Origin of the sequence: Pseudomonas sp. WAC2, from assembly GCF_030403525.1 — a bacterium.
Taxonomy (GTDB): domain Bacteria; phylum Pseudomonadota; class Gammaproteobacteria; order Pseudomonadales; family Pseudomonadaceae; genus Chryseomonas; species Chryseomonas luteola.
Genome location: NZ_JAUEPD010000001.1, coordinates 571,607 through 802,292, shown reverse-complemented (window position 1 = coordinate 802,292; position 230,686 = coordinate 571,607). Strand labels below are relative to the sequence as shown.

201 protein-coding genes, 1 tRNA gene, 1 pseudogene and 1 riboswitch (2 of these 204 cut by a window edge) are annotated in these 230,686 nt (G+C 56.6%); of the genes and pseudogenes, 126 read left to right on the top strand and 77 right to left on the bottom strand.

Annotated features, from left to right (window positions below; genetic code table 11):
* The 4 genes from QWJ10_RS03650 to QWJ10_RS03635 form a co-directional block, all read right to left on the bottom strand.
* Positions 1 to 1,395, bottom strand: the 5' portion of a protein-coding gene (locus tag QWJ10_RS03650; RefSeq protein ID WP_289924389.1) for a molecular chaperone. 402 nt of this gene lie to the left of the window's left edge; the window shows 1,395 of its 1,797 coding nt (coding positions 1–1,395); it begins with the start codon at positions 1,393 to 1,395; its stop codon lies off the left edge, out of view.
* A 103-nt stretch (positions 1,396 to 1,498) separates the two neighbouring features.
* Positions 1,499 to 2,392, bottom strand: coding sequence for an archaetidylserine decarboxylase (gene asd, locus QWJ10_RS03645; protein ID WP_122044863.1), 894 nt, complete (start codon positions 2,390 to 2,392; stop codon positions 1,499 to 1,501).
* Positions 2,393 to 2,542: 150 nt separating this feature from the next.
* Positions 2,543 to 3,355 (bottom strand): rhodanese-like domain-containing protein, encoded by an 813-nt coding sequence (locus QWJ10_RS03640; RefSeq protein WP_289924387.1) that lies wholly within the window; start codon positions 3,353 to 3,355, stop codon positions 2,543 to 2,545.
* A 42-nt stretch (positions 3,356 to 3,397) separates the two neighbouring features.
* On the bottom strand, positions 3,398 to 4,948 hold the full coding sequence (locus tag QWJ10_RS03635; protein ID WP_289924386.1) for an HDOD domain-containing protein: 1,551 nt from the start codon (positions 4,946 to 4,948) through the stop codon (positions 3,398 to 3,400).
* Between the two features lie 114 nt (positions 4,949 to 5,062).
* On the opposite strand from QWJ10_RS03635, the gene motA reads away from it, so the two are divergent.
* Both motA and motB read left to right on the top strand, forming a co-directional pair.
* Positions 5,063 to 5,914 (top strand): flagellar motor stator protein MotA, encoded by an 852-nt coding sequence (gene motA / locus QWJ10_RS03630; protein ID WP_125887327.1) that lies wholly within the window; start codon positions 5,063 to 5,065, stop codon positions 5,912 to 5,914.
* A 12-nt stretch (positions 5,915 to 5,926) separates the two neighbouring features.
* Positions 5,927 to 7,036, top strand: a complete 1,110-nt coding sequence (motB, locus tag QWJ10_RS03625) for a flagellar motor protein MotB (RefSeq protein WP_289924384.1) — start codon at positions 5,927 to 5,929, stop codon at positions 7,034 to 7,036.
* A 23-nt stretch (positions 7,037 to 7,059) separates the two neighbouring features.
* Here the strand turns inward: motB and rsgA are convergent, their stop codons facing one another.
* Positions 7,060 to 8,079: a small ribosomal subunit biogenesis GTPase RsgA gene (gene rsgA, locus QWJ10_RS03620; RefSeq protein WP_289924381.1), complete on the bottom strand. Its 1,020-nt coding sequence runs from the start codon at positions 8,077 to 8,079 to the stop codon at positions 7,060 to 7,062.
* Between the two features lie 128 nt (positions 8,080 to 8,207).
* Here rsgA and QWJ10_RS03615 point away from each other — a divergent pair, with 128 nt between their 5' ends.
* Both QWJ10_RS03615 and orn read left to right on the top strand, forming a co-directional pair.
* A complete protein-coding gene (locus tag QWJ10_RS03615; RefSeq protein ID WP_289924380.1) occupies positions 8,208 to 8,978 on the top strand; it encodes a class I SAM-dependent methyltransferase in 771 nt (256 codons plus the stop codon).
* Between the two features lie 71 nt (positions 8,979 to 9,049).
* Entirely contained in the window at positions 9,050 to 9,592 is a 543-nt protein-coding gene (gene orn / locus QWJ10_RS03610) for an oligoribonuclease (protein WP_010796914.1), read from the top strand.
* Here orn and queG read toward each other — a convergent pair.
* On the bottom strand, positions 9,589 to 10,653 hold the full coding sequence (gene queG / locus QWJ10_RS03605; protein WP_122043577.1) for a tRNA epoxyqueuosine(34) reductase QueG: 1,065 nt from the start codon (positions 10,651 to 10,653) through the stop codon (positions 9,589 to 9,591). The two genes, orn and queG, sit on opposite strands and share 4 nt — an antisense overlap.
* Before the next feature lie 58 nt (positions 10,654 to 10,711).
* Here queG and QWJ10_RS03600 point away from each other — a divergent pair, with 58 nt between their 5' ends.
* The 11 genes from QWJ10_RS03600 (at position 10,712) to QWJ10_RS03550 (ending at position 23,643) form a co-directional block, all read left to right on the top strand.
* On the top strand, positions 10,712 to 12,199 hold the full coding sequence (locus QWJ10_RS03600; protein ID WP_289924374.1) for an NAD(P)H-hydrate dehydratase: 1,488 nt from the start codon (positions 10,712 to 10,714) through the stop codon (positions 12,197 to 12,199).
* On the top strand, positions 12,187 to 12,675 hold the full coding sequence (gene tsaE / locus QWJ10_RS03595) for a tRNA (adenosine(37)-N6)-threonylcarbamoyltransferase complex ATPase subunit type 1 TsaE (protein ID WP_125887321.1): 489 nt from the start codon (positions 12,187 to 12,189) through the stop codon (positions 12,673 to 12,675). Before QWJ10_RS03600 ends, tsaE begins: the two co-directional genes overlap by 13 nt.
* A gap of 5 nt (positions 12,676 to 12,680) precedes the next feature.
* Positions 12,681 to 13,958: an N-acetylmuramoyl-L-alanine amidase gene (locus tag QWJ10_RS03590; RefSeq protein ID WP_289924372.1), complete on the top strand. Its 1,278-nt coding sequence runs from the start codon at positions 12,681 to 12,683 to the stop codon at positions 13,956 to 13,958.
* A gap of 122 nt (positions 13,959 to 14,080) precedes the next feature.
* Complete coding sequence (gene mutL / locus QWJ10_RS03585; protein WP_289924370.1) at positions 14,081 to 16,045, top strand: DNA mismatch repair endonuclease MutL; 1,965 nt, start codon at positions 14,081 to 14,083, stop codon at positions 16,043 to 16,045.
* A 42-nt stretch (positions 16,046 to 16,087) separates the two neighbouring features.
* Positions 16,088 to 17,056, top strand: a complete 969-nt coding sequence (miaA, locus tag QWJ10_RS03580) for a tRNA (adenosine(37)-N6)-dimethylallyltransferase MiaA (RefSeq protein WP_074823329.1) — start codon at positions 16,088 to 16,090, stop codon at positions 17,054 to 17,056.
* Positions 17,057 to 17,139: 83 nt separating this feature from the next.
* On the top strand, positions 17,140 to 17,388 hold the full coding sequence (gene hfq / locus QWJ10_RS03575) for an RNA chaperone Hfq (RefSeq protein WP_026003896.1): 249 nt from the start codon (positions 17,140 to 17,142) through the stop codon (positions 17,386 to 17,388).
* Between the two features lie 13 nt (positions 17,389 to 17,401).
* Complete coding sequence (gene hflX, locus QWJ10_RS03570; RefSeq protein WP_289924365.1) at positions 17,402 to 18,706, top strand: ribosome rescue GTPase HflX; 1,305 nt, start codon at positions 17,402 to 17,404, stop codon at positions 18,704 to 18,706.
* 99 nt (positions 18,707 to 18,805) lie between these two features.
* Complete coding sequence (hflK, locus tag QWJ10_RS03565; RefSeq protein ID WP_125887318.1) at positions 18,806 to 19,984, top strand: FtsH protease activity modulator HflK; 1,179 nt, start codon at positions 18,806 to 18,808, stop codon at positions 19,982 to 19,984.
* Entirely contained in the window at positions 19,984 to 20,853 is an 870-nt protein-coding gene (gene hflC, locus QWJ10_RS03560) for a protease modulator HflC (RefSeq protein ID WP_125887317.1), read from the top strand. Before hflK ends, hflC begins: the two co-directional genes overlap by 1 nt.
* A 261-nt stretch (positions 20,854 to 21,114) precedes the next feature.
* Positions 21,115 to 22,302 (top strand): ATP phosphoribosyltransferase regulatory subunit, encoded by a 1,188-nt coding sequence (locus QWJ10_RS03555; protein ID WP_125887316.1) that lies wholly within the window; start codon positions 21,115 to 21,117, stop codon positions 22,300 to 22,302.
* Between the two features lie 48 nt (positions 22,303 to 22,350).
* On the top strand, positions 22,351 to 23,643 hold the full coding sequence (locus QWJ10_RS03550) for an adenylosuccinate synthase (RefSeq protein ID WP_010796926.1): 1,293 nt from the start codon (positions 22,351 to 22,353) through the stop codon (positions 23,641 to 23,643).
* 144 nt (positions 23,644 to 23,787) lie between these two features.
* Here QWJ10_RS03550 and QWJ10_RS03545 read toward each other — a convergent pair.
* Positions 23,788 to 23,874, bottom strand: a tRNA-Leu gene (locus tag QWJ10_RS03545).
* Positions 23,875 to 24,079: 205 nt separating this feature from the next.
* Between QWJ10_RS03545 and rnr the strand changes: the two genes are divergently transcribed.
* The 9 genes from rnr to QWJ10_RS03500 all read left to right on the top strand — a co-directional run bounded on the left by rnr (position 24,080) and on the right by QWJ10_RS03500 (position 36,304).
* Positions 24,080 to 26,746, top strand: a complete 2,667-nt coding sequence (rnr, locus tag QWJ10_RS03540) for a ribonuclease R (protein WP_289924358.1) — start codon at positions 24,080 to 24,082, stop codon at positions 26,744 to 26,746.
* Positions 26,743 to 27,486, top strand: coding sequence for a 23S rRNA (guanosine(2251)-2'-O)-methyltransferase RlmB (gene rlmB / locus QWJ10_RS03535; RefSeq protein WP_010796928.1), 744 nt, complete (start codon positions 26,743 to 26,745; stop codon positions 27,484 to 27,486). The genes rnr and rlmB overlap by 4 nt, the downstream gene beginning before the upstream one ends.
* Before the next feature lie 35 nt (positions 27,487 to 27,521).
* A complete protein-coding gene (locus QWJ10_RS03530; RefSeq protein WP_289924356.1) occupies positions 27,522 to 30,038 on the top strand; it encodes a response regulator in 2,517 nt (838 codons plus the stop codon).
* A 171-nt stretch (positions 30,039 to 30,209) separates the two neighbouring features.
* The gene (rpsF, locus tag QWJ10_RS03525; RefSeq protein WP_010796930.1) at positions 30,210 to 30,632 is read left to right on the top strand and encodes a 30S ribosomal protein S6; all 423 of its coding nucleotides are present in this window, start codon (positions 30,210 to 30,212) and stop codon (positions 30,630 to 30,632) included.
* Positions 30,633 to 30,658: 26 nt separating this feature from the next.
* Entirely contained in the window at positions 30,659 to 30,889 is a 231-nt protein-coding gene (rpsR, locus tag QWJ10_RS03520; RefSeq protein WP_007161145.1) for a 30S ribosomal protein S18, read from the top strand.
* Between the two features lie 35 nt (positions 30,890 to 30,924).
* A complete protein-coding gene (locus QWJ10_RS03515; protein ID WP_289924348.1) occupies positions 30,925 to 31,815 on the top strand; it encodes a hypothetical protein in 891 nt (296 codons plus the stop codon).
* A gap of 21 nt (positions 31,816 to 31,836) precedes the next feature.
* Positions 31,837 to 32,283, top strand: coding sequence for a 50S ribosomal protein L9 (rplI, locus tag QWJ10_RS03510; protein WP_010796932.1), 447 nt, complete (start codon positions 31,837 to 31,839; stop codon positions 32,281 to 32,283).
* Positions 32,284 to 32,432: 149 nt separating this feature from the next.
* Positions 32,433 to 33,827, top strand: coding sequence for a replicative DNA helicase (gene dnaB / locus QWJ10_RS03505; protein ID WP_010796933.1), 1,395 nt, complete (start codon positions 32,433 to 32,435; stop codon positions 33,825 to 33,827).
* 224 nt (positions 33,828 to 34,051) lie between these two features.
* Entirely contained in the window at positions 34,052 to 36,304 is a 2,253-nt protein-coding gene (locus tag QWJ10_RS03500; RefSeq protein ID WP_010796934.1) for a YgiQ family radical SAM protein, read from the top strand.
* 34 nt (positions 36,305 to 36,338) lie between these two features.
* On the opposite strand, the gene QWJ10_RS03495 is transcribed toward QWJ10_RS03500, so the two are convergent.
* The 6 genes from QWJ10_RS03495 to QWJ10_RS03470 form a co-directional block, all read right to left on the bottom strand.
* Positions 36,339 to 37,982, bottom strand: a complete 1,644-nt coding sequence (locus tag QWJ10_RS03495) for an acid phosphatase (RefSeq protein ID WP_289924345.1) — start codon at positions 37,980 to 37,982, stop codon at positions 36,339 to 36,341.
* 238 nt (positions 37,983 to 38,220) lie between these two features.
* A complete protein-coding gene (locus QWJ10_RS03490) occupies positions 38,221 to 39,909 on the bottom strand; it encodes a bifunctional metallophosphatase/5'-nucleotidase (protein WP_289924343.1) in 1,689 nt (562 codons plus the stop codon).
* 175 nt (positions 39,910 to 40,084) lie between these two features.
* Positions 40,085 to 40,942, bottom strand: coding sequence for an SDR family oxidoreductase (locus QWJ10_RS03485; protein WP_289924341.1), 858 nt, complete (start codon positions 40,940 to 40,942; stop codon positions 40,085 to 40,087).
* A gap of 33 nt (positions 40,943 to 40,975) precedes the next feature.
* The gene (locus QWJ10_RS03480) at positions 40,976 to 42,043 is read right to left on the bottom strand and encodes a mannose-6-phosphate isomerase (RefSeq protein WP_289924339.1); all 1,068 of its coding nucleotides are present in this window, start codon (positions 42,041 to 42,043) and stop codon (positions 40,976 to 40,978) included.
* Positions 42,044 to 42,184: 141 nt separating this feature from the next.
* A complete protein-coding gene (locus QWJ10_RS03475) occupies positions 42,185 to 43,045 on the bottom strand; it encodes an SDR family oxidoreductase (protein WP_139208720.1) in 861 nt (286 codons plus the stop codon).
* 132 nt (positions 43,046 to 43,177) lie between these two features.
* Positions 43,178 to 43,765 carry a TIGR00730 family Rossman fold protein gene (locus QWJ10_RS03470; protein WP_074823298.1) on the bottom strand — a complete coding sequence of 196 codons (588 nt, stop codon included), beginning with the start codon at positions 43,763 to 43,765 and terminating at the stop codon, positions 43,178 to 43,180.
* A gap of 437 nt (positions 43,766 to 44,202) precedes the next feature.
* On the opposite strand from QWJ10_RS03470, the gene azu reads away from it, so the two are divergent.
* A complete protein-coding gene (gene azu / locus QWJ10_RS03465; protein ID WP_289924334.1) occupies positions 44,203 to 44,655 on the top strand; it encodes an azurin in 453 nt (150 codons plus the stop codon).
* A gap of 53 nt (positions 44,656 to 44,708) precedes the next feature.
* Here the strand turns inward: azu and rutR are convergent, their stop codons facing one another.
* Positions 44,709 to 45,383 (bottom strand): HTH-type transcriptional regulator RutR, encoded by a 675-nt coding sequence (gene rutR, locus QWJ10_RS03460; protein WP_289924332.1) that lies wholly within the window; start codon positions 45,381 to 45,383, stop codon positions 44,709 to 44,711.
* 312 nt (positions 45,384 to 45,695) lie between these two features.
* Between rutR and rutA the strand changes: the two genes are divergently transcribed.
* The 6 genes from rutA (at position 45,696) to QWJ10_RS03430 (ending at position 50,683) form a co-directional block, all read left to right on the top strand.
* Positions 45,696 to 46,790 carry a pyrimidine utilization protein A gene (rutA, locus tag QWJ10_RS03455; protein WP_122043548.1) on the top strand — a complete coding sequence of 365 codons (1,095 nt, stop codon included), beginning with the start codon at positions 45,696 to 45,698 and terminating at the stop codon, positions 46,788 to 46,790.
* Entirely contained in the window at positions 46,790 to 47,518 is a 729-nt protein-coding gene (rutB, locus tag QWJ10_RS03450; RefSeq protein WP_289924329.1) for a pyrimidine utilization protein B, read from the top strand. Before rutA ends, rutB begins: the two co-directional genes overlap by 1 nt.
* Before the next feature lie 2 nt (positions 47,519 to 47,520).
* Entirely contained in the window at positions 47,521 to 47,907 is a 387-nt protein-coding gene (rutC, locus tag QWJ10_RS03445) for a pyrimidine utilization protein C (protein WP_010796946.1), read from the top strand.
* A gap of 161 nt (positions 47,908 to 48,068) precedes the next feature.
* Positions 48,069 to 48,839, top strand: a complete 771-nt coding sequence (rutD, locus tag QWJ10_RS03440; protein WP_010796947.1) for a pyrimidine utilization protein D — start codon at positions 48,069 to 48,071, stop codon at positions 48,837 to 48,839.
* Positions 48,840 to 48,880: 41 nt separating this feature from the next.
* Positions 48,881 to 49,420 carry an NADH-dependent FMN reductase RutF gene (gene rutF / locus QWJ10_RS03435; RefSeq protein ID WP_289924325.1) on the top strand — a complete coding sequence of 180 codons (540 nt, stop codon included), beginning with the start codon at positions 48,881 to 48,883 and terminating at the stop codon, positions 49,418 to 49,420.
* A gap of 108 nt (positions 49,421 to 49,528) precedes the next feature.
* A complete protein-coding gene (locus tag QWJ10_RS03430) occupies positions 49,529 to 50,683 on the top strand; it encodes a hypothetical protein (protein WP_289924322.1) in 1,155 nt (384 codons plus the stop codon).
* 45 nt (positions 50,684 to 50,728) lie between these two features.
* On the opposite strand, the gene QWJ10_RS03425 is transcribed toward QWJ10_RS03430, so the two are convergent.
* The 3 genes from QWJ10_RS03425 to QWJ10_RS03415 form a co-directional block, all read right to left on the bottom strand.
* The gene (locus tag QWJ10_RS03425; RefSeq protein ID WP_289924321.1) at positions 50,729 to 52,066 is read right to left on the bottom strand and encodes an MFS transporter; all 1,338 of its coding nucleotides are present in this window, start codon (positions 52,064 to 52,066) and stop codon (positions 50,729 to 50,731) included.
* A 263-nt stretch (positions 52,067 to 52,329) separates the two neighbouring features.
* Entirely contained in the window at positions 52,330 to 53,280 is a 951-nt protein-coding gene (locus tag QWJ10_RS03420) for a PDR/VanB family oxidoreductase (protein WP_289924542.1), read from the bottom strand.
* A gap of 81 nt (positions 53,281 to 53,361) precedes the next feature.
* Complete coding sequence (locus QWJ10_RS03415; RefSeq protein WP_010796952.1) at positions 53,362 to 54,423, bottom strand: aromatic ring-hydroxylating dioxygenase subunit alpha; 1,062 nt, start codon at positions 54,421 to 54,423, stop codon at positions 53,362 to 53,364.
* Positions 54,424 to 54,650: 227 nt separating this feature from the next.
* Between QWJ10_RS03415 and QWJ10_RS03410 the strand changes: the two genes are divergently transcribed.
* From QWJ10_RS03410 to QWJ10_RS03385, 6 genes are all read left to right on the top strand, one after another.
* The gene (locus QWJ10_RS03410; protein ID WP_074823272.1) at positions 54,651 to 55,364 is read left to right on the top strand and encodes a GntR family transcriptional regulator; all 714 of its coding nucleotides are present in this window, start codon (positions 54,651 to 54,653) and stop codon (positions 55,362 to 55,364) included.
* 86 nt (positions 55,365 to 55,450) lie between these two features.
* On the top strand, positions 55,451 to 56,197 hold the full coding sequence (locus tag QWJ10_RS03405) for an SDR family oxidoreductase (RefSeq protein ID WP_150348079.1): 747 nt from the start codon (positions 55,451 to 55,453) through the stop codon (positions 56,195 to 56,197).
* Between the two features lie 94 nt (positions 56,198 to 56,291).
* On the top strand, positions 56,292 to 58,352 hold the full coding sequence (locus QWJ10_RS03400; RefSeq protein ID WP_289924315.1) for an AsmA family protein: 2,061 nt from the start codon (positions 56,292 to 56,294) through the stop codon (positions 58,350 to 58,352).
* A 119-nt stretch (positions 58,353 to 58,471) separates the two neighbouring features.
* A complete protein-coding gene (locus QWJ10_RS03395; RefSeq protein ID WP_010796957.1) occupies positions 58,472 to 58,708 on the top strand; it encodes a hypothetical protein in 237 nt (78 codons plus the stop codon).
* Positions 58,705 to 58,950 (top strand): YgdI/YgdR family lipoprotein, encoded by a 246-nt coding sequence (locus QWJ10_RS03390; protein ID WP_239382023.1) that lies wholly within the window; start codon positions 58,705 to 58,707, stop codon positions 58,948 to 58,950. Before QWJ10_RS03395 ends, QWJ10_RS03390 begins: the two co-directional genes overlap by 4 nt.
* A 22-nt stretch (positions 58,951 to 58,972) precedes the next feature.
* Positions 58,973 to 59,386 (top strand): Rho termination factor N-terminal domain-containing protein, encoded by a 414-nt coding sequence (locus QWJ10_RS03385; RefSeq protein ID WP_125887299.1) that lies wholly within the window; start codon positions 58,973 to 58,975, stop codon positions 59,384 to 59,386.
* A 158-nt stretch (positions 59,387 to 59,544) separates the two neighbouring features.
* On the opposite strand, the gene QWJ10_RS03380 is transcribed toward QWJ10_RS03385, so the two are convergent.
* The 5 genes from QWJ10_RS03380 to QWJ10_RS03360 form a co-directional block, all read right to left on the bottom strand.
* Complete coding sequence (locus tag QWJ10_RS03380) at positions 59,545 to 61,083, bottom strand: acetyl-CoA hydrolase/transferase family protein (RefSeq protein WP_232235520.1); 1,539 nt, start codon at positions 61,081 to 61,083, stop codon at positions 59,545 to 59,547.
* A 166-nt stretch (positions 61,084 to 61,249) separates the two neighbouring features.
* A complete protein-coding gene (locus tag QWJ10_RS03375) occupies positions 61,250 to 62,494 on the bottom strand; it encodes an NADH-ubiquinone oxidoreductase-F iron-sulfur binding region domain-containing protein (RefSeq protein ID WP_197872116.1) in 1,245 nt (414 codons plus the stop codon).
* An 11-nt stretch (positions 62,495 to 62,505) separates the two neighbouring features.
* The gene (locus QWJ10_RS03370; RefSeq protein ID WP_289924304.1) at positions 62,506 to 64,161 is read right to left on the bottom strand and encodes an FAD-binding protein; all 1,656 of its coding nucleotides are present in this window, start codon (positions 64,159 to 64,161) and stop codon (positions 62,506 to 62,508) included.
* Positions 64,162 to 64,171: 10 nt separating this feature from the next.
* Positions 64,172 to 64,807: a 4Fe-4S dicluster domain-containing protein gene (locus QWJ10_RS03365; protein ID WP_289924300.1), complete on the bottom strand. Its 636-nt coding sequence runs from the start codon at positions 64,805 to 64,807 to the stop codon at positions 64,172 to 64,174.
* A gap of 175 nt (positions 64,808 to 64,982) precedes the next feature.
* Positions 64,983 to 66,245: a sodium:proton antiporter gene (locus QWJ10_RS03360; RefSeq protein ID WP_289924299.1), complete on the bottom strand. Its 1,263-nt coding sequence runs from the start codon at positions 66,243 to 66,245 to the stop codon at positions 64,983 to 64,985.
* Positions 66,246 to 66,525: 280 nt separating this feature from the next.
* Here QWJ10_RS03360 and QWJ10_RS03355 point away from each other — a divergent pair, with 280 nt between their 5' ends.
* On the top strand, positions 66,526 to 66,912 hold the full coding sequence (locus QWJ10_RS03355; protein ID WP_289924296.1) for an MAPEG family protein: 387 nt from the start codon (positions 66,526 to 66,528) through the stop codon (positions 66,910 to 66,912).
* Between the two features lie 62 nt (positions 66,913 to 66,974).
* Here the strand turns inward: QWJ10_RS03355 and QWJ10_RS03350 are convergent, their stop codons facing one another.
* The 5 genes from QWJ10_RS03350 to QWJ10_RS03330 form a co-directional block, all read right to left on the bottom strand.
* Positions 66,975 to 68,504: a DHA2 family efflux MFS transporter permease subunit gene (locus QWJ10_RS03350; RefSeq protein WP_010796966.1), complete on the bottom strand. Its 1,530-nt coding sequence runs from the start codon at positions 68,502 to 68,504 to the stop codon at positions 66,975 to 66,977.
* Positions 68,505 to 68,515: 11 nt separating this feature from the next.
* A complete protein-coding gene (locus QWJ10_RS03345) occupies positions 68,516 to 69,715 on the bottom strand; it encodes an efflux RND transporter periplasmic adaptor subunit (RefSeq protein WP_122043528.1) in 1,200 nt (399 codons plus the stop codon).
* A gap of 10 nt (positions 69,716 to 69,725) precedes the next feature.
* A complete protein-coding gene (locus tag QWJ10_RS03340) occupies positions 69,726 to 71,192 on the bottom strand; it encodes an efflux transporter outer membrane subunit (protein ID WP_289924293.1) in 1,467 nt (488 codons plus the stop codon).
* Positions 71,193 to 71,196: 4 nt separating this feature from the next.
* On the bottom strand, positions 71,197 to 71,667 hold the full coding sequence (locus QWJ10_RS03335) for a MarR family transcriptional regulator (protein WP_074823248.1): 471 nt from the start codon (positions 71,665 to 71,667) through the stop codon (positions 71,197 to 71,199).
* A 192-nt stretch (positions 71,668 to 71,859) separates the two neighbouring features.
* On the bottom strand, positions 71,860 to 72,429 hold the full coding sequence (locus QWJ10_RS03330) for a DUF6436 domain-containing protein (protein WP_010796970.1): 570 nt from the start codon (positions 72,427 to 72,429) through the stop codon (positions 71,860 to 71,862).
* 114 nt (positions 72,430 to 72,543) lie between these two features.
* On the opposite strand from QWJ10_RS03330, the gene QWJ10_RS03325 reads away from it, so the two are divergent.
* Complete coding sequence (locus QWJ10_RS03325) at positions 72,544 to 73,488, top strand: alpha/beta hydrolase (RefSeq protein WP_074823245.1); 945 nt, start codon at positions 72,544 to 72,546, stop codon at positions 73,486 to 73,488.
* Positions 73,489 to 73,497: 9 nt separating this feature from the next.
* Here QWJ10_RS03325 and QWJ10_RS03320 read toward each other — a convergent pair whose 3' ends face one another.
* The gene (locus QWJ10_RS03320; RefSeq protein WP_125887292.1) at positions 73,498 to 74,229 is read right to left on the bottom strand and encodes a DUF2059 domain-containing protein; all 732 of its coding nucleotides are present in this window, start codon (positions 74,227 to 74,229) and stop codon (positions 73,498 to 73,500) included.
* 215 nt (positions 74,230 to 74,444) lie between these two features.
* Between QWJ10_RS03320 and QWJ10_RS03315 the strand changes: the two genes are divergently transcribed.
* Positions 74,445 to 75,083: a 2OG-Fe(II) oxygenase gene (locus QWJ10_RS03315; protein ID WP_010796973.1), complete on the top strand. Its 639-nt coding sequence runs from the start codon at positions 74,445 to 74,447 to the stop codon at positions 75,081 to 75,083.
* Positions 75,084 to 75,575, top strand: a complete 492-nt coding sequence (locus QWJ10_RS03310; protein ID WP_289924288.1) for a DUF523 domain-containing protein — start codon at positions 75,084 to 75,086, stop codon at positions 75,573 to 75,575.
* A 57-nt stretch (positions 75,576 to 75,632) separates the two neighbouring features.
* On the opposite strand, the gene serA is transcribed toward QWJ10_RS03310, so the two are convergent.
* Positions 75,633 to 76,862 (bottom strand): phosphoglycerate dehydrogenase, encoded by a 1,230-nt coding sequence (gene serA / locus QWJ10_RS03305; RefSeq protein WP_037030737.1) that lies wholly within the window; start codon positions 76,860 to 76,862, stop codon positions 75,633 to 75,635.
* Positions 76,863 to 77,015: 153 nt separating this feature from the next.
* Between serA and QWJ10_RS03300 the strand changes: the two genes are divergently transcribed.
* From QWJ10_RS03300 to QWJ10_RS03285, 4 genes are all read left to right on the top strand, one after another.
* Positions 77,016 to 78,407: an FAD-binding oxidoreductase gene (locus tag QWJ10_RS03300; protein WP_289924285.1), complete on the top strand. Its 1,392-nt coding sequence runs from the start codon at positions 77,016 to 77,018 to the stop codon at positions 78,405 to 78,407.
* Between the two features lie 148 nt (positions 78,408 to 78,555).
* Positions 78,556 to 79,221, top strand: coding sequence for a fumarylacetoacetate hydrolase family protein (locus QWJ10_RS03295; protein WP_289924282.1), 666 nt, complete (start codon positions 78,556 to 78,558; stop codon positions 79,219 to 79,221).
* A 70-nt stretch (positions 79,222 to 79,291) separates the two neighbouring features.
* Positions 79,292 to 80,191: an SdiA-regulated domain-containing protein gene (locus QWJ10_RS03290; RefSeq protein WP_289924279.1), complete on the top strand. Its 900-nt coding sequence runs from the start codon at positions 79,292 to 79,294 to the stop codon at positions 80,189 to 80,191.
* Positions 80,192 to 80,275: 84 nt separating this feature from the next.
* Complete coding sequence (locus tag QWJ10_RS03285) at positions 80,276 to 81,193, top strand: SdiA-regulated domain-containing protein (protein ID WP_289924541.1); 918 nt, start codon at positions 80,276 to 80,278, stop codon at positions 81,191 to 81,193.
* A gap of 15 nt (positions 81,194 to 81,208) precedes the next feature.
* On the opposite strand, the gene QWJ10_RS03280 is transcribed toward QWJ10_RS03285, so the two are convergent.
* Together QWJ10_RS03280 and rpiA are read right to left on the bottom strand one after the other, a co-directional pair.
* A complete protein-coding gene (locus QWJ10_RS03280) occupies positions 81,209 to 83,101 on the bottom strand; it encodes an autotransporter domain-containing protein (RefSeq protein WP_289924540.1) in 1,893 nt (630 codons plus the stop codon).
* A 272-nt stretch (positions 83,102 to 83,373) separates the two neighbouring features.
* On the bottom strand, positions 83,374 to 84,045 hold the full coding sequence (gene rpiA / locus QWJ10_RS03275) for a ribose-5-phosphate isomerase RpiA (RefSeq protein WP_010796981.1): 672 nt from the start codon (positions 84,043 to 84,045) through the stop codon (positions 83,374 to 83,376).
* Between the two features lie 145 nt (positions 84,046 to 84,190).
* Between rpiA and ilvA the strand changes: the two are divergent.
* The 4 genes and pseudogenes from ilvA to ptsP form a co-directional block, all read left to right on the top strand.
* Positions 84,191 to 85,714: pseudogene (ilvA, locus tag QWJ10_RS03270) on the top strand (threonine ammonia-lyase, biosynthetic); the annotation flags it as partial.
* A gap of 112 nt (positions 85,715 to 85,826) precedes the next feature.
* Complete coding sequence (locus tag QWJ10_RS03265) at positions 85,827 to 87,341, top strand: MFS transporter (protein ID WP_289924277.1); 1,515 nt, start codon at positions 85,827 to 85,829, stop codon at positions 87,339 to 87,341.
* Positions 87,342 to 87,617: 276 nt separating this feature from the next.
* The gene (locus QWJ10_RS03260) at positions 87,618 to 88,091 is read left to right on the top strand and encodes an RNA pyrophosphohydrolase (protein WP_010796984.1); all 474 of its coding nucleotides are present in this window, start codon (positions 87,618 to 87,620) and stop codon (positions 88,089 to 88,091) included.
* Positions 88,092 to 88,385: 294 nt separating this feature from the next.
* Positions 88,386 to 90,665 (top strand): phosphoenolpyruvate--protein phosphotransferase, encoded by a 2,280-nt coding sequence (ptsP, locus tag QWJ10_RS03255; RefSeq protein ID WP_219650820.1) that lies wholly within the window; start codon positions 88,386 to 88,388, stop codon positions 90,663 to 90,665.
* A gap of 12 nt (positions 90,666 to 90,677) precedes the next feature.
* Here the strand turns inward: ptsP and QWJ10_RS03250 are convergent, their stop codons facing one another.
* Complete coding sequence (locus QWJ10_RS03250; protein ID WP_289924270.1) at positions 90,678 to 91,424, bottom strand: NRDE family protein; 747 nt, start codon at positions 91,422 to 91,424, stop codon at positions 90,678 to 90,680.
* 94 nt (positions 91,425 to 91,518) lie between these two features.
* On the opposite strand from QWJ10_RS03250, the gene QWJ10_RS03245 reads away from it, so the two are divergent.
* The 3 genes from QWJ10_RS03245 (at position 91,519) to QWJ10_RS03235 (ending at position 93,589) form a co-directional block, all read left to right on the top strand.
* On the top strand, positions 91,519 to 92,301 hold the full coding sequence (locus QWJ10_RS03245) for a sulfite exporter TauE/SafE family protein (RefSeq protein WP_289924268.1): 783 nt from the start codon (positions 91,519 to 91,521) through the stop codon (positions 92,299 to 92,301).
* 24 nt (positions 92,302 to 92,325) lie between these two features.
* Positions 92,326 to 93,138, top strand: coding sequence for a prolipoprotein diacylglyceryl transferase (gene lgt / locus QWJ10_RS03240; protein WP_010796988.1), 813 nt, complete (start codon positions 92,326 to 92,328; stop codon positions 93,136 to 93,138).
* Positions 93,139 to 93,226: 88 nt separating this feature from the next.
* Positions 93,227 to 93,589: a multidrug transporter gene (locus QWJ10_RS03235; RefSeq protein WP_122043504.1), complete on the top strand. Its 363-nt coding sequence runs from the start codon at positions 93,227 to 93,229 to the stop codon at positions 93,587 to 93,589.
* 84 nt (positions 93,590 to 93,673) lie between these two features.
* Here the strand turns inward: QWJ10_RS03235 and QWJ10_RS03230 are convergent, their stop codons facing one another.
* The 6 genes from QWJ10_RS03230 to QWJ10_RS03205 form a co-directional block, all read right to left on the bottom strand.
* Entirely contained in the window at positions 93,674 to 93,925 is a 252-nt protein-coding gene (locus tag QWJ10_RS03230; protein WP_010796990.1) for a YfhL family 4Fe-4S dicluster ferredoxin, read from the bottom strand.
* Between the two features lie 116 nt (positions 93,926 to 94,041).
* Positions 94,042 to 94,527 (bottom strand): pantetheine-phosphate adenylyltransferase, encoded by a 486-nt coding sequence (gene coaD / locus QWJ10_RS03225; protein WP_010796991.1) that lies wholly within the window; start codon positions 94,525 to 94,527, stop codon positions 94,042 to 94,044.
* 212 nt (positions 94,528 to 94,739) lie between these two features.
* A complete protein-coding gene (locus QWJ10_RS03220; protein WP_289924259.1) occupies positions 94,740 to 95,765 on the bottom strand; it encodes a hydrolase in 1,026 nt (341 codons plus the stop codon).
* Between the two features lie 10 nt (positions 95,766 to 95,775).
* Positions 95,776 to 96,348: a 16S rRNA (guanine(966)-N(2))-methyltransferase RsmD gene (gene rsmD / locus QWJ10_RS03215; protein WP_289924257.1), complete on the bottom strand. Its 573-nt coding sequence runs from the start codon at positions 96,346 to 96,348 to the stop codon at positions 95,776 to 95,778.
* Between the two features lie 2 nt (positions 96,349 to 96,350).
* A complete protein-coding gene (locus QWJ10_RS03210; protein WP_289924255.1) occupies positions 96,351 to 97,808 on the bottom strand; it encodes a pitrilysin family protein in 1,458 nt (485 codons plus the stop codon).
* On the bottom strand, positions 97,805 to 99,172 hold the full coding sequence (locus tag QWJ10_RS03205; RefSeq protein ID WP_197872133.1) for a pitrilysin family protein: 1,368 nt from the start codon (positions 99,170 to 99,172) through the stop codon (positions 97,805 to 97,807). Before QWJ10_RS03205 ends, QWJ10_RS03210 begins: the two co-directional genes overlap by 4 nt.
* A 152-nt stretch (positions 99,173 to 99,324) precedes the next feature.
* On the opposite strand from QWJ10_RS03205, the gene ftsY reads away from it, so the two are divergent.
* The 8 genes from ftsY to QWJ10_RS03165 all read left to right on the top strand — a co-directional run bounded on the left by ftsY (position 99,325) and on the right by QWJ10_RS03165 (position 105,309).
* Positions 99,325 to 100,809: a signal recognition particle-docking protein FtsY gene (ftsY, locus tag QWJ10_RS03200; RefSeq protein ID WP_289924250.1), complete on the top strand. Its 1,485-nt coding sequence runs from the start codon at positions 99,325 to 99,327 to the stop codon at positions 100,807 to 100,809.
* Entirely contained in the window at positions 100,806 to 101,477 is a 672-nt protein-coding gene (gene ftsE / locus QWJ10_RS03195) for a cell division ATP-binding protein FtsE (protein ID WP_010796997.1), read from the top strand. Before ftsY ends, ftsE begins: the two co-directional genes overlap by 4 nt.
* The gene (gene ftsX, locus QWJ10_RS03190) at positions 101,474 to 102,484 is read left to right on the top strand and encodes a permease-like cell division protein FtsX (protein ID WP_289924245.1); all 1,011 of its coding nucleotides are present in this window, start codon (positions 101,474 to 101,476) and stop codon (positions 102,482 to 102,484) included. The genes ftsE and ftsX overlap by 4 nt, the downstream gene beginning before the upstream one ends.
* A 189-nt stretch (positions 102,485 to 102,673) precedes the next feature.
* Complete coding sequence (rpoH, locus tag QWJ10_RS03185; protein WP_010796999.1) at positions 102,674 to 103,528, top strand: RNA polymerase sigma factor RpoH; 855 nt, start codon at positions 102,674 to 102,676, stop codon at positions 103,526 to 103,528.
* 113 nt (positions 103,529 to 103,641) lie between these two features.
* Positions 103,642 to 103,938, top strand: a complete 297-nt coding sequence (locus QWJ10_RS03180) for a hypothetical protein (RefSeq protein WP_289924241.1) — start codon at positions 103,642 to 103,644, stop codon at positions 103,936 to 103,938.
* A gap of 38 nt (positions 103,939 to 103,976) precedes the next feature.
* Complete coding sequence (locus QWJ10_RS03175; RefSeq protein WP_019363965.1) at positions 103,977 to 104,234, top strand: hypothetical protein; 258 nt, start codon at positions 103,977 to 103,979, stop codon at positions 104,232 to 104,234.
* Positions 104,231 to 104,788 (top strand): lipocalin family protein, encoded by a 558-nt coding sequence (locus QWJ10_RS03170; RefSeq protein WP_010797002.1) that lies wholly within the window; start codon positions 104,231 to 104,233, stop codon positions 104,786 to 104,788. Before QWJ10_RS03175 ends, QWJ10_RS03170 begins: the two co-directional genes overlap by 4 nt.
* An 11-nt stretch (positions 104,789 to 104,799) precedes the next feature.
* The gene (locus QWJ10_RS03165; protein WP_289924237.1) at positions 104,800 to 105,309 is read left to right on the top strand and encodes a YbhB/YbcL family Raf kinase inhibitor-like protein; all 510 of its coding nucleotides are present in this window, start codon (positions 104,800 to 104,802) and stop codon (positions 105,307 to 105,309) included.
* A gap of 47 nt (positions 105,310 to 105,356) precedes the next feature.
* Here QWJ10_RS03165 and QWJ10_RS03160 read toward each other — a convergent pair whose 3' ends face one another.
* Both QWJ10_RS03160 and QWJ10_RS03155 read right to left on the bottom strand, forming a co-directional pair.
* Positions 105,357 to 106,181, bottom strand: coding sequence for an isochorismatase family protein (locus tag QWJ10_RS03160; RefSeq protein WP_289924235.1), 825 nt, complete (start codon positions 106,179 to 106,181; stop codon positions 105,357 to 105,359).
* Between the two features lie 67 nt (positions 106,182 to 106,248).
* A complete protein-coding gene (locus QWJ10_RS03155; RefSeq protein ID WP_122043490.1) occupies positions 106,249 to 106,674 on the bottom strand; it encodes a hypothetical protein in 426 nt (141 codons plus the stop codon).
* A gap of 102 nt (positions 106,675 to 106,776) precedes the next feature.
* Here QWJ10_RS03155 and pip point away from each other — a divergent pair, with 102 nt between their 5' ends.
* The 4 genes from pip to mdoH all read left to right on the top strand — a co-directional run bounded on the left by pip (position 106,777) and on the right by mdoH (position 112,500).
* On the top strand, positions 106,777 to 107,742 hold the full coding sequence (gene pip, locus QWJ10_RS03150; RefSeq protein ID WP_289924233.1) for a prolyl aminopeptidase: 966 nt from the start codon (positions 106,777 to 106,779) through the stop codon (positions 107,740 to 107,742).
* Entirely contained in the window at positions 107,739 to 108,176 is a 438-nt protein-coding gene (gene dtd / locus QWJ10_RS03145) for a D-aminoacyl-tRNA deacylase (protein ID WP_289924232.1), read from the top strand. The genes pip and dtd overlap by 4 nt, the downstream gene beginning before the upstream one ends.
* Positions 108,177 to 108,407: 231 nt before the next feature.
* Entirely contained in the window at positions 108,408 to 109,907 is a 1,500-nt protein-coding gene (locus QWJ10_RS03140) for a glucan biosynthesis protein G (protein ID WP_100217696.1), read from the top strand.
* Positions 109,900 to 112,500 carry a glucans biosynthesis glucosyltransferase MdoH gene (mdoH, locus tag QWJ10_RS03135; RefSeq protein ID WP_289924231.1) on the top strand — a complete coding sequence of 867 codons (2,601 nt, stop codon included), beginning with the start codon at positions 109,900 to 109,902 and terminating at the stop codon, positions 112,498 to 112,500. The genes QWJ10_RS03140 and mdoH overlap by 8 nt, the downstream gene beginning before the upstream one ends.
* A gap of 66 nt (positions 112,501 to 112,566) precedes the next feature.
* Here mdoH and QWJ10_RS03130 read toward each other — a convergent pair whose 3' ends face one another.
* The 9 genes from QWJ10_RS03130 to ubiE are packed head-to-tail and all read right to left on the bottom strand — an operon-like array spanning position 112,567 to position 118,503.
* A complete protein-coding gene (locus QWJ10_RS03130; protein WP_019363973.1) occupies positions 112,567 to 113,274 on the bottom strand; it encodes a 16S rRNA (uracil(1498)-N(3))-methyltransferase in 708 nt (235 codons plus the stop codon).
* Positions 113,271 to 114,062, bottom strand: a complete 792-nt coding sequence (gene tatC / locus QWJ10_RS03125; RefSeq protein ID WP_125887270.1) for a twin-arginine translocase subunit TatC — start codon at positions 114,060 to 114,062, stop codon at positions 113,271 to 113,273. The genes QWJ10_RS03130 and tatC overlap by 4 nt, the downstream gene beginning before the upstream one ends.
* The gene (gene tatB / locus QWJ10_RS03120; RefSeq protein ID WP_150348051.1) at positions 114,059 to 114,460 is read right to left on the bottom strand and encodes a Sec-independent protein translocase protein TatB; all 402 of its coding nucleotides are present in this window, start codon (positions 114,458 to 114,460) and stop codon (positions 114,059 to 114,061) included. The genes tatC and tatB overlap by 4 nt, the downstream gene beginning before the upstream one ends.
* A 9-nt stretch (positions 114,461 to 114,469) precedes the next feature.
* Positions 114,470 to 114,712, bottom strand: a complete 243-nt coding sequence (locus QWJ10_RS03115; protein WP_019363975.1) for a twin-arginine translocase TatA/TatE family subunit — start codon at positions 114,710 to 114,712, stop codon at positions 114,470 to 114,472.
* Between the two features lie 19 nt (positions 114,713 to 114,731).
* On the bottom strand, positions 114,732 to 115,064 hold the full coding sequence (locus QWJ10_RS03110) for a phosphoribosyl-ATP diphosphatase (protein WP_010797014.1): 333 nt from the start codon (positions 115,062 to 115,064) through the stop codon (positions 114,732 to 114,734).
* Positions 115,057 to 115,458, bottom strand: a complete 402-nt coding sequence (gene hisI, locus QWJ10_RS03105) for a phosphoribosyl-AMP cyclohydrolase (protein WP_010797015.1) — start codon at positions 115,456 to 115,458, stop codon at positions 115,057 to 115,059. Before hisI ends, QWJ10_RS03110 begins: the two co-directional genes overlap by 8 nt.
* A gap of 55 nt (positions 115,459 to 115,513) precedes the next feature.
* Complete coding sequence (ubiB, locus tag QWJ10_RS03100) at positions 115,514 to 117,112, bottom strand: ubiquinone biosynthesis regulatory protein kinase UbiB (protein WP_010797016.1); 1,599 nt, start codon at positions 117,110 to 117,112, stop codon at positions 115,514 to 115,516.
* Between the two features lie 3 nt (positions 117,113 to 117,115).
* Positions 117,116 to 117,733, bottom strand: coding sequence for an SCP2 sterol-binding domain-containing protein (locus QWJ10_RS03095; protein ID WP_197872142.1), 618 nt, complete (start codon positions 117,731 to 117,733; stop codon positions 117,116 to 117,118).
* Positions 117,733 to 118,503, bottom strand: a complete 771-nt coding sequence (ubiE, locus tag QWJ10_RS03090; protein WP_019363977.1) for a bifunctional demethylmenaquinone methyltransferase/2-methoxy-6-polyprenyl-1,4-benzoquinol methylase UbiE — start codon at positions 118,501 to 118,503, stop codon at positions 117,733 to 117,735. Before ubiE ends, QWJ10_RS03095 begins: the two co-directional genes overlap by 1 nt.
* 192 nt (positions 118,504 to 118,695) lie before the next feature.
* On the opposite strand from ubiE, the gene QWJ10_RS03085 reads away from it, so the two are divergent.
* Complete coding sequence (locus tag QWJ10_RS03085) at positions 118,696 to 118,974, top strand: polyhydroxyalkanoic acid system family protein (protein ID WP_019363978.1); 279 nt, start codon at positions 118,696 to 118,698, stop codon at positions 118,972 to 118,974.
* A gap of 3 nt (positions 118,975 to 118,977) precedes the next feature.
* On the opposite strand, the gene QWJ10_RS03080 is transcribed toward QWJ10_RS03085, so the two are convergent.
* From QWJ10_RS03080 to QWJ10_RS03055, 6 genes are all read right to left on the bottom strand, one after another.
* Positions 118,978 to 119,349 carry a DUF971 domain-containing protein gene (locus QWJ10_RS03080; protein ID WP_010797020.1) on the bottom strand — a complete coding sequence of 124 codons (372 nt, stop codon included), beginning with the start codon at positions 119,347 to 119,349 and terminating at the stop codon, positions 118,978 to 118,980.
* Between the two features lie 63 nt (positions 119,350 to 119,412).
* A complete protein-coding gene (gene hslU, locus QWJ10_RS03075; protein WP_289924228.1) occupies positions 119,413 to 120,756 on the bottom strand; it encodes an ATP-dependent protease ATPase subunit HslU in 1,344 nt (447 codons plus the stop codon).
* 19 nt (positions 120,757 to 120,775) lie between these two features.
* Positions 120,776 to 121,303 (bottom strand): ATP-dependent protease subunit HslV, encoded by a 528-nt coding sequence (gene hslV / locus QWJ10_RS03070; protein WP_010797022.1) that lies wholly within the window; start codon positions 121,301 to 121,303, stop codon positions 120,776 to 120,778.
* A gap of 86 nt (positions 121,304 to 121,389) precedes the next feature.
* On the bottom strand, positions 121,390 to 122,082 hold the full coding sequence (locus QWJ10_RS03065; protein WP_019363980.1) for an SPOR domain-containing protein: 693 nt from the start codon (positions 122,080 to 122,082) through the stop codon (positions 121,390 to 121,392).
* A gap of 10 nt (positions 122,083 to 122,092) precedes the next feature.
* Complete coding sequence (gene argS / locus QWJ10_RS03060; RefSeq protein WP_289924227.1) at positions 122,093 to 123,832, bottom strand: arginine--tRNA ligase; 1,740 nt, start codon at positions 123,830 to 123,832, stop codon at positions 122,093 to 122,095.
* Between the two features lie 129 nt (positions 123,833 to 123,961).
* Complete coding sequence (locus QWJ10_RS03055) at positions 123,962 to 126,181, bottom strand: primosomal protein N' (RefSeq protein WP_289924226.1); 2,220 nt, start codon at positions 126,179 to 126,181, stop codon at positions 123,962 to 123,964.
* Positions 126,182 to 126,342: 161 nt separating this feature from the next.
* Here QWJ10_RS03055 and rpmE point away from each other — a divergent pair, with 161 nt between their 5' ends.
* A complete protein-coding gene (rpmE, locus tag QWJ10_RS03050) occupies positions 126,343 to 126,561 on the top strand; it encodes a 50S ribosomal protein L31 (protein ID WP_010797026.1) in 219 nt (72 codons plus the stop codon).
* Positions 126,562 to 127,076: 515 nt separating this feature from the next.
* Positions 127,077 to 128,345 carry a malic enzyme-like NAD(P)-binding protein gene (locus QWJ10_RS03045; protein ID WP_074823157.1) on the top strand — a complete coding sequence of 423 codons (1,269 nt, stop codon included), beginning with the start codon at positions 127,077 to 127,079 and terminating at the stop codon, positions 128,343 to 128,345.
* Between the two features lie 45 nt (positions 128,346 to 128,390).
* On the opposite strand, the gene QWJ10_RS03040 is transcribed toward QWJ10_RS03045, so the two are convergent.
* Complete coding sequence (locus tag QWJ10_RS03040) at positions 128,391 to 130,817, bottom strand: penicillin-binding protein 1A (RefSeq protein WP_289924225.1); 2,427 nt, start codon at positions 130,815 to 130,817, stop codon at positions 128,391 to 128,393.
* Positions 130,818 to 130,998: 181 nt separating this feature from the next.
* On the opposite strand from QWJ10_RS03040, the gene QWJ10_RS03035 reads away from it, so the two are divergent.
* The 11 genes from QWJ10_RS03035 (at position 130,999) to hemE (ending at position 146,604) form a co-directional block, all read left to right on the top strand.
* A complete protein-coding gene (locus QWJ10_RS03035) occupies positions 130,999 to 132,063 on the top strand; it encodes a pilus assembly protein PilM (RefSeq protein WP_019363985.1) in 1,065 nt (354 codons plus the stop codon).
* Positions 132,063 to 132,650: a PilN domain-containing protein gene (locus QWJ10_RS03030; RefSeq protein WP_010797031.1), complete on the top strand. Its 588-nt coding sequence runs from the start codon at positions 132,063 to 132,065 to the stop codon at positions 132,648 to 132,650. The genes QWJ10_RS03035 and QWJ10_RS03030 overlap by 1 nt, the downstream gene beginning before the upstream one ends.
* Positions 132,647 to 133,270: a type 4a pilus biogenesis protein PilO gene (pilO, locus tag QWJ10_RS03025; RefSeq protein WP_019363987.1), complete on the top strand. Its 624-nt coding sequence runs from the start codon at positions 132,647 to 132,649 to the stop codon at positions 133,268 to 133,270. The genes QWJ10_RS03030 and pilO overlap by 4 nt, the downstream gene beginning before the upstream one ends.
* Positions 133,267 to 133,791 (top strand): type 4a pilus biogenesis lipoprotein PilP, encoded by a 525-nt coding sequence (pilP, locus tag QWJ10_RS03020; RefSeq protein ID WP_010797033.1) that lies wholly within the window; start codon positions 133,267 to 133,269, stop codon positions 133,789 to 133,791. Before pilO ends, pilP begins: the two co-directional genes overlap by 4 nt.
* A gap of 12 nt (positions 133,792 to 133,803) precedes the next feature.
* Entirely contained in the window at positions 133,804 to 135,924 is a 2,121-nt protein-coding gene (gene pilQ / locus QWJ10_RS03015) for a type IV pilus secretin PilQ (RefSeq protein ID WP_289924539.1), read from the top strand.
* A gap of 5 nt (positions 135,925 to 135,929) precedes the next feature.
* Entirely contained in the window at positions 135,930 to 136,448 is a 519-nt protein-coding gene (aroK, locus tag QWJ10_RS03010; protein WP_289924538.1) for a shikimate kinase AroK, read from the top strand.
* Between the two features lie 49 nt (positions 136,449 to 136,497).
* Positions 136,498 to 137,601: a 3-dehydroquinate synthase gene (aroB, locus tag QWJ10_RS03005; protein WP_289924224.1), complete on the top strand. Its 1,104-nt coding sequence runs from the start codon at positions 136,498 to 136,500 to the stop codon at positions 137,599 to 137,601.
* Between the two features lie 10 nt (positions 137,602 to 137,611).
* On the top strand, positions 137,612 to 139,216 hold the full coding sequence (locus QWJ10_RS03000) for an AAA family ATPase (RefSeq protein WP_289924223.1): 1,605 nt from the start codon (positions 137,612 to 137,614) through the stop codon (positions 139,214 to 139,216).
* Between the two features lie 214 nt (positions 139,217 to 139,430).
* Entirely contained in the window at positions 139,431 to 143,879 is a 4,449-nt protein-coding gene (gene gltB, locus QWJ10_RS02995; protein ID WP_289924222.1) for a glutamate synthase large subunit, read from the top strand.
* Positions 143,880 to 143,982: 103 nt separating this feature from the next.
* Positions 143,983 to 145,401 carry an FAD-dependent oxidoreductase gene (locus QWJ10_RS02990; RefSeq protein ID WP_289924221.1) on the top strand — a complete coding sequence of 473 codons (1,419 nt, stop codon included), beginning with the start codon at positions 143,983 to 143,985 and terminating at the stop codon, positions 145,399 to 145,401.
* Positions 145,402 to 145,536: 135 nt separating this feature from the next.
* Positions 145,537 to 146,604 carry a uroporphyrinogen decarboxylase gene (gene hemE, locus QWJ10_RS02985; RefSeq protein ID WP_122043465.1) on the top strand — a complete coding sequence of 356 codons (1,068 nt, stop codon included), beginning with the start codon at positions 145,537 to 145,539 and terminating at the stop codon, positions 146,602 to 146,604.
* 54 nt (positions 146,605 to 146,658) lie between these two features.
* Here the strand turns inward: hemE and QWJ10_RS02980 are convergent, their stop codons facing one another.
* Positions 146,659 to 147,975: an MFS transporter gene (locus QWJ10_RS02980; protein ID WP_289924220.1), complete on the bottom strand. Its 1,317-nt coding sequence runs from the start codon at positions 147,973 to 147,975 to the stop codon at positions 146,659 to 146,661.
* Between the two features lie 160 nt (positions 147,976 to 148,135).
* On the opposite strand from QWJ10_RS02980, the gene QWJ10_RS02975 reads away from it, so the two are divergent.
* Positions 148,136 to 149,041, top strand: coding sequence for a LysR family transcriptional regulator (locus QWJ10_RS02975; protein WP_019363997.1), 906 nt, complete (start codon positions 148,136 to 148,138; stop codon positions 149,039 to 149,041).
* On the opposite strand, the gene selO is transcribed toward QWJ10_RS02975, so the two are convergent.
* From selO to QWJ10_RS02960, 3 genes are all read right to left on the bottom strand, one after another.
* Positions 149,025 to 150,485, bottom strand: coding sequence for a protein adenylyltransferase SelO (selO, locus tag QWJ10_RS02970; protein WP_019363998.1), 1,461 nt, complete (start codon positions 150,483 to 150,485; stop codon positions 149,025 to 149,027). The two genes, QWJ10_RS02975 and selO, sit on opposite strands and share 17 nt — an antisense overlap.
* 54 nt (positions 150,486 to 150,539) lie before the next feature.
* Positions 150,540 to 153,863 carry a mechanosensitive channel MscK gene (mscK, locus tag QWJ10_RS02965; protein WP_289924219.1) on the bottom strand — a complete coding sequence of 1,108 codons (3,324 nt, stop codon included), beginning with the start codon at positions 153,861 to 153,863 and terminating at the stop codon, positions 150,540 to 150,542.
* A 93-nt stretch (positions 153,864 to 153,956) separates the two neighbouring features.
* Positions 153,957 to 155,693 carry a potassium/proton antiporter gene (locus tag QWJ10_RS02960; RefSeq protein WP_289924218.1) on the bottom strand — a complete coding sequence of 579 codons (1,737 nt, stop codon included), beginning with the start codon at positions 155,691 to 155,693 and terminating at the stop codon, positions 153,957 to 153,959.
* A 154-nt stretch (positions 155,694 to 155,847) separates the two neighbouring features.
* Here QWJ10_RS02960 and rlmJ point away from each other — a divergent pair, with 154 nt between their 5' ends.
* Complete coding sequence (gene rlmJ, locus QWJ10_RS02955) at positions 155,848 to 156,693, top strand: 23S rRNA (adenine(2030)-N(6))-methyltransferase RlmJ (RefSeq protein WP_289924217.1); 846 nt, start codon at positions 155,848 to 155,850, stop codon at positions 156,691 to 156,693.
* A gap of 56 nt (positions 156,694 to 156,749) precedes the next feature.
* Here rlmJ and QWJ10_RS02950 read toward each other — a convergent pair whose 3' ends face one another.
* The 3 genes from QWJ10_RS02950 to aceE all read right to left on the bottom strand — a co-directional run bounded on the left by QWJ10_RS02950 (position 156,750) and on the right by aceE (position 164,454).
* Positions 156,750 to 159,437: a GGDEF and EAL domain-containing protein gene (locus QWJ10_RS02950; protein WP_289924216.1), complete on the bottom strand. Its 2,688-nt coding sequence runs from the start codon at positions 159,435 to 159,437 to the stop codon at positions 156,750 to 156,752.
* Positions 159,438 to 159,786: 349 nt separating this feature from the next.
* Positions 159,787 to 161,781, bottom strand: a complete 1,995-nt coding sequence (aceF, locus tag QWJ10_RS02945) for a dihydrolipoyllysine-residue acetyltransferase (RefSeq protein WP_289924215.1) — start codon at positions 161,779 to 161,781, stop codon at positions 159,787 to 159,789.
* A 27-nt stretch (positions 161,782 to 161,808) separates the two neighbouring features.
* Positions 161,809 to 164,454, bottom strand: a complete 2,646-nt coding sequence (gene aceE / locus QWJ10_RS02940) for a pyruvate dehydrogenase (acetyl-transferring), homodimeric type (protein ID WP_074823126.1) — start codon at positions 164,452 to 164,454, stop codon at positions 161,809 to 161,811.
* Positions 164,455 to 164,686: 232 nt separating this feature from the next.
* Here aceE and glnE point away from each other — a divergent pair, with 232 nt between their 5' ends.
* From glnE to QWJ10_RS02870, 14 genes are all read left to right on the top strand, one after another.
* Complete coding sequence (gene glnE, locus QWJ10_RS02935; RefSeq protein WP_289924214.1) at positions 164,687 to 167,656, top strand: bifunctional [glutamate--ammonia ligase]-adenylyl-L-tyrosine phosphorylase/[glutamate--ammonia-ligase] adenylyltransferase; 2,970 nt, start codon at positions 164,687 to 164,689, stop codon at positions 167,654 to 167,656.
* A 13-nt stretch (positions 167,657 to 167,669) separates the two neighbouring features.
* The gene (locus QWJ10_RS02930) at positions 167,670 to 168,593 is read left to right on the top strand and encodes a branched-chain amino acid transaminase (RefSeq protein ID WP_010797051.1); all 924 of its coding nucleotides are present in this window, start codon (positions 167,670 to 167,672) and stop codon (positions 168,591 to 168,593) included.
* A 59-nt stretch (positions 168,594 to 168,652) separates the two neighbouring features.
* Positions 168,653 to 169,687 (top strand): lipopolysaccharide heptosyltransferase II, encoded by a 1,035-nt coding sequence (gene waaF / locus QWJ10_RS02925; RefSeq protein WP_125887251.1) that lies wholly within the window; start codon positions 168,653 to 168,655, stop codon positions 169,685 to 169,687.
* Positions 169,688 to 170,755, top strand: coding sequence for a lipopolysaccharide heptosyltransferase I (gene waaC, locus QWJ10_RS02920; RefSeq protein ID WP_289924213.1), 1,068 nt, complete (start codon positions 169,688 to 169,690; stop codon positions 170,753 to 170,755).
* A 73-nt stretch (positions 170,756 to 170,828) separates the two neighbouring features.
* Positions 170,829 to 171,950, top strand: a complete 1,122-nt coding sequence (locus QWJ10_RS02915; RefSeq protein WP_289924212.1) for a glycosyltransferase family 4 protein — start codon at positions 170,829 to 170,831, stop codon at positions 171,948 to 171,950.
* Positions 171,947 to 172,753 carry a lipopolysaccharide core heptose(I) kinase RfaP gene (rfaP, locus tag QWJ10_RS02910; protein ID WP_197872160.1) on the top strand — a complete coding sequence of 269 codons (807 nt, stop codon included), beginning with the start codon at positions 171,947 to 171,949 and terminating at the stop codon, positions 172,751 to 172,753. The genes QWJ10_RS02915 and rfaP overlap by 4 nt, the downstream gene beginning before the upstream one ends.
* A complete protein-coding gene (locus QWJ10_RS02905; protein WP_125887248.1) occupies positions 172,753 to 173,484 on the top strand; it encodes a lipopolysaccharide kinase InaA family protein in 732 nt (243 codons plus the stop codon). Before rfaP ends, QWJ10_RS02905 begins: the two co-directional genes overlap by 1 nt.
* A complete protein-coding gene (locus QWJ10_RS02900; protein WP_197872161.1) occupies positions 173,481 to 174,236 on the top strand; it encodes a lipopolysaccharide kinase InaA family protein in 756 nt (251 codons plus the stop codon). Before QWJ10_RS02905 ends, QWJ10_RS02900 begins: the two co-directional genes overlap by 4 nt.
* Complete coding sequence (locus QWJ10_RS02895) at positions 174,233 to 175,684, top strand: lipopolysaccharide kinase InaA family protein (RefSeq protein WP_289924211.1); 1,452 nt, start codon at positions 174,233 to 174,235, stop codon at positions 175,682 to 175,684. Before QWJ10_RS02900 ends, QWJ10_RS02895 begins: the two co-directional genes overlap by 4 nt.
* 4 nt (positions 175,685 to 175,688) lie before the next feature.
* Positions 175,689 to 177,446 (top strand): carbamoyltransferase, encoded by a 1,758-nt coding sequence (locus QWJ10_RS02890; RefSeq protein WP_026003704.1) that lies wholly within the window; start codon positions 175,689 to 175,691, stop codon positions 177,444 to 177,446.
* Positions 177,430 to 178,581 (top strand): glycosyltransferase, encoded by a 1,152-nt coding sequence (locus QWJ10_RS02885; protein WP_019364014.1) that lies wholly within the window; start codon positions 177,430 to 177,432, stop codon positions 178,579 to 178,581. The genes QWJ10_RS02890 and QWJ10_RS02885 overlap by 17 nt, the downstream gene beginning before the upstream one ends.
* Positions 178,582 to 178,626: 45 nt before the next feature.
* On the top strand, positions 178,627 to 179,583 hold the full coding sequence (locus QWJ10_RS02880) for a glycosyltransferase (RefSeq protein WP_289924210.1): 957 nt from the start codon (positions 178,627 to 178,629) through the stop codon (positions 179,581 to 179,583).
* Between the two features lie 48 nt (positions 179,584 to 179,631).
* Positions 179,632 to 180,711, top strand: coding sequence for a hypothetical protein (locus tag QWJ10_RS02875; protein ID WP_150348030.1), 1,080 nt, complete (start codon positions 179,632 to 179,634; stop codon positions 180,709 to 180,711).
* Between the two features lie 68 nt (positions 180,712 to 180,779).
* Complete coding sequence (locus QWJ10_RS02870; RefSeq protein ID WP_289924209.1) at positions 180,780 to 181,679, top strand: glycosyltransferase family A protein; 900 nt, start codon at positions 180,780 to 180,782, stop codon at positions 181,677 to 181,679.
* Here the strand turns inward: QWJ10_RS02870 and QWJ10_RS02865 are convergent.
* The gene (locus tag QWJ10_RS02865) at positions 181,676 to 182,887 is read right to left on the bottom strand and encodes an O-antigen ligase family protein (RefSeq protein ID WP_289924208.1); all 1,212 of its coding nucleotides are present in this window, start codon (positions 182,885 to 182,887) and stop codon (positions 181,676 to 181,678) included. The two genes, QWJ10_RS02870 and QWJ10_RS02865, sit on opposite strands and share 4 nt — an antisense overlap.
* The gene (locus QWJ10_RS02860) at positions 182,884 to 183,543 is read right to left on the bottom strand and encodes a lipopolysaccharide kinase InaA family protein (protein ID WP_286788324.1); all 660 of its coding nucleotides are present in this window, start codon (positions 183,541 to 183,543) and stop codon (positions 182,884 to 182,886) included. Before QWJ10_RS02860 ends, QWJ10_RS02865 begins: the two co-directional genes overlap by 4 nt.
* Positions 183,544 to 183,789: 246 nt before the next feature.
* Between QWJ10_RS02860 and msbA the strand changes: the two genes are divergently transcribed.
* The 4 genes from msbA to hldE are packed head-to-tail and all read left to right on the top strand — an operon-like array spanning position 183,790 to position 189,440.
* Positions 183,790 to 185,619 (top strand): lipid A export permease/ATP-binding protein MsbA, encoded by a 1,830-nt coding sequence (msbA, locus tag QWJ10_RS02855; protein ID WP_197872168.1) that lies wholly within the window; start codon positions 183,790 to 183,792, stop codon positions 185,617 to 185,619.
* The gene (locus tag QWJ10_RS02850) at positions 185,616 to 186,515 is read left to right on the top strand and encodes a GNAT family N-acetyltransferase (protein ID WP_289924207.1); all 900 of its coding nucleotides are present in this window, start codon (positions 185,616 to 185,618) and stop codon (positions 186,513 to 186,515) included. Before msbA ends, QWJ10_RS02850 begins: the two co-directional genes overlap by 4 nt.
* Positions 186,515 to 187,963 (top strand): PIG-L family deacetylase, encoded by a 1,449-nt coding sequence (locus QWJ10_RS02845; protein WP_197872170.1) that lies wholly within the window; start codon positions 186,515 to 186,517, stop codon positions 187,961 to 187,963. Before QWJ10_RS02850 ends, QWJ10_RS02845 begins: the two co-directional genes overlap by 1 nt.
* 49 nt (positions 187,964 to 188,012) lie before the next feature.
* Positions 188,013 to 189,440, top strand: coding sequence for a bifunctional D-glycero-beta-D-manno-heptose-7-phosphate kinase/D-glycero-beta-D-manno-heptose 1-phosphate adenylyltransferase HldE (gene hldE / locus QWJ10_RS02840; RefSeq protein WP_010797069.1), 1,428 nt, complete (start codon positions 188,013 to 188,015; stop codon positions 189,438 to 189,440).
* A 15-nt stretch (positions 189,441 to 189,455) separates the two neighbouring features.
* On the opposite strand, the gene QWJ10_RS02835 is transcribed toward hldE, so the two are convergent.
* The 4 genes from QWJ10_RS02835 to QWJ10_RS02820 all read right to left on the bottom strand — a co-directional run bounded on the left by QWJ10_RS02835 (position 189,456) and on the right by QWJ10_RS02820 (position 192,771).
* Positions 189,456 to 190,349, bottom strand: coding sequence for a metal ABC transporter ATPase (locus tag QWJ10_RS02835; RefSeq protein WP_289924206.1), 894 nt, complete (start codon positions 190,347 to 190,349; stop codon positions 189,456 to 189,458).
* 41 nt (positions 190,350 to 190,390) lie between these two features.
* Positions 190,391 to 191,200, bottom strand: coding sequence for an aldo/keto reductase (locus QWJ10_RS02830; RefSeq protein ID WP_289924205.1), 810 nt, complete (start codon positions 191,198 to 191,200; stop codon positions 190,391 to 190,393).
* Positions 191,197 to 192,372: an FAD-dependent oxidoreductase gene (locus QWJ10_RS02825; RefSeq protein WP_289924204.1), complete on the bottom strand. Its 1,176-nt coding sequence runs from the start codon at positions 192,370 to 192,372 to the stop codon at positions 191,197 to 191,199. Before QWJ10_RS02825 ends, QWJ10_RS02830 begins: the two co-directional genes overlap by 4 nt.
* A 66-nt stretch (positions 192,373 to 192,438) precedes the next feature.
* Positions 192,439 to 192,771 (bottom strand): SMR family transporter, encoded by a 333-nt coding sequence (locus QWJ10_RS02820; protein ID WP_010797073.1) that lies wholly within the window; start codon positions 192,769 to 192,771, stop codon positions 192,439 to 192,441.
* Positions 192,772 to 192,854: 83 nt separating this feature from the next.
* Between QWJ10_RS02820 and QWJ10_RS02815 the strand changes: the two genes are divergently transcribed.
* Both QWJ10_RS02815 and waaA read left to right on the top strand, forming a co-directional pair.
* Positions 192,855 to 193,739, top strand: coding sequence for a LysR family transcriptional regulator (locus QWJ10_RS02815; RefSeq protein WP_019364026.1), 885 nt, complete (start codon positions 192,855 to 192,857; stop codon positions 193,737 to 193,739).
* Between the two features lie 69 nt (positions 193,740 to 193,808).
* On the top strand, positions 193,809 to 195,086 hold the full coding sequence (gene waaA / locus QWJ10_RS02810; RefSeq protein WP_289924203.1) for a lipid IV(A) 3-deoxy-D-manno-octulosonic acid transferase: 1,278 nt from the start codon (positions 193,809 to 193,811) through the stop codon (positions 195,084 to 195,086).
* On the opposite strand, the gene QWJ10_RS02805 is transcribed toward waaA, so the two are convergent.
* Positions 195,075 to 196,535, bottom strand: coding sequence for a TolC family outer membrane protein (locus QWJ10_RS02805; protein ID WP_289924202.1), 1,461 nt, complete (start codon positions 196,533 to 196,535; stop codon positions 195,075 to 195,077). The genes waaA and QWJ10_RS02805 overlap by 12 nt on opposite strands.
* Before the next feature lie 117 nt (positions 196,536 to 196,652).
* A riboswitch (TPP riboswitch) is annotated at positions 196,653 to 196,780 on the top strand.
* Positions 196,781 to 196,862: 82 nt separating this feature from the next.
* Here QWJ10_RS02805 and thiC point away from each other — a divergent pair.
* Together thiC and cytX are read left to right on the top strand one after the other, a co-directional pair.
* Entirely contained in the window at positions 196,863 to 198,740 is a 1,878-nt protein-coding gene (gene thiC / locus QWJ10_RS02800) for a phosphomethylpyrimidine synthase ThiC (protein WP_019364029.1), read from the top strand.
* 110 nt (positions 198,741 to 198,850) lie between these two features.
* On the top strand, positions 198,851 to 200,125 hold the full coding sequence (gene cytX, locus QWJ10_RS02795; protein ID WP_289924537.1) for a putative hydroxymethylpyrimidine transporter CytX: 1,275 nt from the start codon (positions 198,851 to 198,853) through the stop codon (positions 200,123 to 200,125).
* A 41-nt stretch (positions 200,126 to 200,166) separates the two neighbouring features.
* Here the strand turns inward: cytX and QWJ10_RS02790 are convergent, their stop codons facing one another.
* A complete protein-coding gene (locus tag QWJ10_RS02790; RefSeq protein ID WP_289924201.1) occupies positions 200,167 to 200,916 on the bottom strand; it encodes an RsiV family protein in 750 nt (249 codons plus the stop codon).
* Positions 200,917 to 201,111: 195 nt separating this feature from the next.
* Between QWJ10_RS02790 and QWJ10_RS02785 the strand changes: the two genes are divergently transcribed.
* The 10 genes from QWJ10_RS02785 to QWJ10_RS02740 all read left to right on the top strand — a co-directional run bounded on the left by QWJ10_RS02785 (position 201,112) and on the right by QWJ10_RS02740 (position 211,098).
* Positions 201,112 to 201,732, top strand: a complete 621-nt coding sequence (locus QWJ10_RS02785) for an NUDIX domain-containing protein (protein WP_010797080.1) — start codon at positions 201,112 to 201,114, stop codon at positions 201,730 to 201,732.
* Complete coding sequence (locus tag QWJ10_RS02780; protein WP_289924200.1) at positions 201,723 to 202,178, top strand: DUF1249 domain-containing protein; 456 nt, start codon at positions 201,723 to 201,725, stop codon at positions 202,176 to 202,178. Before QWJ10_RS02785 ends, QWJ10_RS02780 begins: the two co-directional genes overlap by 10 nt.
* Positions 202,179 to 202,458: 280 nt before the next feature.
* On the top strand, positions 202,459 to 203,274 hold the full coding sequence (gene cpdA / locus QWJ10_RS02775; RefSeq protein WP_037029997.1) for a 3',5'-cyclic-AMP phosphodiesterase: 816 nt from the start codon (positions 202,459 to 202,461) through the stop codon (positions 203,272 to 203,274).
* Positions 203,275 to 203,342: 68 nt separating this feature from the next.
* Positions 203,343 to 203,951 (top strand): YqiA/YcfP family alpha/beta fold hydrolase, encoded by a 609-nt coding sequence (locus QWJ10_RS02770; RefSeq protein ID WP_289924199.1) that lies wholly within the window; start codon positions 203,343 to 203,345, stop codon positions 203,949 to 203,951.
* Between the two features lie 5 nt (positions 203,952 to 203,956).
* Positions 203,957 to 205,855, top strand: a complete 1,899-nt coding sequence (parE, locus tag QWJ10_RS02765) for a DNA topoisomerase IV subunit B (protein WP_289924198.1) — start codon at positions 203,957 to 203,959, stop codon at positions 205,853 to 205,855.
* On the top strand, positions 205,852 to 206,841 hold the full coding sequence (locus QWJ10_RS02760) for an esterase-like activity of phytase family protein (protein WP_289924197.1): 990 nt from the start codon (positions 205,852 to 205,854) through the stop codon (positions 206,839 to 206,841). Before parE ends, QWJ10_RS02760 begins: the two co-directional genes overlap by 4 nt.
* Complete coding sequence (locus tag QWJ10_RS02755; RefSeq protein WP_122043432.1) at positions 206,838 to 207,365, top strand: TIGR02281 family clan AA aspartic protease; 528 nt, start codon at positions 206,838 to 206,840, stop codon at positions 207,363 to 207,365. Before QWJ10_RS02760 ends, QWJ10_RS02755 begins: the two co-directional genes overlap by 4 nt.
* Positions 207,366 to 207,370: 5 nt before the next feature.
* Positions 207,371 to 209,623: a DNA topoisomerase IV subunit A gene (gene parC, locus QWJ10_RS02750; protein ID WP_010797087.1), complete on the top strand. Its 2,253-nt coding sequence runs from the start codon at positions 207,371 to 207,373 to the stop codon at positions 209,621 to 209,623.
* A 104-nt stretch (positions 209,624 to 209,727) separates the two neighbouring features.
* On the top strand, positions 209,728 to 210,435 hold the full coding sequence (locus QWJ10_RS02745; RefSeq protein WP_150348013.1) for an ABC-type transport auxiliary lipoprotein family protein: 708 nt from the start codon (positions 209,728 to 209,730) through the stop codon (positions 210,433 to 210,435).
* A gap of 84 nt (positions 210,436 to 210,519) precedes the next feature.
* Positions 210,520 to 211,098 (top strand): LON peptidase substrate-binding domain-containing protein, encoded by a 579-nt coding sequence (locus QWJ10_RS02740; protein ID WP_125887222.1) that lies wholly within the window; start codon positions 210,520 to 210,522, stop codon positions 211,096 to 211,098.
* Between the two features lie 9 nt (positions 211,099 to 211,107).
* Here QWJ10_RS02740 and QWJ10_RS02735 read toward each other — a convergent pair whose 3' ends face one another.
* Complete coding sequence (locus QWJ10_RS02735) at positions 211,108 to 212,430, bottom strand: bifunctional DedA family/phosphatase PAP2 family protein (protein ID WP_074823033.1); 1,323 nt, start codon at positions 212,428 to 212,430, stop codon at positions 211,108 to 211,110.
* A gap of 241 nt (positions 212,431 to 212,671) precedes the next feature.
* Between QWJ10_RS02735 and QWJ10_RS02730 the strand changes: the two genes are divergently transcribed.
* The 12 genes from QWJ10_RS02730 to lipA all read left to right on the top strand — a co-directional run bounded on the left by QWJ10_RS02730 (position 212,672) and on the right by lipA (position 223,724).
* On the top strand, positions 212,672 to 213,931 hold the full coding sequence (locus QWJ10_RS02730; protein ID WP_289924196.1) for a glutamate-5-semialdehyde dehydrogenase: 1,260 nt from the start codon (positions 212,672 to 212,674) through the stop codon (positions 213,929 to 213,931).
* Entirely contained in the window at positions 213,931 to 214,575 is a 645-nt protein-coding gene (gene nadD / locus QWJ10_RS02725; protein WP_010797092.1) for a nicotinate-nucleotide adenylyltransferase, read from the top strand. The genes QWJ10_RS02730 and nadD overlap by 1 nt, the downstream gene beginning before the upstream one ends.
* A gap of 21 nt (positions 214,576 to 214,596) precedes the next feature.
* On the top strand, positions 214,597 to 214,947 hold the full coding sequence (gene rsfS / locus QWJ10_RS02720; RefSeq protein WP_010797093.1) for a ribosome silencing factor: 351 nt from the start codon (positions 214,597 to 214,599) through the stop codon (positions 214,945 to 214,947).
* An 8-nt stretch (positions 214,948 to 214,955) separates the two neighbouring features.
* Positions 214,956 to 215,423 carry a 23S rRNA (pseudouridine(1915)-N(3))-methyltransferase RlmH gene (rlmH, locus tag QWJ10_RS02715; RefSeq protein ID WP_010797094.1) on the top strand — a complete coding sequence of 156 codons (468 nt, stop codon included), beginning with the start codon at positions 214,956 to 214,958 and terminating at the stop codon, positions 215,421 to 215,423.
* An 18-nt stretch (positions 215,424 to 215,441) separates the two neighbouring features.
* The gene (gene mrdA / locus QWJ10_RS02710; protein WP_239381880.1) at positions 215,442 to 217,331 is read left to right on the top strand and encodes a penicillin-binding protein 2; all 1,890 of its coding nucleotides are present in this window, start codon (positions 215,442 to 215,444) and stop codon (positions 217,329 to 217,331) included.
* Positions 217,332 to 217,369: 38 nt separating this feature from the next.
* On the top strand, positions 217,370 to 218,473 hold the full coding sequence (gene rodA / locus QWJ10_RS02705; RefSeq protein WP_019364043.1) for a rod shape-determining protein RodA: 1,104 nt from the start codon (positions 217,370 to 217,372) through the stop codon (positions 218,471 to 218,473).
* A gap of 38 nt (positions 218,474 to 218,511) precedes the next feature.
* Positions 218,512 to 219,510: a lytic murein transglycosylase B gene (gene mltB, locus QWJ10_RS02700; RefSeq protein WP_289924536.1), complete on the top strand. Its 999-nt coding sequence runs from the start codon at positions 218,512 to 218,514 to the stop codon at positions 219,508 to 219,510.
* On the top strand, positions 219,507 to 220,508 hold the full coding sequence (locus QWJ10_RS02695; protein WP_289924195.1) for a septal ring lytic transglycosylase RlpA family protein: 1,002 nt from the start codon (positions 219,507 to 219,509) through the stop codon (positions 220,506 to 220,508). Before mltB ends, QWJ10_RS02695 begins: the two co-directional genes overlap by 4 nt.
* A 70-nt stretch (positions 220,509 to 220,578) precedes the next feature.
* A complete protein-coding gene (locus QWJ10_RS02690; protein ID WP_125887217.1) occupies positions 220,579 to 221,739 on the top strand; it encodes a D-alanyl-D-alanine carboxypeptidase family protein in 1,161 nt (386 codons plus the stop codon).
* Positions 221,740 to 221,798: 59 nt separating this feature from the next.
* Positions 221,799 to 222,077, top strand: a complete 279-nt coding sequence (locus tag QWJ10_RS02685; RefSeq protein ID WP_010797100.1) for a DUF493 domain-containing protein — start codon at positions 221,799 to 221,801, stop codon at positions 222,075 to 222,077.
* On the top strand, positions 222,077 to 222,718 hold the full coding sequence (gene lipB / locus QWJ10_RS02680; protein ID WP_010797101.1) for a lipoyl(octanoyl) transferase LipB: 642 nt from the start codon (positions 222,077 to 222,079) through the stop codon (positions 222,716 to 222,718). The genes QWJ10_RS02685 and lipB overlap by 1 nt, the downstream gene beginning before the upstream one ends.
* A gap of 73 nt (positions 222,719 to 222,791) precedes the next feature.
* Entirely contained in the window at positions 222,792 to 223,724 is a 933-nt protein-coding gene (gene lipA, locus QWJ10_RS02675) for a lipoyl synthase (RefSeq protein ID WP_085985617.1), read from the top strand.
* A 47-nt stretch (positions 223,725 to 223,771) separates the two neighbouring features.
* On the opposite strand, the gene QWJ10_RS02670 is transcribed toward lipA, so the two are convergent.
* The 5 genes from QWJ10_RS02670 to leuS all read right to left on the bottom strand — a co-directional run bounded on the left by QWJ10_RS02670 (position 223,772) and on the right by leuS (position 229,722).
* On the bottom strand, positions 223,772 to 225,091 hold the full coding sequence (locus tag QWJ10_RS02670; protein ID WP_197872182.1) for a lytic murein transglycosylase: 1,320 nt from the start codon (positions 225,089 to 225,091) through the stop codon (positions 223,772 to 223,774).
* Between the two features lie 88 nt (positions 225,092 to 225,179).
* Positions 225,180 to 225,338 carry an alternative ribosome rescue factor ArfA gene (arfA, locus tag QWJ10_RS02665; RefSeq protein WP_074823016.1) on the bottom strand — a complete coding sequence of 53 codons (159 nt, stop codon included), beginning with the start codon at positions 225,336 to 225,338 and terminating at the stop codon, positions 225,180 to 225,182.
* A 50-nt stretch (positions 225,339 to 225,388) separates the two neighbouring features.
* A complete protein-coding gene (gene holA / locus QWJ10_RS02660; RefSeq protein WP_074823486.1) occupies positions 225,389 to 226,447 on the bottom strand; it encodes a DNA polymerase III subunit delta in 1,059 nt (352 codons plus the stop codon).
* Positions 226,448 to 226,483: 36 nt separating this feature from the next.
* Entirely contained in the window at positions 226,484 to 227,092 is a 609-nt protein-coding gene (gene lptE / locus QWJ10_RS02655; RefSeq protein ID WP_010797106.1) for an LPS assembly lipoprotein LptE, read from the bottom strand.
* Positions 227,093 to 227,115: 23 nt separating this feature from the next.
* Positions 227,116 to 229,722, bottom strand: coding sequence for a leucine--tRNA ligase (gene leuS / locus QWJ10_RS02650; RefSeq protein ID WP_197872184.1), 2,607 nt, complete (start codon positions 229,720 to 229,722; stop codon positions 227,116 to 227,118).
* Positions 229,723 to 229,915: 193 nt separating this feature from the next.
* On the opposite strand from leuS, the gene QWJ10_RS02645 reads away from it, so the two are divergent.
* The gene (locus QWJ10_RS02645; protein ID WP_074823013.1) at positions 229,916 to 230,281 is read left to right on the top strand and encodes a hypothetical protein; all 366 of its coding nucleotides are present in this window, start codon (positions 229,916 to 229,918) and stop codon (positions 230,279 to 230,281) included.
* Between the two features lie 106 nt (positions 230,282 to 230,387).
* Positions 230,388 to 230,686 carry the 5' end (the start) of a YdcF family protein gene (locus QWJ10_RS02640; RefSeq protein ID WP_289924191.1) on the top strand. The gene runs 463 nt beyond the window's last position, so the window shows 299 of its 762 coding nt (coding positions 1–299); it begins with the start codon at positions 230,388 to 230,390; the stop codon falls past the right edge of the window.

Below are 230,686 nucleotides of genomic sequence, written 5' to 3'. Positions count from 1 at the left end.
AATGACTGCAATACCCCAACTGTGTTCGTTCAGGCCGCGCAGCCCCAGCACTTCGCCCGCTTGCAGTTGGTCCGGCACTTCCCCAGGCCAACTGACGCAATAGCCGCCCGGGCTGTGATTGACGATGGGCAGCGAGAAGAGGGGGTAGGTTTTATCTAGCTCAATCTGTTCGCTTTTCACATCCACAGGCGTGTCGTAGTGGATTTCCTCATGCGCGTCCAGACTTGTATTGTGCTCGGCATCGAAGGCCAGTGACCATACATCCGACGTCTTTTCAGTCGGAGCAAAGTCCGGCTTGGATTTGGGCGGTTCCGGCAGGTTGAGCGTCTGGGCAAAGGCTACGCGACCCGAAAGGTGATAGTGCAGCGCACTCATGCCAATGCAGATCTCCAGGCGTCCTTGACCCGGGGTGCGCTGAAAGGCCCGGTCGGATTCCTGGCCCCATGCCGCGCGCAGGTGTTGCAGCAGGTCCGTGCTGATATCCGGCTGCACTGGCAGGCGTGCACGGCTGCGCTCCTCCGGCGGCAATGCCAGATAATCAGAAATCTGGCTGACCAATACCTGTGTTGACAGGCCTAGTAGGCCGCTCAGGCTGGCCTCCTTGAGGAGGGTTCGGTAACGTGGCGGCGCATCGATCTGAGGTGCGACTACAAACAGTACGCCTGGCTGGTCAGCGGGTTTTATCTGCACGAGATTTGCCCATTGATCGAGGTAATCGACCAGCTGGGCAATCTGACGCTGGCGCATCTGGTTACACCGCGCTGCCCCAAATAGCAGCGGGACAGCATAGGCCTCCTGCAAACTCTGGCCATCAGGGCGCGTCAGTAGGTCGTCCCGTACACGCTGGCCCTGCAGATTGAGACGCAGGGCGATCTGGAAAAGCTGATGCAGCTCCAGCCAGAGATGATCGGCTGCTGGGGTATACAATTGGGCTGCGCGAATCAGCGGGCCGTAAAGGCCTTTCATGGCGCGCTGTAGGGCCAATGGCAACAGGCTGGCCCGATCACGCGAGGGCGTATTGAGTTCGTCGACCACCACCAACTTGTAGCCTGCCGCCATATGGTTCTGTAGCGCCTGACACAGGTTGGCTACCTTGCGTGAGCGCTCGTCCAGCACAATGGGCTGGTCAAGAACATGGCGTTCGAGCATGACACACGTCCGGTTCACTTCCGGTCGCAACAACTCAAGCATGCGCAGACGTTGATCGTTCGGCTGGATCAGCTGGTTGATTTCCAGCATCCCCTGGTACAACAGACGCGCCACTTCCCCGAGCTTTGCTCGCGGCAATTGGTCCAGCCAGCGTTTCAATCCGGCGGGGCTGGCTTCGCAGAACGTAAGGCTCCGCTGCGTGGGCGTCGGTACCCGCAGCAACTGCTGAGGGCCTTTACTATCCATTGACTGTCGGTTCTCCAGACTGAGCGGCGATAACAGTCATTATCCCCAATATTCAACTACTGGACGCCAGCGGTATCGGGCTAGCGTCCCTGTGTCGCAGGTGTCAGACGTCTCCCAACAGAGGCTCGATAACCTCGGCGACCTTGGGCGAGCCAATCTGCTGTCCCATATTGACCGTGCTGAAGGCGCCTAGCTCCTGAGCCCAGTTCACTTGATCAGGGCCAAACAGGACGATAACCGTGGAGCCCAGCTTGAAACGGCCCATTTCTTCACCTTTTTCCAGATGAATGGGCGCACGTGCCGCTTCGTCGTAACGTGTTGTTTTCAACATGCGCTTGGGTGGTGTCACCATACCGGCCCAAACGGTCTCGATACTGGCCACGATCATGGCACCGACTAGAATCATGGCCATCGGACCGCGTTCGGTATCGAAGATGCACACGACACGCTCATTGCGGGCAAACAATTCCGGAACGTTCTCGGCGGTCAGGTGATTGACCGAAAAGATTCGCCCGGGTACATACACCATCTCTTTCAGCGTGCCGGCAATGGGCATGTGTACGCGGTGATAGTCCTTGGGCGATAAGTAGATCGTCGCGAACGATCCACCCATGAACGGTGCAGCCCGTTGGGCATCACCACCTACAAGCTCCAGCAGACTGTAGCTATGCCCCTTAGCCTGGAAAATACGGCCATGCTCGACCTGACCGATCTGGCTGACTTCGCCGTCGCTCGGGCTGACAATGGCTGTCGGATCTTCCGGTAGCGGACGTGCATCTGGCTTTAAGCTGCGGGTAAAGAATGCATTGAAGTTTTCGTATGCCGTCAGGTCTTCGACCTGAGCCTGGCGCATATCCACGTCGTAGCGACGGGCAAACCATGCCGTCAGGGCATTCTTGAACCAGGGCATCCGGCACTCGGCGAAGCCGCCAATCAACCGTGACAGGAAGTGATGAGGCAGTACGTGCTGGCTAAGAATGAACAGGCGGTCTTTCAAATTCATGGTGTGTCCTTGAGCGGCAATATATGAAGCGTGAACCCGCGGGCGAGGCCAGACAAGGCAAAACAGAAAAGGCCGGGTCAGATTGCCGTGACCCAGTTCTCGTTTTATTGTACAGCCATTCGGCTCGCCGCTGGAAACCCGCTATCAGCGTTCGACCGGAGTATCCGGATGATTTCCCCATTCTCCCCAGGAGCCGGCATAACCCTTGATTCGGGGGTAGCCCAGCGCCTTGGCGACCAGATAGGTAAATCCCGAGCGGTGGTGCGTCTGGCAATGGGTAATCACTTCCTTGTCGGGCGTGATCCCCAAGGCATTAAGTGTTTCGGCCATATCGCTGCGGATACGCAGGCTACGTGCCGGGTCCATGCCGGCCGTCCACTCGAAATTGATGGCGCCCGGGATATGCCCGCCCTTGGCTGCCAGGACTTTTTCGCCTCGATATTCCTGTGGCCCGCGTGCATCCCAAATGGCCAGATCTTCCGCACCCAGGCGGCTCTGCAGATACTCGCGCGTTGCAGTGGGCTCATCATGCAGTGTGAGGTTAACCGGCGTATCCACCGGCGGTGGCGCATCCTGCGTCAGTGGCAGGCCCGCTTCGACCCAGGCATGACGGCCGCCGTTAAGGTAATGGTAGCGGTGATGACCGATCACATCCAGCAACCAGATGAACCGTCCTGCCCAGCCACCGCCTTCGTCGTCATACACGACATAAACGGCCTCAGGGCTGTGGCCCAGTTCGCTGAACAACATTTCCAAGTCGGCTTTTTCAGGGAGAAGCCCTGGCGCTGGAGGTTTGCCCAGTTGTATACGCTGGGGCGCAACGAAGTAGGCGCCGGACACATGCCCCTCGGCATAATGCGCAGCGCTGGATAGATCGACCAGAATCAGCTCCGGCGTGTCGAGGCGGGCGGCAAGGTCGGCAGGCTCGATCACGAGCGGCAGGTCTGTAAAGGACATATCAGGTCATCCGGTCTGAAATCATGGGTTCGATTGTAGCGATCATGTAAGCCGTTGGACGTAATTCATCACGCCACGCTCAATGCAGGTAACGGTTTTGTTGATAGCCTGCTGGTCACGCTCGGAAAACGGCTCGCCCCCGTTGTCAATAATAGCCAGCATCGTGACACGGCCCTTGCTGCCCATCGAGCGCAGCACCATGTGTGAGTGTGGAAACAGGGCTTGCAGATTACCAGGCAGGTGAGGGCGAAACTGCGCGCTGTTCTCCGGGGTAATACGAAGTTGGGCGGGATCGCTCATCAGCTTGCGCAGCAGGGGATGATTGTTGATAGGTAGCTGAAGCCCCTTGGCTGCTTCGGGCAAGCCATGAATACCTTGAGCCATGAGCACTGTCTGGTCCGCATCGGGTGTCAGCAGGATCAAGCGTGGCAGGCTGGCTGCCGCCAAGGCATCCCTGGCGCAGGCTGTCAGTTGAATACCATTGGTAAAGGGGCTGGGCGTCTTTACCAGTTCGGCACAATATCGGCGCCACGCGTCTAGTCCATCGCCTGTCGTTTGGTTATTGGCTGCGGCTGATTGGGTGTCAGGCGCGGCCTTCCTGTTTGACTGCAGGCGTCTTGCATCCCAGGGCCAGATCAGGGCTTCGGCCGGATGCCAAAGGCCTGGAATGAACTGTTGGCGAGCATGCTGCGCGGCGGCCTGATGGGTGACCTGCTGAATATGATCCAGTGACTCATGCATATAGAGGCCGACCAGCCGTTGCCAGCGGAGGATGTGCGGGTTGCTCCAGCTCTGGTGGGCGGCCACGGCCAGGCCATTCGCCAACAGAATTGTGTTGCCGGGCTGGGTGAGCCACCGACGTAGCGGCAAGTCCTCATCCAGGCGCTGTTGCTGCTGAAGAGGATGGGCATCGTTGTGGGCAATGTGCAGCGCCTTGACCAGGCGGCGACGATCTTTCACCAGCAGACGATATCCGTCTACAACCCAGGCGGGCAGGCTCCAGCGCTCGGCTAGGGTCAGGCACAGGTCCAGAAGGGGTACGCCAAGCAGCTCCTGCTCGACCGTGATGGCCGGTTCGTTGTTGCCGAGTACCCGCTGCTCCCATTCTTCCCAGAGTTCTGGATAAGCCTGAGCCAGTGGCCACACGGGCGCCAGGAACAGAAGCGTAGAGAGACGAACCTCCTGGCGCAGGCGAGCCAGGGTATTGCCGAAGAGACCATTGGCCTGCGCCATGGCGTGTTCGCTGATCAACAGGAGCTGCGAAAGGGCCGGCGAGTATTTCTCTTTAGCTTCCGACGGAAGTGCCGATAACAGGTACTCAGCGGGACCCAGCCCGAGCCGGCTCAAGGCTACTTCCAGCGAAACCGCAGGATTTTCCCGGCCAAGCTGGCTTCGGTTGGACTCCCTTAGCAGCACTAGCGACAGGATCGGTGACTGAAGCGCCACCTCGGCAATTTCAGGAACGGTCTTGTTGCCATTGGCCAGAGCCCTGCGGACATCTTCCTTGACTTCTTGGGGTACGGATAAACGTACGCTTTCCAGCCTTTTCAGCCAGGCGTCGAGCGTATTTGGACGAGCGGTAGTAATGGACATAGAGAGCTCGCATGAATGGCTTACAGAAATACCTACAGTCTGGCGCAGATTATCCGATAACTAAATCAGCAGCCTCTTTGTGGGCCCTTGTTTAACTAGAAGTGTTTGAAAATCATGGTCAAGATCATCGGCATTATCGTTGTCATCGGTAGCATACTCGCAGGCTTTGTGCTGTCGGGCGGCAGTATCATGGCTCTCGTGCATCCTTACGAAGTGCTGACGATTGGTGGCGCTTCGTTGGGTGCCTTTTTGCAGGCCAACTCGGGCAGCACCTTCAAAACCGTGTTTAAGAAGTCTTTGTCCATGTTTGGTCATCGCTTCACTCATGCGTACTACCTGGACGTGCTCAAGTTGCTCTATGAAATCCTTAACAAGAGCCGTCGGGAGGGCATGATGTCCATCGAAGGCGATATTGAAGAGCCTAACGAAAGCCCGATCTTCAGCAAATACCCAGCCATCCTCAAAGATGCGCGGATGACAGCCTTCATCACTGATTATCTGCGTCTGATGTCGTCTGGCAATATGGCTCCGCACGAGTTGGAAGGGTTATTCGACATGGAGCTGAACAGCACCAAGGCTGACCTTGAGCACCCTTCCCATGCCGTAGCCAAGATCGCCGATGGTATGCCAGCTATGGGTATTGTGGCAGCGGTACTGGGTATCGTAATTACCATGGGCCTGTTGGCCGAAGGGGACACCATCAAGATTGGTGCGAGCGTAGGTACCGCCCTGGTAGGTACGTTCCTGGGTATTCTGGCGTCCTACGGCTTCTTTGCACCCTTGGCGGCCTCGCTCGAGCATGACGCCAAGGAAGAACTGAACGTTCTCGAGTCCATCAAGGCCACCCTGGTTGCTTCCGCATCGGGCATGCCGCCAACCGTGGCTGTCGAGTTCGGTCGTAAAGTCCTGTATCCCGCCCATCGCCCAAGCTTCATCGAGCTTGAGCAAGCAATGCGCGGCGCGTGAGGTTAAGCCGTCATGGATAACAACCAGCCCATTATCATAAAGCGCGTCAAGAAAGTTGAAGGCGGGCACCATGGCGGCGCCTGGAAGATTGCCTTCGCCGACTTCATGACAGCCCTAATGGCGTTCTTCCTGGTGATGTGGCTGTTGATTTCGACCACTCCCGAGCAGCGGATCGCCATTTCAGGCTACTTTCAGGACCCGATCGGGTTTACGGAAAGCGGAAGTCCTTATGTGATCGACCTTGGCGGTACGCCAACACCGTCTCCCAATCAGACGCTGAACCCGACGATGGAAAATGACCCCAAGACGCCGGATTCACCTGATAGCACTGATGAGGAGCAGATCGACCAGACTACCAAGCCGAGCCCAGCCGATGCGGGCGGCATTGATGCTCAGCAGGCCGAGAACATCGCGGAGAAGATCGACAAGGAGCGCTTGCAACTGCTCCTGCAGGAATTGCAGAACAAGATCAACGAGAACCCGGATCTGCAGCGTTTCAAGGACCAGATCCTGCTCGAGATCACTCAGGACGGCCTGCGTATCCAGATTGTCGATGCGGAAAATCGGCCAATGTTCGACTCGGGCAGTGCTGAGCTGAAGATGTACTTCGAGAATATCCTGCTGGCCATGGCGGATACGATCAAGGAAGTACCAAACAAGATCAGTGTGAGCGGCCATACCGATGCCAAGCCGTTCGTAGGAAAAGGTTATTACGGTAACTGGGAGTTGTCGGCTGCTCGTGCTAACGCAGCACGTCGGGCTCTGATAGCAGGTAGTTATCCTGAGGATCAGGTAGCACGTGTGGTGGGTTATGCCTCATCAGCGCTGTTCGACCGCAAGGACCCGCTCGATCCGGTCAACCGTCGTATCGACATTGTTGTTCTGACCAAGAAGGCTCAGAAAGCCATCGAGGGTGATAATGGCGGCCAAGCCGATACCCCGCCGGCCGCGACTCCGGACCAGGCTCCGGCAGGCAGCGACACGGGTGCCTCGACCGGTAGCCCCGGCAGCGTGAAGGCTACGAGTAATCTGGCCAACCCGCTCAAGGGCATCGACCTGAAGAAGGAAATCAACGCCTTCGACGACGGTGCTCTGCAAATGAGCCCGCCGCCTAAGCCCTAGCGGTAAAGAGGGTCTGCCCGGACCTAGTACTCAGGTTCGGGCAGGCTGGCGATAATGTGACGGTAACTGGCCATGCGTTGAGGGTGAATTCGACCCTCTTCCTGCGCCGCCAGAAAAGCACAGCCTGGCTCCCGGTCGTGCTTACAGTCACGGAAGCGGCAATGCCCGATAAGGTCGGCGAACTCGATAAAGCCGGCTTCCACATCCTGACGGCTTACATGACCCAGGCCGAACTCGCGGATACCGGGTGAGTCGATCAGATCGCCGCCGCCCGGGAAGTGGAACAGGCGGGCCGTGGTGGTCGTATGCGTTCCTTTGCCGGTTACCTCGGACAACGCCCCGACACGCGTGTCCACGCCCGGCAACAAGGCGTTCACCAGCGATGATTTGCCTACACCGGACTGCCCTACGAAAACACTGATGTGTCCATCGAGCGTCTCTTTCAGCTTGTCCAGGCTTAGGCCGTTCAACGCCGATACTTCGAGCAAGGGGTAGCCCAGGTTGTTGTAGATGCCCAGCAGGTTATCCATCCGCTCGGCATTACTTTCATCGATCAGATCAGCCTTGTTCAACAGTAGAATAGGCTGAATGCTGGCATGCTCGGCTGCGACCAGATAGCGGTCGATCAGGTTGCTGTGGGGCTCGGGAATCGGCGCAAATACAATGATCAATCGATCGACGTTGGCCGCAACCGGCTTCAGGACACCCCGCATGTCGGGACGGCACAGCTCCGAAATTCGAGGCAGTTGGGCGACGATAACGCCAATGCCCTGATTACCCGCCCGCCAGACTACCCGGTCTCCCGTCACCAGAGCTGGCAAGTTGGCGCGCAAGTGGCAGCGCTGGAGCTGGCCGTCTTCGCCCTCCACCTCTACCTGTACACCAAAGTGGGCAATGATCCGACCCGTCAACTCCGGGCCTAGGTCACCACCCTCAAGCTCTTCGATCAACCGGGACTCCCGGCGCTCGGCGCGAGCCGCACGTTCGGTCTGAATCTTTTCAATACGCCAGCTTTGCCGGCGAGTGAGGTGGCGTTTGGCCATTAAGTAGCTCGATAAACCTGAAGTAAAGATAAAGTCTAACAGGCGGTTCGCCTGCCGGGGCAGAGATCGTCCAGCGGTCGGATCTTAGCTAGACTGCACAGCATTATCCGCTGTTATGACTTGGCCATATGCTCGACACCTTACGCCGCCGATATCCCGCTATCCTTGCATTACTGGTGCAGGTGCTTGCACTGCTTATTACCTGGATTGTTCTACAGGTTGGTCTGGTTACGCTCCATTACCGCGCACCCTTGATCGGTGCGGCGTGCCTGCAAGGGGTCCTGGCCGCAGCGCTTGGGCAGTGGATGGGCCTGCACCGCTGGTGGCTCTTCATCAATCTGGCTTTCGTACCAGCCCTGGTTGCCTTCGCCGGTTATGCCATTCCCGGTTGGGTCTTTCTCGCAGGATTTTTCGTTATTCTGCTCTTGAACTGGAACAGCCTGACCGAACGGGTTCCGCTCTATCTGACCGGGCATGAGACACAGCGAAAGCTCAGTGAGCTGATAGCTGAACGATCAGACAAGGTATCTTTCATCGACCTGGGAAGCGGTCTGGCCGGAACGCTCGTCTATCTGTCGCGTTTACACCCTAAGAGCCATTTTACGGGTGTCGAGACCGCGCCGATGAGTTTTCTGCTCTCCTGGCTGCGCTGCCTACCGCGGCGTAACTGTCGGATTCGTTATCAGAGCCTCTGGAAAGTCGATCTGGCTGAATACGATGTCGTCTACTGTTTTCTCTCGCCCGCCCCGATGCCTAATCTATGGGAAAAAGCGCAGGCCGAAATGCGTCCGGGTGCGCTGTTTATCAGCAACACGTTCGAGATTCCGGGTGTGCCTCCCCGGCAGGTCATCGAGCTGAATGACTGGCGCCAGTCAAAAATTCTCATCTGGCAACGCTGACGGCGTGGCGCAAGGCCAGCCGAGCTGTATTTATTCCGCTAAACTGCCTGCATTGCTTAAGGAGTATTGCCATGCAGAATGACCAGAACCTGATCTGGATCGACCTCGAAATGACCGGCCTGGATCCGGATAACGATGTGATCATAGAAATGGCCACCATCGTGACGGACAGTGAGCTGAACACCTTGGCCGAAGGTCCGGTCATCGCGATTCATCAGCCGGACGAGATTCTGAACGGCATGGACGAGTGGAACACACGTCAGCACGGCCAGTCAGGCCTGACCCAGCGGGTCCGCGAAAGCACCATCAGCATGGCGGAGGCCGAGCGCCAGACCCTGGCCTTCCTCGAGCAGTGGGTGCCGGCGCGCAAGTCGCCCATTTGCGGAAACAGCATTTGCCAGGACCGCCGCTTTCTTTATCGGCACATGCCGCAGCTGGAAGCCTATTTCCACTATCGCAACCTGGATGTTTCAACCCTCAAGGAACTGGCGGCGCGATGGGCTCCTCATGTCCGTGATGGCGTAAAGAAGACCGGCAGTCATCTGGCGTTGGACGATATCCGTGACTCCATTGAGGAGCTGCGCTACTACCGCAAGCATTTCATCAAGGTCTAGGCATAGCCGTGACGACCCAGCGCCCACTCCACATGTTCACGTACAAGTGGGGATGGGTGTTGCTGGTGCACCTTCAATGCTTCGACCACCGGAATGCTGGTAGGCGCGTTGCCCAGCGCCACCGCCAGGTTGCGCAGCCAGCGCTCGTAGCCTGCCCGGCGCAAGGGCGAACCCTCCGTACGGCTTAGAAATTCGTCTTCCGTCCAACGAAATAGCGTCACCAGATCACTGTTGTCCAGGTTATGCCGTGGCTGGAAGTCCGGTTGCGCGGTGGGCTTGGCGAATCGGTTCCAGGGGCAGACAATCTGGCAGTCATCGCAGCCAAAGACCCGGTTGCCGATCAACGGGCGCAGTTCCTCGGGAATCGAGCCCTTGAACTCGATCGTCAGGTAGGAAATGCAGCGCCGCGCATCCAGTACATAGGGGGCAACAAACGCCTGTGTCGGACAGATATCCATGCAGGCGCTGCACCGGCCACAGTGATTGCTGGGATGAGGCTCATCGACAGGCAGGGGTAGGTCTGTAAAGAGTTCTCCCAGAAAGAAATAACTGCCTGCCTTGCGGTTGAGTACCAGCGTGTTCTTGCCGATCCAGCCCAGGCCGGCCTTTTCCGCCAGCGCCTTCTCAAGCACAGGGGCGCTGTCGACGAATGCACGGTAGCCGAACGGGCCAATCGTGGCTTGAATACGTTCGGCCAGCTGTTGCAGCCGTTTGCGGATCAGTTTGTGATAATCGCGGCCCAGGGCGTAGCGAGAGATATAGGCGTGTGCAGGGTCCGCCAGTCGCTTCGCCATGTCGGTATCGCCCGGCAGATAATCCATGCGAAGCGAAACGATCCGTAGCGTACCCGGCACCAGTTCGTCCGGGCGCGAACGTTTTTGCCCGTGTGCGGCCATATAGTCCATCTCGCCGTGATAGCCCGCGGCCAGCCAGCGCTCGAGGTACGCTTCGTGGTCGCCCAGCGCTACACCGGTAATGCCGGTCTGCTGAAAACCCAGCTCGCGACCCCATTCCTTGATGGAGGCTGCTAGCGTATCGAGATCGAGTGCGTAAGAAGACATGACGTGTTTAAGTTACTGACGAGAACCTATTTTGCCAGACCTTGGAGCTTGGTATCGCATGCACGACGAACTGCCGCTTTCCCTCTATAGCGCTGCGCAGGTACGAGCGCTCGACGCGCGTCTGATCGAATCGGGTACTTCCGGTTTCGAACTTATGCACCGTGCCGCGCGAGCCGCCTGGCGGTCCCTGCGTCAACGCTGGCCCGATGCGGGCGCACTGACTGTTTTTGCCGGGGGCGGTAACAATGGCGCAGACGGTTATCTAATCGCCTCGCTTGCTCAGCGGAGTGGCTGGCCGGTAAACGTGTATTACCTGAGCGACCCTGAAAAGCTCGAAGGCGATGCGGCCAAGGCATATATGGAGGCCAAGGGTACCGGTATCAACCCGGAGCCTTGGCGAGCGGGCGTAAAGCTGACAGGCGTTGTAGTGGACGCCATGCTGGGTACCGGCTTTTCCGGCGAGGTACGTGAACCGTATGCCAAGGCCATCGAGCAGATCAATAGCTGCGACCTTCCGGTCGTGGCTGTCGATATTCCCTCGGGGCTCAACGCTGATACAGGCTTTGTCAGGGATCAAGCCGTCAAAGCCAACCTTACCATTACCTTTATCGGTCTCAAGCTCGGGCTGTTGACAGGCAATGGGCCTGACTACTGCGGCAGTATCGAGTTTGCCGCCCTGGTTGAGGAACCCCAGAATCCTGCCGATGCCATGGCGCAACGCCTGGCGCCCCGTAATCTGCCCAAGCTTAAGCCGCGTAAGCGCAGCTCGCACAAGGGCAACTTCGGCCATGTGTTGGTCATCGGAGGGGACGAAGGCACTGGCGGCGCTGCGCTCATGACCTCCGAGGCAGCGCTCCGCTGCGGCGCCGGCATGATTTCCCTGGCTACGCGACCTTCGAATGTGGCGCCTGTGCTGGCACGTCGACCTGAAGTGATGGTGGCAGGTGTCGAGTCCGCGGGTAAAGTCATTGCCCTGGCAGAAAAAGCCGATGTCCTGGCCGTCGGGCCTGGTCTGGGGCAGGGCGCCTGGAGCCGCAGTGTGATCAGCGTGGCGGCGTCCCGAGAAGTACCTCAGGTATGGGATGCCGATGCGCTCAACCTGCTGGCCAGCCAGGCGGTCACCAAGCCCAGGGGCGAGTGGATCATGACCCCTCACCCAGGTGAGGCTGCGCGCTTGTTGCGCAGCGATATTGCCACGATTCAGAGTCGACGCCCGGCCGCAGCCCGAAAGCTGGCGGAGCACTATGGCGCAGTGGTGCTGCTCAAAGGGCTCGGGACCCTCATTGCTGCACCGGATGGCCGCATGGCGCTTTGTGGGCGTGGTCACCCGGCGATGTCTACCGGTGGCGCAGGTGATGTGCTCACAGGCATTATTGCTGCCTTACTGGCACAACACCTCTCGGCGTTCGATGCTGCCTGCCTGGGCGCCTGGCTACATGGCCGTGCAGGAGAGCTGCTGGGGCAGCATGGCCGAGGGCTGGCTGCCAGTGATTTACCTGATACCGTTCGTCAGCTTTTAGAGAGTTACAATCCATGTCTGCAGTAACGCCTTCGTGCGAGACGATAACCCTGTTCGCGCCTGACGAGGACGCCATGACAGCCCTGGGCAACACGATAGCCCTGGCCAGCGGCGGCCGTGGAACGCTTTATCTTCACGGAGACCTCGGAGCCGGCAAGACGACCTTGTCACGCGGCATCGTGCGGGGTCTAGGCCATACAGGTGCGGTCAAGAGCCCTACCTTTACGCTGGTCGAGCCGTACGAGATCGGTGAGATCCGGGTCTACCATTTCGATCTGTATCGTCTGGCTGATCCGGAAGAACTCGAGTTCATGGGAATCCGGGATTACTTCACCGGTGATGCCCTTTGTCTGATCGAATGGCCTGAACGGGGCATGGGGCTTTTGCCAAAGCCGGACCTGGACATTACCATTACGCCGCATGCGGGCGGCCGTAACGTGCAGTTGGTTTTTCAAGGCTCACATGGTGATGCCTGGCGTGCCGCCCTATCCACAGGAGTTTGATGCAAATGGGGTGGGGGAAGCGTGTACGCCTGGGATGGGCAACGTTGGGAGTCATTTTGTGTTGTCTGGCCAGCCAGGTGTTGGCGGCGTCAGATATCAAGGATATGCGTGTCTGGCGTGCGCCGGACAATACGCGCCTGGTATTCGATCTGTCAGGGCCGGTCAAAGCCAATGTCTTTACTCTGACGTCGCCCAACCGGATCGTCATTGATGTCAGCGGAGCCAAACTGGCGACCAAGCTCAACGAGGCTCGCCTGAAGGGTACACCGATTACCGGACTGCGCTCGGCCCAACGCTCAGTCGACGAGCTGCGCATGGTGCTCGATGTATCCCAGCAGGTTACGCCCAAGAGCTTTACGCTTGCGCCTAATCAGCAGTACGGAAATCGTCTGGTAGTCGATCTGTTCGATCAGGGCGCGGACCTGTCATCCGATATTCCCGCGACGCCTACGCCGGGTGAGCCATCTGCGCCGGTAACCCCTGCGCAGCCCAAGGTCACCGTGCCAGCTGGTCCCTCTGGCAAGCGCGACATCATTGTAGTGATCGACCCTGGTCATGGCGGTGAAGACCCTGGTGCAATTGCCAAGGGTGGCGGCCTTTATGAAAAGAACATCACGTTGGCCATCGGGCGAAAACTGCAAGCCCAGATTAACAGCATGAAGGGCTTCAAGGCCGAGCTGACCCGTACGGGTGACTATTACATCCCCTTGCGCAAGCGTACCGAGATAGCGCGTAAGAAAGGGGCTGATCTGTTTGTGTCCATTCATGCCGACGCAGCGCCCAACCGAACCGCCTCGGGTGTATCGGTATTTGCGCTTTCTCAGCGGGGCGCCACGTCTGAAACAGCGCGCTGGCTGGCAGATACTGAAAACAGCTCGGACCTTGTAGGCGGGGTGGGCAGTGCTCTGGACAACAAGGATCAGATGCTTGCCGGTGTTTTGCTGGATCTGTCCATGACCTCTACCATGTCCGCAAGTCTGGATGTCGGGCAGAAGGTTCTGGCCAACATCGGGCAACAGACCAAGCTCCTGCATAATCGCGTGGAGCAGGCTGCCTTCGTAGTGTTGAAATCGCCGGATATTCCTTCGATCCTGGTTGAAACCGGGTTCATCTCGAACCCGACCGAGTCCGTCAAGCTTGCAACGGCCTCACATCAGGAATTGCTGGCACGGCAGATCCGCAGCGGTATTTCCACGTACTTCCAGAAGAGTCCGCCGCCAGGTACATACCTGGCCTGGCTGCGTGACCAAAAAGCACAGCAAGTGGCAACCGGCTCGCGCTAAAATAGCGAGATGCCTACGCCATAGCGGTTCGAATCGGCCGGCTGCCACTGCCTCGGGCAGCGCGGCTGGTTTCGTTTTGGCACTGCTTTCCATTCGACTCTCAGACCAGCCTGGCTAATTCCATGACTGAACTTCGTCGTATTCAACTGCTCAGCCCACGTCTGGCTAACCAGATTGCCGCCGGCGAGGTGGTTGAGCGCCCGGCCTCGGTAGCCAAGGAACTGTTGGAAAACAGTCTGGATGCCGGGGCACGCCGTATCGACATTGATGTCGAGCAGGGCGGTGTCAAGCTGCTGCGAATCAGGGACGATGGTAGCGGTATTCCCTCTGACGACCTGCCTCTGGCGCTGGAGCGCCATGCGACCAGCAAGATCTATAACCTGGATGAACTTGAGCATGTCATCAGCCTGGGCTTTCGAGGAGAAGCGCTTGCCTCGATCAGCTCGGTCTCGCGCCTGACCCTTACATCACGCCACCAGGATGCCGATCAGGCGTGGCAGGTCGAGACCGAAGGGCGAGAAATGCACTCATCAGTCAAACCGGCCGCGCATCCGCAAGGCACCACGGTCGAAGTTCGCGACCTTTTCTTCAATACACCGGCGCGTCGTAAATTCCTGCGTTCGGAAAAAACTGAATTCGATCATCTGCAGGAAGTTATCAAGCGCCTGGCCCTGGCCCGCTTTGACGTGGGGTTCAATCTTCGCCACAACGGCAAGAGCATTCTAGCCCTGCGTGAGGCTACGGATGATCTTACTCAGGCCCGCCGTGTCGCGGCGGTCTGTGGACCGAATTTTCTGGAGCAGGCCCTGCCTATTCAGAATGAGCGCGGCGAGCTGCGCCTGTGGGGATGGGTTGGTATGCCGACCTTCTCTCGCAGCCAGGCGGACCTGCAGTACTTCTATGTGAACGGTCGCATGGTGCGCGACAAGCTGGTTGCGCATGCTATCCGTCAGGCCTACCGCGATGTCCTCTATAACGGGCGGCACCCTGCATTCGTGTTGTTTCTCGAACTCGACCCAGGCGTGGTGGATGTGAACGTACATCCCACCAAGCATGAAGTTCGGTTCCGGGATACGCGGATGGTGCATGATTTTCTTTACGGCACCTTGCACCGTGCGCTGGCCGATGTGCGTCCGGACGATCAGGTGACGGCACCGGCATCGGCTGTTACCGTGCCGCCTCGCGCCACAGGCTCCGCTGCAGGGGAATTTGGTCCCCAAGGTGAGATGAGCCTGGCGGCACATGCACTGGAAAGTAGCCAGCCTGCGCCTGCATCGTATCGCATCGAACCGGCCATGCCGGAAGCATCGCCACGGCCAGTTGCTGGCGGTGGTTCTGGTGGAAACTACGGCGGCTCCGGCAGCTATTCGCCCAAGCCGGCATACCCTACCCAGAGTGTGGCCGAGCTGCAGGGAGCCTACCAGACCTTTTTTGCTCCGTTGCCTTCTACAGTCAGTAGCACAGGAGCTGCGCCAGCTGCCTTGCCGGAAAGCCAGGGTGATATTCCTCCATTGGGCTATGCACTGGCTCAACTCAAGGGCATTTATATCCTGGCGGAAAATGCTCACGGTCTGGTGCTGGTCGACATGCACGCCGCCCATGAGCGTATTACCTATGAGCGTCTAAAGGTTGCCATGGCCAGCGAAGGCCTGCGTGGGCAGCCACTTCTGGTGCCTGAGTCATTGGCGGTCAGCGAGCGAGAGGCCGATTGTGCAGAAGAACATGCCCAATGGTTTTCCAGGCTGGGCTTTGAGCTGCAGCGGCTAGGACCGGAAACCCTTGCCATCCGGCAGATACCTGCGCTGCTGAAACAAGCCGAAGCAGGTGATCTGGTTCGAGATGTTCTAACAGATCTCTTAGAGTACGGTACGAGTGATCGTATCCAGGCGCATATCAACGAACTGCTGGGCACCATGGCCTGTCACGGCTCCGTCAGAGCCAACCGGCGTTTGACAGTGCCTGAAATGAACGCTTTGCTACGGGATATGGAGATCACCGAGCGAAGCGGCCAATGCAATCATGGTCGACCCACATGGACGCAGATGGGCCTTGATGATCTCGATAAATTATTCCTGCGTGGCAGGTAATCGACGTCGCATGACGCGGCGTCGACTTTCATGAGAGTTTCCATGTCTTTTCCACCTGCCATTTTTCTGATGGGACCTACAGCCTCCGGCAAGACCGATCTAGCCCTTGAGCTTGCCAAGGTTCTGCCATGCGACTTGATCAGTGTCGACTCGGCGCTGGTGTATCGCGAGATGGATATCGGTACGGCCAAGCCCTCGAAAGCACTTCTGGAGGCTTTTCCCCATCGTCTGATCGACATCCGCGAGCCCAGCGAGACCTATTCGGCAGCTGATTTCTGTGCCGATGCCCGTCAGGCAATGGCAGACATCACGGCGGCAGGGCGTATTCCTCTGCTGGTAGGCGGCACCATGCTGTATTTCAAGGCGCTCCTTGAGGGGTTAGCGGACATGCCCAGCGCCGATCCAACCATTCGTGCCGAAATCGAAGCCGTTGCGGCAGAGCAGGGGTGGGGTGAGGTTCATCGGCAACTGGCAGAGGTCGATCCTGAGTCAGCGGCGCGCATCCATCCCAATGACCCCCAGCGCCTGACCCGTGCACTGGAAGTGCATCGCGTCAGCGGAATGACGATGACCGAGCATCGGGAGCGTCAAAGACAAGGAAATGCAGATTCTGACGCGCCGTTTGTCGCACATTTCCCGTATACTGCCGTTCATCTGGCTATTGCTCCTCAAGAGCGTGCGCTATTGCATGCGCGAATAGCCCAGCGTTTCCGCCACATGCTGGAACAGGGCTTTGTCGATGAGGTCTCACGTCTACGGGCGAGAGGTGATTTGCAGCCTGAACTACCCTCCATGCGTGCCGTAGGCTACCGTCAAGTATGGGAGTATCTGGACGGCGGAATGAGTTACGACGAAATGACAGAGCGCGGCATTATCGCTACGCGTCAGCTGGCTAAACGGCAGCTTACCTGGCTACGCAGCTGGGGCCAGCTACAGTGGTTGGACAGTATGGCCCGTGACAATGTGTCGCGTGTCTTGAAAAGCCTTAAGGCGGTCTCCATATGCAGTTGAGTCTCAAGAAGAACCACGCCGGTGATGGCGAACCTTCTGACCTTGCAACAAACGAATCTTTTACCTTTGAGGAGAGCGGCACAATGTCAAAAGGGCATTCGCTACAAGACCCTTACCTGAATACTTTGCGTAAGGAACGCGTTCCAGTTTCCATTTACTTGGTCAATGGCATCAAGTTGCAAGGTCAGATCGAGTCCTTTGATCAGTTCGTCATCCTGCTGAAAAACACTGTCAGCCAGATGGTTTACAAGCACGCAATCTCAACGGTAGTTCCTAGTCGTCCTGTTCGTCTGCCTAGCAGTGATCAGCCGGCTGAACCCGGTAACATGTAAATAGGAGTCGCCTTTGTTCTTTGAACGCCCGGGTGGTGGTGAACGGGCCATTCTGGTCCATCTCGAAGGCCAAGATCCTGAATCCCGCGAGGATCCTCAGGAGTTCCAAGAACTTGCGCGCTCTGCTGGCGCTGACACGGTGGCGATGGTTACCGTGTCGCGACATCAGCCTTCTGCACGTTTTCTCATCGGTACCGGCAAGGTCGATGAACTCCATGACTTGGTGAAGGCCGATGAAGCCGAACTGGTCATCTTCAATCATACCCTTACGCCCAGTCAGGAGCGCAACCTTGAGCGTGCCCTGGAATGCCGTGTGCTTGATCGTACTGGGTTGATTCTCGATATCTTTGCCCAGCGTGCTCGAACCCATGAAGGTAAGCTTCAGGTCGAGCTGGCACAGCTTGAGCACATGAGTACTCGTCTGGTGCGTGGCTGGACCCACCTTGAGCGACAAAAAGGTGGTATCGGTCTTCGGGGGCCGGGCGAAACTCAGCTCGAGACGGACCGTCGTCTCTTGCGTGTTCGTATCCGTCAGATCAAGCAGCGCCTCGAGAAGGTGCGCAGTCAGCGTGAGCAGGCCCGAAGAGGGCGGCGGCGTGCCGAAGTTCCAGCGGTATCGCTTGTTGGCTATACCAACGCTGGCAAGTCCACATTATTCAACACCCTGACCTCTTCCGAGGTCTATGCAGCGAATCAATTGTTCGCGACGCTGGATCCTACATTGCGTCGTCTAGAGCTGGCTGACCTGGGACCGGTGGTACTGGCTGATACCGTGGGTTTCATCCGACATCTGCCACACAAGCTGGTCGAGGCGTTTCGCGCCACGCTGGAAGAATCAAGCAACGCGGATCTGCTACTGCATGTGATCGACTCTCACGAAGAGGATCGCATGCTGCAAATCGAGCAGGTGAACGTCGTGCTGGAAGAGATCGGTGCTAACGAGATTCCCATGCTGGAGGTCTATAACAAGATCGACCTGCTTGAGAATGTCGAGCCGCACATCCAGCGCGACGAGGAAACTGGTCGTCCGATCAGAGTTTGGGCTTCTGCTCGGGAAAACCGGGGCTTGGAACTGATTCGTCAAGCTGTGGCCGAATTGTTGGGCGACGACCTGTTCGTAGGTAAATTGCGGCTGACTCAGGCTATGGGACGTCTGCGTGCGCTATTGTTCAGTCAAGGGGCTGTGCAGGAAGAATCGCATGACGAAGAAGGGTATACGGTGTTGTCAGTACGTTTGCCTCGTGCAGAACTTAATCGTCTCGTCAGTCGTGAAGGTTTCAAGCCGGATGACTTCGTGGCGCAACATACTTTGCAATAAAGCCTTTATCGACGTTTTTGGTCCGGGTGCCCGGCATCCGGTAGCATTGGTCGGCGCGCCAACCGGCGCGTTTTCGCTTTAGTCAGTAGGGAGAGCGCTATGGCTTGGAACGAGCCGGGTGGCAACTCAAATAATCAAGACCCCTGGGGCGATCGCCGTGGCGGTGGTAATGGTAATGGTGGCGGCCGTCAAGGTCCACCGGACTTGGATGAAGCGCTTCGTAAGCTACAGAACAAGCTGAATCGCTTGTTTGGCGGTAAAAAGCGCCCGGATTCCAGCGGGGGTAACCGTCAGGGTGGTAGCAGTGCAGGGCTGATTCTCATCGGCTTGGCTTTGTTGCTGGGGCTGTGGATCTACAACGCTATCTATGTCGTTGATGAGCAGGAACAGGCTGTCGTGCTGCGTTTCGGGAAATATTACGAGACCGTAGGGCCGGGCCTGAACTTCTACTTCCCGCCTATGGATCGCAAGTACCAGGAGAACGTGACGCGTGAGCGTGCGTACAGCAAGCAGGGACAAATGCTGACTCAAGACGAGAACATCGTCGAAGTGCCGCTGACCGTGCAATACAAGATTACCGATCTGGAAGCCTTTGTGCTGAATGTGGACCAGCCGGAAATCAGCCTACAGCAGGCTACCGACAGTGCGCTGCGCCATGTAGCAGGCTCCACGACTATGGATCAGTTGCTGACCTCAGGGCGTGAGCAGGTGGCTGGCGAGGTGCGCGAGCGTCTTCAGCGCTTCCTGGACACCTATAAAACAGGCATCACCGTGACTCAGGTGAACATCCAGAGCGCCGCGGCACCTCGTGAGGTTCAGGAAGCCTTCGATGACGTGATCCGTGCACGTGAAGATGAGCAGCGCGAGCGCAATCAGGCTGAAGCCTATGCTAACGGTGTTATTCCTGAAGCGCGTGGTCAGGCTCAGCGGGTCATCGAAGATGCCAATGGTTATCGGGATGAAGTGATTGCACGGGCCCAGGGTGAAGCGGATCGCTTTAACAAGCTGGTGGCCGAATATGAGAAGTCGCCACAGGTAACCCGTGAGCGTTTGTACCTGGACTCCATGCAGGAAGTCCTGAGCCAGTCCAGCAAGGTATTGATAACCGCGCAGGGTGGGCAGAACAACATGCTCTATCTGCCCTTGGACAGAATGGTCCAGAATCGCCCGGCAAGTGCTAACGATTCGTCCTCTGCAGGTAATGGTTCGAACGATACTTCTCCAGCTGTAAGAAATCTGCCGCAGCTGCCTGAAGCGCGGACAAGGGAGAGCCGCTGATGAGTAACAAATCTATCGCTGCTCTAGTTGTGGTCGTTGTTCTGGGTCTGTTGGCCTGGAGCAGCCTGTTTGTGGTCCAGCAGACCGAGCGTGCTGTCATGCTGCGTTTCGGTCGCGTCGTGGATGCCGACCTTAAACCGGGCCTGCATTTCAAGATGCCCTTTATTAACAAGGTGCGTAAGTTTGATGCTCGCTTAATGACGCTGGACTCTCCAACGCAGCGCTTTCTGACGTTGGAGAAAAAGGCAGTCATGGTAGATGCCTATGCTAAATGGCGCGTCTTCAATGCTGAGCGTTTCTACACTGCTACCTCTGGCATGAAGCAGATTGCTGATGAGCGTTTGCTGCGTCGTCTGGAGGCGGGTCTTCGTGACCAGTTTGGTAAGCGCACCCTGCATGAAGTGGTTTCGGGTGAGCGTGATGCCATGGTGGCGGCGTTGACCGGCTCGCTCAACAAGATGGCTAATGCAGAGCTAGGCATTGAAGTCATCGATGTGCGTGTCAAGGCTATTGATCTGCCCAAGGAAGTCAGTCGTAGTGTTTACGAGCGTATGAGCACCGAGCGTGAGCGTGAAGCGCGTGAGCACCGTGCCAAGGGACGTGAGCTGGCTGAAGGTATTCGTGCCGATGCGGATCGTCAGCGTCGTGTCATCCTGGCGGAAGCCTATCGCGAAGCGGAGGAGACACGGGGCGATGGTGATGCCCGTGCTGCGTCCATCTATGCACAGGCGTACACGCGGAATCCGGAGTTTTACTCTTTTACGCGTAGCCTTCAGGCCTATCGCAACAGCTTCTCAAGCAAAAGCGATATTCTGGTCATGGATCCGAAGAACGAGTTCTTCAAATACTTGGGTGATCCAACCCCGTAAAAAGGTTGGCGGGCGCTCGTCGCCCGCCGCTGACCTTTCTGTATTTCGTGGTATCATGAGTCAGCCGGGAATATCCCGGCTTTTTTGCGTCTGCATGAACCATTGCATGGCGGCGAGGTTGTATCACGGGGATGGCTTAGGCGATCTACCGTCGCTGCGCGCTTTGCTCGCTACTGTACCGTGCTCTGTGCGGCAGGTTTTGCCTGCGCGTGCATAAGGTCTTCATGACAGGCTGCCGCTCGCATGATGGAGAAAGGCTAAATGGCAACGGTAGACCGCTGGCTGCTGCCTGACGGAATTGAAGAAATCCTGCCTCCCGAGGCTGCCAGCATCGAGATCGCGCGTCGACGGGTGTTGGAGTTGTTTCAACAGTGGGGATACGAATTTGTCGTAACGCCCCATGTCGAGTTTCTGGAGTCGTTGCTGACGGCGGCGGGCCAGGATCTGGAGCTGCGCACCTTCAAGGTAACCGATCCGCTGTCGGGGCGCCTGATGGGATTCCGCGCCGATATCACACCCCAGGTCGCTCGAATGGATGCCCATGCGTTGCATAGGGAAGGCCCGAGTCGCCTGTGCTATGCCGGCAGCGTCCTGCATTCCCGTCCGCGCGCGCTGTCTACGTCGCGCAGTCCGATTCAGATCGGGGCTGAGTTATATGGTGCCAAGGACACGGCCGGTGATCTTGAAATCATCAGCCTGATGCTGGGTGTGCTTGAACTGGCTCAGATCCCGGATGTGCACATGGACCTTGGACATGTCGGAATCTATCGTGGTTTGTGCGAAGCGGCGGGCCTATCCGGCGCAGCAGAAGAGGCGCTTTTCGATGCGCTGCAGCGCAAGGCGGTGGATGAAGTTATTACCCTGACCCAAGAGCTTCCTGCGCCTTATGGCGACATGTTGCGTAGCCTGGTTGAGCTGTGCGGTGGGCGTCAGGCCCTGGAGGCTGCGCGTCAGCGCCTGGCGGAAGCGCCGCCTGCCGTTATCTCTGCCCTGGAGGCGCTGTGCTCCCTGGCTGATACGTTAGCTCAACGGTTTCCAGATGTTCCGCTGTATTTTGATTTGGGCGAGCTGCGTGGATATCACTATCACACCGGCGTTGTTTTCGCGGCGTTTGTCCCAGGTAGCGGTCAGGCTATTGCTCAAGGGGGGCGCTACGACAATATTGGCGCGAATTTTGGCCGGGCACGCCCGGCAACAGGCTTTTCTACCGATCTGAAAACATTGGTTATGCTGGGTCAGGCGGAAATGACCGAGCCGCTAACAGGTATCTGGGCGCCTCATGGCGAGGATGCTCAGCTATGGAATGCGATTCGCCAGTTACGTTCAGGCGGTGAGCGCGTGGTGCAGGCGTTGCCTGGCCAGGCGGATTCGGATGCGCGCGAGTCGGGCTGTGACCGACAGCTGACGTGGCAGGATGGAAGTTGGCAGGTGGCGCCCCTGGCGTCGTGAGAGTTCGCCGGGTTAGCCGGCTCCAGAGATTCCTATAGGGGAAAGGTTATGGGTAAGAATGTCGTCGTCCTGGGCACCCAGTGGGGTGATGAGGGCAAAGGCAAAATTGTCGATCTGTTGACTGATCAGGCGGCAGCGGTTGTTCGTTACCAAGGTGGCCACAATGCTGGGCATACATTGGTTATCGATGGTGAAAAAACCATTCTGCGATTGATTCCGTCCGGTATTTTGCGTGCCGACACGCAGTGCCTGATCGGTAACGGCGTGGTGCTGGCGCCGGACGCCTTGTTCAAGGAAGTTGCCGAGCTTGAGGCGAGAGGCGTTCCGGTTCGTGAGCGACTGCGTATCAGTTCGGCCTGCCAATTGATTCTGCCTTATCACGTGGCGCTTGATCAGGCGCGCGAAAAGGCCCGAGGTGATGCCAAGATCGGAACGACCGGTCGTGGAATCGGCCCGGCTTATGAAGACAAGATTGCCCGTCGTGGCTTGCGCGTAGGTGATCTGTTCCATCCTGAGCGCTTCGCTCAAAAGCTGCGTGAAGTGCTGGAATATCATAACTTTGTGCTGCAGAACTTCTTCAACGAGCAGCCTGTTGATTTCCAGAAGACCTATGATGATGCAATGGAGCACGCCAAGGTACTCAAGCCGCTGATGCTGGATGTAGTGTCGCGTTTGCACGAGCTGCGTAGAGCCGGCGAGAACATCATGTTCGAAGGGGCTCAGGGTACGCTGCTGGATATCGATCACGGTACTTATCCATTTGTTACCAGTTCTAACACCACAGCAGGCGGTGTAGCGACGGGTTCTGGCGTAGGGCCTTTGTATCTGGATTACATCCTTGGAATCACCAAGGCCTATACCACGCGTGTAGGTTCCGGTCCGTTCCCAACGGAGCTGTTTGACGAGACGGGCGCTTATCTAGCCAAGAAAGGTCATGAGTTTGGTTCGGTAACAGGTCGTCCGCGTCGTTGTGGTTGGTTCGATGCGGTCATCCTGCGTCGCTCTATCGAGGTAAACAGCATTTCTGGTTTATGCCTGACCAAGCTGGATGTTCTCGATGGTCTGGAAACCGTGCGTATCTGTGTAGGTTATCGCAATGCCGAAGGTGAGCTGACCGAGGCGCCGACCGATGCTGACAGCTATATCGGTTTGGAGCCTATCTATGAGGAAATGCCAGGCTGGTCCGAGTCTACCGTAGGTGCTCGCAGCATGGATGAGCTGCCTGCAAATGCGCGTGCTTATATTGCGCGTATTCAAGAGCTGGTTGGCGCGCCTATCGATATTATCTCGACAGGCCCTGACCGCAACGAAACGATTACGCTTCGTCATCCGTTTGCCTGATCTGATCGGGTAGATAGAAGGGAGGGTCGCTTAGGCGGCCCTTTTTTATGGGCGCCAGTAAAAGCAACTGAGAAGGGGAGGGAATTAAAAAGCATAACCCCAGAAACGACAAAACCGAGCTATTTAGCTCGGTTGTCTGTAAAGTGGTGCCCAGGAGAAGACTCGAACTTCCACGGTGTTGCCACCGCTAGGACCTGAACCTAGTGCGTCTACCAATTCCGCCACCTGGGCACTCTGCGATATGCGATGATCTCATCGTATTTCGCGTTAGCAACGTTGTTGCCGTTGCTGTGGCGCGAACTATACGAGGCTTTTTTAAACCTGTAAACCCTTGAAGTGGAAAATTTTTATTATTTTTCGAAGACTAACCTTTAAGGCATTTTCGAGCTTCAATATATAGAGAGCTCTTAACCAGACAAAAGGTAACTCTAAACTGATGGCCGATTGGCAATCCCTCGATCCCGAGGCCGCTAGAGAAGCGGAAAAATATGAAAACCCTGTTCCAAGTCGCGAGCTTATTCTGGCGCATCTGGCGCAGCGGGGCGGCCCTGCCTCGCGCACGCAGCTGATAGAAGAGTTCGGTTTGACGGAAGAGGATCAGTTTGAAGCATTGCGCCGTCGCCTTCGTGCCATGGAGCGGGATGGGCAGCTTCTTTATACGCGTCGCGGAGCTTACGCCCCCGTTGATAAGCTCGATCTTGTCTGTGGGCGAGTCAGCGGTCACCGTGACGGCTTTGGCTTTCTTATCCCGGACGACGGCAGTGATGACCTTTTCCTGAGCCCTGCGCAAATGCGGCTCGTGTTCGATGGTGACAAGGCGCTGGCGCGTGTGTCCGGTCTGGATCGTCGAGGCCGCCGTGAAGGCGCTCTGGTCGAAGTCGTACACCGTGCCCATGAGAGCGTGGTCGGCCGGTTCTTTGAAGAGAGCGGCATCGCGTATGTAGTGGCGGACAGCCCTCGGATCCAACAGCAGGTGCTGGTCCCCGCCGGCAAGCATGGCGGAGCGCAGCATGGGCAGTTTGTTCAGGTTCATATCACCGACTGGCCTACTGTTCATCGCCAGGCCCAGGGCGAGGTAGTTGAGGTGCTGGGTGATTACCTCGCGCCAGGGATGGAAATCGAAGTGGCATTGCGCAGCTACGATATTCCCCATGAGTGGCCGGCCGATGTAGAGAAAGAGGCTGCCAAGCTCAAGCCTGAAGTCTCTGAGAAAGATAAGGAAAAGCGGGTTGATCTGCGCAACGTACCGTTCGTGACAATTGACGGTGAAGATGCGCGTGACTTTGATGACGCGGTCTATGCCGAGAAGAAGAAGTCCGGAGGCTGGCGGCTCTTCGTCGCGATTGCAGACGTGTCTCATTATGTGAAGGTTGGCTCTGCGCTAGACACCGAGGCCGCACGCCGGGGCAACTCGGTATATTTCCCAGGGCGCGTAGTGCCCATGCTGCCTGAAATCCTGTCCAATGGGCTGTGTTCCCTAAACCCCTTGGTGGATCGCCTGGCCATGGTATGCGAGATGACCATCTCTGCGACGGGCAAGCTTACGGGCTATCAGTTCTACGAGGCGGTGATCCATTCCCATGCGCGCCTGACCTATACCCGGGTCAGTCAGTTACTGGAAACGCCGGAAAGCACTGAGGCGCAGCAGTTCCGTGAGCAGCTGCCGCAGCTGGTGCCGCATATCCAAGAACTGTATGCCTTATATAAGGTGCTCGTGATTACCCGGCAGGAGCGGGGTGCTATCGATTTCGAGACACAGGAGACGCGAATCGTCTTTGGTGCCGACAAGAAGATTTCGGAAATCCGGCCTACTCAGCGTAACGACGCCCACAAGCTGATCGAAGAATGCATGCTGTGCGCGAACGTAGCGACAGCCAAGTTTCTCGAGAAGCACAGCATTCCAGCCCTGTACCGGGTTCACGATGCACCGCCGCTTGAGAAACAGACCAAGTTGCGGCAGTTCCTGGGTGAGATCGGCCTGACTTTGACGAAGGGCAAGGCTACACCGACGCCCAAGGACTACCAGGCGCTACTCAAAGCCGTTCATGACCGTCCCGATTACCGTCTGATCCAGACGGTAATGCTGCGCTCACTGAGCCAGGCGGTTTACAGTCCGGACAATGAGGGCCATTTTGGTCTCAATTACGAAGCCTATACACACTTCACATCGCCTATTCGGCGTTATCCGGACCTATTGGTTCACCGCGCAATTCGCAGCGTCATTCGTTCCAAGCTTGAAACACGGCATGTGAAGCGTGCCGGCGCCGCTGCCATGCCCAAGTCGCGTATCTATCCGTATGATGAGGCGCAGCTGGATCAGCTGGGTGAACAATGCTCCATGACCGAACGCCGTGCCGACGAAGCCACGCGAGACGTTGCGAACTGGCTCAAGTGCGAGTACATGCGTGATCGGGTCGGCGAGACGTACCCGGGTGTCATCACCGCTGTGACGGGATTTGGCCTGTTTGTCGAGCTGAGCGATATCTACGTCGAGGGGCTTGTTCACGTCACGGCGCTGCCAAGCGACTATTATCATTTCGATGCCGTACACCATCGGCTTTCAGGTGAGCGTAGCGGGCGTAGTTATCGGCTGGGTGACTTGGTCGAAATCGTGGTGGCGCGTGTGGATCTGGATGAGCGCAAGATCGACTTCGAGCTGTCCGAGACGGCACAATCGGCTCCGGCAGGTCGTCGCCAGCGAGGCGATGCCAAGTCCTCAAGAGACAAGTCTCGAAAGCGCGAGAAAACCCAGGTACCTGCCCAGAATTCAGCAGTAGGGATCGAGGTCTCGCCTGAATTGCTCAAGCAGGCAGAAGTGTTGCTGGGCAATACGGACGTCAAGCGCAGTCGTGCAGTCAAGCGCGCCCTGTTGGATGAGGCCAAGACCGGTGGAGAAAAGCCCGCAAGGGCGCAACCTGCCAGACAGGAGGCCGCCCCGGCGCGCACGCCAGCAAAGAAAGGTAAAAAGGCAGACAGCGCTAAACCCGGCAAGCCAGCTAAATCGGCCAAGGCAACGAAGCCGAGCAAACATCGCAAGGGGCCTTCCAAGGCCAAGGCACAGGCGGCTTCTGGTGAAGTCCGTAAACGTAAGGTCAAGTCATGAGTCAGTGGGAAATGGTCTATGGCATCCATGCCGTAGAAGCGTTGTTGCGTCATCATCCAAAGCGGGTGAAGCAACTATGGATAGCCGAAGGTCGTCAGGAACCGCGCATACAGGCAGTGGTCACATTGGCCGATGCTGCACGTGTGCCGGTGCAGACCCATAGCCGTCAATCGCTCGACGAGCAGGTGGACGGTGTGCATCAGGGGATCGTGGCGCATGTAAGTCCAAGCCAGATCTGGGGCGAGGCGATGCTTGAAGAACTTTTGGATAGAGCCGAAGGCCCGCCACTGCTTCTGATGCTGGATGGGGTGACGGATCCGCATAACCTGGGGGCCTGCCTGCGTACAGCCGACGCGGCAGGTGTTCAGGCGGTTATCATACCCAAGGACAAGTCAGCCAGTCTGAATGCTACGGTTCGTAAGGTAGCGTGTGGTGCCGCTGAGGTTATTCCATTGGTAGCGGTTACCAATCTGGCGCGTACGCTGGAAAAGCTCAAGAAGCGAGGGCTGTGGGTTGTGGGTACGGCAGGAGAAGCAGAGCAGGATGTCTATGATGTAGACATGACCGGGCCGACCGTTCTCGTCATGGGTGCAGAGGGCAAGGGAATGCGCCGATTGACACGTGAGCTGTGCGATTTTCTGGTGCGTTTGCCTATGTCCGGTAGTGTCAGCAGTTTGAACGTCTCCGTAGCGACAGGGGTTTGCCTGTTCGAAGCCGTTCGTCAACGTCGTTCTCGCTAGAGGGATCGGCTCGCCCGCTGAAGTAGTTAGGTTACATGCTCGATTTTGAAAGCATTTTCAGGGCTTCGCCGAATTCGTATGTTCTGCTGAACAGCGCCTTGACCGTCGTGGACGCCAACGAGGCGTACCTGAGGGCCGTGGGGCGGCAGCGTCAGGAGTTGCTTGGGGTCCATTTGTTCGAGGCCTTTCCTGTCGATCCGTTGCAGGGCAACGTGCCATCGCAGCAGGCCCTGAAAGCTTCCATCGAGCGAGCTGTTACGCTCAGGCAGGAAGATGCCCTCCCTGTCATTCGCTACGCGATACCGCGTAGCAGTGCCAGGGGGGTAGTGTTTGAAGACCATGTCTGGAGTGTTACGCATACGCCACTTTTCGATGCTGAAGGTCGATTGGAGCATATCCTCCAGCATGCTACGGATATCAGTGAACTCCAGGCCATGCGTGCCGATGTAGTTCGTTCTCCCAGCCTGACATCGACGAACATTCAACTGGGGCAGCGACTGATCAATCGAGCGAAAGCCTTACAGGATGAAGGGGCCCAGCTGAGACGGCTGTTTCAGCAGGCGCCGGGTTTCATCTGTGTCTTGAGCGGGCCTGACCATGTGTTTGAGCTGGCTAACGATGCGTTTCTGCACCTTGTAGCGCGAGGAGACGTTGTCGGTCATCCTATTCGTACTGTCTTTCCCGAATTGGTGGAGCAAGGTGCTCTCAGGTTATTTGATGAGGCTCTGGTCTCTCTCAAAACGTTTTCCGGACGCGGCGTTCGCCTGGATATTCAACGTACCGCCTTGGGGCCTTCCAACGAAATCTATGTAGATTTCATCCTGCAGCCGATTATTGATAACGGGCAGGTGGTAGGGCTTTTTATCCAGGGTAATGATGTCACCCAGCAGAAGCGGGCAGAAACCGAGCTGGCCAATTACCGGCTGCACCTTGAAGATCTGGTACAGGAGCGGACGCGCGAGCTCAAACGCAGTGAAGATGAGCGGCAAGCCGCTATGGTTCAGGCGCAAAAGCTGGAAGCCGTTGCCAAGCTGACGGGGGGCGTTGCCCATGATTTCAATAACGTCCTGCAGATCATCGGAGGCAACCTGCAGTTGCTGAAAACCCGACTGGCAGGCGATGAGGTTGGCCAGCGTCGGCTACAGGCGGCCAATACAGCCGTAGAGCGGGGTGCAAGCCTTGCTTCTCAGCTTTTGTCCTTTGCGCGGCGGCAACCCCTGCAACCAATGTCAGTCGATACGAAGAGTCTCCTGGATGGCATGAGTGATTTGCTGCATCAGGCGTTGGGCGAGTCCATCACGCTGACTGTGCTTGCTGACCCTGATGTCTGGTCGATATTTGTCGATGCAGGTCAGCTGGAAAACGTGCTAGTCAGTCTGTTACTCAATGCCCGTGAGGCAATGGCTAATGAAGGGCATGTCACTGTTGAGCTACATAACGTGTTGCTTTCCCAGGACCAGTGGCAGGCCGCTGACGAGTTGATTCCAGGCGAGTACGTGCAGCTGATCATCACGGATACCGGGCGCGGAATGTCCGAAGAGGTCAAGGCGCAAGCCTTCGAGCCCTTTTTCTCGACCAAGCGTGAAGAGCATGGCACCGGGCTTGGCCTGTCCATGGTCTATGGTTTCGTGAAGCAGAGTGGCGGACATATCTTGATCAACAGTACCTTGGGCAAGGGAACATCGATCATTCTTTATCTGCCACGCTCGCTACCGAATACCGATACAGCCGATAGTTCCATGGCCTTGCCGTCGGTTGAGGAAGGTGGAAGCGAATGTATCCTTGTAGTGGAAGACGACCCCGATGTTCGTCACATCGTGGTGGATATGCTGAGTGAGCTAGGCTATGACGTGCTGGAAGCCGGTGATGGGCAGGCTGCCCTGACGATGCTTGAGCAGGGGGCGTCTGTAGATTTATTGTTTACAGACATTGTGATGCCGGGCCCGGTACGCAGCACCGAGCTGGCACGCAGAGCAGGGGCGCTCAGGCCTTCCTTGAAGGTACTGTTTACCTCGGGCTATACACAGGACGCTGTAATACAGGGCGGACGGCTCGAGGCAGGAGGCAACCTGCTCAGTAAGCCCTATCGTCGGGATGAGTTAGCCCAAAAGGTGCGTATGATGCTCGGTATGCACAGACAGCACACCCCTACTACAGCTGTAACAGAAGAGGACATGGCGTTGGAGGAAACCGCAAGTAACAAGGTATTGAATATTCTGCTGGTCGAGGATGACCTGACGCTACGTAGCCTGACTGGCGAGGTGATGGAAGAGCTGGGCTATCAGGTTACGGCCGTGGCTTCTGCCGAAGAGGCACTGGACGCGCTGCAGAGCAGTACCTTTGATGTCCTTTTCACAGATATTGGGCTTGGAGGCATGTCAGGGCTGGACCTGAGCCGTCAGGCGCTCAAGCGTTATCCTGGATTGCATGTCGTAGTGGCTTCCGGTTATGCCTTTGACAAGGACGACGAACTCAAACACGTAAAGGCGCTGCTCAAGCCATACGATCTTTTCAAGATCCGGCAGCTGCTCGATGACCTGTCCGTCAGATAGTTGTACCGGCGAGCCGGTTGGCTCGTGATCTTTCTTGCGCCACCCGGTGCCCTTCTCTAGAATACCGCCCCTTGCCTGTAGCGGGCCTCCGCTTGCAGGCAAGTCAAAACGAAACATTCACTCCTTGTCTGACCGCATCATGTGGCAGGCTATAACCCGTAAGGAGCATTTATGCGTCATTACGAAGTTGTGTTTCTGGTTCATCCTGACCAGAGCGAACAGGTGGGCGGCATGGTTGAGCGCTACACCAAAGCGATTGAAGAAGACGGTGGCAAGGTTCATCGTCTGGAAGACTGGGGCCGTCGTCAGCTGGCTTACGCTATCGACAACGTGCACAAGGCTCACTATGTTCTGATGAACATTGAGTGCAGCGCCAAAGCACTGGCTGAACTGGAAGATAACTTCCGTTACAACGACGCCGTGATCCGTAACATGATCCTCCGTCGCGATGAAGCCGTTACCGGCCAGTCTGAAATGCTCAAGGCCGAAGAGAACCGTAGCGAGCGCCGTGAGCGTCGCGAGCGTCCTGCCGAGTCCGAGTCCGCCGATGGCAGCGACAATGCTGACGTCGATGGCGACGATAGCGCCGAGTAAGCCTGGATTATTGAGGAATCATTGTTATGGCACGTTTCTTCCGTCGTCGTAAATTCTGCCGTTTCACCGCTGAAGGCGTGAAAGAGATCGATTACAAAGATCTGAACACCCTGAAAGCCTACGTCTCCGAAACCGGCAAGATCGTTCCGAGCCGTATCACTGGCACCAAGGCCAAGTACCAGCGTCAGCTGGGTACTGCCATCAAGCGTGCTCGTTATCTGGCCCTGTTGCCTTACACCGACAGCCACGGCCGTTGAGACCGGGCATCGACACGAACTAACGGATAATTCGCATGCGAGCCCTTGCTGATTTCATCATGCGCGGTCGCATGCAAGCCACTCTTACGGTGGTGATTGCAGCGGTTGTGCCATTTCTGTACTGGCTCAGCGCTGCAGCAGGGAGTCTGGTCGTCCTGCGCCGTGGCGCAAGTGACGCTGCAGGTGTAGTGGTCTGGGCATTGCTGCCGGCCGCGTTCTGGTGGTGTCTGGGAGATCCGAGCATTGCGCTCGTATTCATCGGTACCCTGGCGCTGGCGTTGGTTTTACGCAGCAGTGTTTCCTGGCCGCGTGTCCTGCTCGCCAGCATCCTGGTCGGTCTGGCGTTTGCTGTGACCATTGGTCATGTCTACGCAGAACCCATCAACCTCTTGGCAGAGGAAATTCAAAAGCTTCTGCCTCAGATGGCGGGTCAGTCACCGGATGCTTTGCCGGAAGCCAAGCAGGCCCAGCTGCATGACATGCTGGTACCTGTATTGACCGGTCTGATGGCGAGTCTTTTCCAGATTGTCTGTCTGCTGTGCCTGATGTTGGGACGTTATTGGCAAGCTGCGCTGTATAACCCAGGCGGTTTCGCGCGTGAGTTTCATGCGCTGAGATTGTCGCCCGCCCTGGCACTGGGAATGCTGTTGGTCATGCTACTGGCACCCAACATCAACCTGGGACTTGGGATGTTGACACCGCTGTGCAGTGTACCCCTGGCGATAGCTGGCGTTGCCCTGATTCACGGACTGGTAAGACAGAAGCACATGGCCACGTTCTGGCTGGTGGGGTTGTACGTGACACTGCTGATCTTTGGGCAGTTGATCTATCCGTTGTTGGTGATCGTAGCCGTGGTCGACAGTCTGTTTGATTTTCGTGGGCGCCTGGGCAATACGCCCAAGGACTCTACGAACGGTGAAGGTTAAAAGTTAAGAGGTAAGACTCAAATGGAAGTCATCCTGCTGGAAAAGATCGCCAACCTGGGCAACCTGGGCGATAAAGTGAACGTCAAGGGCGGTTACGCTCGTAACTTCCTGCTGCCGCAGGGCAAGGCAACTGCCGCTACTGCTGATAACGTTGCTGCGTTCGAAGCACGTCGTGCAGAGCTCGAGAAGCAGGCTGCCGATAAGAAGGCTTCTGCTGAAGCTCGTGCTGCCAAGCTGAACGAACTGACCGTTACTATCGCTGCCAACTCTGGCGACGAAGGCAAGCTGTTCGGCTCTATCGGTACTCGCGACATCGCCGAGGCTGTTTCTGCTGCTGGCGTTGAGCTGGACAAGAGCGAAGTTCGTCTGCCCAACGGCGCTCTGCGTAACGTTGGCGAGTTCGACGTAGATGTGCAGCTGCACACCGACGTTGAAACTACCGTCAAGGTGGTCGTGGTTGCTGAATAAGCGGTCATGACAACTGACTGGCGGGCTTGCACGAACATGCAAGCCTGCCGACAATCGGGCACGTCATTCTCGTAATGACGTGCCCGTTTTTTTTCAGGCCATGAAGGCCTGTCTTCTCTGATCGAACTTTCGGTGCCAATCGCTACGCCATGAATGAGATCGCCATCGCTGAACAATACGATTTGCAAACTGCCGCGCTGAAGGTGCCACCGCACTCCATCGAGGCCGAGCAGGCCGTGCTGGGTGGCTTGATGCTGGATAACAATGCGTGGGAACGCGTCTCGGACCAGGTATCGGACGGCGACTTCTATCGCCATGACCATCGCCTGATCTTTCGTGCCATTGCTCGTCTGGCTGAAAGCAACCAGCCTTTCGATGTGGTTACGTTATCCGAGCAGCTCGACAAGGAAGGACAACTACCCCAGGTCGGGGGGCTGGCTTACCTGGGTGAGCTGGCAAAAAACACCCCCTCTGTTGCAAACATCAAGGCCTATGGCCAGATCGTGCGCGAGCGCGCCACGCTGCGCCAGCTGATCGGCATCAGCAATGACATTGCCGACAGTGCCTATAACCCTGAAGGTCGGGGCGCCAATGAGCTTCTTGATGAGGCGGAGCGCAAGATTTTCGAAATCGCCGAGGCCCGCCCCAAGACAGGAGGTCCGATTGGCGTTAATGACATCCTGACCAAGGCCATTGATCGAATCGATACCCTGTTCAACTCGGATAATGCCATTACGGGTGTTTCCACAGGATTCGTGGATCTGGATGATAAAACCAGCGGCCTTCAACCGTCGGACCTGGTTATCGTGGCGGGACGTCCCTCGATGGGTAAGACGACCTTTGCCATGAACCTGGTCGAAAATGCGGTACTGCGTACTGACAAGGCCGTGCTTGTATTTTCACTGGAAATGCCAGCTGATTCGATCGTGATGCGTATGTTGTCGTCCCTTGGGCGAATCGATCAGACCAAGGTCCGCTCGGGTAAGCTGGAGGACGATGACTGGCCAAGGCTGACCTCAGCGGTCAACCTCCTGAATGACCGCAAGCTGTTTATCGACGACACGGCAGGTATCAGCCCGTCGGAAATGCGTGCGCGTACGCGGCGTCTGGTGCGTGAACACGGTGACTTGGCGCTGATCATGGTCGACTACCTGCAATTGATGCGGATTGGCGGGGCAGCCAGCGAAAACCGGACCAATGAGATTTCCGAAATTTCGCGCTCGCTTAAAGCGCTGGCCAAGGAGTTCAACTGTCCAGTGGTCGCGTTGTCCCAGCTTAACCGCTCGCTGGAGCAGCGGCCGAACAAGCGTCCGGTGAACTCCGACTTGCGTGAATCCGGAGCGATCGAGCAGGACGCCGACGTAATTATGTTTGTGTACCGGGATGAAGTATATCACCCTGAAACTGAGTACAAGGGTGTAGCCGAAATCATTATCGGTAAACAGCGTAATGGTCCTATCGGTACGGTGCGACTCGCCTTTATCGGCAAGTACACCCGTTTCGAGAACTTGGCACCTGGCAGTTATAACTTCGACGACGACTAAGTTGTCGGGGGCGCAAAAAAGCCGCACACCTGTGCGGCTTTTTTATAAGCGCCTTGGCCTTGCATGTGGTAATCCAGGCGTGGATGCGCGCGTTCGGCAAGCTCAGCAGTCCAGTAACCATGCGGCTGTCAGGCGACGGATAGCGGTTCGCCTCTCTTAACTGGCTATTTTTTGTGCTATTCTTGCACCTCCTCCCGCACTACTTTTAATCCCCGGAAGCCTTCATGCTCGCTGCCAAGCCGTTGTTCGACTATCCCAAATATTGGGCTGAGTGTTTTGGACCTGCGCCTTTCCTGCCGATGAGCAGGGAGGAGATGGACCTGCTCGGCTGGGACAGTTGCGACATCATTGTCGTGACAGGAGATGCCTATGTGGATCATCCATCCTTTGGCATGGCCATCATTGGACGTCTTCTGGAAGCGCAAGGCTTTCGGGTAGGGATTATCTCCCAGCCAGACTGGCAATCCAAAGACGACTTCATGAAGCTTGGCAAGCCGAACCTGTTTTTTGGCGTGGCGGCAGGCAACATGGATTCGATGATCAATCGCTATACAGCCGATCGCAAGATTCGCTCCGACGACGCTTATACACCAGGCGGTTTGGCCGGCAAGCGTCCCGATCGTGCCAGCATGGTCTACAGCCAGCGTTGCCGTGAAGCCTATAAGGGGGTACCGATTGTCTTGGGCGGTATCGAGGCATCACTGCGCCGGATTGCTCACTACGACTACTGGCAGGACAAGGTACGCCATTCCATCCTGATGGATGCAAAGGCGGATATTCTGCTGTACGGCAATGCCGAACGTGCAGTCGTGGAGATTGCTCACCGCTTGGCTGCGGGTGAACCCATCCAGGCGATTACCGATATTCGCGGCACTGCGTTTATCCGCAAGGACACGCCGGAAGGCTGGTTCGAGCTGGACTCGACGCGTATTGACCGTCCGGGGAAGGTCGACAAGATCATCAACCCCTACGTCAATACACAGGATTTGCAGGCGTGTGCCATTGAGCAGTCCAAGGGGCCGCAGGAAGATCCTGAGGAAGCCAAGGTTGTTCAGCTGCTGCCCAGCCCGAAGCTCACCCGTGACAAGACAGTCATTCGGCTCCCGTCGTTCGAGAAAGTAAAGGGCGACCCGGTCCTGTATGCCCACGCCAACCGCGTGCTGCACCTGGAGACCAACCCGGGCAATGCCCGTGCGCTGGTTCAGCGTCATGGCGATCAGGACGTATGGCTCAATGCGCCGCCGATTCCGCTGACCACTGAAGAGATGGACTACGTCTTCGGGCTGACCTATGCCCGTGTTCCGCATCCTGCTTATAAAGGCGAGCGGATTCCTGCGTACGAGATGATCCGGTTCTCGGTCAACATCATGCGCGGCTGTTTTGGCGGCTGCACTTTCTGCTCCATTACCGAGCATGAAGGCCGCATTATCCAGAACCGTTCGGAAGAGTCCATTATTCGAGAGATCGAGGAAATTCGCGACAAAGTGCCAGGGTTTACCGGGGTTATTTCCGACTTGGGTGGCCCGACGGCCAACATGTACCGGATTGCGTGCAAGGACCCGGAAATCGAGAAGCATTGCCGCAAGCCGTCCTGCGTGTGGCCGGGTATCTGCGAAAACCTGAACACCGACCACTCGGCGCTGATCCAGTTGTATCGCTCTGCGCGTGCCCTGCCGGGTGTGAAGAAGATCCTGATTGCGTCGGGCTTGCGGTATGACCTGGCGGTAGAGTCGCCGGAGTACGTAAAAGAGCTGGTAACCCATCACGTGGGGGGTTACCTGAAGATTGCGCCAGAGCACACCGAGGAAGGTCCGCTTTCCAAGATGATGAAACCGGGCATCGGCAGTTACGATCGCTTCAAGCAGATGTTCGAGAAGTATACGAAGGAAGCCGGTAAGGAACAGTACCTGATTCCTTACTTCATCGCTGCGCATCCGGGTACGACTGACGAAGACATGATGAACCTGGCGCTCTGGCTCAAGCGTAACGGCTTCCGGGCGGATCAGGTACAGGCGTTCTATCCGTCGCCAATGGCAACCGCGACTGCGATGTACCATTCGGGCAAGAATCCGCTGCGCAAGGTAACTTACAAGAGCGATGGTGTACCGATCGTGAAGGGGGAGCGTCAGCGCCGCCTGCACAAGGCATTCCTGCGCTATCACGACCCAAACAACTGGCCGATGCTGCGTGAAGCGCTCAAGGATATGGGGCGTGCCGACTTGATCGGTAACGGCAAGCATCACCTGATTCCCACGTTCCAGCCCGCTGTGGATGGTACTTACCAGAGTGCACGTCGTAAGAATTCGACGCCGCTGGGTAGCAAAAAAGCAGGCAAGCCGTTGCTGACTCAGCATACCGGCTTACCGCCGCGTGCGGCGGATGGCAGCAAGGGATGGGACAAGAAGCAGGAAGGTCAGGCGGTGGCGTTTGCCAAGGGCAAGAAAAAGCCCCGGCGAGAACCCAATATTCCGCGGTGATGAAACGGCGAGCCTCGGGCTCGCCGTTTTGCTATCAGCGGATCGTCAACGCGCCGGTAAGATCGCCCAAGGGGGCGAGACCGTGGGTGACACGTGCGATGTCGCGCTCCACCAGACCCTTGAGCGGCGGCAAGCCGTGGAGCCGGGTGATCAGGCGCAGGATTGAGGTGGTGTCGTACAGGTCGTGATCGACATGTCCTTTGCGTGCGAAGGGTGACACGACAAGGGCCGGAATACGTGTGCCTGGACCCCAGCGATCACCCTTGGGCGGTGCTACGTGATCCCACCAGCCGCCGTTCTCATCGAACGTAATGACGACTACGGTGTTTTCCCATTGCGGGCCTTTCTGCAGATGTTCGATAACCTTGGCAATGTGCTGATCGCCTGAAGCGACATCGGCATAACCGGCATGCAGGTTGAGGCTGCCCTGGGGCTTATAGAAGGTTACAGGCGGCAGGCGACCGGCATCAATGTCTGCCAGAAAGCGGTTGGTACTCGGATCATCGCCAATCCCGCCGTCGCGGATGTGCTGCTCGCGTGCTGCTGTGCCCGGAGCGAAGCGCTTGAAGTAGTTGAATGGCTGGTGGTGCGCCTGGAACCGGGTATCGGCGCCATTGCCCTCCAGCGCTGCCTGCCAGCCACCCGAGTACCAAGCCCAGTCCACGCCCTTGGCTGACAGCAGGTCGCCAATGGTGGCATGGGTCTGTGGTGGCAGTACGCTCGGGTTGGTCGGATCAGACAGGGCTGGGTCGCCTCCTGCCGGCGGCGGAATCTGGCTGGGCTGATAGGGCGGCAGCATGGTGTTGATGGCATAGCCGTCAGGGCTAAGCGCGCCCGGATTGACGAACATCGGGCGTCCGTCCAGGGCCGAGGCAGGAGAGTTGTCCGCCAGAGCCAACTCATAGCCCAGCGGATTCTTCCCTTTAAGCACCGCCACCTTGTCCTTTGCCGGGCTGGTGGTGTGGTTGGGGTAGAACGGCGCGCGACCCGAGATCAGGAACTGATGGTTCAGGAAAGAGCCACCAAAAGCAGCCATGAAGAAGTTGTCGCAGAGGGTGAATTCCTGGGCCAGTTTCCACAAGCGCAATTTCTCGGGCTGGCTGTAGTAACCCATGACCAATGCACCGGAGTCGCCCCAGGCGACAAAGCCGTCATTGCGTCCGCCGTTGATCTGCATCTGGTTCTGGTAGAACGCATGTACGAGATCGCGTGTGATCAAGCCCGGGTTAAGCGGCTTGCCTTGAGCGTTCTTCAAAGGGAAGGGTGCATTGGAAAGCCCACTGATCTGATCTTCAGTAATCAGGTATTGCTGACCGTCAATGGTCTGAGCCGTAGGCACCAGGCCACCCCAGATCTTGGGTAAGTGCGGTAGCGGCTGTCCGTTACGGTCCTTCTGCTGGAAATGCTTGGCGTTGACCGCAGACAGTGGCTTCGAGACGCCAGGAAAATTGCCAAACAGGTTATTGAAGCTGCGGTTTTCCGCGTAGATCACAACGACATTTTTGATTTGCCGTTTCAGTGAATGGTCGAATGCCTTGCGCTCGGCAGCTTCAGCCATTCCCATGCGGTCAAGACCGGGCAAACCTAGCCCTAACCCGACGACACCTGCTCCGATCAGAAAGCGGCGTCTTGATTTCTCAAGGGTGGAATCGGGCTTATTACGGTCTTCATCTTTCATCGGAGGAAACCTCAGTAACGGAGCTGGCCTCTACAGTAGTAACAAAATATTTCAGATTTTCGAGCGATACATTCTTCAGTTATTTGTATGCCTAGCTAACTTTTTTGCAGGCGCTGGCTGATCAGTTTTATCACTGAGAGCATGCGAGCCAGTAAGGGCAGGCGGACTACCGCTGCAGTCCGTAGATGAAGCGCCATGTTACATAGCATGGCGCTAAGAAGGGTCATATCAGCCACGCTTACAAGCGTTGAATACGTCCGGCAGGTTTAAGTTGGCCGGCCGGCTTATCGGACGTGTCCCGTTCAACGAGATAGTGTTCAAGCGCATCGACATCAAGAATGCCGGTCTCCTGTACGTGGCGGGCGTGCTTGAGGGTCTCGAGTCCATCCCCTCCCTGGGCCATGAAGTTGTTCACCGTAATGCGGTAATCCCGGTCGAGCCGGATCGGCTGTCCGTTCAGCTTCATGCTTCCGGAAACCACTTTCTGGCCCGGTTTGCCTGCCGGATTCCAGCGGTAGCTGAAGCCTTCCGAAACCTGCATCAGACTGGCGCTGTCGTCACTGCTCCATTGCTCCTCCATGAGTTGATAGAGCTGGGCACCGCTCAAGGTCAGCAAGGTCAGGGTATTGCCGAATGGCTGATTGGCGGCCAGTTGGGCGTAGGTCAACCTGGATTGGCCAGGCTCCAGAGTCAGATTGCTGCGGATGCCGCCTGCGTTCATGAAGGCAATTTGGGCGCCCAGCTTGCGTGTCGCCTGAAGTTGGGCGTCGGCAATGAGATCGCCTAGCGTCGATTCGCCATTCGCATCGGTCATGCGGGTGATCTGGGGGACAGCAATACGTGCGATAGGCCGCTGCAGCACATGCTGGCTACGGTTTTCAACTTCCTGACGCAGCGCGGCGAGCGCAGGATCGGGGGTGTAGCGATGGGCGTCCACGGTCAGGTTTTCGCTGCTGGCCGAGATGATATCGTGGGTCTTGGGGTTAATGCCGAGCCGTACATGGCTGACGAACTGCCCGTAGGAGCCGCCCTGAAAGACAAGGCGATTGTCCACGTGACAGGTATAGGACTGATGCGTGTGGGCACTGGCAACGACATCGACTGCCGGATCAAGGCGCTTGGTAATCTCGACGATAGGGCCGCGCAGGCGGGTGCAGTCTGGCGCGTCGTAGGATTCATTCGTGCCTCCGCCCTGGTGAATGACTGCGACGATGGCCTCTACACCTTGGGCCTTGAGGGCAGGGATCTGGGCGTTGATGGCATCGGCTTCGTCCTGAACGCTCAGTCCGTTCATGCCAGCCGGCGAGACGATCCGGGCTACGTCTTTCAGCACGGCACCCACGAATGCGATTTTTTGTCCGTGGGCTTCCAGGATCTGGTAGGCCGGAAACACGGGTTTACCCGTCTGGTTGTCGATCAGGTTTGCAGCCAGGTAAGTAAAGTGCGCCCCCTGGTATTTTTTATGCAGCTGGCAGGCTTTCTGGGGTCGGTTGGAAGCGCAGCCGCCATTGATGATACGCAGCAGTTCATCCTTTCCATTGTCCAGCTCATGATTACCGACCGCCGAGAGTTGCAGCCCCAGCAGGTTCATGGCTTCGATGGTGGGCTCGTCCGCCCAGAGCGATGAGATGGGTGGGCTGCCACCGATGAGATCACCGCTGGCAATGACCAGTAGCTCTGGATCCTGTTGACGCAGATAGTTGATAACGCCACCCAGCACCTCGATACCACCCGCTTCGATTGTGCGTTTGCCGTCGGGTGCGGTGGAGTCAGGGTAGGTCAGTCTGGCGGGTTGCAGGTAGCCGTGAAAGTCATTGAATACGGCCAGGTTGATCTCTAACGGTTGGGTCGGGGCCGAAGAGCAGGCAGTCAGCAGGAGGGACAAGGCCACAGGGCCCAGGGCAGCATAAGAGCGAACAGGCATCATCTAGCGCTTCCAGGTGCAGAGGGATATGCATGCCAGAGAGGCATACCAAGCGGATCGCTTCATCCTTTAAGCAATAGCATGCTTTCAACGAAACGGTAGGCGCAGTATGAAGCGGAGAGATGACAGAACCGCGTAAGAGGCCGGCTGGGCCGTTAGACAGCCCAGCCGTGATCGATCAGAGCACGGGCGAGCCGCCAGTGACAGGCACCATGGCACCGGAGACGTAGCTGGATTCATCCGAGGCCAGCATTACATAGACTGGCGCCAGTTCGACAGGCTGGCCAGGACGACCCAGCGGCGCCATCTTGCCGAAGCTTTCCACCTGTTCGGCTGGCATGGTGCAGGGGATCAGCGGCGTCCAGATCGGTCCGGGTGCCACGCTGTTTGCGCGAATACCTTTTTCGGCCAGAAGTTGCGCCAGACCTGCCGTGAAGTTGGCGATTGCTCCTTTGGTGGCGGAGTAAGCCAGTAGTGAAGGAGGCGCGATGTCCGCATTGATCGACGAGGTATTGATGATGGAGCCGCCCTTGGGCATGTGCTTCACAGCCGCCTGGGTAATGCGGAACATGGCGGTGATGTTCACATCGAACGTGTGCACCCACTCTTCATCCGGAATTTCTTCCAGTGATTGGCGGGTCATCTGAAACGCGGCGTTGTTGACCAATACGTCGATACGGCCAAACGCTTCAACGGTTTTCTGCACGACGGTCAGGCAGTTTTCGCGCTGGCTCAAGTCACCTGGAATCAGGATTGCCTTGCGGCCTGCTTCGGTAACGAGCCGTGCCGTTTCACGGGCGTCTTCGTCTTCGCTCAGGTAGGAGATGGCAACGTCCGCACCTTCGCGAGCAAAGGCCAGGGCCACCGCGCGGCCGATACCACTGTCACCGCCGGTAATGAGTGCGGCCTTGCCTTTCAGGCGGCCGGAGCCTTTGTAGCTCTGTTCGCCAAAGTCCGGACGCGGATTCATCTGGCTTTCATAGCCCGGATAGGGTTGGGTTTCGGCTGGCATGGGTGGCGTTGGATAGTCGGACATAAAGACCTCCTTTCAAGTGGTTAGAAAAACGGGTTAATGCGTGGCGCCCAGCACTGCAAAGGCTTGATCACCGTAGCCTGCAGCGCGCAAGGGCGTCCGAATGTCTTGCTCAAGGTCAGGTACGTAGCCGAACAGGACGTCAGCCGGTCCGGCTAACTGAATTTCTCCTAGCGCGGCAGGCAGCAGAAGGGTTTCGGCAGCGCCCAGGACGCCAGACCAGTTACCGGCCTGAATGCGGATGGGTGTGCCGACGTTGCTGAGCAGCGTGGCCTTGTTGAAACGGTAGGTAAGGGGCCTGGCGCCCGCACCGGCTACACGCCAGCGCTCCAAGGCAAAGTAAGGGCTAGCAGTACAGATTAAGCGATCAATGTCATCGCCTTGGGGCAGCCGGAAGCCGGGTGTGAATTCGGGTTGGGGTTCGAGATAGCACTCTTCGAGCAGCTGATCGATACCGTCAATCCATTCCTGATGGCTGAGTGGCGAGCCGTCGGACATCTGCCAGGGCATTGCCTGTTGCTGGATATCCGAAGTCTGCTCGATCTCATAGATCAGCGTACCGGGGCCAAAGCTGTGCAGCGTGCCTCCAGGCACATAGATGGTTTCGCCTGCACGGACCGGCAGACGCCGCATGACGGCGTCGTAATCCTGAGCAATCAGGGCGCTGCGCAAGGTATCGCGATCAATCCCCGGTTTGATTCCGACCAGTGCGGTGGCACCGGGCTCGGCCCAAAGGATATGCCAGGCTTCGGTCTTGCCGTTGGGCTGGCATTCGAGACGGCGAGCGGTTTCGTCATCAGCATGCAAATGCACCGGCAACATGCCGCAGCCATCGATAAACTTGCTGAGCAGGGGGAAATAGGGACCATCAAACCCCGGGCCCACCAGCTCGGTGGGATAACGCTTCACCAGATCACGAAGCGATTGACCGGCAAGCGAGCCCTCGGTGACATTTGCAATGCTGCCTTCGACATCGCTGACTTCCCATGTCTCGGCGATACGGCCAGCAGGTAGCCCGCGGCGACCCAGTATTTCAGCAATGGCGTGACCGCCAAACATGTGGCTACGGATAGGGGTAGATAACCGAAGAGGGTACCAGTCCATGTGTGCTCCTTAATACAGATGAGGAACAGGCAGGCAAAACAATCCCGTACGCTCATAAGGGCGCATGAGTCATTAAGAGCATGTAGATGTTTGGTCTGGCCACGGTCGGCCGGTTTGTAGCCGACCATGGCGCAGTGGGTCTTACAGAATCGGCTTGCCGCCAGTGACCGCAACGCGAGCGCCAGACACATAACTGGCTTCATCAGAGGCCAGCATGACGTATACAGGTGCAAGCTCGGCCGGTTGACCTGCTCGCCCCAGCGGAACCTGGCTACCGAATTGCGAGGCCTGTTCAGGCGGCATGGTGGACGGAATCAGCGGTGTCCAGATCGGGCCTGGAGCTACGCTGTTCGCACGGATGCCTTTTTCGGCCAGGAGCTGAGCCAGACCTGCCGTGAAGTTGGCAATCGCCCCCTTCGTGGTGGCATAGGGCAGCAGAGTGGCCTTGGGCATGTCCGAATTTACAGAGGTGGTGTTGATGATCGAGCCACCTTTGCCCATGTGTTTGACGGCTGCTTGGGTGATACGAAACATGGCCGTGATGTTGGTATCGAACGTGTATACCCATTCCTCGTCCGGAATCTCTTCCAGGGAGTCATGGGACATCTGGAATGCGGCGTTATTGACGAGTACATCGATGCGGCCGAACTCGGACACGGTCTTCTGAACGATATCCAGGCATTGCTGGCGCTTGCTGATATCGCCTGGCAGTAGCAGAACCTTGCGCCCGGCTTCTTTCACGTAGCGCGCAGTATCCTCGGCATCTTCATGTTCGTTCAGGTAGGAGATAGCAACATCGGCACCTTCCCGAGCGAAGGCAATAGCCACTGCACGACCGATGCCACTGTCTCCCCCGGTGATGAGCGCAACCTTACCAGCCAGACGACCGGAACCCTTGTAGCTCTGCTCGCCACAGTCCGGAACGGGTGTCATTTTGGATTGAAGTGCTGGCGGCTCTTGGGGTTGTTCGGGGAAAGGTGGGCGTGGGTAATCGGTCATGATGAATTCCTCCAAACGTGTTAAGGCGATGTAAAAATGCGACATGCCATACGTTGAGCGGGTTCACCAAAAGAGATGAATGGTGCTGAAACGATAAAACGAGGCCATACGCCTCGCTTTATCGACTGAAGCGATCTACTTGGGCGCGTTGGCGTGCCAGCGAGGCGCTACGGTGGGCGTCCATTGTTCAAGCGCATTGAGCAGTTCATCCGGCGACTGGCTCACCTGAAGCATCTCGCGATGAGGGCCGGCCACGAAGCCCTGACTCACTGCATGATCCAGGAACTGTGCAAGGGGCGCGTAGAAGTTATTTACTTCCAGAAGGCCCAGCGGCTTTGCGTGATAGCCGAGCTGACCCCAGGTCCAGACTTCAAATAGCTCTTCCAGTGTGCCCAATCCCCCCGGCAGGGCTACAAACGCATCGGCCAGTTCTGACATCCGTGCCTTACGGGCATGCATGCCATCGACTACTTCAAGACGGGTCAGTCCCTTGTGGCCGACTTCAGCATCCTGGAGGCTTTTGGGGATGATGCCTATCACCTCGCCTCCGGCTGCGAGGGTCGCGTCGGCTACGATGCCCATCAGGCCCACGGCACCGCCACCATAGACGAGCGTCAGACCGCGCTTGGCCAGGGCGCGACCCAAGGCTTCGGCAGCTTCACGGTAGATTGGGTCGGCGCCTGTCTTGGCGCCACAAAATACACAAACGGCTTTCAACGACATTGCTGATCCTTGGCTGGTAGGAAGCGTAAGCGTAATCCTCACGCCCAGGTTAACCAAGTCTTGTCATAATCAGTGCCGTAGTGCATGCGGGAGAGGTGGCCATGAAGCAATCGGCTGATAGCAGGTGCGCGCGTGCCGATTACTTCAGGCTGGAGGGAGCATCAGGCAGAGACCTGTTCAGGACAGGTGCCGCTGGCACCCAGAGCGTAGGCGATGAAAAGCTGGTTGATGTAGTCTGGGAATTTCATGGTGGGTACTCCTCAAGACGGCAAGTGACAGGGGCATCCTCTCAATATCAGGCTGGCCTTGCCGCTCAAAAGTTTCGATGGCAGCCATAGCCGTTTCGTTGCAAACCATGTTCCAGACGTTTTAGCGATTGGAACTCGCTTTCAAACATGCCAGTCTTCACTAAGTGAATACATGCGTTAGGAGATTTCATGAAACGTTCGCTTTTCGCTGTCTCTCTGCTTGCTCTGGCCAGCTCATCCGTATGGGCAGCCGACCAGTGCTCGGTCGATATTCAGGGAACTGATCAGATGACCTTCAGCACGGACAAGATCAAGGTCAATGAGGACTGCAAGCAATTCACGGTCAACCTGATCCATCCCGGCACGCTTCCCAAGAATGTCATGGGGCATAATTGGGTCTTGACCACAAAGGGTGATGTCCAGGGTGTTGCCACTGACGGTATCGCGGCTGGTATGGACAAGGATTACCTCAAGGAAAACGATTCCCGCGTGATCGCCCATACCAAGGTGATTGGGGGCGGCGAAAAGACGTCCGTGACGTTTGATACCTCCAAATTGAAGAAGGGAGAGGACTATGAATATTTCTGCTCCTTCCCCGGTCATGCGGCCATCATGAAGGGCACGCTCACGATCGACGACTGAATGTCGAAAGACCGATAGAAAGCCCGGCATTGACCGGGCTTTTGCATTTCAGACTAACGGGGCTTCAAACCGTCCAGAATCAGTGCCTGTACACTGCTCAGCACCTCTTCGAAAAACACAGGGTCATCGAGGGTCTTGCCCAGGATGGCCTGAACCTGGACACGAAAATCGGCGTAGTGCTGGGTGGTTGCCCAGAGCGTAAAGATCAGGTGATGCGGGTCGACCGGAGCCAGTTGACCGGCGTTGATCCAGGCGCGGATTACTGCAGCTTTGGCCTCGACCGTCTCCCGCAGGGGCACTTCCAGCTCGCTCAGGAGCAGCGGCGCGCCTTGCAGGATTTCTATGCAGAACAGGCGGGATTCGGCTGGGTAGTCACGAGAGATTTCCAGCTTGTGCCTGATGTAGCCCTTGATGGCGTCGATCGGGTCCTGCTCTGTGCTAAAGGTCTTCAAGGGGGCCAGCCAGATCACCAACAGCTGGCGTAGCACGTTGAGGTAGAGGTCTTCCTTGCTGCCAAAGTAATACAGCAGATTGGTCTTGGAAACCTCTGCCTGGGCGGCTATCTGGTCAAGACTGGTGCCATGCAGGCCGTACCGGGAAAACAAGTCCAGCGCTGCCTCAAGGATGATGCCGCGCTTTTCCTCGATCTGCCGTCGGCGGCGCTCCAGTGTCGCAGCACTGGGCTTGCGAGCGGGCTTGCTGGGTGTGGATGAACGGTCCTGGCTCACAACGACTCCTGCCTCTACAGCACGAACTGCACTTTACCGCGAGCGGCCTTGAGTGAGTACCGTCAGTCGAATTTCATGCTTGCCGGAGTAGCAGGCCACCTGCGGTTTTCGCCCCATCATCGTGCGGGCTGCACAAACCAGGTGCTCTTGTTTGGACCAAATGGTCCACGCTAAGAAGCGGGTTTTGACCTAACTCCTTGTTTGCCCAGCAGAAACCTAAAGCTGGCAGAGTTTGTGCTCTGTCCTTGGTATTCCTGGCTTGCGGTACGGGCGGGAAATCACTTCGACCCACGAGCGAATCCGAGGCTGAGCATGACTCTAGACATTGGCGTATTCATCCCGATCGGCAACAACGGCTGGCTCCTCTCCGAGAACGCACCGCAGTACAAACCTACCTTCGAGCTGAATAAGAACATTGTGCAGCGCGCCGAGCACTATGGCTTCGACTTTGCCCTGTCGATGATCAAGTTGCGTGGTTTTGGTGGCAAGACCGAGTTCTGGGATCACAACCTGGAATCCTTCACCCTGATGGCAGGCCTTGCCGCCGTTACCTCCCGCATCAAGCTGTTTGCTACTGCCGCTACATTGACCCTGCCGCCTGCCATCGTGGCGCGGATGGCCTCTACCATTGACTCTATTTCCGGTGGCCGCTTCGGCGTGAACCTTGTGACCGGTTGGCAAAAGCCTGAATACAGCCAGATGGGCCTCTGGCCGGGCGATGAGTTCTTTGCTACCCGCTACAACTACCTGGGTGAGTACGCTCAGATCCTGCGCGACTTGTGGGGAACCGGTCGCTCCGACTTCAAGGGCGAACATTTCCAGATGGAAGACTGCCGCGTCAGCCCGCAACCGCAGGCTGATATGCAGATCGTGTGTGCTGGCTCCAGCGACGCCGGCATGGCGTTCTCGGCACGGTACGCCGATTACAATTTTGTCTTTGGCAAAGGTGTGAACACGCCCAAGGCTTTTGCGCCGACCTCCGAGCGTCTTATGGCTGCCACCGCCAAGACAGGCCGCGACGTAAGCTCCATCGTGCTGTTCATGGTGATTGCCGGCGAAACCGATGAAGCGGCACGTGCCAAGTGGGAACACTACAAGGCCGGTGCCGACGAAGAGGCCATCAAATGGCTAGGGGCCCAGGCGGCAGCTGATACCAAGTCAGGCGGCGATACGAATGTACGACAGATGTCGGACCCGACGTCCGCGGTCAACATCAACATGGGTACGCTGGTGGGCTCCTATGCCAATGTGGCCCGCATGCTGGATGAGATCGCCGAGGTACCCGGGGCTAGTGGCGTGTTGCTGACCTTTGACGACTTCATGCAGGGCGTTACCGAATTTGGTGAAAAGATCCAGCCCTTGATGCAGAGCCGCCGTCATGTCACTCGGCTGCAGGAGAGTGCCTAATGAACGCGCTTGAATCCGTGGCAGGATATGCCGTGCCGACAGGCAGCCAGGACGCGGTCACGCTACCTGCACGCCCTGAGCCCCTGCGGCTGAAGGCCAGCGAGACGGCAGTCATAGTCGTCGATATGCAGAACGCCTATGCAAGCAAGGGTGGCTATCTGGACCTTGCCGGCTTTGATGTAAACGCAACCGGCCCGGTAATCGAAAACATTGCCGGGGTGGTGGAAACCGCGCGTGCGACCGGTATCCAGGTTGTCTGGTTTCAGAATGGCTGGGACCCGGCCTATCAGGAAGCCGGTGGCCCCGGATCGCCCAACTGGCATAAGTCCAATGCGCTCAAGACCATGCGCCGCCAGCCTGAACTGCAGGGCCGACTCCTGGCACGGGGCGGCTGGGATTATGCGCTGGTGGATCAGCTTCAGCCGCGGGAGGGGGATCTGGTCGTACCCAAAACCCGCTACAGCGGTTTCTACAATACGCCTCTCGATAGCCTCCTGCGTGCCCGCGGCATTCGTAACCTCGTGTTCGTAGGGATCGCCACCAATGTCTGCGTGGAGTCCACGCTGCGAGACGGGTTCTTTCTCGAATACTTTGGCGTCTGCCTGGGCGATGCCTGCCATCAGGCCGGGCCGCGCTCGGCGCACGAGGCGGCGCTATTCAATATCGAGACGTTTTTTGGCTGGGTTTCAACCGTTGCCGATTTCCACGCCACCTTCAAAAAGGACTGACCATGCCCAAGCACAGCGTGATTCCCGCCGGAAGCGGAAAACCCCTTGCGCCCTTTGTTCCAGGCTCACTGGCTGATGGAGTTCTGTATGTTTCCGGCACCCTGCCGTTTGACAAGGACAACAACGTTGTACACGTAGGCGATGCCGCTGCACAGGCGCGGCATGTGCTGGAAACCATCAAGAGGGTCGTGGAGGAGGCCGGCGGAACGATGGATGACGTGACCTTTAACATGATCATGATCACCGACTGGGCGAACTACGGGGCGATCAACGCGGTATACGCCGAGTATTTCCCAGGCGAGAAGCCCGCGCGTTATTGCATCCAGTGCGGCCTGGTAAAGCCGGATGCGTTGATCGAGATCGCCAGTATCGCCCATGTGGGAACGTAAGTAAGCAAGTGAAGTGATGGGTATCGCTTCACTCAACCCATCTTATGAGTCTGTAGGTTGGGTCGAGCCGTCAGGCGATACCTGCTACCAGGGGACTCCCCGTCACGCACCTCATGAAACAACCCATGCGCTTTATCCAACGGTATACAGGGGAGCCTTGCATGCACTACGAGATCCATGGCCGGCAGGATGCCGAGGCCGATACCATCGTACTGTCATCCGGTCTTGGCGGTGCCGGAGCATTCTGGACGCCGCAGCTCGCGGCGCTGGGCGAGTACTTCCGCGTGGTGACTTACGACCAGACCGGCACAGGCAAGAGCCCGGCGGTTATCCCTGAGGGCTATACCATCAAGGCCATGGCCCAGGATGTACTGGACATGGTCGATGCGCTGGGTATCGCGCGTTGCCATTTCATGGGGCACGCCCTGGGCGGTCTTGTAGGGCTTCAGATCGGCTTGATGCGGCCTGAACTCTTGATCAGCCAGATTCTGGTCAACGGCTGGAGCAAGCCTAATCCGCACAGCGCCCGCTGTTTTGCTGTACGACTCGCTCTGTTGAACGATACAGGCCCGGCCGCCTACGTACAGGCCCAGCCCCTGTTTTTGTATCCCGCCGACTGGATGCTGCAAAACACCAAACGCCTCGAGGCCGACGAAGCCCATGCCCTGGCGCATTTTCCCGATAGCGAGAATGTGCGCCGACGTATCGCTGCATTGCAGGCATTCGATGTGGATACCCAGCTGGCGCAGATCAGAACACCCACCCTGATCGTCGCCAACCAGGACGATCTGCTAGTGCCGTGGGTGTGTTCCGAGCATCTGGCCAAACACCTGCCCGATGCGCAGTTCGAGCTGCTCAGCTACGGCGGGCATGCCTCCAGCGTGACGGACCCCGATACCTTCAATGCCTTGATGCTCGACTACCTGACCTGAATCCGATGACAGGAGCGTCGCTCCTGCAGTGAGGCTATGCCATGTCACTTGCCAACCTGAATATCGTTTCGCCCGTACAACCTCTGCGTGTACCCAAGCAGGACTATCGCGATGCCATGGCCCGGCTGGGCGCGGCGGTCAATATCGTGACGACTGATGGTCCCCAAGGCCGTGCCGGCTTCACGGCAACAGCCGTGTGCAGCGTGACCGACGAGCCGCCTACCTTGCTGGTCTGCCTGAACCGTTCGGCCTCGGTCTATCCGATTTTCAAGGCCAACGGCACTCTGTGCGTGAATACCTTGAGCAGTGAGCACAAGGCACTCTCCAATCTGTTTGGCGGTAAAACCGATGTGGAGGAGCGGTTTGCCGCGGCGTGCTGGAATACCCTGATTACCGGCTCGCCAGCGCTGGAAGGAGCGGTAGTCTCCTTTGATTGTCGAATCGCTTCGATCAATACCGTAGGCACTCACGACGTACTGTTGTGCGAAGTGGTCGCTATCGAGCGCCAGGACGATGTAGATGGGCTGGTCTACTTCAACCGGGGTTATCAGGACCTGCTGACATCCACTCCCTGCAGATAACTATGGTAGGGATGTGCTGAGCCGCTTATTCCTCGTAGAGTATGGGCTGATACATGGGTCGATTAGGCTGTGTCGGTTCGTACAAGAAAGGGTCGAGGATAAGAGTCCATGAGAGGTATCGTTTCTGTGCTGCAGTGCTGTGGCGCGGCACTGTTTCTGGCTGCCGGTTCGGCCATGGCAGAGCCGGAGCTGCTGCAGGGCACTGTCGGGCAGGCCAAGGTGCTGGTTGAACTGGATCTGGCTAAACCCGACGAGGTGACCGGGCGCTATTTCTACCAGAAGTACCACACCGATATTGCGCTCGACGGAGCGTTGGACAAGCAGCGTACCCTGCGTCTGAGTGAGAATCGTCCTTTTTTCAGCACGAAAAGCGTGCCCATGCAGTGGACGCTCAAACAGGGCGCCAATGGTCGCTGGACCGGCCGCTGGGCCAGCAAAGGCAAGACGCTCGATATCAGTCTTTCCCCTGTAGCGCTGCCGCCGGCACGTCCTGACGATTTACCCGCTCTGGACGAGCTGCGGCGTACATCACCCTATGAGTATCTGCGCCTGAAAGGGCTGGGCCTGAAGAAAGACAGGCAGGACACCTTTATGGGGTATGGTTTGCAGTGGTGGGTGGAGCCCGTTTCCCGCATTCGCCTGTTCCAGTTGGTTTCATCCCCTACAGCGATGGATCTGAGCGCTGCCAACAGGACGCTGCAGAATCGGCAGTGGCAGGAGGTGAACAGCTATTTTGGATGTCTGTCCGGGGCACGCGGTCGCGAGACCGAGTTCGATCAGACGGTCAAACCGGTGTTCATCAATGATTCCGTACTGAGCGTCAGTCTGTTCACCAGCTACGACTGCGGCGGTGCGCATCCAGACTTTGGTGATGCGCCGCTCAACATGGAGTTGGCCACCGGCAAGATTCTAGAGTTGGAAGATGTGTTCTGGCTGGGTAAGGGGCCGTCCATCCATTACGAGCGGGGCATGGATAATCTGGAGGCGTACTCCAACTACCGCGAGCAGTTGTTTGCCCCGTGGGTGGTTGACCAGTTCAAGCGTCTGTATCCCGAGCTGATGAACGACGACCCGAACGAATGCAATTACCAGGACCCTTCTGTCTGGCAGTTTTCGGTGTGGTATTTCGAGCCTCGTGGAATTTACCTGGGGCCTACTTTTGCCCGGGCCGCCAGAAGCTGCGATGAGCCAGGCGATACGGTGATTCCCTACAAGACCATCAAGGCGCATCCGGGGCCGGTCAAGGTCACGCTACCGGAGTGATCGGATCAGACTAGAGGCAGCCGGAGCGGCCTCTAGTCTACTCACTCAATGAGCCTGTGAAGGTGCGCCCACGGTACGAACAGGGGCAGACAGTTTGAGCAGAAGCACCGTAGCCGCCGCCAGTACAAACACCACGGCGTAGCCCTGATACAGCTGAGCCGGACCCCACTGCAGGTCAATCAGCCCACCGGCCACCAGTGGCGAGAGAATAGCCCCGAAGCGGCCAATGCCAATACCCCAGCCCATACCCGTCGCGCGTACCGAGGCGTCATATGCCATGGAGGCCAAGGCATACAACCCGGCAATGCAGCCGTTACTGAAGAGGCCAATGAGCAGACCCAGGGCAAAGGCCGTGGTCAGTGAGGAGGTGGAGGAAACGAACAGGCTGAGCAGCACGGCTGTGCAGGCCATGAAAACGGCCAGCAGGTGGCTGATCTTAAAGCGTGCAGCGAGCATACCGATCAAGGCTGCACCAAAGATGCCGCCAATGCTCAGCAATACTCCACCCGTCACGCCCTGCTGTGCGGAAAGACCGGCCGACACCAGCAGCTTGGGCGTCCAGCTCATGATGAAGTAGAAACCGAACATCGTCAGGAAGAATGAGCCCCAGATCAACACGGTGGTGCGTAGGAGCGCGGGTGAAAATAGCTGTTTGAAGCTGCTGCCCTTGTGCGCTTCGCGCAGGGGCTGCGGAGGCAACTCGGTAAGCGGTGCATAGCCCAATTTCTGGGCCAGGCGATTGACCCGCACCAGGGCATTGTCCGGGCGCTTGGCCAGCAGAAAATCCAACGATTCGGGCAGACGCCACAGTACGAAGGGAATGATAGCGAACGTCACCAGGCCGCCAAAGACGAAGACCGAGCGCCAGCCCCAGGCAGACAGCAATGCCACGGCAATAAGCCCGCCAATGGTGGCTCCGAGGGCATAGCCGGTAGATTGCAGGGTCACTGCAAGCCCACGCCATCGCTTGGATGAGTACTCGCTGGCAATCACATTACTGCTAGCCAGGATGCCACCGATACCAAGCCCAGTGATGGCCCGCAATACAGCCAGCTGAGTAGCTGACTGACTGAATGCAGACAGCAACATGCCAAGGCCTGCAACGGTTACGCACGCCAGAATGAGCGGGCGACGGCCAAAGCGATCCGCCCAGGGAGCAATAAATAGCGAGCCCGCAGCCATGCCAAACAGTCCTGCGCTGAGCAGTACGCCCAGCTGAGCGCCAGAGAGCTTCCATTCAGCGGAAACGGACGCGGCGGTAAAGGCCATGACCAGCACGTCGAACCCGTCGATCATGTTTAACGCGATACAAATGATAATGGCGGTCCATTGAAAGCCGTTCATGCGGCCCTCATCGACAGCCCGGCGAAGGTCGTTATGCATGGTCAGCCTCCCGAATAGTGGTGGCGCGCAAGTGACGTGCATAACAGAGCAGAGATAGCGGTGTCATGAGCATGGGGGTGCCTCTTGTTATTGTTGTAGTGCTGGAAGTCTGCTCGAAGCGTTCAAGCCTTGATCGCGATATTCGAGGCAGACCGGATGCAGTACTTATACGACACCGCGGCCCTCCCGACGTAGAAGAGTGGCCGCTTAACGAACAGCTTTTGATGGCGATCTGATGACCTGACGGGCGTCCATCAGGCCTGTCAGATATCCAGGACCAGCACAGCGCTCTTGGCGCGTGAGCAACAGGGCGTGAATTGATCGTTCGCAGCCTGTTCATCCTCTGTCATGAACATGTCCCGGTGTTCTGGCGTACCGTCCAGCACGCGGGTCAGACAGGTGCCGCAGATGCCTTGCTCACAGGACATCGGAATGTCGAACCCTGCCTCCAGCAGAACGTCGAGTGCGGTACGTTCAGCGGGAACATGCAGGGTCTGTCCGGTGCTGGCAATCCTGAGGTCGAAGCTGCCATCGTTGGAGGTGTCGGTGGGTGCTGCCGCAAAGTATTCACGATGCAGTTGCTGCTCCGGCCAACCGTTGGCTTTGGCTGTGCTGAGAACGTACTCCATGAAGCCTGTCGGGCCGCACACGTACACGTGTACATCCGGCTCCGGCTGGCCCAGCACTTGAGTGGCATCCAGCTTCTGCTGCGTGGGGCCATCGTCATGGTGAAAATGTACCTGACCGGCAAACGGTGAAGTGCTGATTCGCTCAACGAATGCCGTGCGATCGGCGGAGCGGGTGCAGTAATGCATCTCGAAGTCTGCGGCCATATTCGACAGACGCTCGGCCATGCAGAGAATGGGCGTCACGCCGATACCGCCAGCAAACAGCAGGCTGCGTTTGGCGCCATGTGCCAGGGGAAACAAATTGCGCGGCTCGCTGATAGTGAGGTGTGTACCTTCCTTGAGCTGATGGACGCCGAGCGAGCCGCCACGGGAGGCGGGGTCCTTGAGAACAGCAATCTGATAGCGATGGCGCTCGCTTGGCGGGTTGCAGAGCGAATATTGCCGAACGATGCCGTCCGGCAAGTGCACATCGATATGCGAGCCGGCACTGAATTCCGGCAAGGGTGAGCCATCGACACTGGCCAGCTCGAGGCTGCAGATGTCCGTGGCTTCGGTTTTCTTCGAAACGATCAGAACGTCGATCACGATAAAATCCTCGGCTGAGTGGCCTGCCATGCAAGCCACCTCAATAGCAGGCGCCTCTGTACGAAGGAGGCGCCAGGGGCATCAGGCGGTAGCAATCATGCCCAGCGGGGCAGCTGCGCTACGCTCGCTTTCGATGAGGCGATCCAGAATCCGGCGCGACTGTACGCCGCCCGCGTCGATGTTCAGCTTCAGCAGTTGCCGTTCGGGATAGGCCAGCAGGTTCTGTTGCTGACGTTCCAGCATTTCCAGGTCTTCGGAGAAGATCTTGCCCTGGCCTTCACGGATGGTCGCCGTCAGCGCCTCGTCTTCAGGTCTGAAATTGCGCGCCATGCCCCAGAAGTACCAGATAGAGGTCTCGGTCTCCGGTGTAATGAAGTCGACCACAATGCTGGAGGCCTTGTATTTGGGATCGGCCTCGTAACCGCCATGCCCGGCATGGGCCACACCCACTTCAATCAGAACATGGCTTGGTGGCGTGAAGCGGCAGATCTGCCAGCGATCCACGGGGACGTCATCCGCCAGGTTGTTGCCGCGCAAGGCCATGCGCCAGAAGGGCGGGGCCATGATGTTTTCCATATGGCGGCTGGTGATGACGGTATCGCCTTCCACTTTCGTGATGGGTGCAGCTTCGTCGATCTCCTTCTGCCCGATGCTGCTGGCATGGACATAGGTCTCATGGGTCAGGTCCATGAGGTTGTCGATCATCAAGCGATAGTCACAGTTGATGTGATACAGGCCGCCGCCATATGCCCACTCGGGGTTGTCGGCCCATTCCAGATGATGAATCAGGGCAGGATCGGCTTTTTCGGCCTCGCCGGTCCAGACCCAGATGAAGCCGTAGCGCTCTTCGACCGGATACTGACGGATACAGGGGAAACCACGAACGCGCTGGCCTGGCATGGCAACGGTCTTGCCATCGCAGCCCATCTCCAGGCCGTGATAGCCGCACACAAGGGCACCGTCACGTACAAAGCCCAGCGAGAGCGGGGCGCCACGGTGAGGACAGAAATCCTCCAGGGCCGCGACCTTGCCTTCCGGACCACGGTAGAAAACGATCTTTTCACCACAAATCTGACGACCGAGCGGTTTATCGGCGATCTCGTCAGGCGTACAGGCTACATACCACGTATTTTTCGGGAACATGGTGGGCTCCTCGCAGGGCTGTTTTGTTTTTATTGGATCCAATACTTCGCGCTATACAGATCTTGAGTCAATCTATAAGTCACTATTGGATCCATTTTTGGTGCGATTAACGGCCATTGGGTTCGACGAACGCTGGGTTGCTCCCTGACGATAGCTGCCGCAGGTGCCGTGCCCAGCCGGAAGCTGCCTGCGCTAAGATGAATTGATTACGGCGCCGAGAGGACTTCATGAGCAAGCCAGGACAACGGGTGTTGGTCACATTACGGAAAATGATCGTGTCCGGTGAATTACCGGCCGGTGAGCGGCTGGTGGAAATACCTACCGCCGAGCGGTTGGGGGTTTCGCGCATGCCGGTGCGTATGGCCTTTCGGACGCTGGAGCAGGAAGGATTGCTGTCCAAGAACGAAGGCCGTGGTTATACCGTGCGGACGGTGACTGGCGAAGAGATTGCAGGTGCGGTGGAAGTCCGGGGTGTATTGGAGGGGCTGGCGGCGCGACAGGCGGCAGAACGCGGTTTGGATCCAACGACTCAGGAAGCCTTGCAGCAGTGCCTTGCCACGGGAGATGTCCTGTTTGCCAAAGGTTATGTCACCGAGGAAGACATGGAGGTTTACCATGATTTCAACCGGCGCTTTCATCAGGTCATCATTGAGGCCAGCGGTAATCCTGCGATCAGTCATGCCTTGGCACGTAACGATCACTTGCCGTTTGCCTCGGTCAGCTCGCTGGCAGTGGATCGCAACGACATGGCCCGAGAATATCGGCGCTTCAATTTTGCGCACATGCAGCACCATGCCATCGTCGATGCCCTGGTAAACAGACAGGGCGCACGTGCAGAAGCTCTAATGCGCGAACATGCTAATGCGACGATGCGCTATGCCGACCTGTTTGGCTCCCCGCACACCGATCACGAGGGGCTCAAGGTCATTCGCGATATGTAACAGCACCTGTCCTATTCGCCTTGTCGCTCGCACCCTCACCAATTCCTGCCTAAGCTGAGCGGACTTTCCGAATAAGAGAGGCCTCCATGAGCAAGATTATTCTGATTACCGGCGCCAGCCGGGGTATCGGTCGTGAAGCAGCGCGACTGGCCGGTGCACGCGGCTGGCGTGTGGGTGTGAACTACACGGCTGACGAGACGGCGGCTAATGAATGTGTGGCGCTGGTAGAGCAGGCTGGTGGCGAGGCGATTGCCATTCGTGGCGATGTGTCCGTCGAGGCGGACGTTCTGGCCATGTTCGATACCATTCAGCACAAGTTCGGCGGGCTGGACGGGTTGGTCAACAACGCCGGTATTACGGGGCAGTCCCTGCAGCTCGCCGATATGCCCATCGACCGTATGCGGCGCATGTTCGAGGTGAACATCCTGGGCGCTTTCTTGTGTGCGCGTGAGGCTGCACGGCGCATGTCTACCGAGCGAGGCGGCCGGGGCGGGGTGATCGTAAATGTGTCTTCGGTTGCCTCGCGGCTGGGTTCGCCCAATGAATACATTGACTATGCCGCGTCCAAAGGCGCAATCGACACCATGACGCTAGGGCTTTCCAAAGAGCTGGGACCGCAGGGCGTGCGCGTCAACGCGGTACGTCCTGGTTTGACCCTGACCGAGATTCATGCCAGTGGCGGCGATCCTGACCGCGGTTTGCGGCTTGGTGTCACGACGCCCATGGGCCGGGCAGGTGAGCCTGAAGAGATTGCAGCTGGAATCATCTGGTTGCTGTCGGATGAGGCCTCTTATGCCAGCGGTGCGATACTCGACATTTCTGGAGGTCGCTGAGCAAGCGGTTGAACCACTGCCGTTCGTCGTTGACGTAGTAGGTACATGGCATAACGCCGTGACCTTCTGATGGCTGGCGAAACGGAGAAAAGGCGTGACACGGACCCGGAAAATCATCGTCTGGACGCTAGGCATCCTGGTGGCGTTAATCGTCGTGATGATCGTCTGCGTCTCGACGTTCGACTGGAACCGGCTCAAGCCTACCCTCAATGACAAGGCGTCAGCCGCACTCAACCGTTCGTTCGCCATCAACGGCAATCTGGGTGTGGACTGGCGCCGCGAAACAGATCAAGGCGGCTGGCGGGCCTGGGTCCCGTGGCCGCACATCTCGGCGGAAAACATCGAGATCGGCAATCCCTCCTGGGCAAGCAATCCACGCTTTGTGCACCTGGACCGGGTACAGTTGCGGATCTCGCCTCTGGCGCTTTTGAGCAAGCAGGTCTATATCCCACGTATCGACGTGACCAGGCCGGAAGCCAACCTGCAACGCCTGGCCGATGGCCGTAATACCTGGACCTTTGACCAGGGCGACAAACAGGAAAAGGACCCAAGCGAAGCATCCTCAGCCTGGACCGTGGACATCGGCACCATTGGCTTTGACGCCGGCCGCGTTGCCTATGACGATGACATCGTTCAGGCCCATGTTAAAACCACCATCACCTCACTGGATGCGCCGATTGCCTATGCCGACATCGTTGGGCAGGCTGGGACTCAGCGGCAGCGGGCCAATGTCAAACAGACCCAGGCACTGCAATTTGGCTGGACCGTGAAGGGCCGGTACAAAGAACAACCCGTGGAGGGCAGCGGCAAGATCGGTGGGCTACTGGCACTGCATGATCCGGAGGCACCCTTTCCCATTCAGGCCGATGTCCGCGCGGGTGCCACGCACCTGAATGTCTTCGGAACACTGACCGAACCGCTCAAGCTGGGGGCTCTGGATCTGCGGCTCAAACTGTCCGGACAGAGCCTGGGGCAGCTCTATCGCCTGACGGGCGTAACGCTCCCGGAAACGGCGCCGTACTCGACTGATGGACACCTTACCGTTGCCCTCAACGACCCGGCCGGGCCACGTTTCCAATACGAGGACTTTTCTGGAAAGGTAGGGCAGAGCGATCTTCATGGGGATCTGCAATATACAGGGGGCAAGCCACGGCCAAAACTGACCGGCGAACTGACCTCAAATCAGCTGCTTTTTGCTGATCTGGCGCCTCTTATCGGCGCCGACTCTGCCGAGCAGAAGCAGGCCCGCGGTGAAGAGAACAAACAGCCTGCAAACAAGGCGCTACCTGTCTCCGAGTTTCGTACCGAACGGTGGCGCGCCATGGATGCCGACGTGAAGTTTACCGGCCAGCGCATCGTTCAGAATGCCTCATTGCCGCTGTCTGATCTGTATCTGCATCTGAAGCTGACCGATGGCGTCCTGCTCATCGATCCACTGCGCTTTGGCGCCGCAGGCGGTGCGCTGAATAGCACGGTTCGCCTGGAGGGAGACAAGAGCCCTATGCCCGCCCGGATGGATCTGCACATACGGGGCGTCAAACTCAAGCAGCTGTTCCCTACGGTTGAAGCTATGCGTGACAGCTTTGGCGAACTCAACGGTGATGCCACCCTGACGGGAACGGGTAACTCGGTCGCAGCACTGCTGGGCAGCAGCAATGGTGAACTCAAGGTGCTGATGAATGATGGCTCCATCAGTCGTAGTCTGATGGAAATCGCTGGCCTCAATGTGGGCAACTATCTGGTCAGCCGCCTGTTTGGTGACGATGAGGTAGCGATCAATTGCGCTGCGTCGGATCTGCAGGTCACGAATGGATTGATGAAGACGCGTGTCTTCGTATTCGATACGGAAAACGCTTTGATCAACATCGACGGCACCGTGAACTTTGCTAACGAGCAGATTGACCTGTCCATTGAGCCGCACAGCAAGGGCTATCGCATCTTCTCGCTCCGCTCGCCTTTGTATGTGCGGGGAACATTGAAGAATCCTTCGCCAGGCGTCAAACCCTTGCCCTTGGCTGCACGGGGCGCCGCTGCCGCACTGCTTGCCACATTTGCCGCCCCGGCTGCGGGCCTGCTGGCACTTGTGGCCCCGAGCAATAACAGTCAGGACAACCAGTGCAAAGCTCTGCTTCAGCAGATGAGAAGAGGGAACTAATCAGGCTTTACCGTTTATCTGTCAGGCCGCAACGAAGCGACCGTTCAGCGGGCGTGACAGAACAAGTGAAGGGTTATACCTCTCAAAACAGGTGTATCTCACTCAGGGAGACCGAAGCCATGAGCGATATGGGCCAGGAGTACGAAATTCACTACAAACTGCTGGGCGAACCCCACACCGACCGCATTGCCGACCTGAATGTACCGGTCACCGATGTGGTTCGTGAGCTGGCCGTCAAGCATCTGATTGCCGTCAACGATGCACAGTACCTGCTGTTCGATCTCGAACCGGGCTTGCCTATCGTGGGCATCAGTGATGTTTCGATTCACCGATTGGATGATGGAGTAGCGCAATGATTCGCGCATTCAGGGAAAACCTGACACAGAGTTTTGCGGGTGTATTACTGCTGCTGAGCGCTGTTGTTTTGAGCGGTTGTTCTACTGCCACGGTTGTGACCCTGCAGGATGGTACCGAGTACATCACCCAGGACAAACCCAACACTAAAACTGCTGATGGTTTCTATGAATTCAAAGACGTTTCCGGCCGCCAGATTCGCGTCCGGGCTGATGACGTAGCAACGATCAAAGCCGAAGACTGATCCGTCTGAACAGGAGGCACCTATGCCACGCGGCGACAAGTCAACCTACAGCGATAAACAAAAGCGCAAGGCCGAGCACATCGAGGAAAGCTACGAAGCCAAGGGCATGTCGGAAGACCAGGCGGAGGCGCGTGCCTGGGCTACCGTCAACAAGCAGTCTGGTGGCGGCAACAAGAGTGGCTCCGGCACACAGAAAAGCGAGACGGCCAAGCGCGCTGATCGTAAGGATTCTGCTCGCCGTGCGGTCGCAACCAAGCATGGGCATTCGCCGAATTCAGGACGCTCACCCAGTCGTAGCGCGTCCACGCGCGGACGTCGCGGCAGTACATCGCTGAGTGACATGACACGTGATGAGCTAATGAAGAAAGCCGCAGAGCAAGGTGTTACTGGTCGCTCGCGCATGAAGAAAGACGAGTTGATCAAGGCCCTGAGCTGACCAACCCGATTTCGAGTTACACAGACCTCTTCTGCATACCGTGGGTATGTGGTCTGTGCGGGAGCAGCTGGCGCATTAGGTGACCCTGCCCCACCTTGAGAGCGTATAAAAAAGCCCCAGCGTCTATCAGGCGCTGGGGCTTTTTCGTCAGGGCAGGATCAATCCTGTGCCTGATTGGCTTCCGGACGGAACATGCTGCCCGTCACCAGATAGCGTTCATGCCAGGAGAGGGCTTCCGGCAACAGGTGAGGCGTATGTTTGCCGTAGCTGCCACTGTTGGCCCGATCGATGTAGTCCGCCAGCATGTCGCGGTAGCTGGGGTGAACGCATTTTTCCAGGATGACCTTGGCACGCTGCTTAGGACTGAGCATGCGCAGATCAGCCAGACCCTGATCGGTCACGATGACACTGACATCGTGCTCGGTGTGATCGACGTGACTCACCATCGGCACAATCGTGGAGATCAGGCCATTCTTTGCCGTGCTCGGCGCCATAAAGACTGACAGGTAGGCATTACGGGCAAAGTCGCCCGAGCCACCGATGCCGTTCATCATCTGGGTGCCCATGAGGTGCGTGGAGTTCACGTTGCCGTAAATGTCGGCCTCGATCATTCCGTTGAGTGCGATACAGCCCAGGCGACGCACCAGCTCGGGGTGGTTGCTCACGCCTTGCTGGCGCAGGATGATTTTCTTGCGCAGCATCTCCGAGTGTTCGAGGAAGCGGTCGATACCGGCGGGGCTCAGGGAGAACGAGGTAGCGGCCGCCAGATCCATCTTGCCACTGATCAGGAGTTCCAGCATGCCGTCCTGAATCACTTCCGTGAAGGCAGTCAGGCCGGAAAATTCGCTTTCACCCAGCCCCTGCATAAAGGCATTGGCAATATTGCCCACCCCGGATTGAATCGGCAGCAGATTTGCTGGAATACGCCCCTGACGCACTTCGAAGCGCAGAAAATCGATCATATGCTCGGCAATGGCCTTGGAGGCAGCATCCGGTGCTTTGAACGGGCTGTTGCGGTCTGGCGCGTCGGTCTCGACCACGGCCACTACTTTCTCCAACGGCACCTGCAAATAAGGCTCACCTACACGCTCACCCGGATGGGTCAGTGGGATAGGGGTACGGTTGGGCGGCAAGGCGGTGTCATAGAAGATGTCGTGCATACCGTCGAGCGCATCCGGTTGCCAGCGGTTCACCTCCAGAATCACGGCATCGGCCATGTCCAGCCAGGTCTTGTTGTTGCCGACCGAGGAGGAGGGCACCAGGCTGCCGTCTTCACGAATGGCGGTTACTTCCACCACGGCAATGTCAACCTTGCCGAAAAAACCGTAGCGAACCTTTTCGGCCAGTTGCCCCAGATGGATATCCATGTAATCCAGCTGGCCGGCATTGATGCGGCTGCGCAGCTCGGGGTCGGACTGGAACGGTACACGCAACTCGATACCGTCGACGCGGGCCAGCGCACCGTCCAGTTCAGGCGCAGTGGATGCGCCCGTCAGGACACGAATACGAAACGGCTCGCCTCGGCCATGGGCTTCGGTGATGTGCTGGGCCAGGGCACCAGGAACGGCCTTGGGGTAACCTGCGCCGGTAAAACCGCTCATGCCAACGGTCATGCCATGGCGAATATGGCGAGCTGCCTGCTCGGCAGACATGCGTAGGGCAGCGAACGCGGGGTGGCGGATGCGATCACTCATCAGTGGAACCTCACAGCAAGAATAGAAGCATGCCCGCTTTCCAGTCTTATCATTGTCATGACGGGGCGGAGCTGCGGGCACCGTAGACCAAAACTAACGTTAGCGCCCTAATCAATAGGTCGTATTCTGCCCCATTGATAAGCGCGCTAGAGCGGCCAATTGTCGCAGATTAGTCGATCAGTTGCCGCTGATAATCTTCCCTGAACTGCATCAGTGAGCTACGCACGGCTGTTACTGCGCCGTCGATCAAGCCGCAGCGCCCGCTGCCGGGCAGTAACTCGCACAAGCTTTCCAGGGCACGCAGATCACTGTGCAGACCGCCACCGGTATCGATCCGTCGTAGCAGGCGAGACAGCTGATAAGTGCCTGTTTTACAAGGTGGACATTGCCCGCAGGAACCTGCAGCAAAGAAGTCCACATACTCGGCCACCTTGCGTACGATGCTGGTGCCTTCGGAGATCACAATCATGGCCCCGGTCCCCAGGCTGGATCCGCGTGCCTTCACAGAATCGAAATCCAGCGCTACATCAAGGTGCTGTTCGGTTAACAGTGTATTAGATGGGCCGCCGGTAAAGACGGCCTTGAAGGCGCGGCCCTGCAGCATGCCGCCGCCGTGCTCGAAAATGAGCGCGCGCAGCGATGTACCCATCGGCAGTTCGTACAGCCCCGGCTTGAGCACATCGCCGGAAAGCGAGTAGAGCTTGGTACCTGCAGCGCTGCCCATACCCAGATGGCGATACCAGTCTGCACCGTGCCGCAGGATATGCGAGACGTTGGCCAGTGTCTCGGTGTTGTTGATAAGGGTGGGCTTGTTATCCACCCCGCACTCGGCCGGGTAAGGCGGCTTGCGATGGGGGAAGGGAAAGCCTCCGTCGAGGGTGGCAATAACGGCTGTTTCTTCGCCCCCAATGTACAGCCCCGAGCTTTCCACTACGCGCAGGTCAATTGGTCGACCCTGCAGAGCTGCCAGCTCCTGAAAGAGCGGCTCTGTCTGCCATTGCTGTACGGCCTGTCTCAATGACACGACGGACGCGTGCTGATGGGGGTTCACATAGAGCAGTACATGGTTGGCCCCAATGGCCGTGGCGGCAATCAGTGCACCTTCGATGACTTGATGTGGAGATTTTTCCAGCAGTACGCGATCCTTGAAGGTGCCGGGCTCATCTTCATTGCCGTTGCAGACGACGTATTTATCCAGGTATGACGGTTGCGCAGCCGCAGGTGCCCATTTGCGATGGGTAGGAAAGCCGGCACCTCCCATACCCCTTAGGCCGGCTTCCTCCAGAAGGGGGATGATGGCGTGTGGCGCGGCCAGTGCCTGACGTAATCCCTGGCCGCCGCCCTGAGCGAACCAGGCTTGCAGATTGGCTCCGACCTGGGCTGACGGTGAGAGCAGAACAGGTGTGAAACTCATGACGGTACTCCTCAGGACGGTGTCATGCCGGCCAGCATGGCCTGAACGGCACCGGGTGCGCTGGCACGCAGGGCCACATCGCGGCGCAGATCAAAATTGCCGTAATCAGGAAACAGACAGGGGCCGCAGACATGGGTGGGCAGCCCTGCCAATGTGATTTGCCGCTGCCAGTCGTATAGGTGATAAAGACCTACCTTGGGGGCGGGTTTCGGACTGGCTGTCGCGCCTGCATGCTGCCCCGCCCGGCGGCCGAACGCGATGATTTCCAGCAAGGCATTGCCCATCATGCGGTTACGGCCGTGGATGCCACCGCTGATTTCGCCTGCGCAATACAGGCCGGGTATGGCTGTCGCGCCGTGTTCGTCGATTTCCACACCGCCGTTCTGGTAGTGCAGGGTAGGCCGTACCATCATGGGCTCGACCTTGGGATCTATTCCGCAGCGATGGGCCAGATGCCCCAGACTGACCAGTCGCTCTTCCAGGATGCCTGGATGCCTGCGCTCAAGACCGGGGGTATCCAGGAAGACGCCCAGATTACCGTCACGCTCCACCCCACGGCCCTCTGCGCACTCCTTGAGAATGGCAGCGGCCACTACATCGCGTGGTTGCAGCTCATCAACAAAGCGCCTGCCTTCACCATTGATCAGCCAGGCGCCTGCAGAGCGCGCCGCCTCGGAAATCAAGCCGCCAACCAAGTGCGAAGGCCAGGCTAGGCCGGTCGGGTGGTACTGGAACGAATCCAGCTCCCGCAGTCGAGCGCCCATCCGATAGGCGAGCACCAGTCCGTCTGCGGTTGCACCGTAGTGGTTGGATGTTGGGAAGTCGTTCAGGTGCAGCCGTCCCGCGCCGCCTGTCGCCAGGATTACCCGGCTGGCGCGTACCAGAATGAACCCATGCCAGTCGAGGTTGTACAGCACGGCTCCTACGCATTGGCCGCTCTCGTTGGAGAGCAGCTCTACCAGCGGGCAGCGATTCCACAGCGAGATACGGTCATCCAGCTCCACGGCCTCACGCAGGACGCGCATCAGCTCAAGGCCGGTATAGTCACGGTAGGAAAGGATGCGGGCGCATGTTGCACCGCCGGGTTTCTTGCGCAAGAGTTTGCCACCTACCGGGCTGCCTTCGGCCAGGTCGAACAGCATGCCGCGGCTAATCAGCCAACGAATGCAATCAGGTCCCGACTCTGCCAGGCGAGCCACCAGCGTACGGTCTGCACACAGGTGGCCGGCGCGTAGGGTATCCTCGAAGTGACGCTGCAGGCTGTCCTCTTCACCGACAGCGGCCTGGATCCCGCCTTCCGCCATGACGGTATTGCTGTCACCCAGGCGTAGCTTGGTCGCCAGGATGACGCGTCGCCCCTGTTCGGCGGCTGTCAGCGCGGCCGCACAGCCCGCACCGCCGCCTCCGATGACCAGTACTTCGGTATTGATGACCGGTGCACCTGCCAGATCGGCATCACTGATCTGCGCATTGCTCTGCAGTAGAGCGGCCAGCCGGGAGGGGCATTCATCACCGCGGTTGGCCCCGATGCTCAGGCGAGTACGAGTGCCCTCCTGGTAGTCCGGGTGATAGCGTTGCAACAATGGTGTTTTGTCCACTGCCGGGGGCGCCATGCCGTCGCACCGGCTCAGGTTCGCCAGGGCAAGTTCGTAGGCAATTCCGCTCATGGCCAAATCCTCAGGTGAGCTCGACGTTTGGATCGACCGGCATGACGCCCAGGTCGATCTGACGTAGTCGCAGCAGCAGGTCGGAAGGACGCAACATCACGGATGCCGTCATCCGGCGAATGTACAGCCCCAGGTGGTTGGGCGAGATGTGTTCCGGGCAGGCAATGGTGCAGAGGTTGCACATGATGCATTCATCGAACACCTTGGCTGCGCTCAAATCGCCCGACGCGGCCAGGTTTACGCCTTTCTGGACTTCAAGATGTTTGGGACAGGCACGGTCGCATCCACCGCAGTGCCGACAGTGGCTGGCTTCGGGAAAGGCGCTGTTGATGCGGTCCAGCAGGTTCCAGGTATCGTCCCAGTCATTGGTGGTGTAGGTGTGATGGCGGTTCATCGGCAGATGATCCAGAAAGCTGACCTGCATGCCGTCCCCCACGGCGGTTTCACAAGCCAGGGCCGTCGTGACTTCACGCGAATCCTTGCGGCGCAGCAGCACGCGGCAGGAGCCGCATACACCTTGTCCCATGCAGCCGACACCATCGGTGAGCGGCTGTCCAGAGTCGATCACCGCCTCTAGAAGCGAGCGGCTGGTTGAAGTCTCAATACTGTGGCCGTTGATGGTCACGCGGGCGCTGAGGTCTGTCATAACACCTCCCTGACAGTCAGTGCGGGCGCGGAGTACGCCTTGATTAGCGCAAGGATAGACAGGCAGCCGTCAGTGCATACTGACCTGGCTCAATAGGCGGGAGGAATGGCTGGGTGACCGACGAAAGGCCACCTGGGCGGTGCTACGGTCAGGACGGCCGTAGCACCGGTGACGCTTAGTGCCCGTGCTGATCAGGCTCCGAGGGAGCGTTACCTGTCACGCGATGTACGACGCGACCGATGGTCAGGCCCTGCATGAGGATGGAGAACAACACCAGTATATAGGTGATGGTCAGGATCAGGTCCCGTTCCGGCCCTGCTGGTAGCGATAGGGCCAGCGCCACTGAAATCCCACCCCGCAGTGCGCCCCAGGTCAGAATGCCCATGGTGCCTTTGGCCATGTGTCGCCAGTGCGGCGTCAGCATCACGACCGGTGTCACGCTGATCCAGCGGATAAGCAGGATGGCCAGGGTAAAGGCCACAGCGGCGGCCAGGTGCAGTCCTGTCACAGGCAGTAGCAAAAGCTCCATGCCGATAAGCACGAACAGCATGGCGTTGAGGATCTCGTCGATCAGCTCCCAGAAGCCGTCCACATAGCGGCGTGTGGTATCGGACATCGCTTTTTCACGGCCACGATTGCCGATGAACAGGCCGGCCACGACCATCGCAATCGGACCGGATACATGCAGGTGGGGAGCCACGGCAGCGCCGCCAATAACCAGCGCAAGCGTCAGGAGCACCTCGATCTGGTACTGATCGATGCTTTTGAGCATCCGGTAGGTGACATAGCCGATCACCGAGCCGAACAGGATGCCGCCCAAGGCTTCCTCGACAAACAGCATGACAGCGTGCCCGGCGGAGGGTGTCTCGCCGGAGGCGAGAATGCCGAGCAGCACGGTAAATACCACAACGGCAACGCCGTCATTGAACAGGGACTCACCCACGATGGTGATTTCCAGTGATTTTGGCGCCTTGGCTGAACGCAGTATTCCAAGAACGGCAATCGGGTCGGTTGGAGAAATCAGCGCGCCAAACAGCAGGCAATACACCAGATCTACATGCCAGCCCAGCAAGGGAAAGACGTAATAGGCCGTTCCGCCGAGCAGTGCAGTAGAAACGAGAACGCCCAGGGTGGCCAGAAGGCCGATCGGCCAGCGGTAGCTGCGAAGATCCTGAACGTTGACGTGCAAGGCACCGGCAAACAACAGGAATGACAACATCCAGTTCATCAACAATTCGTTGAAATCGATTCGCTGGATCAGCCTTTCAATGGTTTCCTCCAGCATGGGAAACCCCAGCGCCGATGCAATTTGCAGCAGCACACTGGACACCAGTGCAATCACCATGACGCCGATCGTGGGCGGCAGACCGACGAACCGGTAGTTCACATAAGTGAGCAGCGCAGTAAAACAGATAAAGGCAGCGGCGAGTTCAAGCATTGAACATCCTTTCAATACAGCGGATAGAAAGTTGAGGCCACGATGGCATTAGGTAGTTCTCATTAAGAACACCTATAGACGCGGAAAGTTACTGTTTTTTAGGGCAACGGCTGCGGACAGAAGTCACAACGGTAGCCAAGGCCATGAGGGTGCCTGGATCATCTTGTTGATATGTCCGTCTCGCTGGAAGGCGGGCATCAAGCGTGCAGGGTCTGGAAAAGCCCCTAACCTTTGGCTTATAAACAGGTCACTATCAGGTCTGCCAATTCAAGGAATTCCCATGACGTTCGGCTACTGGTGCATCCTATTCGCCTACCTCATTCCCTATGGCGCCGCGGCGTACGCAAAATTTACCGGCAGTGGCTTTACGCCGGACAATAACCGGCATCCACGTGATTTCCTTGCCAAGCTGGAAGGGCCCCGGGCGCGTGCCAACGCAGCGCAGCAGAATGCGTTTGAAATTACACCACTGTTTGCCGCTGCCGTGATCGTGGCGCATGTCACCGGAGGTGCGGCTCAGGGAACGATCAATTTCCTGGCGCTCCTGTTCGTGGTCAGCCGTATCATTTATACCTGGCTGTATATCAAGGACCGTGCATCCCAGCGCTCCAAGGTATGGGCCCTCGGCATGCTGTGTATTGTTTTTCTTTTCTTCGCTGCGGTCTGATTTGCGTCGACTGATCAATCGCCAAAACAAAAGGCCGGCATGTTCTCATGCCGGCCTTTTTGTCAGTGATCGCCGCCTGCAGGAGCGGGGCCCTTGGCGCCGAAAGGTGGCTTGGCCAGCCAGATGATCAGGAACAGGCCCATGAACATCCAGCCGAGCAACGTGAAATAGTCAATGGTGGACAGCATATAGGCCTGACTTTCGACCACGCGATCGAGCTGGGCGTACGTGGCGTGAGAAGGGCCCCCCAGCATCGAAATGTAGTCCCGTGTCGCTGGGTCGTATACCGTTACCTGCTCGGTCAGCTGAGCATGGTGGAACGTGGCGCGGCGTGCCCAGATCCAGGTCGTCAGTGACGACGCGAAACTACCGCCCAGTACCCGTAAAAATGTCGCAAGCCCGGAGCCGTCCGCAATGTCTTTAGGCGGCAGGCTGGACAACAGAATGCTAGTCGTAGGCATGAAAAACAGCGCAATTCCCAGCCCCATGAACATCTGCACTTCGGCGATATGGCGATAATCAACCTCGGTATTGAACGTGGCACGCATGAAGCACGAGGCACCGATCACCAGGAAGGAGCCCCCGGCAAGCAGGCGCAGGTCTGTCTTATGGGCGAACCGGCCAACCAGCGGCGACAGGAACACAGGCAAAAATCCCATCGGCGCAGCGGCAAGACCCGCCCAGACCGGCGTATAACCCAGCTGGGTCTGGAGCCACTGAGGTAGAAGCAGGTTGATGCCAAAGAAGCCTGAATAGCCCAGTACCAGGGCCAGCGTTCCGAATGTGAAGTTACGGTATTTGAACAGCCGCAGGTTCACGATGGGATGCTTGTCGGTCAGCTCCCAGATTACACAGGCTATCAACGCGATGACGGCAATCAAGCTGCCAATGACAATGAAGTTTGATTCGAACCAGTCCAGGTCATTGCCTTTATCCAGTACAACCTGCAGCGCACCGACACCGATTACCAGAAGCGTCAGGCCCACATAGTCGATCGGCTGCCGAATGATCTGCTCCGGCTTTTTGCCCAGCTGTGCCCAAACCACCAGGGTGGCAAAGATACCGATGGGAACGTTGATAAAGAAAATCCAGGGCCAGGTGTAGTTATCCGTGATCCATCCACCGGCAATCGGGCCAATGATGGGAGCCACCACCGTGACCATGGCCAGGAGCGCCAGGGCCATCCCTCGCTTGGCGGCCGGAAAGATTGATAGCAGCAGCGTCTGGGCCATGGGATATAGCGGCCCGGCCACGAACCCTTGCAGCGCCCGGAAAAATACCAGTTGTGGCATCGATTGCGCGATGCCACACAGGAACGAAGTGATGACGAATAGCACCACCGCAGCAAGGAACAACTTTACCTCACCGAAGCGACGTGCCATCCAGCCGGTCAGGGGCAGGGCAATCGCGTTGCTGACAGCAAACGATGTGATTACCCATGTACCCTGCTCGGAGCTTACGCCTAGATTGCCTGAAATCGTGGTCAGGGCCACGTTGGCAATGGTGGTATCCAGCACCTGCATGAAGGTGGCCAGCGACAGGCCGACCGTGGCGAGCACTAGGCTCGCCGGGCGGAATGCAGAATCGCTCATGTGATCTCCGATTAGCGCTTGGCTACATCACGGGAGGCCGGGCCGTTCTCGTGGATCAGACGCTCGATCAGGCGATCGGCATCCTCCAGCTGGCGGGTATAGACGTCGGTAGCATAACGGGGCTGGGCCAGCGGCTTCTGTGCCAGGACCGGGCCGTCCAGATCATGCAGGTCGACGTCGACGTTCATCGACAGGCCAATGCGCAGCGGGTGCTTTTCCAGCGCATCCTGATCCAGGCGAATCCGCACGGGTAGGCGCTGCACGATCTTGATCCAGTTGCCGCTGGCATTCTGGGCGGGCAGCAGGGAAAACGCGCTGCCGGTGCCGACCCCCAGGCTCTCTACCGTACCGTGGTACTTCACATCTTCACCGTACAGGTCGGAATGAATTTCAACCGGCTGACCGATGCGCATGTCGCTGAGCTGGGTTTCCTTGAAGTTGGCGTCGATCCAGATCTGATCCAGCGGCACCACGGCCATCAGCGCTGTACCCGGCTGTACGCGGCTGCCAACCTGTACCGAGCGCTGGGCTACATAGCCTGTCACCGGTGCGATGATGGTGCTACGGGCATTGTTCAGATAGGCCTGACGCAGCTGGGCGGCGGCGGCTTTCACATCGGGATGGGACGCGATCACCGTATCGTCTACCAGTGCACGGCTGGTACTGAGTTGTTGCTCGGCGCTGGTCAGTGCATTTTCGGCTGCGTTCAGCGTATCACGGGCGTGGGACAGTTCTTCCTGCGAGATCGCACCGCCGCGTGCCAGGTCCTGACGACGCTTGTAGTCAGATCGTGCACGTTCCAGTTCGACCTTGCGTGAAGCTACCTGAGCCTTGTAGCTGTCCACGTTGCTGTACAGGCCGCGGACCTGACGAACCGTCTTGGCCAGATTGGCCTCAGCGCTCTGCAACGCGACTTCGGTGTCGCTCGGGTCAAACTTCACCAGAACCTGACCTTCATGCACCAAGTCACCATCGTCAGCGGTAATGCTGACAACCGTACCGGTCACCTGCGGCATGATCTGGACAACGTTGCCGCTCACATAGGCGTCATCGGTGCCCTCATGAAAGCGGCCATAGAGCGTGTGATAGAAGTAAGCGCCCACTGCCCCCAGGATGACGAGCAGAAGCAGGAGCAAAAGGAAGAACTTGCGCTTGCCGGATTTGGGCTTGCCGTTCTCGTTAGTGGCGGTTTGTGCGTTTGATTCAGCCATGTCTTACGTCTCAGCGATCCGAAGTTACACGTGGGCCCGGTTGCAGAGCCGGTGTGTCAGAAGAGGGTTCAAAGCCACCGCCCAAGGCCTGCATCAGCAAAACGGAGGTATCGATACGCTCCGTCGCGAGGCTGGCCAGCTGGCGGTCTGCCTGAAGCAGTTGTTGCTCGACGCTCAGCGCATCGAGATAACTGCCGATACCGGCGCCGTAACGCTGCATTGCAATGTCGAAGGACGCCTGAGCAATGTCGCGGGCACGCTGCTGTTCCTGAATCTGCTGATTCAGCGAGCGCAGCCGGGAAATACTGTCGCCGATATCACCAAGGGCATTGACCAGCGTCTGGTTGTACTGGGCGACGGCCAGATCGTAATCGGCGTTGCGGCTGGCCAGGTCAGCTCGGCGGCGACCACCGTCAAAGATCGGCAGCGACAGGGCCGGACCGATATTGAAGAAGCGGCTGGGTGCTCCAAACAGGGCGTCGCCCAGCAGGGCATCGGTACCGGCCGCGGCGACCAGGTTGAGGTTTGGATAGAAATTGGTCCGGCTCGAGTCAATGTCCTGCGAAGCGGCCTCAACACGCCAGCGTGCGGCCACCAGATCGGGGCGACGGCCGATCAGCTCGGCGGGCAGCTGACTGGGCAGGGCGATTGTCTTCGGAGCAATCAGCTGTGGACGACCAATGCTGGCACCCCGGTCAGGGCCTTTACCCAACAGGACGGCCAGACGGATCTGCGCACTTTCTACAGACTGCTTGGCAGCAGTGAGCTGCGCCTCCGAGGCGGCTTCCAGGCTCTGGGTCTGTTGCAGCTGGAACTCACTGTCCAGGCCCGCCGAGACACGCCGCTGGGCAAGATCGAGCATGCCGCGGGTACGCTTGAGGTCTTGCTCGGCCAGGTCGAGCATGACGTAAGCCTGACCCAGTTGGTTGTAGGCGCGTGTAACGTTGGCGGCCACGGTCAGCTCAGCGGCCTTGCGGTCTACCTCGCTGGCGCGGGCGCGGCCCAAAGCGGCTTCCCAGGCGGCACGTTGGCCACCCCAGAGGTCGAAGGTATAACTGCCATTAACGGATAGCTCGCGCAGCGTGCTATAGCGCCCGCCCTGGCCGGTCGGATCATCGCGACGTGACAGCCGGGAGCGGGTTATCGAAGCGTTGCCATCGAGCGTCGGCTGGCGATCGGCGTTTGCAGCAATCACCGCTGCATTGGCCTGACGGGAGCGGGCATCGGCCACCTGGAGGTCCGGGCTCGATTGCAGCGCTTCACGGATGAGGCTGTCGAGTTGGCGATCTCCCAAGGTGTTCCACCAGTCGCTTTTCGGCCAAGCAGCCGGTGACAGGGCAGAACCCGCAACGGTCCGCTCGCTGTGCAGGCTCGCTGCGTCAAGCGCCCGGCCTTCTGTATGCAGGCCTGTGGGTGACGCGCAACCCGACAGCACCAGGGCAATGGCCAGGGCTGAGAGAGGGTATTTAAGGCACATGGCGTTATTGTTCTCCTTCATTGGCCGGGACCAGGCCGGCCGGAACCAATATCTTCTTGAGCAGGCGCTCCAGCTCATCGATCTCGGAATGGGTCAGCTCGCCGGTCAGGTCGTTCATGGCGTCAGCTGCAATCTGCGGGATCTGTTTGCTCAAGCTGTGGCCCTGCTCGGTGAGCTCGAGGCGAACCTGTCGTCTATCGGTGGTGCTGCGCACGCGAGCAATCAGGTCCTTGCTTTCCAGCCGGTCGATCATGCGGGTCATGGCGCCACTGTCGAGGGACAGGCAACGGCACAGCTCTGCAGGCGTATCCGCCGTATTGCGTGCCAGCATCAGCAATACCTTGAACTGGGCAGCCGTGATGTCATAAGTGACAAGGTGCTTGTCCAGCAGGCGATCCTTGAGCGAATTGACCAAGTGGATCAGATGGCCGAGCGAGTAACGCAGCGAAAAATTATCTGGTTTGAAACGTGTCATGGCAGTATCTGCCCAGGCAGCTAAGTCTGAGTAGAATACTGCCTAGGCAGCTATCTGTTTAGCAACATTTTGCAAAAGTCTCTGTTGCTAAGAGCGCAACAATGATTAGAAGTGCCTGAGAGGAAGAGCAGTGAAAACGAAAAGGCCGGGCAGTCGATGCGATGCCCGGCCTTTGGCGTTACTAGAAAAGGGTCAGCCCTGCCAGTTGCAGTAGCAGCCTACCGACAAGGTATTGGTCGACCGTACGCTGCGCCCTGACACGAGCGCTTCGAGAATAGGCTCGATAAAGCTGTTACCAGCCGTACAGATCATGCCCTCGCTATAGGGGCCGACATAAGCCAGCTTGCCAGCATTATCCCAGATGGCCACGGCTGGGCTGGCGGGCAGCGTATCGGCTCCAGGAATCGTCGATAGGGCCTTCAGACGTCCATCCAGCATGGACGGCAGCTTTCCTTCGCTCCCTGGTTTCTGCACGCTGTAGAACTCGACGCCCCGATCACCAAAGCGCGCCGTCAGGTTACGCAGGTGCGCCTGGTTGCCTTCGTTGCATGGGCAGTCCGGGTCCCAGAAGTGCACCAGCCGGATCGGCCCCGGGCCCGCAAGCTCGGGCGGGAGTTGTAGATGACTGCCATCAAAAAAGGCGGTCTGCTCGGCAAACGACCGTAGATAGCGCAGCTCGAACCACCAGTAGGCAGCACCCGAACCAGCAATGACAAGGATGGTGAACAGGCAGAGCAGAATAGTGAATCGACGAGAGGGCATGGCGTGACTGTTAATGCAAAAGAAGACATAGCTTGCCACGCCAGGGCGTGAAGCAGAACATGATTAAGTGTCCAAGCTTTACATGGGCAGGCCTCTCTTTTTAGTGTGACGACCATGACCACGCCGTTTCATCCAGAACAACTGCGACCGCTATTGGCGGAACTGTCCCTCGATCCTGGCGAGTCTGGCCCGGCCATCCTGGCGTATCAGTCCTTTTATGGACTCGACATGAGCCAGCAGCACCCAGGCGTTCAGGCTCGCCTGGGCCGCATGCGCGTGGCTGATTACGAGATCGCCGTGCAAGGGTGGTGGCATGACCAGCCGCGGGCCACGCTTCTGGTGCTCCATGGCTATTACGACCACATGGGGTTGTATCGCCATGCGATCGACTGGGCGCTGTCGATGAATTTCGCCGTGCTGTCTTGCGACCTGCCGGGGCACGGGTTATCCAGCGGTCCGCGCGCAAGTATCGATGATTTTGCCGAGTATCAAGCGGTATTAAAGGCTCTGCTCGATCAGGCCAGACGCCTTGACCTGCCGCAACCCTGGCATCTGCTGGGGCAGAGCACGGGAGGTGCGATCGTACTGGACCATCTGTTGAACGGGCAGCCCGGTGCGGAGATAGGCGAAGCGATTCTGCTGGCGCCGCTGGTTCGACCCTGCAGCTGGAAGATGTCTCATCTGACCTACCGGCTGGTTGGCCCCTTTGTCCGGGCATTGCCCAGGCGGTTTTCGGCCAACTCCGGTGACGAAGCGTTTCTTACCTTTCTACAGCATCATGATCTGCTGCAACCGCGCGAGCTGCCCAGTCGCTGGGTAGGAGCGCTAGCCCGCTGGATTCCACGTATTGAAAAGGCTTCGCCCAGTCTGCATCGGCCCATCATCATCCAGGGTGAGCAGGACTTCACCGTGGATTGGCGACACAATCTGCAGGTGCTGGAACAGAAGTTCGACAAGCCAGAGGTGCTGCGTCTGCCTGAAGCGCGGCACCATCTGGTCAACGAAACCGAAGCGTTGCGCCAGCGCTACTTCGATTTTCTAAGGGAGCGGCTGGCGTAGAGGAAAGGTTTAGTTGCTGCCTGAGCCAAGGCCTGCTCGCAGCGCGGCCAGGGCGGCCTGATAATAGCGATGGCCCTCAGGCGAGCTGGCAAAGTCGGCAAACTGGGTCAGCTCGTTGTCGGAAAGGGTGCGATAAACGTAGAGCAACGTGTTTTCCAGGTCGCCATTGTTCATCTGCTGCATGATGCGCTCGCGTTGCTGGCCGATCATGCCCTGAGCCTGACCCATCAGACCAGGGAGCATCTGGCTCAGGCTGTCAGCCGCCAGACCTGCCAACGCCATGCTGACTTCCGCGCCGGCTTCACGAGCCGGAATCACGGCGGCGATTCGTTTGATCTGTGTCTGACGGGCGGCGCTGGCCTGGATCTTGGGCAGGCCACCCGAGTTGCGGGCGATCTGATCGCTACGGGTGGCGCTGACCTCCGCCGCGACGACCTTCTGGCCTACAGGCGATTGGAAAAACTGCAAGGCAGGATTGGTCTCCGGCAGCGACTGGCGCAGTTGACCAATGGCACGCTGGTCGATGGCATCGGCCGAGAAGCGGCGGTTACTGTTATCCACCAGCGTCTGGTACAACGCTGGCGGCAGGCTGTTCTGGTAGCGCTGCTGCGCCGCTTGCAGCGCATCGCGGAAGTGGCTGCGCTGTTCGGGCCAGCCCGCGGTCTGGTAAAGGGTTTGATAATTATCGGCCAGCGCGGGAAGACCGATGGCGAGTAGCAGACCAGCAATAAAAACGCGCATGAACTCTCCTGCAAGGGCATGCATTGAGCTGCAGCATGCCAGAAAAAAGACAGTATTCTGGGTAGGTATCACGTTGCTGTCGAGGTTGGAAAGGGCCGATTCGTCGGAGCGTATAAATTTGAGCAGAAGCGTTGACGACTTATTACAATGCCGACGCCGCCAGCCGCTCTTGTCTATGCTGGTTATCTCGTTGCGATGTCTCGCAGGAATTCGATATGCCCATTCGCCCTGATCATCCCTTGTTGCAGCGTATCGTCGATGATCTGGCCGATGTCGGCTGGTCCCATCAGACGGTGTTTCTACCCGATGATCTGACCCGTGCGCTGGCGCAAGAGTGCCACAAACGTGCGCAGCACGGGCTGTTGGCTCCAGCCGCTATCGGGCGTGGCGACAGCCAGGTCATTCGCGAAGGTGTCCGTGGTGATCAGATTGCCTGGTTAGAGGGCGATGAGTCTTCGCCTGCTATTGCCCGCTATCTGGCGCTTATGGATGCGCTCCGGCTGGCCTTCAATCAGAGCCTCTTTATGGGTCTCGAAGACTATGAAAGCCATTTTGCAATGTATCCGCCAGGGGCCTTTTATGCCACTCACCTGGATCGCTTCAAGGACGACGACAGGCGTATGGTGTCTCTGGTGTTGTACCTGAATGAGGCGTGGCTGCCTGAGCATGGGGGCGCACTGCGCATGCACCTGCCTGACGGACAGACCCGCGATGTGTTGCCTGCTGGTGGCAGCCTGGTCTGCTTCATGTCTGGCGATTTGCCCCATGAAGTCCTGCCTGCGACGCGTGAGCGTATGTCATTAACGGGCTGGTTTCGCCGGCGGGGTGAAAACGTACTGGAAAACGTTTTGTAAATGGAAAAGATACTGATCAGCCGCTGCCTGCTGGGCCACCGGGTCCGCTATGACGGGGGCGCTCATGGCCCCTATGATCAGTTGAGTTCCTGGCTGGCGGAAGGACGTGTCGTCGCCATGTGTCCAGAGGTTGCCGGTGGCCTGTCTACACCTCGGCCGCCGGCTGAAATCCCTGGCGGACAAGGCGCTGCCGTACTGGACGGCCAGCAGCCCGTGATGACCGATACCGGTGAGGACGTCAGTGCGGAATTTCTGGCTGGAGCCTGTCAGGCTGTTGAGCTGGTCAGGCAGCATCGTATTCAGATGGCAGTGCTCAAGGCGCGTAGCCCCTCGTGCGGCAATCATGAGAATTACGATGGCACCTTTTCCGGACACCGAGTCCCAGGTGAGGGCGTAACAGCTGCAGCCCTGCGGCGAGCCGGTGTAAGGGTCTTCAACGAAAGCGAGCTGGACGAGGCTGTAGCCTACTTGCAGACGCTCGAAGCGAAATAGTCTTCATGTATACAAAACAAAAAGGAGGCCAAAGCCTCCTTTTTGTTGGATGAACGCTTAGAACAACACGCGGCAGCGAATGGTGCCCTTGACGTTCTGCAGCTTCTCCTGAGCCATGTCGGAGTAGGCGGCATCTACGTCGACTACCACGTAACCGACCTTTTCGTCGGTCTGCAGGTACTGACCGGAAATGTTGATGCCGTTTTCAGACAGCACACGGTTGATCTCAGACAGTACGCCCGGCACGTTCTGGTGGATGTGCAGCAGGCGATGCTTGCCCGGATGGGAGGGCAACGCCACTTCCGGGAAGTTGACGGAAGACACGGACGTACCGTTGTCGCTGTACTTCACCAGCTTCTCGGCCACTTCCAGACCGATGTTGGCCTGGGCTTCCATGGTGGAGCCGCCTACATGCGGGGTCAGGATGACATTGTCCAGGCCGCGTAGCGGACTGACGAACTCGTCATTGTTGGAGCGCGGTTCGACCGGGAATACGTCGATGGCAGCGCCCAGCAGATGCTCGTCCTTGATGGCAGCGGCCAGTGCCTCGAGATCAACGACAGTGCCACGTGCAGCGTTGAGCAGGATGCTGCCTTTTTTCATGGCGCGGATTTCACGTTCGCCAATCATCAGTTTGGTCGAGGGCGTTTCCGGTACGTGAAGCGTTACGATGTCGGCCATGCCGAGCAGCTCGGTGATGGAAGCAACCTGTTGTGCATTACCCAGCGGCAGCTTGGTAACTACATCGTAGAAGTAGACCTGCATACCCAGGCCTTCGGCCAGAACGGACAGCTGCGTACCGATGGAACCGTAGCCGATGATGCCCAGCTTCTTGCCGCGAATCTCAAAGGAATTGTTGGCACTCTTGAGCCAGCCGCCACGGTGGCAGGAGGCATTCTTGGCCGGTATGCCGCGCAGTAGCAGGATGGCCTCGGCCAATACCAGTTCGGCGACCGAACGGGTATTGGAGTAGGGCGCATTGAACACGACGATACCGCGTTCGCGGGCGGCGTTCAGGTCCACCTGGTTGGTGCCGATGCAGAAGCAGCCAACGGCGATCAGCTTCTTGGCGCAGTCGAACACTTCTTCGGTCAGTTGAGTACGGGAGCGAATGCCCACAAAGTGCGCATCGGCGATCTTCTCTTTGAGCTCAGCCTCGGGCAGCGCTTTGGAGATGTACTCGATGTTGGAGTAGCCAGCCGCTTTCAGCGTGTCTACTGCCGATTGGTGTACGCCTTCGAGAAGAAGAAATCTGATCTTGCTCTTGTCGAGTGAGGTCTTGCTCATCTGCGTTGAACCCGTAGTCCCGAGGAAGTGTGAATCGGCTGCCGGCTGGCGTCGCCGAAGGGTAGGCATATGCTAGCATGTTCTCCCTTTTCCTTGCCCGGATACGACCTGAGCGGTTCTCAGGACGACCATGAATGCCACGAGAGTTTCAACATGATTGACGCTGCTTTGATCGAATCGCTGAAAACCCTGGTCGAGCCCGGAAAGGTGCTCACGGATGCGGCCTCGCTGGAGTCTTACGGCAAGGACTGGACCAAGCACTTTGCTCCGGCACCGTCTGCCATTGTCTTTCCCAAGACGATAGAAGAGGTGCAGGCCATCGTGCGATGGGCCAATGAACATCGGGTGGCCCTGGTGCCTTCTGGTGGCCGTACCGGTCTTTCGGCGGCAGCGGTCGCAGCTAATGGCGAAGTCGTCGTGGCATTCGATTACATGAATCGGATTCTCGATTTCAATACGTTCGATCGTACCGTAGTCTGCCAGCCGGGTGTGATCACCGAGCAGTTGCAGGCCTTTGCTGAAGACAAAGGTCTCTATTACCCCGTCGACTTTGCCTCGGCCGGCTCCAGTCAGCTGGGTGGCAACATCGGTACCAATGCGGGTGGCATCAAGGTGATCCGCTACGGCATGACCCGTAACTGGGTAGCCGGCCTCAAGGTCGTGACCGGTACGGGCGAGCTGCTCGAGCTGAACAAGGGCCTGATGAAAAACGCGACCGGCTATGATTTCCGTCATCTTTTCATTGGTGCCGAAGGCACGCTGGGTTTCGTGGTCGAGGCTACGATGCGGCTGGAGCGTCAACCGACCAACCTGACGGCCCTGGTGCTCGGTACGCCGGATTTTGATTCGATCATGCCGGTACTGCATGCCTTCCAGGACAAGCTGGACCTGACGGCCTTCGAGTTCTTTTCCGACAAGGCCATGGACAAGGTCCTGGCCCGTGGTGACGTGCCTGCGCCGTTCGATACCCGCTGCCCGTTCTATGCACTGCTGGAGTTTGAAGCGACAACGGACGAGCGCGCCGATCAGGCCTTGGCTACCTTCGAGCATTGTGTCAATGAAGGCTGGGTGCTCGACGGCGTCATGAGCCAGAGCGATCAGCAGTTGCAAAACCTGTGGCGTCTGCGAGAAGACATCTCCGAGACGATTTCCCACTGGACACCCTACAAGAACGACATCTCTGTAACGGTTTCGAACGTACCATCCTTCCTGCGTGATATCGACGACATCGTGGGCGAGCACTATCCGGATTTCGAGATCATCTGGTTCGGTCATATCGGTGACGGCAACCTGCACCTGAACATTCTCAAGCCTGATGATCTTTCCAAGGATGAGTTCTTTGACAAGTGCAAGGTCGTGAACAAGTGGGTATTCGAAACCGTTGCGAAATACAACGGCTCCATTTCGGCCGAGCATGGCGTGGGCATGACCAAGCGGGATTACCTGACCTATTCCCGCTCAGAAGCCGAAATCGCCTACATGAAGGCTGTCAAGGCAGTCTTCGACCCCAATAACATCATGAATCCGGGCAAGGTCATCGGCTGATAGCCCTTGAGGATCAGGCGATAAACCGACCGTTCCGCTAACGTTCAGGTTCGTGTCGTTATGCTTGGCCGCCTGCCTTGGTAATGCGGCCAAGCTTTTGGTTATAAAGGATTAAACGGGACTTTTCCTCTTTCGGAGTCGGTTCACCATGAGCTACCAACACCAGTACGTCGATGGTACGAAGATCCACTTCCCGCTGGGCAAGGTGGTCTGTATTGGCCGCAACTATGCTGAGCATGCCAAGGAACTGAACAACCCTGTACCCACCGAGCCGCTCATCTTTATCAAACCGGCCAGTTCGGTCGTGCCGATTGAAGGTGGCTTCAGTATTCCTGAAGACCGTGGTGCGGTGCATTACGAGGCGGAAATCGCCGTGTTGATCGGCAAGCCCCTGTCACGCACGCCAAGCGAAGAAGAGGTCCGGGATGCCATTTCGGGTTTCGCGCCGGCGCTGGACCTGACCTTGCGTGATGTGCAAGCCCGCTTGAAGGAAAAGGGTTATCCCTGGGAAATCGCCAAGGGGTTCGACGGCGCCTGTGTCCTGGCGCCTTTCGTGCCGGGTGATGCCTACAGCGATCTGGCTGATATCGATGTTCGCCTCACCATCAATGGCGAGGTACGCCAGGACGGTAACAGCCGTGACATGCTCAACCCGATCATCCCCTTGATCCAGCACCTGTGCACGCACTTCTCCCTGCAGCCCGGCGATGTGGTACTGACCGGTACGCCCAAGGGAGTCGGCGCGTTGAACAAAGGTGAGGAACTGATCCTGGAGTTGCCAGGCAAAAGCCGCTTTACGAGTCGTGTTCTCTAACATCCACCCTTGAGTAATCCGGAAGCATCAGGCGACGGATCCAAACCGCTAACCAGTCGAAACCGTCGTCATGCCAAAAGTATTACAACGTCGATCCCTCAAATGGTGGCTGGCCGGCTTCGTGCTGGTCGCCGCCGCCACGCTCACATACCTGTTTCACTGGGACCAGCGTGCTTGGCTCTGGTGGCAGGAACGTAGCACGCCTGCCAACCAGCATGCGGACAATATCTGGCTTCCAGGCTATACCGCGGTCCTTCAGGCCAAGCCCTTGCCCGGCATGGAAAAGGCCGAGGCATCGGACATCGCCTATAACCCGGCGACCGGCACCCTGTTCATTGTCATGGGCAAAAAGCCTTTGCTGGTGGAAACCAACCTGAGCGGTGACATTCTCAGGCAGATTTCCATAACCGGGCTTTCCAACCCTGAGGGCCTAGTGGTCCTGGATGGAAATCGCATGGGTATTGTCGATGAGCGTCAGCGTACGCTGGCCCTGTTCAATCTGACCCCCGAGACCCGCCAGCTGCAGCCCGCAGATTTCCAGTTTTTCGACCTGGGCTTTGCCGATGCCGGCAATAAGGGGTTCGAAGGCGTTGCCTGGGATGCACGACAGCAACGTCTCCTGCTCAGCAAGGAGCGAGACCCTGCAGCACTGTTCAGCCTGTCCAGCGATGGTGATCAGATCCTGGGTGAGATGACGGATCTTCCCGATCAGCCCGACCTGATGAATGATTATTCTGCGCTAAGCGTTGATCCCCGTACCGGCCATACACTGGTGCTCTCGGATGAGTCGCACCTGTTGCTTGAACTGGACGAAAGAGGAAAGCCGGTCAGTTTCATCAGCCTGATCGGGGGGCTTAATGGACTCAGTAAAAACATCCCTCAGGCCGAAGGTGTTGCGATTGATGAAGAAGGAACTGTTTACATCGTGAGCGAGCCTAACCTGTTCTATGTCTTCCGGAAATCTGACTGACATAAAATATCCGTAGGCTTGTCGTCGAGCGCGGGCATGCAGGTCGCCCGGATGATTGACCCCTCGACGGCAACGGGCCTACCCATGCAGCGTATCTATCCTTACCGCATTCCTCTGGCTGGCCTGCTGATGGCAGTGCTCATCGCAACCATAGCCAGCCAGCAGACCCCGCTCCTGGCGCGTCTCTGGTATGGCGTTCAGCAGCACTGGCATGCCGATGAGCGCCGTGAGGTCTCGGTTTGGCTTCCTGATTATCATGTCGATATCGAGGCCAAGCCTGTGCCAGGGCACGCGGATTTGTCGGCGCTGACCTATGACCCGAGCCGGGGCACGCTTGCGAGCCTAACCAACAAGTCATCCCATTTCATCGAGCTATCACTTGATGGTGAAATTCTTCGGCAAATCCCTATGCAGGGATTCGATGACCCCGAGGCGATTGAGTACATTCGCCCGGGCGTTTTCGTCGTGGCAGAAGAGGGCCGGCAACGGTTGGTTCAGATTCATGTCGATGACACAACGCGCGTCATCGATGCGAATGACCCTCGCAATCAGACACGTCTCTCTCTGGAATTGGCTGCGTTCGATAATCGGGGTTTCGAAGGGCTCGCCTATGATAGTCGACACAAGCGACTCTATGTAGCTAAAGAAAAGGACCCTGTGCAGATCTATGAGGTCGATGGTTTTGCCGATCCTGAGCCCGGCGCACCGGTCAGCATTACGATCAGGTCCAATGTGCTGCGTGACAGGGGCCTGTTTGTCGACGATCTGTCGAGCCTCTATTTCAGTGCCAGCACAAACCACTTGCTGGCGCTCTCGGATGAGTCGAGGCTGGTTATTGAGCTGGATAGCGAGGGGAAGCCCTTGAGCACCCTGCCGCTCGATGCCGGGCGGCAGGGTCTGACGAAAAGCGTGCCGCAGGCCGAGGGCTTGGCCATGGACGACCAGGGCACGCTGTATATCGTGAGCGAACCGAACCTCTTTTATCGATTCAAGCGTAACTAAACTGCGTTATACGGATCAGAACCGCCACTGGGCACCCAGGCTGTATCCGGTCTGGCTGCCCTCGGAATGGCCCAGGCGACTGTTGACCTCGGCATAGACGCCAATCTCCGGTGTGATCGCCCACTGAGCCCCGATCTGAGCGCGGGCAAAGTGCTTGTCTACCGAATCCAGCGCTGCCGTACGCAGCCGACCGTCTCCACGGCTGATAACATCCAGCCGACTCTCGCGGCCATCACCCAGTTCTTCGACCCAGGCGACATGAGCATAGGGTTGTAGGGCCATGCCACGGCTCATGGGGAGATCGCCATAGACCCGCCAACCCAGGCTTGCCTGAATGGAGTCATAGGTCTGATCATCAAATGACATGGCGGTCCGGCGGCTGTCGTCTTCATCGAAGCTATCGATGTGGTAACGGGTATAGTCCAGTCCCAGCTGAGGACCGGTTCGCAGCTGACCGACCGTCATGTCGTAGCCCCCGGTCAGGCGAGCACCGAAGAAGCGGGCCCTGGTATCGCCAGATAACGTCTGGTTCAGGAGAACCGGCCCGCCACTGGCCTGAAGGAACACGGAGCGATCTGTATCGAAGCGGGTGTGACCCGCGCTCAGCTCACCTGCAGCCCAAAGCGGCCCGCCGTTGCTGACCAGACCATACAGCCCGGCCTGCCATGTCTCGTTACGAACCTTGCCGGAATGCTCTAGGTCATCCTTGCCGCGCTGGATGCTCAGGCTACCGCCTACGGTCAGCCATTCACTGGCCCGATAATCGCCAATGGCATAAGCGGTGGCCCGCTTGGAGCGCTGACTTGGATCTACATCAAATCCACGCTCAGGCTGGTACTCGCCCTCGATTCCCACGCTGCCGCTGAATTGGTTGAGTGCAAGTGGAGCGAGCTGAAGGCCCAGCCAACGGCGGTCATGCAGCCGAGTAAGGGTTTCATGCTGGCTGCGCAGGTTGTCCTCCATGGCCCGTGCCAGCGCACCGCTGGAGACGGTGGAAGTGAGCAGGTCAGCATTTGTCAGCTCCAGCAGGAGACGTGTCAGCAGACGTGAATAATCACGAAGGCGCTGCTGGATGCGCTCTGCACCCAAGGCGCCGGTCAGCACCGTCTCGTTGTCCAGTGATGGTGTATGCCAGGTGGCGCCGCCAGGAATGGCTGGATTGGTGGTCTGCTCATAGCCGTCCAACTCGCCGATTTCCCAGTTGGTCGCTTCGACGAACAGCACCGGAATACCGAGCGCCTCGAAGCTTGCTGCATCACTGCAACAGCCGGTGCCGGCAGGGTATTCCGAATTCAGCCCGGGATTCGTGCGCAGATCGATCCCCAGTTCCTGTGCGATACGAAGCGTCTGCTCGCGTATGGACGCCAGGGCGGGGTTATCGACGCTGTTGGCACCGGCATGGGCATACATCAGGTCGCCCGTGATCAGGCTGTCGAGGTTGATCATGCCGAGCAGGCTGGCCCGCTCGCTATCGCTCAAGCCGGCTACATAGGCGCGTGAGCCGCGCAGGCCTTCCTCTTCAGCTCCGAAGGCAACCACATTAATACCATTTTCCAGCGCGATCCCGCTGAGGTTGCGCGTGATCTCCGTAAGGACGGCGGCACCGGAACCGTTGTCATCCAGGCCTTGGAGTGTCGGGCGGCCAAAGTAGGTATCAAAGTGTGCTCCTAGTACAAGGGTGTTGCCGCTGGTGCCTGTCAGCTGAGCCACTACGTTCTGTGAGTTCCGGTTTCCGTTCCAGGTGAAGGGCTGGAGAGTGGCGTTGTTACCTATACGCTGCTGCATCCAGGCCGAGGCGCCCTCAAAACTCGTAGTGCCTCGATAACGACCCGGATACTCATTGATCAGAACGTCCAGTGTCTCGTCGGCGTATTCACCAAAGTCATAGGCACCCGCGGTGCCCCCCATCAAGATACAGCCGACTGCAAGCGCTAGTTTGGAAAAGGAATGCACAAGCGATCCTCATTGTTATGGTTTGTTGTGTTGTCATTATGGGTAGTGCGGGGCTGCATGGAGCAGATAGCGTGCCGACTTGAAAAGCGGACAGGCAGGCGACGCCTGGCAGACTGACAGCGCTGCCTGGGCGTAACTATAGATGGGGATGGAAAAAATGCCGGGCAGGCTGTGCACTGTGATCGTGCACAGCCTGAAGTGCGTGTCTCGTCGTGGGACGTAGGTGTTTAACGCTTGAGCGTCTGAACGCCTTCGGCGGTTCCCAGCAGCAGGACATCCGCCGAGCGAGCCGCGAACAGGCCAACCGTGACTACGCCGACGATGTTATTGATCTTGGACTCCAGATCGATCGGGTCAAGGATATGCATGTTATGTACGTCCAGGATCACGTTGCCGTTGTCGGTTTTAACACCTTCACGGTAGACCGGATCGCCGCCCAGTTTGACCAACTCACGGGCTACGTAACTGCGTGCCATGGGGATGACCTCGACGGGGAGCGGAAACTCGCCCAGCACATCCACGCGTTTACTGCCGTCGGCAATGCAGATAAAAGTCTGTGCCACGGCCGCTACGATTTTTTCACGCGTCAATGCTGCACCGCCCCCTTTGATCAGTTGCAGGTGCTCGTTGGCCTCGTCGGCGCCATCGATGTAGAACTCAAGATAGTTGACGCCATTGAGGTCATACACCGGAATGCCATGTTTCTTGAGTCGCTCGGCCGTTGCCTCTGAGCTGGCTACTGCGCCGTCGAATTCCATCTTATGCTGGGCCAGCAGGTCGATGAAGAAGTTGGCGGTGGAGCCGGTGCCGACCCCAATGACGCTGTCACGCGAGAGGTGCGGGAGAATATAGTCCACCGCGGCCTGCGCCACGGCTTGCTTGAGCTGATCCTGGTTCATGATCGATTCCGGCAAAGGAGAAGTAGAGGTTCGATTATAGCCGGGCTGACCCTATCAGCGGTGAACAGGGTGGCTGACGCATTGTGGGTGGCTTGTCGTGCTGCTTGCGCAGTAGACTGGCTGTTCCCCGCAAAAGCCCTGCCGAGAAAAGTCGATGCTCGAACAGTACGTCAAGAAAATGCTGACCTCGCCCGTCTATGATGTGGCCGTTGAAACACCTCTGCACCCTGCGCATAGCCTGTCGGAGCGTCTAGGTAACCGGATTCTGCTCAAGCGAGAAGACCTGCAGCCCGTCTTCTCGTTTAAGATTCGGGGCGCCTACAACAAGGTGGCCCAGCTCACCGATGAGGAAAAGGCTCGCGGCGTGATCGCGGCATCCGCCGGCAACCATGCCCAAGGCCTGGCCTTAGCTGCTCAGAAGCTGGGTATCAAGGCCGTTATCGTCATGCCTAAGACGACGCCAGAAATCAAGATCAAGGCGGTACGTGCCCGTGGTGCCAAGGCTGTCCTGCACGGCGATGCCTTTCCTGAGGCGCTGGCTCATGCGCTGAAACTGGTAGAGGAAAAGGGATACACCTTTATTCACCCGTACGATGATCCGGATACGATTGCCGGGCAGGGTACTGTCGCCATGGAAATCCTGCGCCAGCAACCAGGTCAGCTGGACGCCATTTTCGTGCCGGTAGGCGGTGGAGGGCTGATCGCGGGGATCGCCGCCTACGTCAAGTACCTGCGTCCTGACATTAAGATTATTGGTGTTGAACCAGACGACTCCAATTGCCTCCAGGCCGCCATGCAGGCAGGTGACCGGGTGGTGCTGAGTCAAGTGGGTATCTTTGCCGATGGCGTGGCGGTCGGGCAGATCGGTCATCACACCTTCGAGATTTGCCGACACTATGTGGATGACGTGATTACCGTCAGCTCCGATGAGATCTGCGCAGCTATCAAGGACATCTACGACGATACGCGCTCCATCACCGAGCCGGCTGGTGCCTTAGGCGTGGCGGGGATCAAGAAGTATGTCGCTACCCGCGGCGTAAAAGGGGAGACCCTGGTAGCCATCGACTCGGGTGCCAACGTCAACTTCGACCGCCTGCGTCACGTGGCAGAGCGTGCCGAGCTGGGGGAACAGCGTGAGGCTATCATCGCCGTGACCATTCCCGAGCGTCCCGGCAGTTTCAAAGCGTTCTGCGAGGCACTGGGCAAGCGCCAGATCACCGAATTCAACTATCGCTATAACACGGATAGGGAAGCCCATATCTTTGTCGGCGTACAGACCCATCCGGAAACCGATCCACGCGGCAAGCTCATCGAAAGCCTGCGTGAGCAAGGGTTTCCCGTATTGGATCTGACCGACAATGAGCTGGCCAAGCTGCACATACGGCACACTGTAGGCGGACATGCGGCCCATGTGGATACCGAGCAGGTCTTCCGCTTCGAGTTTCCCGAGCGGCCTGGCGCATTGTTTAACTTCCTCAATCGCCTGGGTGGGCGGTGGAATATCACCATGTTCCACTATCGCAATCACGGCTCGGCTGATGGGCGGGTACTGGCGGCGCTCGAGGTTCCGGAAGAGGAGCGGCACCGTGTGCCCGAAGCGCTGGCAGAGATCGGTTATCGCTATTGGGATGAGACCAATAACCCTGCGTATAAACTGTTTCTGAGTTGACGCTTAGGGTGGCGGCGGGCGTCTGGTAGGGAACCAAGCGCCCGGGCCGTGTTCGATGAAAGGCTGGCCACGTTTACTGGCCAGCTGATACCAGTCATCGAACCGAGTCGGAATGTCTTCACCTACGTTTCCACATCACCGTGGCCTGCTGATGCTCAGCATCACGCTGATGGTCACCGTCTATTTTCTCGACAGCCTCTCCATCGCGCTGGCCAACCGCTATGTATCCGGCGGCCTGGGTGCTGATCAGCGCAGCTATGTGTATGCCACGGCAGCCTATAGCGTCGCGGTCATCGTCTTCACGGCGCCTCACCAGTGGTTTGTACAGCATCTGGGGTACCGCCACCTGATGATGGCGGCGACAGTTGTCCATACCATAGGCCAGCTGCTCTGCCTGGCCGGCGACCACCTGTGGGTCTTTGCCACGGGCAGAGTCTTCATGGGGGCGGCCGCCGCAACCTTTTTCGCTGGTGCGCGGGTGCTGGTGCTCATGTTCTTCCCTGGGCCGCAAACCCCCACAGGCATACGAGCCTTTGCCAGCGGCGTGCCGCTTGGCGCGGCGATGGCTTCTTTTTGTACGGCGCAACTGCTGGGGCATGAGGAGTGGCGCAGTATCTTTGCCGTGCCGCTGGTGGTCTGTCTGGTCATGGCCGTGTGCATCTGGATGGCCATTCCCTCGCGCGTCATACCCGAAAAGTTGTCGGCCAGACCAGCACTGCTGCCCATGGCTATCCTGTTGGTTGGAAGCATCATTGTCGAAACCACTATCCAGCGGATGAGTTTTGATTTCTATAGCGATACCTGGGAGCTGCTCGGACTCTTTCTGCTGGGTATCTGCCTCATGGCCGTCTTCATCTATTGTGAGCGGCAGCGGGAGCGGCCAACCCTCGACTTTCGTAACGCCATCAATCCGGCCTTTCTGCTCGGCATGCTGTTCATGATGCTGAACTACTTCATGCTCGGTGCCTATAACTACGTTATTCCCCAATATGTCCTGAACGCCCTGCAGGTACCGATCTACACTGCTGGAACGGTCATGGCTATCGGCTGGCTGTGTGGGATAGTGCCGCTCATGGCCATTACCTCTGGCACGCTCAAGCGGTATTTCCCGTGGGGTGGCTTCAAGAAGTTTCTGGTGCTCGGCTATTCGCTGCTGGCCGGCTATGGCTTCTGGATGTCCAGCCAGAATGGCGAGGTGCCGCTTGTGCAGCAGCTTCAGCCTGCGCTCATGATGCATGGTGTGTTTCTGATCTCGACCTTTGCGGTGATCATCATGTACACCTTCATGACCATTCCTCCGCGTTATTTCAGCCAGGCATATCAGATCAAGAACATGACGCAGCAGATCGTCATGCCGCTGGGAATCGTCATGGCCAACGTCTTTCTGCAATGGCGCGATGCGTTCCACGCCAATGTCCTGCGCAGTCACATCACCTCATTCAATCCGCTTTATCAGCAGTATAGGGAACAGCTGAACGAGGCGATGGGGCATGCCTCCATGAGCCAGATGGCCTCGCTGGTCAATCGCCAGGCTGCGATCCTGGGCTTCCTGGACTATTTCTACCTGATCGGCTGGGTAGGTGTAATTCTGGCTATCTACATGCTTCTGCAGCGGCACTTTCGCTGATAGGAGTGGGAAACGGGTCATGCTTTACCCGTCAGAATCCATTGATTGCTTGGCTATGTAAGCTTTTGTTCAGCAAGGGCTGAGGATACTGCTCGCGGATTTTCAGGCGCTCCGGCGGGATTACCCCAATGTAATGTCCATATGGACAAGCAGGCAGGAGTGGCACTTGCCAGCGTATTGCCACAGACGGCAAAAATACAGGCAGGGAGCTGCGTTGCCGCTCCAACAAGCTTTATGGAACAATGCAAGTCTATTGACTTTCCAGGGGTGTCAGCCGTGATCGATTCTGATGGTTTTCGCCCGAATGTCGGCATCATCCTCGCGAATGACGCTGGCCAAGTGCTGTGGGCTCGGCGCATCAACCAGGACGCCTGGCAGTTTCCACAGGGAGGTATCGATGATCGTGAAACGCCGGAAGAAGCGCTTTATCGCGAATTGAATGAAGAAGTGGGTCTGAGTCCGGATGATGTCCGGATTTTGGCCTGTACGCGGGGCTGGTTGCGTTATCGCTTGCCCCAACGCATGGTGCGTACGCATAGTAGGCCCCTGTGCATCGGTCAAAAGCAGAAATGGTTTCTGCTCCGGCTGATGTCTGAGGATCAGAGGGTACGCATGGATGTGACAGGCAAGCCGGAGTTCGACGGTTGGCGCTGGGTCAGCTACTGGTACCCATTAGGGCAGGTGGTGACGTTCAAGCGGGAAGTGTATCGTCGAGCCCTCAAGGAGTTGGCCCCGCGCCTGCTCGCCTGATCGATATGTTAAGCCTGTACCATACGTGTACGTATGGAAGACGGAAGAGGCACCGTTTGCATTGCCTCACCGGCCCGCCCGGTTATGCCGGGCCTGCCGTGGACGGAGGAAATGCTGTGGCCATGCTGGATGAACGATTTGTGACGTTGAGTGGCAATACGCTGTCAGATAGGCGTTGCTGTCCACCTTCATCGATCGTGGCTATCAGGTCGGTGACCGGAACTCAATTTGCTCGCGCCTCGAAATCCTTTACCAGGATGTCGTCCAACGTCACCAGAGCCCAGGGCTTCTAGCATGCTGAATACGCTGCGTAAGGTCGTTCAAGAAGTAAACGGCGCCAAGGATCTCAAGACAGCGTTATCGATCATCGTTCAGCGCGTTCGGGCGGCCATGGGCACTCAGGTGTGCTCGGTCTATCTGCTGGACCCTGAAACCAATCGATTTGTTCTCATGTCGACCGAGGGCCTGAACAAGCGCTCCATCGGGCGTGTCAGCATGGCGCCCAATGAAGGCCTGGTCGGCCTGGTTGGCACGCGCGAAGAGCCGCTCAACCTTGAGGATGCCTCCAGTCATCCGCGCTTCCGCTATTTCGCCGAAACGGGCGAGGAGCGCTATGCCTCTTTCCTGGGGGCGCCAATCATTCACCATCGTCGTGTGATGGGTGTTCTGGTTGTTCAGCAAAAGGAGCGGCGCCAGTTCGACGAAGGTGAAGAAGCCTTCCTTGTGACCATGAGCGCCCAGTTGGCCGGCGTTATCGCACATGCTGAAGCCACGGGTACCATTCGTGGACTCGGACGGCAGGGCAAGGGTATCCAGGAGGCTCGTTTCGTAGGTATTCCCGGTGCTCCCGGTGTTGGTGTGGGTACGGCTGTAGTCGTGCTGCCACCAGCTGATCTGGAAGTCGTTCCTGACAAGACCGTTACGGACATCGAGGCAGAGCTGGCCTTGTTCCAGCATGCGCTGGAGTCTGTACGTGAAGATATGCGCCAGCTGTCAGAGCGTCTGTCGACCCAGCTTCGCAAGGAAGAGCGCGCCCTGTTCGACGTCTATCTTATGATGCTCGACGACGCGGCATTGGGTAACGAGGTTACTCAGATCATCAAGAGAGGCCAGTGGGCACAGGGTGCACTGCGTCAGGTTGTGACCGAGCATGTTCGTCGTTTCGAGATGATGGACGATGCCTATCTGAGCGAGCGTGCCGCTGATGTAAAGGACCTTGGCCGTCGATTGCTGGCTTATCTGCAGCAGGCACGGCAACAATGTCTGGTCTATCCCGACCAGACTATCCTGGTCAGTGAGGAGCTGTCACCCGCTATGCTGGGCGAGGTGCCTGAAGGCAAGCTGGCCGGCATGATTTCCGTGCTCGGCTCTGGTAACTCCCACGTTGCCATCCTGGCGCGCGCGATGGGTATTCCCACCGTCATGGGCGCGGTAGACCTGCCTTATTCAAAAGTCGATGGCATTTCGTTGATTGTCGACGGCTATCACGGCGAAGTCTTTACCAACCCATCACCTCAGCTGCTCAAGCAGTACAGCGCTGTGGTCGAGGAGGAGCGTCAGCTGACCCAGGGGCTGGAAGCCCTGCGCAGCCTGCCGTGCGAAACCCTGGATGGCCATCGTATGCCGCTCTGGGTGAACACGGGGCTGCTGGCTGATGTTGCCCGGGCGCAGCAGCGTGGCGCGGAAGGGGTGGGGCTGTATCGGACTGAGGTCCCATTCATGATCAACGACCGCTTCCCCAGTGAGAAGGAGCAGCTGTCCATCTACCGGGAGCAACTGGCGGCGTTCCATCCCCAGCCGGTCACCATGCGCATGCTGGATATCGGCGGAGATAAATCCCTGTCCTATTTCCCCATCAAGGAAGACAACCCCTTCCTGGGATGGCGCGGGATTCGTGTCACGCTGGACCATCCGGAAATCTTCCTGGTACAGGCGCGAGCCATGCTCAAGGCCAGTGAAGGTCTGGATAACCTGCGAATCATGCTACCCATGATCTCGGGGGTACACGAGCTGGACGAGGCCCAGCATCTCCTGCATCGCGCCTGGTGCGAGGTGCGTGATGAAGGGGTCAATATCCCCATGCCGCCTGTAGGTGTGATGGTAGAGGTGCCTTCGGCGGTCTATCAGGCCCGGGATCTGGCCCGTGAGGTGGATTTTATCTCGGTGGGCTCCAACGATCTGACCCAGTATCTGCTGGCGGTAGATCGTAATAACCCACGCGTGGCAGACCTGTATGACTACTTCCATCCAGCCGTGCTGCAAGCACTCAAGAGTGTGGTGGAGGATGCTCATGCGGAAAACGTTCCAGTGAGTATCTGTGGCGAGATGGCAGGCGATCCGGCCGCAGCGGTATTGCTCATGGCCATGGGATACGACTCCCTTTCCATGAATGCAACCAACCTCCCCAAGGTGAAGTGGTTGCTGCGTCAGATGAGCCTGTCCAAGGCAAAGGAGCTCCTGGATCAGCTGCTCAAGATTGACAATCCGCAAGTGGTGCACAGTGCGCTGCATCTGGCCTTGCGTAACCTGGGGCTAGGGCGCGTCATCAACCCGGCTTCCACCGTCCAGAGCTGACAGCACGCCGGACTACAGCGTCCGGCGGCTTTCTCCAAGCGACTTGCCGTAGGCTCCAAAGCGACGTTCCGTAATGACGGTCTGTCCGTCTACCTGTTGCCGCAGCACAGTGCTGGCTCGTGTGCCGTAGTGTTCGCTGGAGATGAAAACGCTGGATAAGAGCATTTCCAGTTCATGGCTGATGCCGGTATGCGGAAGCGTTACGGGATCAGGTCGCCAGGTGTCGGCCAACAGTGCAAATAAAGCCTCGTCCGAAGGGGTTTCCAGGGCCTGTTCGAGACTTGCTCTGGCTCTGAGCAACTTGGGCCATGGCGTGTTCAAATCGGCATTGGATACGCCGTAAACACCCGGCGGCAGTCGATGCGGCTTTCGGCTGCGAGCATTCAAATGCCATAACGACTGGCGATCGCCTAGAAGCAGGTTGAACCCTGTGTATTCATCGCTACGTTGAGCCACTTCATGTACATACTCTTCGGCCGAGATATCACGTTCCAGAAAGCGTACAGGCAGTTCGCCCCGTGAGCGGTCGGATACCGACTGACCAGGATCCCTGATATTGGTCACGGTGGCAAAGCGACCATCCCTTCCTACTGCGAGCCAGGTCCCGCCTGCCGTCAGGTCTCTTCCTCCAATGATGTCTGGTTGATCGTCCCATGTATCCAAAGGGGCGCTGGGGCGTGCATAGAATTCATCACGGTTGGCGGCCAGGATAAGCGACTCGTTATCTTCAGGGCGCCACGCAAAGACAATCAGACACATCAGTTGGGCTCCGTAAGGCCTTGATCATTGAGGGTTCGCTCGTTTGCGTTGGCCGATTGGGCTACCATTGCCGTTTTGTTCGGCAGGATTCGATATGGAATTCGTGCTCTATCTGATTCTTGGCGCATGTGCAGGCGTTCTGGCGGGTCTGTTCGGCGTCGGGGGCGGATTGATCATCGTACCGGTTCTGGTGTTCAGCTTCACTGCCCATGGAATGGATACCGATGTGCTGACGCATCTGGCCGTCGGTACTTCACTGGCAACAATCGTCTTTACGTCAATCAATTCCATTCTGGCGCATCATCGCCAGAGAGCGGTCCAGTGGCCACTCGTGGTGTGGATGACGGTTGGCATCATCCTGGGCAGCTTTGTCGGCGGGGTTACGGCATCTTATATTCAGGGGCCAATTCTGCAGAAAATAATCGGTACCTTTGCCATCCTCGTGTCGCTACAGATGGTGCTTGACCTTCGTCCCAAAAGCAGCAGACCGGTACCGGGCAAGCCGGTTCTGACGTTCGCCGGTGTGGTCATTGGCTGGGCGTCTGCCATCTTCGGCATCGGAGGCGGCTCGCTGACTGTGCCTTTCCTGACCTGGCGAGGCGTCAGTATGCAAAGGGCGGTGGCAACCTCATCTGCGTGTGGGTTGCCGATCGCACTCTCCGGAGCCCTTTCGTTCATGGTGGTGGGCTGGAGTGAGCCTGGCTTGCCTGAGTGGAGTCTGGGATATGTCTACCTGCCGGCCCTGGTAGGTATTGCGCTGACCAGCATGTTCTTTGCCCGTTTTGGTGCGCGTTTGGCGCACACGCTTTCTCCACGGCTGCTCAAGCGGCTATTTGCGTTGTTGTTGTTCAGTGTAGGGCTCAGCTTTCTGGTCTGAGAACCCTTTTATCAAGGAGTCGTAATGCTGCCTTATCCACAGATCGACCCGGTAGCGGTCGCGATCGGTCCACTCAAGATTCACTGGTACGGTCTGATGTACCTCATTGGTATTGGCGGGGCTTGGCTGCTGGCCTCACGTCGCTTGAACCGATTCGATCCCACCTGGAATAAAGACAAACTTTCGGATCTGGTCTTCTGGGTGGCGTGCGGCGTCATCATCGGGGGACGGTTGGGGTATGTCCTTTTCTATAACCTGGATGAGTACCTTGCCAATCCCACGCTGATCTTTGAGGTCTGGAAGGGCGGCATGGCCTTTCATGGCGGCTTGCTGGGCGTAATTCTGGCGGTGTGGTGGTTTGGTCGCCGCAACAACAAGAGCTTTTTCGAGTTGATGGATTTTATCGCCCCGCTGGTTCCAATCGGCCTGGGCGCCGGGCGGATTGGTAACTTCATCAATGCCGAACTGTGGGGCAAGCCGAGCGATGTGCCGTGGGCAATGATTTTCCCGCCCTTCAGCGATCCGGCCCAGTTGCCGCGCCATCCTTCCCAGCTCTATCAGTTTGCGCTGGAAGGAGTCGCCTTGTTCGTTATTCTCTGGTTCTTCTCACGCAAGCCACGTCCAACAATGGCGGTATCAGGGCTTTTCGTCCTGTGTTATGGCATTTTCCGTTTCCTGGTGGAATTCGTCCGTATGCCGGATGCGCAGCTGGGTTATCTGGCCTGGGGCTGGCTCACGATGGGGCAGGTCTTGTGCGTACCGATGATTCTGGGTGGGGCCTTCCTGATGGTTTTGGCCTATCGGCATCAGGGAAAGACCAGAACTCTGACGGAATGACCTGATCTTCAGGTGAAAGGTCACTGACAAGTCGAGAGGTGGTGCTTATAGTTAATGGTTAATCGCCTCTCACTTAAAGGACAGAAGTATGAGCCCGTTCCGCGCATTGGCCACCACGTTGGCCTTCTCCATGGCTTTATGGAGTGCTGCCGCACCGGCACTAGCCGATTCGGGTTATGAGACGGAAACCGTTAACAATGCCAGTGGTGATCCGAATTACGAGGTAGGCGCGCCAAAAGCCTTTTCGATGATTGGTGATCTGCTAATTGCCCGCCCGCTCCTGATTGTGGCAACGGCTATTGGCGCGGGTGCCTTTGTGGTCAGTCTGCCGTTTACCGCTGCAGGCGGTAATGTAGGCGAGGCAGGCAGGGCCTTGGTCGTCGAGCCGGGTAAAGCTGCTTTTGTTCGTTGCCTGGGCTGTACCCGCACAGGATATGGCCAGTCGGACTGAATCCCATAAAAAAGCCGGCAATTGACCGGCTTTTTTATGGCGCCTGTAAATACCTGATAGTGTCGCGCTGCCAAACAGCCTAGATCAGGCCTGACCGCTGATTTTCAGATACTTTTCGTGCAGTTTTTCCTTGCTCTCGACGTTTTCCGGGTCGAGCGGGATGCAATCCACCGGGCAAACCTGCTGACACTGCGGCTCGTCGTAATGGCCTACACACTCGGTACAGAGGTTCGGGTCGATCACATAAATCTCTTCGCCCTGAGAGATGGCACCATTAGGGCACTCAGGCTCACATACATCGCAATTGATGCAGTCTTCAGTAATCTTGAGGGACATGAATTGCTCCCGCCGCTCACGGATGACGGCGATACAGAAAAGGTAAACGCGAATTGTGCCTTATCGGCGCGCGTGGTGCACGTCTGCGCCGATATATGTGCCCTAACGGCAAAATTTCAAGGGGCTGGCTTGAAACGTTCGGCCAGCGCTTCCTTGACAAGCGGGTGCACGAACTTGGTGACGTCGCCACCCAGTGCTGCAATTTCACGTACCAGCGTCGAAGAGATGTAGGAGTAATTTTCCGACGGAGTAAGAAACATGCTTTCTGCGTCAGGCGCCAGCACACGGTTCATGTTGGCCAACTGAAACTCGAATTCGAAATCCGAAACAGCACGCAATCCTCGCAGGAGGATCGTGGCTTTCTGCTCCTTGACGAGATTGGCCAGCAGGCAAGAAAAGCCAATGACCTCGACATTAGGCAGGTGTGCCGTAACCGCTCGAGCCAACTCTACCCGCCTTTCCAGCGGAAACAGCGGATTTTTCTTCGGACTGGCTGCTACGGCGACGACGACATGCTCAAACAAACGTGAGGCGCGTTCGACGAGATCACCATGACCCCTGGTGATCGGGTCGAAGGTTCCCGGGTACAGCACTCGATTCATCGCGGCGTCCTTACGGTCCGTGGGGGCTTGGATGGTAGCTCAGCCAGATCAGATGTCCAAGTCGAAAGGTGGATAAGTGGCCTGGTATTCATCAAAGGTGAGCTTTAAGCGTTGAGGAGTGTAGAAAAAATTGTCGAAAAACGCAGCCTTCTCGGGTTGCCTGTTTTCATCTGACGCGGATAGCGTTCGCTGATCGGCTATAGCCGCCACGTCTATGTCAGTCTCTCCTGCTGCCACAAGAGCCACTGCGGTATGCGGCGCTCCAGGTAGTAATCAGGGTTTCGCCATGTACCTGCGACAAAGCCTACATGCCCTCCATGAGCATGGCGCTCGAAGCATATCGTATTAGATAGCTCTCCTAGTGTTGGCAGGCTTTCACGTCCAATGAAAGGATCATCTTCCGCTTGAATCATAAGGGTTGGTATTCGGACGTCTTTCAGGTAATAACGGCTTGATGCCTGCTGGTAGTAATCGTGAGCATCCTTGAATCCGTGGAGCGGGGCGGTGATGCGTCCGTCAAAATCCCAAAAGCTCTTCATGTCCTCCAGGTTACCCAAGGCATCCAGCGAGGCTACATGGTCGTGTTGCTGGCGCTGTTGCAAAGCCTCTCGCTTGCGCTTTACATAACTCACCAGCTCTCGCATGAAGTGCGCCTGATACACACGGGAAAACCCAATGGCGATACGGTCTGCGCAAAGGTCGAGCCGGAAAGGAACCGACACGGAGGCAGCCGCCTGGAGTGGGCAATTCAAGCCTGCTTCGCCCAGGTACTTGAGCAGCACGTTACCGCCAAGCGAGTAGCCAACAGCATAGAGCGGTGCCAAAGGGCGCTTGGCCTGAAGGTGGGCAATAACAGCGGCAAGGTCTTCGGTGACGCCTGAGTGGTAGCCCCGCGGTAACAGGTTCGGCTCGCCTGAGCACCCTCGCCAGTTCAATCCAACGCTGGCCCAGCCATGCTCGGCAAGGGCCAGTTGCAAACCCAGAATATAGTGTGACGAAGAGCTGCCTGTCAGTCCGTGGATAGCCAGTACCAGCGGCGCATAAGGATCTTCCGGTCCGTACCAGTCAAGGTCGAGAAAGTCACCGTCGTCCAGCCAGATACGCTCGCGTGGGCGCGTTATCAGGGGAAGACGACGCCAGAGTGATCCCCATAAAGTCTGCAGGTGAGGACCTGGCAGCCACCAAGCGGGCCGGAAAGCATCTGCCTGAGCTGATAGGTCCTCCACGATAGGGTGCATGGACATCCCGTTACGCGGTTCGATGCCAGAGTGTGTAATGTACGCTTCCCGCCTTCTTTTCCCTGTACAGGTGCCAGTTGGCGGGCATGGGAAGCAATGAGGGCTGACTTTCGCTTTCAGTGTAAATCCATGCATCCCTGGCCAGCCAGCCTTGCTCCTCGAGCAGTTGGCAGGCGGGCTCAAGCAGACCTTTCTGGAAGGGAGGGTCAAGGAACACTACGTCAAAAGGCGTGGCCTCATTGTGCTGAAGGTAGTGCAGGGCATCGTTCTGTACGACCTGAGCATTGGTGCATCCGAGTGACGCCAGATGACCGCGCAGCGAGCCTACCGCTGCAGGGTTCAAGTCCAGCCCTAGCGCCTGACTGGCACCCCGGGACAGCGCTTCAAGCAATAGCGCACCACTGCCCAGGAACGGATCCAGTACCCGTGCACCGGGCACATGGGGCATCAGCCAGTTGAACAGCGTCTCGCGGACCCGGTCAGGCGTAGGTCTGAGCCCTGGTGCTTCTGGAAAGCTGAAGCGTCGGCTGCGCCAGTCGCCTCCAATGATACGCAGCTGGCTGCTGCCTTTACTCTGCGCCATGCTCAATGCTCCGGTACGCTGGGAGGCGGTGTATTGCCGCGCTCAACCGGCGCTGGCAAAGGTTGCTGGGCAACGGTTGGGCCTGCCGTCACGATGACAAAGCCATCAGGATTCAAATGCCGGGCCATGGCTTCGCGCACCTGATCCGTAGTCACGGCTTGCGTCTGCTTCATGAAGGTGTCCAGAAAGTCGAGTGGCAGGTCGTAGAAACCAATCATGCCGAGCTGGGCGACGATCGCACTGTTACTGGCGGTCGAGAGCGGGAAGCTGCCTGATATTTCACGCTTGGCATCATCCAGCTCCTTCTGTGTCGGCCCTTCCTTGAGGTATTGGCGGACGATGTTTTGCACAAGCCCCAATGTGTTCTGGCTCATCTCGGCTCGGGTTTGCAGGCCGATCGTGAAGGGGCCCGCGACCTGCATCGGCGTAAAGCCGGAATAAACACCATAGGTCAATCCGCGCTTTTCGCGGACTTCTGTCATCAGACGAGTGCCGAACCCGCCCCCACCCAGGATCTGGTTGCCCAGATATAGCGCGGCGTAATCAGGGTCCCGGCGGTCGATACCCTGCTCAGCCAGCATGAGGTGCGTCTGCTGTGAGGGAAACTCGATATGCGTAACGCCCGGTTTAGGTGGTTGCGGCTTGGCTACCGACGGCAGGGCAGGGCCCTTGGGTAGAGCGCGGGATACCTTGGCGGCAATGGCTTCGGCCTGGGGGCGGGTCAGATTACCTGTCAACGCGATGACGACATTGCCTGCTGTATACGCACGCTGATGAAAGGCGCGTAGCTGAGCAGGTGTGATCGACCTCAGTGATTCAGCTGTGCCCATGCTGGGGTGCGCATAGGGGTGGCTGCCATAGAGCTGTTTCATCAGCGCATCACCCGCCTGAGCGCCGGGGTCCTGTTTCTTGTATTCGATGCTGGTCAACAATTGATTGCGAATACGCTCCAGCGGGGCGGCAGGAAACGTAGGATGACCTACCACCTTGGTGAAGAGATCGAGCGCCGGGCCACTTTTAGTCGGGTCGGACAGGGTACGCAGCCCGGCAACGGCCATGTCGCGATAGGCACCGTTTGAGAAATTAGCACCCAGGTTTTCGAAGCCGATGGCTATCGCGGTGGTGTCCATGCCGGCAATGCCTTCGTTGAGCATGCCATTGGTCATCGTGGCGATGCCTGGTGTGTTGCCGTCCTGGCTGCTACCAGCCGCAAATGTCAGGCGGAGGTCATACATGGGCAGCTCATTGGCTTCCACAAACATGACGCGCGCGCCTTCTGGAGTTTTCCAGCTCTGAATATCGAGCTTACGGGTAACCGGAGCTGTCTTGCTCAGCGCCTGCAGTGACTCCAGTTTTGGATGGGCCGCTGCACTGTCCGCTACAGGGGAAGTGTTCTGGCAGCCGCCAAGCAGCGTCAGGCTGAGCAAGGCGCCCCATGCATAAGAAAAGCGGACGTTCATGGGCGAGCCTCCTGCTGTGTCTGGGTCTCGGGAATCACGTGGGCGACTGTCAGGCGATCGCGAGTGAAGTAAGTGCGTGCAACACGCTGTAGATCAGCCGGAGTGACAGATTGCAAATCTGCAAGCTCATTATCCATCTCGTGCCAGGACACGCCGATGCTTTCCAATTGACCAATATTGCTGGCCTGGGCTGTAATCGAGTCGCGCTCATAGACAAGGCTGGCGATCACCTGCGCTCTGACGCGCTCCAGTTCGGCAGTGCTCGGTGGCGTTTGCTTGAGCGCATTCAGTTGCGCCCAAAGGCCGGCTTCGACATCTGCTAGGGTCTTGCCCTTTTGCAGGTTGGGCATGGCGCTGAGCATGAATAGACTGTCGCCACGAGTGTAGGACTCATACGAGGCCGAGGCGCCGGTAACTAGCTCCTGCTCACGCTCCAGTTGAGTGGAGAGACGGGCACTGTAGCCACCATCGAGCAGCGCTGAGATCAGGCGCAAGGCATGTACATCCCGTTGATTCTCTGCACTGGCAAAACCGGGCACGTTGAATCCCATCATGAGGCTGGGGATTTGCGTACGAACGGGAAGGATCAGACGGCGTTCACCTGGTGCCTGGAGTTCAAGCGGGCGCTTGGCAGGTGGCAGGTCCCGCTTGGGAATCTGGCCAAAGTACTGTTGAGCCATCTGTCTTACGTCTTCCCCGGTCACATCGCCCACTACAACTAGGGTCGCATTGTTGGGCGCGTACCAGGATTGATACCAGTGCCGCAGATCGTCGATGTTCATGCGTTTAAGATCAGCAGGCCAGCCAATGGTTGGCGTACGGTAGCCACTGGCAGGATAGGCCGCCGCGCTGAAACGCTCGTAGGCCAGTGCCATTGGCTGATCGTCAGTGCGCAGGCGACGCTCCTCCTTGATGACTTCTATCTCACGGCTGAATTCATCGGCAGGTAGGCGTAAGGTGGCCATGCGATCGGCTTCGAGCTCAAGCGCCACAGGCAAACGATCCTTGGCCATCACTTGGTAATAGGCCGTGTAATCGTCCGTGGTGAAGGCATTCTCGGTTGCTCCGAGATCACGCAGAACCAGGGAGGCCTCTCCAGGACCCATCTTGCTGCTGCCCTTGAACATCATGTGTTCCAAGGCATGGGAAAGGCCGGTCGATCCGGGCGTCTCGTAGCTTGAGCCGATCTTGTACCAGAGTTGTGAAACCACGACAGGAGCACGATGATCTTCCCGAACAACGACTTTCAAACCATTGTCGAGTGTGTATTCGTGCGTGGGTTGGGTCTCGGCGGCCAGGACGGTAAGCGGCGCGCAGAGCAGGCTGAACAGCAGACCAGTAGTACGTCGAGAGAAGACTGTCATCAATCTATGAACTCATTCCAGGGCTTGCCGGTCTTTAGCGCCAGCAAGCGATGAGGTGCTAGGATACGCATCCCTTTTCATGCCGGCCACGCCTGGCAGCACATCTTTATGGATTTGCCACAGCGTGCCCGCCCCTTGAGATAGACCTTTGCATGTTTGGTTCCGACGATAAAAAGTCCCCTCCCGCAGGGGAAAAGAAAGGGTTCTTCAGCTGGTTTCGCAAGAAGCCGCAGGAGACAACCGAGGCCAAGCCGGAAACGGCTGTCGAGCCGGTAGTACACCCGGAGCCGGTCCCCGAGCCGGCTGACGCTATTCCTTCAACCCAGCTGCCGCCTGCTGAGGAGGCCGAAGCGCCCGCACCGGTAGCCGAGCAGGACGAAAGCGTAAAAACCTTTCAGCCGGAGCCGATTCAGGCGCAGCCGGTTGAGCCGCCACGCCAGCCTGAAACGGTGCAGCCTTCTTTGCAAGCGCCTGCAGTTGAGCCAGAGCCTGAGCCTGCTATGCTGGCGCCTGTTGAGCCTGTATTCATTGAGCCCGAGCGGCTGGACGAATCGAGGACAGCCGAGCTCCAGCCTGTTGCTGAGCCTGAGCCAGTAGCCGAGCCTGTCGTGCCGATTGCAGAGCCGGAGCCTGAGCCAGAACCAGGAGTAGACGCAGAACCGGAACCGGAGCCGGAGCAGGCACCACAGCCCGCGACACCGACAAAACTGGGCTTCTTTGCTCGCCTCAAGCAAGGGCTGAGCAAGACCAGCGCCAGCATTGGCGAAGGGATGGCCAGCCTGTTTCTGGGCAAGAAAGCTATCGACGATGATTTGCTCGATGAGCTAGAGACCCGGCTATTGACGGCAGATGTGGGTGTCGAGGCGACGACCACCATCATGAAAAACCTCACCCAGCGGGTAGCGCGTAAACAGCTTGCGGACAGCGAGGCGCTTTATCAGGCATTGCAGGAAGAGTTAACTGGCTTGTTGACGCCTGTTGAGCAACCGTTGGTTATCGATAAGGCTACTCAACCCTTCGTCATTCTGGTTGTTGGCGTGAACGGTGTTGGCAAAACCACGACCATCGGCAAGCTGGCTAAAAAGCTCCAGCTTGAGGGCAAGAAGGTCATGCTGGCCGCTGGCGATACGTTCCGTGCCGCAGCGGTCGAGCAGTTACAGGTCTGGGGAGAGCGTAACCGCATTCCAGTGATTGCACAGCATACCGGCGCTGACTCCGCCTCGGTGATCTATGACGCTGTACAAGCTGCCAAGGCTCGCGGTGTCGATGTTCTGATTGCCGATACGGCCGGTCGTCTGCATACCAAAGACAACCTGATGGAAGAGCTGCGCAAGGTGCGCCGCGTCATTGGCAAGCTGGACGAATCCGCCCCGCATGAGACTTTATTGGTGCTGGATGCAGGTACCGGCCAGAACGCCATGAATCAGGCCAAGCAATTCCATGCTGCCGTTCCGCTCTCCGGCCTTGCGCTGACCAAGCTCGACGGTACTGCCAAGGGTGGCGTCATTTTCGCGCTGGCCAAGCAGATGAGCCTGCCTATCCGTTACATCGGTGTCGGTGAAGGCATTGACGATCTGCGTGAGTTCGAAGCCAAGCCCTTCGTTCGAGCGTTGTTCGCTGAGCGGGAGACGACATGATTCATTTCGATCGGGTCAGTAAACGTTACCCGAACGGGCATATCGGTTTGCATGAGTTATCGTTCCGTGCGGAGCGCGGGGAGATCTTGTTCATTACCGGTCACTCTGGTGCCGGCAAGAGCACCCTGATGCGCCTCATCCTGGCAATGGAGCGACCCACCAGTGGCAAGCTTTCGCTGGCTGGACAGGATATTTCGCGGATCAGCAATGCGCAGATTCCGTTCCTGCGTCGTCAGATTGGTGTGGTGTTTCAGAACCACCAGCTCCTGTTCGACCGTACCGTGTTCGACAATGTAGCCTTGCCTCTACAGATCCTGGGGTTGTCCAAGGCCGAGATTGCCAAACGTGTGACCATGGCGCTGGAGCGGGTCAGCTTGAAGGACAAGCTCGAAGACTATCCGTCGGACCTGTCTACCGGTCAGCAACAGCGCGTCGGGATCGCGCGGGCTGTCGTACATCGACCAGCCTTGCTGCTGGCGGATGAGCCAACCGGTAACCTCGATCCGCGGCTTGCCTCCGAAATCATGGGTGTGTTCGAGGACATCAACAGCCTTGGCACCACTGTACTGATTGCCAGCCACGACCATGCCCTGATCGCACGCCTGCGTCATCGTATGCTGACGCTGCAGCGTGGCCGTCTGATCGGGGATGAGGAGAGTCCTACATGAGTGCCAAGGAACTTCCACGCGGCGACGTACAGGGTGAAAAACCGGAAAAGCCCAAACGTCGCAAGACAGCCAAGCCGAAGCAGGATTGGCGCAGCCCGTTACATGCCTATTTCGAAGCGCATCTCATTGGCTTGCGTGACAGTCTGTGGCGGATGGGCCGACAGCCGATCGGAAGCTTTCTGACCTGTCTGGTTATGGGAATTGCCCTTGCGTTGCCGATGGGTGTATCGCTGCTGCTGAACAATGTGGAGCGGCTCGGCGGCTCATGGCAGCGCGCGGCCCAAATTTCTGTCTTTCTTGACCTTAATCTGGACGAAGCTCAAGGCAAGCAATTACAGGAACAGATTGCAGCACTACCCGATGTCAGTGAGGTGCACTGGATCGGACGTAACGAGGCTCTGCAAGAGCTTCAACAGCAGGCTGGTCTGGGCGAAGCCTTGAAGGAACTGCCGGAAAACCCGTTGCCTTCGGTGATCTCCGTGACGCCGCAGGAGATTGATAAAGGTCGGCTGGACATGCTGCGCAGTCGTCTGGCTGAGCTATCTGGCGTACAGCAGGTACAGCTCGATATGCAATGGGTTGAGCGACTGACCGCCATTCTGAAGCTGGGCGAGCGGTTCGTGTTTGGGCTTACAGTCGTTCTGATCGTAGCCCTGCTACTCGTCATCGGGAATACAATTCGTCTGGCCATCGAAAACCGCAGGACCGAAATCGAGGTCATAAAGTTGGTAGGCGGTACTGACGGTTATGTGCGGCGACCTTTCCTGTACATGGGCGCCATGTACGGGATAGGCGCCGGTATTGCAGCCTGGGCACTGCTGGCTTTTGGCTTGAACTGGCTTAACGAGGCTGTTATCGAGCTGGCCGGTCTTTACAGCAGCGACTTTGCGCTTGCCAGTGTGTCCATGGATGAAGGCATCCAGTTACTTATTGGTGCAATACTGCTGGGTTACATTGGCGCCTGGCTGGCGGTGGCTCGCCATCTGAGAGAGTTGGCGCCCCGATAAGGGCGCCGATTCATGAATCAAACAACTGTCTCAAATTATGATGTAAAGCTATCGATTTGATTGATAGTGACTATTTAAGTGATTGATTTTAAAGGCTATAGGTTCTTTTTTAGGGAACTGTTAGTCTTGTTTTCTGTCTGATTCTTCAGTGATACACTGCCCTGTGCATAAGTGAATCGGAGGATTCGCATGACCAATTCTCTGCAACCTGTTCCAACATTGGTTCCTGGCGCTAGCCTGGAGGCCTATGTCAACTCTGTGAACAGCATTCCCATGCTGACGCCGGAGCGGGAGCGCGAACTGGCCGAACGCCTCTTCTATAACCAGGATTTAGAGGCGGCACGGCAAATGGTGCTCGCGCACCTGCGTTTTGTCGTACATATTGCCAAAAGTTATTCGGGCTATGGTTTGGCCCAGTCAGATCTGATCCAGGAAGGTAACGTCGGCCTGATGAAGGCTGTAAAGCGTTTCAACCCTGAAATGGGTGTTCGTCTCGTATCGTTTGCCGTCCACTGGATCAAGGCTGAGATACACGAGTTCATCCTGCGTAACTGGCGCATCGTGAAAGTGGCTACTACCAAGGCCCAGCGCAAGTTGTTCTTCAACCTGCGTAGCCAGAAGAAGCGTCTTGCCTGGCTGAACAATGACGAGGTTCAGGCGGTTGCCAGCACGCTGGGCGTCGAGCCGCGTGAAGTACGCGAAATGGAAAGTCGTCTGACGGGCCAGGATATGGCTTTTGATCCGGCTTCCGATGCAGACGACGATACGGCGTTCCAATCGCCCGCGCAGTATCTTGAAGACAATCGCTACGATCCGGCTCGTCAGCTGGAGGAGTCTGACTGGAGCGATAACTCTTCGGCCAATCTGCATGAGGCGTTGGAAGGCCTGGATGAGCGTAGCCGTGACATCCTTTACCAGCGCTGGCTGGCTGAAGACAAGGCTACACTGCACGAGTTGGCTGCCAAGTACAACGTATCGGCTGAGCGTATTCGTCAGCTCGAAAAAAATGCAATGAACAAGCTCAAGGGCAAGATCGCTGCCTAAGGGTTGATTCAAAAGCGAACCCCGCCTCAAGCGGGGTTTTTTATTGCCCGGAAATACCGAACCCCTTGTATAAGGTTAGGTTCTAAATGCTGCTGAGGGAGATGGGGACTGCTATGAAATCATTTTTACTGATGCTTTTTACATCGGTTCTTCTCGCCGGTTGTGGCAGTCATGACGATTTTGAAGGCAAGTGGAAAAGTCTCAATGCAGGTCAGGTCAAGTTGCAAATCGCGCCGGAGGAAGTCGCATGGCGTGTGACGGTCACGGGCGATGCGACTTCCCCGCAAACCTATGGTGCCACCCTGGTCGATGAGGGGCTGCGCGTCGATATGCCGCCTACTTCTGAAGTCTGGACCATAGATGATAACGGGCATTTGAAAGGGCTCGGTCAGGAGTTCATCAGAGAGTGAGGATGGTGTCAGCCCTCCGGTCCAGGTTAGGAGTCAGAATGAAGTTTCGCGTGTTCGCAGTGATGCTGAGTTGCTTGTGGCTGATCAGCTGCAGCAAGATCAATCAGGAAAATTACAATCGGCTCAAGGCTGGCCAAACCAAGGCCGAGGTCGAAGAGCTATTGGGCAAACCTACAGAGTGTTCCGGTGCGTTGGGGTTATCAAGCTGCACATGGGGTGATCAGTCTTCCGCGTTCATCAGCGTGCAGTATGTCAACGACAAGGTTGTCATGTATGCAGGACAGGGGTTGCGATGAAAACATCTACCAAGCTTTTACTACTGGCTGGCGCGGCAGGGTTGTTGGTCGCCTGTGCCAGTTCGACCAAGACACCACCGCCTGAAACCGTCGGTTCGCTTGATCTGAAGCGCTATCAGGGGACATGGTATGAGCAGGCGCGCCTGCCCATGTTTTTCCAGCGCAGCTGCGTTCAGTCCGAGGCGCATTACCATCTGCGTGACGATGGGAATGTTGCGGTGCTCAATCGCTGTCTGACGAACTCTGGCGACTGGGATCAGGCGACCGGTGTTGCCTCGCCAATGAAGCCTGGTGTAACGGACCGACTGGAAGTGCGCTTCGATACTTGGTTCAGCGGCGTATTTCCCAATATAGCCAAGGGCCCTTATTGGGTCTTTTATATTGACCCTGAATACCATAATGCCGTGGTAGGGAGCCCTGATCGCAAGTATCTCTGGTTCCTATCTCGCTCAGCCGAGATCACCCAGCAGCAGCGCGATACCTTTCTTGGCATCGCTAAAGCCAAAGGATTTGATACATCCAGGCTGGTCTGGCGAGGCCAGCCATCCAACTAAAGGGGGCAAGCATGGCCGATTCGGAGTTTCGCCTGTGGACCAATGCGTTCGCTGATAATGGTTTGATGTCAAAACGCCAGGAATTTGATGTTGAGGCCTTTGGCGTATCGGGTGAAAATATTTCACCTGCGCTCATGTGGGAGAATCCTCCGCCGGGAACCAAGAGTTTCGCCTTGACGGTGTACGATCCCGACGCTCCAACCGGCAGCGGGTTCTGGCACTGGGTGGTGGTGAACATACCTGCCGATGTCACAAACTTGCCGGAAGGCGCAGGCCACGCGGATGGAAGCCTGCTGCCAAAAGGGGCTCTACAGCTGCGCAATGACTATGGAACCGTTGGATTTGGTGGTGCCGCGCCGCCAAAAGGCGATAAAGCGCACCGGTATATCTTTCAAATCCATGCGCTGGCAGTCGAAAGCCTGCCTGTGCCGGCAGAGGCTACCAATGCAGTAGCACGGTTCATGACGCATCTGAACCAGATCGCCTCCGCAACTTATACCGGTCTGTATGAGTTGAAATAAAGCGTATCGGCCATTGCACGAAGCGATGGCCGATCGTTATGTACGTCTTATGACGCGGCGAGTAGGGGCTCAACCTCTTTGCTGGTCAGGCACCTGACGCCCTTTGCCTTCATTTCTTCAATAAAGCGTTCCGCCAGATGTTCGAAGCCGGATACTGCATGCGAGCAGTCGGTGAGCAGCACGAGGCGGTGAAGATTGGTCTCGCCCAAGTGATCCGCGATATCTCTTACGGTTCCTGCGACGCAGTGAGAGAGTGCTTCGCCGGCGATCAGTACAGTCTGAGCCTGTTCCAGTTGATTCAACAGATGGGTATTGGATCGTGTACCTGGATCGTCAGGATCTGGCACTTCAGCGGCAATAGCGGAGTAATGCTCTGTGTTGGGATTGCTGCCCTTCGGAATGTAATGGACCGTCTTCAAGCGCGTCCTGCCCCATTCATTGAGTGCTTTAAGCAGGGGCGTATAGACATTATGCCCCCAGCTTCCGATCAGGCAATGCTCCGGCCATATGGTCAACTGATATCGTCCACGTTCGGCCAGAGCTTTAACATATTCAAGGCTATAGCTCTGCTTTTCCGACACGCAGGTTGTCCAGCGGCCCTGCTCGATATCATCTACAGAAATAACCGTGAACGGAGGAGGGGAGTGCCCTTCGGCATCCTGCCACCAGGACGGATGCGCTATGTGCAAAGGTTGGTGAGAATCCAGCGTGACGTGAATGGCGTCCAGCCTGTGTCCCCACATGTGGATTAAGCTGGCAACCTTTCGGAGATCGGCACTTGCCTCTGGGACGGGAAGCGCAGCATCCGCAATATCACAAAAATCATTTTGTGGATCGATAATCAGCAGGTGTACAGAGTCGGCTGAAGACATGGAAACGTTCCGATCAGAGAATGAGTGTGTCTCGTACGTGAGTGTACACGTGGGGTATAACAATCATTTACTGCCAATCCGCTCGCGCCAGCTTCCAGTCGTCGCCCTCTTTCCACCACTCCAGCCTTACACTGTAGTGGCGGGCCGCATCAGGCAGAAGGCCTTCAGCCCCTGTCATGCCTACCTCGGCATCCGTATAGCCTTTGTTCTGGTAAGTGGCATCGATCTGACTGTGTTTGCGGAAGGTAACGATATGGATATTGCGATATTTTAGAAACATACCTGCCATGGTTTGGCGGGCCCACGCACGATCGTTCTGTTGCTGGGCCAGAAACTGTGGGTGCAGTTGTTCATATACCGCTCCGGTTTTCTTGGCTTCCAAGTTGGCTTGCAATTGATCAGCTGCCTTGTCGAGTGCTTGCTGAGGATCGCTTTTGCAGCCCACGATAAATAACGGAAGTGAAGAAATGAGCAGACAGGTGGTCAAACGCATTACGAGAATTCCTTTTCCTGGTTAGGTTAGCGCTATGATGGCTATAGCACGGACAAATACGACGATGCTTTATCGCCACTGACAAGCCCGAAGGGGAGTAACATGCACAGCCTCTATCCGGAAATCAAGCCATACGCCCGCCACACACTTGCTGTAGATGATCCTCATGTCCTTTATCTGGACGAAAGCGGTTCACCGGATGGCCTGCCTGTGCTGTTCATTCATGGAGGACCCGGTGCAGGCTGCGACGCGTTGAGCCGGCGGTTCTTTGATCCAAGCCTTTACCGGATTGTCACATTCGATCAGCGTGGGTGCGGGCGCTCAACCCCTTATGCCAGTCTGGAGCGCAATACAACTTGGGACCTGGTTGCTGATATGGAACGTATCCGTAAGCATCTGGGAATTGAAAAATGGGTACTTTTTGGCGGCTCCTGGGGATCGACTCTGGCGCTGGCCTATGCGCAGACGCACCCGGATCGTGTACATGCCCTGATCCTTCGAGGCATCTTTCTATGTCGGCCTGAGGACTTCCACTGGTTCTATCAGGATGGGGCGAGCCGTTTGTTCCCCGACTACTGGCAAGACTATCTCGCACCGATTCCTGAACAGGAGCGAGGCAACCTGATGCAGGCCTATTACAAGCGGCTCAGTTGCCCTGATGAAATTGCCCAGATGGGCGCTGCCAGAGCCTGGTCCTGTTGGGAGGGGCGTACGGCGACGCTTCGACCAAATCCTGATGTGGTCGAGCGATTTTCAGAGCACGCATTGTCCATTGCGCGCATAGAGTGCCACTACTTTGTCAACAATGCGTTTCTTGAGCCCAACCAATTGATCAGGGATATGCCCAAGATCGCCCATATTCCCGGTGTCATCGTTCATGGACGATATGACGTGGTCTGTCCGCTGGATAATGCCTGGGCCTTGCACAAGGCCTGGTCTAATAGTGAGCTGCAAATCGTGCGCGACGCTGGTCATGCCGGTGGCGAACCGGGCATCTGTGATGCCTTGGTACGTGCAACCGATGCCATGGCACGACAGTTGCTCGATGTTCCCCCGGAGGCTGAATGAAAGTCCTTATACAGCGCGTCACGCAGGCGCGTGTAGAGGTAGATAGTGAGATAGTCGGTGAGATCAACCAGGGGCTTCTGGCCTTGGTGGGCATAGAGCCGACTGACAATGAAGTAACTTGCGAAAAAATGCTGCACAAGGTTCTTAATTACCGGGTTTTTTCGGACGCGGAAGGGCGAATGAATCGCTCGCTTACGGATGCAGGAGGTGGGTTGCTACTGGTTTCGCAGTTTACGCTGGTGGCGGATACACAAAGTGGTTTGCGTCCGAGCTTCTCGACCGCAGCGCCACCTGCACAGGGCGCGGCGGTGTTCTCGCATCTGGTAGGACTTGCGCGTTACCGCCATGCCCATGTGGCAACAGGTCGTTTTGGGGCCGATATGCAAGTTTCACTGACCAATGATGGTCCGGTAACATTTTTATTATCTATTTGAGCAACAGACTCTTACAGGTTTTCTGGAAGTGTCTATGATTGCGCAGTTTGGAACGACCGACACGCTTTGAGCGGAATCATTCGCGATCTTGTCAGTCCGACGACTGCTTATCCGTGAATGGCCATGCGTCGTTCAACGATTCGTACGCTGATTAAGGGGGCTGCGTTGTATTTGAATACTAATTCCAAGCCAGGTAAGGCTAAGGCCATCGTGCTGAGTTTTACGGCCATCATGGCAATGTTTGGGGCCAAGGCCTGGGCGTTTAGCCTCGATGACGTATCAGTGCAGGCCAAAAGCCTTGCCGAACAAAAATTTGCTGCGCCCAAGAGCAATCTGCCTGCCGTTCTCCGTGACATGAAGTTCGCTGATTACCAGCAGATCCGTTTCCGCCAGGACAAGGCGCTCTGGTCTGGAGAGAAAACACCGTTCCAGCTGAACCTCTATCATCAGGGCATGCATTTCGACGTGCCAGTGAAGATCAATGAAGTTACGGCAACGGGTGTCAACGAGGTCAAGTACGATCCATCCTATTTCGATTTCGGCAATCTGCAGCTGGATCAGGCTGCCCTCAAGGATTTGGGATTTGCCGGTTTCCGCATAACCTATCCGCTGAACAAGCCCGACAAGCAGGATGAGTTTGTGACCATGTTGGGCGCCAGCTATTTCCGTGTAGTAGGCAAGGATCAAGTGTATGGCCTGTCTGCGCGTGGACTGGCGATCGATACCGCCCTGCCGTCCGGCGAAGAATTCCCTCGCTTCCGTGAGTTCTGGGTCGAGCACCCACAGCCGGACCGCCGTAACTTGGTGATTTACGCCTTGCTGGATTCTCCCCGTGCTACGGGTGCCTACAAGATGGTCGTTACCCCTGGTAGCGACAGCACAGTTGATGTGCAGGCGCGCGTTTACCTGCGCGATAATGTAGGCAAGCTGGGCATTGCGCCACTCACCAGCATGTACCTGTTCGGACCCAATCAGCCAAGCCCGCAGGTCAACTATCGTCCAGCCCTGCACGATTCCAATGGCCTGGCCATTCATGCGGGTAATGACGAGTGGATCTGGCGTCCGCTGAATAATCCCAAGCGTCTTTCCATCAGCACCTATACAGTCGAAAACCCCAAGGGCTTCGGTCTTCTACAGCGCGGCCGTGAGTTCAGCCGTTACGAAGATCTGGATGATCGTTACGATCTGCGGCCAAGCGGTTGGGTTGAAACCAAGGGTGACTGGGGCAAAGGCAAAGTCGAGCTGGTCGAGATACCGACACCAGACGAAACCAACGACAACATCGTTGCCTTCTGGACACCAGACACCATACCTCAGGCCGGTGAGCCGATTGATCTGAGCTATCGTCTGCATTTCACCATGGACGAGCCTGCTCTGCACTCGCCTGATGTGGCCTGGGTTCAGCAAACTCGCCTCTCGACCGGCGACGTCAAGCAGCCCAATCTGGTTCGCCAGGCAGATGGAAGCACCGCCTTCATCATTGACTTTGAAGGCCCGGTTCTCAAGAACCTGCCGGAAAGTGCACAGGTGGCCTCGCAGGTCAGCCTTAACGACAATGGTGATCTGATTGAAAACAATGTTCGTTATAACCCTGTCACCAAAGGCTGGCGTTTGACGCTGCGTCTGAAGGTCAAGGACGCTACCAAGCCCGTAGAGATACGTGCTGCGTTGGCGGAAGGCGATAAGACGCTGACCGAAACCTGGAGCTATCAGTTGCCTGCCAATGAATAACCGTAAAGAAACAACACCCGTTCAGGACTACCTCGAGCGCTTGCCGCTCGGGGAGGCCGAGCGGCAGCAACTCGCGAGCGGTGTAGGCAGTACCGACGCTGAGGGCCTGGCTTCCCTGCATGGAAAGCTTGCGTCCACTGAGTCTGTTGGAAATGATCCTGCACTGAGTTCTGTAGAGGCACGCTTGAAAATGGGTTGGGGTGATTCCCTGTCCGAAGGTGACCTGCTTACCGTTGATGCTCAGGGGCGGACCAATATCCGTACCATGCCTGCCATCACGCGGTCCCAGATGTTGCCGGAGCCATGGCGTACCAATCCCGTAGTACGTATATGGCATCGTCTGCTGGGTCGCAAACAGGAGGCTCGTCAGGTACCTGATGAGGAGGCGGACGCACACGCTCACTGGCGCAAAGTAGGGGCTTTCCGTCGTTTCATCCTGCTGGTGCTCATGCTCCTTCAAACAGGTATCGCTACCTGGTACATGAAAGCTGTTCTGCCCTATCAAGGGTGGTCACTGGTCGATCTTGGAGAGGTCTGGGACCAAGGGCTTCTGGAGTCTGCCAGACAAGTGCTTCCCTATGTGTTGCAGACCAGTATTCTTCTGCTGTTTGCAACCTTATTCTGCTGGGTTTCTGCCGGTTTTTGGACGGCCCTGATGGGCTTCTGGCAGCTACTGACCGGACGGGATAAGTACAGTATTTCCGCCAGTACTGTCGGGGACGAAGTGATTGCGCCTGAGGCGCGTACCGCCATTGTCATGCCGATCGCCAACGAAGACGTCGCCCGGGTGTTTGCCGGTTTGCGTGCGACCTATGAGTCTGTAGCGGCGACCGGGCAGCTTGAGCATTTCGACTTCTTTATCCTGAGTGACAGTAACAATCCGGACAAATGTGTTGCCGAGCAGAAGTCCTGGCTTGAGCTCTGCCATGCGGTAAAAGGTTACGGCAAGATTTTCTATCGCCGTCGTCGCCGCCGTGTGAAGCGCAAGAGCGGTAATATCGATGACTTCTGCCGCCGTTGGGGCAGCCAGTACCGCTATATGGTCGTGCTGGATGCTGATAGCGTCATGAGCGGTGAATGTCTCACGGGCCTTGTGCGCCTGATGGAAGCTAATCCGCGAGCAGGTATCATCCAGTCCGCACCCAAAGCTTCAGGTATGGATACGCTCTATGCGCGTCTCCAGCAGTTTGCTACCCGGGTGTACGGGCCGCTCTTCACGGCGGGCCTGCATTTCTGGCAGCTGGGTGAATCCCACTATTGGGGACATAACGCAATCATTCGCGTGAAGCCGTTCATCGAGCATTGCGCATTGGCGCCTCTACCCGGTAAAGGCTCGTTTGCAGGTGCCATCCTTTCCCATGACTTCGTTGAGGCTGCATTGATGCGTCGTGCAGGGTGGGGAGTCTGGATTGCATACGACATGCCCGGTAGCTACGAAGAGCTTCCGCCTAACCTGCTGGATGAGCTCAAGCGTGACCGCCGTTGGTGCCATGGCAACCTGATGAATTTCCGGCTGTTCCTGGTAAAGGGTATGCACCCGGTACACCGGGCCGTATTCCTAACCGGTGTGATGTCTTATTTGTCGGCACCGCTCTGGTTCCTGTTCCTGGTACTATCCACTGCACTTCTAGCCGTACACAAGCTCATGGAGCCGCAGTACTTCCTGCAGCCAAGGCAGTTGTTCCCGGTCTGGCCACAGTGGCATCCCGAGCAGGCAATTGCCTTGTTCTCGACCACGTTGATTCTGTTGTTCCTGCCAAAGCTGCTCAGCGTCATCCTGATCTGGGCCAAGGGGGCAAAAGAATTCGGCGGCGGTTTCAAGTTGCTGTGTTCGATGCTCTTGGAGATGCTGTTCTCGGTTCTGCTGGCACCTGTACGCATGCTGTTCCATACGGTATTCGTGACTGCCGCCTTCTTGGGCTGGTCAGTGCAGTGGAACTCGCCTCAGCGTGACGATGACGCTACGCCTTGGAGCGAGGCCTTCAAGCGTCATGGCTCACAAATGCTGCTAGGTATTATCTGGACGGCTGGTGTAGCCTGGTTAGACCCACGTTTCCTCTGGTGGCTATCACCTATCGTGGTGTCACTAATGCTTTCCGCTCCGGTGTCAGTCATTTCAAGCCGTACCAATTACGGCATGGCGGCGCGTCGTTCCAGCTTCTTCCTGATTCCGGAAGAATACAATCCGCCCCGTGAGCTGATGGCGACCGACGAGTACTTGCAGCAGAACAACCAAACCGTTCTTCGTCATGGTTTCCTGCAGGCCGTAGTCGATCCGCTGATTAACGCACTGGCATGTGGAATGGCCAAGGCAAGACATGCCAAGGTTGTGCCTCAGGCCGAAGCACTACGTCAGCAGCGCTTAGAAAAAGTACTAGCAGACGGTCCCGAGAAGCACTCGGATGCACAGTGGGCTATCTTGAGCGATCCTGTTGGAATGTCGCGTCTGCATCTGCAGGTGTGGCAATCAGGTGAAGCACGTGATCGTTGGGTGGAGGCGTACCGACGCATTCTGCCCGTATCTGCATCTGCCGAAACAAGTGCGCTTCCGGACGCAGACAGTGCTTCACTTGCAGTGAATCCTGCTCGCTAAGGTTGAGAAGGCATATGAAAAGCCCCAGTCAGAATATGGCTGGGGCTTTTTTATTGGCGACAGATGTTAGAACAGGCGGGCCAGGAGCGCTGTAACGGCTGTTTCTACACGCAGGATACGTTCACCCAGTTGAACAGGGTCAAGCCCTGCCTCTTGCAGCTTATCCACCTCATAAGGGATCCAGCCGCCTTCCGGGCCGATTGCCAGCGTTACGGGGCCTTTTACTTCACGAGGGCAGGGTGGGTAATAACCAGGATGGCCAGTCAGCCCAATCGTCCCTTTTGCCAATGATGGAAGACGATCTTCGACAAAGGGCTTGAACCGTTTCTCTATGATGACTTCAGGTAAAACGGTATCTCGTGCTTGCTCCAAGCCAAGAATCAGCTGCTCTCGAATAGCGGATGGGTCAAGAAAGGGGGTTTGCCAAAAGCTCTTTTCAACCCGATAGCTGTTGATAAGAACCAACCGGGCTACACCCATCGAAGAGATGCCTTGCAATACTCGACGCAGCATCTTGGGTCGCGGCAGCGCCAAAATGAGTGTTATTGGCAGTTTAGGCGGGGCAGGTTGGTGCAGCTGGAGTTTGATGCGTGCTGAATCAGGCGTGAGGTCAAGAATTTCGCCTTCGCCCATCAAACCATTCAACATGCCGACCCTCAGTGAATCACCACGCTCAGCTTGGTGAATGTCTTTCAGGTGGGCAAAGCGCCGGTCTTTAAGGAGGACTTCATTGTCTCCGACGAAGTCCTCCTGTTCTAGCAGCAGCAGATTCACGAATGAGTCGCTGGTGGCTGATCCTCGTGCGAGGTCTTTTCTTCGTGTGGCTCACGTTTTCGAACGAAGCGTCCAAACAGGAGGCCAATTTCAAACAGGAGCCACATGGGAATCGCCAGCATGGTCTGGGAAAGCACATCCGGTGGCGTCAGGATCATACCTACTACGAAGCATCCGATAATGACGTACGGACGTATCTTCTTGAGGTAGGCCACATCGACGATACCGATCCAGATCAGCAGAACGGTTGCGACAGGGATTTCAAAGGCAGCGCCAAATGCAAAGAATAGCGTCAGGATGAAATCCAAGTAGCTGTTCAGGTCCGGCATCATCATGGCGCCTTCCGGCGTGATGCTTGAGAAAAAGTGGAAAATCAGCGGGAAGACCAGGAAATAGGCAAACGCCATTCCAGCGTAAAACAGCAAAATACTTGAAATCAGCAAGGGAAGCGCGACGCGCTTTTCATGCTTGTAAAGACCTGGCGCAATGAATCCCCAGACTTGATAAAGGATGACGGGCATGGCCAGAAACAGGGAAACAATAAGCGTCAACTTGAAGGGCGCAAGGAACGGCGACGTGACGTCTGTCGAGATCATCGTAGCGCCTTCTGGCAGAAACCTGCGGATAGGTTCCGACGCGAAAGCGTAGATCTTCTGGGCGAAGTAGAACAGACAGGCGAAAATCAGGAACGTCGCCAGCACACAGCGCAGCAAGCGTGACCGCAGTTCAGTCAGGTGAGAGACCAGAGGCATTTCCTGGTCTTCATATTCAGGTTTTTTTTCGCTCATGGGGCTCGCGGTGGAGAAGGCTGATCCTTTGACTCGCTGGGGGGCGGAGTCACGTTACTGGGCGGAGCCGATTTGACGACAGGTAAGTCATCCTTGACGACAGATGAGTCATCGCTGGGCGGCGTAGGTGTTTCAGTCGACGGTGCTGGATTACCTGTCTCTTGCCGGGCCTTGTCGCGTTGCTCCCAGGACAAGAGATTCTCAGTGTGAAGCTGGCGCCGTATTTCGTCGGCACCAATTTCACGTTCTACCTCTTGCCGTATGTTATTGAAGCTACGCTTGAGACGACCGATCCACAGGCCTGCAGTGCGTGCAGCGCCTGGCAGGCGCTCTGGGCCTAAAACCAGCAAGGCGACCAGGCTTATCAGGGCTAACTCACTGAAGCTGATGCCAAACATAATAGGTACTCAATCCTTACGGACGGGCTCTTCAACCTTGTGGTGTTGAGCGTCAATCGTATGGGGCTGATTGAGTGGAGGCTTCTGCTGATCTTGCGCAGGCTTCTCCTCTTCTTCCGTATTCATCGCCTTACGGAAGCCCTTGATCGACTCGCCTACATCGGTGCCTAGGGTTTTAAGGCGTTTGGTACCAAATACCAGTACCACAACGATCAGGATGACGATCCAGTGTTTCCAGTCAAAAATACCCATAACATTACCTCATCAAGAATCAGGATTCGGATCGAGCAGCTTTTTCAGCGTGTCCAGATAGCCCAAAGCGGCGATCCAATTCATCAAGCACTGCCTGCGGATGTTGGCCTAGCGCAGCCAGCATGACCATACTATGAAACCAGAGGTCTGCCGTTTCATAGATAAGGTCCGTCGAGTCTCCATTGCTGGCCGCATCTTTGGCCGCCAGGATGGTTTCTATGGATTCTTCTCCTACCTTTTCAAGGATCTTGTTCAGCCCCTTGTGGTAGAGGCTGGCGACATAGGAGCTTTCAGGCGCTGCGCCCTTGCGGGATTCAAGCACCTCTGCAATTTTGTTTAGCGTATCACTCATGGCTATGACCTGGCGTGTATATCGCGTCGGGATCTTTCAAAACTGGATCAATCGTTTTCCAGGCTCCCTCTTCAAACCGACGATAAAAACAACTTTCACGTCCTGTGTGACAGGCAATACCACCTAACTGCTCAACTATGAGGATGACGACATCAGCATCGCAGTCCAGACGCAGCTCATGCAGCTTCTGTACATGACCCGAGTCCTCCCCCTTACGCCATAGCTTACGCCTTGAACGTGACCAATAGATGGCACGATTCTCAGCTACAGTCAAAGCGAGGGATTCACGGTTCATCCAGGCCATCATCAAGACGCGCCCGCTCTGATAATCCTGAGCGATTGCCGGTACGAGTCCGTCACTGTTCCAGTTGATTTCTTCAAGCCAGTCTTTCATGGTCTACCCGGCAAATTACACACATTATTAGTCTGACAGCGCTGGTACGACCTGCCTAGCCACGAATGACCAGATAGATGCCTGTTACCAGCATGATCCAGGCGGGCCAGCCTTCAGGCGTGGACTGAAATCCAGTCTGGAAGGCACCGCCAATCAGCAGGACTCCAAATAGCCGGGGCAACCAGGCGTTGTCTCGTCTTCCCCACGGGTTGGGTGGATCATTGCGGTGGGGTTGGGTGATGCGCTCCAGTGTGTCACGGGTCATCTGGGCCAGATGCGGGATCTGCTCGATCTGCTGCTGGATATTGCGTAGTACTTGGGTAGGTCCCATGCGCTGGCGCATCCAGCGCTCAAGATAGGGTTTGGCTGTCGCCCACAGGTCCAGGTCAGGATAAAGCTGGCGTCCAAGCCCTTCAATATTCAGAAGCGTTTTTTGAAGCAGTACCAGCTGAGGCTGAATCTCCATGTTGAACCGGCGTGCCACTTGAAACAGACGCAGTAGCAATTGGCCAAACGAAATATCTTTCAGTGGTTTTTCAAAAATCGGCTCGCACACGGTTCGAATCGCTGCTTCGAACTCGTTGACCTGCGTAGTTGCCGGCACCCAGCCTGAATCGATATGGAGCTGGGCTACCTTGCGGTAGTCGCGCTGAAAGAACGCCATCAGGTTTCTGGCCAGATAATTCTGATCCTCGGGTGTAAGGCTCCCGATGATGCCGCAGTCTACCGCGATGTATTTCGGATCCCAGGGGTGCGCCGTACTGACAAAGATGTTGCCAGGATGCATGTCCGCGTGGAAAAAGCTGTCGCGAAACACCTGGGTAAAAAAGATCTCGACCCCTCGCTCGGCCAGGAGCTTGAAATCTGTGCCTTGGTCTCGGAGGGCATTCAGGTCGGTCACAGGAATGCCATAGATGCGCTCCATGACCAGTACCCGAGGGCGACACCAGTCCCAGTAAACCTGCGGAACGTAAAGCAGAGAAGAGTCTTCGAAGTTTCTTCTGAGCTGACTGGAGTTGGCTGCTTCGCGTAAGAGATCGAGCTCATCGTAGATGGTCTTCTCATAATCCGTGACGACTTCGACGGGGTGCAGACGGCGCGCTTCGGCCGAAACGCGTTCTGCCATACGTGCCAGCAGAAACAGCCAGGCTAGGTCTTGAGAAATGACAGGCTTCAGGCCTGGTCGCACGACCTTGACGACTACCTCTTCACCTGTTCGGAGCTGTGCTGCATGTACCTGCGCGACGGAAGCGGAGGCCAGCGGCGTAATATCGAAGCGGCTGAAAACCTGGGCAATGGGCGCGCCCAGTTGAGACTCGATCAGCGCAATGGCTTTCTCCCCAGGAAAGGGAGGAACCTTGTCCTGGAGAAACATAAGCTCATTGGCCACGTCTTCCGGCAAAAGATCGCGGCGCGTAGAAAGAATCTGGCCAAACTTGATAAAAACAGGGCCCAGACCTTCTAGCGCAAGGCGCAACCGAGCACCTCGGGACAGCGACTTGCGAGGGCGAGGCAACCAACGCCATGGCAGAAAGTAACCTGTCAGGCGTAAATACCAGGGCAGTGGAAGCGCATAAACCAGATCATCCAGGCGGTAGCGAACAACAACCAGGAAAATACGCAGTAGGCGTCGAAGGGCAGCAAACAGCTTCATTGGTTATTTATGTCTGCGTTGAGCAAGGCGGGCGATACGCGCCTCGAGACGATCTACAGTTAGACGCAAGGCATCGATTTCCGCAAAGCGAGCATCACCTTCCCGACGTCCAACCAGCGTGCGACTTTCTTCAGCTAGCCAGTCAGACAGGCTTTGACGCAAACTCTCGTGACTTTGATCCGTCCACCCGCGCCCTTTTCGGACGAATTGTCCAAGCAGTGCAGCTGGCACTGGACCCAGCCAGCGAGAGAGTTCGTATTCCCAGTCCAGCTCCAGGCTCTGCAGGATATCGGATAGCTCTATCAGTGCTGCACTATCCCCCTCAAGCGTTACATCGGTGCTGTGCAAGATCGCTGTTTTGTTCTGACTCAAGGCCAGCTGAGCCAATCGAGACGCAGGTGCTTTCAGCGTGCAGTCGACTTCTGCTTCATGGTGGGCGGCAAAATGCAGACCATCATAGGCCGGAAGGATGAACAGGGTGAAACGTGGAGCCGCACAATCTATGGCAATGACCTTGCCTTGCAGGCGTGCAAGACGGCGGCCCGCCACAGCGTCCATTGCCAGTATGGGATTCAGGCCGCGCTCCAGCGCAGCCAGTACGGCCTGGGTCAGTAGGATCATCAGGGTTTTATGCCACGGTGCAAGGCAACAATGCCACCTGTCATATTGTGGTAGGTCACGCGCTCAAATCCAGCGGTTTCCATCATGGCTTTAAGCGTGTCCTGATCAGGATGCATGCGAATCGACTCCGCCAAGTAACGGTAACTGGCCGAATCATTGGCGATCAGCTTGCCCATGAACGGCAGAAGGCTGAAGGAGTAAGCATCATAGGCCTTGGACAGGAGCTGGCTGGTCGGCTTGGAGAACTCCAGTACCAGAAGACGCCCGCCCGGCTTGAGTACGCGTAGCATGGATGCGATAGCGGCTTCCTTGTGGGTCACGTTACGCAATCCAAAGGCGATGGTCACACAATCAAAGTGATTGCTTGGGAAGGGCAGCTTTTCAGCGTCTGCCTGTACGAAGCTGACATTGTTGGCAATACCTTCGTCCATCAGGCGATCACGACCGACCTTTAGCATCGAGTCGTTGATATCTGCCAGCACGACCTCACCACGTGGGCCCACCAGGCGGGAAAACTGTTTAGTCAGGTCGCCTGTGCCGCCAGCAATATCCAGCACGCGGTTACCACTTCGAACCCCGGACAGTTCGATCGTGAAACGTTTCCACAAGCGATGAACGCCTGCAGACATCAAGTCATTCATCACGTCATATTTGGCTGCAACCGAGTGGAACACTTCGGCCACTTTTTGAGCTTTCTGACTTTCCGGCACACTCTGGTAGCCGAAATGAGTGACGGGATCGGCCTCCGGGCCCTTGCGCTGATCGCTCATGACGCTTCACCTGCATTTGAATAAGCGACCATTCTAGCAGTGCTGATGCGCTGAGATGTCCATTCTTGCCGGATAAAGTCATTAGAAAATAGGTATTCCATGAGATGGGTCATCCTGACTTGGTAGTTCTCGTGCTTTTCGTGCATGACAGCCCCCGCTATAGTCGCAGGCGAATTCGCTGGAGTACTTCCTATGTCCCAAATCAGTGTCGAACGTTCCCATTCACTAGGTCTTGAAACTGCGCGTGCCAAGGCGGGGGCGCTGGCCGAAAAGCTAACGCGTGATTACGGTGTGGAGTGCCGTTGGGAGGGTGATACGCTGCAATTTTCCCGTACAGGTGTTGATGGGCGTATCGAGGTAGGCGAAGACAAGGTGCGTGTCGACGCAACCTTGGGGTTCTTCTTCTCGGCCCTGAGCTCACAGATTGAGCATGAAATCGAGAAGAAGCTGGATAAAGCGCTACAGGCTTGAGCGTTATAGCATCAGTTTGACGACGGATACATCCGGATCTCTGGACTTGCCTTCCCGGGCCAGTGCAAACAGGTACTCGGCCCACATCTGCTCCTGATTGCGGCCGAGTTCATACAGGTATTCCCAAGTGAACAAGCCACTGTCGTGACCGTCATCGAACGTAATTTTCAATGCGTACTGACCGGCTGCCTCGATTTGGCTGATGCCTACGTTCTTCTTGCCAAATTGCAGGACGGGGTTGCCGTGACCCTGTACTTCTGCAGAAGGCGAGTGAACGCGCAAAAATTCAGCAGGCAGCGTAAAGGACTCGGTATCGTATTGAACGGTGAGGGTTTTGGATGCTTTGTGCAGCTGGATGGCCGTGGGCAAACGCATGGCAATAGGTCTCGCTGATAAGCTCGCAGCCTTGAGGCTGCGAGCGATAGGTTGTCGACGTCCTTACAGAATATAGCGCGACAGATCCTCGTCCTGTGCCAACTCGCCCAGGTGGCCGTTGACATAGGCAGCATCGATCCGAATAGGCTCGCCATTCTGCTGGCCTGCCAGATCAGCAGCGCTGAACGAGACTTCCTCCAGCAGTCGCTCCAGTAGCGTATGCAGGCGGCGCGCACCAATATTTTCCGTCTTCTCGTTGACCTGCCAGGCAATTTCCGCAATGCGGCTGATCCCTTCAGGCGTGAACTCAACACCCAGGCCTTCAGTCTTGAGCAGCTCACGGTATTGCTCTGTCAGTGAAGCGTGCGGTTCAGTGAGAATGCGCTCGAAGTCCTGAGGTGTTAGGGCCTTGAGTTCTACACGGATTGGCAGACGTCCCTGAAGCTCAGGTACCAGATCGCTGGGCTTGGACAAGTGGAACGCGCCCGAGGCGATAAACAGGATGTGGTCGGTTTTGACCATACCCAGCTTGGTATTTACCGTGCAACCTTCGATCAGTGGCAGCAGATCGCGCTGTACGCCCTCGCGGGATACGTCAGCGCCACTGGTGTTGCCACGCTTGGCAACCTTGTCGATCTCGTCGATGAAGACGATACCGTTCTGCTCGACCGCTTCCAGAGCACGTGCCTTAAGCTCTTCCTCGTTGACCAGACGAGCAGCTTCCTCGTCACGGATCAGCTTGAAGGCTTCTTTAACCTTGAGCTTGCGAGCCTTCATCTTGCCTTTGTTCAGGCCGGAGAAGAGGTTTTGCAACTGGCTGGTCATTTCCTCCATGCCGGGCGGAGTCATGATCTCGATACCTGCTGGCGCTTCAGCCACTTCGATATCAATCTCCTTGTCATCCAGCTGGCCTTCACGCAGGCGCTTGCGGAAGAGTTGACGCGTGTTGGAGTCTTCGCTGCGAGTCGGTTCTTCACTGAAACCTACTGCACGTGCAGGCGGTAGCAGTGCGTCAAGAATCCGCTCTTCGGCAGCATCTTCTGCACGATGACGGACTTTGACGATTTCCTGCTCACGCAGCATTTTAACGGCAGCATCAGCCAGATCGCGGATGATGGACTCAACGTCACGACCTACATAGCCCACTTCAGTGAACTTGGTGGCTTCTACCTTCAGGAAGGGTGCATTCGCCAGTTTGGCCAGTCGACGGGCGATCTCGGTTTTACCTACACCTGTCGGGCCAATCATCAGAATGTTCTTGGGTGTGACCTCAGCGCGCAGCTCCACTGGAAGCTGCATGCGACGCCAGCGATTACGCAGAGCGATGGCTACGGCGCGCTTTGCATCATCCTGGCCAATGATATGGCGATTAAGTTCGTGAACGATTTCACGTGGAGTCATAGACATGTCGTTATTCCGGCCGGACTCAGGAAGCGTCCAGCTCCTCAATAGTCAGGTTACGGTTAGTGAAGACACAAATGTCTCCCGCAATATTCAGTGCAGTTTCGGCAATCTCGCGCGCACTCAATTCAGTGTGTGTGAGCAGGGCGCGAGCGGCAGCTTGTGCATAAGGGCCGCCAGAGCCCATGGCAATCAGACCTTCTTCGGGCTCAACGACGTCCCCATTGCCAGTAATGATCAATGAGGCATCTTTGTTAGCTACTGCAAGCATAGCTTCCAGCCGGCGAAGTGCGCGATCGGTACGCCAGTCTTTGGCCAGTTCTACTGCGGCACGGACCAGATGGCCCTGATGTTTGTCGAGTTGCTGCTCGAAGCGTTCGAACAGAGTGAACGCATCCGCGGTGCCGCCGGCGAAACCTGCCAGCACCTGGCCGTGGTAAAGGCGACGGACTTTACGTGCGTTACCCTTCATGACGGTATTACCCAGGGATACCTGGCCATCGCCGCCAATGACGACTTTGCCGTTGCGACGCACTGAAACGATAGTGGTCAAGGGTGTTCTCCTGCTATGCCTTAAGCGATTGCCGGAGATATGGGGACGGCCTTCCAAGGCTTCAAGCCTTTTCCAGCCGTCATGTGTTATCGGCCCTGGCGTTGCTGAAGCAGCAGGTTCTTGAAACCGTTGCTGGCCAGCTGGCTCTGGGCTTGGGTCAGTTGGTTGCGATCTCTGAAGGGACCGACCAGGACACGATACCATGTGTCATCCTTGACCTTGCCTGACTCTACCCGCACATCCTGACCGATCAGGATGATCTGTGCTCGCACCCGATCAGCGTCAGCCTGTGTTCTAAACGAGCCTGCCTGGAGGAAGAACAGCGTCACGGGTGGCTGTGCTGCTGTCTTGGGCTGTTGAGCAGGTGGCTGCGCAGCAGCCTGGGCAGGTGTCTGAGGTTGCTGTGGCGAGCCAGCAGGCAGCTGAGCTGTCGTCGCAGGCGGCGTTTCAGGCTTGGGAGTAGGGGTTGGACTCGTCTGCGGCACGGCGTCCGGAGGCACGATTACTTCGGACTCCGGTAGCAGTGTGTAGAAGTCATACTTGGGCTTGACCGGGGTTGGCGTAGTAGGAGCCTCCTGTTTGGTCTTGGACGCAACTTGTGCCTCCTCACCCTTGGAGCGACGAACGGCATCGTTGCCCGGCTCAAGCTTCATCAGAAAGACCACGAAGCCACCAATGGCAAGACCTGAAGCCAGCCATACCCAACCGGGAATAGGCTGCTTCTTGGCGGCTGGCTGATTTCGGCTTGCGCCTCGTTTAGGTGCTGCTTTCTTTGCCATATACGTCCGTTTACATACGTTCCAGTGTATTCAGGCCTAGCAGTTCGAGACCTTGTTTAAGGGTGCGCCCGGTCAAGGCGGCCAGGCGTAGGCGGCTTTGCCGTTGAGCAGGATCTTCTGCGCTGAGAATGGGGCAGTTTTCGTAAAAGCTGGAGAAGAGACCGGCAATGTCGTAGAGATAGGCGCATAGAAGATGCGGCACCCCTTTCTCCGCTACCGAATTCAGGGTTTCGCCAAACTGGGCCAGACGAGCACCCAGATCTTGCTCCTGAGGAGCTTCCAGGCGAATCTGGCCTTCGACCTCATCGTATCCCTGGCCAAGCTTGCGAAAGATACTGGCGACGCGGGTATAGGCGTAGAGCAGATAGGGTGCCGTATTGCCTTCAAAGCTGAGCATCAGCTCGAAATTGAAGCTGTAGTCACTTGTTCTGTGCTTGGACAGATCTGCGTATTTGACGGCGCCGATACCCACTGCGCGAGCAATTTCACGCAGCTCGGTTTCTTCCAGGGAGGGGTTTTTTTCCTTGACTAAGGTGTAGGCGCGCTCTTCTGCCTCATCAAGCAGGTCGATCAGCTTGACCGTGCCGCCGTCGCGCGTCTTGAAAGGGCGGCCATCTGCACCATTCATGGTCCCGAACCCCATATGTTCAAGACTCATGGATGGGGCAACGAAACCAGCCAGATGAGCAACTTCAAAGGCCATCTGGAAGTGCAATGCTTGGCGCTGGTCGACAAAGTAAAGGACTCGATCGGCATTCAGAACCTGGCTACGGTAGCGCATGGCTGCCAGATCGGTCGTGGCGTACAGGTAGCCGCCTCCTGCCTTCTGCACGATCACCGGAAGTGGATTGCCTTCCGCATTCTTGAACTCTTCAAGGAAAACGCAGCGGGCGCCATCGCTTTCGGTAAGCAGGCCCTTGGCATCGAGTTCGGTCACGATACCAGGTAGCTCGCTGTTGTAGGCGCTCTCTCCTTTTACGTCCGCAGGCGTGAGTTTGACGTTCAGGCGGTCATAGACCTTCTGGCAGTGACTCAGGGAGATCTCATTGAAGCGGTGCCATAGTTTCAGGCAGGCTTCATCGCCCGCTTGCAGCTTGACGACCAGCTCGCGAGCGCGATCGGCAAATTCAGGAGACTCATCGAAGCGCTTCTTAGCGGCTCGATAAAATGTTTCCAGGTCGGAAAGCTCGCTTTCAGCTGCCGCAGGCTGTTCTTCAAGATAGGCGAGAAGCATGCCGAACTGGGTTCCCCAGTCGCCGACATGATTTTGCCGGATAACATCATCCCCTAGAAATTCGAGTACACGTGCAACGGCGTCACCAATGATGGTGGAGCGCAGGTGACCCACATGCATTTCCTTGGCCAGGTTGGGAGAGGAGAGGTCTACAACAACCCGCTGTTTGGGCGCGGACTTCTGAATGGCCAGATGCGTATCAGCCAGCGCAGCATCCAGGCGCTGGGCCAGTTGTTCGTGATTCTGGAAGAAGTTCAAAAAACCTGGGCCCGCAATTTGCACCTGGCTGACGCTCGAGTCGGCAGGCAGGGCTGCAATCAGTTTTTCTGCAAGGTCACGGGGCTTCATGCCGGCAGGTTTTGCCAGCATCATAGCGATATTGCTCGCAAAGTCGCCGTGACTTTTGTCCTTGGTATTTTCGACCTGGATGGTCGGCGTCAGACCATCTGGCAAGATGCCTTCGGCAGTAAGGCGCTCCAAGGCGTTCTGAATAAGCTGTCGAATAGTGTCTTTCATGATCGTCTGGCCTTTGGCTCGCGCCTGGGCGCGTAATGAAAACCCTGCATTATCCGCAGGCTAGGATCACTTGCCAACGTGTAGACGTCATTGAGGCCTGCGGAGCCCGAAATTAAGGTGAAAAAAGTCCTAATAAAGATCTATGGGATCAACATCCAGTGACCAACGTACCTGCCTTCCCGCTGGCAGACTTTCCAGGCGTAACACCCAGCTGGTCAGTAACCGGTGAAGCGGGGCTCGGAGTGATGCTTGTAATAATAGCTGTGCACGAAAGCGGCCCGCCCGACGTTCCATGGGCGCGGGGACAGGGCCGAGAAGCTCAATATGGGGCAAGTCCAGCTCTGCTGCCAGCTGATCGGCTTCAGCATAGGCCAGCTCCAGGAATTCTTCTGCCTGTCCAGGCTTGTAAGCTTCGGCACGTAACAGCGCCAGGTGAGTAAACGGGGGAAGGCCAGCTGCACGACGCTCTGCCAGGGCTTGCTGGGCGAAGGCGACGTACCCTTGCTCGGTTAGCTGTACCAGCAAGGGATGATCCGCCAGATGAGTCTGAATCAACACTTGGCCCTGTACTTCTGCACGGCCTGAGCGACCGGCTACCTGAATCACTTGTTGAGCCATGCGCTCGCTGGCACGAAAATCTGCTGAAAACAGGCCCCCATCGGCATCCAGGATGGCTACCAGCGTGACGCGGGGGAAATGATGCCCCTTGGCCAGCATTTGTGTTCCTACCAGGATGCAGGGCTCGCCGCGCTGAATGATAGAGAAGATATTGGCCATGGCATCCTTGCGCATGGTGCTATCCCGATCGATACGCAACACTGGAAATTGCGGGAAGAGAATCCGAAGCCGCTCTTCCGCACGCTCCGTACCAGCACCCAATGGGCGTAGATCTAGCTTGCCGCAGGCAGGGCAGTGTTGTGACGGGCGTTGACGATGATCGCAGTGGTGACAACGTAGCTCGCCTGACCGCTGGTGAATGGTCATACGCGCATCGCAGCGTGGACACTGGGCGATCCAGCCGCAGTCATGGCACAGCAGCGTAGGCGCAAAGCCTCGGCGATTTAAAAAGACCAGAACCTGTTGGCCCTTGCTCAGCGTGTCGCCAATCGCTTGCGCCAATGGCTGTGAGAGACCTGAATCAAGAGGGCGGCTCCTGACATCCAGGCGCTGAAACTTCGGGGTAGTAGCACTGCCGGCACGCTGAGTGAGGCGAAGCAGGCCATAGCGACCGATTTCAGCGTTATGAAGACTTTCCAGGGAGGGAGTAGCGGAGCCTAGAAGCAGCGGGACTCTTTCAAGCCGAGCCCTGACGACAGCCAGGTCGCGGGCATGGTAGCGCAAGCCTTCCTGCTGTTTATAAGACGCATCGTGCTCTTCATCGACAATGATAAGGCCTGGGTTTTTCAGCGGAGTGAAAAGTGCGGAGCGTGTACCTATGACGATATCGACATCGCCGTCGCGTGCAGCCAACCAGGCGTCCGTGCGCTCCCGGTCGGTAAGCGCCGAGTGGATCAGCACGATACGGGCATTGAAGCGTTTCTCGAAGCGGGACAGTGTTTGTGGTCCCAGGTTGATTTCCGGGATCAGGACCAAGGCCTGCCGTCCTGTTTCGAGTGTCCGGCGTATGAGCTGAAGATAAACCTCGGTTTTGCCGCTTCCCGTCACACCATCCAATAAAAAGCAGTGAAAGCTACCAAGTCTCGCTTTGACCGCTTCGTAGGCAATACGCTGCTCGTGGTTGAATGGGAGTTCTGCTTGTGCCAGCCAGGCGCCGTGATGTTTGGCTGGCATGATTTGGCGGGACTCGACATCGACCAGTCCCTTTGCCTGCAAGGTATCGAGTGCGTCTTTGGCAAGGCCGAGCTGGCTAAGCAATTCATGGGCAACGCCATGTGGGTGCTGTTTGACGACTTTCAAGGCTTCGCGCTGGCGTGGCGCTCGTACGAGACGTGGGTCCGATACATCAGCTTCAGGCCTGGCTATCCAGAACCGTTGGACCCGCCGCTCGGCAGGGTCGCCCTGTCGCAGGAGTCCTGGCAGGGCACACGTAAAGGTATCGCCCAGGCTGTGCTGGTAATACTGGGCTGTCCACTTGCAAAGCTCGATCAGGCTGGCCGGCATTGGGGGGGTGGTATCCAACAGCGCAATGGCGGGCTTTAGTTTATCTCGCGGAACATCGGTCTCGGACACGATCTGCACCAGAATGCCCACGATCTCCCTGCGCCCAAAGGGTACGCGTAGCCGAACACCTGGGATCAGTTCCGAGGCGTCGACGCCGGCTGGCGCTCGGTAGTCGAATAGCCGGCGTAAAGGAGAGGGCAGCGCAAGGCGCAGCAGGACTTCAGACACGTCTGGACTCGGAGGCAAAAAGAGGCAGATATTAGCAGACCATTGGTAGACGTAACGGCTTGCATCGTCGTAAGCCTCTGTTATGATGCGCGGCCTATTATCCGTGCGGTATTCGGCAATGACGCCGGGTGGCGGCACGGCACGAACTCGAGGATTTCGTAATGAAAGCCGATATTCATCCTACGTATACTAATATCGAAGCAAGCTGCAGCTGTGGCAATGTCATCAAGACGCGCTCCACACTGGCTAAGAACATCAACCTGGACGTGTGCTCTGAATGCCACCCGTTCTATACAGGTAAGCAGAAGGTGCTGGATGCAGGTGGTCGTATCGATCGCTTCAAACAGCGCTTCGGTGTTTTCGGTACTGCTCAGAAGTAATACGTTTGATCGCTCATGTCGTACCTGAGCGATCGACCAAAAGGCGTCCATATGGACGCCTTTTTTATTGCCTTGCAAAAGACGAATTGTATCGTCAAGGTCGGCTGTGACATTGGGGCAGGTGTCAAATCCGCATTGATGACGCATAATCAGTTCACGAGCTTGGCTCACCCATCCCGTAGCCGCTCTGCAACCTCACACAATGAGAACATGTACGCGATAGGGCATTGTCGCAGTCAGGTTTGAAATGCTGGCTGTTACCCTTGCAATGCGCTGCTGGCAGAACAAACCGTTCACGCCTGTTATCGATGTTCCGATCTACCTGAGCCTGTCTTGCAAGGCACGTTTTAGCCTCAAGGCGGTTCGTCTCGTTACATGTGGATGAAGGCTACACAGGATTGGCCTAAAGTCGTATACAACAGCTATTGACTATTAGGGCCATTGCTTGTGGGGCGTAATCTTCTTGCGTATCCTCCATCCACTTTTGACCCAACACGCCATAGCGGATACTTATAATGTCTGACTTGAAAACAGCCGCTCTCGAATACCATGCTCAACCCCGTCCAGGTAAGTTGAGCGTTGAACTGACCAAGCCTACCGCTACCGCTCGTGATCTATCTCTGGCTTACAGCCCGGGTGTAGCAGAGCCTGTTCGCGAAATCGCTCGTGATGCCGAGCTCGCCTACCAGTACACCGGTAAAGGTAACCTGGTTGCTGTGATCTCTGACGGTACAGCCATCCTTGGTCTGGGTAATCTGGGACCATTGGCGTCAAAGCCGGTTATGGAAGGCAAGGGTGTCCTGTTCAAGCGCTTTGCCGGTATCGACGTGTTCGATATCGAAGTCGATGCCGAAAGTCCACAGGCGTTCATTGATACCGTAAAGCGTATTTCCATTACCTTTGGCGGTATAAACCTGGAAGACATCAAAGCGCCTGAGTGCTTCGAGATCGAAAAGGCTCTGATCGACCAGTGCAATATTCCGGTTTTTCATGATGATCAGCACGGTACGGCTATCGTGACCGCGGCCGGCATGCTGAACGCGTTGGAGATTGCTGGCAAGAATCTAGAAGATGCCAAGATCGTTTGTCTGGGGGCAGGTGCGGCAGCCATTTCCTGCATGAAGCTGCTAATTAGCATGGGAGCCAAGGTCGAAAATATTTTCATGCTGGATCGTCAGGGTGTGATCCATTCTGGTCGTACCGATCTCAACCAGTACAAGGCTATCTTTGCGACCGAGACTGACAAGCGTACCTTATCTGACGCGCTGGATGGCGCTGATGTCTTCGTTGGTCTGTCTGGTGCGAACCTACTGAGCGCTGAGGATTTGCAGCGCATGGCGCCGAATCCCATCGTATTCGCCTGCTCTAACCCAGATCCGGAGATCAAGCCGGAATTGGCTCATGAAACCCGTTCAGATGTCATTATGGCCACTGGCCGTTCCGACTATCCGAACCAGGTGAACAACGTGTTGGGTTTCCCCTTCATTTTCCGAGGCGCACTGGATGTGCGGGCTACGGTTATCAATGAAGAAATGAAGATTGCAGCGGCTCATGCGCTACGGGATCTTGCCAAGCTTCCAGTGCCGAAGGAGGTATGTGAGGCCTATGGTGTTGATGAGTTGAGCTTTGGCCGTGGATATATCATTCCAAAGCCCATGGATCCTCGTCTGATCACAGTGGTCTCCGATGCAGTCGCCAAAGCGGCTATTGAGTCGGGCGTAGCGACCCGTGCATACCCGGCACACTATCCGCTCAAGTCGGTTAGTGACGTTTTTAGTCACTAATCAGGACAATAAAAAACCCCGCCTAGGCGGGGTTTTTTATTGTCCTTAGAACAGGTCCATTGGGGCGGACTCATCGGACGGAAGTGGCGTGCCAGGCGAGCTGCCTGGGCCTAGCTCATCCATGGGCGGCGGTGTGTCTTCATTCTTGAACAGCTCGAAGTACGCGTCAGGGGTACCAGGCGGAGCCGCTCGGCCACTGACAGGATCAATGCGCAGGGTGGCAATTCCCGGTGGTTCCGCTGGCAGGTGGTCGGGTTTGCCTTCCAAAGCACTGCCCATGTACTGCATCCAGATGGGAAGTGCCACATTACCGCCAAACTCATGACGACCCAGGGTGTCGGGCTGATCAAAACCTACCCATACCGTAGTAACGTAATCAGCGTTATATCCTGAGAACCACGTGTCTTTTGAGTCGTTTGTCGTTCCGGTTTTACCTGCTAAATCCCCGCGCTTCAGTTCAAGCGCTCGACGACCCGTGCCGCGCTTGATCACATCCTGCAGCATGCTGGTCATGATATAGGCGTTACGCGGATCAATGATTTGCGGTGCAATGGCGGGTGTCTGGCTCATTGTGCCGTTAGCATTGGTTACGCTGGCAGGTGTTACCTGAACATTCTCCGGGGCAGCTGCCGCAGTATTCGCGTTCTGCGGAACACGTGGCGGATTAGCCTGATAAAGCAGTTGTCCGTCGCGACTCTCAACCTTCGAGATAATGTAAGAGTTGACCTTGTAGCCGCCGTTTGCAAAAGCTGTCCAGCCATTGGCAATTTCCATTGGCGTAAGGCCGGGTGTACCCAACGCCAGTGAAAGGTTGCGTGGCAGAAGATCCTTTTCAAAGCCGAAGCGGGTCACATAGTTAATCGCATAATCGATACCAATGGCCTGCAGAAGGCGAATGGAGACCAGGTTGCGCGAGCGATACAGTGCCTCGCGCAGGCGGATAGGGCCCAAGAAGGTGTTCGTATCGTTCTTGGGACGCCACGCCTCGTCCATGCTGCTGTCCATAAACACGATAGGCGCGTCATTAACGAGCGAGGCTGCGGTATAGCCTTTATCCAGGGCAGCACTGTAAATGAACGGTTTGAAGCTCGAGCCCGGCTGGCGGCGGGCCTGAATGGCGCGATTGTAATTACTCTGCTCGAACGAGAATCCGCCAACCAAGGCCTGAATGGCACCGTCTTGTGGATCAAGCGATACCAGCGCGCTTTGGGCCTTGGGGACCTGAACAAACCGTAAGCTGCCATCTTCTTGACGCAAAATACGGATGAGATCACCTACTTTGACGACATCACTGGGCGTATTCGGCTTGGGTCCCATGCTATTGGCGCTGATATAAGGGCGAGCCCATTTCATGGTTTCCCAAGCGATAGCTTCTTCTTTGTCGTTTGCTGTCAGAACCAATATGCCGCTCTTTTCGGTCTGGGTGACGATGGCTGGCTCCAACCCTCCAACAGTACGATGGGATTGCAGCAGGCTTAACCATTCACTGCGCGACTTGTTCGGATAATGCGCTTCAGCTCCACGATAGCCGTGGCGCTGGTCATAGTCGATCAAGCCGTTGCGCACGGCGGCATTGGCAACGTTCTGCAGGTGGCTATCGATAGTCGTCGTAACCTTATAGCCCTCTGTATAGGCATCGCTACCATACCGTCCGACCATTTCCGCTCGAGCCATCTCAGCGACATAGGGCGCTGCGAGCTCCGGTACGGCGACGTGATGGTAGGCGTCGATAGCTTCAGCCACGGCCGTTTCGTAGGCGCGCTGATCGATATAACCCAGCTTTAGCATCCGCTCGAGAATCCAGTTTCGTCTCTCCTTGCTGCGCTCGGGGTTTACGATCGGGTTATAGCGTGACGGTGCTTTTGGCAGGCCGGCAATCATCGCTTTCTGCGCTAGCGTCAGCTCATTGATTGATTTGCCGTAGTACACCTGTGCAGCGGCCTCGATTCCATAGGCGCGGTTGCCTAGATAAATCTTGTTGACATAGAGCTGCAGAATTTCATCCTTTGTAAGCTGGCGCTCAATTTGCAAGGCCAACAGTATCTCGGTGAATTTACGTGAAAAACTGCGTTCGCTGGTCAGGAAATAGTTCTTGGCCACCTGCATAGTGATGGTGCTGCCGCCGGTCTGAATGTGACCTGTTTTGACCAATTGTGCTACGGCACGCATCAGACTTTTAACGTCTACACCGTAGTGGTTGGCAAAATTGTCGTCCTCAGCCGAAAGAAGCGCATGGATGAAATCCGGGGGGATTTCGGAGAAACGTAAAGGCGAGCGCCGCATTTCTCCAAATTCGGCAATCAGCTTTCCATCTGCGCTGTAAATGCGAAGGGGGATCTGCAACTGCACGTTCCGCAGGGCATCTACCGAGGGTAGGCTCGGGCTAAGGTAGAGGAAGGCGCCGCTAAGCCCAAGAAAGACGCTGCAGACGATGCCAAGGCAAGACCACCAGATAAATTTTAACAAACGCATTGGATATGGCTTTTTCAGCTATAAAGAAGTGAATCTGGCAACAATTTTGCGAGCCAAGAAGTAGGCGCATTATAGGCAGTTTTTGGGACAGATCGCTATTTGCGCGTATGTCAAGTCTGCCAGCTAATGCCGATGAATACGAATCGCCCAATGCGTGGCGAATACAGATAGGGAAACTGTTGTGCTAGGGCTATTCAAAAAGAAGACGAATACGCTACTGGGAATCGATATCAGCTCAACGTCTGTCAAGTTGCTTGAGCTGAGTCGTGCTGGTGGACGGTATAGGGTCGAAGCCTATGCCGTTGAGCCGTTGCCGCCAAACGCCGTGGTGGAAAAGAACATTGCCGAGCTTGAAGGCGTAGGGCAAGCGCTGGGTCGGGTTCTGGCTAAGGCTCGAACGAATGCTCGAAATGCAGCAGTGGCGGTAGCGGGTTCGGCTGTTATTGCAAAGACCATCGAAATGGATGCGGGTCTTTCGGATGACGAGCTTGAAAACCAGATCAAGCTTGAGGCGGATCAGTATATTCCTTATCCCCTTGAGGAAGTGGCGATTGACTTCGAGGTTCAAGGGCAGTCGGCGCGTAATCCAGGCCGTGTTGAAGTACTCCTTGCGGCATGTCGTAAGGAAAACGTTGAAGTTCGTGAGGCCGCGTTAGCGTTGGCCGGGCTTTCTGCCAAGGTTATTGATGTAGAAGCTTATGCTCTTGAGCGTGCTTATACGCTAATGGCCGGGCAGCTAGGCGGTAATGTCGATGAATTGACGGTTGCGATTGTTGATATTGGCGCCACGATGACTACCCTTAGCGTTCTGCATAATGGCCGTACCATTTATACGCGCGAGCAGCTCTTTGGCGGACGGCAGCTGACCGAGGAAATCCAACGCCGTTACGGACTGTCCATTGAGGAAGCCGGTCTTGCCAAAAAGCAGGGTGGACTGCCTGATGATTATCAGGTCGAAGTATTGACCCCCTTCCGGGATGCGGTTGTCCAGCAGGTTGCCCGCTCACTGCAATTCTTCTTTGCAGCCGGACAATACAATGATGTGGACTATATCTTGCTTGCGGGAGGAACCGCGTCAATTTCCGGCCTGGATCGGCTGATCCAACAGAAAATTGGCACTCCGACCCTAGTTGCTAATCCGTTTGCTGATATGACGCTAAATAGCAAAGTCAATGCAAGTGCTCTGGCCAGTGACGCTCCGGCGCTCATGATTGCCTGCGGTCTGGCTATGAGGAGCTTCGACTGATGGCCCATATCAACTTGTTACCTTGGCGTGAACAGCTAAGGGAAGAGCGTAAGAAGCGCTTTCTGGTGGTTATTGGCGGGATGTTTGTCCTGTCGGCCGCAATCATCTTTCTAGGTGATAAGTACTTTACCTCTGCAATTGAGAACCAGGACGCCCGTAATGCCTATATACAAGGCGAAATTGCCGTTCTGGACTCTCGTATCAAGGAAATCAGTGAGCTGAAAACACGCAGACAACAGCTCCTTGAACGAATGAAGATCATTCAGGATTTGCAGGGTAACAGGCCTGTCATTGGCCATGTGTTTGATCAATTGGTGCGCACGTTGCCGGATGGCGTGTACTTCACTGGTCTTAAGATGCAGGGCGATACCATTTCCATTGTTGGTGAAGCGGAGTCCAACAACCGCGTTTCCAACCTTATGCGTAACTTCGAAAATTCCGAATGGCTGGCTTCGCCTAATCTGACAGAGGTCAAGGCGCTGACATCAGGGGCAGTTGACCAGAACAATGCCTTCCAAATGACGGTGAAACAGACAAAGCCGGCTGTGCCAACGCCTGCGGTGCCCGCACAAGGAGGTAAGTCATGAGTTTGGCCGATACTCTGGCAAGCCTTCGCAAGATCGATCTGAATGATCTTGATATGGATAACCTGGGTGCATGGCCCCCGGCAGCCAAGGTGATTACCTGCATTCTGATTGTCGCTGTGGTGCTGGCGCTAGGCTATAACTTCTATCTGAAGGACATGCAGACAGAGCTGGAAAACAAGCAGGCTCAAGAAGAAACCCTCAAACAGCAATTTGGGAGCAAGGCATTTCAGGCCGCTAACCTGGATGCGTACAAGGTTCAAATGACTGAAATGGAGGAGTCATTTGGTGCCATGCTGCGTCAGTTGCCCAGCGATACAGAGGTACCTGCACTGCTCGAAGATATTACGCGTACCGGGTTGAAAAGCGGTCTTGAGTTCGAGCAGATTCGTTTGCTGCCTGAAAACGTACAGCAGTTCTACGTTGAGTTGCCCATCCAGATTACGGTGGTGGGGAGCTATCACGATCTGGCGACGTTTGTCAGCAGTGCCTCAAGCCTGCCACGTATCGTGACGTTGCATGATTTCGATATCAGCCGTGTATCGCCTGACAGCGGAGCGCAGCTGCGAATGAACATTCTGGCCAAGACGTATCGCTATAACGACAAGGGATTGCACCAATGAGAGCCCGAATTCTGATGTGTGGGCTTTTGCTTGCTGCGCTGTCAGGGTGCGGTGGTGGGGATGATGTGTCTGATCTTCAAAGTTATATGGATGAAGTTCGGGCAAGGCCGAAGGGGAGCATAGAGCCATTGCCCCAGTTTCAGCCTTATGAGCCATTTGCTTATGGTGCGGCTGATATGCGCAGCCCATTCCAGCCACCTATAAAAATTGATTTAACGGCGAAGCAGAGAGGATCAAAGAACATCAAGCCTGATGAAACCAGGCCGAAACAATTTCTGGAAGGCTTCAATATTGAAACCTTCCAGATGGTGGGCACGCTTTCCAATGCATCAGGTCGTTTTGCCTTGATCAAGGGAGCTGGAGGAGTTCACCGCGTCAAGGTGGGTGATTATCTGGGTAGAAACGATGGGCGTATCGTTTCCATTACCGAAAGTCAGATTGATGTGATTGAGATCGTTCCTGATGGAGAGGGCGGCTGGCTCGAAAGACCCCGTACTCTTTCGCTAATAGAGAGTTCTTAAGGACGGGGCATGATGTTGCACAAAACTATTCTACAAAGGGTCTCAGGGAAGAGTGCCCTCACGCTGGCCATACTCTTGAGCGGAATCTGTCCCTCTTTGCTGCTGGCGGCAGATCTCAAGGCCATGAACGTGGCCTCTTTGCCGGGCGACAGAGTCGAACTCAAACTATCGTTCGATCAGCCAGTAACAGCCCCTAAGGGCTATACTATTGAGCAACCTGCGCGCATCGCTTTGGATCTGCCTGGCGTTAATAACAAGCTAGGCGTTCGCAACAAGGAGTTGGGATCGGGGAATGCCAGAAGCGTTACCGTAGTCGAGGCGGGTGACCGCACGCGCCTTATCGTGAATTTGACTGCATTGGCGCCTTACTCGACCCGCGTTCAGGGTAACGACCTGTTCGTTGTCATTGGCGGCGACCAGGCTGCTCGCACGACTAGTGCTTCTGTCCCGGCACCATCCTTGCCGCGCTCCGGTGCTGCGCAAGCCCCAGCGCCTGCAACCAACCCTGCCAGCCGTGTCTTTTCCAGCGTGCCGAGATTGGCTGGGAAAGCCATCAGGAATATCGACTTCAAGCGAGGTGATGACGGAGAGGGTAACGTTATCATCGATCTTTCCGAAACAGGCATCAGCCCTGACATACAGGAGCAGGGTGGAAAGATTCGCCTTAACTTCGGCAAGACGCAGCTCCCTGATGCTCTACGTGTTCGGCTTGACGTCAAAGACTTTGCTACGCCAGTACAGTTTGTAAACGCCTCAAGTCAGGCTGGTGACACGGTCATTACAATTGAGCCTACAGGCGTATATGACTACTTGGCTTATCAGACGGATAACAAGCTGACCATTAGCGTCAAGCCGCTGACTGCCAAGGAAAAGGAACAACGTGCCGCTGAGCGTTTCACCTATACCGGTGAAAAACTGTCTCTGAATTTCCAGGATATCGATGTTCGCTCGGTCCTTCAGTTAATTGCTGACTTCACCGGTTTGAACCTGGTGGCCAGTGACACTGTACAAGGCAACATCACGCTGCGCCTGCAAAACGTGCCGTGGGATCAGGCGCTTGACCTTGTTCTGAAAACCAAGGGACTCGACAAGCGACAAATAGGCAACGTGCTGTTGATTGCACCAGCGGATGAGATTGCGGCGCGTGAACGCCAAGAATTGGAGTCACAAAAGCAGATTCAGGAGCTGGCGCCGCTACGCAGAGAGCTGATCCAGGTTAACTACGCTAAGGCCGCCGATATGGCTAAGCTCTTCCAGTCGGTCACCAAGGCTGATGCGGGGCAAAGCGAGCGTGGCTCCATTACCGTTGACGATCGGACAAACAGCATCATTGCCTATCAAACCCAGGAACGCCTAGATGAACTAAGACGGATTGTCTCCCAGCTCGACATCCCGGTTCGTCAAGTGATGATCCAAGCGAGGATTGTCGAGGCTAATGTGAATTATAATAAGCAGTTAGGTGTTAATTGGTCGGGATCACGTACAGGGAATGGAAATTTTACGCTTAGCGGTGCTGCTGCCTCTGGTACTAGTACAAGTACTCCTTTTGTCGATTTAGGTGCAAGCAGCCCAACCTCAACATTGGGTATCGGTTTCCTGACGAGCAACACCACATTAGATCTTGAACTTTCTGCTATGGAAGCAAGCGGTAATGGAGAAATTGTTTCGCAGCCCAAGGTAGTGACTTCTGATAAGGAAACAGCAAAAATTCTACGTGGTACAGAAATTCCTTATCAGGAAGCTAGCTCTAGTGGTGCAACAAGTGTTTCTTTTAAAGAGGCAGCTCTGTCATTAGAGGTAACACCTCAAATTACGCCTGATAATAGAATTATCATGGAAGTTAAAGTTAATAAGGATGCGCCTGATTACACCAATGAGGTTAATGGCGTACCTCCAATTACAAAAAACGAGGTAAACGCCAAAGTTTTAATAGCTGATGGAGAAACCATTGTTATTGGTGGCGTATTTTCAAATACGCAAAGCAAGTCGACAAGCAAGGTCCCTTTACTAGGTGACGTTCCTTACGTAGGCCGCCTTTTCCGTCGTGATGAAATTACTGATGAAAAAGTAGAGCTGCTTGTCTTCCTCACTCCGCGTATCATGAACAACCAAGCTATTGCCGTTGGTCGTTGATTGAAGTGCTGAATGTGTTTCTCGTGGGTCCGATGGGTGCTGGTAAAAGCACCATCGGACGCCTGCTCGCTAAAGAGCTCCATCTCCCGTTCAAAGACGCTGACAGAGAAATCGAGCAGCGGACCGGGGCTAATATTCCCTGGATTTTTGATGTTGAGGGGGAGCAGGGCTTTCGTGAGCGGGAACGCCTGGTTCTGGAGGACCTTTGTAAGTCATCAGGGCTGGTGCTTGCTACCGGAGGCGGCTCGGTACTGCGTGAGGGTAACAGGCGCATCCTGAAAGCAAGCGGGCATGTGATCTATTTACATGCCTCCGTCGAGCAGCAGATCGAAAGAACGGCCCGTGACCGGAACCGCCCCCTTTTGCAGACGCCTGATCCTGCACAGGTCTTGCGTAATCTGATGGCCATTCGCGATCCGCTCTATCGTGAGATAGCGAGTACCATCATAGAAACGGACGAGCGGCCCCCTCGACTGGTCGTTCAGCAAATACTTGAGCGTTTAAAAGCACTCATCCCTCGTTAAAGGCGCTGGCGTTCTGCGTTATCCTAGCGGCCTTTCATTGGGGGGATTTATGCGAACACTAAACGTCAATTTGGGCGAGCGTAGTTATCCCATCTTCATAGGTCAGGACGTGCTGTCCCAGCAGCAGTACATTCTGCCCTACATAAAAGGCCGAAAGGTCGCCGTCGTTACCAACGAGACGGTAGCGCCTCTTTATTTGGAAAAGCTCAAAGCCACGCTGCAGGGTAAAGAAGTAACCGCTGTCGTGCTGCCTGATGGAGAGCGCTATAAAACATGGGAAGTTCTACAAAAAATCTTCGATGCCTTGCTTGAAGACAAACATGACCGTGCCACTACTATCATTGCCCTGGGCGGAGGTGTGATCGGTGACATGGCGGGGTTTGCAGCCGCATGTTATCAACGGGGCGTTGATTTCATTCAGGTTCCAACCACTCTGTTGTCACAGGTGGATTCCTCCGTAGGGGGTAAAACTGGAATCAATCATCCGCTTGGCAAGAACATGGTAGGCGCGTTCTATCAGCCCAAGGCTGTAGTGATCGATACCTCCAGCCTTGTTACGCTACCTGAGCGTGAGCTGTCAGCTGGGCTTGCTGAAGTCATCAAGTATGGATTGATCTGCGATGAGCCTTTCCTGGGATGGCTGGAAGAAAACATCGATCAATTACGCTTGCTGGATCAATCCAGGCTGAGCGAGGCTATAGAGCGTTCCTGTGCAGCGAAGGCTGATGTGGTTGGCGCGGATGAGCGGGAGTCCGGCATTCGAGCCACGCTGAACTTGGGGCATACGTTTGGGCATGCAATCGAGGCGCACCAGGGGTATGGCTCATGGCTGCATGGTGAGGCGGTTGCTGCCGGTACGGCGATGGCGCTGGAAATGTCTTGTCGTCTGGGTTGGCTGAGCCGTGATGATCAGATTCGAGCCCTACGGTTATTCAAGCGTGCGGGGCTTCCTGTCGTTCCTCCTGCTAGCATGTCGCCTGACGATTTCATGAAATACATGGCGGTTGATAAAAAGGTTCTGGATGGCCAGTTGCGCCTTGTGCTGCTCAAGCGGTTGGGCGAGGCCGTGGTAACCAGTGATTTCCCTTATGACACCCTCAAGCAGACGCTAAGTGCCGATTATCAGGCTTTGGCGGAACAGCTCGGAGATTGAAAGAAGTCTTATGTCCAGTCTGCATGCCGACGAGGCCTTCCTCGGCCATTACGAATTTACTCACGATCCTTTTGCGCCACGCGTGCCAGGATTCAAGTTTTATCCTGCCCAGCGCAAAACGGTTCTCGGGCAGCTACATCATCTTGCTCGCTATAGCCATCTTCTGCTTGCGGTAACAGGGCCTGCCGGAAGCGGGAAAACCTTGCTGAGACAGGCGCTTGTTGCCAGTACCAAAAAGGATGCGGTCCATAATGTTGTCGTGTCGGCACGTGAGGTGCAGGACAAGAACACACTATTGCGCAAGTTAAGTCAGGGGTTGGGCACGCCTCAAGCGAGCATCGAAGCGGTGCTATCTCAGGTTGGTCAAGTAACATTGACTGGCCAGGAAGTCTATTTTCTGGTCGACGATGCCCATGAGCTGGATGATGACGCACTGGAAGCCCTGTTGGCATTGGCAGAAGGTGATGAGAAGAATCGCCCTCATGTATTCCTGTTTGGGGACGCCGAGCTGACAGGTAAGCTGGAAAGCCTTGCGCAAGGCGAGGAGCGCTACCACGCCATCGAGCTTTTGCCTTATACCGAAGAGGAAACTCAAGGGTATCTGGCGCAGCGCCTGGAAGGTGCTGGCCAAAGTATTGATATTTTTACGCCAGAGCAGATCGAAGCCATTCACCAGACCTCCGGTGGATGGCCGGGGGAGATCAACGAAGCTGCGCGGGACGTGTTGATCAGCGGCATGCTGAGTCAGCGTGGCGGTGGTGGTAGCAAATTCAAGGGTGGTCAACAGCTATTGGCTAACCTGCCTCGCAAGCACCTGATCATTGTGGCAGTCATCGCTGTCGGTGTCTTGGCGGCGTTGCTCATGAAGGGTAATGATTCATCGCCCAAGATGGCCTCGACTGACGGGACCGAACAATCCCAAGGGGATGGCAAGTCGGGAACGGCAATTAAGTTCGATGGTTCTTCCCAGCCTTTGCCGTTGCCTTTAGTAGGTGAGGCCCAGCCCGTCATCCGTGAGCCGCTGGCTCAGGCAGCAGGGCAGGAGGACTCTGAAGGCAATGGCGTGAGCGGCTCTATTCAGTCTGGCGAAGACGATTTTTCCTCAACGCCACCTGAGATGCCTTCTGCCCAGTCGCCTGTCAGTGTAACGGCTCCAACGCGTCCCCTGGCGCCGGCCGCAACGCCTGCTCCAGGCGAGCCTGTACATACAGTACCCAGACAGGTTGCTTCTGTGCCGGTCAAGCCTGAAGTCAAGGTTGAGCCCAAGCCTGCGCCGGCAAAGCCTGCAGCTCAGGAAACACCTAAGACAGCTCAGGGCAATGGCGGTGGCTGGTACAGCACTCAGGGTGGAGCGCACTATGCGCTTCAGGTGTTAGGAACCAGCTCTGAAAGCAGTGCGCAAGCCTTTATTCAGCAGCAAAGCGATAGCGCCAATTATCGTTATTTCAAAAAGCAGTACCAAGGTAAGGCGCTTTATGTTGTGACCTATGGTAGTTTCGCTAACCGTGCGGCAGCTGAGGCAGCTGTGAAACAATTGCCTGCCAAGGTTCAGTCGGCCAAGCCATGGCCTCGCACGTTTGCCAGCATCCAGCAGGATATCGCTTCAACGCGATAATTCTTTAGACAGCGCCCATGTTGCATATATCATTTTGCGACATGGGCGTATTTCATTTTTAGGACTCTAAGATTCAGGATCACGACAAAAACTTTGTCTTGTTCTGATATCCGGTATACAATGTCATCCCTTTGCCTGCCGTAAAAGTAGCGTGCCCAAGCGCCTGGCAGTGACAAGTGGATTGACTAGAAATAGATTGCCGGTGAGAGTTCCCATGAAAGCAGGCCTGTACAATCCTGAAACGTTCAAGGATAACTGCGGCTTCGGCCTGATTGCCCATATGCAGGGCCAGGCGAGTCACCATTTGCTGCAAACGGCCATCGAGGCCCTGACCTGCATGACGCATCGCGGCGGTATCAATGCAGACGGCAAAACCGGCGACGGTTGCGGTCTGTTGATACAAAAGCCCGACGCGTTTCTTCGCGCTGTCGCTTTAGAAACATTCGGCGTTGAGCTACCCGCCCAATACGCCGTTGGCATGGTTTTCCTCAATCAGGACGACCAAAAGGCCGATGTGGCCAGAAACCACATGAATTCCGAATTTGCTGCTGCTGGCCTTACCGTGGTCGGGTGGCGCAAGGTTCCCGTGGATACCTCTGTATTAGGACCGTTGGCGCTTGAGCGCCTACCTAAGATCGAGCAGGTATTCATTAGCGGTGAAGGTCTCGATGATCAGCAGTTCGCCGTAAAGTTATTCACATCCCGCCGCCGTTCTTCGGTATTGAACAAGAACGATGCGGAGCATTATGTCTGCAGTTTGTCCAGTAAGGTCATCATCTATAAAGGCTTGATGATGCCAGCAGATCTGGCTGCGTTTTTCCCGGACCTCGGCGATGAACGTCTGCAAACTGCCATTTGCGTGTTCCATCAGCGCTTCTCGACCAATACGCTGCCCAAGTGGCCGTTGGCGCAGCCATTCCGCTACCTGGCGCACAATGGCGAGATCAATACCATCACGGGCAACCGTAACTGGGCCCGAGCGCGGCGTACCAAGTTCGTCAATGAGCTACTTCCTGACCTGGATAGCCTGGGTGATTTGGTCAATACCGTAGGGTCCGACTCCTCAAGCATGGATAACATGCTCGAATTGCTGGTGACCGGCGGAATGGACCTGTTCCGTGCCGTGCGCATGATCATTCCGCCGGCCTGGCAGAACGTCGAAACGATGGACTCAGGGCTTCGCGCATTCTATGAATTCAACTCCATGCACATGGAGCCATGGGATGGTCCGGCTGGAGTTGTATTGACAGATGGGCGCTATGCCGTCTGCCTGCTTGATCGCAACGGCTTGCGTCCTGCCCGCTGGGTAACAACCAAGAATGGCTATATCACCCTGGCCTCGGAAGTGGGTGTCTGGGATTATGAACCCAGTGACGTGATTGCCAAGGGGCGTGTCGGTCCGGGTCAGATCCTCGCGGTCGATACCGAAACCGGACAGGTGCTTGAGGCAGATGATATCGATAACCGTCTGAAATCACGCCATCCTTACAAGCAGTGGCTGCGCAAGAATGCCCTGCGTATTCAGGCTACATTGGACGATAAGGATCATGGATCGCCTTTTTACGATTCGGATCGTCTGCGTCAGTACATGAAAATGTTCCAGGTCACGTTCGAAGAGCGCGATCAAGTGCTGCGTCCATTGGCCGAGCAGGGGCAGGAAGCCGTCGGTTCCATGGGTGACGATACACCGATGGCCGTGCTGTCCAAGCGTATCCGTTCGAACTATGACTACTTCCGTCAGCAGTTTGCGCAGGTGACCAACCCGCCTATCGACCCGCTGCGTGAAGCCATTGTCATGTCGCTCGAGACTTGTCTAGGTGCCGAGCGCAACGTGTTCGAGGAGACGGCCGAACATGCCAACCGCGCAATCCTGAGTTCGCCGGTTATATCGCCCGCCAAGTGGCGTACCCTGATGACGCTGGAGCGTCCCGGGTTTGATCGTTTCATCATTGATCTCAACTATGATGAAAGCGTGGGGCTGGAAGCGGCGGTACGAAATATTGCCGATCAGGCCGAGGAAGCGGTTCGTGCAGGAAAAGTCCTGATTGTACTGTCGGACCGTGCAATCGAGCCGGGTAAGCTGCCTGTGCATGCGTCCCTGGCAGTAGGTGCTGTTCATCACCGCCTGGTGCATACTGGACTGCGCACCGACTGCAACATCTTGGTTGAAACCGCAACTGCCCGCGATCCTCATCACTTTGCGGTGCTGATTGGTTTTGGCGCGACAGCGGTTTATCCCTTCCTGGCCTATGAGGTATTGGGCGACCTGATCCGTACAGGCGAAGTCCTGGGTGATCTTTATGAGGTCTTCAAGTACTACCGCAAGGGAATCACCAAAGGGCTGCTGAAAATCCTGTCCAAAATGGGCATTTCCACTGTGGCTTCCTACCGTGGCGCCCAGTTGTTTGAGGCGGTTGGTCTGTCCAGTGAGGTGACGGATCTATGCTTCCCGGGCGTCACTAGCCGTATACAGGGCGCCCGCTTTGCCGACATTGAGGTCGAGCAGAAGCTGCTGGCGAACGAAGCCTGGAGCAACCGTAAGCCGATCCAGCAGGGCGGCTTGCTGAAGTATGTCTACGGTGGTGAATATCACGCGTATAACCCGGATGTTGTCAATCTGCTCCAGGCAGCTGTTCAGCAAGGCGACTATGCACGGTTCCGTGAGTATTCCGCCCTGGTTGACCAGCGTCCCGTAGCCATGATCCGTGACCTGCTCAAGGTTAAGGTCAGCGACACGCCGCTGGCGCTTGAAGAAGTCGAGCCGCTGGAAAGCATTTTCAAGCGTTTCGATGCCGCCGGTATCTCGCTCGGTGCCCTGTCTCCAGAGGCGCATGAGGCACTGGCCGAGGCAATGAATCGCTTGGGCGGCCGCTCTAACTCGGGTGAGGGCGGTGAAGACCCGGCGCGTTACGGCACGCTGAAAAGCTCCAAGATTAAGCAGGTAGCCACGGGACGTTTCGGTGTAACGCCAGAATACCTGGTCAATGCCGAAGTCCTGCAAATCAAGGTGGCTCAGGGCGCCAAGCCGGGCGAAGGTGGCCAGTTGCCGGGCGGCAAGGTGAATGGCCTGATCGCTCAGTTGCGCTATGCCGTACCGGGCGTAACCCTGATTTCCCCTCCGCCCCATCACGATATCTACTCGATTGAGGACTTGGCCCAGCTGATTTTTGATCTCAAGCAGGTCAATCCAAAGGCGCTGGTGTCCGTTAAACTGGTATCGGAGCCTGGCGTTGGTACGGTAGCGGCCGGTGTCGCTAAGGCTTATGCCGATCTGATTACCATCTCCGGCTATGACGGTGGTACAGGTGCATCACCAGTGACATCTATCAAGTACGCGGGCAGTCCTTGGGAGTTGGGACTGGCCGAGGCGCATCAGACATTGCGTGGCAACGACCTGCGTGGAAAGGTTCGCGTACAGACCGATGGCGGTCTCAAAACCGGCCTTGACGTGATCAAGGCGGCGATTCTAGGTGCAGAAAGCTTTGGCTTTGGTACCGCGCCGATGATTGCATTGGGTTGTAAGTACCTGCGTATCTGTCACCTGAACAACTGCGCTACCGGCGTGGCGACCCAGAACGATAAGCTGCGCAAGAACCATTTCATCGGTACCGTTGAGATGGTGACCAACTTCTTCACTTTTGTGGCAGAAGAAACACGCGAGTGGCTGGCGCGCCTGGGTGTAAGAAGCTTGGGTGAGTTGATCGGCCGTACCGATCTGTTAGAGATCCTGCCTGGCGAAACGGCCAAGCAGCACAACCTGGATTTGACACCACTTCTGGGTAGCGACCATATTCCGGCAGACAAGCCCCAGCACTGCCTTGTTGAGAAGAACCCGCCATTTGACCAGGGTCTCCTGGCTGAGGAAATGGTCCGCCTGGCCCAGTCAGCTATCGAAGGTAAGACGGGCGGTGAGTTCAGTCTGAAGGTAAGCAACTGTGACCGCTCCATTGGCGCACGTGTATCCGGTGAGATTGCTCGTCAGCATGGCAACCAGGGTATGACGTCGGCGCCTATCACGTTCCGCTTTACAGGAACGGCAGGGCAGAGCTTTGGCGTATGGAATGCCGGTGGCCTGAACCTCTATCTTGAGGGTGACGCCAACGATTATGTGGGCAAGGGTATGACAGGCGGCAAGCTGGTCATCACTCCGCCCAAGGGTAGCGCCTTCAAGAGTCAGGAGTCGGCCATCATTGGTAACACCTGCTTGTACGGTGCCACGGGTGGCAAACTGTTTGCGGCGGGTACCGCGGGCGAGCGATTTGGTGTTCGTAACTCTGGTGCCCATGCGGTCGTCGAGGGAACCGGTGATCACTGCTGCGAATATATGACCGGTGGCTTCATCTGCGTTCTGGGCAAGACGGGTTACAACTTCGGCTCCGGTATGACAGGCGGCTTCGCCTACGTGCTGGACATGGATAACAGCTTTGTTGACCGTGTTAACCATGAACTCGTGGAAATTCAGCGTATCAGCAACGAGGCCATGGAGGCTTATCGCAGTCACCTGAGCCGCGTGCTGACCGAGTACGCCGAGGAAACGAGCAGTGAGTGGGGACACTATCTGCTCGAAAACCTGGATGATTATTTCCGCAAGTTCTGGTTGGTGAAGCCCAAGGCTGCCAGCCTGGCCTCACTGCTATCCACTACTCGGGCAAATCCGCAGTAATGCTATAGGCAACCAGCGCCTGACACTTTGTCAGGCGCTGGTTGCGACCGTGAGTTTTCCTGCAGCAGCGAGACATGAACGCTGCCGTGATGAGGTTTAGGTAATGGCTGAACGTCTGAATAACGACTTCCAGTTCATAGAGGTCGTCCGCAAGGACCCGAAGAAGAAACTCCTGCGTCAGCGCAAGAAAGAATTCGTTGAGATTTACGATCCGTTTAAGCCGCAGCAGGCATCTGAGCAGGCGCACCGCTGCCTGGGATGCGGCAACCCTTACTGCGAGTGGAAGTGCCCGGTTCACAACTACATACCAAACTGGCTGAAGCTGGTTTCGGAAGGCAATATCCTGGCTGCAGCCGAGCTGGTCCATCAGACCAATACGCTGCCCGAAGTTTGTGGTCGTGTGTGTCCGCAGGACCGCTTGTGTGAAGGCGCGTGTACCCTGAACGATGGTTTCGGTGCCGTTACTATCGGTTCGGTAGAGAAATATATCGCTGATACCGCTTTTGCCATGGGTTGGCGGCCGGATATGTCCAAGGTGGTGCCAACCGGCAAGCGGGTTGCCATCATTGGTGCAGGTCCTGCAGGTCTTGGCTGCGCCGATATTCTAGTCCGCAACGGCGTTACGCCTGTTGTATTCGACAAGAATCCGGAAATTGGCGGTCTGGTAACGTTTGGCATTCCCGAATTTAAGCTTGAGAAAAGCGTGATGGCGCGCCGCCGCGAGGTCTTTACCGGTATGGGGATAGAGTTCCGCCTCAATACCGAGATAGGCAAGGACATCACAGTGGAGCAGCTGCTTGAGGAATACGATGCGCTCTTCATGGGGATGGGAACTTATACCTATATGAAAGGCGGTTTCCCTGGCGAAGATTTGCCAGGTGTGCACGATGCCCTGGATTTTCTGGTGGCTAATGTCAACCGTAACCTGGGCTTCGAGAAGTCTGCTGACGATTTTGTCGATATGAAAGGCAAGCGCGTTGTGGTTCTGGGCGGCGGTGATACTGCGATGGATTGCAACCGCACCTCGATTCGCCAGGGCGCCAAGAGCGTAACCTGTGCTTACCGTCGCGATGCTGAGAACATGCCGGGCTCGCGTCGTGAGGTGAAGAATGCCAAGGAGGAGGGCGTTAAGTTCCTCTTCAATCGCCAGCCGATTGCGATCATTGGTGAAGACAAGGTGGAAGGCGTCAAGGTTGTCGAAACGCGTCTGGGCGAGCCGGATGCCCGAGGCCGTCGCAGCCCTGAACCGATTCCGGGATCCGAAGAGATCCTGCCGGCAGATGCGGTAGTCATCGCTTTCGGTTTCCGCCCAAGCCCCGCAGAGTGGTTCGAGCAACATGCGATTGCAATGGATAATCAGGGTCGTGTAGTCGCTCCCTCTGTCGGTCAGTTCAAGCATCAAACCAGCAACCCCAAGATTTTTGCGGGCGGCGATATGGTGCGAGGTTCGGATCTGGTGGTGACTGCAGTATTCGAAGGTCGTACTGCAGCTGAAGGTATCCTGGACTACCTGGGCGTTTGAGGCACCAGCCATAAGCTGCTTTGCAGTTCAAGGGCAAAGCGGTTAAGGGCTCGATAGATAAAAGGCACGGATCTCTCCGTGCCTTTTATTTTTGTGTCTGAGAAAATGACAGTACTTTCTTGACGGATATTTTCCATGACTGCTTTGAAGAACGACCGTTTTCTCCGTGCCTTGCTCAAGCAACCCGTTGATGTGACGCCCGTCTGGATGATGCGGCAGGCCGGTCGTTATCTCCCGGAGTATCGCGCTACGCGTGGCCGTGCCGGTGACTTCATGAGTCTGTGCATGAACCCTGAGTTGGCCTGCGAAGTCACACTGCAGCCGCTCGAGCGTTATCCGCTGGATGCCGCCATCCTCTTTTCAGACATTCTGACCATCCCGGACGCCATGGGATTAGGCCTCTATTTCGAGACAGGTGAGGGCCCCCGCTTCAAGAAGCGTATTGAGTCCGCTGCGGATATCGAAGCCTTACCGGTACCGGACCCGGAAGCGGATCTGGGCTATGTCATGAATGCGGTCCGCACCATTCGCCGTGAGCTCAATGGGCGTGTGCCTCTGATCGGATTCTCAGGAAGCCCTTGGACGTTGGCGACTTACATGGTCGAAGGAGGCTCATCCAAGGACTTTCGGCGTAGCAAGGCGATGCTTTATGACAATCCGCAAGCCATGCACAACCTGCTCGATAAACTGGCCCGCTCGGTAACCGCCTATCTGAATGGTCAGATTCAGGCAGGTGCCCAGGCGGTACAGATCTTTGATACATGGGGGGGCAATCTGTCTTCGGCGGCTTATCAGGAGTTTTCTCTCGCCTACATGCGCAGGATTGTTGATGGCCTGATTCGTGAGCGTGAAGGCCGCAAGATTCCTGTCATCCTGTTTACCAAGAATGGCGGTCTTTGGTTGGAGAGCATGGCGGCCTCTGGTGCAGACGCATTGGGACTGGATTGGACATGCGACATTGGCGATGCCCGTAGCCGTGTAGGTGACAAGGTGGCGCTACAAGGCAATATGGACCCAGCGGTACTGTATGCCAAGCCTGACGCGATCCGTTCAGAGGTGGCGCGGATTCTGGCTCGCTACGGTAAAGGCTCCGGACATGTTTTCAATCTGGGGCACGGAATCACGCCGGAGGTAGACCCTGCCCATGCAGGTGCCTTCATCGAAGCTGTTCATGAGCTCTCAGCGCCTTATCACGAGGCATAAGGCGGTCGACAAAGACCGGGCCATGCGCCCGGTCTATCAAAAAGGCAAAGCCGCTCATCGAGCGGCTTTAACATTCAAGGGGAGGGCTGGCAGGCGAGCCAGGTGTAACGCAACAGCCAGTGCTCCGACCAAGAGTGTGGCGATGAACAGTCCGACACCATTCCATCCTGCTTCGTGCCAGAACACGCCGCCTAATGTTCCTGCGATGCTTGAGCCCACGTAGTAGCAGAACAGGTAAAGCGACGAAGCTTGTCCCTTTGCTTGCCGAGCACGGCGACCAATCCAGCTGCTGGCGACCGAATGAGCCCCGAAAAAGCCAAAGGTAAACAGCAGCATGCCCACCAGAACCAACGGCAGGGGGGTGAACAGTGTCAGCACCACGCCACCCAGCATCAGAAGAATCACCGCCCAAAAGACGCGGCGGCGACCAAGTTTATCCGCTAATGAGCCTACTTGGGCCGAGCTGTAGATACCCGACAGGTAGACGACTGACAAGACGCCCACAACGGCTTGACTGAGATGATAAGGCTCACCTAACAGGCGATAGCCAATATAATTAAACAACGTGACAAAGGCGCCCATTAACAGAAAGCCCTCGAGAAAGAGCCAAGGTAGCCCAGCGTCTCGAAAGTGTTGGGTAAAGCCATTGACCAGTGTGCGAGGCTTCAGGGGAGTCGGGCGGAAGTGACGTGACTCCGGCAAACGCCGCCAGAATACGATAGCGGCAATCAGCGCCAGACTGCCCAGGATTGCTAGAGCAATCCGCCAAGAGACAAAGTCCACCAAAACGCCACTGATGACGCGCCCACTCATCCCACCCAGCGCGTTGCCGCTGATATACAGCCCCATGGATAGGCCGATGTGCTGGGGATGGATTTCCTCAGACAGATAGGTCATGGCAACGGCGGCCAGACCGGATAGCGATAGACCAACCAATGCCCGCGTGACGAGAACACCTTCCCAGGTGGGCATGATGGCGCTGAGTAGCGTAAAGAAAGCGGCGGCGAAGAGTGAGACCACCATGACCGGCTTGCGGCCGATGGCATCTGAAATAGGACCTGTAACCAGTAGCCCGACCGCCATGAGCCCAGTTGATACGGAGAGCACAAGGCTGCTTTTGGCCGCCGTTATACCAAAGGCTTTGGAAAAAATGGGCATCATGGGCTGTACACAGTACAGCAAGGCAAACGTGGCGAAGCCGCCACAGAAAAGTGCAAGGGCTGTATGGATGAACTGGCGAGTGCCTTTCTCAATGTACAAATCGGTATCTTCTACTGCTTGGTTGGCAGCTTCACGTGCTGCCTGAATAGGCGCAGGTTCTTCTTCAGGTTGGGCATGCTCGTGACGAGCAGGTAAAGCAGACTTACTCACGTTAAACCTCAAAATCTGGACGAACGAAAGGACGGCGCAGCGAAAGCGCTGCACAATCTGAAATTTATTATTGGTTACTGAAAGAATAAGAGCTGATCTTTATTCTTTCCAATATATTATTCGACCGATTTGATATGTATTAAATATCAATCGAGGCGCTATGGAATTAAGACATTTACGGTACTTTGTAGCCGTCGCAGATGAGTTGCATTTTGGTCGAGCGGCTGAACTCCTGGGTATTTCACAGCCACCACTGAGTCAGCAGATACAAGCTTTGGAAGAGGAGCTGGGGGCACGCCTGTTTGAGCGCACGAACCGCCGTGTTGCATTGACTGAGGCTGGTCGGCTCTTTTTGGATGAGGCTCGGCAGGTATTGGCGCAGGTAGATAAGGCCACCGACATTGCACGGCGAGCGCAACGGGGAGAGCTGGGTGAGTTACAAGTGGGTTTTACGGTCTCCGCGCCCTTTATTGCTACCGTGCCACGCTCTATTTTCAACTTCCGTCAGCGCTTTCCAGCGGTACACCTGGCTTTGCAGGAAATGAGCAGCCGAGAGCAGACCGAGGCGCTGATGGATCGCAAGCTCCAGGTAGGACTGATCCGGCCTATTACCATGTCGGATGCGCTGGTCTCGATAGAGCTTTTTCGGGAGCCCCTCGTCGCTGTGATGCGGGCGGACCATCCCTTGGCCCTACAAACCCACGAAAGCATTGCTATCAAACAGTTGGCTGAGGAACCCTTTGTTTACTTTCCTCGTACCTACGGTACAGGTCTATATGACCAATTAATCAGCTTGTCTCAACAAGCTGGATTCAGCCCGCGAATCGTTCAGGAAGCTCGAGAAACTACGATCATTATTGGACTGGTGGCGGCCGGATTGGGTGTTTCGGTTTTGCCAGCAACCTACCGGCGAATGCATATCGAAGGTGTTGTCTACAGAACCCTAGTGGACGAGGGCGCCACCTCCGCATTGTGGCTTATTCATCGTCGTGACGAGCGCTCATCACTTGCACGTGCGTTCATTGAGTTGTTGACGCAAGGCGCCGGTATTACGAAGAGCAGCTGATTTCCAGGTGTTTGCCCCAATCCGGTGGGCGTTGAGCGAATCGGTCATTGCCCGGTTGCTCTTCAAAGGGGCGCGTCAGAACCTTATGAAGCTGGCGAACTTCTTCATAATTACCCGCCTCAGCCTGCTCGATCGCCTGTTGGGCCAGATAGTTACGCAGTACATAGAGTGGATTGACTGCGTGCATGCGCTCCTGGCGTGCCGGTTGATCGCCGCCTTCCTGCTCGGTGCGGTTCAGGTACTGGCGACTCCACTCATCAAATCCAGCCAAATCAACAAAGTCGTTTCGAAGAGCCGCAATCGCCTGCTCCGGAACCTCATCGCCCAGACGTCGGAAGAAGAGTGAGTAGTCAACGGCGCTGCCTTGCATCAGGCTGAGCAGCCGCTCGATCAGCTCCTTATCTGCCGCTTGCTCTGTCATAAGGCCGAGTCGACGTCGCATCAATGCCTGGTAATGCGCCTCATAAAGCGGCAAAAATAATTCGAGTATTCCTTTCAGCGTTTCGACAGGCACCCTCGGCGTCAACGCCTGTGCCAGTGCCGCCAGGTTCCAGTGCGCAATGGGGACCTGATTGCTGTAGGAGTATCGGCCACTGTAGTCAGAGTGGTTACAGATAAAATGCGCGTCAAAGTCATCCAGGAAGGCATAAGGGCCGAAATCGAATGTAATGCCGAGAATAGACATGTTGTCTGTGTTCATCACACCGTGGCAAAAGCCGTAAGCCTGCCAGTAGGCGATCAGCTCGGCATTGCGCTCGACGACTTCACGGAAAAAAGCCGCATAAGGATCAGGTTGCTCCAGGCACTGTGGGTAGTGCGCCTCAAGCACATGCTGGCCAAGCTTTTCCAACAAATCATTGCGCTGCGTATAGTAGAAGTATTCGAAATGCCCGAAGCGTATATGGCTTTGGGCAAGCCGTAGCAGCATGGCGCCGGTTTCGACTCGTTCGCGTATGACCTCTGTAGTGGAGCCGGTCACACACAGCGCGCGGCTTGAAGGGATACCCAGCGCATAAAGTGCTTCTGATGCCAGAAACTCTCGAATGGACGAGCGTAAGACTGCACGTCCGTCTCCCATTCTTGAGTAGGGTGTCATGCCGGCACCCTTGAGATGCAGATCCCAGTGCTCTCCCTTGTCGTTTATGACCTCGCCAAGCAAAAGGCCGCGGCCATCACCCAGGCGAGGATTATAGGAGCCGAACTGATGCCCCGAATAAACCATGGCGCGTGAGTCGGCTGTATCCCAGAGCTTGTGCCCGGAAAAGATTTCCGTGAATTCCGGTCGTTGCGCCTCGGCAACATCCAGATCCAGCAGTGCCATGGCGGCCTCCGAGACGACCACCAACTTTGGATTTTCAATAGGCTTGGGTTGGATGGCCGTCGAAAAATCATCGCCCAGACGGGCAAAGCGGTTATCGAACTCAAGCGCTTCAAGGGTTTTCACGGCACTCTCCGGACTGCAAATGTATTTATCTAGACAGCGTAAAACGTGCCCTGATCATTCCTTCTGTCCAGAGTAGGTCGGAGAAGGTACTTCATCCTTGCTCAAGGTGCGCTCAGATCCTTCCCTATTCTTTACAGACACTTCCAGCTGGCGAAAGGCGATCTCTATATTGTTCTCCCTGAACAGTCGCTCGATGCTGCGGTTGATTTCATCAGTAGCAAAGCCGCGATCGCCCAACTCCCGCACGTGAACGCGTAACTCATGATTCAGTGTGTTCTCACCAAACGCCTGTAGCAGGACCATTGGTTCTGGATCATGCAAAACCCTGGGATTGTCGTAAGCGGCCTTATAGAGCAGCTCGCGTACTTTTTCCAGATCGGAGCCGTTGGCCACATTAACCAGCAGCGTGATACGCGTCATGGTGTCTGTCAGCGTCCAGTTGATGAGCTGACTCGTCACGAACGTCTTGTTAGGCACAATGACGGATTTGTTGTCAGCATCAGTGATATGGGTCGCCCGAATCTGAATGCGTTTGACTGTGCCTGTAACATTACCGATGGTAATCAGGTCGCCGATTCGAACAGGGCGTTCGAACAGGATGATCAGGCCGGAAATGAAGTTACCGAATATCTCCTGAAGGCCAAAACCCAAACCAACCGAGAGGGCCGCTGCCAGCCACTGGAGTTTGTCCCAGCTAACGCCCAGCGTGGAGAGCGAACTGATAACACCCACGCTAATGATTACATAGGACAATAGCGTCGTGGTTGCATACGCGGTCCCTTGAGCCAGGCTCAGGCGGGAAAGTACCACAACCTCAAGCAGGCCGGGCAGGTTGCGTGCCAGTGCAAAGGTGAGGCCTGCAAAGATGACCGCTTTGATGACGTCTCGCAGGGTAATCGGCATCATGGTTGCCGACTCACCCGTACCGCTGCTGTACTGGTAAAGCGTGACGTTATCCAGGTATGAGAAGACTGCCACCACGTCCACCCAGACCCAATACAGCACTCCCAGGAAGCCTAACCATAGGGCAAGGCGGATTAGACGTAAGGACTGCTGATTGACCTGCTCCATATCCAGCGCAGGCTCTTCTATGGCTTCACCGGTTTCACCTGCCTCCTGCATGCTCTGTCGCTTGGCCAGGGCGCGATGATAGGCGAGGCGCCTTGCGGCCACGCTTAAGCCCCGCGAGAAGGCGGCTTCGAGAATGACCCAGCAGAGCAGCAGATACAGTGTATCGATAAGCCGGTCGGTCAGTTTCAGTGAGGTGTAGTAGTAGCCTAGGCAAACAGCCAGGAACAGTCCGGCCGGAATGGCGGTAATGATTAGTCCAAACATCAGCCGGAAGAAGGGCAGACGTTCTCGAGCCGCCGTGTTAAGCAAGGAGCGACCCAGCATCCAAGACATGCTGGCATAGCAGATCAGAACAATAAGAATACCCAGTACGTCTTCAGACAGGCTTGTCAGCTGACGTTGGGCAATGGCTGCTACGGCCATTAATGCCAAGGCCAAGAGGCCTAGACGCCTGACCAGGCGGCGCATGGAGTCTACTTGCGCGCGTGACCAGCGGAAATGGGTCTCTGCAACACCTCCACCTTCCAGTAGGCGGTAAACGGTATAGAACACCAGCCAGCCGGCGGCCATTTCCATAAGCGCTGCGCCAATGGATGCGTTCACGCCCCGCTTGTCGCCCTCAAGGGCAACGCCGATCAAACCTAGCGATAGGCTGACAGGAAGAGTCAGCAGCACGGTCAGAATGATCGCAAGCGGCGTGTGTAGCTGGCTGTCACGCTGGAAATGCCCGATGTCCTTGTTCAGGGCATTAAGTTTTTCGTAAAGATACCGGCGCTTCCACAGTAGCGTTGCAATAGCAAGGATGAGAGGCAGAAACAGCCAGGGGCGTTCGGCCAGGCCGGCTGACAGCTCACCTACGCTGGCGCGCCAAGGCACATTTGCAATCTGTTCGACCAACGACTTAGGCGCATCCTTGAGCCAGCCCCAATCCAGCGGGCGATTGCTGGGAATCCAGAACATCTGCTCATCAAGCGTTGAGCGGAGACTTTCGCTGGTCGCTAACAGTTGCTGCTGGTTCAGCTGAAGTGTAATTGACTCACTTAACAACGCACTTAGTTCGGTACTTAGGCGATCTTGCAGGTCCGCTCGAGTTCTGATCAGCTCCAGTAGCTTCTTGCGAAGCTCAGGTGTCGTCTGCTCGGGTGGCATCTGAGCCATGACCTTGTCCAGGTAATCCCAAGGGTTGGCGATTTGCGTGCGCTGCTGGTTCAAGTCGAACTGGTATAGACGTATATCGGCAATCTCGTCCGTCAGCCCCTTGGTTGCTTCAACCGTTGGCAGGGAGGCCCGCTGTTGATAGAGCAGCTTGGAAAGCAGCAGGCTGCCTTTCAGGACATTGATCTGCTGCTGCATGGTCTCGCCGGTCTGCTTGAGCTGATCAAGTCGCTGCTTGATTTCAAGATTGTTTCGAGTGAGCTCATTCAGGCGATCCGTCGCACGCAAGAGGTAGTCGGAAAGCTTGAGGTTAAGATTTGTTTCGCTGGTCAGGACATCGTTACTACCTGCTGTCTTCTGCGATTCACGAGACAGGGCGGCAAAGGTTTCCTCTGACTGCTGGCGACGTTTGCTGCTGATGAGGGCTTGCAGATCGAGACTTTCTTTCTCGATCAGTTTGACACGCTCCGTGTAGAGTTCACGTTGAATGGTGCCAAGATCTTGCAGCGTGCTGTTGCCCGAAAGTTCCTGCTTGCGCAGTTGAATCAGTGCGTTGCGTTCCGCCTGTTCGGCCAATAGCTGATTGCGACGTTCAGGCGTAATGGGCTTACCGCTTTCCTTGCCACTCTTGAGAATGTCGACAATGGTCTGTACCCGCATTTGCGCATTGCTGATTTCGACTTGGGCACGCTCGGGTCGTGTTTGCGATGTGATGACCAGTGTATTGGCATCATTCAGGGCGTTCTGCCAGTCGTTGAGCTGTGAGTTGCGTTGGCTTTGAAGATTCTCCAACTCCTGGGGACTGGCGTTGGCATAGCGTTGGGTAACCGGAGGCTTGTCCTGCTCGGCCTGGAGTTTGGCCAAGTCCTTCTGGGCATCCTTGATCAGCTGCGGTGCTTGTGTGATCTTGCGTTTTACATCCGCTAGGTCCTGCTCATGCTGATCCTTCTGGTCTAGCAGCTGCAGCGTATTTTTCAGAATGTCCTGAACGGTCTGCTGATCGGAGGCAGAAAGCTTCCGGTCAGCCAACGTGTCCAGGCTATGCTGAATCTGCTTGGCATCAGGCAGGTTGGATTCTTGTGAATAAGCGAGCGGAAAGTTGAGACAAAAGCCCAACAACACGATCTTGAGCAGAATACGCAAGGCAAGCATGATCACATCTTGGCAGCAGGAAAGGCGAGGAGGTTAAATCCCTGCCTTTGCTGACGCAACTGCTCTTGTCGGTCGAGCCGACTACCGCACGAATCAGAGGAAAAGAGCAGGTCCTGAACGGCCTTCTGGGAACTTGACCCCAACTTTTCTCACACGATTGCCTTCAAGCGAAGCGACTGTCCAGGTCAGGCCGCTCCATTCGATCTGGTCACCAATGACCGGCTCACCGCCAATGCGCTGGGTAATAAAGCTTCCCAACGTCTGCTCCCCATCCAGCTCGCCAAGGTTAAGACCATACAGCGAGGCCACTGCCTTAAGCTCCGCATTGGCTTCCAATACGAAGTCACCGAAGAAGCGCTGGCCTCGCTCTGGGGCCTGACTGAACAACTTGCCCAGGGCCGAGAGATCATACTCATGGCCAATGACACACAGGATGTCGCCTGCTTCCAGCTTGGTACTGCCGGAAGGGTGTAGGAGCTGTTCCCCGCGGAAGAGCGCCGCGATACGAGTATTGGGCGGCATTTTCAACTCGCGAAGCGCTGCGCCAATACACCATTTCTCCTTGCCCAGGCGGTAGACGAAAAGCTCCCACTCACTGGTGGGATGCACCTGCAGGCCGGAGCGCGAGAAAGGGACAGGCTCTGGCGGTACGGTGACGCGCAGCCACTTTGCCGCGAGCGGCAGGCTTGAACCTTGTAACAGCAGTGAAACCAGAACGATAAAGAAGGCTACGTTAAAGAACAGCTGAGCCTGGGGCAGGCCTGCCATCATGGGGAAAACAGCCAGGATGATCGGTACCGCTCCGCGTAGCCCTACCCATGAGATGAAGAGTTTTTCGCGACTATGGAAAGCTTTAAAGGGAAGCAGGCCCACAAAGACTGACAGGGGGCGCGCGATCACGATCATCCAAAGGGCGAGGCCCAGAGCGGGCAGGGCAATGGGGAGCAGATTGTGCGGCTCTACCAAGAGCCCCAGCACCAGGAACATGCCGATCTGTGCCAACCAAGCCATGCCGTCCAGCATATGTAGCATGCCGTGGCGGCTCCGAATTGGTCGGTTGCCCATAACCAGACCCGCCAAATACACCGCCAAGATGCCACTACCATGAGCTGCGTTGGTAATGGCAAAAATGAACAAGCCTCCACTGACTGCCAGTAGCGGATAGAGACCATCGGCCAGTTGCATACGGTTGATAAGCTGCAGCAGTAACCAACCACCCCCCAGGCCAAGCAGGCTGCCAATGGCGAATTCACGTACGAAGTTCCAGACGAGCCCCCAGCTGAAGCCTGTCTGGCCGCTGGCCAGAAGCTCGATCAGCGTGACGGTAAGAAAGACCGCCATAGGGTCATTACTGCCTGACTCGATTTCAAGGGTTGCGGTAACACGCTCATTGAGCCCGCGCCCGCCAAGCAGTGAAAATACTGCAGCAGCATCGGTCGAGCCGACAATGGCGCCGATCAGCAGTCCTTGCAGGATATTCAGGTCGAAAAGCCATGCCGCCATAGCGCCTGTTAACCCGGCGGTAATCATTACGCCCACGGTTGCCAGGGACAGTGCTGGCCAGAGCGCCACTCGGAAACTGGATACGCGTGTACGCATACCGCCGTCCAGCAGAATGATCGCCAGGGCAAGATTGCCTACCAGGTAGGCGAGGGGGTAGTTGTTGAAATTGATATGACCAGGGCCGTCTACGCCTGCCAGCATCCCGACTGCAAGAAAAATCACAAGAATGGGAATGCCCAGGCGCGAGGAAAGCGAGCTGACCAGAATGGAGAGACCAACCAGGACCGCGCCAATCAAAAATAGGCTATTGATTGTGACGGCATCCAAATCGAAACTCCTGCATAGTGGGTAGGCGCGATGCGCTGGATTCTTGATTTAACCTGTTGATTCGGCAAGCTGTCAAAATTAATGCCAGATTCTTTTGAGCCATGCGACGAACAGGGGACTTCCAGTACACTGCGCGCCTTCACAGGAGCGAATCATGAATTACCGACACGCCTTCCATGCCGGAAACCATGCCGATGTGCTGAAGCACTTTGTACTGTCTCGCGTATTGATGTTGCTGGGGCGCAAGGAAACACCCTACGCCTATCTGGACACACATTCGGGCATAGGGCTTTACGATCTGCTGGGAGATCAGGCTAGCCGTACCGGTGAATGGCAAGGTGGAATAGGCCGACTCTGGGAGGCGAAAGACCTCCCTGATCCGCTTGTCGCTTACAAGGAGGCTGTCGCTGCTCTTAATAGTGATGGGGCGTTGCGCTTCTACCCGGGGTCACCCGAAATCGCTCGGCGCTTTTCCCGTCCCCAGGATCGTTTGCACTTGAATGAGCTGCATGCTGAAGATGCTCTGCTGCTCAAGGAAAACATGGGGCAAGAAAGACGGATCGCTGTTCATCATCGGGACGGCTGGCTGTTACCCAAAGCACTGCTGCCCGTGCAGGAGAAACGCGCTGTGCTCTTGATCGATCCGCCTTTTGAAAAGGTGGACGAGTTTGAGCGGTGTTCAATGGCATTAAAGGAAAGCATTGCCCGTATGCGACAGATCGTGACCGCTATCTGGTATCCCATCAAGGATCAGCGTCAGCTCAAGCGGTTTTATCAGGATCTGCAAAAGAGTAATGCACCCAAACTTCTGCGTGCCGAACTCTGGGTACATCCCGCCGACAATCCTGTGGGGCTCAATGGCTCTGGTATGGTGATTTCCAACCCCCCGTGGGGTCTGGAAGACGAACTCAGAAGCGTTTTGCCCTGGCTTGCCAAACAACTGGGACAAAGCCAGCCTAGCTGGAAGCTGGACTGGCTGATCGAGGAAAAAAGCACCTGATGTAGCCGGGGTTGGCTACCTTCCTCGATTCCAAGGCCTTACAACAGGCGGCGCGACTAGATCTTGTTGAGGTTCAGATAGCGACGAAGGCTATCAAGCAGCTCGTTACCAGGAATGGGACGGTCAAACAGATAACCCTGGCCTACGTCGCAATGATGGCGACGTAGAAAGCTCAGCTGTTGTGTCGTTTCGATACCTTCAGCCACAACCTTGAGTCGCAGGTTGTGGGCCATGGCCACTACGGCCGACGTGATCTCCATATCGTCCTGATTGGCTGGAATATCCTTGATAAAGCTTCGGTCGATCTTGATGACATCGATCGGGAATTTCTTGAGGTAGCTGAGCGACGAATAGCCCGTACCAAAATCGTCCATGGCCAAGCTGAGCCCGATTTGCTTCATCTCCTCTAGCTGCTGGCGTGTCTCATCGGTTGCATCCAGGAGCAGGCTTTCGGTCAGTTCAAGTTCAAGGCGATGAGGAGGGAGGCGCTCTTCAATCAGAATGCTTCTGATTGAGCTGACAAGCTCCTGATCAGTGAACTGTTTGGGAGAAAGGTTGATCGCCATCTGCAAATGGCCCAGGCCAGCGGCATCCAGCGCCTTGATTTGCCTGCAGGCTTCCCGAATGACCCATTTACCAATCGGGATGATCAGACCGGTCTCTTCCGCCACGCTGATGAACTGATCGGGTCGTATCATGCCCCGTTCGGGGTGATTCCAGCGCAACAGCGCTTCAAGCCCCAGCAGTTGGGCGCTTTTGAGGCAGATCTTTGGCTGGTAATGAACCTCCAGTTCGTTGAGTTCGAGGGCTCGACGAAGGTTATTCTGCATGAACAGCTTGTGACTGGCTTCGGTCACCAGCGATTGTGTATAGACCTGTACCCGGTTTCCGCCGCTGGCCTTGGCCTTGTGCAGCGCCAGGCCTGCATGCTTCATGAGCGTTTGCGAGTCTTTACCGTGATCAGGGGTGACGGTCAGGCCAATCGAGCAACTGACCAACGTCGGTTGGCTTTCAACATAGATGGGCTTTTCGAGCATGCTTAGCAGCGCGCTCGCGACATCCAGACCTTCCTGGGTATCCATCTGCTCAAGCAGCACGGCAAACTCATTACTGGCGATCCGTGCGATCAGCGTACTTTGCCCCAGTGAGCTTTGCAGGCGTCTGGCCAGGCTGACCAGCAGGTTATCGCCAGCTTCATGACCCAGGCTGTCATTGATTCGTTTGAAGTGATCAATGTCGATCAGCATCAGGCAGTTATGGATATCCTCCCGTCCTGCCAGGCGTTTTTCCAGGCGATCAATGAAGTAGTGACGATTGGCCAGCCCTGTCAGGCTGTCACGATAAGCCAGCTTTTCCATATTTTGCTGGGTCAGCTTGGCCTGGGTGATGTCCTCGAAGATACCAATGTAGTGGGTCAGCTCACCGTTGTCTGAGTAGACTTTGGAAAGCGAAAGATGGCCCCAGTAGGAGATCTGGTCCTTGCGCTGGCAGCGAAGCTCGCCTTGCCAGCTGTTCTGTTTTTCCAGGGCCGCATAGGCGTCGGGTAGAAGTTCCGACCAGTTGGTCAATGCCGGTAGCTCACTGATGGGCTGACCGCAGACTTCTTCGGCAGTGTACTGGGTAATGGTTGTAAAGCTGGGGTTGATGTATTCGATCTCCCCTTTGCGATTGACTAGCAGAAAAGCATTGGCGCTCTGCTCAACCGCCCGTTGGAACAGATGCAGGGCATGGGTGGCACTGCGGCGCTCCTGGCTATCAAGCACTTTGGCGTACTGATCGGCCAGTTCGCAGGCAAACGCAATTTCATCGTTCTGCCAGATTCTGGGCTGGCCGGTTTGCTCAAGGCGAAGGATGCCTAATACCCGGCCATCTACACGTATGCAGATATCCAGAAGCGAGCGAATGTCATGGGCGAGCAGATACGGCTTGGTCCATTCGCGTGTACGAGGATCATGTTGAGCATCCTGCGCATCGATTGATCGGGCCTTATGAAGCGCCTCCACATACGCTGGAAAATCATCCAATGACCAAGAGGAGACAGACGACGTATTAGGAGATTCGCCATGAGTGTAGACAGAGCGTAAATGATTTTCGCCCACCTGCCACACACTGGCTCGTTTCACGCTACAGGTTTCACTGGCTGCACGAGTAATCAGTTGGGCCGCTTCCTGAAGCGGGTCGCTGGAGCTGTAGGCGTGTTGTGTCAATTCAAGCAAAAGATTGCGGTGTGCTCTTACCCGATCAACACGAGCTTGTTCCTGTACGCAGGACTGCTCAAAAAGATCCAGCGAGGCTTTAAGATCCCTGTTTTGCGCCATCAGCGTAGTAGTCAGTCGCTCGGCCTCTGAAGCCAGCTCCACAGGAATCAGGTAGCCGTGCAGGATTTCACGACCATGGCGGGAGATTGCCTCGCCAATTTCAACCATTGACGTCGCGCCTGCCGGTGCGTGCAGGGTATAGCGAATGACGTAATGGCGGCGCTTGAGCAATTGCTGCTGTATGGCATCGTGCAGGTGATAGCGTGCCGCAGGCTCCATGAGGCTGGCGTAAGGCGACTCGAGAAGCGAGCAAAGCTCATAGGCAGGCAGCCCCAGACTTTTTTCACATGCCTGGTCTAGATCCAGCAGCGCCCAGCTGGGCTCATTGAGCCGCTCGAAGCGCAACATCCCCAGCTGTGCGGGCACAGGCGGCTGCGTAGCAACCTCGGCCACTGAGAGACTGGCAGCATCAGGATGAATCTTCATGCGGCGGTTCGCTTCCAACGGCCCTTGATAAGGGGCGCGTACTTATGGGTTATGCCAAGTCGACTTAACGAAAGGGCGTACAGTAAGCCAATCCGGTTTTATTTGCAGTGACTGTCTTCTGGATTCCGCCAGAACGAGGCACCCATAAGTCCTTTCAGGGAGCAAGGGTGCATCAAGCTAACCACACTGACAAGCGTCTCGATAAAACAGACAGCAGCTTTCTACTAAGAAGCTTTATCGATCCAGCAAGTCAAACTCTTTAAAAAAAACCCTGCCGGGGTGGCAGGGTTTCAGATGACCGAGCATTTCATCGGCCAGACGGTTGCCGGCAGAGGCCGGCATCGTCTCTTTACAGCAGCAGGCCGCGAATCTCAGCCAGCAGATCGCCCAGACGCTTGGTGAAGCGGGCCGCAGCAGCGCCATTGATCACGCGGTGATCATAGGAGAGCGAAAGCGGCAGCATCAGGCGCGGCTGGAAGGCCTTGCCGTCCCATACCGGCTGCATGGTGGCCTTGGATACTCCCAGGATTGCCACTTCCGGTGCGTTGACGATCGGCGTAAAGCCGGTGCCGCCAATGTGGCCGAGGCTGGAGATCGTGAAGCAGGCCCCTTGCATGTCGTCGCCGGAAAGCTTCTTGTTGCGTGCTTTCTCAGCCAGTTGAGCGGCTTCGGCAGCCAGCTGGAGAAGACTCTTCTGATCGACGTTGCGAATGACAGGTACCAGCAGCCCATCCGGCGTGTCCACGGCAAAGCCAATGTGCACGTATTTCTTGCGGATAATGGCCTTGCCACTGGGTGCGAGCGAGGCATTGAAGTCCGGCAATTCCTTGAGCACATGGGCGCAGGCCTTGAGCAGGAACGGCAGGATGGTCAGCTTGACGCCCGCTTTTTCTGCCACAGCCTTTTGACCCACACGGAAGGCTTCAAGATCAGTGACATCAGACTGATCGAACTGCGTTACGTGAGGCACGTTCAGCCAGCTGCGATGCAGATTGGCAGCACCTACCTGCATCAGGCGTGTCATCGGAACTTCTTCGATTTCGCCAAACTTGCTGAAGTCCACGGTCGGGACCGGAGGAATTCCGGCGCCACCGGTAGTTGCCGCTGCGGCCGGAGCAGATTTGCTCTTTTGCAGCTGATCCTTTACATACGACTGGACGTCTTCCTTGAGAATACGTCCCTTCGGACCAGTTGGCGTCACTTCGCTCAGCTCGACGCCAAACTCGCGTGCCAGCATCCGTACAGCCGGGCCAGCATGCACTTTCTTGCCAGGCTGGCCGGTGGGCGTGGGCGCTTGCGGTGCCTTGGCCGGCGCTGGGCTTGGGCTCGCCTGCTTTTGTGCCGGAGCTGCATTTTGCTGAGCCGGTGCAGGCTTCTCAGCCTTTTTCTTTGGTGCTGCGCCTTGAACTTTCAAGGTCAGGATCAGATCGCCAGTTTTGGCCTGATCACCTACCTTGATGGAAACGCTTTCCACCACACCCGCCTTGGGCGCCGGGATTTCCATGCTGGCCTTGTCGGATTCCAGGGTAATCAGCGACTGGTCCGCTTCTACCGTGTCACCCGCTTTGACCATCACTTCGATCACATTGGCGTTACCGGTCGAGCCGATGTCAGGCACCTTGATCTCTTCAGTGCTCTCGCCAGCAGGGTCTTCGTCGGCCGTCTCGTGCAATTCAGGCTCGGCTGCCTGCACGGCAGGCTTGTCACTGGTGGATTGAGCCGGTGCAGAGGAAGCGTTGCCGCTTCCCTTGAGTACCAGAATCAGGTCACCCGTACCTACTTCATCACCCACCTTGACGGCGATACTTTCAATCACGCCGGCAGCAGGTGAGGGGATCTCCATGCTGGCCTTGTCAGACTCCAGGGTAATCAAGGTCTGCTCGGCTTCGATACGATCACCAACCTTGACCGGAAGCTCGATAATGTTGGCCTTGCCACTGGTGCCGATATCCGGCACATGGATTTCCTGAGCAGTGCCTGTTCCAGCCTGGTCGTCTTCCTTGGCAGACGCGGACGGGTCCTCGTCGCCTGGAGGCGTTGGCATTTCAACTTCTTCGTCGGCAGCGCCTGCAGCAACAGCCATGGGCTCGGCTGCATCGGTTTCACCCGATGCGCCATCTTCCATGTCCAGCAGCAGGTCGCCGGTTTTCAGCGTATCGCCCAGCTTGACGTGCAGCGCGGCGATCTTGCCGGCTTTCGGGGCCGGGATCTCCATGCTGGCCTTGTCGGATTCGAGCACGACGAGGCTTTGTTCAGCCTCGACGGTGTCGCCCACCTTGACCAGAATTTCGATGATCTCGCCTTCGCCACTTCCGATATCAGGTACGCGAATGGTTTCACTCACAATAATTTCTCCTTTTCACCGTCGGCATCAGCAATCAAGCGGGTTGCGCTTGAGCGGATCGATACCGAACTTGGTGATGGCATCCGCTACGACCTGACGCTCGATAGCGCCACGATCGGCCAGGGCTTGCAGAGCAGCCAAGGCGACCCAGTGGCGATCCACTTCGAAGAAGTGACGCAGTTTTTTGCGCGAGTCGCTGCGGCCGAAACCGTCAGTGCCCAGCACTTGGTATTCCTTGGATGGAACCCACTGGCGAACCTGGTCGGCGAACAGCTTCATGTAGTCGGTAGAGGCAATGACCGGGCCTTCACGACCTTCCAGGCACTGCTGGATATAGGCCTTGCGGGGCTCTTCCAGCGGATGCAAGCGGTTCCAGTGGTCAACTGCCAGGCCATCACGGCGCAGCTCGTTGAAGCTGGTGACGCTCCAGATGTCTGCACCGATACCCATTTCGCGCAGCAGGGCTTTTGCTTCGCGAACCTCACGCAGGATGGTGCCCGAGCCCAGAAGCTGAACGCGATGCTTGAAATCGCCGGTTTCTTCTTCCAGGAGATACATACCCTTGATGATGCCTTCCTCGGCACCTTCAGGCAGCGCAGGCTGCTGGTAGTTCTCGTTCATGACCGTGATGTAGAAGAACACGTTCTTCTGCTCTTCGGTCATCTGACGAATGCCTTCGCGAATGATGACCGCCAGCTCGTAGGCATAGGTGGGGTCGTACGTGCGGCAGTTCGGGATGGTCGCTGCCAGAATATGGCTGTGACCATCTTCGTGCTGCAGGCCTTCGCCGTTCAATGTGGTACGGCCGGCAGTACCGCCAATCAGGAAACCACGCACCTGGCTATCACCCGCGGCCCAGGCCAAATCGCCGATACGCTGGAAGCCGAACATCGAATAGTAGATGTAGAACGGCAGCATCGGCTGGTTGTAGGTGCTGTAGGACGTACCGGCTGCAATGAAGGAGCTCATGGCGCCTGCTTCATTGATGCCTTCTTCGAGGATCTGGCCCTTCTTGTCCTCGCGGTAGAACATCACCTGATCCTTGTCGACAGGCTCGTAGAGCTGACCGACGGAGGAGTAGATGCCAAGCTGACGGAACATGCCTTCCATACCAAAGGTACGAGCTTCGTCCGGGATGATCGGGACGATGCGGCTGCCCAGGTCCTTGTCCTTGACCAGCTGGGACAAGATACGCACGAAGGCCATGGTGGTGGAGATCTCGCGATCGCCAGAGCCGTCCAGGATAGCTTTCAGTGTTTCCAGCGGTGGTGTCGGAATGCTGATGCTGGTGGTGCGACGCTGCGGTACCGAGCCGCCCAGCGCTTCGCGACGCTTGCGCAGGTACTTCATTTCCGGGCTGTCTTCGGCAGGACGGAAGAAGGGCAGGTCGGCCAGCTGATCATCGTTCAGCGGGATATCGAAGCGGTCGCGGAATTTCTTCAGGCTCTCCACGTCGATCTTCTTGGTGTTGTGGGCGATGTTCTTCGCTTCACCCGCACCGGTGCCATAACCCTTGATGGTCTTGGCAAGAATGACCGTCGGCTGACCCTTGTGGTTGACCGCCTGATGGTAGGCTGCATACACCTTGTACGGATCGTGACCGCCGCGGTTGAGCTTCCAGATGTCCTCGTCGGACATGTCTTCAACCATCTTCAGCAGCTCAGGATTGGCGCCGAAGAAGTGCTTGCGGACGAATGCGCCGTCCTTGGCCTTGTAATTCTGGTATTCGCCGTCGATGGCTTCATCCATGCGCTGCTGCATGAGGCCATTTTCGTCACGGGCGAACAGAGGATCCCAGAGGCGACCCCAGATGACCTTGTTCACGTTCCACTGGGCGCCACGGAAGACGCCTTCCAGTTCCTGGATGATCTTCGCGTTACCACGAACCGGACCATCCAGGCGCTGCAGGTTGCAGTTGATCACGAAGATCAGGTTGTCCAGCTTTTCACGACCTGCCAGAGAGATGGCGCCCAGGGTCTCCGGCTCGTCAGTCTCGCCGTCACCGATAAAGCACCAGACCTTCTGCTTGCCGGCCGGGATGAAGCCGCGGTCTTCCAGGTACTTCATGAAGCGTGCCTGATAGATCGCTGTGATCGGACCTAGACCCATGGATACGGTCGGGAACTGCCAGAAATCGGGCATCAGGTGCGGGTGCGGATAGCTCGACAGACCGTTGCCATCTACTTCCTGGCGGAAGTTGTTCATCTGGTCTTCTGTCAGGCGGCCCTCAAGGAAGGCACGTGCGTAAACGCCAGGAGACGCGTGGCCCTGGTAATACACCAGGTCGCCGCCATGCTCTTCGGTTGGCGCTTTGAAGAAGTAGTTAAAACCAATGTCGTATAGCGTAGCGGACGAAGCAAAGGTAGAAATGTGGCCGCCAAGGTCCGGGTCGCGGAGGTTGGTACGAACCACCATGGCCAACGCATTCCAGCGTACCAGCGAGCGAATCCGCCGCTCCATGAAGAGGTCGCCCGGCATCTGGACTTCTTTGGTAACCGGGATCGTGTTGCGATACGGGGTGGTGATCGCGTAGGGAAGCTGTGTACCTGTCCGAGTGGCCAGCTCACCCATACGGGTCAGCAGATAATGAGCTCGGTCTTCACCTTCGCAGTCTAGTACGGACTCCAGGGCGTCCAGCCATTCCTGGGTTTCGACGGGATCAAGGTCTTGCATGGCTTGCTCCAGGGCGGAAAGGCTTCCAGAATCGGTTGCCTCGGTATCGCCGCCATCCTCTTGGGGGCAGCGTGAATTCTTGGATTATGACCGGGTGGTTCCCGGCCGGCGTGTAGTTTTACTACAAAACGGCGGTCGTTTCAGCTGCTCAGGTCAATGTCCGTTATAAAACAACGACAAATTGTCGTGCGGTTTGACCTTCTCCTCAGCCGTTGACTCCACAGGATAGACCATGAGCCTGCCTTCTCTCACTGCTATTCCTGATTCACTTGCCGAACCTGTAAGGTGTGCGCAGGCACGCCTCATGGAGGCATTGAACGCACAGCCTGAACGTTTGCAATATTTTTCAGCATGGCCGCCAGCGCGGCGCAGCGACCTGTCACGGGTGATAGCGGCCAGCGAGTTTGTCGCTGAGCAGATTCAGCGCGATCCGGCATTAATGCTGGATCTGGCAGACGAGGGCCTATTCGAGCGATCACTGCCAGCCGGCACTATTCACCAACAACTGACCGACTGTCTAGCCGGATGTTCGGATGAAAACCAACTCGGACAGCGCTTACGCCGCTTTCGGCTGCGGCACCAGGTTCGCATTATCTGGCGCGATCTGACACGTCAGGCCGACCTGCTCGAGACGTGCCGTGACCTGACCGAACTGGCCGATGCCTGTATCGATGAGGCCTACCAGTGGCTGTACAAGGACCAATGCCGTCAATCCGGGGTCCCGACGGGGCATCGGACTGGAGAGCCGCAGCATATGGTTATCTTGGGAATGGGCAAGCTGGGAGCGGGCGAGCTTAACCTTTCGTCCGATATCGATCTCATTTTTGCCTACCCCGAGGGTGGCGAGACAGTAGGGGCGCGTCGTGCACTGGACAATCAACAGTTCTTCATTCGCCTAGGCCAACGGCTTATCAAGGCCCTTGATACGATTACCGTAGATGGCTTTGTCTTCAGGGTTGATATGCGCTTGCGTCCCTATGGCTCGTCAGGCGCGCTGGCGCTGAGCTTTTCGGCCATGGAGCAGTATTACCAGGACCAGGGTCGGGACTGGGAACGTTACGCCATGATCAAGGCGCGCGTTGTGGGAGGCGATCAGCAGGCCGGAGCACAACTGCTCAGCATGTTGCGCCCCTTCGTCTATCGGCGTTACCTGGACTTTTCGGCGATTGAAGCGCTGCGCAACATGAAGCAGCTGATCCAGCAGGAGGTCAGGCGCCGTGAGATGGATGACAACATCAAGCTGGGCGCAGGCGGCATTCGAGAGGTGGAATTTATTGCACAGGCCTATCAGCTCATTCATGGCGGACGGGAGCTAAGCCTGCAGCAGCGCCCATTGCTGGTAATCCTGAGCGTCCTGAAGGGTCTGGGCTATCTTCCCGCCGAGGCAGCCGAGGAGATGCGAGAGGCATACTGCTTCCTGCGCTACGTGGAGCATGCGCTACAGGCGATTGGAGACCGACAGACACAGAAATTGCCTGACAGCGAGCTGGATCGTGATCGGGTAGCCTTCATGATGGGCTTCGATAGCTGGACTGCTTTTTTAAGCCGGCTGACCCATTGGCGCAGCCGTATTAACTGGCATTTCCAACAGGTTATTGCCGACCCGGACGAGGGTGCGGACAGTCAGTCAGAAATTGGGCAGGAATGGCTACCCCTCTGGGAAGGCAGTCTTGAGGATGCAGCAGCTATCCAGCAGTTGAAGGAGGCAGGCTTGAGCAGTCCCGAGTCAGCTTGGTTACGGTTGTGTGCGCTACGAAGCAGCAGTCAGGTTCGGACCATGCAGAGAATGGGGCGAGAACGGTTGGATGCCTTTATGCCTCGGCTGTTGACTCAGATTGTTTCTCATGACGAGCCCGACCAAGCCCTGGATCGCGTTCTACCATTGATCGAGGCCGTCGCCAGACGCTCGGCATACTTAGTGCTGCTCACCGAAAACCCCGGAGCACTGGAGCGTCTACTCCAGCTCTGCAGTGCAAGTGTGTGGATTGCAGAGCAAATCACGCGTTTCCCCGCCTTGCTGGATGAGTTGCTTAACGAGGGCCGCTTGTATCGCCCACCTCAAAAGCCTGAGCTGGTCGCGGAGCTGCGGGAGCGGATGGCACGCATCCCTGAGGATGATCTGGAGCAGCAGATGGAAATGCTCCGGCATTTCAAGCGCGCTCATGGACTGCGAGTGGCAGCGTCCGAGATTGCAGGCACGCTGGCCTTGATGAAGGTCAGTGATTACCTGACCTGGATGGCGGAGGCGATTCTTGATCAAGTGCTTGAGCTGGCCTGGCGACAGATGGTTCAGCGTCATGGTCATCCGCAACGTGCCGATGGATCGCCGTGTGATCCGGACTTCGTGATCATAGGTTACGGCAAGGTGGGCGGTATTGAGTTGGGGCACGGTTCCGACCTCGATCTTGTCTTTATTCACGATGGTGATCCGTTAGCCGAGACGGATGGCGGCAAGCCTATCGATGGTGCTCAGTTCTACACGCGTCTCGGACAGCGCATCATCCACTTCCTAACCACATCGACCACCGCCGGAACGCTGTATGAGGTCGACATGCGCCTAAGGCCTTCCGGGGCTGCCGGGCTTCTGGTCAGTACGATCAAGGCATTCGAGCACTACCAGCAGAACGAGGCCTGGACCTGGGAGCACCAGGCATTGGTGCGGGCGCGGGTGCTGGCCGGCTGCCCCGTCGTCACGGCACGGTTCGAGGCTGTACGGGCTGCGGTCCTGAGCCGGCGTCGTGATGAGGCCAAGCTGCGTCGTGAGGTCGGCGAGATGCGGATGAAGATGCGGGAAAACCTGGGAACCAAGGCTACCTCCGGTGGATCGTCGCCGATTGCCTTCGAGGCGGGCAGGGTATTTGACCTCAAGCAGGATGCAGGCGGTATCGTCGATATTGAATTTATGGTGCAATATGCGGTTCTTGTCTGGTCCTGGCAGCATCCTGATCTGCTGCGCTTCACCGACAATATCCGCATTCTGGAAGAACTGGAGCGGGCTGGATTGATCTCGAGTCCAGATGTCCACCTGTTGCAAGAGGCTTACAAAGCCTACCGTGCTGCCGCACACCGCCAGGCTCTGCAGAAGCAGGCAGGCGTAGTGGATGGCAGCCTCTTCCATGACGAGCGACACGGCGTCATGCGGATCTGGAAGTCGCTTGCGCTCGACCCACTCGCTGCGCAGCAGTACGAATCGAATTCTTGAGGAGCTGCAAATTATGTCGATGTCCGATCGTGACGGTGTGATCTGGTATGACGGTGAAATGGTGCCGTGGCGCGATGCGACCACCCATGTTCTGACCCATACGCTGCATTATGGAATGGGTGTGTTCGAAGGCGTTCGCGCTTACAACACCCCTCAGGGCACAGCAATCTTCCGTCTACAGGCGCACACGGATCGTCTGTTCGACTCCGCCCACATCATGGGCATGAAGATGCCTTTCACCAAAGACGAGATCAACGAAGCGCACCGCGCGGTGATTCGTGATAATAACCTTGAAAGCGCCTATCTGCGTCCGATGGTGTTCTACGGATCGGAAGGCATGGGACTGCGTGCGACCGGTCTGAAGGTGCATGTGATCGTGGCTGCCTGGCACTGGGGCGCCTACATGGGTGAGGAGGCGCTGGAACAGGGCATCAAGGTACGTACCAGCTCCTATACCCGTCACCACGTGAATATCTCCATGACCCGTGCAAAGGCCAACGGACACTACATCAACTCGATGCTGGCACTGCAGGAAGCCATTTCCGGCGGCGCGGACGAAGCCCTGCTGCTGGATCCGGAAGGCTATGTGGCTGAAGGCTCCGGTGAGAATATCTTCATCATCAAGGACAATGTCATCTACACGCCTGAAGTAACGGCGTGCCTCAACGGCATCACCCGTAACACCGTGCTGACACTGGCCAAGGAGCATGGCTACGCGTTGGTTGAAAAGCGTATTACGCGTGACGAAGTCTATATTGCGGATGAAGCATTCTTTACTGGTACTGCCGCTGAAGTGACCCCCATCCGTGAAGTCGATGGACGCACCATCGGCGCCGGCCGCCGTGGTCCGGTGACCGAAACGCTGCAAAAGGCCTACTTCGATCTGGTTACCGGCAAGACTGATAGCCATGCCGAGTGGCGTACTGCAGTGAAATAAGCCGCACGTACAAGGCTCATGGTAGATACTATGAGCCTTGTACGTTGTAGCGTGAGCCTATGAGAATTCTGATAATCGGTCCTTCCTGGGTCGGCGACATGGTGATGGCGCAGACGCTGTTCAAGAGTCTGCAGGCGCTTCATCCCGGTTGTGCCATTGATGTGCTGGCGCCTGATTGGAGCCGTCCTCTGCTTGAGCGGATGCCCGAAGTACGCTCGGCGCTGAGTTTTCCGCTTGGGCATGGTGCTTTTGAGCTGGCAACGCGTCGGCGTATCGGTCGTAGTCTGCGCGGTCAGTACGATCAGGCCATTCTGCTGCCAAATTCGCTCAAGTCGGCCCTGGTTCCTTATTTTGCGGGTATTCCCAAACGCACCGGCTGGCGCGGCGAGATGCGTTTCGGCCTGCTCAATGACATACGAACACTGGATAAGGCGCGCTATCCGCTGATGATTGAGCGCTTTATCGCACTGGCCTATCCGCCTGGGGCTGAGTTGTCCAAGCCTTATCCACGTCCCCAGCTGCGAATCGAGTCTGCCAGCCGCGACGCGGCACTTGGCAAGTTTGGCCTGGAGCTGGACAGGCCGGTGTTAGCATTATGCCCAGGCGCCGAGTTTGGTGAATCCAAGCGTTGGCCTGCAGCCCACTACGCCGAAGTGGCCAATGTAAAGATCAGGGCAGGGTGGCAGGTCTGGCTGTTCGGCTCGCAAAAGGATAATGCGGGCTGCGAGGAAATCCGCGAGCGTTTGATTCCAGGCCTGCGCGAAGAGGTCACGAACCTGGCGGGTCAGACGGCACTGGCCGAGGCTATCGACCTTATGTCCTGCGCGTCGGCAGTAGTCAGCAACGATTCTGGCCTCATGCATGTCGCCGCCGCACTGGATCGCCCGTTGGTGGCGGTCTATGGATCGACGTCCCCAGGCTTTACGCCACCTCTGGCCAAAGAGGTTGAGGTCGTACGGTTGGGTATTGAGTGCAGCCCGTGTTTTGATCGGACCTGTCGATTCGGACACTACAACTGCATGCGTCTTCTGGAGCCTGCTGCCGTGCTGCGTGCACTGGATCAACTGGTTGCTGATCCGGTCGAGGTGGAATAAGTGCGGGTGCTTTTGATCAAGACATCGTCATTGGGCGATGTGATTCATACGTTGCCAGCCCTGACGGATGCCAGTCGTGCGTTTCCGGGAATCCGCTTCGACTGGGTTGTTGAAGAAGGCTTTGCCGAGATTCCATCCTGGCACCCAGCGGTGTCTCAAGTCATTCCTGTAGCGATTCGCCGGTGGCGTAAAAACCTCTTCAAGACGTTGAAAAGCGGGGAGTGGTCGCGCTTCAAGGAGCGTCTGCGAGATACTCACTACGATGTGGTGATCGATGCCCAGGGGCTTTTGAAAAGTGCATGGTTGACTCGATACGTCAAGGCGCCGGTAGTAGGGCTTTCGCGTGAGTCGATCCGCGAGCCACTGGCAAGCCGGTTTTATGACCGAACCTGCCAAGTTGCTTGGGGACAGCATGCTGTCGAACGACTCAGGCAACTGTTTGCCCAGGCTCTGAGTTATCCCTTGCCAGAGTCCACTGGCGATTACGGACTGGATCGCACACGTCTTGCCGAGCCCCAGGCAAGCGGACCTTACGTATTGTTTCTGCATGGTACGACCTGGGCGACCAAGCACTGGCCGGAGCGCTATTGGCGCGAGCTGGCTGAAGCGGCCCGGCAGCTTGGGGTGCTGGTGCGCTTACCATGGGGCAATGACCCCGAGCGCGAAAGAGCAGAACGTATCGCTTCAGGACTTGAACATGTGTCGGTTCTCCCCAAGATGTCATTGGCTGGGGTGTCCCGCGTACTGGCTGGCGCCAGCGCCTGCGTGGCAGTTGATACAGGCCTGGGGCATCTGGCGGCTGCGCTGGATGTGCCGACATTGTCATTGTTCGGGCCGACCGATGCCAGACTGACAGGTGCCTATGGCCGTTCCCAGGTACATCTCACCAGCGATTGGGTCTGTGCGCCCTGTCTGCAGAAGCAGTGTACCTACGCTCCCTCTGAGGAGGACCGGAGACTGTTTGATGTTTCCCAAGAGCAGCCCTTGTGCTTCTCGCGTGTCAATCCGGCACGGGTTTTCGCCTCACTGGAAGCGATGCTGTCCATCAAAGGACAGCGTTTGTGCTGAGTTATCATGGTTCGACAGGTTTGAACGTCATCACCTGCTACGGTGATCCGCTATTTTTTATGGGCATATGCTGATGCGTCTGGCTTTTGTTCTCTACAAGTACTTTCCCTTCGGGGGGCTACAGCGTGACTTCATGCGTATTGCCCAGGAGTGCCAGCGTCGTGGTCACTCCATTCGTGTCTATACGTTGATCTGGGAGGGTCCTATACCTGACGGATTCGACGTGCGCGTTGGATCGGCCAAGGCGCTGTTCAACCACAAGCGCAATGAAAAGTTTACAGCCTGGTTCCAGCGTGATCTGGCCAATGATCCAGTGGATCGCATCATTGGCTTTAACAAGATGCCTGGCCTGGACGTGTATTATGCGGCCGATCCCTGCTTTGAAGAAAAGGCGCAGACACTGCGTAACCCCCTGTACCGAAAGTGGAGCCGCTATCGTCATTTTGCCGAGTACGAGCGGGCCGTGTTTGAGCCCGAGTCCAAGACCCAGGTTCTGATGATCTCGGAGGTTCAGCAGCCGTTCTTCGTCAAGCACTACGGGACGCCGGCCGAGCGTTTTCATCTGCTTCCGCCTGGTATCGCAGCAGACCGTCGCGCACCGGCCAATGCCGAAGAAATACGCAAGGCGTTTCGCCAGGAGTTCGGTCTGGACGATACGTCACTGCTGGTTGTGCAGATCGGTTCGGGCTTTAAGACCAAGGGGCTGGATCGCTCTCTGCGAGCAGTCGCTTCGCTCCCCAAGGCACTCAAGAAACGGGTGCGCCTGATTGTCATCGGGCAGGACGATCCCAAGCCGTTTCTGTTGCAGACCAAGGCGCTGGGCATTTCCGATCAAGTGGATATTCTCAAGGGACGGAGCGATATCCCGCGTTTTCTTCTTGGGGCGGATCTGTTGATTCACCCAGCTTATAACGAGAACACGGGAACGGTACTGCTGGAGGCTTTGGTGGCTGGTTTGCCTGTGCTGGTGACCGATGTCTGTGGCTATGCTCATTACATCACGGACGCCGACTGCGGCCGGGTAGTGCCTAGCCCATTTGAGCAGGAGCAGCTCAATACTCTGTTGGCCGACATGCTCAGCGATGATTCGCAGCGCACTGCATGGTCCCGTAATGCCCTCGCTTATGCCGAGACTGCCGATCTGTACAGCATGCCCGAGCGGGCGGCTGATGTCATTCTGGAGCCGCGCTTGTGAAGCTTGTGCTTGAAGAGCCTTTCCGCTCCCTGTGGGTGGGGCGCGATGCCTTTGAAGCGGTAGAAGCGCTTCAGGGAGAAGTTTTTCGGGAGTTGGAAGGGCGACGTACCCTGCGTACCGAAGTCAATGGCAAGGGGTATTTCGTCAAAATCCATCGAGGGATCGGATGGGGCGAGATTGCCAAAAACCTGTTACAGCTGAAACAGCCGGTACTGGGTGCAGGCCAGGAGTGGCAGGCTTTGCAACGTCTGCATGAGGCTGGCGTGCCTACCATGAACGCCGTGGCTTTTGGTGAGCGAGGCAGCAACCCGGCCGAGCAGCATTCTTTCATTATCACGGAGGAGTTGGCACCTACCATCAGCCTGGAAGACTACACGCTGGCTTGGCCCGCTCAGCCTCCCATGGTGCGTACCAAATGGGCTCTGATCGATGAGGTGGCCAGGATGACAGGCACGATGCATCGTGCAGGGGTCAATCATCGAGACTGCTACATCTGTCACTTTCTACTGCATACTGATCGGCCCGTTGAACCAGGTACATTGAGGCTGTCACTCATCGACCTGCATCGCGCTCATACGCGAGACCAGGTGCCCAAACGCTGGCGCGACAAGGACCTGGCTGGTCTGTATTTTTCTGCACTGGGTATCGGGTTGACTCAGCGGGATTTCCTGAGGTTTCTCCGCACGTACTTTCAGCGACCATTGCGGCAGATTCTGCGTGAAGAGGCCGCGCTCCTGCAGCGATTGCAGCGTAAGGCCGAACGGCTCTACGAGCGCAAGCAGCGTTACGGAGACAGGCTCTGATGGCCCAGTGGCGTGTTGATCCCTCTGTGGAGCATATAGCGGAGTTTGCCAGCCTTGAGCGGGTATTCACCTTGCAAGGCGAGCATTTGACCAATGACCCTCTGTCTGAAGTGATACGTGTCACTTATGAGGGGATTCGCTATTACGTCAAGCGCTACACCGGAGCAGGAAAGGGCCTGCGCCGGTATATGGGACGTCCACGCGTCAAGTCTGAATGGCAAAATCTCAAACGCTTTGACAAGTGGGGCATTCCGACAGCGCCTGTTGTGGCCTGGGGACTTGAGCGCTCGGGCGGGCAGTTTACCCGCGGCGCCATGATAACCCGTGAAATTCCCCAGACCGATGACCTGGCTGTCATGGCTCACCACGATGATCCGCGCTTGAGTGATCCGGCCTGGGTCGATCAGTTGAGCCTGCAGTTGGCACGTGCTACCCGCACCATGCATGACCATCACTTCGCTCATAATGATTTGAAGTGGCGCAATCTGCTGGTTGATCAAGCCGGTACGCTGTACCTCATCGATTGTCCGGCAGGAGCCTTCTGGTTTGGTTCCTGGCTCAGGCGACGCATCATCAAGGATTTGGCCTGCCTGGATAAGGTCGCCAAATACAAGCTTTCACGTACGCAGCGGCTGCGATTCTACTTGCGTTACAAGGGGCGGCAGCGGCTAAGAGACTCCGACAAGGAGCGAATCGTACATGTATTGAATTATTTCAAGGGGCGCGAATGAGCGATTTCCTGTCTGCCAAAGATGCGGCCATACTAGAGCGGCACGGGCTCTCAACGTTCGAAGCGCTCTGGTCGCTTCAGTTGGAGGCGGTCGACGAGCCTAACGCCAGGCGTGGCGGCTGGAGCACCGTCTACCGGCTCGATCTCGACGAGGCGTCCTATTTCCTCAAACGTCAAAGCAATTACCTGACGCATGACCTGCTTCACCCCCTGGGAGAGCCCACTTTTGCTCGGGAATTTCGTAACATTCAGCGTTACAGCACGCTCGGTATTCCGGCACTGGAAGCTTCGTTCTTTGGCGAGCGCAAGGTAGGGAACGAACGCCAGGCCATTCTGCTGACGCGAGCATTGGATGGATGGCGGGATCTGGATAGCTGGCTGGCCGAATGGCCCGAGCTACCCGAGCGGACACGCCATACGCTCTTGGCGGCTATAGGCGTACTTGCCAGAACCCTGCATGCAGCGGGGCGTATTCATGGCTGCTTTTATCCCAAGCACATCTTCCTTCAGGAGCAGGAAAGCGGGTTTCTAACGCGCCTGATTGACCTTGAAAAAACACGCCTGTTGCTATTAGGGCGTAAGGACAGAGTTAAGGATCTGGAGCCGCTATTAAGGCGCGCACCGGTCTGGAGCGAGGCGGAAGTCCGGCTGTTCCTGGCGGCTTATCTACAGATGGCGCCTGATAGCCGTGAAGTCGATACCTGGTTACGCAAGCTCAGCGTGCGTCGTCGCAGCAAGGAAGCGCGACCATGAAACTGAATGAGCTAGCCCGGTTTGGACGAGCCCCAGCGCTGCCTGTTCAGATTGAATTGCCCGAGGGCTCGCTGACGCTGGTATCACTCCTGCGTGTGTTACCTGGACAACGCTATGTAGGTGAGGCTCGGTGGCAGGGCCGTTCGGTGCTGGCCAAGCTGTTTGTAGGCGCTCGCTCGGAGCGACACTATACGCGTGAGCGTGAGGGTTGCCGTTTACTGATCGACAACCAGCTGACAACGCCGGCTGTTGTGGCTGAAGGCTTCGAGGCCGACAAGGGCGGCTGGTTGCTGTTTGAGTTTCTGGAGAACGCAGTGAGCCTGGATGCCTTGTGGCGAAGGGTCGATCAGGAACCTCCTCTTTCTGATAGTCAGCAGGACGTCTTGGGGATGTCGCTGGCTGCCATTGGTGAGTTACATGCCAAGGGTCTCTGGCAGGACGACCTGCATCTGGACAACCTGCTTCAACAGGATGGGAACATCTACGTTATAGATGGGGCTGACATCCATGCCGAGTCCCAGGGAAAGCCCCTTTCTCAAAAGCAGGTTATGCAAAACCTAGGCGTCTTTTTCGGACAGCTGCCTGCCCGGTTTGACGCCTATATCGAAGAGTTGCTGGTGCATTACCTGCTGGTGAATGGCGAGCATGCCCTGAGACCGGAAGCGATCCAGCAGGAAGCTGTCCGTATTCGCACATGGCGCCTAAAAGACTTTCTGGAAAAAACCGGACGAGATTGCAGCCTGTTCAAAGTGAGCCGATCCAGTGAAGGCATCCAGGCCATGCGCCGGGACAGCGAGGCGGTGGTGGAACCGCTGTTGGCCGATCCAGACCGTTTCATTGCCCAGGGACACCGCTACAAGGATGGCGGCGCCGCCACGGTGGCGCGTGTGGAGCATGCTGGAAATACCTATATTCTGAAGCGCTACAACATCAAGGGCTTTGGGCACTGGTTAACGCGCTTTTGGCGGCCCAGCCGCGCCTGGCATAGCTGGATCCAGGGGAATCGCCTGCGCTTTCTGGGCATCGACACGCCTAAACCCTTGGGCGTAATGGAAAAGCGCTGGCTAGGTTTGCGCCGGCGTGCCTACCTGATTACCGATTATGCATCAGGGCAGGATATACTGGCGCGCTTTGAGCCGTACCGGGATAGCGCCCCACCTGAGCAAGACTTGGCCGCGCTGGATGTTCTGTTTGAAGGACTGGTTCGCGAGCGAATCAGTCACGGTGATTTAAAAGGGAATAATGTGCTCTGGAATGGCGATCACTGGTCATTGATCGACCTGGATGCCATGACTCAGCACACTAGCCAACAGCAATTCGAGAAAGCCTTTGCACGAGACCGTGAGCGCTTTCTGCGAAACTGGCCCAAGAACAGTGCCCTGTACCGGCTGCTTGATGAACGCATTCCATCCCTGCCTGGGCGCGGGGATGATTACTCTAGAGGTTGAACCTGTGGCATTGACGATTCTGGGCCTGTCCGGCGCCCTGAGCCATGATCCTTCCGCTGCACTTTATATCGACGGCAAGTTGATCGCGGCGGCTGAAGAAGAGCGCTTCGTGCGTGACAAGCATGCCAAGAACCGCATGCCCTATGAGTCGGCCAAATTCTGCCTGGAGCAGGCCGGTATCAAGCCAAAGGATGTGGATGTCGTAGCTATTCCATTTGCGCCGATCAGCCTGTTTGGCGAGGCTCGCTGGCATTATGCCAAGCGCTATGCCTATGCTCCTGACCGCGCGCTGGATGCCATTCTCTTTGGTAATCGCCGCTACAAGCGCTACCACAAGCGTATCCAGTGGTGCCTGCAGCAGTTGGGCTTTGATTTGAAAAAAATCAAGATCGAGCCTGTCGAGCATCACCTGGCCCATGCCTCCAGTGCCTACCATTGCTCCGGTTTTACTGAAAAGACCGCCATTCTAGGCATTGACGGCAAGGGTGAGTACGCGACTACCTTTTTTGGCTATGGCGAGAACGGCAGGATCCACAAAATCAAGGAGTTCTATGATCCGGACTCCCTGGGTGGGCTCTACGGTGCGATTACCGAATTCCTCGGCTTTGAAATGCTTGATGGCGAATTCAAGGTCATGGGGATGGCACCCTACGGCGACGCAAGCAAGTATGATTTCTCCAGGCTGGCGAAATTCGAAAACGGCGAGCTGATCATCAATACCGATTACGCTAACGTCATCGGCTTCCGTCGCTATAAGGAAAAGGGCAAGGGCTACTACTTCTCGCCCAAGCTGATCGAGTGGCTTGGCCCGAAGCGGGAAGGGGATATCGCCGATGATCCCTATATTCATTATGCAGCCAGCATGCAAGCACTCTTCGAAAAGCTGGCGCTGGAGATGATGGATTACTACCTGGGCGATATCATCAAGGAAACCGGCAAGATTGCCTTTGCTGGCGGCTGCGCCTTGAACGTCAAGCTCAACCAGAAGATTATTGCGCGTCCAGAGGTCAAGGAGCTGTTCGTTCAGCCGGCGTCTGGTGATGCAGGAACGGCAGTCGGTGCGGCAGCCTACGTATCGCACCAGCGCGGTGTGCCGGTCGAGAAAATGGAACACGTCTACCTCGGGCCGTCCTATAGTAACGAGGACGTAATTGCCGCCTGTGCCCGTCACCCTAATGCACCCAAGTGGCGCAAGCTCGACGACGTCCCCCAGCGTATCGCTAAAATCATGGTGGACGGCAATCCGGTGGCCTGGTTCCAGGGCCGCATGGAGTTCGGCCCGCGTGCGCTGGGCGGCCGTTCCATCATCGGCTGCCCGAGCGTCCCGGGTGTGGCCGATCGTATCAATGAACAGATCAAGTTTCGCGAGCGGTGGAGACCTTTCTGCCCTTCGATGCTCGACACCGTTGCACCCCAAATGCTCAAGGTCGACCATCCGTCACCCTTCATGACGTTTACCTTTGAAGTCAATGAGGAGTGGAAGAACCGTGTAGGCGAGGTGGTCCATGAGGACGGTACTTCCCGCGCTCAGGTACTGGAACGTCGACATAATCCACGCTGGTATGACCTGATGAAGGAGCTGGAAAACCTGACTGGCAACGGCGTTTCGTTGAACACCTCATTGAATCGTCGTGGTGAGCCGATGATCTGCTCTCCAACGGATGCGCTCAATATGTTCTACGGATCGGATTTGCAATACCTGATCATGGAAGACATCCTCGTAGTCAAAGACGGTGTGGATGCCTATGACTCGATCAGCTGAACCAAGGGTTTTACAATTCTGCCATGGCTATGATGGCCCTTTCCTGGACTGTGCCCGGCAATACGCAAGCCTGTTCAAAGGAACAGGCTATCGGGTCACGACAGTCTTTCTGACCGGCGCTGCCGATGCCGAGGTTGCCACCCAGTGCGCCTCGGATGAGGTGCTGTTCATGGAGTACAGCTCCAAGGATATTCGTGGATTGAAGCTTGGTGCTATCCGTGCACTGCGAGAGATTGTTCGCTCCAGAGGCATACGGTTCATCATTGCTCATCGCTTCAAGCCGATCTGGATTGCCTGCCTGGCTACCAAACTACCCGTCATCGGCGTCCATCACGCCTTTGGAGATTACGATCGCTTGGGGCGTAGGCTCTTTGCCAATGCCATGAGCAAACGGCTAAGACTTCTGGCAGTTTCCGATGCCGTTCGTGACGAGATCCGACAGCGTTTGACCAAATGGTCAGCTGATTACATTGAAACGCTATACAACCGTATCGATGTTGCTGCGATACAGGGCCAGCTACTACATGGTGAGCAGGCGCGAGAGGCTTTGAAGTTGCCTCAGGATGCCTGGATTGTAGGAAATGTGGGACGGCTGCATCCAGATAAGGATCAAGCTACCCTCCTAAAAGGCTTTGCCCAGGCGCTTCCTTCGCTCCCAGCACACGCTCTGCTGGCCATCGTAGGAAAAGGCCGACTGGAGGAAGAGCTCAAGGACCTGGCTCGTGAGCTTGCCATCGCTGATCGTGTAGTATTTTTAGGACAAGTGGCCGATGCGCGATGCTATTTCAAGGCCTTCGATGCGTTTGCCTTGAGCTCTGATCATGAGCCCTTCGGAATGGTGCTGCTGGAGGCCATGGCAGCAGGCGTACCCATTATTGCAACCGCTTGTGGCGGTGCACGTGAAATCATTGATGGCGTTGGTTTGCTATTTCCGCTACGGGATTCCGAAGCGCTGAGTAACGGGTTGATGCACTTGTCCCGTCTAAGCCCAAGTCAGCAGAGTGCATGTGTTCAGCATATGCGGGAGCGGTTGGAGGATCGTTTCAGTGACGAAGCGGGCAGGGCTGCTTTCTGGCGTTTGCCTATGATCAGGCAGCTTTCAAAAGATATAGAACTGGCTGCAATACACTCATGATGTGTTTTCTGTTTATCGCCAACAGTCATTGACCGGCGTTCTCGTATGAAAGTATTGATGCTTGTACAGAAAGAGCAGCGTGTCATCCTGGATGCGCTATACCAGGCTATAGCCGAGCAGTGCGACTGTGATCTACGGTGGTTGGACAGTGAGGAGCAAGCCAACCTCAAGCGCTACTTCCGTGAGCATGTCGATCTGGCGCGCTATGAGCGGGTAGTTCTTTTTCTGCGCTTCAAAAAACAACTCAAGCAGGTCGGGTTTATCCGGACTTTGCCCAACCTTGTCGAACTGGAGCATGACGCCTACCAGAACTATATTCGCTGTAAGTACACCGGCAAGTTCAGCGCGTATTACCGGCGGATGCCCTGGGTCCGGGTACTTTGCTCGGGTGCTGGCGTGACCCAACGCTTGCAACAGGAAAATGTAGATGCTGTCTTTGCTCCCAAAGGCTATGACGCAGCAGGACTCTGGAATATGGGTGTGCCCAGGGACATTGAGCTCGGTTTTGTCGGAAGTCTTAAGAGCGTTGCCTATAGTGGACGTAAACAGCTTTTGGAAGAGTTGGGTAAGGTTGAACCGCTCACCGTTACGCGTACCGAGTCAGGCGATGAATACCGAGAAATGCTGAATCGCATCCGGTTCTTCGTCAGTGCTGATGTAGGTATGGGTGAATACATGATCAAGAACTTCGAAGCCATGGCGTGTGGCTGTGTTCTGTTCGCTTACGATCAGGGGAGCGTAGAAAACAATGCGCTTGGTTTCGTCGACATGCAGAATGTTGTGCTGTATTCATCCCTTGATGAGCTCAGACAAAAGCTTGCCTTGCTTAGACAAAACGCCGAACTTGCCGAGCGTATTGCTCAAGAGGGTCAGGCTCTCACACAAACCCATTACAGTTTTCAGGCCTTAGGCAGGCATATTGTCAAAGCTTTGGAAGCTCCGTTGCGTGAACGGCAGCCAGCTAACTGGCGCGATCGCTGGCTACCTTGGTTTCAACGCTGAACCGGCGTTCTGCTTCTAGATTTGCGGGTACAGTAATTGGAGCCCTCTATGTCCTCATTCTTCGAGCCCAACCGCTTGGTATACCTAGCGTTCGGCTCAGAAACCTATCATCAGGAAGCCTTTTTCAGCATCGTCAGTGCATTGTCTCGCCTTGATAAAACGAACCTGTCGAAGCTGGCAATTCATGTATACAGTGATCGTGAATTCATCTATGACGAGCTGCCTGTTACCGTCCATATCATTTCAGCAGAGCAGTTGGCTGAGTGGGCGCGTCCTATCGATTATCACTTCCGTGCCAAACATGTATTGCTGAGACAAGTGCTGGATACAAGCGAGAAAGCCATCTTAATCGATACAGACACCTTTTTTCGGCAATCTCCACAGGCATTGTTTGATCGTGTTGCGCCAGGAGCGTTGCTCTGTAACGCCATCGGTCCCTGCTTTGGCGAGGATCGGTCAGGGTTACTTTACCAGACATTGGCAAGTCCACTGCAGCAGGAGGGGCTGGCCGATGATGACATGCCTATGACCAACTCGGGCGTTATAGGATTATGCCGTTCCGACGCTGACTTGCTGGATCATTCGATTTTTCTAATGGACCATTACCGAGCCCAGTCTCCTAAGGCATACACGCTAGAGGAGTTCATGCTGGCAGTGGCCGCGCGTAAGAAGCAGCTCCGACTGGCTGAGTGTACCGACATCATCCATCACTACTGGAGCCGCAAGCGGCTTTTTCGCGCTAAGGTTTGCGCTTGGTATGCCAAACACAGGAGTGATCCGCTTGGCCAGGCTGCGCTAGCAGATATCGATAATGTCTCGGATAAGTTACCGCGCCCGCCTGGTTTGCAGCGATTGCTCTATAAAATCCGAACCTCATATCTGAAGCCTGAGCAACGGCAGTTTGCACGTGAATTGCTTTACGGCTGCTATCCTTACCCCAATGAATTTGACCGTGCTTGCGGACCTGCCTGGTGGGAAAAGGCATTTGAAAACGCATGTGAGCGCTCTCGAATAGAAGTACCGCAGGACATGCTTTGGAAGTGGCTTGATGAGCCGGCCTTATGCAAGGCTGTTGGCGAAAAAAACCTATCGAAGATCAAAAAGCATCTGAGTAGGGTGAATAAATAAACAATGCGCTTTCTTGGCTTTGAGGGAGGCTCAAGAAACAAGGCGCTTTGAATACGGAGCTATCAGCTATGAGCAGTCAGGAAGGGCTATCAGAGGAAAACTGTCCGTTAGTGACAGTCATTATCGCATCCTACAACCATGCCCCATATATAGAGGCAAGTATTCTTAGCGTCCTCAAGCAGAGCTATCCTCATATTGAGCTCTTGGTGATTGATGACGGCTCTACGGACGATAGCGTTCAAAGAATCTTGAGTCTGCAAAAAGAGTACGGATTCGATTTCAGGCAGCAGCAGAACATCGGACTTAGCCGTACGCTAAACGATGCGATTGAACGGGCTTCTGGTAGCTTGATTGTTCCTTTTGGATCGGATGATATCATGCTGCCTCAGCGCATCGAGCGACAGGTTGCGTACATCAAAGATAAGCCCGAGGTAGGAATCTGTGCCGCTAATATCGACCTGATTGACGCGCAGGGGCAACTCTATCCAGAAAAGCAGCAGAAGCATCGATATTTACCGTTCAGAAGGCTTAATTTCGAAGACCTTTTTTTGGATCTCAAGCCAGGCCCAATGGCTGCTACGCTCATGTTTCGCCGGGAAGCATTATTGAAAGTGGGCTGTTTCGACCCTAGCATCCGTCTTGAAGATCTCTATATCACGCTTAAAATTACGCAGGCGGGATATTACATTGATATTCTGGATGAGGTGCTTGCGCTTTATCGAAAGCATGAAAGCAATACATACAAGAATTTGCCGTTCATGGTCGAGAATGTACTGAAAACTTATGAGCGATTCAGTGATCATCCTGCTTATGGGCAGGTTAAAACGCGATTCCTGAATTCCATGTTTCTCAAGGCATCCAACCGAAACAAGCCATTGGCCAGGGCGCTGCTACGAGACATTCCCATTCAGGCCTGGACACGCAAGACGGTGCGTGGCCTTTTGCGGCTGATGGTTCCCACTCACTAGACCTCATTCACTGTCTGAGGCTTTCGGGCAGTGAGGTGATAAATAACGGCTACGTTAAGTAAAGCCAGGGGGATCCATACTAGAAACCAGTGCTCCTTGGGGCGAGAAAGAAAAGAGCTTCCCTCTGTCATACCTGCCGCCAAGCCAAATACTACAAGCGTGCCGGTGATGAGTACGGCAGGCTCACGGCGTAAACGCCAGCCTTGTACCAGCGCAGTTAGATAAAGCACCACCCACAACGCAAGGCCGGTCAGGCCAGTTTGATACATGACGCCGAGGCTCAGGTTATGTGGATCCGCCAACATATGACCTACTTCTGGCAAGTCAATACGCATGGCTGCGTCGAAGCCGTGCCCGAGCCAGAAGTCCTGCTGAATTTGCCGCCAGGCATCAGCCCATATGGCGGGCCGGAAAGAGGCTCCGCGCTGGGTGACTAGGCTTGGGTCAATCAATATCAGTCCAACAAATCCTATAATGACGCTGCCGACGATAAAAAGCGTTCGCCGGTTGGGATGTGCGAAAGTGAGCCAGAGCATACTCATCGCAAGCGCAAACAAGGGAGTCCGCGAGCCCGTACAAAGAATCAACAAAAGTACCACTGCAAGGGCGGGCAGCGTGATCCAGGAGCTTATGCGTATCTTGGAGCACCAAGTGGCCAGCCAGAAGGCTGCGTAGAAGCCATAAATGTGAGTTGTCAGTAGCGGATTATAAAGCGCTCCATAACCTTCAAGACGGCCATGCGCGCCCTCTTTAACGTACCAAAGTAATGTCAGTAGGGCGCTAAGCGAAGACAGTACGGCGCCCAGGAGCGTGGTTTTTATCATAAGGTCTGGGTAATGCCTTGCCATCAGGGCTGTGGCGAGAAGCATCATGAGCACATAGAGCGGGTACTTGATCAACGACAGCTCACCGCTGTCAGGAGACCAAGCCAGACTGAGCGACACATAGAGTGCAAAAAGCACATACGCCCGTAGTAATGGACTTTGGAATAGTTGACGCAACTGAGAGGGAGCCAACGAAACGGCTACCAATGTCGGGAAAGCCAGAAAAACATAGAACAACTTGTGATAAAGCGAGCGGTCGCCAATCCAGAACATGCCTGTCAAAAGTGCTAGCCAGCCCACGGGCAGTACGAAGCGGACAATCCAGAGAGAAAGTTTCTCAGTACGAGGTGGTGGCGCTACGGTTCCTGATACATGAGAAGTCACTGAAAGAACCCTCTGGGCAGGTTTAACTGATGTCTGAGGGTCTTGCGTGTAAAGGCGATAGATGAATGAGTTAGATAGGCATTAAAAAAGGCTCGGCCATCATCAGTCATTAACCAAATTCTGTCGTTTTCATAGCGCAACAGATGATTGAAATTGCGTAGTCGCAGACGCTGTGACAATGGGCGTGACTGGCAGCGCAGGTCTGCTATATCAATCAGGCCCAATTCATATGCTGGCGTCTGAACAATGTTGCCTAGGTGGAGCGAGCGGAAATAAACACCTTGCTCATGTAACAAGGCTACAAAGCGACCCAGTTCGGTTTTGAGCTTTTCTGGCTCATCATTATTGAATAGCTGTCGGATCGTTTGTCCAGGTAATGGTGAATAGTGAACGATATCCCGCTCGATCGCGGCGACGCGATATACCTCGATAATGGTAGGCGTTTGAATATGACGTCGCTGCAACTGGCTGGCATTGTCTGCAAACCGTTGTGCGTAGGGATAAAACGCAGCTGAAGTCAGTAACCGCTTGCGCCTGAATAGCTTAAGGAAGCTGCCATCGGTCAATTGCAACACCTTGTCACCGTACTGGTCCGCTTCTATGACGTGCGCCGCCTCGCGGAGTTTCAGGTAGTCTATTTTTTCAAGCTGTTGCATGTTGCTTCCGTCAAATCTGGAACGTGCATCTTAACTCATCTTCTAGTGATGCCTAGCCGCAATGAAGGTAAGGAAATCGCAAGAAGTCCAAGAGGCTGTGTCATGTAAGGTATTGGTATCTCATGCCAATACTATCGATCTTATTACGTACCGATGCTCCTATTTGGAGTACTACCATGTTCGTTTCTGGTATGCAGAGTTGGACGTGATAATATCGGCCGTTTACTCAAGACAGTTATTTCAATCATGCAGACGACTCCTACGTCCCCGCGTGCAGAGCATTCAAGTCTCAAAATCTATCTGCGCCTCTTGGGCTATGTGCGTCCCTACATCGGACAATTTGCCCTCAGTATCGTAGGCTTTCTGATCTTTGCCTCGACTCAGCCCATGCTGGCCGGAATTCTCAAGTATTTCGTCGATGGCCTGAACAACCCGAACGCGTCGATGTTTCCTGGCTGGCCTGTTATCGGCGAGCTGCATCTGCTGCAGGCTGTTCCGCTTCTCATTATCTTGATTGCTGCCTGGCAGGGCATCGGCTCGTTTCTGGGCAACTATTTTATTGCAAAGGTTTCGCTGGGGTTGGTTCACGATCTCCGCGTAGCACTGTTCAATCATCTGTTGATACTGCCCAACCGGTATTTCGACGCGAACAACTCTGGACACCTGATCTCTCGTATCACCTTTAACGTCACCATGGTAACTGGCGCAGCGACTGATGCGATTAAGGTGGTGATCCGAGAGGGGATGACGGTAGTGTTCCTGTTCGCATCCCTGCTATGGATGAACTGGAAATTGACCCTCGTGATGCTGGCTATCCTGCCTATTATCGCCATGATGGTGACATCCGCCAGTCGCAAGTTTCGCAAGCAGAGCAAGAAAATCCAGTCGGCCATGGGAGATGTTACCCATGTAACGTCTGAGGCCATTCAGGGCTACCGCGTGGTTCGCAGCTTTGGTGGTGAGGCGTACGAGCGTAAGCGGTTCTTCGAGGCCAGCGAAAGCAATACTCAAAAGCAGCTGACCATGAACAGAACAGGTGCGGTTTATACACCGATGCTGCAGCTGCTGATCTACACGGCCATGGCTGCCTTGATGTTCCTAGTGCTTTATCTCCGTGGTGATTCATCGGCCGGTGATCTGGTCGCCTATATCACTATGGCGGGATTATTGCCCAAACCCATTCGCCAGTTATCCGAGGTGAGCTCGACGATCCAGCGTGGCGTCGCTGGTGCTGAAAGCATTTTCGAGCAGTTGGATGAAGTCCCGGAAGTGGACGAAGGGACTGAGGAACGAGCTCGAGCGCAAGGGCGTTTGGAAGTTCGGAATCTGAACTTCACCTATCCCGGTACCGAAAAGCCGGTTTTGGACAATATCTCGTTTGTAGCGGAACCTGGACAAATGGTAGCGCTGGTAGGGCGTTCGGGCAGTGGAAAGTCAACACTGGCCAACCTGATTCCCCGTTTCTATCAGCATACGCAGGGCCAGATTCTACTGGATGATCTGGACATCCAGCGTTATCGGTTGCCCAATCTGCGTCGGCACATTGCTTTAGTGACACAGCAGGTCACGCTGTTCAACGACACGGTCACCAATAATATTGCTTATGGTGATCTGGCTGGTGCGCCATTCGAGCAGGTGCTCGAAGCTGCCAAGGCTGCCTATGCCGACGAATTCATCCAGCGTTTGCCTGAAGGCTACGAAACACTGGTCGGTGAGAATGGTGTGCTGCTTTCGGGCGGTCAGCGGCAGCGCCTGGCCATTGCACGGGCGCTTTTGAAGAATGCACCGCTGCTGATCCTAGATGAAGCCACCTCCGCATTGGATACCGAATCCGAGCGGCACATCCAGGCGGCGCTGGACAGGGTTATGACTGGCCGAACCACCTTGGTGATTGCGCACCGGCTTAGCACCATTGAAAAGGCCGATCTGATTCTGGTGATGGATCAGGGGCGTATCGTCGAGCGCGGTACGCATGCCGAGCTGTTGGCACAAAATGGCTATTACGCCCGCCTGCATAACAATCAGGTCGAAAAAGGCGCAACGACACTTGATGAAGAAGGCACGCACGTTTCATGATGGGGTTGTTTAGGGCGTGGCGTGAGCGGGGCTGGGTTGAGATTGATGCGTCAGCCTATGCCCGGGCGTGGCAAACATGGGGAGGCAGTGTTGCCACCCATCCAGAGATTGTTGCACGCTTGTCTGATCTGGTCGAGCTTCCGGTCCGCTATCTGGGATGGCCAGCCAGCGGCGAGCTGCAGATGGCGGTAGCGTGCTGGGATGGGCACGTTGCATTGTCTCGCGATGTGCTCAAGCGCAAGGGTAAACGTGATTACTTAGACCTGGGGAACGCAGAAATCATTCTGCCAGCTCAGGAGAATGCTCAGGCTCCGCTGCGCCAGAAGGTCCGGTATTTATCTTCGCTAAGTGCCGCGCATGTCTCGACTGCACGTCAGCAAAAAGAATGTCTGGCAATTGCACGTGCGCCGGAGGAGCTTTCAAAGAAGTTTCGTTACAACCAGCGCCGTGAATTGCGTCTGCTGGAAGAGGCGGGTGGGCAGGTTCGGCCTGTCAGTGACTTTACACCAGCAGAACTGGCAGCGTTCTATGCCGATCTGTTCGAGCGCCGCTGGGCCTTTGAGGTACCTGCCAAAGCTCATCTGGCTGACGTCTTCTCTCTGTTACGCGAATTCATGATGGGTTCCGTTATCTTTCTGGACGGTGCCCCGGCTGCCATTCAGGTGCTTTATAGGGTCGAATCCCCTCGGTGGATCAGTGTTGAATACGTCAATGGTGGTGTGGCGCCGGAAAGTCGGAACTTCAGTCCGGGCAGTGTACTGAGCTTCCTCAATACCCAGGCGGCCTGGGAGGAAGCGCGTGCGCTAGGCAAGGACTTGCGCTTTTCGTTTGGCCGTGCGGATCGTGAGTACAAGGATCGCTGGTGCAACCGAGTGCCGGTCCACGAGGTGAAGTGATGAGTGCGCGTAAACAAAGGTTACTCAAGCGGCACCGGCGCCATAAGCGGATCGCACTAGGTATCATTGCGTTGTTTCTGCTTGCTCTGCTCTGTGCTGCGTTTGTGCATTTGCTGCCTTGGTGGCTGGTACCCCTTGCGATAGTGGCTGTCTGGATTGTTCATGAGGCCTGGTTCGCGGATCATCTGTTCTATGCGCCACATGATGATTACCGGTATGACTTTCCTGAGAGCAGTGTACGTTTGCCGATCGAGATCACAGGCAGCGCATTGACCCTGAAGGGACATGAGCTTTCAGTTGAGTTGCAATCCCTGTTATTGGAATGCGAAATCAAGGCAGGCTTTTTAGGCCGCTTGTTCGACCCTTATGTTGTGATTCGCGCTGGTAGCCAGGAGGATCGTCAGGATTTCGAGCGGGGCGTGCAAGGTCGCCGCTACCTTAACCTGTCAGGCTTTTCCGAGGCCTTGCGTGAAGGGCGAGTATCTGTCCGGGGCCGTTTTTGCCGGGTCGTTGGTTCTGTGACACTGCATGGGTTTTCCAATCCAGATTATGCCTCCAAACGTGTAATGGTAATTGCGCCCCATGCGGACGATGCGGAGTTGGCCGCGTTCGGCCTCTACAGTCGTTGCGCCGAGGCTTCGATTGTTACCTTGACGCAAGGAGAGATCGAGGCCGAGTACTATGAGCGACTTGGCCTCAATACTGCTGAAGCAGCCAGGCTTAAAGGACGCTTGCGGACATGGGACAGCCTGGCTGTACCGCTATGGGGCGGTGTACCCATGACGCGTTGCGTTCAGCTGGGCTATTTTTGCCTTCAGCTACCGGCCATGCATGCTGCGCCAGAACAGGCGTTTGGCTCACGCGATTCCGGTGATGTAGATATTCGTCCGGTACGGCGCTTTAATCCGTTGCGTCTTCCGGGTGACACGGACGGACAACCTTCCTGGAATAATCTGGTTGCCGACCTGGTTGCGCTCATCGAACATTTTCAGCCGGAAGTGATGGTGTTTCCCCATCCCCAGCTGGACCCTCATGCGGACCATGTTCAGGCAGCCCAGGCGGTAGAGGAGGCCATCCAGTTCAGTAGCTGGAAGCCAGATACGGCGTTGCTTTATGCGAACCACCTGCACGACAACGACCGCTGGCCGATGGGACCGTCGGGTAACGGTATCGCATTGCCGCCGGCCATCGAGCCTTTGCCAATGCTACCTGTCTGGAGTCCAGTGTTGAGTGCGCAGACTCAGCTCGATAAGGCCATGGCGCTGGGCATGCAGCATGATCTGCTTGTTCCGCCACCACTCAAGAAGCGTTTGCGCCGACTGTTTCAGTCTATTTTGACAGGGCGTCGATGGCCAGTGACGGGGGAGGACGAATTCTTCCGCAAAGCCGTTCGCCGTCATGAGCTGTTTTTCGTAAAAGATCTGAGGCGTAGGCCGCTCGGGGACTGATTTAACCCTGTGGTATTATCGCCGCCGTTTTGACGTTTGGAGTCTTTCCATGAAGCTGACCATGCCCCGTTTTGATCAAGCCCCCGTGCTCGTGGTCGGCGATGTCATGCTCGATCGTTATTGGCATGGTGCAACGTCGCGAATCTCGCCCGAGGCGCCTGTGCCTGTCGTACGGGTTGATCAGAATGAAGATCGCCCCGGTGGTGCTGCCAACGTGGCGCTCAATATTGCTGCCTTGGGGGCACCGGCTTATCTGGTCGGTGTAACAGGCCAGGACGAGGCCGCCGACGCCTTGGCTGACAGTCTGAAGGCCGCCAAGGTCGAGGCGCGTTTTCAGCGTATCGCCGGACAGCCGACCATCGTCAAGCTGCGGATCATGAGCCGTCACCAGCAACTACTGCGTGTCGATTTTGAAGAATCATTCAAGACCGATACCCAAGCGTTGGCAGCAGATACGCGCTCCATGCTGGCAGGTGTAAAGGTGCTGGTCCTTTCCGACTACGGCAAAGGTGCGCTCAGAAACCATCAGGACCTGATCCAGCTGGCCCGTGCTCGTAACATTCCGGTACTGGCAGATCCCAAGGGCAAGGATTTTTCGATCTACCGGGGCGCCAGCCTGATTACGCCCAACCTGAGCGAATTCGAGGCGATTGTAGGACCTTGCACCGACGAAGCTGACCTGGTCGCCAAAGGCTGCAAACTGATCGCTGACCTGGAGCTGGGTGCACTGCTGGTAACCCGTGGCGAAAACGGGATGACGCTGCTGCGGCCTGACCAGCAGCCGTTCCACCTGCCTGCTCGTGCACGGGAGGTCTTCGACGTAACCGGCGCGGGCGATACCGTTATTTCGACCCTGGCGGCCGCGCTGGCTGCGGGCGAGGAGCTGCACAATGCGGTCGCTCTGGCGAACCTTGCTGCAGGTATTGTAGTGGGCAAGCTGGGCACTGCTGCAATCAGCGCTCCGGAGCTTCGCCGTGCGGTGCAGCGAGAGGAAGGCTCGGAGCGAGGGGTATTGGCTCTGGAGCAGTTGCAGGTTGCTATTGAGGATGCACGTGCCCACGGCGAGAAGATCGTTTTCACCAACGGCTGCTTCGATATCCTCCATGCTGGTCATGTAGCTTATCTTGAGCAGGCACGTGCATTGGGCGATCGCCTGATTGTAGCGGTGAACGATGACGCATCCGTAACCCGCCTGAAGGGGCCGGGCCGGCCTATCAATACTGTCGATCGTCGAATGGCGGTGTTGGCCGGCTTGGGCGCGGTGGATTGGGTCATTCCTTTCAGCGAAAGCACACCCGAGGAGCTGCTCAAGCAGGTAAAGCCCGATGTACTGGTAAAGGGCGGAGATTACAAGAGCGTCGATGAGGTAGTAGGAGCACCCCTGGTTCAAGCCTATGGTGGTGAAGTAAAGGTATTGGGCGTCGTCGAAAATAGTTCAACCACCGCGATTGTCGAGCGAATTCGCGGAAGCTCCTGATACAAACGGCGTCCGTCAGGACGCCTTCTCCTTGACTGTGCCCAGGCGGCTCAGCCAATCCTGCCAGCGTACCCGTTCTTCATGCACGAGCCAGCCGCGCTGTTCGGCAAAGCTTTCCGAGAGCCATAGGCCTCGGGTGCTTACAGGCTGGCGTTGCCCCTCATGCAAGGTAAACAGCTCGCCGGTAGGGCGACCCTGATCCACTGCCAGCAGATAAATATCCGGGCGGCGCCTGTCCAGGCGTGCGATGAGTTGTCCATCCTCTACCTTGTCATCCACATGGAAAAGACTAGGCGTGCGGATATCCTTGGGTAGTTCCATCTGCATGTCATAGACTAACTGCAGCGATGCGGTAGGCGTGTGCACGTAAGCGCGTGGCCGCTCGATCAGCGCCAGACTGCCGCATTGGACAGGACGTGCGGCCCCGGTACGAGGGGTGAGGGTGAAATGGCCGTTTTCCCGGTACTTCAATGCTCCCTCGTAAGGCGTAGGCAACCAGGTTTCGGTAAAACGGCCCTGTAGCCAGCCGTCGGGGGTTTCAAATAGGCATTCTTCAGCCACCTCTTGAACGGCCGTAAGCAGTGGAAGGTTAAGCTCATGGGCAGGAACGTAACCGGATATCAGTTTCAGCACGGTATCGCCACGATCGATCCGCTTCTGACGGACCAGCAGCCAATGGTCATGCCCTTGCCAGTTCAGCGTGATCCTGACCGAAACGCCCAAGTTTGCCAGCTCAAGTGAAAAGCGTTGTTCATCTTCGACGGCAATCGGACGGCGGCGCTCCAGCACCTCGTTGAAACTCAAGGGTTGGCCCAAGGCCTGGTAAACCAGCTTTTCCGGGCTGCCTTCAACCAGCAGCGGCAGGGTCTTGAATGCCTTGGGGTTCTGACGCGCAATGAGTTGAGGCATGGCAGACTCCTGAAATTGTTATCATGGATGCCCCGTGCGCGTTAACGTCTGGACTCGATCACGCTAGCAGCGACACGGACATTATGCGACAGGTGCAACGGATTGATGGTTCCGATGATAGCGCTGGCCACTCCTGGATGACCGAGTACCAGTTCAAAACTGGCCTGGACGGGGTCCACGCCACTCCCAAGACAGACATGTCCGCTGGCCAGCGCCTTTTTGATGAGAATCGCCTTGCCAATAGCGGTCGCATGGTCGATGACCGGCCGCTCGCTCTGCTCGTTGAGGTTGTACGTCACCATGGCGCAATCGCCTTTGTCGAGCGCCAGCAGGCCACCCTCTACTGTCTTGCCGGAAAGGCCGAAAGCGCGAATGGAGCCCTCGCGCTTGAGCGTCTCCAGGGTCGCGTAGACATCTGAGTGTTCCAGAATATCGAGATCGTGTCCGTTGGAGTGTACGAGTACCAAGTCAATGCAGTCGGTCCCCAGTCGCTTCAGGCTGCGCTCGACGGAAAATCGAGTGTGCTGGGCGCTGAAGTCGTGCCGCGACTGGCCAGACTCGAACTCTTCGCCCACTTTGCTGACAATAATCCAACTGTCGCGCTGACCTTTGAGCAGCTTGCCCAGGCGCTCCTCGCTATGGCCATAGGCGGGTGCGGTATCGATAAGGTTGATACCCAGCTCATGGGCAAGGGCCAGCAGGTCAGCAGCTTCACGGTCATCAGGAATCGTAAAGCCATTGGGATATTTCACACCCAGATCACGGCCCAGCTTCACGGTACCAAGCCCCAGTGGTGAAACTATGAGTCCGGTCGCGCCCAGGGGGCGGTAGTAATCGTGCAAGGTTTTCATGGCAACAGCGTCTCCCAAACTGGGATACCCATCGGTGGCATAGGGTGCGGAGGAAGGGCGGGGTGCGTACCGGGGCGAATACCTTCTCGCTCAAGGACCGCAAAGACTCGATCAGAAAAATCGGGCGCCAGGGCCAGTTTGGTTGGCCAGCCGACCAGCAGATGGCCGTGTTCCGCCACAAAGGCATTATCTGGACGGGCCATGCTGGATTGCGCCGGCTCTGCACGGTCTACCCGCAAGGTGGCCCACCGCGCTTGGGAGAGGTCTATCCAGGGCAACAGCTTTTCCAGCTCATGACGAGCCACTGCAATCTGCTCGTCTTCTGACCGCGCTACACCTTCGGCTTCAGCCAGTTCACCTCCCAAGTACCAGACCCATTGCCCGTCAGCTGAGGGATGTGTGGTCACTGTAATACGGGGCTTCGAACCGACGCCCAGGCAGTGGGCATAAAGTGGTTTGAGTGTAGGCGCCTTGACCAGCACCATATGCAATGGGCGGCGCTGCATGGCCGGTTGCTCAAGGCCCAGGTCACGTAGCAGGGCTTCGGTGCCTCCGCCTGAGCTCAGTACTACTCGCTGAGCGCGGATAGGCTGGCCGTCCACGATCAGCCCCACCAGTTGCCCATCCTCAAGGATGGGGTCAAGGCGTTGTCCTTTCATCACGCTGTCACCTGCCAGCTCTGCCAGACGCGCAATGAGGCTCGGCACATCCAGTACCAGCTCTGCCAAGCGATAGGCCCTGCCCTTGAAGGCACGATCCTGCAGGGCAGGAGGCAGGTCCGATCCTTTGACAGGCTCGACTCGACCGCGTACGGCCTTGCTTGCAAAAAAGCTGGTGAGGTTGCCGGCGAGCGTGCCGGGAGACCAGAGATAATGTGCTTCCGAAAGGATGCGGACACCCTGCAGATCCAGCTCGCCCGTCCCGGCCAGGCTGTCGCGCCAGCGGCGAGGCATTTCGGCAATGGCCTCCGAGGCACCTGTCAGCGCGCCGTGCAAGGCATATTTGGCGCCGCCATGGATAATGCCCTGGGACTTCATGCTTTGCCCGCCCCCCAGGGTGCCCGACTCGATCAAGGTTGTGGCAAAACCCGCTCGGCGTAGACGGGCGTTCAGCCACAGGCCGGCAATGCCTCCGCCGACAATCAGAATATCGGTGCTCAGTGCTGGGCTCATGTGCAGGACTCTTTCAAAAACAGGCGTGCAGTATAACGTGAGGCGATTGCAGACGTAGGTCTCAGGTCAATGTCCTGTACTCTTTGAAAACAGTTGAATGACGATAACGCCCAGGATGATAAGGCTCATGCCCAGTATGGCGGCCAGATCAAGTGTCTGCTTGTAGATGACGGCAGCCGCTATGCTGACCAACACGATTCCCATGCCTGACCAGATGGCATAGGCAATACCGACCGGAATAATCTTGACTACCTGAGAAAGAAGCCCAATGGCAACGGCGTAGCCAACGATAACCAGTACCAGCGGGAGCGGTTTGTTGAAGCCATCCAAAGCCTTCATTGCGGTTGTCGCAACGATTTCAGCCGCGATGGCAATAGCCAGATAAATGTAGCCGATCATAAGAAGCATCCTGATTGAAAACGCCAGTCTAGTTTTTCTTGTGATGGGATAAAGTGATTACCTATCTGTAATGGAGATAGGTTATGCAGTGGAGCCTTGATCAGGTTCGTCTGTTTGTGAGTGTGGCCGAGACGTGTTCGTTCTCTGCAGCGGCTCGTCGGTTGGGGCGCGCCCAGTCAGCTATCAGTAGCTCAATTGCCTTGCTGGAAGCAGACCTTGGCGTCCTGCTGTTCGAGCGCAGTAGCGGACGACAGCCTCGCCTGACCGAGTCGGGACGGGCGCTGCTTGATGAGGCGCGGGAAATTCTGAGGCATTGTGAACGCCTCGAAAGTCGGGCGCTGGGGCTGACACAGGGCGAGGAAACTCGCTTGCGCTTGGCTCATGATGAAGCGATGCCGTATCAGCCTATCGTCAATAGCCTTGAGACCCTGGCAGCGACCTATCCTTTTCTAGATGTACAGCTTGCCAGTGGTGCCCAGGGTGAGGTTGCGCGAAAGCTGCTTGATCGCCGAGCTGACCTTGGACTCATGTTCCATCACGAGCACATGCCCGATGCCCTGGAGCGCAGGCGGCTTAGTCTGGTGGAGATGGTTACGGTGTGTGGGGCAGGTCATCCCTTAGCTCACTATGCTCGCATCACGCGTCAGCAATTAGCTCAGCACCGGCAGATTCTCATTGCGCCTTATCAGAGCGGTTACCCGGGCGGCGAGCCGATCAGTCCACACGTCTGGCGAGCCGACAGTTTCTATGTGACAGCAGAACTGGTCATGCGTGACATTGGTTGGGCCTGGCTGCCTCGTCATGTGGCCCGCTATCCTACTTACTTGAATCACCTGGTGGAGCTGGCCAGTGACTGGACGCCACCTCCGCTGGTAGTTGAGCTGGTCTGGCGGCGTGACGAGCCCCAGGGGCCTGCGGCGCGCTGGTTGGGTGAGCACTTTGCCGAGCAGCTGCAAGCCATTGGTTAAGGCCGTCCTAGGATCAACAGAGGGCTTTGCCATCGCCTTTCCATGCAAAGCGGGCTAAGCTCCGCCGCCATGAACAGAATTCTCTATAGCCTGCTTTTCTATATTGCCCTTCCTTTCATTGCCGTGCGCTTAGTGCTCCGCTCGCGCAAGGCGCCGCTCTATCGTCAGCGCATGGGGGAGCGGTTTTCCCTTGGCCTTCCGCCCATGCGTCCTGGTGGTCTTTGGATACATGCGGTTTCAGTGGGAGAAAGTATTGCTGCTGCGCCAATGGTACGGGCTCTGATCGAACGGCACCCCGATTTGCCCGTCACGGTAACTTGTATGACGCCTACCGGTTCAGAGCGAATTCGGGCGCTGTTTGGTGACCAGGTCCAGCATTGTTATCTACCTTATGATGTGCCCTGCGCAGTCGCACGGTTTCTGGATCATGTACGACCGACGCTAGCTGTCATTATGGAGACCGAGCTCTGGCCCAACTATATCCATCAGTGCTCCCGTCGAGGGATTCCGGTAGCACTGGCCAATGCCCGCCTGTCTGCACGATCGGCAAAAGGATATGGTCGTCTGGAGGGTGTCACGCGCCCCATGCTGTCATCCATGGACTGGATCGCGGTCCAGACACCGGCGGAGGCCGAGCGGTTTACCTCGCTTGGGGCCCGGCCTGAGTGTGTCACTGTGACAGGATCCATCAAATTCGACCTGAGTATCGATCCGGCGCTGATTAGTCGTGCAGAGGTGTTGCGAGAAGCCTGGGGACATCGCCCTGTCTGGATTGCAGCCAGTACCCATGCCGGCGAGGACGAGATTCTTCTGGCGGCCCATACGCGGTTACGCCAGCACTTACCTGACGCGCTGATGATACTGGTGCCGCGTCATCCTGAGCGTTTCGATGATGTTTACAAGCATTGTCAGCAAAGCCAGTTGAGCACTGCGCGCCGCTCGAAGGACGAGCCGGTTGCTCACGACACGACCGTTTACCTAGGCGATACGATGGGCGAGTTGCTCTTCTTATATGCCGCAGCGGATGTCGCTTTTGTAGGAGGTAGCCTGATCGAGCGGGGCGGGCATAATCTTCTGGAGCCGGCAGCCCTGGGTAAGCCGGTTCTTTCCGGACCGCATGTATTTAACTTTCTGGACATCGCGGCGCAACTGCGCGATGCGCAGGCCTTGCGTGATGTAAGGAGCGCCGAGGATATTGCTGAGGCGCTCCAGCTGCTGCTGATGGATGAGCATGTAGCCGACCAGATGCGGCAGGGCGGACTGGCTGTACTCAAAGCCAACCAGGGCGCCTTGCAGCGACTGCTGGATGGGCTGGATCGGTTGATCAGGCATTCGTCAGGGTCTTAACGAGGGCCGCTGCGTCATACTGATGGGTTTGGCCAGATCCGGAGGCAGGAAGTCACGGTCCGGGTCGTAGTCAGGTTTCAAATAGCGCGATAGCTCAAGCAGGTCGTTCGGGCTCAGAATGCCGGCTGACTGCTTCAGGCGCAGGTTATCCAGGATATAGTCATAGCGAGCATTGTTGTATTCACGAACGGCGTTATAGAGCTGGCGCTGTATGTCGAGTACATCGACAATGCTGCGTGTACCCACCTGATAGGCGATCTGGGTAGCCTCCAAGGCGCGTTGACTGGACGCAATGTTTTGCTTGCGTGCAGCAATCTGCTCAACATCGGTGTTAATGGCGCGATGGTAGTTGCGTGTATTTTGTACCACCTCACGGCGCATGCTCTCGCGCTGCTGCTCGCTCTGGTCCAGCCGCTGATAGGCTTCGCGTACTTGGGAGCTGGTCAGCCCGCCGGTATAAAGGGGAACATTGACCTGCACGCCCACGCTGCGCTGGCTGACGGGGCTGTCGAAAATATCGACACCCGGATTGGGCAGGTTGAAAGCGTCATTGTCGCCGCGCTGGTAGCGTGCCACCGCATCCACGGTGGGTAGGTGTCCGGCCTTGCGCTGGCGCAAGGTTTCCTGCGCCGTGTCTACGGCTGAGTTGGAGGCCAGCAGCTGGAGGTTCTGCGCCACGGCGCGATCGACCCAGGCCTTGGCATCGTTGGGCATGGGTGGCAGGATCGGCAGATCGTGGCGAATGCCTTCGAGCGCGTTGTACTCCCGGTTGGTCAGACGGACCAGCCCCTGAAAGGCATCCTGGACATTACGCGAAGCCAGAGAACTGTTGGCCTTGGCTGTGTCATAACTGGCCTGGGCCTGGAGTACATCCGTCTCATCAGTCAGGCCAACCTTGAAGCGTTCGCGAGTCTGGTCGAGCTGGCGGAAGAGCGCGGCCTCCTCGGCTCGGGCAGTAGCCAGGGCATCTTGGGCGCGCAAGGCGCTGAAGTAGCCTTCTGCTGTTTGCAGGATCAGGTTCTGCTGGGCGGCTGAAAACTGGTACTCGGCCTGTTCCGTACCGGCCTTGGCTGCCTGGAGTTGAAACCAACGATCTGCCCGGAACAGCGGCTGGCTGAGGTTGGCCTGGATCATCTGACTGCTGCGATCACTCTTATATCGCCCCTCCGCAATCCCTAAGGTGTCGTTCTGTTTCAGCCCCAGACTCATATGGGTGTCATTGACTTGAGCGCCCAAGCTGAGCTGCGGCAGCAGGCCTGCGCGGGCTTGCGGAATGGCCTCGCGCTGCGCTGCAAGACCTGCCTGCTCGGCCGCCAGATCGGAGTTGTTGCTGAGGGCTTCCTGGTAAACCGCGACCAGTCCGTTCTGTGTGGTAGCCGGCTCTACTGACTGAGCCATGACCAGGCTGCAGGCACAGCTCAGGGTTGAAAAGAGAACGATACGCAGCATGTGAGGTCCTGGCATAGCTTTCCATGTTGTAGGGCGAGTGTAGCCGTATCGGCCATACGAGAGAAAATATGCTGTGAAGTTTCCTAGCGGGTAACGCATTCTATGTTTACACTGCAGACGTTCTTGTCGGGGTGCGTCATACGAAGCGCTGAGATCGGGTAGTCCCGGATCCCGTTGAACCTGATCGGGCTAGACTCGTCGCGTGCGACGTGCCAACCCGCGTAGGGAACAAGAGGTCTGTTCGCTCGAACAGACCACCTTGCAGGCATCCGCCTGTTCCTGAGTATCAGGTTCTTCCCCGGCACCGTGCCTACCAGGAGAGCCTCGATGAACAAGCAGAACAACGTCACCGATTTCACCCAGGTCGATCGCCAGTCCACCCAGCCGTTTCCCAATTCCCGAAAGGTCTACCTGACCGGCTCCCGGCCGGATATCCGCGTGCCGGTTCGTGAGATCCGTCTGGCTGACACGCCAACCGCGTTCGGCGGCGAGAAGAATGCGCCAGTATTTGTCTACGACACATCAGGCCCATATACAGACCCGAATGTACGCATCGATCTACGCAAGGGACTGCCGGATGTTCGCTCGCGCTGGATCGATGAGCGTGGTGATACCGAGATTCTACCGGGGCTTTCCTCCGAGTTCGGGCGTGCTCGCCTGGATGACCCTGCGCTTGACGCCCTGCGGTTCGCCCATGTTCGGACCCCGCGTCGGGCCAAGGCAGGGCACAACGTCAGTCAGATGCATTACGCCAGGAAAGGCATCATCACGCCGGAAATGGAATACATTGCCATTCGCGAGAACATGAAGCTTCAGGAGGCTCGGGAGGCGGGTCTTTTGACGCAGCAACATGGCGGGCAAAGCTTTGGTGCTGCCATCCCGAAAGAAATTACCGCAGAGTTCGTCCGGGACGAAGTGGCCCGTGGCCGCGCCATCATCCCTGCAAACATCAACCATATTGAACTGGAGCCGATGATCATCGGCCGCAACTTCCTGGTGAAGATCAACGGCAATATCGGTAACAGTGCGCTGGGGTCTTCAATCGAGGAAGAGGTGGAAAAACTGACCTGGGGCATCCGCTGGGGCGCTGATACGGTGATGGACCTGTCTACCGGTAAGCATATTCACGAGACGCGTGAGTGGATCCTGCGTAACAGTCCGGTCCCGATCGGGACGGTTCCGATCTATCAGGCGCTGGAAAAGGTCGGTGGTGTAGCTGAGGACCTGACTTGGGAGATCTTCCGCGACACGCTTATCGAGCAGGCCGAACAGGGAGTGGACTACTTCACCATTCACGCGGGGGTACTGTTGCGCTACGTGCCGCTGACGGCCAAGCGCGTGACCGGTATCGTTTCGCGCGGCGGTTCAATCATGGCCAAGTGGTGTCTGGCGCATCACCAGGAGAACTTCCTGTATACGCATTTCGAAGAAATCTGCGAAATCATGAAGGCCTATGACGTCAGCTTCTCCCTGGGGGATGGCCTGCGGCCGGGCTCTATAGCGGATGCCAATGATGCCGCCCAGTTTGGTGAGCTGGAGACGTTGGGTGAGCTGACCAAGCTGGCCTGGAAGCATGACGTCCAGTGCATGATCGAAGGTCCGGGCCATGTGCCGATGCAGCTGATCAAGGAAAACATGGACAAGCAGCTCGAATGCTGCGACGAGGCGCCGTTCTACACGCTTGGCCCCCTGACCACGGACATCGCCCCCGGCTATGACCACATTACCTCTGGTATCGGCGCCGCCATGATCGGTTGGTTCGGCTGTGCCATGCTGTGCTATGTCACGCCTAAGGAACACCTGGGCTTGCCCAACAAGGACGATGTCAAAACCGGCATCATCACTTATAAGATCGCTGCCCACGCCGCTGACCTCGCCAAGGGTCATCCTGGCGCCCAGATCCGCGATAACGCGCTAAGTAAGGCACGCTTCGAGTTTCGCTGGGAAGATCAGTTCAACCTGGGCCTGGACCCGGACACAGCGCGTGCTTTCCACGACGAGACCCTGCCCAAGGACTCTGCCAAGGTGGCGCACTTCTGCTCGATGTGCGGGCCCAAGTTCTGCTCCATGAAGATCACTCAGGAAGTGCGTGATTACGCCAAGGAGAATGGATTGACCGATGAGCAAAGAGCCATCGAAGCCGGGTTTCAGGAGCAGGCAGCACGGTTCAAGGAAGAGGGCAGTGTGATTTACAAGCAGGTTTAACGCGCGGGTTGTTGTGTAGTGCTAAGCCGCGGCCCTGGGCGCGGCTTCTTGTTATGTTCCGGGCGACTCAGAAAACGCGCCTGTCCCGTTGATTACCCGAGATATCGTTTATTGTGAGTACGACCAGCACCTATTCACCCGACATCGTGGTGCCTGACGCACGCCGTGTATTAGGCGGACGTGATTTCTTTTCCCTGTGGTTTTCGCTCAGCGTCGGGCTCATGGTGGTTCAGACCGGGGCGCTTCTGGCTCCCGGACTTGGCCTTGCCCAGGGCTGGCTTACGATTCTATGTGGGTCGGTTGCCGGCTCACTGCTCCTGGCCGTTGTTGGGACCATCGGGAGCCGCACCGGCCTTTCAGCCATGTCGGCGCTCAAGCTGAACCTTGGACGTTACGGTGCGGTAGTTCCTGCCGTACTGAACATCTTGCAGCTGGTAGGATGGGGCAGCTTCGAGCTGGTGGTTATGAGAGATGCAGCCCTTCTGCTAACGGACCGTTACCTGGGGGCGGGTGGCTGGCTAGCCAATCCGGTCCTCTGGACGCTGACATTCGGCGTACTGGTTACGATTCTGGCGGTCGCCGGTCCGCTTACCTTCGTTCGCCGCATTCTGCGTCGCTGGGGTATTTGGCTGCTCCTGGCCGCCTGCATTTGGCTGACCTGGAATTTTTTCTCCAAGGCAGATCTGGCTGCGCTGTGGGCGCGTCCTGGTGATGGATCGCTGAATTTTGCAGCCGGATTCGATATTGCTATCGCCATGCCGCTGTCCTGGTTACCACTGATTGCCGACTATGCTCGGTTTGGCCGCGGGCAGGCCGGCGTGTTTGGCGGCACGGCCATCGGTTACTGCCTGGGCAACTTCTGGCTGATGGGACTGGGCGTGGCCTATACCCTGGCTTTCGCCGATGCAAGCCAGACCAATGCTCTGTTACTGGCCTTGGCGGGCGCAGGCGTAGGCATACCCCTGCTGCTGATCCTGCTGGATGAGTCGGAAAATACATTTGCAGCCATTCATTCAGCTGCCGTGTCTTCCGGCATTTTGGTCCGGCTCAAGGTCGAGCATCTGTCACTGGCTTTCGGCGTGCTGTGTACACTCATCGCGTGGCAGGTTGCCCTGGCTGAATACGAGCACTTTCTACTGCTCATCGGGTCGGTATTCGCCCCACTTTTTGGCGTGGTACTGGTCGACCATTTTATCCTTCGTACCCAGCACGCCGATCATGTAGCCATGACGACGCTGCGCTGGGACACCCTCATCGCCTGGGGCTGCGGTGTAGCGATCTATCATCTGCTTGCTGCTTTCTGGCCCGTACTGGGGGCAACCCTGCCGGCGCTGATCCTGGCGGGTCTACTTCAGTTGGTGCTGGGGAGACTGATTGCACGGTAGGAGTCGGTAGCCTGGCGATTCGCATCGCCAGGCTAGCAGGCTTACAGCGCGCGGCGGCCTGGAAAGTATTCAGGGCGCACGATGCCGTTCAGCTTGGGATAGGGAATCTTGATAAGCGGATGGCCCATGGAGTAGGGCGCAATGCTGGTGACATCATACTTCAGCGTGACGGCACCGAAATCCAGTGCAATGTTGGATGTCTTGACGAAGGGCCATTCTTTCTCGAAGGCACCGTCGTCCTTGAGTCCGTTGGCTATCAGCCATGCCTGGTGGGCGGTTTTGGCTACATCCCAGAAAGCCTGTTCCTGTCCTGGCACCAGGATGTCCTGAAGCCTCAGGACTTTCTTTTGCTGACGATCATAATTGATGATGCTGCGGCCCGGCTGGCCGTGGGCACCGCCTGTGTCCAGATAGGATGACAGCTCGACAATCACCAGCCCGTCATGCTGCTCGCGTATGTTGGCCTGCAGGTAACTGCTCCAGCGCGGCTGCGCATTGCGCAGGAAGTCCTGCTCGTAAGCGTCCAGCGACTGTGCTACCGGGGCTCCCGGTTCCGGTCGGGTTTCCTCAAGCAAGGCTTGCTCGATGATCGCATTAAGGTGTTCATCGTCGAACTTCAGCGTATCGACATTGACGAAGGGGCAGTCAGCATTGGCGCAGCCCGCCGGACGGTGCTCCCACGCCACACGCTTGGGCTTGAGCGGTTCGTTCAGGTCAGGCTTGAAAAAGCTTTGGCAGGCACTCAATAAAACGGCCGTGCTGGCGATAACGAGTAGTTTGGACAGTCGCATGGGGCTCCTTGGTAGGTAGAGGGGCTGTGCTCAGGATGTGCTTCGAGTGCATCCGGTGCAATGAGTTCGGCATCAAACCGTTCAGTCATCCGCATATCTTCCTGTCTTCCGGGCGGTACTGCCAAGGGGCTGCATCCTTCAAGCGGTCACGCTAGGATGGCGCGATTGTCACGACTGAAGTCCGGAGAGGCTTAGATGAGCGAAAACGTAAAGTCAGCCCCAGGCGACTTCGAAATTGAGCGCCGCGAAGAGTGTTTCAAAGGGTTTTATCGCGTAGACCGTCTATATTTACGGCATCGGTTGTTTTCCGGCGAAATGGGTCGCCGGTTGGATCGGGAGCTTTTTGTTCGGCACGATGCGGTCTGCGTACTGCCCTACGATCCCAAGCGGGATAAGGTAGTGCTGGTAGAGCAGTTCAGGGTTGGGGCCATTGATAAAAGTGATAATCCGTGGCTGCTTGAGCCGATAGCCGGGCTGATCGACAAGAGCCATGAGGTGCCCGAAGAGGTCGCTCATCGCGAAGCGCAAGAAGAGGCTGGTCTGGCCTTGCAATCGCTATGGCCCATCTCCACTTACTTCCCCTCTCCAGGTGGCAGTGATGAGCTGGTGCATCTCTTCCTGGCCCGTGTGGACAGCGACGAGGCTGGCGGTGTGCACGGCTTGCCTGAAGAAGGGGAAGATATTCGTGTTCACGTCATGCCTTTTGAGGATGCGCTGGACGCCGTCAAGAATGGAAAAATCAATAACGCAGCGGCAATGATTGCCTTGCAATGGCTGGCGCTCAATCGCGCCGAGGTACGTGGTTTATGGGTTTGAAAGGGCGGGATCGCTACCGAGTTGACTTGCCGGGGCTGCAGGCCACGTGCGAGTCCAACTACCTGCGACTGATGCAGCTTCTTCCCAAGATGCGCGAGGCACTGATTTCCCGTCGTGTGGCGCTTTCGCAGGGAGAAAAGCTGTTGGGCATACTAGCCTTGGAAGTGACCGAGGCGTGTCCATATACAACAACACTGCACGTCAGCCAGGAGCTTGGGCTTCCCTGGTTGCCTGTGCCCAGGCTTGAAGTGCGTGTTTACCATGATGCACGCATGGCAGAGGTCATCAGCGCGGGGCCGACCCGCCGGCTACAGGCAATCTATCCGTATCCGAACGAGCTGATGAACCATCCTGACGAAAAGACGCAGCTGAATCTGTTTCTAGGCGAATGGTTGAGCCACTGCATGGCATGCGGACACGAGTCCGAACCTGTTCTGCAGCGTTGATTACCGCTTTGTCCTCCGGCGTGCGTGTCTCGCCGCCATAGAAACTCCCAGCCACGGATCGATACACAAATAATGGCTTTGTGCTAGCATTTAATTTGATGCTGCCACCGTCGCCTGCTGCCGTAAAATGACCTTTTGTCGCTGCGTGATGTAATAGCTTGTCAAACAGGGGTCGGCATACAGTTCATCGGTTACAAGTGTGAACTGTGCACCATCTGTTAGGTGCGCTTACATGCACTCTCTACACTTTGATTTGTTGTAGACGCCGCGATTCAAGGAGATGGCTTTGGCTACGTCGCCAGATTTCCTCGCTGCACCGCTTGTGGTCCAGCTTACCGATAGTCACCTGTTTTCCTCTCCCGAGGGGCGCCTGTTGGGGTTGGATACCCGCTATAGCCTGGAACAGGTTGTAGAGCGCGTACGAGCCGAGCAGCCGACGATAGACCTGATACTGGCCAGCGGAGACCTGGCACAGGAAAGTACGCCCGAGGCCTACCAGTCCTTCAAGGAGCTTACGGCTTGCCTTGATGCGCCTGCCCGCTGGTTGCCGGGCAACCATGACAAGGTCAAGGTGATGCAGACCTTCTGTGCCGGAACAGACCTCATGGACCCCGTGCTCGATATGGGGCAGTGGCGGCTGATCATGCTGGATTCGACCATTAATGGTGCCGTGCCCGGGCGGTTCGACCAGGAGCAGCTCGAGCTGCTCGAAAAGGCACTGAGCGAAGCACCGGATCGACACGTGCTGGTGTCTTTCCATCACCACCCTGTTCAGGTGGGCTGCCAGTGGATGGAGCCGTTAGGGGTTCTCAATCCTGAGGCGCTTTTTGAAGTGCTGGATCGGTATTCGCAGGTGCGCGTCATTCTCTGGGGCCATATCCATCAGGAGTTCGATCAGATACGTAACGGCGTACGCCTGTTGGCATCACCGTCAACAGGGCTGCAGTTCGAGCCGAACAGCGTTGATTTCAAAGTGGGCATGCAAGCCCCAGGCTACCGTTGGCTCAGGCTATTACCGGACGGTACGATTGAAACCGGCATCTCGCGGGTAGAAGGTGTGGATTTCAATGTGGATTTCCAGGGCAGTGGTTATTAACCGATAGGCCTTCAAGAGCAGCCAAAAAAAGGTTAATATAGCACTGGTTATTTATACAGGATTAACCAGTGCCTTCTGTACTGTATATCCACGGCTTCAATAGCTCGTCGGCTTCCCTCAAAGCCCGCCAGCTCCATGCCTGCATGCAGCGGCTCGGCCTGCAGGGGTGCGTTCGCGCGCCTGATCTTCATTATGACCCTGTTATTGCCATGTCTCAGCTTGAGACATCTCTGGCTGCTTTGGGCCAGCCTTTACTGGTCGGCAGTTCATTAGGCGGCTACTATGCCACCGTTCTTGCCGAGCGTTATGGCCTGAAGGCTCTACTGGTTAATCCGGCAGTGCGCCCCTGGCGTTTGATCGATGCTTATCGGGGGCCGCAGAAAAACTACTACAGCGGTGAGGAGTGGGTATTGACGGACGCTCACGTTGACGCGCTGGCGGCGCTCGATGTGGGCGCGCCTCAGGATCCTTCCCGCTACCAGGTGTGGCTGCAGACGGCTGACGAGACGCTCGACTATCGCGACGCCCAGGCGCTTTATCAAGGATGTGCATTGCGCATCGAAGCGGGTGGAGACCATGGTTTCCAGAACTTCGCTGAAAGGCTGCCTTCGCTATTGTCCTTTGCCGGTTTCTCGCCTGTCTTGTGGCATGGCATCGATTTTTCGACTTTCAAATAGAGATTATGGCCCAGCAAAACGCCTATACTGCAGAAGCTATCGAGGTCCTGTCCGGACTGGATCCGGTGCGCAAGCGCCCGGGCATGTACACCGACACGACTCGTCCCAATCACCTGGCGCAGGAAGTGATCGATAACAGTGTCGACGAGGCGCTGGCCGGTCATGCCCGTAGTGTGCAGGTCATCCTTCATGAGGATAACTCTCTGGAAGTGCTCGACGACGGTCGTGGTATGCCAGTCGACATCCATCCGGAAGAAGGCGTATCAGGCGTCGAATTGATCCTGACCAAACTGCACGCCGGCGGTAAGTTTTCCAACAAGAGCTACCAGTTCTCCGGTGGCTTGCACGGGGTGGGTATTTCTGTAGTGAATGCGCTGTCCACCCGTGTCGAGATCAAGGTCAAGCGTGATGGCAGCGAGTATGCCATGGCATTTGCCGATGGCTTCAAGGCGAGTGAGCTGGCCGTAGTGGGCAGTGTCGGCAAGCGCAACACCGGCACCAGCGTTCATTTCTGGCCTGACCCCAAATACTTCGACTCGCCAAAGTTTTCTGTCAGCCGGTTGAAGCATATTCTCAAGGCAAAGGCCGTTCTCTGCCCTGGCCTTGCGGTCAGTTTCGAGGACAAGGCCAGCGGTGAGCGTATCGAGTGGCATTATGAAGATGGCCTACGCTCCTATCTGGTTGATGCGGTAGGTGACGCCTTACGCCTGCCGGAGGCTCCGTTCTTCGGCAGCCTGGCGTCAGACAAGGAAGCCGTCGACTGGGCGCTCTTGTGGTTGCCTGAAGGCGGTGAGTCGGTTCAGGAAAGCTACGTCAACCTAATCCCTACTGCCCAGGGTGGAACGCACGTCAATGGTCTGCGTCAGGGGCTGCTCGACGCCATTCGTGAGTTCTGCGAGTTTCGCAATCTCTTGCCCCGTGGTCTCAAGCTTGCGCCCGAGGATATCTGGGAGCGCATCGCCTTCGTCCTGTCGATGAAGATGCAGGAGCCTCAGTTCTCTGGCCAGACCAAGGAGCGTCTCTCCTCGCGTGAGGCTTCAGCGTTCGTCTCGGGCGTCGTTAAAGATGCCTTCAGCCTTTGGCTTAATGCCAACCCAGAGCTAGGGCTGCAAGTGGCAGAACTGGCCATCAATAATGCCGGGCGTCGTCTGAAGGCGGGCAAGAAGGTTGAGCGTAAGAAGATCACTCAAGGCCCCGCACTGCCCGGTAAGCTCGCGGACTGCGTAGGGCAGGAGCCGCTGCGCTGTGAGCTGTTCCTGGTTGAGGGGGACTCGGCAGGTGGTAGCGCCAAACAGGCTCGCAACAAGGAGTTCCAGGCGATCATGCCGTTGCGCGGCAAGATCCTGAACACCTGGGAAGTCGATGGAGGTGAGGTTCTGGGTAGCCAGGAGGTTCATGACATCGCGGTTGCGATTGGCGTGGACCCCGGTGCAGCGGACCTTTCCCAGCTACGGTACGGTAAAATCTGCATCCTGGCGGATGCCGACTCTGACGGTCTGCATATCGCCACGCTGCTGTGTGCCCTGTTTGTGCGCCACTTCCGACCGTTGGTGGAGGCCGGGCATGTCTATGTCGCCATGCCTCCCCTGTATCGGATTGACCTGGGTAAGGAGGTCTACTATGCGCTGGATGAGGCCGAGCGAGACGGTATCCTTGATCGCCTTGCGGCCGAGAAGAAGCGTGGCAAGCCACAGGTGACCCGATTCAAGGGGCTGGGTGAGATGAACCCGCTTCAGTTGCGTGAGACCACGATGGATCCCAATACGCGACGGCTGGTGCAGCTTACCCTGGAGGACACCCCTGGAACGCTCGAAATCATGGATATGCTGTTGGCAAAAAAACGCTCTGGGGATCGCAAAAGCTGGCTGGAGAGCAAGGGGAACCTGGCTGAGGTGCTTGTTTGAGTAAGCACTGGCGCCTGTGGGCTCTGTTAATACTGCTAGGTCTCGGTCTGCAGCAGGCCAGGGCAGCAGAAGAGCTGCGCCTGGAAGCAGAATACCCTGTTGAAGGGATGCGAGGCGGCAATCTATCCGGCCTGGCCCTGTGCAAGGGTGAGTTCTGGACGGTATCGGATCGCGATGATGATCAATATTATCGTCTGGACTCGAGCGGCGAGATCTGGAAGGCCGAAGCTCATCCGATTTCGGCAGGCCCTCCGCCGTCAGCAGGGCTGCCTTGGAACCTTCGCCTGTTTGTCCGCCTTGCAGAGTACAAGCGAGGCGGGACGGTCGATCTTGAGGGCATCACCTGTGATGAGGCGGGTAACCGTTATCTGGTCAGCGAAGGTTACGCGGCAGTATTGCTCGATCCTGTGCAGGGTGGTCAGTCCTGGCTGAAGCTGCCCTGGAACCTGATGTCACAGGCAAACCGTCATGGCCTGCTTACACACTTCAATTCCATTTATGAAGGCATCTCCGTAAGCCCGGATGGCCAGCAGATCTGGCTGGCAGCAGAGCGGCAGCGCCGCGGAATCCTGACGCTGTTCAAGCAGGGCGATAAGTGGGTCTGTCATGGTAGCTGCGTCATGTTTGCCGAGGGGGGGACCACACCGATTCCGCCTGCGTTGGGTAAGCGCGGCCCGTTACCTGTCGACTTTTCCGACATGGTCTATTACCACGGAAAGCTCTTTACCCTGGAGCGTGCGGCTCATCAACTCTGTCGTCGTAGCGCCCAGTCGGGTATTGCCGAACGCTGTTGGTCATTCGCTAAAACACTGCTGGCCCCTGTTCGGCATTACCGGCAGAACTGGGGATTGGCCGAGGCGCTATGGATAGACGAGCGAGGCGCCTGGATTGGCCTGGATACCGGTGATCTGGCGCGCGAGGATGGTGACAAGCGGCCTTACGTTCTGCATTACGCTGCACCCGCCGCGGGCTGGGACGCACCGTGAGTCATCAGACGGCAGGTCAGCGTGCCGGACGCGTCATGCTCTTTCTTGCGTGGGGGGCAGGGCTATGGCTCTTGGCGCACTGGTTTGGCGGCCTTGAGCTGCAACGGCAGAACCCTAACCAGGTGCCTGTTTCCCAGCACGGCGATGGCTATATCGAGGTTAGTCTGGCCGGTAATGGTGCAGGACACTTTCTGGCCAACGGATCGCTGAATGGCAAGGACGTCACCTTTGTAGTCGATACGGGCGCAACTGATGTTGCCCTGTCGGCTGAGCTGGCGGCCACGCTGAAACTGCCCCATGGCGGCCCTGTTCTGTTGAGCACAGCCAATGGTCGGGCCCAGGGCTGGCGTACCCGTATCAATGAGCTTCGATTGGGCGATATCGTGCTGCACGACGTACGTGCGCTGGTTGCGCCCAATATCGATGGTGATCAGGTGCTGCTTGGTATGAGCGCCCTGCGCCAACTTGAATTCACCCAGCGCGGCGGCACCTTGCTGCTGCGCCAGTATACGAAACAAGAGTAAACCGCATGAGCGACTCTCTCGATCTGAGTATGGACGGTGTAGAACGCCGTTCGCTGGCCGATTTTACCGAGCAGGCGTACCTGAATTATTCCATGTACGTCATCATGGACCGAGCCCTTCCTCATATCGGCGACGGTTTGAAGCCTGTGCAGCGGCGCATCATTTATGCGATGAGCGAGCTTGGCCTGAGCGCCGATGCCAAGCACAAAAAGTCAGCCCGTACCGTAGGCGATGTGCTGGGTAAGTACCATCCGCATGGCGACAGTGCCTGCTACGAGGCCATGGTGCTCATGGCGCAGCCATTCTCCTACCGGTATCCACTGGTTGATGGCCAAGGCAACTGGGGCGCCCCTGACGATCCCAAATCGTTTGCCGCCATGCGTTATACCGAGGCGCGGCTGTCCCGCTATTCCGAAGTCCTGTTAACTGAGCTGGGGCAGGGTACTGTGGATTGGGTGCCCAATTTCGACGGCACCATGGATGAGCCCGCGGTATTGCCTGCTCGGCTGCCCAATCTGTTGCTCAACGGCACGACCGGTATCGCCGTAGGGATGGCTACCGATATTCCTCCCCATAACCTTCGGGAGGTCGCCGCCGCGTGTATCCGTCTGCTGGATGAGCCGCAGTCAACGGTTACTCAGTTGACCGAGCATGTGCCAGGTCCGGATTTTCCGACCGAGGCAGAGATCGTCACCCCACGTGCGGATCTTCTGAAGCTTTACGAGACAGGTCGCGGCTCCGTACGCATGCGTGCCGTATACCGCAAGGAAGATGGCGAGGTTGTCATCACAGCGCTGCCGCATCAGGTGTCGGGCGCCAAGGTGCTGGAGCAGATCGCTGCCCAGATGCAAGCCAAAAAGTTGCCGATGGTCGCTGACCTGCGTGACGAATCCGACCATGAAAACCCGACCCGTATTGTTGTCGTGCCACGCTCCAATCGGGTCGACCTCGACGAGCTGATGCAGCATCTGTTTGCCACAACCGATCTGGAGTCCAGCTATCGCGTAAACCTCAACGTGATCGGGTTGGATGGCAAGCCGCAGGTCAAGAACCTTCGGCAGGTATTGGGTGAGTGGCTGACGTACCGTATCGGCACTGTACGCCGTCGCCTGCAGTTCCGTCTGGACAAGGTCGAGCGCCGCTTGCATCTGCTCGAAGGTTTGATGATCGCCTTCCTCAATCTGGACGAAGTGATTCATATTATCCGTACCGAGGAGCAGCCCAAGGCTGTGCTGATGGCTCGTTTCGGGTTGAGCGAGACCCAGGCTGACTACATCCTCGATACCCGGCTGCGTCAGCTGGCGCGCCTGGAGGAAATGAAGATCAAGAGCGAGCAGGACGAACTCCTCAAAGAGCAGAAGCGACTTCAAGGGCTATTGGGCAGCGACAAGAAGCTACGCAAGCTAGTGCGCGATGAGCTGATCCAGGATGCCGAGGCGTATGGCGATGAGCGGCGTTCGCCGATTGTCGAGCGTGCGGAAGCGCGCGCGTTGTCTGAAACCGAACTTATGCCTACTGAGCCGGTAACGGTTGTCCTGTCTGAAAAGGGATGGGTTCGCAGCGCCAAAGGGCACGACATCGATGCCACCGGCCTTTCCTACAAGGCGGGAGATGGATTCAAGGCCGCGGCGCCAGGGCGATCTAATCAGTTTGCCGTCTTTATCGACTCCACGGGGCGAAGCTATTCACTGGCTGCACATTCGCTGCCTTCTGCGCGGGGACAAGGTGAGCCCTTGACGGGGCGTCTTACGCCGCCGCCGGGCGCTACGTTCGAAACGGTACTTCTGCCGGATGACGGGCAGCTGTATGTCATGGCATCCGATGCAGGATATGGGTTCGTTGTCAAAGGCGAAGATCTGCAGGCCAAGAACAAGGCGGGCAAGGCCTTGATTAACTTGCCGGCGGGGGCGCAGGTCATGGTGCCTAAGGTGGTTCGCAATGCTGAGCAGGATCTGCTTGCAGCAGTTACGACTGAAGGGCGTCTGCTGGTCTTCAATGTGTCTGATCTGCCTCAGCTGGCCAAGGGTAAAGGCAACAAGATCATTGGGATTCCCGGTGATAAGGTCGCCAGTCGTGAAGAGTACATGGTGGGCTTTGCCATCGTACCGCCAGGTGGTCAGCTGGTGTTGCAGGCAGGCAAGCGGACCCTGTCCCTCAAGGGCGATGACCTTGAGCATTACAGAGGTGAGCGCGGGCGTCGCGGCAACAAACTGCCACGCGGTTTCCAGCGTGTTGATGCCTTGGATGTCGAGATTTGATCGGATTGGCTGGAAGATGGCGTAAAATTCTAGGATGATTCGCCGTCTGTTTTCGTCCGACGTAATCGGTTTCAGCCAGGACGTGGCTCGACAGTAGGTACTCAATGAAGCGAACGTGTTTGATGGCATTGCTTGCAGCTACCATGACCTTGGGTCTGGGCGGCTGCGCTAGCCTATATCCGGCTCATTATTATCAGCTGGACAGCGGGACGGCTTCGGTTCCCAAGACCAGGGCCGGCACCGCCGTGCAAATTCGCAGCCTGAACATTGCCAATTATCTGCAGCACGACACCCTGCTGCAGCGGCACCCCGATGGTTCCTTATCGGACAGCAAGGCGCGCTGGGCAGGCTCTCTCACTGATGATATGCAGCATGTACTGCTCCGTCAGATGGCGTGGCGTCTCAACAGTAACAGGGTCGTGATAGGAGATGCCCCCGAAGGGTACAAACCTGAGATCATGGTTGAACTGGAGATTTCTCGCCTGGACTCCGGCCCGAAGCAGTCTGCTGTCCTCGATGCACGCTGGCACCTGCTGGATAGTAATGAAAAGCTCAGGGGCAGTCGGATGGTTCACCTTGAGGAGAATCACAACGGAACCGAAGCTGATCAGGTCAGAGCCCAGAGCCTTCTGCTGCAGCAGCTGGCCAAGCAGCTATCCGGTGCGGTCATTGCAGCTGAGCAGGCGTCCAGGAAGGCCGCCAAGTCATCTTCCAGGCAGCCCAGGACACAAGTGGCTCAAGAAGTTGAGGCACCCGCAAAGCTTCCCAAGATCATTCCCATTCGTACGGGTGCGGAAGTTTATCGCTTCTAAATGTGACGTTTTTCGGGTCCGCCATTGCACGTGGCGGACTTAAAGGCGTCAATAGGCAATCCTGACGATAGATCGAGATGCCTTATGAAGCTTCCCTTGTTTCCCCTGTCGACCACGCTTTTTCCAGGCTGCCCCTTGGATCTGCAGCTGTTCGAGCCTCGCTACCTCGACATGATCAGTCGCTGTCTCAAGCAGAACATCGGTTTTGGTGTGGTGACTATCCTTGAAGGAGAGGAAGTGGGTGCTGCACCAACCCGTCTAGGAGGCTTCGGTTGCGAAGCGGTAGTCAGGGACTGGCAGCAGCAGTCCAATGGGTTGCTGGGCGTCAGAGTCGAGGGTGTACGGCGGTTTCGACTGTTGGATACCGAAGTTCAGGATGATCAGCTGACTATGGGTACGGTTGAATGGCTGGACGAGCCGGCCGAGCGCCCTTTGAGCGATCAGCATGATGACTTGGCTGCCCTGTTGCAGGCATTGGCCGAGCATCCTATGGTGGCTGCGCTGGATCTGGATGGGACGGCCAATGGGCAGCGCGAATTGGGTTACCAGCTAGGATACCTGCTGCCTTTTACACCTGATCAGAAAAACGAGCTGCTTTCGCTTGACGATCCAGGTGAGCGCCTGGATCGCCTTCATGAACTGCTGTCCAGCCTGCAGGAGTGAGGTGGGCTATTACGTAGCAGGCATATAGCGTTCTATGGCAACTGGCAAGGCCCAGGCGGCTGCAAAGGTGAAGACCGCAAGTATGATTGGAATGAATATCCACCAGAAGCGAAGCGTCAGCGGCTGAAGCCTTGCCTGCCGTTGCATGACAGCCAGACTCAGGGCGCAGAAACTGCCCGCCAACAGTGCTCCTGCCAGGACATCGGTGGGCCAATGCACGCCCAGGTAGACACGCGTTGTAGCAATCGTGAGAGCGGGCAGGGCGGCTACGGCCAGCCATGTCAGTCTCACTCGCGGGGATTGGCCGCGCGAGACAAGAATACCCAGGGTCAGGAAGAAGGCAAACGATGCCGAGCTATGTCCGCTAGGCAAACTATAGGTTGTCAGTGGTTCGGCCAGGATGTCTGGACGCGCTCGCGCCAGCAGGTTTTTCAGTGTGCCGTTGGCCACCGCCGTTCCCAGCAATGAGCCCAGGGAAAAGAACATACCGCGCCACTGGCGCATCGCTCCCAGCAGCACGATCAGAATGATTGCCACGACCAATTGGGTTCGGAAGTCGCCCAGGCGGGTAATGATGACCGCAACACTGTTCAGGTAGGGCTGCCGGTGCTCCTGAACGAGGGTCATGATGCCTTCATCCAGCGAACGCAAATGCTGCCAGCCCAGTAACAAGGCAAGCAGAAGCACAAAGGTCAGCACAGCAATCATAAAGGTCGAGCCGCTGCGCTCGCGCAAGGTGGCATGCATGATGAATACAAGCAAAACGGCTGCACTGCCGGCTATGATTCCGGCTTGGGGCCAGAAGTCAGGCGGCAGAGGAAGGCGAAAGGCCGCACCGGTCATCCAGCCCGGGAGCAGGTATACAATCGACCAGCCTGCCGCGGCGATGAGGCTGACGACCGTAAAGCGGATAACAGGCATGTCCAGCATTCCAGCAATCATGGGCAGCATGGGCCTCAGCGGCCCAATGAAGCGGCCTATCAACAAGCTGGTAATGCCGTTGCGCTGGAAAAAGGTCTCTGCTGACGAAATCCATTCTGGATGGGTGCGCAGCCCGGGAAGGCTCCGGATATTCTGATGGAATCGTCTGCCCAGATAATACGAGGCGGCATCCCCCAGCAGACCACCCAGGTAGCCCAGGATAAGGGTCTCGCTAAGACCCAGCACACCGCTGCCTGCCAGTACGCTGATGCCAAACAGGGCAAAGGTGCCAGGCACCAGTAGGCCTGCCAGTGCGAGGCATTCGAGAAAGGCCGTGATGAATACGGCAGCTCCCAACCAATGGGGATGCGCACTTAACCAGGCATTCAGGTCGGCAAGAAAGGCTGTCATGAGAGAGAGGGTAGGTCCTTTGCTATAACGCGTTTTCGACTAATCTGGCGATGAGCGGTTCAGTAGGCGTTATGTGGAATAGAAACCGGTTCGCCGTCTCGATAATACCCAGGCGCTTCCGTTTCGGGTCCAGGGCTGAAGCGTTAAAGCTTTTCAATCTATGACGGCTGCATGTCATGACTGTCCGTCTTGGGTTTACCCCGGTATAATTGTTTAATTTTCAGCCAAACTCATTTTTGCCATGACCGAGTCCGTGCACGACTATATGACCCGCTTGGGCCGTGCGGCCCGTGAAGCTTCGCGCCTTTTGGCCAGAGCTTCGACTGCACAGAAGAACAATGCGCTTCTGTCTGTTGCAGATGCGCTGGATCGTGCGCGACCGTTACTGGTTGAGGCCAATGAGAGAGATCTGGCAGCAGGTCGCGTAGCAGGACTCGACTCAGCACTGCTGGATCGTCTGGCGCTGACCCCTGCGCGTATCGATGGCATGATCGCTGGATTGCGTCAGGTTGCCGCCTTGCCGGATCCTGTGGGGGCTATCCGTGATATGAGCTATCGCCCTTCAGGTATTCAGATCGGTAAGATGCGTGTCCCGTTGGGTGTCATTGGCATCATTTACGAGTCACGTCCCAATGTGACCATCGATGCGGCCAGCCTGTGTCTGAAGTCCGGTAACGCCACGATTCTGCGGGGTGGCTCCGAAGCCATTCACTCCAATCGGGCTATTGCGCTGTGCATCCAGGAAGGGCTTGCTTCGGCAGGATTGCCAGCAGCAGCGGTTCAGGTTGTCGAAACAACGGATCGTGCTGCGGTTGGTGCCCTGATCACCATGCCCGAATATGTAGATGTGATCGTTCCCCGGGGCGGTAAAGGGCTGATTGAGCGAATCAGTCAGGATGCTCGGGTTCCTGTGATCAAGCACCTGGATGGTATCTGCCACGTTTATGTGGACGAGTATGCCGATGTGGAAAAGGCGCATCGCATTGCACTCAATGCCAAGTGCTATCGCTATGGTATCTGCGGGGCGATGGAAACCCTTCTGGTGCAAGCCGCAGTTGCCAATGCCTTTTTGCCGAACATGGCTGCCTCGTTGCGGGAAAAGGGCGTGGAACTCAGGGGATGTGAGCGCACGCGTGATATCATCAATGCCGTCCCTGCTCATGATGCGGACTGGAGTACTGAATATCTGGCTCCTGTTCTGTCAATCAAGGTAGTGGCCGACATCGAAGAGGCTATTACACATATCAACCATTATGGCTCGCATCACACCGATTCCATTGTAACGGAGCACTTGGGTCGTTCGCGGCAGTTCCTGGCGGAAGTGGATTCAAGTTCCGTGATGGTCAATGCGCCCACATGCTTTGCCGACGGGTTTGAATATGGACTCGGCGCAGAAATCGGAATTTCGACCGACAAGCTGCATGCCCGCGGACCGGTAGGGCTGGAAGGTCTTACCAGCGAAAAGTATATCGTCCTTGGTGACGGGCAAGTTCGTTCTTGATGGTCACACGTATCGGATTGTTCGGCGGCACTTTCGATCCGATTCACATCGGCCATTTGCGCAGTGCGCTGGAAGTGGCCGAACAGCTAGGGCTCGATGAGTTGCGGCTGATTCCCGGGGCGCGTCCACCTCATCGTAACGCTCCGCAGGTTTCGGCTCAGCAGCGGTTGGAAATGGTCAGGTTGGCTGTTGAAGGTGTCGAGTATTTGCGTGTGGATGATATTGAGTTTCGACGTGAACGCCCCTCCTATACGATCGAAACGCTTGAAGCGCTGCGCCGGGATATGGGGCCACATGTGCAGCTTTTACTGATGTTGGGCTGGGACGCCTTCTGTGGATTGCCAGGATGGCATCGATGGACTGAACTCCTGGATCATTGCCACATTCTGGTCCTGCAGCGTCCCGATGCGGACAGCGAGCCACCCCAGGCACTCTGTGATCTGATCGCTGCGCGTACGCAGTCCGATCCCCAGGCGCTTTCCGGGCCAGCGGGGCAGATCACCTACATCTGGCAGACGCCCCTGGCGGTATCTGCCACTCAAATACGGGGCCTGCTTGCTGCAGGAAAGTCGGTACGTTTCCTCGTGCCGGACGCGGTAATGAACTATATCGAAACGCACGGCCTGTACCGTGCTACGACTTGAATATGAGGTTTATACGTAGTTATGCAAAGTGAACAACTCGTTCAGCTCGCGGTTGACGCGCTGGAAGACATGAAAGCCCAAGACATTACCGTGCTGGATGTGCGCGACAAGACCAGCGTGACGGATGTCATGGTTATCGCCAGCGGCACCTCGAGCCGTCATGTGAAATCACTGGCGGATAACGTTGTGGAAAAGGTCAAGAAGAACGGCGTCCAGCCCTTGGGTAGTGAAGGGTTGGAAGCAGGTGAATGGGCACTGCTGGATCTGGGTGACGTTGTGGTGCACGTCATGTTGCCGGCTACCCGTGAATTCTATGATCTGGAGCGCCTCTGGCGCGGTGCAGAGCAAAGTCGCGCAGCCCATGGCGAGTAAGTGATACCGTGCGTGTGCGATTGATTGCTGTCGGCTCGCGCATGCCGCGTTGGGTCGAAGAAGGCTGGCAAGAGTACGTCAAGCGTCTCCCGCCTGAACTGCCTCTGGAACTGGTGGAAATTCCACTTAATACCCGAGGCAAGAATGCTGATGTGGCCAGACTTATCCGTCAGGAAGGTGAAGCCATGTTGGCAAAGGTTCAGCCTGGAGAGCGTATAGTAACGCTGGAGGTGGGCGGTCGACCGTGGAGCACGGAGCAACTGGCCGAAACACTTTCCCGCTGGCGACTTGATGCCCGTAACGTCAATCTCATGGTCGGTGGCCCGGAAGGGCTCGCGCCGGAGGTCATGGCGCGCAGTGAGCAGCGTTGGTCATTGTCACCCTTGACCTTGCCTCACCCGCTTGTACGTATTCTGGTCGGCGAGCAGATTTATCGAGCCTGGACGCTTTTGGCTGGGCACCCTTACCACAAGTAATCTCGTTTCCACTCGTCGATGCCGCAACCGATTCGTCTCAAGGACCACGAAAAAGACGCTCGCCAGGTCCGTTCGCGCGTGTTCATCGGCATGGCCGTGATTGCGTTTTTGTCGTGCCTGCTGGTAGCGCGTATGTACTACCTGCAGGTTATGCAGTACGACTATCACTCTACGCTTTCTGAAAACAACCGCGTGCACGTGCAGCCGATTCCGCCGACGCGGGGGCTGATCTATGACCGAAACGGGGTCATTCTGGCGGATAACAGGCCCAGCTTTAGCCTGACCGTGACACGTGAGCGGGCAGGTGACTGGAAGAAGACCCTCGACACGGTTGTTGAGGTGCTGGGGCTGCAATCTGAGGACAAGGAGCTCTTCGAAAAGCGAATGAAGCAGGGGCGGCGGCCTTTCGAGCCGGTTCCCATCCTGTTTGAGCTGACTGAAGACCAGATTGCCCGTATTGCGGTCAACCAGTTCAGATTGCCGGGCGTCGATGTCGCTGCCCAATTGGTACGGCATTATCCACTGGGTGAGCACTTTGCGCATTCGGTTGGATACGTCGGCCGTATCAACGAGCAAGAGCTGAAAAAGCTGGATCCGGTCAACTACAGCGGTACCCACCATATCGGCAAGACCGGCATCGAACGGTTCTATGAAAGCGAGCTTCATGGACAGGTAGGGTATGAAGAAGTCGAAACCAATGCGCGGGGGCGCGTGCTGCGTGTTCTGAATCGTACCGATCCAAAGCCTGGAAAGGATATCGTGCTGACGTTGGATGCCAACCTGCAGGCCGCTGCGGAGAAGGCTCTGGGAGGACGACGTGGAGCCATCGTCGCTATCCAGCCACGTACTGGGGAAGTGCTGGCCATGGTCAGTCAGCCCAGCTATGACCCCAATCTGTTCGTGGCCGGCATCAGTTTCAAGGATTATGCAGAGCTTCGCGACTCCATTGACCGTCCACTGTATAACCGCGTCTTGCGCGGTTTATACCCGCCAGGCTCCACCATCAAGCCTGCTGTAGCACTGTCTGGGTTGGATGCCGGTGTGGTGACACCCAGTACCCGGGTATTTGACCCGGGCTATTACCAGCTGCCCAATTACGATCACAAATATCGCAACTGGAACCACAGTGGTGATGGATGGGTGGATCTCGAAACCGCCATCATGCGTTCCAATGATACTTATTTCTATGATCTTGCCCACAAGATCGGCATAGATCGGCTGCATGATTACCTGAGCCGTTTTGGCGTTGGGCAGCGGGTCTCGCTGGATATGTTCGAAGAGGCTTCGGGCCTGATGCCCTCTCGGGAGTGGAAACGTGTCACGCGCCGTCAGGTGTGGTTCCCCGGTGAGACGCTGATCCTGGGAATTGGCCAGGGCTATATGCAGACAACGCCTTTGCAATTGGCTCAGGTCACCAGCCTCATTGCCACCCACGGTAAGTGGATTCGCCCGCATTTGGCCAAAACCATTGAAAATCAAAAGCCCGTTGATCCAAACCCGATGCCGGATATCCTGCTCAAGGACCCTGCGAACTGGGAGCGCGTCACTCAGGGCATGGAGGCGGTAGTTCATGCCGCACGTGGTACGGCGCACAAGATGGGCGCTACTGCCGCTTATAGAATCGCAGGCAAGAGCGGTACTGCACAGGTGGTCGCGATTCGCCAGAACGAGCGTTACAACTCCGCCGCGCTCAAGGAACGTCACCGTGACCATGCGCTGTTCGTAGGATTTGCGCCAGCTGACAACCCACAGATAGCCATCTCCGTCATGGTTGAAAACGGAGAATCGGGCAGCGGGATTGCTGCTCCCGTACTTAAGGAAGTGGCTGATGCCTGGCTGCTGGATGAAAACGGTAAGCTCAAGGCTGAATACGCCAAACCGGTTGTTGCGGAGTCAACCAAGCCATGAACACTAACTTCGACCGGACGATACCCGAAGGCGACGTCATGCGCCGCCGCTCCACCCTGCTGCAGCGGATGCACATTGATGGCCCATTGCTGTTGATATTGCTCATGCTCGGGGCTGTCGGTCTGTTTGTACTCTACTCAGCAAGCGGTAAAAGCTGGGACTTGGTGATCAAACAGGGCACATCGTTCGGGCTGGGTCTGGTGGCCATGATCGTGATTGCACAATTCGAGCCCCGCTTCATGGCTCGCTGGGTGCCGTTGGGTTATCTCATTGGGGTGGCACTACTGGTGGTCGTGGATGTCATGGGCCATAACGCCATGGGGGCTACCCGCTGGATCAATATTCCGGGAGTCATCCGTTTTCAGCCATCCGAATTCATGAAGCTGCTCATGCCCATGATGGTGGCCTGGTATCTGTCCAAGCGCAGCCTTCCTCCCAGCTTCAAGCATATTGTTGTCAGCCTGATCACAATCGGCATCCCCTTTGTGTTGATCCTTGATCAACCGGACCTTGGGACCGCCATGCTCATTCTCGCTTCGGGTGGCTTCGTCCTGTTCGTCGGAGGTATGCAGTGGCGCTGGCTTATCGGTGCAGTGGCGGCGGCGGCACCGGTTGCGGTAGCCATGTGGTTTTTCGTCATGCACGATTATCAGAAGCGGCGAGTACTAACGTTTTTGGATCCTGAAATGGACCCCCTAGGGTCTGGATGGAACATCATTCAGTCGAAAGCGGCCATTGGATCAGGTGGCGTATTTGGCAAAGGTTGGCTTCTGGGAACGCAATCTCATCTGGATTTTTTGCCCGAAAGCCATACGGACTTTATCATTGCCGTCCTCGGAGAAGAGTTCGGCATGGTCGGCGTATGTCTGCTGCTGTGCTTGTATCTGCTGCTGATAGGGCGAGGGCTGACGATTACCATCCAGGCGCAAACATTGTTTGGCAAGCTATTGGCTGGTAGCGTGACGATGACATTTTTCGTTTATGTCTTCGTCAATATTGGCATGGTCAGCGGTTTGCTGCCCGTGGTTGGAGTGCCGTTACCGTTTATCAGCTATGGCGGTACGTCCGTAGTGACGTTGCTGTGCGGTTTTGGAGTTTTGATGGCGATCCACACACATCGGAAGTGGATCGCCCAATCGTGATTTAAGTGAAGGACGCAATGCTGACACCGTTTGGATGGATGGGCCGCTGCCTTCAGTGCTTCGGTCTGCTGGGAGCGATAGGGATTACGGGCGCCGCAACGGCCGGCGACTATGATGATTCGCCTCAGGTTGCCAGCTTCATCAACGAGATGACGCGCAACTATGGCTTTGCCGGACAGCAGTTAAAGGAGCTGTTCGGTGAAGTCGAGCGCAAGCAGAGTATTCTCGACGCCATTTCTCGTCCTGCGGAGCGAGTAAAGCCTTGGAGCGAGTACCGCCCTATCTTCGTAACCGACAAGCGCATCGATCAGGGCGTCACATTCTGGAACGAAAATGCCGAGTCGCTGGCGAAGGCTGAGCGGGAATATGGCGTTCCGCCTCAATTCGTCGTTGCCATCATTGGCGTCGAAACCTTCTATGGTCGAAACAAGGGCAACTACCGGGTGCTGGATGCGCTGTCGACGCTGGCCTTTGATTACCCTCAGCGAGCGCCATTCTTCAGAGATCAGCTGCGTGAATTCCTGCTTTTGAGTCGTGAGCAACAGTTCGATCCGCTCAGCTTGACCGGCTCCTATGCTGGTGCCATGGGCCTTCCGCAGTTCATGCCAGGCAGTTTCCGTGCCTACGCTGTAGATTTCGATAACAGTGGCCATATCGATATCTGGAACGACAAGGCCGACGCCATCGGCAGCGTCGCCAGCTATTTCAAGCGCCACGGCTGGACTGCGGGTGGCAACGTGGCGGTGCGCGCTCAGGTACGTGGCGATAAAGTCGAGCAGGGTGTCGTTCAGGGTATCGAGCCGGTTAAAAGCGTGGCAGAGTTGCGTGCGCTGGGCTGGAATCCATCCGAGCCGTTAAGGGATGACCTGCGTGTCACCTCATTCCGGCTGGACGGTGATGCAGGTCCTGAATACTGGATGGGACTGCCCAATTTCTATGCAATTACACGCTACAACCGTAGCGTCATGTATGCCATGGCTGTAAATCAGCTGGCGGAGGCTATTGCTGAGCGTCATACGCATGGGGCGTCGCAATGAATTATTTTAATCGGGGTTTGACCGCCGCGACCTGCCTTGCCCTGGCTGGACTAGTGGCAAGTTGCTCAAGCCCATCCCCAAAAAGTCCGACCACCTATGGGTCCAATGCAAGTGCTGGTAGTTACTCACGCCCGCATAAGGACGGTGCTCCTTGGTGGGATGTGGATGTTTCACGTATTCCTGATGCCGTTCCGATGCCCAACTACGGGCCCATCAAGAACAACCCCTACACGGTGCTGGGCAAGACCTATTTCCCGCTGAACGATGCTACGAGCTATCGTGTCACCGGGACTGCCTCCTGGTATGGCACCAAGTTTCATGGTCAGGCCACGGCGAACGGCGAGACCTATGACCTCTATGGCATGACTGCCGCTCACAAGACCCTGCCGCTACCCAGCTACGTTCGTGTAACCAACCTGGATAATGGCAAAAGCGTCATCGTTCGGGTCAATGATCGTGGTCCGTTCTATTCAGATCGCGTGATTGACCTGTCTTTTGCGGCTGCCAAAAAGCTTGGTTACGCCGAGACAGGAACGGCCCATGTGCGTGTCGAGGGTATCGATCCGGCACAATGGTGGGCTCAGCAAGGCCGCCCGATGCCAATGGTGCTGGCGCAGCCGCAACGTGCGCCTGCCGCTCCGGTACCTGTAAAACCACAGACAGTGGCCACGGTTGAAACCTATAATCCGCCTCCGCAACAACATGCCGCGCCGGTTGTGCCGCTTGAGATCGACTCAAAAAAAAACGCTTCTGCACAAGCCGGTGGGCTGTATCTCCAGGTGGGCGCCTTCGCCAACCCGGACGCTGCGGAGCTCCTGAAGGACAAACTCAGCGAGCTGACAGCTGCCCCGGTCTTTATCAGCTCGGTCGTGCGCAACCAGCAGACTCTGCACCGCGTGAGACTCGGGCCGATTGGCACGCAGGGTGAGGCCAGTCAGCTGCAAAATACCGTGCGTCTTGCCAATCTGGGGCAAGCCTCGCTGGTACGTCCGGATTAGGAGCAAGGACGCTCTGTGTATATGCCCTCTGGGCTTGTTTAATTAGTCTGCTTAACCATTAGAGAGTCGGATGAACATCACCACCTTAGCTCAACGCGTCTTTTTGCTCGTTCTGCTCATCGCTGCGCCAGCCGCCTGGGCGGCCGAGCCGATGATTCCTTCGCCCCCGCAGCTTGCTGCCAAGTCCTGGGTTCTCATGGATGCGAGCAGTGGCCAGATCATCACGGAATATAATTCCGACCAGCGCTTGCCTCCGGCCAGTCTGACTAAATTGATGACCGCCTATATAGCGACCTTAGAAATTCAGCGTGGCCGTATCAAGGAGGGCGATATGGTCAACGTGAGCGAGCATGCCTGGCGTACCGGTGGTTCCCGGATGTTCATCCAGGTAGGCAACCAGGTTTCGGTTAGCGACTTGCTCCACGGCATCATCATTCAATCAGGCAACGACGCGAGCGTGGCCATGGCCGAGCATATCGCCGGAAGTGAAGATGCGTTTGCTGACATGATGAATACCACGGCACAGCGCCTGGGCATGAGCAATACCCACTATATGAATGCTACAGGTCTGCCTAACCCGGACCATTACTCTTCTGCCCATGACATTGCCAAGCTGTCTCGTGCAATCATCTATGAAGAGCCGACTCACTATGCCATCTACTCCCAGAAGGAATTCTTCTGGAATAACATCAAGCAGCCTAACCGCAATCTCCTGCTGTGGCGTGACAAGACCGTTGACGGTTTGAAAACCGGCCACACTGATGAAGCGGGCTATTGTCTGGCTGCTTCTGCTGTCCGTGAGGGCATGCGTCTGATTGCAGTGGTATTTGGCACAAACAGCGAGCAGGCCCGTGCTGCCGAAACCCAGAAGCTTCTGACCTATGGTTTCCGCTTCTTCGAAACCCAATCCTTCTACAAGAAGGGTGTAGAGCTTGCGCGTGCGCCGGTCTGGAAAGGCACCGAGCATGAGGTTTCTGCTGGTCTGGCAGACGACCTGACTATGACGCTGCCCCGCGGTCAGCTAAAAAAGCTGAAAGCCGAAATTGTTATGAACCCGCAGATCACTGCACCGATTGCCAAGGGTCAGCCTATTGGTAAGGTGGAAGTGAAGCTGGATGACAAGGTCATGCACACTGCTGACCTGGTAGCCTTGCAGCCGGTCGAAGAAGGTGGTTTCTTCCGTAAGTTGTGGGATAGCATTCGTCTATTCTTCTACGGATTGTTCAACTGATCTCAAGACGCCCGCTTTAGCGGGCGTCTCTACCTTCGGGCCCCAGACCCGCGAATGCCATGACTGATACTGACACTCAAGCTCCAAAAATTGAATTTCCTTGCGATAACTATCCGATCAAGGTGATCGGTGATGCCGGAGACGGTTTTACTGATCTGGTAGTTGAAATCATTCAGCGCCATGCACCGGATCTGGACGTTACAACGTTGGTCACGCGTGATAGCCGTAACGGCCGCTTTCTGTCAGTACAGGTCCTGATCCGCGCTACCGGTGTCGAGCAGTTGCAATCGATCCATTCGGACCTGCGCACCACTGGCCGCGTCCATATGGTGCTGTAATGGATAAGACGCTCGGCTTCCGAGAGCTGGGCCTGGTCTCCTATGAGCCGACCTGGCAGGCCATGCGGCGCTTTACTGACGAACGCAATCCTTCAGCGCTGGACGAGGTCTGGTTGCTGCAGCACCCCGCCGTATTCACCCAGGGGCAGGCAGGCAAGGCCGAGCATCTGCTCAATGCCGGTGAAATTCCTGTCATACAGGTCGATAGAGGCGGCCAAGTAACGTACCATGGGCCGGGACAACTGATTGCCTATCTGCTTCTGGATGTCAGGCGATTGGGGTTGGGGGTTCGTGAGCTTGTATCCCGAATCGAGCAAAGCCTGGTTGGCGTGCTGGCCAGCTACGGGGTCGAGTCGTATGCAAAGCCTGATGCCCCTGGTGTTTATGTCAAGGGTGCAAAGATCGCATCCCTTGGCTTGCGTATCCGTAACGGACGCTCCTTCCATGGTCTGGCCTTGAATGTCGACATGGACTTGGCGCCGTTCCGTCGAATCAACCCCTGCGGTTATGCCGGCCTGGCCATGACCCAGCTACGCGATCATGCCGGGCCGATCGAATTTGCCGAGGTGACCCAGCGGCTGCGTGAGCAGCTCGTGTCACAGCTTGGCTATGCTGACCAGATCACCCTGGAAAAGAGCTGACATGACAACAGTGCAAGACAGTGTGAACGTCGAGACGCCCATCGCTGAAGCGCCTGCGCGCAAGAAAGTTGAAATGGGCGTCAAACTGCGTGGTGCAGAAAAGGTTGCCCGCATCCCGGTCAAAATCATTCCGACCGAAGAGCTGCCACGTAAACCTGACTGGATTCGCGTACGAATTCCAGTGACGCCAGAAGTGGAGCGCATCAAGCAGCTGCTTCGCAAGCATAAGCTGCATAGCGTCTGTGAAGAGGCCTCTTGCCCCAACCTGGGTGAATGCTTCTCTGGCGGTACAGCCACGTTCATGATCATGGGCGACATCTGTACACGTCGTTGCCCCTTCTGTGACGTGGGGCATGGCCGTCCAAAGCCTCTGGATGTCGATGAGCCACGAAATCTGGCTGTCGCGATTGCCGACCTTCGTCTGAAGTATGTCGTCATTACATCGGTAGACCGTGATGACCTGCGAGACGGTGGCGCTCAGCATTTTGCTGACTGTCTGCGGGAGATCCGCCAGCTGTCTCCTGGCATCCAGCTGGAAACATTGGTACCTGACTACCGTGGCCGTATGGATATCGCGCTGGATATCACCGCTACCGAGCCGCCGGATGTCTTCAACCACAACCTGGAGACGGTGCCGCGCCTGTACAAGTCATCTCGTCCGGGCTCCGATTTCGAGTGGTCGCTGGATCTGCTGCAGAAGTTCAAGCAGCGTGTACCACACGTCCCCACCAAGTCAGGCCTGATGCTGGGGCTTGGCGAGACGGACGATGAGGTCATTGAAGTCATGAAGCGCATGCGCGAGCATGACATCGACATGCTGACCCTGGGCCAGTATTTACAGCCTTCTCGTAATCACTTACCGGTACAGCGCTTTGTTCATCCGGATACCTTCGCCTGGTTTGCCGAGGAAGGCGAAAAGATGGGCTTCAAGAATGTGGCATCCGGCCCGCTGGTTCGCTCCTCCTATCATGCCGACCAGCAGGCGCATGGCAGCAAGATCTCCTGATCGAACGGCAATAAAAAAGGCGCTTTAAGCGCCTTTTTTATTGCCTGTCAGGAACGTAAACGAGCCAGCAGGGATGGGGTAGGGTAGCCGTCTGCTGGCCAGCCCAGCGTCTGCTGGAACGCTCGTATGGCTTTGCGGGTATTGGCACCTATGATGCCGTCAGCAGCACCAGGCGTAAAACCTCGGTCTGCCAGGCGCTGCTGAAGTTCGACTCGCTCGCTGCGGCTGAGTGGAACGTCCTCGAGCGGCCAGGCTGCGCTGACTTTACCGGCGCCCTTATAGCTATCTGATAGAAGCCCCACGGCTAGCGCATAGGATGATGAGTTGTTATATCGAAGAATGGTCCGGAAATTGTTGAAGACCAAAAAGGCTGGCCCTCGATGTCCCGCTGGAAGCAGTAGAGAAGCCTGCTCCATGGAGTACGCAGGGGAGAGGGGCGTCGTTGCGCCTTGAACACCCATGGCCTGCCAATCTGACAAGGGCTTGCGGATGTCCATGTCTGCTTGAGCGTAATCGAAGCCCTGTGGCAGGCGAACTTCAAAACCCCACGGCTTTCCGTCCTGCCAACCGGAGGCTTTCAGATAGTTGGCCGTTGAGGCCAACGCATCAGCATTGGAGCCCCAGATATCCCGACGACCATCACCATCAAAGTCGACGGCATGTTCATTGTAGGTCGTTGGAATGAACTGCGTTTGACCCATGGCACCAGCCCAGGAGCCAATCATGCGCTCAGGCGTAATATCGCCATTTTGGATGATGGTCAGTGCGGCCAGCAGTTGCGCCTGCGCGAAGGCGGGGCGCCGTCCCTCATAAGCCAGGGTTGCCAAAGAACGAATAACGCTCTTGGTGCCCATGTTGTTGCCATAGTTGCTTTCGATACCCCAGAAGGCCACAAGGCGTTCTGGCTCGATGCCGTAACGTGCCTCGAGTTGCGCCAGAAGGCTCGAATATTGGGTTAGTAGCTTCTGGCCGTTTGAAATGCGCTGCTGGGAAACTGCAGACGACAGGTATTCCCACACAGGACGGGTAAATTCGGGTTGGCTGCGGTCCGCTGCAATCACGGCATCGTCAGGAGTCACGCCTGCGAAAGCCTGATTGAAGGTTGCGGTAGTAATACCGGCCGCTTGAGCGTCCTGCCGGAAGCGGTCTCGCCATTGCTCGAAGCTTTCCTGCGGAGCAGGCTCAGGCGTCGTATTGGCGGGGCGGCTTTGTGAGGCAGAGGTAGGTGCGTTCGTGACGGCTGGCGTGGCCGTTTCGCTCTGCGTCTGTGTTTGTGCACAGGCAGCAATGACCCCTGTGATCAATGTCGCCAGAGTGCCTGCGATAAGGCTGCCGTGTTTCAGCCTGCGTTTTTTCCCGTGTTGCATGAATCTCCACCGGGTGCGTCAACAGACTCGTCACCATAACATGCCTGAATCGAGGCGTCTTCGTTTGGAGAAGGGAGGACGGATGGAATTATGCGGCTACCAATAAAAAAGCCTTCCCATCATCAGTTGGGAAGGCTTCACGGCGATAACTGCCTTTGCCTTTCTTGGGCTTTTCCTGTCGACAGCGAAACAGGGGCTGGGCAATGGTGGATTTGGCCTTGTTGGGCCTTCGCTGTTTTTTGGTCATGAGAGTACTCGGTCTGAATGCGCGGTTGCGCGAAGACCGGCATCTTACGATTATCGTGAGAATGTATCCAGAGCGGCAGAAGGCAAGGAGAAGCGTTGACCCGCCAACAACAAGGTCAACTGGCGCAGGGTTGTCCAAGTATCACCCGGGGCCTGGCCCTTGATCTGCGCATCCACAAGCTGGGCATCCAGCAATAGGCGACTCAGTTTGGCAGTAGAGTGTCGTTGCAGGGCGCGGCTTATGAGTGGACGTCTTTTCTCCCAGACCGGGGGCTTTGCCTGCGCAAACGCGCGGTCAAGTGGTATACCCTGTTCTTGCTGTTGCGCAAGGTTGGCCAGTTGCCGCAGCTCTCGGGCCAGTGCCCACAGGATCACTGGCGGCTCGACACCCTCGCCGCGAAGGCCCTCCAGAATACGTAACGCGTGATTGGCCTCCCCTGCTAGAACCGCATCGATGAGGCCAAAAACGTCGAAGCGGGCACTATCACCAACGCTTGCCTGTACAGTGGCGACATCAATTTGGTTGCCTTCGGCCAAGAGCTTGAGTTTTTCAATTTCCTGGGCGGCTGCAAGCAGGTTGCCTTCTACCCGGACGGCAATCAGTTCGACCGCTTCCTGCGAGGCGGCCAGACCTGCCTGAGAAAGGCGTTGGCGGATCCATTGAGGCAGTTGATGAACATCGATGGGCCAGATCTGAATGAACTGAACGTCAGCATGTTCAATCAGGGCCTTGGCCCATTTGGTCTTTTGGGCACTGCCATCCAGCTTGGGCAGGCTGATGAGCAGCAATGTATCTTCAGCAGGGCGCGATAGATAGCGTAGTAGCGCTTCGGCACCTTTATCACCAGGCTTGCCGTTTGGAATGCGTAATTCGATCAGACGCTTCTGGGCAAACAGAGACAGGCTTGCCCCTGCTTCGTAAAGCAGGCTCCAGTCAAAGTTATTTTCTACGTTGAACACCTGACGTTCATCAAACCCCTGGCTTTTCGCCGAGGCTCGAATGGCATCGGTTGCCTCCTGGCAAAGCAGGGGCTCGTCACCGCTGACTATATAAATTGGCGCCAGCTGTCCTTGCAGGTGCTTGGCGAGTTGAGCAGGGTTCAGTTTCATAGGATAAAAATACGGGGCCATAAGGCCCCGTAGTCGTTAGCGGGTGGGTATTTCGATCGGAGATTGTTGTGGCGGCATGTTCTGCTGCGCTGCGCGTGCGGCCTCGGCCTCGGCACGCGCTCGTGCATCAGCCTCGCTTTGCAACTTGTCGAGCCGCTGGGGTGTAATGGTCTGCAGGCGCGAAGCCAGCTGGCGGACCAGTTCTGCACGCATTTCCCGACGGAGCTGCTGAGCCTGTTGCTCGGAACCGATGATGTTGTTTTCATCCGTCACGTAGTAACGCTGCGTTTCCAGATCATCATGCAGCAGCACGGCATCGTTGCGGCCACGAATTTCATAGGGCAGTTTGGTCGTCAGCTCGATTTCAGCACTACGTGCGCCCGCGGTATAGCTCGCAGTGCGTTGCGTCTGCTGCTCACCTGCCAGGTACAACGTATAGGTTGCGCCCGGGTTGACGTTTACATGATTGCTTTCAAGCATGGTTCTTACCTGCTTGACCGTTTCACCGTAGCTGTCACGGGCGGAAAGACTCAGCTCACGCAGCGACAGTTCGGTGTCGCCTGTACCTCGCAGCTGAAAACCACAAGCACTTAACAACACGGTCATTCCAATCGCCGCAAGGCAGGGAAAGCTCCGTTTCATCATGATCTTTTTCACTCCGTTCAGCCTCAATTGGCGACGATATTGACCAGCTTGCCAGGAACAACAATCACTTTGCGGATTGTCAGCCCCTCAGTAAAGCGCAGAACATTTTCGTTCGTACGGGCAGCAGCCTCGATGTCTTCACGGCTGGCTTGGGCTGCGACCTCAATGTGGCCACGCAACTTGCCGTTTACCTGAATCACGATCTGCAGGGTGTCCTGTACCAGGGCGCTTTCATCCACGCTTGGCCAGCGGGCATCGATAACGGCATCGGCATGCCCCAACTCATTCCACAATGCATGGCAGATATGGGGCGTAATCGGTGCCAGTAGCAACGCGACGGTTTCCAGGCCTTCCTGCATCAACGCGCGGTCCTGCTCGGTGGTCTGCGGCGCTTTTTCCAGCACATTCATCAATGTCATCACAGCTGCAATGGCCGTGTTGAACTTGTGGTTCTGTCCAATATCCTGGCTGGCCTGCTTGATCGCAAGGTGAGTGGCGCGACGGACTTCCTTCTGCTCGTTTGTCAGCGTTGCCACATCCAGAGCAGAGGTAAGGCCCTGGCTGATATGCGCCTGGGCGAGACGCCAGACGCGACGCAGGAAGCGACTACCGCCCTCAACGCCGGAGTCGGACCACTCGAGGCTCATGTCCGGAGGGGAGGCAAACATCATGAACAGGCGGCACGTGTCGGCGCCGTACTGATCGATCATGGCCTGCGGGTCCACTCCGTTGTTCTTTGATTTGGACATCTTTTCGGTGCCGCCGATTTCTACCGGCAGACCGTCCGTCTTCAGCTTGGCACCAATGACCTTGGCCTTGGCGTCACGCTCGACTTCCACGTCAGCCGGGTTGAACCAGTCCTTACCGCCTTTTTCATCCATGCGGTAATAGGTTTCAGCGACTACCATGCCCTGGGTCAGCAGGTTCTTGAACGGCTCATCGGAGGAGAGAAGCCCCTCGTCACGCATCAATTTATGGAAGAAGCGTGCATAGAGCAGGTGAAGAATCGCGTGCTCGATACCGCCAATATATTGGTCGACGGACAGCCAGTAGTTGGCAGCATCCTTATCGACCATACCACCTTCAAACTTGGGCGATGCGTAGCGGGCGAAGTACCAGGACGACTCGACAAACGTGTCCATGGTGTCGGTTTCGCGCTTGGCAGCGCTGCCGCATTTGGGGCAGGAGCACTCGTAGAACTCCGGCATTTTGGCCAGAGGAGAGCCTGCACCGTCTGGAATCACATCTTCTGGCAGAACGACCGGCAGTTGATCTTCCGGAACGGGAACATCACCACAGCTATCGCAGTGGATGATCGGGATCGGGCAGCCCCAGTAACGCTGACGGCTGATGCCCCAGTCGCGCAGGCGGAATTGAGTGCGCGGCTCGCCCAGACCTTTGGTCTGCAGGGTCGCAGCGATGGCTTCAAACGCCGCATTGAAATCAAGGCCGTCATATTCGCCGGAGTTGATCAGCGTGCCGTGCTCGCCATAGGCAGCCTGCCAGGGAGCAGGGGTCTCGTCACCAGCGCTGGTACGTACGACCGGCTTGATGGGCAGATTGTATTTGGTCGCGAATTCAAAATCGCGCTCGTCGTGTGCTGGAACGGCCATGACCGCACCTTCGCCGTAATGCATCAGGACGTAGTTGGCGACCCATACCGGCAATTTTTCACCCGTTAACGGATGCTCGACGAACAAGGGCGTCGGCATGCCTTTCTTTTCCTGGGTGGCGATGTCGGCTTCTGCCACGCCGCCACGCTTGCATTCGTCAATGAAAGCCTGCAGCTCGGGATTGTTCTGCGCTGCCTGGGTAGCCAGCGGATGCTCGGCCGCGACAGCGACATAGGTGGCACCCATCAGTGTGTCGGCGCGCGTTGTGAAGACCTTGAGTGCGCCAGCATGACCAATGGAAGTCTGGTCATAGGGGAACTGGACTTCCATGCCGCGGGATTTACCAATCCAGTTGCGCTGCATGGTCTTGACCTGCTCGGGCCAGCCGGGTAGATCATCCAGAGACGCCAGCAGTTCTTCCGCATAATCGGTGATGCGGAAGTAGTACATCGGAATCTCGCGCTTTTCGATCAGCGCGCCGGAGCGCCAGCCGCGGCCGTCGATGACCTGCTCGTTGGCCAGTACGGTCTGATCGACCGGATCCCAGTTCACGGTGCCGTTCTTGCGGTAGATGATGCCTTTCTCGAACAGGCGGGTGAACAGCCACTGCTCCCAGCGATAGTAGTCGGGCTTGCACGTCGTGACTTCGCGCGACCAGTCGATGGCAAGGCCTAGGCTCTTGAGCTGGTTCTTCATGTATTCGATGTTTTCGTACGTCCACTTGGCAGGGGCGACGTTATTTTTCATCGCGGCGTTTTCCGCCGGCATACCGAAGGCATCCCAACCCATGGGTTGCAGGACATTCTTGCCCTGCATGCGGTGATAGCGGGCAATCACATCACCGATGGTGTAGTTGCGGACGTGCCCCATGTGCAGCTTGCCGCTTGGGTAGGGGAACATGGACAAGCAGTAGTACTTCTCCTTTCCCGGCTGCTCCGTCACAGAGAAGGCATTGTTCTGTTCCCACCAGGATTGGGCGGCGGCTTCTATCTCACGGGGTTGGTAATGTTCGTGCATGGCGTGATCTGCGGCTACGAAAAGCAATTAGATAAGCCGGTAAGCATACATGAACCGTCTCCACGCAAGGAACCTTTAGCCAGAAAGCGTTTTATTTCATAAAAGTGAAATTCGTCATTTTATCGGCTCGCGGTTTCGCCAATCGCGCACTACGCTTGGGTAACAGCAGGATAGGACTTTCCGGAGGCTATCTATGAGTCATGACACAGCGCAGCGCCTGGCGAGACTTCCGCTGGAGCGTTTGCAACGGCGTCTGGAGCGTGCTCTGGACGAGGCTGCCACGGCGGAGCGTTTGCACCGCAGGGCGCAGCAGGAAATAGAAATTTCCGGCCTTCATCAGGAGGATCTGGACATCATCAGGGCGTGGCTGGTCAGAAATGATCAATGGGTTCATGCCTGTCAGGAACTGATTTATCCGAGGCCTTCCCGTCTGGGAAAGTCGTCAGTGGCAGTGCGCTGCCTGCGTTGCGGGCTGCAAGTTAACGCTGGACAACAAATCGAGCGGTGCCCCCTGTGCATGACTCACAAGGTCTGCAGCACGGATACTTGCGCTATCTGACTCCGCTTCGGATGCCTGCACCTCGGTAATCCGCTTCCTACGCGTTATTATCACGTCTCGTTTTTCCAGCTAGACCAGGGATGTGCCTGACGTCATGGATGTCTCGATGTTGATTCGCTACGTTTGCAAGCAGCTGTTGATGCCGCCAGGCCTGCTTTTGCTGCTGTTATGGGCCGGTATCGTGCTTCGCAAGCGTTGGCCCCGAATTTCGGTTGCCTGCCTGATCGTGGGCGCAGGTGGTTTCTGGCTGATCAGTCTGCCGATTGCGGTTGAATGGGAGGCGCGCCTGATCGAGCGTGATCCGCCTCTGGCTCAGGCTGATTGGTCGTCTCTGGCGCAGCATGCAGATGCCATTGTTATCCTGGGTGCTTCCCGGGAGCGTAACGATCCGGCGTGGGAAGGCGA

What these genes read in the sequence shown, in the direction of transcription:
- QWJ10_RS03640 (WP_289924387.1), bottom strand. Translation starts at nt 3,355, where the DNA reads ATGTCCTTTACAGACCTGCCGCTCGTGATCGAGCCTGCCGACCTTGCC.
- QWJ10_RS03635 (WP_289924386.1), bottom strand. Translation starts at nt 4,948, where the DNA reads ATGTCCATTACTACCGCTCGTCCAAATACGCTCGACGCCTGGCTGAAA.
- motA (WP_125887327.1), top strand. Translation starts at nt 5,063, where the DNA reads ATGGTCAAGATCATCGGCATTATCGTTGTCATCGGTAGCATACTCGCA.
- motB (WP_289924384.1), top strand. Translation starts at nt 5,927, where the DNA reads ATGGATAACAACCAGCCCATTATCATAAAGCGCGTCAAGAAAGTTGAA.
- rsgA (WP_289924381.1), bottom strand. Translation starts at nt 8,079, where the DNA reads ATGGCCAAACGCCACCTCACTCGCCGGCAAAGCTGGCGTATTGAAAAG.
- QWJ10_RS03615 (WP_289924380.1), top strand. Translation starts at nt 8,208, where the DNA reads ATGCTCGACACCTTACGCCGCCGATATCCCGCTATCCTTGCATTACTG.
- orn (WP_010796914.1), top strand. Translation starts at nt 9,050, where the DNA reads ATGCAGAATGACCAGAACCTGATCTGGATCGACCTCGAAATGACCGGC.
- queG (WP_122043577.1), bottom strand. Translation starts at nt 10,653, where the DNA reads ATGTCTTCTTACGCACTCGATCTCGATACGCTAGCAGCCTCCATCAAG.
- QWJ10_RS03600 (WP_289924374.1), top strand. Translation starts at nt 10,712, where the DNA reads ATGCACGACGAACTGCCGCTTTCCCTCTATAGCGCTGCGCAGGTACGA.
- tsaE (WP_125887321.1), top strand. Translation starts at nt 12,187, where the DNA reads ATGTCTGCAGTAACGCCTTCGTGCGAGACGATAACCCTGTTCGCGCCT.
- QWJ10_RS03590 (WP_289924372.1), top strand. Translation starts at nt 12,681, where the DNA reads ATGGGGTGGGGGAAGCGTGTACGCCTGGGATGGGCAACGTTGGGAGTC.
- mutL (WP_289924370.1), top strand. Translation starts at nt 14,081, where the DNA reads ATGACTGAACTTCGTCGTATTCAACTGCTCAGCCCACGTCTGGCTAAC.
- miaA (WP_074823329.1), top strand. Translation starts at nt 16,088, where the DNA reads ATGTCTTTTCCACCTGCCATTTTTCTGATGGGACCTACAGCCTCCGGC.
- hfq (WP_026003896.1), top strand. Translation starts at nt 17,140, where the DNA reads ATGTCAAAAGGGCATTCGCTACAAGACCCTTACCTGAATACTTTGCGT.
- hflK (WP_125887318.1), top strand. Translation starts at nt 18,806, where the DNA reads ATGGCTTGGAACGAGCCGGGTGGCAACTCAAATAATCAAGACCCCTGG.
- hflC (WP_125887317.1), top strand. Translation starts at nt 19,984, where the DNA reads ATGAGTAACAAATCTATCGCTGCTCTAGTTGTGGTCGTTGTTCTGGGT.
- QWJ10_RS03555 (WP_125887316.1), top strand. Translation starts at nt 21,115, where the DNA reads ATGGCAACGGTAGACCGCTGGCTGCTGCCTGACGGAATTGAAGAAATC.
- QWJ10_RS03550 (WP_010796926.1), top strand. Translation starts at nt 22,351, where the DNA reads ATGGGTAAGAATGTCGTCGTCCTGGGCACCCAGTGGGGTGATGAGGGC.
- rnr (WP_289924358.1), top strand. Translation starts at nt 24,080, where the DNA reads ATGGCCGATTGGCAATCCCTCGATCCCGAGGCCGCTAGAGAAGCGGAA.
- rlmB (WP_010796928.1), top strand. Translation starts at nt 26,743, where the DNA reads ATGAGTCAGTGGGAAATGGTCTATGGCATCCATGCCGTAGAAGCGTTG.
- QWJ10_RS03530 (WP_289924356.1), top strand. Translation starts at nt 27,522, where the DNA reads ATGCTCGATTTTGAAAGCATTTTCAGGGCTTCGCCGAATTCGTATGTT.
- rpsF (WP_010796930.1), top strand. Translation starts at nt 30,210, where the DNA reads ATGCGTCATTACGAAGTTGTGTTTCTGGTTCATCCTGACCAGAGCGAA.
- rpsR (WP_007161145.1), top strand. Translation starts at nt 30,659, where the DNA reads ATGGCACGTTTCTTCCGTCGTCGTAAATTCTGCCGTTTCACCGCTGAA.
- QWJ10_RS03515 (WP_289924348.1), top strand. Translation starts at nt 30,925, where the DNA reads ATGCGAGCCCTTGCTGATTTCATCATGCGCGGTCGCATGCAAGCCACT.
- rplI (WP_010796932.1), top strand. Translation starts at nt 31,837, where the DNA reads ATGGAAGTCATCCTGCTGGAAAAGATCGCCAACCTGGGCAACCTGGGC.
- dnaB (WP_010796933.1), top strand. Translation starts at nt 32,433, where the DNA reads ATGAATGAGATCGCCATCGCTGAACAATACGATTTGCAAACTGCCGCG.
- QWJ10_RS03500 (WP_010796934.1), top strand. Translation starts at nt 34,052, where the DNA reads ATGCTCGCTGCCAAGCCGTTGTTCGACTATCCCAAATATTGGGCTGAG.
- QWJ10_RS03495 (WP_289924345.1), bottom strand. Translation starts at nt 37,982, where the DNA reads ATGAAAGATGAAGACCGTAATAAGCCCGATTCCACCCTTGAGAAATCA.
- QWJ10_RS03490 (WP_289924343.1), bottom strand. Translation starts at nt 39,909, where the DNA reads ATGATGCCTGTTCGCTCTTATGCTGCCCTGGGCCCTGTGGCCTTGTCC.
- QWJ10_RS03485 (WP_289924341.1), bottom strand. Translation starts at nt 40,942, where the DNA reads ATGTCCGACTATCCAACGCCACCCATGCCAGCCGAAACCCAACCCTAT.
- QWJ10_RS03480 (WP_289924339.1), bottom strand. Translation starts at nt 42,043, where the DNA reads ATGGACTGGTACCCTCTTCGGTTATCTACCCCTATCCGTAGCCACATG.
- QWJ10_RS03470 (WP_074823298.1), bottom strand. Translation starts at nt 43,765, where the DNA reads ATGTCGTTGAAAGCCGTTTGTGTATTTTGTGGCGCCAAGACAGGCGCC.
- azu (WP_289924334.1), top strand. Translation starts at nt 44,203, where the DNA reads ATGAAACGTTCGCTTTTCGCTGTCTCTCTGCTTGCTCTGGCCAGCTCA.
- rutA (WP_122043548.1), top strand. Translation starts at nt 45,696, where the DNA reads ATGACTCTAGACATTGGCGTATTCATCCCGATCGGCAACAACGGCTGG.
- rutB (WP_289924329.1), top strand. Translation starts at nt 46,790, where the DNA reads ATGAACGCGCTTGAATCCGTGGCAGGATATGCCGTGCCGACAGGCAGC.
- rutC (WP_010796946.1), top strand. Translation starts at nt 47,521, where the DNA reads ATGCCCAAGCACAGCGTGATTCCCGCCGGAAGCGGAAAACCCCTTGCG.
- rutD (WP_010796947.1), top strand. Translation starts at nt 48,069, where the DNA reads ATGCACTACGAGATCCATGGCCGGCAGGATGCCGAGGCCGATACCATC.
- rutF (WP_289924325.1), top strand. Translation starts at nt 48,881, where the DNA reads ATGTCACTTGCCAACCTGAATATCGTTTCGCCCGTACAACCTCTGCGT.
- QWJ10_RS03430 (WP_289924322.1), top strand. Translation starts at nt 49,529, where the DNA reads ATGAGAGGTATCGTTTCTGTGCTGCAGTGCTGTGGCGCGGCACTGTTT.
- QWJ10_RS03425 (WP_289924321.1), bottom strand. Translation starts at nt 52,066, where the DNA reads ATGCATAACGACCTTCGCCGGGCTGTCGATGAGGGCCGCATGAACGGC.
- QWJ10_RS03415 (WP_010796952.1), bottom strand. Translation starts at nt 54,423, where the DNA reads ATGTTCCCGAAAAATACGTGGTATGTAGCCTGTACGCCTGACGAGATC.
- QWJ10_RS03410 (WP_074823272.1), top strand. Translation starts at nt 54,651, where the DNA reads ATGAGCAAGCCAGGACAACGGGTGTTGGTCACATTACGGAAAATGATC.
- QWJ10_RS03405 (WP_150348079.1), top strand. Translation starts at nt 55,451, where the DNA reads ATGAGCAAGATTATTCTGATTACCGGCGCCAGCCGGGGTATCGGTCGT.
- QWJ10_RS03395 (WP_010796957.1), top strand. Translation starts at nt 58,472, where the DNA reads ATGAGCGATATGGGCCAGGAGTACGAAATTCACTACAAACTGCTGGGC.
- QWJ10_RS03390 (WP_239382023.1), top strand. Translation starts at nt 58,705, where the DNA reads ATGATTCGCGCATTCAGGGAAAACCTGACACAGAGTTTTGCGGGTGTA.
- QWJ10_RS03385 (WP_125887299.1), top strand. Translation starts at nt 58,973, where the DNA reads ATGCCACGCGGCGACAAGTCAACCTACAGCGATAAACAAAAGCGCAAG.
- QWJ10_RS03375 (WP_197872116.1), bottom strand. Translation starts at nt 62,494, where the DNA reads ATGAGTTTCACACCTGTTCTGCTCTCACCGTCAGCCCAGGTCGGAGCC.
- QWJ10_RS03370 (WP_289924304.1), bottom strand. Translation starts at nt 64,161, where the DNA reads ATGAGCGGAATTGCCTACGAACTTGCCCTGGCGAACCTGAGCCGGTGC.
- QWJ10_RS03365 (WP_289924300.1), bottom strand. Translation starts at nt 64,807, where the DNA reads ATGACAGACCTCAGCGCCCGCGTGACCATCAACGGCCACAGTATTGAG.
- QWJ10_RS03360 (WP_289924299.1), bottom strand. Translation starts at nt 66,245, where the DNA reads ATGCTTGAACTCGCCGCTGCCTTTATCTGTTTTACTGCGCTGCTCACT.
- QWJ10_RS03355 (WP_289924296.1), top strand. Translation starts at nt 66,526, where the DNA reads ATGACGTTCGGCTACTGGTGCATCCTATTCGCCTACCTCATTCCCTAT.
- QWJ10_RS03350 (WP_010796966.1), bottom strand. Translation starts at nt 68,504, where the DNA reads ATGAGCGATTCTGCATTCCGCCCGGCGAGCCTAGTGCTCGCCACGGTC.
- QWJ10_RS03345 (WP_122043528.1), bottom strand. Translation starts at nt 69,715, where the DNA reads ATGGCTGAATCAAACGCACAAACCGCCACTAACGAGAACGGCAAGCCC.
- QWJ10_RS03340 (WP_289924293.1), bottom strand. Translation starts at nt 71,192, where the DNA reads ATGTGCCTTAAATACCCTCTCTCAGCCCTGGCCATTGCCCTGGTGCTG.
- QWJ10_RS03335 (WP_074823248.1), bottom strand. Translation starts at nt 71,667, where the DNA reads ATGACACGTTTCAAACCAGATAATTTTTCGCTGCGTTACTCGCTCGGC.
- QWJ10_RS03330 (WP_010796970.1), bottom strand. Translation starts at nt 72,429, where the DNA reads ATGCCCTCTCGTCGATTCACTATTCTGCTCTGCCTGTTCACCATCCTT.
- QWJ10_RS03325 (WP_074823245.1), top strand. Translation starts at nt 72,544, where the DNA reads ATGACCACGCCGTTTCATCCAGAACAACTGCGACCGCTATTGGCGGAA.
- QWJ10_RS03320 (WP_125887292.1), bottom strand. Translation starts at nt 74,229, where the DNA reads ATGCGCGTTTTTATTGCTGGTCTGCTACTCGCCATCGGTCTTCCCGCG.
- QWJ10_RS03315 (WP_010796973.1), top strand. Translation starts at nt 74,445, where the DNA reads ATGCCCATTCGCCCTGATCATCCCTTGTTGCAGCGTATCGTCGATGAT.
- QWJ10_RS03310 (WP_289924288.1), top strand. Translation starts at nt 75,084, where the DNA reads ATGGAAAAGATACTGATCAGCCGCTGCCTGCTGGGCCACCGGGTCCGC.
- serA (WP_037030737.1), bottom strand. Translation starts at nt 76,862, where the DNA reads ATGAGCAAGACCTCACTCGACAAGAGCAAGATCAGATTTCTTCTTCTC.
- QWJ10_RS03300 (WP_289924285.1), top strand. Translation starts at nt 77,016, where the DNA reads ATGATTGACGCTGCTTTGATCGAATCGCTGAAAACCCTGGTCGAGCCC.
- QWJ10_RS03295 (WP_289924282.1), top strand. Translation starts at nt 78,556, where the DNA reads ATGAGCTACCAACACCAGTACGTCGATGGTACGAAGATCCACTTCCCG.
- QWJ10_RS03290 (WP_289924279.1), top strand. Translation starts at nt 79,292, where the DNA reads ATGCCAAAAGTATTACAACGTCGATCCCTCAAATGGTGGCTGGCCGGC.
- QWJ10_RS03285 (WP_289924541.1), top strand. Translation starts at nt 80,276, where the DNA reads ATGCAGCGTATCTATCCTTACCGCATTCCTCTGGCTGGCCTGCTGATG.
- QWJ10_RS03280 (WP_289924540.1), bottom strand. Translation starts at nt 83,101, where the DNA reads ATGGGGGGCACCGCGGGTGCCTATGACTTTGGTGAATACGCCGACGAG.
- rpiA (WP_010796981.1), bottom strand. Translation starts at nt 84,045, where the DNA reads ATGAACCAGGATCAGCTCAAGCAAGCCGTGGCGCAGGCCGCGGTGGAC.
- QWJ10_RS03265 (WP_289924277.1), top strand. Translation starts at nt 85,827, where the DNA reads ATGTCTTCACCTACGTTTCCACATCACCGTGGCCTGCTGATGCTCAGC.
- ptsP (WP_219650820.1), top strand. Translation starts at nt 88,386, where the DNA reads ATGCTGAATACGCTGCGTAAGGTCGTTCAAGAAGTAAACGGCGCCAAG.
- QWJ10_RS03250 (WP_289924270.1), bottom strand. Translation starts at nt 91,424, where the DNA reads ATGTGTCTGATTGTCTTTGCGTGGCGCCCTGAAGATAACGAGTCGCTT.
- QWJ10_RS03245 (WP_289924268.1), top strand. Translation starts at nt 91,519, where the DNA reads ATGGAATTCGTGCTCTATCTGATTCTTGGCGCATGTGCAGGCGTTCTG.
- lgt (WP_010796988.1), top strand. Translation starts at nt 92,326, where the DNA reads ATGCTGCCTTATCCACAGATCGACCCGGTAGCGGTCGCGATCGGTCCA.
- QWJ10_RS03235 (WP_122043504.1), top strand. Translation starts at nt 93,227, where the DNA reads ATGAGCCCGTTCCGCGCATTGGCCACCACGTTGGCCTTCTCCATGGCT.
- QWJ10_RS03230 (WP_010796990.1), bottom strand. Translation starts at nt 93,925, where the DNA reads ATGTCCCTCAAGATTACTGAAGACTGCATCAATTGCGATGTATGTGAG.
- coaD (WP_010796991.1), bottom strand. Translation starts at nt 94,527, where the DNA reads ATGAATCGAGTGCTGTACCCGGGAACCTTCGACCCGATCACCAGGGGT.
- QWJ10_RS03220 (WP_289924259.1), bottom strand. Translation starts at nt 95,765, where the DNA reads ATGCACCCTATCGTGGAGGACCTATCAGCTCAGGCAGATGCTTTCCGG.
- rsmD (WP_289924257.1), bottom strand. Translation starts at nt 96,348, where the DNA reads ATGGCGCAGAGTAAAGGCAGCAGCCAGCTGCGTATCATTGGAGGCGAC.
- QWJ10_RS03210 (WP_289924255.1), bottom strand. Translation starts at nt 97,808, where the DNA reads ATGAACGTCCGCTTTTCTTATGCATGGGGCGCCTTGCTCAGCCTGACG.
- QWJ10_RS03205 (WP_197872133.1), bottom strand. Translation starts at nt 99,172, where the DNA reads ATGACAGTCTTCTCTCGACGTACTACTGGTCTGCTGTTCAGCCTGCTC.
- ftsY (WP_289924250.1), top strand. Translation starts at nt 99,325, where the DNA reads ATGTTTGGTTCCGACGATAAAAAGTCCCCTCCCGCAGGGGAAAAGAAA.
- ftsE (WP_010796997.1), top strand. Translation starts at nt 100,806, where the DNA reads ATGATTCATTTCGATCGGGTCAGTAAACGTTACCCGAACGGGCATATC.
- ftsX (WP_289924245.1), top strand. Translation starts at nt 101,474, where the DNA reads ATGAGTGCCAAGGAACTTCCACGCGGCGACGTACAGGGTGAAAAACCG.
- rpoH (WP_010796999.1), top strand. Translation starts at nt 102,674, where the DNA reads ATGACCAATTCTCTGCAACCTGTTCCAACATTGGTTCCTGGCGCTAGC.
- QWJ10_RS03180 (WP_289924241.1), top strand. Translation starts at nt 103,642, where the DNA reads ATGAAATCATTTTTACTGATGCTTTTTACATCGGTTCTTCTCGCCGGT.
- QWJ10_RS03175 (WP_019363965.1), top strand. Translation starts at nt 103,977, where the DNA reads ATGAAGTTTCGCGTGTTCGCAGTGATGCTGAGTTGCTTGTGGCTGATC.
- QWJ10_RS03170 (WP_010797002.1), top strand. Translation starts at nt 104,231, where the DNA reads ATGAAAACATCTACCAAGCTTTTACTACTGGCTGGCGCGGCAGGGTTG.
- QWJ10_RS03165 (WP_289924237.1), top strand. Translation starts at nt 104,800, where the DNA reads ATGGCCGATTCGGAGTTTCGCCTGTGGACCAATGCGTTCGCTGATAAT.
- QWJ10_RS03160 (WP_289924235.1), bottom strand. Translation starts at nt 106,181, where the DNA reads ATGTCTTCAGCCGACTCTGTACACCTGCTGATTATCGATCCACAAAAT.
- QWJ10_RS03155 (WP_122043490.1), bottom strand. Translation starts at nt 106,674, where the DNA reads ATGCGTTTGACCACCTGTCTGCTCATTTCTTCACTTCCGTTATTTATC.
- pip (WP_289924233.1), top strand. Translation starts at nt 106,777, where the DNA reads ATGCACAGCCTCTATCCGGAAATCAAGCCATACGCCCGCCACACACTT.
- dtd (WP_289924232.1), top strand. Translation starts at nt 107,739, where the DNA reads ATGAAAGTCCTTATACAGCGCGTCACGCAGGCGCGTGTAGAGGTAGAT.
- QWJ10_RS03140 (WP_100217696.1), top strand. Translation starts at nt 108,408, where the DNA reads ATGGCAATGTTTGGGGCCAAGGCCTGGGCGTTTAGCCTCGATGACGTA.
- mdoH (WP_289924231.1), top strand. Translation starts at nt 109,900, where the DNA reads ATGAATAACCGTAAAGAAACAACACCCGTTCAGGACTACCTCGAGCGC.
- tatC (WP_125887270.1), bottom strand. Translation starts at nt 114,062, where the DNA reads ATGAGCGAAAAAAAACCTGAATATGAAGACCAGGAAATGCCTCTGGTC.
- tatB (WP_150348051.1), bottom strand. Translation starts at nt 114,460, where the DNA reads ATGTTTGGCATCAGCTTCAGTGAGTTAGCCCTGATAAGCCTGGTCGCC.
- QWJ10_RS03115 (WP_019363975.1), bottom strand. Translation starts at nt 114,712, where the DNA reads ATGGGTATTTTTGACTGGAAACACTGGATCGTCATCCTGATCGTTGTG.
- QWJ10_RS03110 (WP_010797014.1), bottom strand. Translation starts at nt 115,064, where the DNA reads ATGAGTGATACGCTAAACAAAATTGCAGAGGTGCTTGAATCCCGCAAG.
- hisI (WP_010797015.1), bottom strand. Translation starts at nt 115,458, where the DNA reads ATGAAAGACTGGCTTGAAGAAATCAACTGGAACAGTGACGGACTCGTA.
- ubiB (WP_010797016.1), bottom strand. Translation starts at nt 117,112, where the DNA reads ATGAAGCTGTTTGCTGCCCTTCGACGCCTACTGCGTATTTTCCTGGTT.
- QWJ10_RS03095 (WP_197872142.1), bottom strand. Translation starts at nt 117,733, where the DNA reads ATGATCCTACTGACCCAGGCCGTACTGGCTGCGCTGGAGCGCGGCCTG.
- ubiE (WP_019363977.1), bottom strand. Translation starts at nt 118,503, where the DNA reads ATGAGCGATCAGCGCAAGGGCCCGGAGGCCGATCCCGTCACTCATTTC.
- QWJ10_RS03085 (WP_019363978.1), top strand. Translation starts at nt 118,696, where the DNA reads ATGTCCCAAATCAGTGTCGAACGTTCCCATTCACTAGGTCTTGAAACT.
- QWJ10_RS03080 (WP_010797020.1), bottom strand. Translation starts at nt 119,349, where the DNA reads ATGCGTTTGCCCACGGCCATCCAGCTGCACAAAGCATCCAAAACCCTC.
- hslU (WP_289924228.1), bottom strand. Translation starts at nt 120,756, where the DNA reads ATGTCTATGACTCCACGTGAAATCGTTCACGAACTTAATCGCCATATC.
- QWJ10_RS03065 (WP_019363980.1), bottom strand. Translation starts at nt 122,082, where the DNA reads ATGGCAAAGAAAGCAGCACCTAAACGAGGCGCAAGCCGAAATCAGCCA.
- argS (WP_289924227.1), bottom strand. Translation starts at nt 123,832, where the DNA reads ATGAAAGACACTATTCGACAGCTTATTCAGAACGCCTTGGAGCGCCTT.
- rpmE (WP_010797026.1), top strand. Translation starts at nt 126,343, where the DNA reads ATGAAAGCCGATATTCATCCTACGTATACTAATATCGAAGCAAGCTGC.
- QWJ10_RS03045 (WP_074823157.1), top strand. Translation starts at nt 127,077, where the DNA reads ATGTCTGACTTGAAAACAGCCGCTCTCGAATACCATGCTCAACCCCGT.
- QWJ10_RS03040 (WP_289924225.1), bottom strand. Translation starts at nt 130,817, where the DNA reads ATGCGTTTGTTAAAATTTATCTGGTGGTCTTGCCTTGGCATCGTCTGC.
- QWJ10_RS03030 (WP_010797031.1), top strand. Translation starts at nt 132,063, where the DNA reads ATGGCCCATATCAACTTGTTACCTTGGCGTGAACAGCTAAGGGAAGAG.
- pilO (WP_019363987.1), top strand. Translation starts at nt 132,647, where the DNA reads ATGAGTTTGGCCGATACTCTGGCAAGCCTTCGCAAGATCGATCTGAAT.
- pilP (WP_010797033.1), top strand. Translation starts at nt 133,267, where the DNA reads ATGAGAGCCCGAATTCTGATGTGTGGGCTTTTGCTTGCTGCGCTGTCA.
- pilQ (WP_289924539.1), top strand. Translation starts at nt 133,804, where the DNA reads ATGTTGCACAAAACTATTCTACAAAGGGTCTCAGGGAAGAGTGCCCTC.
- aroB (WP_289924224.1), top strand. Translation starts at nt 136,498, where the DNA reads ATGCGAACACTAAACGTCAATTTGGGCGAGCGTAGTTATCCCATCTTC.
- QWJ10_RS03000 (WP_289924223.1), top strand. Translation starts at nt 137,612, where the DNA reads ATGTCCAGTCTGCATGCCGACGAGGCCTTCCTCGGCCATTACGAATTT.
- gltB (WP_289924222.1), top strand. Translation starts at nt 139,431, where the DNA reads ATGAAAGCAGGCCTGTACAATCCTGAAACGTTCAAGGATAACTGCGGC.
- QWJ10_RS02990 (WP_289924221.1), top strand. Translation starts at nt 143,983, where the DNA reads ATGGCTGAACGTCTGAATAACGACTTCCAGTTCATAGAGGTCGTCCGC.
- hemE (WP_122043465.1), top strand. Translation starts at nt 145,537, where the DNA reads ATGACTGCTTTGAAGAACGACCGTTTTCTCCGTGCCTTGCTCAAGCAA.
- QWJ10_RS02975 (WP_019363997.1), top strand. Translation starts at nt 148,136, where the DNA reads ATGGAATTAAGACATTTACGGTACTTTGTAGCCGTCGCAGATGAGTTG.
- mscK (WP_289924219.1), bottom strand. Translation starts at nt 153,863, where the DNA reads ATGCTTGCCTTGCGTATTCTGCTCAAGATCGTGTTGTTGGGCTTTTGT.
- rlmJ (WP_289924217.1), top strand. Translation starts at nt 155,848, where the DNA reads ATGAATTACCGACACGCCTTCCATGCCGGAAACCATGCCGATGTGCTG.
- QWJ10_RS02950 (WP_289924216.1), bottom strand. Translation starts at nt 159,437, where the DNA reads ATGAAGATTCATCCTGATGCTGCCAGTCTCTCAGTGGCCGAGGTTGCT.
- aceE (WP_074823126.1), bottom strand. Translation starts at nt 164,454, where the DNA reads ATGCAAGACCTTGATCCCGTCGAAACCCAGGAATGGCTGGACGCCCTG.
- glnE (WP_289924214.1), top strand. Translation starts at nt 164,687, where the DNA reads ATGAGCCTGCCTTCTCTCACTGCTATTCCTGATTCACTTGCCGAACCT.
- QWJ10_RS02930 (WP_010797051.1), top strand. Translation starts at nt 167,670, where the DNA reads ATGTCGATGTCCGATCGTGACGGTGTGATCTGGTATGACGGTGAAATG.
- waaF (WP_125887251.1), top strand. Translation starts at nt 168,653, where the DNA reads ATGAGAATTCTGATAATCGGTCCTTCCTGGGTCGGCGACATGGTGATG.
- QWJ10_RS02915 (WP_289924212.1), top strand. Translation starts at nt 170,829, where the DNA reads ATGCGTCTGGCTTTTGTTCTCTACAAGTACTTTCCCTTCGGGGGGCTA.
- QWJ10_RS02905 (WP_125887248.1), top strand. Translation starts at nt 172,753, where the DNA reads ATGGCCCAGTGGCGTGTTGATCCCTCTGTGGAGCATATAGCGGAGTTT.
- QWJ10_RS02900 (WP_197872161.1), top strand. Translation starts at nt 173,481, where the DNA reads ATGAGCGATTTCCTGTCTGCCAAAGATGCGGCCATACTAGAGCGGCAC.
- QWJ10_RS02895 (WP_289924211.1), top strand. Translation starts at nt 174,233, where the DNA reads ATGAAACTGAATGAGCTAGCCCGGTTTGGACGAGCCCCAGCGCTGCCT.
- QWJ10_RS02885 (WP_019364014.1), top strand. Translation starts at nt 177,430, where the DNA reads ATGACTCGATCAGCTGAACCAAGGGTTTTACAATTCTGCCATGGCTAT.
- QWJ10_RS02880 (WP_289924210.1), top strand. Translation starts at nt 178,627, where the DNA reads ATGAAAGTATTGATGCTTGTACAGAAAGAGCAGCGTGTCATCCTGGAT.
- QWJ10_RS02875 (WP_150348030.1), top strand. Translation starts at nt 179,632, where the DNA reads ATGTCCTCATTCTTCGAGCCCAACCGCTTGGTATACCTAGCGTTCGGC.
- QWJ10_RS02870 (WP_289924209.1), top strand. Translation starts at nt 180,780, where the DNA reads ATGAGCAGTCAGGAAGGGCTATCAGAGGAAAACTGTCCGTTAGTGACA.
- QWJ10_RS02860 (WP_286788324.1), bottom strand. Translation starts at nt 183,543, where the DNA reads ATGCAACAGCTTGAAAAAATAGACTACCTGAAACTCCGCGAGGCGGCG.
- msbA (WP_197872168.1), top strand. Translation starts at nt 183,790, where the DNA reads ATGCAGACGACTCCTACGTCCCCGCGTGCAGAGCATTCAAGTCTCAAA.
- QWJ10_RS02850 (WP_289924207.1), top strand. Translation starts at nt 185,616, where the DNA reads ATGATGGGGTTGTTTAGGGCGTGGCGTGAGCGGGGCTGGGTTGAGATT.
- QWJ10_RS02845 (WP_197872170.1), top strand. Translation starts at nt 186,515, where the DNA reads ATGAGTGCGCGTAAACAAAGGTTACTCAAGCGGCACCGGCGCCATAAG.
- hldE (WP_010797069.1), top strand. Translation starts at nt 188,013, where the DNA reads ATGAAGCTGACCATGCCCCGTTTTGATCAAGCCCCCGTGCTCGTGGTC.
- QWJ10_RS02835 (WP_289924206.1), bottom strand. Translation starts at nt 190,349, where the DNA reads ATGCCTCAACTCATTGCGCGTCAGAACCCCAAGGCATTCAAGACCCTG.
- QWJ10_RS02830 (WP_289924205.1), bottom strand. Translation starts at nt 191,200, where the DNA reads ATGAAAACCTTGCACGATTACTACCGCCCCCTGGGCGCGACCGGACTC.
- QWJ10_RS02825 (WP_289924204.1), bottom strand. Translation starts at nt 192,372, where the DNA reads ATGAGCCCAGCACTGAGCACCGATATTCTGATTGTCGGCGGAGGCATT.
- QWJ10_RS02820 (WP_010797073.1), bottom strand. Translation starts at nt 192,771, where the DNA reads ATGATCGGCTACATTTATCTGGCTATTGCCATCGCGGCTGAAATCGTT.
- QWJ10_RS02815 (WP_019364026.1), top strand. Translation starts at nt 192,855, where the DNA reads ATGCAGTGGAGCCTTGATCAGGTTCGTCTGTTTGTGAGTGTGGCCGAG.
- waaA (WP_289924203.1), top strand. Translation starts at nt 193,809, where the DNA reads ATGAACAGAATTCTCTATAGCCTGCTTTTCTATATTGCCCTTCCTTTC.
- QWJ10_RS02805 (WP_289924202.1), bottom strand. Translation starts at nt 196,535, where the DNA reads ATGCTGCGTATCGTTCTCTTTTCAACCCTGAGCTGTGCCTGCAGCCTG.
- thiC (WP_019364029.1), top strand. Translation starts at nt 196,863, where the DNA reads ATGAACAAGCAGAACAACGTCACCGATTTCACCCAGGTCGATCGCCAG.
- QWJ10_RS02790 (WP_289924201.1), bottom strand. Translation starts at nt 200,916, where the DNA reads ATGCGACTGTCCAAACTACTCGTTATCGCCAGCACGGCCGTTTTATTG.
- QWJ10_RS02785 (WP_010797080.1), top strand. Translation starts at nt 201,112, where the DNA reads ATGAGCGAAAACGTAAAGTCAGCCCCAGGCGACTTCGAAATTGAGCGC.
- QWJ10_RS02780 (WP_289924200.1), top strand. Translation starts at nt 201,723, where the DNA reads ATGGGTTTGAAAGGGCGGGATCGCTACCGAGTTGACTTGCCGGGGCTG.
- cpdA (WP_037029997.1), top strand. Translation starts at nt 202,459, where the DNA reads ATGGCTTTGGCTACGTCGCCAGATTTCCTCGCTGCACCGCTTGTGGTC.
- parE (WP_289924198.1), top strand. Translation starts at nt 203,957, where the DNA reads ATGGCCCAGCAAAACGCCTATACTGCAGAAGCTATCGAGGTCCTGTCC.
- parC (WP_010797087.1), top strand. Translation starts at nt 207,371, where the DNA reads ATGAGCGACTCTCTCGATCTGAGTATGGACGGTGTAGAACGCCGTTCG.
- QWJ10_RS02745 (WP_150348013.1), top strand. Translation starts at nt 209,728, where the DNA reads ATGAAGCGAACGTGTTTGATGGCATTGCTTGCAGCTACCATGACCTTG.
- QWJ10_RS02740 (WP_125887222.1), top strand. Translation starts at nt 210,520, where the DNA reads ATGAAGCTTCCCTTGTTTCCCCTGTCGACCACGCTTTTTCCAGGCTGC.
- QWJ10_RS02735 (WP_074823033.1), bottom strand. Translation starts at nt 212,430, where the DNA reads ATGACAGCCTTTCTTGCCGACCTGAATGCCTGGTTAAGTGCGCATCCC.
- QWJ10_RS02730 (WP_289924196.1), top strand. Translation starts at nt 212,672, where the DNA reads ATGACCGAGTCCGTGCACGACTATATGACCCGCTTGGGCCGTGCGGCC.
- nadD (WP_010797092.1), top strand. Translation starts at nt 213,931, where the DNA reads ATGGTCACACGTATCGGATTGTTCGGCGGCACTTTCGATCCGATTCAC.
- rsfS (WP_010797093.1), top strand. Translation starts at nt 214,597, where the DNA reads ATGCAAAGTGAACAACTCGTTCAGCTCGCGGTTGACGCGCTGGAAGAC.
- mrdA (WP_239381880.1), top strand. Translation starts at nt 215,442, where the DNA reads ATGCCGCAACCGATTCGTCTCAAGGACCACGAAAAAGACGCTCGCCAG.
- rodA (WP_019364043.1), top strand. Translation starts at nt 217,370, where the DNA reads ATGCGCCGCCGCTCCACCCTGCTGCAGCGGATGCACATTGATGGCCCA.
- mltB (WP_289924536.1), top strand. Translation starts at nt 218,512, where the DNA reads ATGGGCCGCTGCCTTCAGTGCTTCGGTCTGCTGGGAGCGATAGGGATT.
- QWJ10_RS02695 (WP_289924195.1), top strand. Translation starts at nt 219,507, where the DNA reads ATGAATTATTTTAATCGGGGTTTGACCGCCGCGACCTGCCTTGCCCTG.
- QWJ10_RS02690 (WP_125887217.1), top strand. Translation starts at nt 220,579, where the DNA reads ATGAACATCACCACCTTAGCTCAACGCGTCTTTTTGCTCGTTCTGCTC.
- QWJ10_RS02685 (WP_010797100.1), top strand. Translation starts at nt 221,799, where the DNA reads ATGACTGATACTGACACTCAAGCTCCAAAAATTGAATTTCCTTGCGAT.
- lipB (WP_010797101.1), top strand. Translation starts at nt 222,077, where the DNA reads ATGGATAAGACGCTCGGCTTCCGAGAGCTGGGCCTGGTCTCCTATGAG.
- lipA (WP_085985617.1), top strand. Translation starts at nt 222,792, where the DNA reads ATGGGCGTCAAACTGCGTGGTGCAGAAAAGGTTGCCCGCATCCCGGTC.
- QWJ10_RS02670 (WP_197872182.1), bottom strand. Translation starts at nt 225,091, where the DNA reads ATGCAACACGGGAAAAAACGCAGGCTGAAACACGGCAGCCTTATCGCA.
- arfA (WP_074823016.1), bottom strand. Translation starts at nt 225,338, where the DNA reads ATGACCAAAAAACAGCGAAGGCCCAACAAGGCCAAATCCACCATTGCC.
- holA (WP_074823486.1), bottom strand. Translation starts at nt 226,447, where the DNA reads ATGAAACTGAACCCTGCTCAACTCGCCAAGCACCTGCAAGGACAGCTG.
- lptE (WP_010797106.1), bottom strand. Translation starts at nt 227,092, where the DNA reads ATGATGAAACGGAGCTTTCCCTGCCTTGCGGCGATTGGAATGACCGTG.
- leuS (WP_197872184.1), bottom strand. Translation starts at nt 229,722, where the DNA reads ATGCACGAACATTACCAACCCCGTGAGATAGAAGCCGCCGCCCAATCC.
- QWJ10_RS02645 (WP_074823013.1), top strand. Translation starts at nt 229,916, where the DNA reads ATGAGTCATGACACAGCGCAGCGCCTGGCGAGACTTCCGCTGGAGCGT.